The following is a 218,950-nucleotide window of genomic DNA, read 5'->3' as shown; positions in this document are numbered from 1 at the left end:
CCCTCACCCCAACCCTCTCCCCGAAGGGGAGAGGGAGTCCGGCGACGCAACGCGATGCGGCAACACGGATGGCGGTGCCTATCTTCCTCTCGCCTCCGGGGAGAGGACCGAGGTGAGGGGCTGGGGCTCGCGGGGAAGGAGAGAAACATCGCTCTGGCGTTGGTTCGTCGCAAGAATGGCCCCTCACTCCAACCCTCTCCCCGAAGGGGAGAGGGAGTCAGGTGACGCCCGCGATGCGGCAACACGGATGGCGGAGCTTGTCTTCCTCTCCCCTCCGGGGAGAGGACCGAGGTGAGGGGCTGGGGCTCGCGGGGAAGGAGGCAACCATCGCCCTGGCGTTGGTTCGTCGCAAGCAGGGCCCATCGCCCCAATCTTCTCCCGAAGGAAGTGAGGGCCGACAATCATCAGGCGTGGGCGAGACCCGTGACGTGGCGGTCGTCGTCATACTCGACCACGCTGTCGGCCAGCGCGGGCAGGGTGGTGAGCGCGTGGCGGCTGAGGCGTTCGAAGTGCGCGAGGAAACGCACCATCGCTTCGGCGTCCATCGCCAGCGGCGCCTTGCGCGCCAGCAGCGCTTCTTCCTGTTCGCCACGCCAGCGACGCACGACGTCCCAGCTCGGCGCCTGCAGCACGATCAGTGCATCGAGCTTGCGCCACAGCGGCTGGTAGGCGCGCAGCTGCTTGTTCACCCAATGGCGCCAGCGGCAGTCCGGGTCATCGTCGCGTTCGAGCGCGTTGACTGGCGTTTCCAGCGCCGCCTGCAACTGTGGTCGCAGGCCCAGCGCCCAGCCTTCCAGGATCACCAGCTTCGGCGGGCGCGCGACCTTGGGCCAGCGCGAGGGCGGCACGCGGGTATCGCGACCCTTGTCGAAGCGCGGCCAGGTCACCGGCAGCTTCTCCGAGGCCTGCGGCAGCGCGGCCAGCACCGAGAGCAGCAGCTCGATCTCGTGCGTGCCGGGCACGCCGCGCGTGCGCAGCAGCGGATGCACCTCGCGCGCCAGCGTCTCGCGCTCGCTGCGCGGGTAGTAGAAGTCGTCCAGCGCGAGCACGTCGGTTGGCCAGCCGCGAGCTTCGGCCTCGGCCTTCATCACCCGCGCCAGCGTGCTTTTGCCACTGCCCTGCAGGCCGGAGAGGCCGAGGATGTAGGGGCGGCGTGAACGCGCAATGCGGCCGGCATAGTGATCCAGAAGGTGGCCGGCGAGGGCGACGTTCTGCGTGCTAGCATCGTTGGTCATCCGCGCATGATGGCGCGGCGCCGCCACGATGCAAGAGTCATGCTCAAACGCGAGATCCTGGACACCTTCCGCGGCCTGCTCGAGGAGGCCACCACCGGCGGCGACCCCGAACCCACCGCAATGAACCTGGCGACCGCCGATGCGGCCGGTCGGGTCAGCTCGCGCATCGTGCTGCTCAAGGGCGTCGACGAGCGCGGCTTCCGCTTCTTCACCAACTACGAAAGCGACAAGGGCGTGCAGTTAGACGCGCACCCGCAGGTCGCGCTGTGCTTCCACTGGAAGCACCTGCGCCAGGGCGTGCAGGTTCGCATCGAGGGCGCCGCGCGCAAGCTGCTGGCGGAGGAGTCGGAGGCATATTTCGCCAGCCGCGCGCGCGGCAGCCAGATCGGCGCCTGGGCGTCGCTGCAGTCGCAGACGTTGCCGGATCGCGAGACCTTCGAGCAGCGCTTCGCGCGTTGCGAGAAGGAATACGAGGGTCGCGACGTGCCGCGCCCGCCGCACTGGGGCGGCTTTGTGGTCGAACCGGACATGATCGAGTTCTGGTACGGCGCACAATTTCGCCTGCACGAGCGGGTGCGCTGGAGCCGCCACGGCCAGACCTGGACCAGCCGGCTACTTTACCCGTGAGCCACGCCCAGCCCGCGCCGCACGTCGGCCAGAACGGTTTCTCCGTGCACACGCGTGGCCGTGGCTTTTGCGAAATCACCGGCAAGGTGGCCGAGGCGATCGCCGCCAGCCACGTGCAGACGGGCATCGCCAACGTCTTCGTGCTGCACACCAGCTGCTCGCTGCTGATCTGCGAGAACGCCGACCCGACCGTGCGCGACGACCTGGAGCGCTGGTTTTCGCGCGCCGTTCCCGACGGCGAACCGCTCTTCGAGCACGACGCCGAAGGTCCGGACGACATGCCGGCCCACGTGCGCTCGATCCTCACCGGCGTGAGCCTCACCGTGCCGGTCCATGGCGGCAAGCCGCAGTTGGGCACGTGGCAGGGCATCTACCTGTGGGAACACCGCCGCGAACCGCACCAGCGCCGGGTTTCAGTGACCGTGCTGGGGCATTGATGGACGGCTTTCCGCAGCGCATCGTCTGTCTGACCGAAGAACCGACCGAAGTGCTCTACGCCTTGGGCGAGGAGCATCGCATCGTCGGCATCTCCGGCTTTACCGTGCGACCGCCGCGGGCGCGCAAGGAAAAGCCCAAGGTATCGGCATTTACCAGTGCGAAGATCGGCGAGATCCTGAAGCTTGAGCCGGACCTGGCGATCGGCTTTTCCGACATCCAGGCCGACATCGCGCGCGAGCTGATCAAGGCCGGCGTGGAAGTGTGGATCAGCAACCACCGCAGCGTGGAAGGCATCCTTGCCTATATCCGCCGTCTTGGCGCCATGGTCGGCGCCCACGAGAAGGCCGAAGCCTACGCCCGGCGTGCGGAGGCGCACATTGCCGAAATCCGCGCGGCGGCCGGGCAGTTGCCGCGCCGGCCGAAGGTCTACTTCGAGGAGTGGGACGAGCCGATCATCACCGGCATCCGCTGGGTGGCCGAGCTGATCGGTATCGCCGGCGGCGAGGACGCGTTTCCGGAGCTGGCGCGCGAGCCGCTGGCGAAACAGCGCATCCTGGCCGATGGCGCGGAGGTCGTGCGCCGCGCGCCGGACATCATCCTGGGCTCCTGGTGCGGCAAGCGGTTTCGGCCGGAGAGGGTGGCGGAGCGACCGGGCTGGGAGGCGATTCCGGCGGTGCGCGACGGCGAACTGCACGAGGTGAAGTCGCCGATCATCCTGCAGCCGGGGCCGGCGGCGTTGTTCGATGGTCTGGACGAGATACACCGCATCATCACGGCGTGGGCATCGCATCTCGCCTGATCGTGGCGCAGTCAGCGATGAGGGGACGCCAGTTGCGGTAACCCGGGTCGCAAGTCGGGTTGGGGCTCGTAGGTAACCATCAGTGCCGTTACGCAGCTAGGTAAGCCTGATTGGCCAGGATGGTATTCGGCGTAGACGACGATGGTCGCTGGGCCGCGCCGCTGGTCCAGGGTTTGCGCGGCGGGGGGCATTGCACCTGAAGGGTTCAACGGGCCGAGCATGCGTTGTACGCGGGCCGTGGACAGACAGGAGCTGTGCGCAAAGTTGACCGTGACGAACTGCACCTTGTCAGCGCTTGACCGGATCGTAATGGAGTCGATGGTGGAACCGCCGACTCGCGCAGATACGTCGGCATGGGTGACGAACCAATCGCCCAATCCACGCTGCGTACGATATCGGATCGATCTATTCGTCAGCACGCTATCCAGATAGCGTTCCATGGCTTCCAGGCTGGCTTCCGGATGCGCGGCGAGCTGGTCTACGAGTCCGCGCAAGCTCACAGGAGCGGCGGATTGCGCGATCGCGCAGCCGCCCCAGAGCACGCATATCGACCATGCCAGGGTTCTCCGCAGAAAATTCACGACCGCCTCAGTGTCCAGAAGGGGTCGGTAGCAGGGTGTGCCACATCCCGATGGCCACTTGATGTCGGAATGGCAACCATGGCGCCCAGCCGTCGACCTGGCTGCGCTCCACTGCTTTGGTGCGTTTTTCGTTTGTGCGTTCCATGCGCTTCTTTCCAGGTTAACCAGGTCAACGCTGGCCGTAAGCGGTACTTAAAACCCGCGCGCCAGCTGGTTGCCCCAGTCGAACAGCGGCGCCGCGATGAGGATGCGGGCGAGCAGCAGGCCGATCATCACCACCGCCGGCGAGAAGTCGAGCATGCCGACCACCAGCTTGCCGCGCAGTGGCCTGAGCAGCGGGTCGACGATGCCTTCCACCAGCCGCAGCACGGGGTGGTAGGTGTCCGCGGCGAACATGCTGAGCAGCGACCAGCCGAACACCAGCACCAGGTAGAACAACAGCACGAAGTCGAGCAGGTCGGCCAGCGCGAGCACCAGCAGCCCGGCCACGTGCGGCAACGCCCCGACCAAGGCGAACAGCACCACGCGCTTGATGAGCATCACCAGGTAGCACACCAGCAGCGCGGCCAGGTTGAGCCGGCGCCAGTTCGGCAGCACGCGACGGATCGGGGCAAGCACCGGGTTGGTGTAGCGGTAGACGAACTGGCTGATCGGGTTGCGGAAGTCGGCCCGCCCGGCTTCGGCCAGCAGCCGCAGCACGAACAGCGTGGCCACGACATCGAAGGCGATTTCAAGCAGCAGCGAAAACGCGTTCAGCAGGTAGATCACGGGCGTGGCTCCTTGGCGTCCAGTTCGGCGGCCAGCTCGGCCCCGCGGCGGGTGGCAGCGGCCACGGCGTGGGCGGCGACGCGCGGGAGGCCGTCGGCCGCGAAGCTGTCCAGCGCGGCCTGGGTGGTGCCATTGGGCGAGGTCACCCGACGACGCAGTTCGCCCGGCGCTTCGCCGCTCTCCACCAGCATGCGGCCGGCGCCCAGGCAGGTCTGCGCGGCCAGGGCGCGGGCGGTTTCGCGGGGCAGGCCCTGCGCCACCGCGGCGTCCTCCAGCGCTTCAACCAGTGCGAAAAAGTAGGCCGGGCCGGAGCCGGACAAGCCGGTTACCGTGTCCATCAGCGCCTCGTCATCGATCCAGCGGGTGATGCCGGCTGCATCGAGGATGTGCTGCGCCTGCGCCTTCTGCGGCGGGCTGACCCGGGCGTTGGCGCACAGGCCAGTGGCGCCGGCGCCGATCAGCGAGGGTGTGTTGGGCATGCAGCGCACGATTGGCAGGTGGGCGCCGAACCAGCGTTCGAGCTGATCCAGCCGTACCCCGGCGGCGATCGATATCACCAGCGGGCGCTGGCGCTGCAGTACGTCGCGCAGTTCTGCCTGCAGTGCCGGCATGATCTGCGGCTTGACCGCCAGCAGCAGGATCTCCGCGTCCTCGGCGGCCAGCCGGTTTTCGGCGAATGTGGTCACACCGAACTCGCGGGCGAGCGCCTCGCGCGCCTGCGCCTGCGGCTCGGCCACGCGGATGGACGAGGCCGAAGCGCCGGTCTTGAGCAGGCCGCCGATCAGGCTGCGCGCCATGTTGCCGCCGCCGATGAAGGCAAGTCGTGTCATGCCGGTCCCTTGGGTTGTGGGGCCCGATACCTTAACCCGAAGCGGCCGGCGGGCGGGTGACAAGGCCGGCCCCCCCCGGGAGGAGCGCGCCTGTGCGCGACCGCCCTGTTCGGTCGAACGCAGGGAAAGGCGTTCGGACAGGAGACAAGGGAAACCGGCGGGAAGCCATCGCAGTTTCGGCATCCGGCGGCGCCAACCTACTGGTCGCAAAGCCATTCGCGCGAGTAGTATCGGCTCGTTGCGAGGGGGTTGTCCGATGACCGGCTCGAAGGCGACGGAGCGCGTGCGCAAGCGCGCGACCGGGCGGTCCCCTGCGCAGAACCGCTATTCATCCAGACGAACGTTTTAAGGGGAAACGCCCGATGGACATCGCCGAACTGTTGGCCTTTTCGGTCAAGAACAAGGCCTCGGACCTGCATCTTTCGGCCGGCCTGCCGCCGATGATCCGCGTGGACGGCGACGTGCGTCGCATCAACATCCCGCCGCTGGAACACAAGCAGGTCCACTCGCTGATCTACGACATCATGTCGGACAAGCAGCGGCGCGACTACGAAGAGTTCTACGAGACCGACTTCTCGTTCGAGATTCCCGGCCTGGCGCGCTTCCGCGTCAACGCGTTCAACCAGAATCGCGGCGCCGGCGCGGTGTTCCGTACGATTCCGTCCGAAGTGCTGACGCTGGAAGACCTCGGCGCGCCGCGCATCTTCCGCGAACTGATCGAGCAGCCTCAGGGTCTGATTCTGGTGACCGGTCCGACCGGCTCGGGCAAGTCGACCACGCTGGCGGCGATGGTCGACCACATCAACAAGAACGAATACGGGCACATGCTCACGGTCGAAGATCCGATCGAGTTCGTGCACACCTCCCAGAAGTGCCTGGTCAACCAGCGCGAGGTTCACCGCGACACGCACGGCTTCAACGAGGCGCTGCGCTCGGCACTGCGCGAGGATCCGGACTACATCCTGGTCGGCGAGTTGCGCGACCTGGAAACCATCCGGCTGGCGCTGACCGCCGCGGAAACCGGCCACCTGGTGTTCGGCACCCTGCACACCAGCTCGGCGGCCAAGACCATCGACCGCATCATCGACGTGTTCCCGTCCGGCGAAAAGCCGATGGTGCGCTCGATGCTGTCGGAATCCCTGCGCGCGGTGATCTCGCAGACGCTGCTGAAGAAGGTCGGCGGCGGCCGTATCGCGGCGCACGAGATCATGGTCGGCATCCCCGCCATCCGCAACCTGATCCGCGAGGACAAGGTCGCGCAGATGTATTCGTCCATCCAGACCGGCCAGCAATACGGCATGCAGACGCTCGACCAGAATCTGCAGGACCTGGTCAAGCGCGGCTTGATCGCGCGGCAGGAGGCGATCGGCTATGCCAAGAACAAGGATGTGTTCAAGTAAGGCCGGAAATGGTCAATCGGGAATGGCAAATCGCAAAACCCGCTCCCGCCCGGTAGACCTCGTTCGGCAAGCGACCGCGGTTTGCTTCTGACGATTCCCCATTGACGATTCCCGATTCCCGGACATCAAGCCATGAGCGATTTCGATTTCACTTCCTTCCTCAAGCTGATGGTGCACAAGAAGGCGTCGGACCTGTTCGTCACCGCCGGCGTCGCGCCATCGATGAAGTTGCAGGGGCGCGTCGTGCCGATCACGCAGAGCCCGCTGTCCGTGCAGCAGGCGCGCGACATGGTGCTCAACATCATGACGCCAGCGCAGCGCGAGGAGTTCGAGAAGACCCACGAGTGCCAGTTCGCGATCTCCGCGCAGGGCGTGGGCCGTTTCCGCGTGTCGTGCTTCTACCAGCGCAACTGCGTCGGCATGGTGTTGCGCCGGATCGAATCGAAGATCCCGACCTTCGAGGAGCTGACGCTGCCGCCGGTGCTCAAGACGCTGTCGATGACCAAGCGCGGCATCATCATCTTCGTCGGCGCCACCGGTTCTGGTAAGTCGACCTCGCTCGCGGCGATGGTGGGCTACCGCAACCAGAACTCCACCGGCCACATCATCACGATCGAGGACCCGATCGAATACGTGCACAAGCACGAGGGCTGCATCATCACCCAGCGCGAGATCGGCATCGACACCGACAACTGGGATAACGCGCTGAAAAACACGCTGCGTCAGGCGCCCGACGTGATCCTGATCGGCGAGGTGCGTACCCGCGAGACGATGGAGTACGCGATCAACTTCTCCGAAACCGGCCACCTGTGCCTGTGCACGCTGCATGCGAACAACGCCAACCAGGCGATCGACCGCATCCTGCACTTCTTCCCCGAGGACCGGCGCCAGCAACTGTTCATGGATCTATCGCTGAACCTCAAGGGCATCGTGGCGCAGCAGCTGATCCCCACGCCGGACGGCAAGGCGCGCCGCGTTGCAGTCGAGGTGCTGCTGGGCACGCCGCTGGTGCAGGACTACATCCGCCAGGGCGAGATCCACAAGATCAAGGAAGTGATGAAGGACTCGGTCAACCTGGGCATGCGTACCTTCGACCAGAGCCTGGTCGAGCTCTACCACGCCGGCGAGATCAGCTACGAGGACGCGCTGCGCCACGCCGACAGCTCCAACGAGGTGCGCCTGCGCATCAAGCTGGCCCAGGGCGGCGACGCGCACACGCTGTCGCAGGGCCTGGAAGGCGTCGAGCTGGAAGAGACCCGTGACAACAACCAGTTTGGCGGCGGCATGCTGCGGCGCTGAGAGGAATCCGCATTTCGTTCGCGCTGAGGCGCAGCGCGAGTTCCAAGCACTGCCTTCACCCGAAGTGGGATCAAAAAAAGGAGCCCTGAGGGCTCCTTTTTGTTTCCGTACGCGACGACAGGCAGGCTTACGGCGAATCCGCGCCGGCGGTCACGGTCAGGCCGGTGGCGTCGACACTCTTTACGCCCTTGACGCTATGGGCTACCTGAATCGCCCGGTTCTTGTCCATGTTGCTGGCCACTGTGCCGGTCAACCGCACCATGCCGTCACGGGTGTCCACGGAGATCTTGCTGGCGGGGATCTCGGACGTAGTGGCGAATTCGGACTTCACCTTGGTGGTGATCCAGGCATCGTCCACTTTGCCCGGTACGGTCTGGTTGCTGGATTGCATGCTGCCGCTGGACTGCGCGTCGGCGTCCTGTGCGAGGGCCTGCGCGAACGGCACGGCGGCCAACGCAGCGGTCAGGCCGGCGGCGATGAAGGCTCGATGGAACGCGGAATGGGTACGCATGGCACTCTCCTTCGGGTGACTGTCGCAACACGATGCGTTTGCACCGTGGGAGTCATGGCAACAGGGCTGCCGTGAACGGGTTGTGGGTCCGATGCCTTGCCGTTCAGTGGCAATTACCGTTGTGAACGGCTGGCTGAAAGGAAGGTTCGAGCGGCGCGAAAAGAGAGTGAGCTGCCCGTTGTGCCTGCATCGCCCGCGCCTGCAGGAAGCCGGAAAGCAAGCGGGGCGCCCCTGGAGGCGCCCCGCATGGCAAACCCGGGGTAGCGGCTTACTTGAGCGTGGTCTGGCTGGTGATCGTCAGACCGTGATCGTCGACGCGTGCGTCGGCGTCGATCGACTCGATGCGCGCGGCCTGCGCTCGCATGGCGTCGAATTGCGCCTTGGTGCGTGCCTCGGCGGCGGTCTTGTCCGCCTGGTCTTCCGCACTGACCGCGTCATCCTTTGCCAAGGCCGCCGCGGCGGAGGCCAGACTGTCGGCCTTCTGCTGCATCAGGGTGACCCAGTCCAGGTACATCTGACCGCTCAGGTGCATGCGCAGCATCTGCCCCGCGTTGCCGACCGGAGCCTTGAGTGCGTCGGCCAGCTTGCCGTCCTCGCCCGCACCGATGCCCAGCCCCAGGCTCTTGGGACCCATCGCCAGCCAGGCCGGCTGGCCGAACATGTTGGCGAGGGTCGGCGGCAGCGCCACCGGCTTGCCATCGGCGGTGAGCTTCAGCTGCGCCAGGGCAGGGGTCATCATCTGGCCCATCGCCAGCAGGCCGGCCGGGTTGCTGGTGCCAAGCACCAGTCGGCCGGTGAACTGCGGCATGGCGTTGGCCTGGCCCGGCGTGAAACTGTCCAGCGAAAGGCCCAGGCCCAGCAGGTCGCCGAACGGCGGAATCGCGGCCTTCTGCATGTTCTGGCCGAGCTTGGCGAAGGTGTCGTTGAGGTCGGTCAGCGCGGGGCAGGTGAACGGCTTGGCGGCCACCGCGTCAGCCTGCGCGCTCCAGAACGCGCGCACCTGCGCCACCGGAAGGCCCAGGAAGAACTCGAACGGCGAGGTCGTCTGCGTGGCGCCGAGCCCGGGCAGGTCGACCTTCAGCCCGCTGAACGCCTGGGAGATGTCGCTGGCGAGCGAGACGTCCCAGCGCATGTCCTGGTGCTTGGCCTCGAGCCGGGTGTAGCCGAAGCTCAGTTCCGGCACGCGGCTGGCGATGCGCGTGGCATCGGCCTGGCAGCTGGGCGGAATCTGCAACTGGTTGGCCACCGGCTCGCCGGTCTTGGCCGATTCGGCCTGTGCGCGGGCCTTGAGCAGGGCGTTGAACAGCGGGTCCTTGCCGCTGGCGGCGAGCGGCAGGGCGCGGGTCAGGTCGAGCTCGCCCACGGCCCACTTCTCGTAGCCCTTGGTCTTGGCCAGCTTGGCCAGGCGGCCGTCGTCCTGCAGGTTCTGGGCCGGGCGATCCAGGCCTAGCGCCTGGCGCAGCAGCGGTTGGGACGCATCGGCCGGCAGGATCGCGGCCACCGCCTGCTTGCCGACCACGGCCAGGATCAGTTGGGTACCCGTGGCGGCCGAAACGTGGCGCCGATAGCTCTGCTTGTCCAGATTGGCGACGTCGAGCTTCTTGCCATAGGCGGTTTCCAACCGGCCCACGAAGGCCCCGAACGCGTCGGTATCGCCGAGCTGGAAGCGCAGCACCGGCGCCAGGCCCAGGCCGTAGAGCGCGGAGTAGCCCTTGAGGTCCAGGCCGGCCCCCTGCGCGAACGACTCGACCGTCTTGCCGTCCAGTTCCTTGGCGAAGGCGCGCAGCAAGTTGGCGGTGTCCGGATCCTTCTGGGCCATCTCGTCCGCGGCGGCGCGCAACTGGGTCACTTCGGCCGGCATCTGCGCATCGGCCTGGGCGAGCAGGGCGGCGCGGGTGTCGTCGTCGAGCACGTCAAGGTTGGCCACCACGTAAGGCGTGTCCGCGGGGACGAAGGCCAGCGGGGCGTCCTTGTCCTTGTGTCCACATGCCGCCAGCAACAGGCCAGCCAAAGCCAGCGCGAGGGTGCGCTTCGTCGATCGCATGATTCGGTTCCCTGAAAAAGAAGAAAGGCGCGGCCATTATGCCGCGCCCTCGGGGTGGATCGCCTGTGCCTGCCGTCGGGGGTTGACGCCCGCGCTCAGCGGGCGAGCAGTTCGCCCAATACCGCCATGCGCACGAACACGCCGTTGCCGACCTGTTCGAGGATCTTCGACTGGGCGCCATCGGCCACCTCCGAAGCGATCTCCACGCCGCGGTTGATCGGGCCCGGGTGCATGACCAGGCAGCCCTTGGCGGCGAGCGCCAGGCGGCGGGTGTCCAGGCCGTAGCGGGCAAAGTATGCCGCCTCGTCGGGAAGCTCGGTGGCGCTCATGCGTTCCTTCTGCAGACGCAGCATGATCGCCACGTCGGCGCCGGCGATCGCCTCGTCGAAATCCTCCACGAAGACGCAGCGCGGAAACTCCTCGGGTGTCGGCATCAGTGGCGCGGGGCCGCACAGGCGGATCTCGCGCACGCCCATGGCGATAAGTGCATGCACGTCCGAGCGCGCCACGCGCGAGTGCTTGATGTCGCCGCAGATCACCACCGCCAGGTTCTCGAAGTCCGGGCGATGCTCGCGGATGGTCATGACATCGAGCAGGCCCTGGGTCGGATGGGCGCGGTTGCCGTCACCCGCGTTGACCACCGACACGCCACTCATCGCGTGGCGCACCAGTTCCTCCGGCGTGCCGGAGATCTTGTGGCGCACCACGATGGCGTCCAGATGCATCGCCTCGAGCGTATGCAGCGTGTCGAACAGTTCCTCGCCCTTGGCGGTGGAGGAGAAGCCGATGTCGAAGTTGATCACGTCCGCGCCGAGCCGGCGGGCGGCCAGCTCGAACGAGGTGCGCGTGCGGGTGGACGGCTCGAAGAACAGGTTGAGCACGGTCCGCCCGTTGAGAAGGTCCAGCTTGCGGGTGCCATGGGCGCAGGCGTCGCGCATGGACAGGGCGCGGTCGAGCAGGCGCTCGACGCAGGCGCGTGGCAGGTTTTCCAGCGTGGTCAGGTGGCGCAGGCGGGTGCTCATGGCGTGCGGTTCGAAAGCGCGGGAAGGAATGAACATGCGATGGCCTGGCTCAAGCTAGTGGGAGGCGGAGGCGGCGGCAAGCCAGCGTTCGAGGATCACCGCGGCGGCTTCCGCGTCGATGTTGGCCGCGTCGCTGCGTCTTTTCGTGCCGGCGGCGCGCGCTTGGGCGAAGCGCTGCGCGGCTTCCTGCGAGCTGTGCTGTTCGTCCACCAGCGCGACCGGCGCCTGGTAGCGCTCGCGCAGGTGTTCGGCAAAGCGGCGGGCGAGCCGGGTGGCTGGCTGCACGGTGCCGTCCAGCGCCAGCGGCAGGCCGACGACCAGCGTGTCCGGTTGCCATTGCTTGTGCAGATTGTCCAGCTGTGTCCAGTCCGGTCCGCTATCCCGGACGGGGACCACGGCCAATGCGCGGGCACTTGCGGTGATCGTGTTGCCGACGGCCACGCCAATCAGCTTGCTGCCGACATCGAAGCCGAGCACGCAACTCATGCGCGGCGGTCCGTGCCGTCGATCGCCCGCCAGGCGCTCACGCGTGGCCTGCGTAGCCGGGAAGCTGCAGCGGATCGACGCCGACCAGGCCGGCGGCCGCGCTCCAGCGCTCCTCCAGCGGCGTATGGAACATCACCCGCTCGTTCGCCTCGGCGGTGAGCCAGCTGTTGTCCTTCAGCTCCTGCTCCAACTGGCCGGCACTCCAGCCGGCGTAGCCCAATGCCATCAGGGCGTCCTGGGGGCCGTCGCCGGCCGCCATGGCGACCAGGATGTCGCGCGAGGTGGTCACCGACCATTCGGCGTTGATGCGGTAGCTCGATTCCCAGTGGCCGTGCTCGCGGTGCAGCACGAAGCCACGTTCCTGCTGCACCGGACCGCCGATCAGCACCGGCCGGTCAGCCAGTTCCAGATCATTGCAATCGAGCTTCAGCTGTGCCAGCACGTCGCCGAGCCGGTATTCGGAAAGCCGGTTCACCAGCAGGCCTACCGCACCGTCCTCGTCGTGCTGGCACAGGAAAGCCACGCTGCGCGAAAACGGCGGCTCGGCCAGGCTGGGCATGGCGATCAGGAAATGTCCGGCGAGAGTCTGCGGGTTGGGGACGGCGCTCATGCGGCCATTGTAATGCGGAGGCGGGCATCCGTTGTAACGCGCGCGATGTGAAGCGCCCGCGTTGGGCGTTCGATGCCAAGGCTTCAGCGATGGCGCAGTGTGTCGTCCGCGCCGAACTCCCACACCCGGTCGATGTAGAGGATGGTCGTGCCCTGCTTGTCCTGCGGCCACGGCGGGAACGGTGCCGACAGGTGCACGATGCGCTTGGCCGCCTCGTCCAGCAGGGGCGAGCCGGAGCTTCGGATGATCTGGATCTCGGCGATGCTGCCGTCGCGGTTCAAGCCCACGCTGACCTCGAGGTCGCCGTGGATGTGCTCGCGCCTGGCCTCGTCGGGATAGTTGAGGTTGCCGATACGCTCGACGCGCTTGAACCAGCCGTGGAGATAGGCCGCGTACATGCCCTCGGCGGTGTTGGCGGACAGGAACTTCTTCACCGGCCGCTTGGCATAGCGCTTGACCTTGCGGTCCCGCTCGGCGGTCAGCCGGGCCGCTTCCTGCCGGAGCTGTTCAAGGTCCGAAGGCGGCTGGTCGGTTTCCGGCCGGGCCTTGCTGGCCGTGTCGCTCGCCACCTTGTGCCGGCTGTTGCCGATGGTGGTCACCAGGCGGTCCGGCGTGGCTTGCTGGGCCTGCAGGTGTTGCTCCTGCCGGGGCACGGGGGCGACGCCGTTGCCCGGTACCGGCAGCAGACCCGACAGCCGCTCGGTCGGACGGCCGACCTCATCGCTGTTGCCGCCGCCGCGGTTGCTGGCCTGGGCCAGGAAGTCAGCCTGGTCGGGCGCTTCGCGGTTGGCCACGTCGACCAGGGTCACGTCCAGCGTCGGCAGGCTCGGCTTTGGCTTGACGAAATGAAAGGTCAGGCCGAGCACCAGCACGCCGTGCAGCAACAGGGAAAACAGGAAGGTCGCCCCGATTGGATCAGGGGTATCGGGGCGGCGGACGGTGGCACTCACGCGGGGACGTTCTCGATCGCGTCGAACAGCAGTCCGGCGATATTAAGCCCGAACTGCGCGTCCAGTTCGCGCACACACGTCGGGGATGTGACGTTGATCTCGGTGAGGTAGTCGCCGATCACGTCCAGCCCCACGAAACGCAGGCCGCGGCGGCGCAACTCGGGTGCCACTTGCGCCGCGATCCAGCGGTCGCGCTCGCTGAGCGGCACGCCTTCGCCACGGCCGCCGGCGGCCAGGTTGCCGCGGAACTCGTCACCTTGCGGGATGCGCGCCAGCGCGTAGGGCACCGGTTCGCCGTCGACCAGCAGGATGCGCTTGTCGCCCGCGCTGATCGCAGGGATGAACTTCTGCGCGATCGTGAAATGCCGTCCCTCGCCATGCATGCCGCCGGCGAGCAGGGTTTCGAGCATCGAGTTGAGGTTGCTGTCACCGGCCTTGACGCGGAAGATCCCGCGCCCGCCCATGCCGTCCAGCGGTTTGAGCACCACTTCGCCGTGTTCGGTGACGAAACGGCGCAGCTCGCTGGCATCACGCGAGACCAGCGTGGGCGCGATGCACTGGGGAAACTGCAGGGCGAAAAGCTTTTCGTTGCAGTCGCGCAGGGCCTGGGGGTTGTTGACCACCTGCACGCCCGAACGCTGGGCCGCATCCAGCACCATGGTGTCATAGACGAACTGCGCGTCGACCGGAGGATCCTTGCGCATGAGCACTACATCCATGTCGCGCAGGTCGTGCCAGTGGCGTTCGCCCAGCGTGTACCAGTCGGCCGGCTCGTCCCGCACGGTCAACGGGGCCAGGCGGGCGAAGGGGGCGCCATCGCGCAACGCCAGGTCGCCCTGTTCCATGTAGTAAAGCGCATGGCCGCGGCGCTGGGCCTCCAGCAGCATGGCGAAGCTGGTGTCCTTGGCGACCTTGATGGTGTTGATCGGGTCCATCAGCACGGCAACCGAAAGCGGCATGAAAAATGCTCCGTGGCAGGGAAGTGCGCAGCCGGGGATAGGGCAAGTGATGTGCGCGGCAGGTCGGGATGGTGGCCGAGGGGGCGCAATGCGGCAAGTTCTGACGCGCTCGCTCAAGAACTGACGCGTTTGCCGATACTACCCATGAGCCGGCGCCACGCCTTGATTTTTGCTTGACGCCGCTTCTGTCAGGCGGTAAACAGCAACGCATTGAGTGCGTTGCCGGCAATCGGAACGCAACCACAGAAAAAGTTGCGGTTTTTTTTGCACACTGGTCGGCATCCGCCCGGCCCGTGTGCCTTACCTGAGCCTCGGGCGGGCACCAGGGGGGTTGAGTGAACTTGAATACGAGCGACAACGGCTTGTCCGGTCTGAAGGTCATGGTGATCGATGACTCCAAGACCATCCGGCGTACAGCCGAAACCTTGCTCAAGAAGGAAGGCTGCGAGGTCCTCACGGCCGTCGACGGCTTCGAGGCGCTGGCAAAGATCTCCGACCAGAAGCCGGCCATCATCTTCGTCGACATCATGATGCCGCGCCTGGACGGCTACCAGACCTGCGCGCTGATCAAGAACAACCCGCAGTTCCGTGCCACGCCGGTGATCATGCTGAGCTCCAAGGACGGCCTCTTCGACAAGGCGCGCGGCCGCATCGTCGGCGCCGAGCAATACCTGACCAAGCCGTTCACCCGCGACGAACTGCTTGGGGCCATCCATCGTCACGTCAGCACGGTCTGAAAAGCCACTGACTGCAGCGTCTTATAGGGGAGACCTGTGGCAAAGATTCTCATCATCGACGACTCACCGACCGACGTGCGCGTGTTCACCACGCTGCTCGAGAAGGCCGGTTACGCGGTCGCCGCCGTCAGTACCGCCGAGGAAGGCATCGAGCGCGTCCGCGCCGAGCTGCCGGACCTGGTCATCATGGACGTCATCATGCCCGGCATGAACGGCTTCCAGGCCACCCGCACGCTCACGCGCGACCCGGTCACCTCGAACGTGCCGATCGTGATGATCACCACCAAGTCGATGGAAACCGATCGCGTCTGGGGCCTGCGCCAGGGCGCGCGCGCGTTCATCACCAAGCCGGTCAACGAAAAAGAGCTGCTGACCTGCATCAACGACCTGTTGCCGAGCGCGGCATGAGCGAGAGCGCCAACCTCACGCCGTTCGAGATCCTGGCCCGCTACGAGCGCCTGTCGCTGGCGCACGCCCAGGACGTGCAGGACCGGATGGAAGCGCCGGGCCTGTGGCGCGGCATCGGCTACCGCGTCGGTGCGCGCCTCTTCGTCAGTGCGATCGACGAGATCAACGAGCTGCTCGCGGTGCCCGTGCTGACCCCGGTACCGCTGACCCAGCCCTGGCTGATGGGCGTCGCCAACGTGCGCGGCAACCTGGTGCCGGTGATCGATTTCAACCGCTTCCTGTTCGGCGAGCGTACCCAGCCGACCGAGCGCACGCGCCTGCTGATCGTCCGCCAGGGCGGCGGCAGCGTCGCGCTGATGGTCGATGAGGTGTTCGGCCAGCGCACGGTGGACGAGGAGCAGCGCCGCGAGTCCCTTTCCGAGGACGATCCGCGCTTGACCCGATTCGTCGGCGAACGCGTGGCCGTGGGTGAACAGCGACTGGGCGTTTTCAGCATGAACCGGCTCGTGCGCGCGCCGGATTTCCGTCAGGCCGCGGCCTGAACGGAGCGATATGTAGGGCCGGTGCCGTGCGTGGCCGGATACCAGGGGCGAGAGGTCCCGCCAGCGCAGCGCGGTCGAAGCGCGGCCCGGCGGGATGGAAGACGGACGAGGTGTAACGATGAGCACTACAGGGGGCATCGGCAAGGAACGGGGCTATACAGGCCTCATCGTCCTGCTGCTGATCGCGATCGGTTTCGCGGCGCTGGACTTCTTCCTGCTGAACCAGAAGAACGGCGAGGACCGCCAGGCCAGCGCGCTGACCACGCAGATCCAGGTGCTGTCGCAGCAGACCGCCAAGTACGCCCTCGAGGCCGCCGACGGCAACGTCGACTCCTTCAAGGAACTGGAAAGCACGCGCAACGCCATCGACGCGGCGGTGCAGAAGCTGGCCAAGGGTGATCCCAAGGGCGGCATGGAAGCGTACGGCGACAACAACGCCACGCCGGCCGGTCGCGGCGTGACCGCATTGGTCAACGCGTGGGGCCAGCTCGACGGCGACATCAAAAAGATCCTGTCCAACAAGGGGGTCGTGCTGGATTCGGCCCAGCGAGCCGACAAGCTGTCCCAGCAGATGCCCCTGCTCAACTCGAGCATGGACCAGGTCACCAACATCCTGCAGCAGCGCAACGGCAGTGCCGAGCAGATGCTCGGCTCCTCGCGCCAGATGCTGCTGGCCGACCGTATGGTCCGCCGCGTGCAGGAGGTGCTGCAGGGCGGCGATTCGGCGCAGGCCGCGGCCGACGGCCTGGCCCGCGACGCGCAGCTGTACGGCACCGTGCTCAAGGGCCTGACCGACGGCAACCCCGATGCCGGCGTCAAGGCCATGGGCGACGCCAACGCGCGCAAGATCCTCACCGACATGCAGGGCAATTGGGAGGCGCTGGCCGAGCCGATCGCCAAGCTGGTGTCCGCCGCCGCGCCAATCGCTGACGTGAAGAACGCCGGTAACCAGGCCTCGCTGGATTCGCAGAACGTCCTGCTGCGCGCCAACGAACTGTCCGACCAGATCGGCAAGCTGCCGTTCCGCCGGCTGTTCCCGAACGTGTGGTGGGGCGTGCTGGGCGCCGCCGGCGCAGTGGCCTTCGCGCTGCTGCTGGTGGTCACCCTGGTGCGCGACCAGCGCAAGCGCTTCCAGGATTCGACCGAGCTCAACCAGCGTAACCAGGAGGCGATCATGCGCCTGCTGGACGAAATGGGATCGCTCGCGGAAGGCGACCTGACGGTCAAGACCACGGTGTCGGAGGACATCACCGGCGCCATCGCCGACTCGGTGAATTACGCCATCGACGAGCTGCGCACCCTGGTGACCACGATCAACGAGACCTCCGAGCAGGTGTCCTCGTCGGCGCAGGAAACCCAGACCACCGCGCGCCACCTGGCCGACGCGGCGCAGAGCCAGGCCGCGCGAATCAGCACGGCGACCTCGGCGATCAACCAGATCGCGAGCCTGATGGACAACGTGTCCAAGGACTCGGCCGAATCGGCCGACGTGGCCGAACGCTCGGTGCAGATCGCCTCGCGCGGCGCCGAAGTGGTGCGCGAGACCATCTCGGGCATGGACTCGATCCGCGACCAGATCCAGGAAACCTCCAAGCGCATCAAGCGTCTGGGCGAGTCCTCGCAGGAAATCGGCTCGATCGTGGAACTGATCAACGACATTGCCGAGCAGACGAACATCCTGGCGTTGAACGCGGCCATCCAGGCGGCCTCGGCCGGTGAGGCTGGCCGCGGTTTCGCGGTCGTGGCGGACGAAGTGCAGCGCCTGGCGGAACGCTCCGCCAGCGCGACCAAGCGAATCGAGACGCTGGTGCAGACCATTCAGTCCGATACCAACGAGGCCGTCAGCTCGATGGAGCAGACGACCTCCGAGGTGGTCGCCGGTGCACGCCTGGCCGAGGACGCCGGCAGCGCACTGGGCGACATCGAGCGCGTCTCGCATGACCTGTCGGCGCTGATTCAGAACATCTCCACCGCGGCGCGTCAGCAGTCCGCGGCGGCGACCGACATTTCGCAGTCGATGAACGCGATCCAGGAAATCACTTCGCAGACCTCGCAAGGCGCGAGCCAGACGGCCGACTCGATCGGCTACCTGGCCCAGCTCGCGAGCGATCTGCGGCGCTCGGTGGCGCACTTCAAGCTGCCGGGTTGATCAACGTTTACCGACAGAGGGCAACCTCGAACGGTTGTGCGATGCGTGCGTAGCGCGCAGCCGCTCAAGAGGGGCGCATGAGACTTCAAGACCACATCGATTTCACCACCCTGCAGTGGGTCAAGCCGGAGCTCGACGAGACTCTGGCACGGGCCCGCGAGGCGCTGGAGTCCTACGTAGAGAACCCCGGCAAGCGCGAGGTCATGCGCGCCTGCGTGGATCATCTGCACCAGGTGCAGGGCACCCTGCGCATGGTCGAGCTCTATGGCGCGGCCATGGTCGCCGAGGAGATGGAAACCCTCGCCATCTGCCTGATGGAGGACCACATCCGCCAGCGCGACGACGCTTTCGGCGCGCTGATGCGCGGCCTGATGCAGCTGCCCGATTACCTCGAGCGTCTCTCCGGCGGCCATCGCGATGTGCCGGTCGTGCTGCTGCCGCTGCTCAACGACCTGCGCGCCAGCCGCGACCAGCAGGCACTGTCCGAGGCGGCGCTGTTCAGCCCGAACCTCGAACAGGCGCTGCCGGTGCAGGCGCCCGGTGCGCAGGGCGAGGTCGATGTCGCTGCCCAGCGCAGCGCCATCACCACGCTGCGCCTGCGCTTCCAGCAGCAGTTGCTGGCCTGGTTCCGCGGCCAGAACGCGCCGCAGCAACTGATCGGCATGCGCGAGACGCTGATGGGCATCGCCGGCCGTTGCTGGACCGTGCCTGGGCGCCGCCTGTGGTGGATCGCCGCCGGTGTGCTGGAAGGCCTGGAACAGGGCATGCTCAAGAGCCATGCCGCCGAGATCCGCCAGCTGATCGGCAAGGTCGACCGCAATATCCGCCAGCTCATCGAGCAGGGCGAAGCCAGCCTGCGCGGCGGTGACGCCGACGAACTGGCCAGCAAACTGCTATACATCGTGGCGCAGGCCCGCCAGGCCAGTCCGCAGATGGCGCAGCTGAAGCAGACCTACCGCCTGGACAGCCTGCTGCCCGACGCCGCCGAGCTGGAACACGCACGCGGCTCGATGGCCGGTCACAATCGCGCCCTGCTCGATTCGGTGTCCAAGGCACTGAAGGAAGACCTGCTGCGCGTGAAGGAAGCGCTCGACCTGTTCCTGCGCCAGAGCGACGGCGATCCGGCGCAGCTGGCTGCGCAGGGCGAAGTGCTCGAACGCGTGGGCGACACGCTCGGCATGCTGGCGCTGGCCGTGCCGCGCCGCGTAGTCAACGAGCAGCGCCGCGTGCTGGAAGAAATCGTGCACAAGGTGCGCGCGCCGGAAGAGGGCGTGCTGCTCGACGTCGCCGGTGCGCTGCTCTACGTCGAATCGTCGCTGGACGACCACATCGAGAGCCTGGGCGCCGACGACAGCCTGGCCGACGAGATGTTGCCGGTGGAAGGCGCGGCGGTACCTGCATTGCCGCGCAGCGAAGCGCGCAGCATTCTGGCCTCGCTGATGCAGGAGGCGATCGCCAACGCTGCCAAGGTGAAGGACGCGATCGTCGCCTTCGTCGAGGCCGGCTGGGACCATGCCCAGTTGCACGGCACCCCGGCGCTGATGGACGAAGTGGCTGGCGCCATGCGCATGCTGTCCGCGCCGCGTCCCTCCGAGCTGGCCGAAGGCATCGGCCGCTTCATCGGCAACGAAATGCTGGTCGACCGACGCGTGCCCAATGGCGCGCAGATGGATCACCTGGCCGACGCCCTGGCCGCGCTGGAGTACTACCTCGAAGCCGCCCGCGAACATCGTGGCGGGCTTGAGCACATCCTCGATGTGGCCGAACACAGCCTGGGCTCGCTCGGCTACTGGCCGTTGCCTGCCGCGCGTGCCGCAGTGGCCTACGAGGAACCCGCGCCGGTCGCCGCCGCGGAAGAGCCGTCCGAACCCTCGCTGTCCGAGCCGGTCAGCCTGGCCGACGGTCACGGCCTCGACGACCTGATGGTCGGCAGCAGCGAGCCGCTGCAGAGCGGCGCACACGAGCTGGCCGGCCTGCGCCTGGCACAGACCGAGCCGCTCACCGCCTCGCCGACGACCGGCGGGGAGGGCGACTGGATCGAGATCGAGGAAGAAGTCGTCGAGGAAGTGCCGGTCGCCGACGCGCTGGCCGGCAACGCCGGTTTCCAGCTTGGTACCGAAGGTATCGACGACGACATCCGCGAGATCTTCCTGGAGGAAATGCAGGAGGAGATCGACAACCTGCGCGGCGCCGAACAGGCATGGCTGGCCGATCCGGCGCAGCTGGCCGCGATCACCCCGATTCGCCGCTCCTTCCACACGCTCAAGGGTTCCGGTCGTCTCGTGGGCGCCAGCGTGCTCGGCGAGTTCGCCTGGAAGGTCGAGAACATGCTCAACCGCGTGCTGGATGCCACCATCCAGCCGCACGAAAGCGTGCAGGCCGTGGTCAGTGCCGCCATCGGCGCATTGCCGCAGTTGCTTGCCGCACTCAAGGGCGAAGGCACGCCGACCGCCCCGCTGGCCGCGATCATGACCACGGCCGAGCGCCTGGCCGCTGGCGAGATGGCGCAGATCAGCGACCATGCGTCCGCCGCGACGGAAACCGTGCGCCGCGTGGTGCGCCGCCGCGTGCCGCGTCTGGATGCAGCCGCCGACGCCGTGCCGGTCGCCGCGCACACCGACCAGACCGCGTCCGTCGATGTCCCGCACGAGGCGGTCGAGCCGGTCGAGGCGATCGCCCTGCCGGTGATGCCGCCGGTCGACCCGGTGTTGCTGGAGATCCTGCGCAGCGAAGTGGCGCAATACCTGCAGGCGATCCGTGGCGCGCTGGCTCGCGCCGACGGCGAACTGCGCATCGACGACGCCCTGCTGCGCGCGGTGCACACGCTGCATGGCGCCATCGCCATGGTGGACATCCCGCTGCTGACGCAGTTGCTGTCCCCGCTGGAAAGCCTGCTCAAGCGCCTGCGCGCTGCGAGCCTGCCGCTGTCCGAGGAAGGCACCCGTCTGCTCGCACAATCGGCTGACGTGGTCGACCACGTGATGGCGCAGTTCGATGCGGCCGAGCCGCAACTGCCGTCCGTCGACGCGCTCACCGCCCGCCTGATCGAGCTTCGCGACAGCCAGCCGGAACCGAAGGTCGCACACGTACTGTTCGACCCGCACGCCGAAGACCTGCCGACCGATCTGCCGGACGACGCCGTCGCCGCCGCGCTCGATGCCGGCCTGGGTGACGCGCTTGGTGAACCGGTGGCGGCCGATACCTCCGTCGAAACGGGCGATCACGACGAACACGATGCGTACGCCGGCGAGTTGCTGGCCGCGCTCGATGCGTTCGACCTGGAAGCCGCCGAAGCCGCTGGTGGTGAAGGCCTCTCGGTCGACACCGGGCAGGCCGAGGACGAACAGAGCCTCGCCGCGCTGCTGGACAGTCTGTTGAACGAACCGGCCGACGGTCCGTCGGCGATGCCGGTATCGCAAGTCGTCGTGGACGACAGCGAAGCCGGGCTGGACGATCTCCCGGCGCTGGGCTTGGACAGCGGTGCGCAGGAGCCTGAGCTGGAGGTTTCGAACGAAGCCGACGAGGAGCGGGACGCCACTTTGCTGCTGTCCGATCCAGTGGATCTCCCGCGCGAGTTCGTCGATGCAGACGACGTCGCCACTCAGGCGGAAGCTGCGGAAAGTGTGGAATCTTCCTCGGCCGAAATGACCGAGAAAGAGGTGGCTGGGCCGGCCGAGCCGGAGACCATCGAGGTTCCGGAGGTGGTCGAGGCAGCGCGCCCGCCGCTCACGATCGAGGCTGCCGAGGCCACCCGCGCTGCCGGCGCCGACGAAGCCGAAAAAGAGCCGGCCGACGCAGCGTTCGTGCCGTTCGTGCCGCTCGCCATCGACGACACGCCGGCGCAACCGTGGGTCGGGCAGATCGATCCGGACCTGCTGGAAATCTTCACCGAAGAGGCGAACGAACTGCTCGACCACGCCGATGGCCTGCTGGCCGAGTGGCGGGCCGAGCCGAGCGAGACATCGCATGCCGCTGGCCTCCAGCGCGACCTGCACACCCTCAAGGGCGGTGCGCGCATCGCCGGGCTGGTGCCCGTAGGCGATCTGACCCATGCCATCGAGACGCTGCTGGAGAAGCCGGTTGCCGAGCGCGATACGGCGCAGCTGATCGGTGCCCTGGAAGTCAGCTTCGACGCGCTGCATTCGCTGGTCAAACGCGTTTCGCAGAGCCAGCCGATCGAGTACCCGCAGGCGTTGATTGATCGTCTGCTGGCTTTGGCTGGCCAGGAAGCGCTGTCCGACGAAGGGCACGACACCGCGCATGCTCCGGTCGCGATGCCGTCGGCGAGGCTGCCGGCCGCACCGCTGCCGGAGTTGTTGCCCGAGCTGCTGCCCGAGCGCGAGGAAGAGGAGGTTCGCTCGACGCAGGAACAGATCCGCGTCCGCGCGGAACTGCTCGACAACCTGGTGAACCATGCCGGCGAGGTCGCGATCTACCGTTCGCGCCTGGAGCAGCAGGTCGCCGGCTACCGATTCAACCTGGTCGAGCTGGACCAGACCGTGCAGCGTCTTCGCAGCCAGCTGCGCATGCTCGAAATCGAGACCGAAGCGCAGATCATCGCGCGCTTCCAGCGAGAGCATCGCGAGGCCGGCATCGGCGTGTTCGATCCACTCGAGCTCGACCGCTTCTCGCAGCTGCAGCAGTACTCGCGTGCGCTGGCCGAGTCGGTGTCCGACCTTGTCTCGATCCAGAACATGCTGGACGAGCTCACCCGCCAGTCCGAAACCCTGCTGATCCAGCAGTCGCGTGTCAGCGCCGAGCTGCAGGACGGTCTGTTGCGCACCCGCATGCTGCCGTTCGACACGATGGTGCCGAACCTGCGCCGCACGCTGCGCCAGGCCGCGCAGGAAGAAGGCAAGAGCGCCCAGCTGTACGTCGAGGGTGCTCACGGCGAAATGGACCGCAACCTGCTCGACCGCATCAAGGCGCCGTTCGAGCACATGCTGCGCAACGCCATTGCGCACGGCATCGAGTCGCCGGCCGACCGTCGCAAGGCGGGCAAGCCGACCGAGGGCGCGGTACGGATCCGCGTTGCCCGCGAGGCCACCGAGGTGGTGGTGCGCGTCAGCGACGATGGCCGTGGCTTGGATCGCGAGGCGATCCGCGCCCGCGCGATCGAGCGTGGCCTGCTGCGTGCCGACTCGCGTCCGAGCGATGACCAACTGCTCAGCCTGATCACCCAGACCGGCTTCTCGACCGCCAGCCACGTCACCCAGCTTGCCGGCCGCGGCGTGGGCATGGACGTGGTGGCCAACGAGATCAAGCAGCTGGGCGGTTCGCTGGCGATCGAATCGCAGCAGGGCCAGGGCACGACCTTCATCCTGCGCCTGCCGTTCACCCTGGCGGTTACCCAGGCCATCGTGGTGCGCATCGGCGAGGCGACCTTCGCCATCCCGATGACGTCGGTGCAGGGCGTGGCCCGGATCAGCCCGGACGACCTGGGCGCCCGCCTGGGCGAGGCCAACCCGTCGTTCGACTACAACGGCGACGCCTACGGCATCCACGACCTGGCCGACCTGCTTGGCCTGCAGCCCAACCCGGTCATCGAGGAAGAACAACTCCCGCTGCTGCTGACCCGCGCCGGCGACCTGCGCGCCGCGATCCGCATCGACGCGGTGATCGGCTCGCGCGAGATCGTGGTCAAGTCGGTCGGCCCGCAGGTCAGCTCGGTGCCGGGCGTGCTCGGCGCGACCATCATGGGCGACGGCTCGGTGCTGATCATTCTCGACCTGCCGCCGCTGGTCCGCCACGCCATTATCCGTCGCGAGCAGCGTCTGGCCGATGGCCTGAGCGCGGTGGCCTCGCCGCTGATCGAAGAGCAGCGCGCCAAGCCGCTGGTGATGGTGGTGGACGACTCGATCACCATGCGCAAGGTCACCGGCCGCGTGCTGGAACGCCACGACTACGAGGTGTTCACCGCGAAGGACGGCGTCGACGCGCTGGAGAAACTGCACGACCGCGTGCCGGACATGATGCTGCTCGATATCGAGATGCCGCGCATGGACGGTTACGAGTTGGCCACGCAGATGAAGGCGGACGCGCGCCTGCGCGAGGTGCCGATCATCATGATCACCTCGCGCACCGGCGACAAACATCGCCAGCGCGCCTTCGACATCGGTGTTGACCGCTACCTCGGCAAGCCCTACCAGGAGGCCGAACTGCTGGCGCAGATCGCCGAAGTCCTGGAGCAGCGCGCGATGGCGGTGGAGGCGATCCATGGCTGAGGCGGTACCGGCGGTCGCCCTGCTGTTCGACGACGCGGGCCTGGGTGAGCAATTGCGCAGCGCCCTGCAGGAACGCGGTGCGCGGATCGTGCACGAGGGGCCGTTGAACGGCCTGAGCCGCGAGCTGCTGTCCTCGGTCGATGCCGATGTGCTGGTGGTCAACCTCGACGACGAGGACGACAGCGCGCTGGATCGCCTGGACGACACCCTGGAAGGTGATCGCCCTCGCGTGGTCTTCAACGATGCGCAGGCAAGCCGTCGGCTGGAGGGTTGGGACCGTGCGCGGTGGGCCCGCCACCTGGCGATGAAGGTGTTGGCGATCGGCGACGCCGATCCGCCGCGCCCGCCGGCGCCGGCCGACGTTGCCGATGAGCATCACGTCGCGGCACCTGTGACCGAAGCCGTGCCGGCCGACCTCGGCGTGCAAGGCCTCAGCGAGGCGCCGGAGGACGAAGAGGCACGCCAGGCGGCCGTCTCCGAGACGCTCGCCGCCGAGCTCGAAGCCTTGCTGGCTTCCGACGTGCCGGCCGACGATGCCGACGATTTCGGTTCGGGCCTCAATTACGCCGCTGGCGAAGGCGCGCCGTTGCACGATGGCGACTTCGGTGCCGCCCTGCATGTGCAGGCGAAAGCCGACGATGAGGATGCCGGCGGCGCAGTGGTCGCGGTGGCCGAAGCGACCGAAGCACCCCGTCCGCTGGCCGCGCTGGAATTGTCGGCGATCGACGAAGATCCGGCCCCTGCCGTCGAGGGCGGCGCCAATGCCCGGACGGAAGCGGCGCCACACGCCACCTTCCGGCTCGATCACCTTGAGCTTGCGCCGATCGGCGAGGACGTGGCTCCGGCCACGTCACGTGCGGTCGCCGAAACGGTCGCCGCCGCGCGCATCTCCGACAGCTGGACGCTGCTTGATGGCGATGAACCCGCGCCCGCCGCCTTAGCTCCAGTGGAGCAGGCGGCGCCTGCCGAGTTCGGTATCGAAAAAGTCAGCGCCATCGACTACCTTGCGCCCGGCACTGATGTTGCCGGGCACGCTGAAGCGGCCGAGTTCGGCATCGAGAAAGTCAGTGCGGTCGATTATCTCGCGCCCGACGCCGAGGATGGCGCCTCGCCCGTCCTTCCCGGCCTCAGCCTCGAACTGGTCTCCCTTGAGGAGGCCATCGCCCCCCAGGACTTCGCACCGACGCACGAAATGGTGCTCGAAGCACCAGCCACCGCGCTGCGTCGGCTGGTGGTGTTGGGCGCCACCACTGAAAGCACGGCATCGGTCGGTGAGTTCCTGGCCGCGCTGCCCGCCGGCTTGCGCACCACCGTGCTGCATACCCAACATCTGGCCGGCCGCCCGGCGGATGGCCTGGTCGAGTATTTCGCTTCGCAGTGCGCGCTTCCGGTACGCCTCGCCGAAGCGGGCGTGCGGGCCAGCGTGGGCGAGGTCATCGTGGTGCCCTCGGACCGCCAGGTGATGTTGCGACGCGACGGTACGATCGAGTTGCAACCGATCGAGGCGGGCGCCGGTCACGTGCCGTCGATCGACGTCAGCCTCACGCAGGCCGCCGAGGCCTTCGGCCGCGACGTGATCGCCATCGTGTTCGCCGGCCGCTCCACCGACGCGGTGGCCGGTTGTCAGGCGGTGCACGATCGTGGCGGCCAGGTCTGGGTCGAAGCCAGCGGCGGCCAGCACGTCTCCGACATGGTCAGCGGCGTGCTGGCCGAGAATCTGTCCCATCAGGCCGGCACGCCCCGCGAACTGGCGGCGCGCCTGGCCGAGTTCATCCCGGAAGGTCAGCCATGAGCGAACAACCCCTGCCGCGCGAAATCCGCTGCGTCCTCGTGCCGGTAGGCCAGCTGCGCCTGTTGCTGCCCAATGCCACCGTGGCCGAAGTGATCACCCTGCCGACGCCCGAGCCGGTCGAGGGCGCCCCCGAGTGGCTGCTTGGCCGCATCGCCTGGCGTGGCTGGCGCGTGCCGCTGGTCTCCTTCACCAAGCTCGCCGGCGCACCCGAGGGTGATGCCGACCTGGCGGTCCGCGTGGCCGTGCTCAAGGCCCTGGGCAACAACGCCAGGCTGCCCTTCATCGCGGTGGTGACCCAGGGCTTCCCCCGCCTGACCACGCTCAACGCCGAGCTCATCATCCCTACGCACGATGGCGCGCCTTTGCCGTCCGGCGTAAAGGCACAGGTGCTGGTGCGCGACGACATCGCGGTCATTCCGGACCTGGAAGGCATCGAGGCGGAACTGGCCACGTTGCTGAGTCTCGACGAGCAGGTCGGCGCTGCCTGAGCGCCGCATCGCGGGAAAGCCGTTCGCGTTGCGCGTAGTTCGCAGGGTGAAGTCGAAGCGTCCCAAGCCGCGCGCCGCCACCTCGCATGAAGGCGCAGGTATTGGTGCGAAACGACTTCGTGCCGGTCCCGCGGAGCCTCGAGGCGGATCCGCGTTGCTGCGCCCCGACGAGCAGGCCGGCGTCGCCTGGGCGCGGTCACCACCCGATCAGGCAACCGGTCGCACAGGCGTAGCCTGCCGGACACGAGGCAGGCGAGGGTTCGGGCGGGGCGCGCGCTCGCCTGGTTCCGGGTCGGCCCCGAAGCGCTGCCCCTAGATATCGCCGTGCAACGCCTGCAACGCCGCCAGCGCCGCGAGCCCCGCGGTCTCGGTGCGCAGGATGCGAGGCCCGAGCCGCAGGGCCGCGAAACCGGCGCTCGTCAGGCTGGCCACGTCACGCTCGCCGAGCCCGCCTTCCGGTCCCACCACCAGCAGCGCGCCAGCCGCACCGAAGGCAAGGTCGCGTGGCGACTGGTTGCCCTCGGGCAGCAGCGCCAGGCGCAAAGCCCCATCCTGCGGCAGGGATGCCAGCCAGGCCTCGAGCGTTTGCGTCGGCAGGACCTCCGGCAACCGGGCGCGACCGCTCTGCTCGCAGGCGCTGGCAACGACGGCGCGCCAGTGCGCCAGCCGCTTTTCCGCACGCGCCGGATCGAGACGGACTTCCGAGCGTTCGGTCAGCAGCGGCACGATCCGGGCCACGCCCAGCTCGGTCGCTTTCTGCACGATCAGGTCCATCTTCTCGCCGCGCGCGACGCCCTGCGCCAGCGTGAGCGGCAACGGCGACTCGTTGGCGATCGCCTGCCGGTCGTCGACCCGCACGCGTACCTCGCGCTTGCCGACCTGGGTGATGACCGTCGCGTAGTCGTGGCCGTCGCCATTGAACAGCACCAGCGGCGCGCCTTCGCCCAGGCGCAGCACGCGTGCCACGTGCTCGCCTGCCTGCGGTGGCAGGCTCATCTGAGTGCCGGGGGCGAGCGGTTCGTCGACGTGGATACGGATCGTACGCATGAAGGTCCTGGCAGTGGGCGGGTCGCGAGGGCCGTCCAAGCCCCCTCACCGTGGGATGGTCAGGCCACCGCGCGCTCGATGCCGGCGATGGCCACATCCACCAGATGGTCGATGTCCTGCGTCGTGACGACATAGGGCGGCATGAAATACACCACGTTGCCCAGCGGCCGCAGCAGCGCCTGGTTCTCCAGTCCGTGCAGATACACGCGCATGCCGCGCCGTTCTGTCGATGGCCAGGGCCTGCGCGTGCGCTTGTCGGCGACCAACTCCACCGCGGCGATCATGCCGGTCTGGCGCACGTCGGCGACGTGCGGATGGTCGCGCAGCGGCGCGAGCCTCTTCGCCAGATGCTCGGCAAGCACGCGGTTGCGCTCCAGCACCGGCTCGTCGCGGAAGATGGCCAGCGTTTCCAGCGCCACGCGGCAAACCAGCGGATTGCCGGTGTAACTGTGCGAGTGCAGGAAGGCCTTGCCGGCGTTGTATTCGGCATAGAAGGCCGCGTATACGGCTTCGGTCGTGAGCACTGCGGCCAGTGGCAACGTACCGCCGGTCAGTCCCTTCGAGAGGCACATGAAATCCGGCGCTACGGCGGCCTGCTCGCAGGCGAACAACGTCCCGGTGCGGCCAAAGCCCACCGCGATCTCGTCGGCGATGAAGTGCACGTCGAATTGGTCGCACAAACGGCGCAGGCCGGCCAAATAATCGGGGTGGTACATGCGCATCCCGCCGGCGCACTGCACCAGCGGTTCGACCATCACCGCGCAGGTTTCGTGCGCGTGGCGTTCGAGCAGGGCGCGCAGTTCTTCCAGACGCCGTGCCGCGACCTGCGAGGGCGTTTCTCCCGGCTCGCCCTCGTAGGCGTCCGGCGAAGGCGCCAGGATCGGCGTCAGCAGCAGCGGCGCGTAGGTCTTGCGATACAGCGCCACGTCGCTGACCGACAGCGCGCCCAGCGTCTCGCCGTGGTAACTGCCGGTGAGCGCGATGAAGCGCGTCTTCTCGCCATGACCCCGATTGAGCCAGTAGTGGAAGCTCATCTTGAGCGCCACCTCAACGGCGGCGGAGCCGATGTCGGCGTAGAACACGCGCTCAAGCCCCGGCGGCGCGATACGCACGAGTTCTTCGGCCAGCTCGATCGCGGGCTCATGGGTGAAGCCGGCGAAAATCACGTGCTCGAGTCGCTGCGCCTGGTCGGCCAGTGCGGCGGCCAGGCGCGGATTGGCGTGGCCGAAGATGTTGGTCCACCACGAACTGACGCCGTCCAGGTAGCGGCGACCATCGGCATCGAACAGCCACGCGCCTTCGCCCCGCACGATCGGTACCAGCGGGATGCTTTCGTGGTCATGCATCTGCGTGCACGGGTGCCACACATGTTTGAGATCCCGCGCGGCCAGCGCGGCGTTGCCGGCAACGGCCGGCGCATCGGGGGAGGGTGCGTCCATCCCGCTATGATCGGCGTTGCGGCGTAGCCGCTCAAGCTCAAGGACCGAAGTGAAACGCTCGCGCGTCGCCTGGCTGACCGCCGCCATCCTGCTGTTGCTCGTCGCCCTGCTGGTGCTGTTGCTGCCGGCACGCTGGGCGGTGCCGTTCGTGCAGTCACGCCTGCACGGCCTCAGGCTCGAAGGTGTGCACGGACTGGTCTGGAACGGTGGGGCGCGGGAACTGCTCGGCCTGGACGGTCGCTCGCTGGGACAGATGCAATGGCGGCTTTCGCGTGCCCTGCTTTGGGGGCGGCTGGACCTGCAACTGGATTTTTCCGGGCGAGGGCTCACGGCCAGCGGGCATCTGGAGCGCGACGGCGAGGGCCGTCCCGTGTGGACCGACGTGTTGTTGCGTGCCGACCTGGCGGCATGGGCGGCGCGGCTCGATTCATCGCTCGGCACGCCGCGCGGCACCCTGGCGATGCAACTGCAGCGGGCGGTGCTCCAGGCGAACTGGCCGGTCGAACTCGATGGCCGGGTAAGGTGGCGCGACGCTTCCATGCGGACCCGCGCACAAACCGTTGTCCTGGGCGATTTCGGGATGGACCTGCGAGGCTCCAACGGCGTGCTGACCGGCCAACTGCGCGACCAGAACAACGGCCCGCTGCGTGCGCAAGGTCAATGGCAAGCCAGTCCCCTGGGTTGGCGACTGGACCTGCTGCTGCAGCCGCGGACAACCGATCCGGCACTGCGCCACTGGCTCGCGCGGCTGGGTCGACCGGACGCGGACGGCACGCTTGAACTCCATCGCCGCGGCGGCCTCGCCGCCGCCACGCCGGAAACCTCTCCATGAGTTACGACGCCGAACACGCCCTGGCCGCCGCGCGCGAAGCGGCCGCCGCCGCGGGCGACATCATCCGCCACTATTGGAGCCGAGGCGTGGCGGTCGAGTGGAAGGCCGACGCCACACCGGTCACCGTGGCCGATCGCGATGCCGAGCAGGCGATCCGCGCGGTGCTCTCCCAAGCCTTGCCGCAGGCATCGATCTACGGCGAGGAATACGGCCTGGAGGGCGCGCGCGATGGCTTGCTGTGGCTGGTCGACCCGCTCGACGGCACCAAGAGCTTCGTGCGCCGCACGCCGTTCTTTTCCACCCAGATCGCCCTGATGGATCGGGGCGAACTGGTGCTGGGCGTTTCCAGCGCGCCGATCTACGGCGAGACGATGTGGGCGCGGCGTGGTGCGGGCGCCTGGTTCGAAGGCGAACGCGTGCAGGTCGCAGCTACCGGCATGCTGGCGCAGGCGTCGATCTCCATCGGTAACGTCAAGTCGCTCACCGCCGACGCCCGCTGGGACGCCCTCGGTGCGTTGATTCGCGACAGCAACCGCATCCGCGGCTACGGCGACTTCTGCCACTACCACCTGCTCGCCCGCGGCGGCCTGGACCTGGTGATCGAATCCGACGTGAACATCCTGGACGTCGCCGCGTTGGCGGTGATCGTGCGTGAGGCCGGAGGCGTGTTCACCGACCTGCAGGGCCGCGCGCCCAGCCTGGAAACCACCAGCGTGCTGGCCGGCGTCCCGGTGATCCACACCCAGGCGCTTGCACGCTTGCGTCATGAAGCCGCGGGCTAGAATGTCCTGATGCGCAAGCCACCGATCATCCATGCCACCCGCGAATGCGTCGACAGCCGCTTCCTGCGTGTCGAGCAACTGGACCTGGAATTCTCCAACGGCGAGAAGCGCACCTACGAACGCCTGCGAGCCAGTGGCCTGGGTGCGGTGATCATTGTGCCGATGCTCGACGACGACACGGTGCTGCTGATCCGCGAGTACGGCGCCGGCGTGGGCCGTTACGAACTCTCGCTGCCCAAGGGGCGGCTCGACCAGGACGAGACGGCCGAGCAGGGCGCCAACCGCGAGCTGAAGGAAGAAGTCGGCTACGGCGCCAATCGCCTGAAGATCCTGCACAACCTGTCGCTCTCGCCCGGCTACATGACGCACATGGCGCACGTGGTGCTGGCACAGGATCTCTACCCCGAACGCCTGCCCGGCGACGAACCCGAGGAGTTGGACGTGGTCCCATGGAAGCTTTCCGAACTGCACACCCTTGTCGGCCGTGACGACGTGACCGAAGGCCGCTCGATCGCCGCGCTGTTCATGGCGCGCGAGTACCTGGCCGGGCGGTTCCAGCCATGAGCGCGGTTGCACCGGAAGCCGGCCTGCTGGCCGAGGTAAGTGCGATCGCGCGCGAGGCGGGCAATGCCATCCTCGCGATCTACCGTGACGAGTTTGCCGTGGAGCACAAGGACGACAAGTCGCCGCTTACCGCCGCGGATCTTGCCGCCCAGCGCGTCATCGCCGCCGGCCTGGCACGCATCGCGCCGGACATCCCCGTGTTGTCGGAGGAAGCCCGCGCCGCGCCGTGGGAAGTGCGCCAGACATGGTCGCGCTACTGGCTGGTCGATCCGCTCGACGGCACTCGCGAGTTCGTCAAGCGCAACGGCGAATTCACCGTCAACATCGCGCTGATCGAGGGCCACCGCCCGGTGCTCGGCGTGGTGCTGGCGCCAGTCACCGGCGAGCTGTACGCCGCCGCCGACGGCCAGGGCGCCTGGCTGCAGCAGCACGCCAACGGCCAATGGCAGCCGATCGGCACGCGTGCGCTGGCCGCTCCCGCGGTGGTCGCGGGCAGCCGCTCGCACGGCAGCGACACGCACGATTTCCTCGATGCGCTGCTGGGCACGCCCTACCAACCCTTCCCGATGGGCTCCTCGCTGAAGTTCTGCCTGATCGCCCGCGCGGTGGCCGACCTTTACCTGCGGCTGGGCCCGACCAGCGAATGGGATACGGCGGCGGCGCAGTGCGTGCTGGAACAGGCCGGCGGCGCCGTGCTGGACCTGGCCGGCGAACCGTTGCGGTACAACACGAAAGACTCCGTGCTCAACCCGGAATTCCTCGCCGTGGGCGATCGCGCGGTCGAGTGGAAGGCACGGCTGGGCAAGGCAAGGCCCGCCTGATCCATGGCGGGTCGCTACACGCTCGACGACCTACTCGCGATCATGGCGCGCCTGCGTGATCCCGAGCGGGGCTGCCCGTGGGACGTGCAGCAGGACTTCGCCACGATCGCGCCCTACACCCTGGAGGAAGCCTACGAAGTCACCGACGCGATCGATCGCGGCGATTTCGACGACTTGCGCGAGGAACTGGGTGACCTGCTGCTGCAAGTGGTCTTCCACGCGCAGATGGCAAGCGAACGCGGCCTGTTCGATTTTGCCGACGTCGCCCACGGGATCGCCGACAAGATGCGCCGGCGCCACCCGCACGTGTTCGGCGAGGAACGCTACGAGGACGTCGAGGCACAGACGCGCGCCTGGGAGGCCATCAAGGCGGCCGAGCGCGCCGAGCGCGGGCATGCGCACGATGCCAGCGCGCTGGCCGGCATCTCGCGCGGCCTCCCTGAGTGGAAGCGTGCGGCCAAGCTGCAACAACGTGCCGCGAGCGTCGGGTTCGAGTGGCGCGAACCCGGCCCGGTGCTGGACAAGCTGGCCGAGGAAGTGGACGAGGTGCGCGCCGAGTTTGCCGCTGGCGCCGACGTGGAGAGGCTGGAGGACGAGCTGGGCGACGTGCTGTTCGTCACCGCCAACCTGGCCCGTCACGCGGGCGTGGATTTCTCGCGCGCCCTGCGCCGCGCCAACGCGAAGTTCGAGCGGCGGTTTCGCCAGATGGAAACGCTCGCCGCCTCAGAAGGCCGCCCGCTGGCCGAGCGAAGCCTGCAGGAACAGGAAGCGCTCTGGCAACAGGCCAAACGCGCCGAATGACGTAGGGTGGGCTTCAGCCCACCGTAGGTCCGGCGCAAGGTGGGCTGAAGCCCACCCTACGAGGCAAGGCGACTTCAGCGCGCCGCCGGCGTCGCCCCTTGCTGCCACTGCGCGCGCATGCGCTCGCGCTCGGCGCGCATCTTCGCCTCGTTGGCGAGGTTCTCCGACAGGCTCTTGCGCAGCGTGGCGATCGCCTGATCGACGTTGGCCGGCTGTGCCTGCAGGCGGGCGAGGCGATGGTAGGCGTAAGTGCGCAGGTGCGGATCCTGCGACTTGGCCAGCACTTCGTTGTAGATGCCGGCCATGTCCTTCTCGCGCCCTGCCTTCCGGTAGAGCCGCTCCAGCGAGTGCAGGTCGGCCATGGCGCCCATGCCCGGCCCGTGCTCCATGCGCATCCGGTGCATGCGTTCGCCCATGCGATGCTCCTTGTGCATGCGTTGCATGTGCTCGCCCATCGGGGCGGGGGCGGGGAGGGTGCGGGCCTGTGGCGCAGGCGTCGCGGTGGGCGCGTCCTGCGACACGGCCAGAGGACTGGCCAGCAGCAGGGCGAGGGCAGGGGCGAGCAGAAGGCGGGTTGCCATGAGTGGGCTCCGTTCGAGGGTGTTACGGAAAACGCGACCCGATCGGCGGCGTTGACTGCAACCCTGCAGGCGCCGGATGCATCCTAGGGGTGTTCATTCAGCCAAGCGGAGTTTTCCATGCGCCTCATCCTCGCCTCCTTGCTGTTGCTCGCCCCGCTGGCCGGCCATGCAGCCGACCACTGTGCCTTCGAGGCACCGCGCAACCTGAGCGTCGACCTGGCCGGCGTGCGCGCCGTGCAAATCCAGGTGCACAGCTTCGACCTGCACGTGACCGGCCGGGCCGACGCCCGCAAGCTCGACGTGCGTGGCCGTGCCTGCGCGTCCGAGCGCGACATGCTCGACCGGTTGGTCGTCACCCAGCGCCGCGAAGGCGACCAACTGGTTCTCGAACTGGGCGACCGGCACGGCCTTCACTGGTTCGGGAGCGGCGAGGCCGATCTCGACGTGACGGTCGGGCTTCCGGCCAGCCTGCCGCTGACGGTGGACGTGGGTTCGGGCGACGCCGAAGTCAGCGGCGTCGGCCAACTCGACAGCCATGTGGGTTCCGGCGACCTCAATGTCCGCAACGTGGCCGGCCGCTTCGCCACCAGCGTGGGCTCGGGCGATGTGGAGGCACATGAGGTCGGCAGCCTGGACCTGGGTTCGGTCGGCTCGGGTGATTTCAGCGCCAGCGGCATCGGTGGCGACGCACGCGTGGGCAGCATCGGCTCGGGCGACGTGACCTTGCGCAACGTGCGCGGCAGCGTGCATGCCGACACGCTGGGCTCGGGCGACCTGGATGTCGATGGCGTGGGTGGCGACCTGAGCCTCGGTGCCAAGGGCAGCGGCGACGTCAGCCACAACAACGTCAAGGGCAAGGTGGACGTGCCGCGCGACGACGACTGACCCTGCCGCACCTGACGTGGGGTGGGCTTCAGCCCGCCGCCCATGGCCGCGGCAAGCAGCTGGTGGGCCGAAGCCCCTCACGGTCCCCCGGGAGCGCAAGCCGTCAGCCCAGCCACCGCCACGCCAGATACACCAGCGGCGCGCTCACCAGCAGAAACGGCACCGATACCCGGTGCAGCGCGCGCAGCCCGTGCGGCTGGCGCGCCAACCGCAGCGCGATCAGGTTCGCCAGCGAGCCGATGGCCAATCCGCAGCCGCCCACGTTCACCGCGACCGCCAGCGCGATCGGATCGGGTGCACGCTCGAGCAGCAGCACGGTGGCCGGTACATTGCTGATCAGTTGCGAGGCGAGAATGCCGCCCACGTAGAGCGTGAGCGGGTGGCCGAAGTCCAGGCGGTCGAGCATGGCGTCAACCTGCGGCAGTTCGGCCAGGTGACCCAGTCCGAGAAAGATCGCGGCGAAAGTGAGCAGCAGCAGCCAGTCCACCCGGGCCAGGCTGCGCGGGGCCGCGAGCACGAACACCAGCAGCAGCGCGCCGGCGCCGAAGGCTGCGCGGCCGTACTCCATCAGCACCACCATCGCCGCCAGCGCGACCGTCGACAGCGCCGCCAGTCCGCGTGCCACGGCCTGGCGGTCGAGCGCCTGCGGTGCCAATGCGACCCGGTCGCGCGGCAGCCATACCCAGGTCAGCGCCGCCACCAGCGCAAACATCACCGCGGACGCCGGCGCCATGGCCCAGGCAAAGCCCAGGAACGACAACTGCCCGTGCTGCCACAACAGCAGGTTCTGCGGATTGCCGATCGGGCTCAGTGTCGAGCCCGCGTTCACCGCCAGCGCTTCCAGCACCACCATGCGCAGCACCGGCAGGTTCGACAGGCCGCCTATCGCCACCGTCAGCGGCACCAGCACGAACAGGCTGACGTCGTTGGTGAGCACCATGGACAGCAGCGCCGTGGCGGCCACCAGCAACAGGCCCAGGCTGCGCAGCGAATGCGCGCGCGCGGCGAGCAGCGCGGCCACGTGCTGCACCATCGCGCTGTCGCGAATGCCCTGGATGGCGATCAGCAGCCCGGCCAGCCCGGCCAGTGTCGGCCCCTGCAGCCAGCGTCGCCAGGCGGCGATGGGTTGCGGATCGACGAGCGCCAGCGCCAGCGTGAGCAGGGCGAAGGCGAGCAGCAGCCACTCGGCCCTGAGCCGTTCCAGCCAGCGGCGCGCGCTCATCGGTTCGCGTGGCCTACCACTCGCGCAGATCTTCGATCTCGTACAACCGCTGCCAACTCGGCCGTGCACGCACCCGGTCGGCCAACTGTTTCAACGCCGGCCATTCGGTGGCCGGGCGCGGCATGTTGCGCGACCAGCGCATCAACATGGTCAGCAGCAGGTCGGCACCGGAGAAGCGCTCGCCGAGGAGGTAGGGGCCGTGTGCGGCGAGGTGGGCGTCGAGCAGGTCCCACGCGCCCTCGATCCGCCGCTGCAGGGCGGCACGCACCGCCGGCGTGTCGTCCAGCTCGTGCGGGTAGAACCAGAAGCGGTAGGCCGACATCAGCGTGTTGCTGAGATAGACGATCCACTGATACCAGGCCGCGCGCTCCGGCGTGCCCGACGGTGGCGCGAGCGGCGAGTCGGGGTGCCGCTCGGCCAGCAGCATCAGTAGCGCAGCCGATTCGCTCAGCGGCTTGCCGTCGACCACCAGGGTGGGCACCACGCCGCGCGGGTTGAGCCTGAGGTAGTCGGGTTCGTGCTGCGCCTTCGCGTCCAGGTCGACCCGTTTGAGTTCGTGCGGCGCGCCGGTTTCGAGCAGCGCGAGGTGCACCACCATGCTGGCGGTGCCCGGGGCGTAGTAGAGGGTGTACATCGGCGTTCTCCGTGTTACTCGCGCGGCGAGCCAGCGTCGCCGCAGCCCTTCGAGCCGCTGCCCCGCACGGCCGCGCCAAGCGCGATGCCAAGGGCCACGCCGATACCGATGCCGGAGGCGATGTGGCCCATGGCCACGCCCATCCCGGCACCGATGCACGCACCCAGGGCCACGAACATGCCCATGTTCATACCACGTCGGGGATGGCGGGATCGGTGTCGGTCAGTCATTGGCGTGCTCCGGGTGGCAAGGGATCAGTCTGGGGCCGCGCTCATCCTTCCCGCAACAGCCGCATCGGCGAGGTGCGGGTGACCTTGCGGGTGCCGGCCAGCCCCAGCAGCATGATCACGACCGCCGCCAGCAACGCCGCGACCAGCAGTGGAGCGAGTGGCGGCACGAAGTCGTCCAGCCGGAACACCGCGCGCCCGAGCCACCAGCCGGCGCCAAACGCGCCCAGTGCGGCGGTGATGCCGGCGATCAGGCCAAGCAGTGCGAACTCGCAAGCAGCTGCCAGCCGCAACTGCCCGCGGCGCGCGCCCAGCGTGCGCAGCAGCGCGGCCTCGTGCCGGCGTTCGGCCGCGCTGGTGGCGAGCGCCGCGGCGAGCACCAGCCCACCAGCCAGCAGGCTGAAACCGAGCACCCAGCGCACGGCACCGCCGACCTGCTCGACGATCTCGCGCACGCGATCGAGCAGTGCGTCGACGTCGACCAGGCTCAGATTGCTGTAGTCACGCGACAGCTTTGCCAGTTCCTCGGCATGCCCGCGCGGCAGGTAGAAACTGGCCAGCCAGGTGTGCGGAAGGTCGCTGGCGTGCGCCGGGTCCAGCAGCAGGAAGAAGTTCACCCGGAACGAGCTCCAGTCGACCTGGCGCACGCTGCCGACGGTCGCCTCCAGCGTGCCCTCGCCCACATCGAAACGCATGCGATCGCCGATCTTCAGCGCAAACATGTCGCGCCACATCGTATCTACCGAAACTTCCGCGCGGGCCGGATGGTCGCCCGCCCAGCGACCGGCGACCACCCGGTTGGACGGCGGCAGCGTGCCGGTCCAGGACAGGCGCAATTGGCGGTCGACCCATTCCCTGGTGCGTGGGTCGGCGAAGTGCAACTGGTCCACCGGTTTGCCGTTGATCGCGGCAAGCTTGCCCACCGCCAGCGGCAGCATGTTGAGCTCCTGCGCGCCCAGGTGCTGCAGGCGCGCGGTGAAATCCGCCCGCTGGTCGTCCTGCAGGTTGAGCACGAACCAGTTGGGCGTATCCGGCGGCAGCTCGCGGCGCCATCCTTCGAGCAGTGCCGGCGCAACCACCGCGAGCAGCAGCAGCGCGACCAGGCCGAGACTGAGCGCGGTGGCCTGTACCGTGCTCAGACCGCGCCGCCGCGCCAGTGCGGCCAGGCCCAGCCGCAGCGCCGGGTGTGCACCTGGCGCAATACGCCGCGCGAACCACAGCAGGACCAGCGCGAGCAGGGCGGCGAGCAGGGCGACGCCAAGCAGGCTGACGGCCAGGATGCCGGCCAGTTTCGCCGAGCCGCTCTGGCTCCAGATCAGCGCCAGCGCGACCAGCGCGGGCACGAGATAAAGCGCGTCCACCCGGCGCACCCGCCGTGCCATGCTCGCGCGGAACACGGCCACCGGCGGCACCTCCGCCAGCCGCGCCAGCGGCGGCAGCGCAAAGCCGGCGAGTACGGCCAGCCCCATGGCCGCAGCACCCAGCGCCGGCAGCCGGGGCAGGGCGGTGGGCACGTGCACGAACGTGGCGCCGGCCAGGCGCCAGGCGCCCTCGGCCAGGGCCCAGGACAGCAGCACGCCAAGCAGCGCCGCCGGTAGCGCGAGCGCACCGAGCGTCGCCAGCAGCAGGGCGAACACGCGGGCACGCGCGGTTCCCAGCGCCCGCAGCAGGGCGATTTCCGGGGTCTTGCGCCGCGCGTAGCGCTGCGCGGCCAGCGCGATCGCCACGCCGGCCAGCAAGGCCGAGAGCAATGCGGTCAGGCGCAGGAACGCGCCGGCGCGGTCGAAGGCGTTGCGCATGCGTTGCTGGGTCTGCTCGGGAGTCACCAGCTCGGCGCCCTGCGGCAAGGGACGGCTCTTGACCCAGGCGAGCCAGTCGCCGATGGCCGCGGGTGCGCCGGCCACGAGCAGGCGATGGCGCGCGCGGCTGCCCACGCCGAGCAGTCCGGCGCGCTGCGCATCAGCCAGGTTCATCAGCGCGCGGGGGGCCAGGGCGAACAGCTGGCCACCATCGGGCTGGCTCACCAACTCGGCCGCGACGGTGAGCTCCTGGCCGCCGACCTGCACCTGGTCGCCCACGCCCAGGCCGAGTGCCACCAGCGCGCGATGGTCCAGGTAGACGGCGCCGGCGGGCGGTCCGTGACCGGTGGAGGTGGCGCCGTGTGCAGCCAGCTCCAGCGCGCCGCGCAGGGGCCAGGCGGCATCGACGGCGTCGACATCGAGCAACTGGCCGCGTTCGCTGGCGAAGGCGACGCTGGGGAAACCGGCGCTGCGTGTCACCGCCAGGTCCCGCTGGCGGGCCTCATTGGCGTAGCTCGGCGGCAGCGCCTGCGGTGCGGACAGGCCGGCGTCACCACCGATCAATTCAGCGGCGCTGGCGAGCAGGCCCCGCTCGACCCGGCTGGCGAGCGTCGCCACCACGCCCAGTGCCACGACGGCGAGGAGCAGCGAGGCGGCCAGCGTGCGCAGTTCGGGCAGGTGCCACTCGCGACGCAGGGTGCGCAAGGCAAGGCGGAGCAGCTTCATGGGGCACCTCCGCGACGGCGTGCATCCTGCGCGCGATCCGTCGTGGGCTGCGAATGGCGGTCACGCACAGGGGGCGCACCTACAGGATGCCGGCGCCTCATCGGGCGGCCGCCGGCGTGGCGACGCGGCCATCCATCAGCTCCACGCCCCGGCCGCACCGCGCGGCCAGCTGCGCGTCGTGGGTCACCAGCACAAGCGTGGTGTGGTGATCGCGGTTGAGCGCGAACAACAGATCGGCGACATGACGGCCGGTGCGCTGGTCGAGGTTGCCGGTCGGCTCGTCGGCGAACAGCACCCGCGGACCGTGCACGAAGGCTCGCGCGATCGCCACGCGCTGCTGTTCGCCGCCGGACAACTGCGCCGGGTAGTGGCGCCGGCGCGCATGCAGGCCGACCGCATCGAGTGCGTCGTGCGCGCGCTTGCGCGCATCGTTGCGGCCTTCCAGTTCCAGCGGCAGCATCACGTTCTCCTCCGCGGTGAGCGCCGGGAGCAGGTGGAAAGACTGGAACACGAAGCCGACCAGCCGCCGGCGCAGGTCCGCGCGCGCCTCCTCATCCATCGCCTGCAGCGCCTGGCCTTCCAGATGGACGGTGCCGGCGCTGGGCACGTCCAGCCCGGCCAGCAGGCCCAGCAGGGTGGTCTTGCCCGAGCCGGATGCGCCGACGATGGCGAAGCTTTCGCCGGCGTGGACCGCGAGGCTCACGCCGGCCAGGATGTCCAGCCTCCCCTCGGGGCCACGAACCGTCTTGCTAACATCGCGGGCCTCCAGAAGCGGTAGGGAAGGTTCGCTCATGCGTCGAGTCCTCGGATGGCTGGCGGTGCTGTGGATGGGATGGAGCGGCGCCGCACTGGCGGCCGCGCCCAGGACGGTGCTCGTGCTGGGTGATTCACTGTCGGCTGCGCACAACATCGCCGCAGACCAGGGTTGGGTGCATCTGCTGGAAGTACGCCTTGGCAAGATGCAGCCGCCCTGGCACGTGGTCAATGCCAGCATCAGCGGCGAGACCACGCTCAGTGGGCGGAATCATCTGCCCAAGCTGCTGGCGACATACAAGCCCGCCGTTCTGGTGCTGGAACTGGGCGCCAACGATGGCCTGCGTGGCCTGCCGCTGGATGCGGTCAGGCAGAACCTCGCCGCGATGATCGACATGGCCGGGCAGGCGCACGCCAAGGTACTGCTGGTCGGTATCGAGTTGCCGGTGAACTACGGTCCGCGCTACCGCGATGCCCTGCGCGGCATCTACGCCGATCTCGCGCGCAGCAAACACACCGCACTGGTGCCTTTCCTGCTGGAGAAAGTGGCGCTTGACCCGTCGCTGATGCAGGCCGATGGTCTGCATCCCACGGCCGCGGGCGAGCCAGCCGTGCTGGCCACGGTGTGGGCGCAACTGGCACCGTTGCTGCAGTGAAACGGCGAGCACCGTTTTCCCAGCGAACTGGGCACCGGAACACGTTCTGAATCACGCCTTAAAAATTTCACGCTGCTGTCACCCGTCGGATCGTTAGCTCTTCACATTTGTGAAAACCACAAACGGAGGGACCATGAGCCTGCGCGACGAACAGTCCGGCTTGATCCTGCTGGTCGAGGACAACCGGCAAATTGCTGAAATGGTTGGAGAATTCCTGGAGCGTCGGGGTTATTCGGTCGATTATGCGGCCGACGGCGTCAGTGGCCTGCACCTGGCCGTGTCCAACAGCTACGACGTCATCGTGCTGGACCTGATGCTGCCGGGCATGGATGGCCTGGATGTGTGCCGCAAGCTGCGCAAGGACGCCAAGAAGTCCACGCCGGTGCTGATGCTCACCGCGCGCGACACGCTCGAAGACAAGTTGATCGGCCTGGAAGCCGGCGCGGACGACTATCTCGTCAAGCCGTTCGAGGTGCGCGAGCTCGAAGCGCGCCTGCGTGCGCTGATCCGCCGCGATCGCCGCCAGGTGTCTTCCGAGGTGCTCACCGTCGGCGACATGACGCTGGACACCGCCACGCTGCGGCTGACCCGCGGCGGCCAGGAGCTGACCGTCTCGCCGATCGGCCTGAAGCTGCTGGCGATCCTGATGCGCGAATCGCCCCGCGTGGTGAGCCGTCGCGACATCGAGAGGGAGATCTGGGGCGATACGCTGCCCGATTCGGACACCCTGCGCTCGCACCTGTACAACCTGCGCCGCGTGATCGACAAGCCGTTCGACCGCCCGTTGCTGCACACGATCCACTCGGCCGGTTACCGCCTGGCCGACCTGGAAACCGAAGTGGCGACGGCCACCGCCTGATCGAGCGGGGTGAGCATCGCAACAACAGGTATGGACAGGGGATTGCCACGGAAACAGGGTGAAGGTCGAAGCCAGGCCGGTGCGTTCCACCGCCGGCTCGCGCTGATCTTCGGCCTGCATCTGCTGGGCGTGATCGTCTGCGTCATGCTGGGCGTGTTCAACGTCGCGCCCCCGGTGGCGGTGGTCGTGCTGCTTGCGATCATCAGCGCACTCGCGTGGCTGGCTGCCCGGCGTCAGTGGCGGCCGGTCGGCCGGCTCGCGCGCGTGATCGACAGCTGGGACGACGAGCCCGACGTCGACGCGTTGGCGCCGACGCACCTCTCCGACCAGGCCGACGCCGACGTGGTCACGCTCGCGCGCGGCCTGCACGGCTTTGCCACGCGCATCGCCGGATACAACCAGCGCGAGCGCAACTTCACCCGCGATGCCAGCCACGAACTGCGCAGCCCGTTGACGGTGATCAAGATGTCCGCCGACATGCTTTCGGACGAATCGGAGCTGAGCAAGTTCGGCGTGCGCTCGGTCAAGCGCATCCAGCGGGCCACGCGCGAGATGGAAGCGTTGATCGAGGCGCTGCTGATCCTGGCCCGAGAGTCGGACCTGGGCGCCGGCGAAGAGGAGTTCGTCGTCAATGACGTGCTGCATAAGGGCATGGATGACCTGCAGCAGATGCTCGAAGGCCGGGCGGTCGACCTCAGGATCGAGGAGCCGGCGCGGTTTGCGCTGCGTGCCTCGCCGCGGGTGTTCATGGTGTTGTGCTGGCAGCTGATCCGTAACGCCAGCCAGCAGGCGGATCACGGCAGTATCGTGATCACGGTGCTGCCTGGCGCCGTGGCCGTTTCCAACCGGGTGGACGAAGCCCCGGCGATCGACCGGCACGGCTTCGAGCTGGCGATCGCCCAGCGCATCAGCGAGCGCTTCCATTGGCCGCTGGAACTGCAGACCCGCGACGGCTGCGAACACATCGCGAGCATCCGCTTTCCCGAAACGCTGCCTGCCTGAGCCGGGAGTCCCTACAGAGGGATTCCGGGCCCAATGTAGGAGCGCCCTTGGGCGCGACCGGGATGGCGGTCGCACCCAAGGGCGCTCCAATGGAGGCATGCAACCCCTGCGCTCAGCCCTTCAGCGAAGGCGACACCGCGAAATCGCACCCGGTCTTGGCCTTGACCTCGTCCAGCGACACGCCCTGGTTGAGCTCGATCAGGGTCAGGCCCTTGCCCTTTTCGACCTCGAACACGGCCAGGTCGGTGATGATCAGGTCCACCACTTCCTTGCCGGTCAGCGGGAGGTCGCACTGCGGCTTGATCTTCGGCGAGCCGTCTTTCGCGGTGTGCTCCATCAGCACGACCACGCGCTTGACGCCGCTGACCAGGTCCATGGCGCCGCCCGGGCCCTTGACCATCTTGCCCGGCACCATCCAGTTGGCCAGGTCGCCCGTGGCCGAGACTTCCAGCCCGCCCAGGATCGACAGGTCGATGTGGCCGCCGCGGATCATCGCGAAGGAATCGGCGCTGGAGAAGAAAGCCGAGCCGGGCAGGGTGGTGATGGTCTGCTTGCCGGCGTTGATCAGGTCGGGATCGACGTTGTCCTCGGACGGGAACGGGCCGATGCCGAGCAGGCCGTTCTCCGATTGCAGGATGACGTCCATGCCCTCGGGAATGTAATTGGCCACCAGCGTCGGGATGCCGATGCCGAGGTTCACGTAGAAACCGTCGCGCAGCTCCTTCGCCGCACGCTGGGCCATCGCCGAGCGGGTCGGGTTTTCCTTGCCGGTGTTGGCGCCGGCAATGGTGCGGAACTCGATGCGCTTTTCGTACTTCGCACCCTGCACGATGCGGTCGACGTAGATGCCGGGCACGTGGATGTTGTTCGGGTCGAGTTCGCCGACCTCGACCAGGTGTTCGACCTCGGCCACGCACACCTTGCCGCAGGTGGCGATCATCGGATTGAAGTTGCGCGCCGTCTCGCGGAAGACCAGGTTGCCCAGCCGGTCACCCTTCCACGCCTTGACGATGGAAACGTCAGCGTGGATGGCCTCCTCCAGCACGTATTCCTTGCCGTCGAAGATCTTGGTTTCCTTGCCATCGGCCAGCTTGGTGCCGAATGCCGTGCGCGTGTAGAAGCCCGGGATGCCGGCACCGCCGGCGCGCAGCTTCTCGGCCAGCGTGCCCTGCGGGGTCAGGTGCAGTTCCAGCTCGCCGGAAAGCACCTGGCGCTCGAACTCTTTGTTCTCTCCGACATAGGAGGCATACACGCGCTTGACCTGGTGGGTCTTCAACAGCGGCCCCATGCCGAAATCGTCCACGCCGGCGTTGTTGCCGACGATGGTCAGCCCCTTGGTGCCAGCCTCCAGCAGCGCGCCGATCAGGTTCTCGGGAATGCCGCACAGGCCGAAACCGCCCGCGGCGATCGTCATGTCGTCGAACAGGAGGCCGTCGAGAGCCGCCTTTGCGCTTGCATACACCTTGTCCATAGCAGTGCCTTCCGGGTGGAGAGTCAGCTGCCAAGGATACGATGGAACGCAGCCGCGCCGCGTCGTACCAAGGTCGCAAGCCCCGCCGGCCTCATTCGCGCATGCACACAAGCCGCTCCAGCCCGTGTAGGAGCGCACCTGTGCGCCACCGCCATCCGCACACCGGCGAAAGCCCCCGGCCATGAATCCCTGGTGGCATTCCCGCAGCTCTTGACATGTCTGTTTACGAGCGTAAACATGTTGACGTTTACACATGTAAATGGAGTGACTCATGGCCATCAGCGAAGCCGAAGCCATCGTGATGGAAGTGCTCTGGCACCAGGCACCGCGCAGCGCGGAAGAAATCCTCGCCGAAGTCGGCCCCCGCCAGGCCTGGCAGGAAGGAACCGTCAAATCGTTGCTCAACCGCCTGCTGAAGAAGAAGGCGGTCAAGGCCGAGCGTGAGGGACGCCGCTACCTCTACACGCCGTTGCTCAGCCGCGAGAAGTACGTCTCGCAGGAGAGCAAGGGCCTGCTCGACCGCCTGTTCGGTGGGCGCGTCGCGCCGCTGGTCGCGCATTTTTCCGAGCAGCACAAGCTCTCGCGCAAGGACGTGGCCGAACTGCGTCGCCTGCTGGAGGAGCTGGACGATGAACGCTGAGGCGAGCGGGACCATCGCCGCCTGGTTGTTGCTCCTGGCATGCACTCTGGCGCTGGCCTGTGTCGCGCTCCTGAGGCGGCCTTGCCGACGCTGGTTCGGCGCCGAGAGTGCCTTCCTGCTGTGGGGATTGCCGCCACTGGCGATGCTGGGTAGCCAGCTCCCGCACACAGCGGTGGCCAGCAGCGGGGCATGGGCGGGCACCGCGTGGGTGGCCGTGTCGGCCTCCGATGCCTGGTCAGGTGCGCGCATGGCCGACGTCGACGGGACCGGCGCACTGGCGTGGATATGGCTGTTGGGTGTGATCGTGAGCCTGGCGCGGGCTGCCGTGGCCCAGGCCCGCTACCGGCGTTGCCTGCGCGATGCCGAGCCGCTCGCCAGTGTCTCGCCGCACTGGTCCGTGCTGCGTGCAGCGACGATGGATGCCGGCCCCGCGCTCGTCGGCGCCTGGCGCCCGCGCATCGTCGTGCCGGTCGATTTCGAAACGCGATATGCGAAAGCCGAGCAGGCGCTGATTCTCGCGCATGAGGCCATGCATGCCCGTCGTCGTGACGGCTGGTGGAGCCTGCTCGCGCAGTTGTTGGCCTCGGTGTTCTGGTTCCATCCGCTGGCCTGGTGGGCGCTTACCGCCCTGCGCCAGGACCAGGAACTGGCCTGCGATGCGGCGGTACTGCGCGAGCGCGGCTGCCGACGCAGCTATGCCCAGGCCATGTTGAAGACCCCGGGCGCGACGCGCGCGTTGCCGGTCGGGTGCAGTTGGTCGTCCCGCCATCCACTTACGGAGCGTATTGCCATGCTGAAAACGCCGACCCCGGGTTCCACCCGCCGCCGCCTGGGTTTCCTCGCCAGCGCTGCCATCGCCGTCGCGTTCAGCGGCGCGCTCTACGCCGCCAGTGCGCCAGTGATGCCGCAGTCCGCTCCAAGCAAAGACGCGGGCAGCGGCCGATACCAGCTGGACATCCAGCTTGTCCTGTCCAGCGACGGGGCCGAAGCCAGCCATGCGCGCCGGCTCGACCTGGCGGTGTGCGGGGCGGCCGGCGAAACGTCGACGGTGGCGACCCGGGGAATCGAGCTGGACGCCGTCACCCGGGCAACGGGCGGGCAGCACGTCAGCATCGATCTGGCGGTACGGGATCAGGCTGGCGCCCGGCCGACGCAGAGCCGTCTGCAGGGCGTGCTGGACCAGCCGCTGCTGGCTTCCGGCAAGGTGCCCGGCAGTGACGTGCAGTACACCCTGCGGGTGACGCCGCGGCTGGGCTGTCCGGCGAGCGCCGCGACGGCCGCCGGCGGCGAGCGGCTCATCACCATGAAGGTCAAAGGCACCGCCGCCCGCACGGTGGCCAAAGCGATCGCCTCGCAGGCAGGGCTGGTGCTGGTCAATCCCGAGGCGCTCGACGAGCGCGCCATCGCGCTCGACTTCCAGCAGGTGCCTGCTGCCGCCGCGTTGCAGATGGTGGCCCGGACCGATGGCGTCCACGCGGTTTTCGACGGAACCCGCACGCGTTTCGAGCGGCTTCCGTAAGTGATCCGCGTGCTGCCGTTGAGGTGCGGCGGCAGCACGGAGGCGGCCGCTTCCTGCGGCCGCGCTTGCTCGGAACGTGGGGACGGCTGGATATACTCGGTGGCTACTGCCTGGAGACATCCAAGTGAAGCCGCTGCGCGTGTTCGCCGCCCTGACCACTCTGGGGATCGCCGCCATGAGCCACGCCGCCACCACGCCCGTCCTGGTCATCCACGGCGGTTCGGGCGTGGTTCGACGCGACCTGAATCCGGCAAGGGAGAACGAGGTCCGCGCGGCGCTCGCCCGTGCGCTCCAGAGTGGCTATGCCCAGCTCAAGGCGGGCAAGCCGGCGCTCGACGGTGTCACGGCGGCACTGACCGTGCTGGAGGACGATCCCAACTTCAATGCAGGCAAGGGTGCGGTGTTCACCCATGACGGACGCAACGAGCTGGACGCGGCGATCATGGACGGCGACACGCTGCGCGCGGGCGCTGTCGCCGGCGTGCACCGGGTAAAGAACCCGATTCTGCTGGCGCGCGCGGTACTGGAGAAGTCCGAGCACGTGATGCTGGTGGGCGACGGCGCCGAGGCGTTCGCGCGTGAGGCGGGTGTCACGCTGGTCGATCCGTCGTATTTCCGTACCGAGCAGCGTTGGCAGCAACTGCAGCGGGCATTGAAAGAAGACCGCGACGGCAAGCCGCATTCGGACGTGGAGACGGCCAAGCATTTTGGCACCGTCGGCGCCGTGGCGCTGGATGCCCAGGGACATCTGGCGGCGGGTACGTCCACCGGCGGCATGACCGACAAGCGCTGGGGCCGGGTCGGCGATTCGCCGATCATTGGCGCCGGCACCTACGCCAATGCGGACTGCGCCGTCTCCGGCACGGGCTGGGGCGAGTTCTACATCCGCACCGTGGCAGCGCATGCGATCTGCATGCGTGTGTCGCTGATGCACGTGCCGCTGGAGCGCGCCGCGGCCGAGGTGATCAACCAGGAAATCCCGGCGATGGGCGGCAACGGCGGCGCCATCGCGCTGGACGCCAGGGGCCACATCGCCATGCCGTTCAACACCGACGGCATGTATCGCGGATGGATCGGCGGCGATGGCGTGGCGCACGTGGCGATCTACGACGACGAGGGGAACGCCGCCGCCGATCTGGCGCCCGTCGAAGACTCGCGCCAATGATCGGCGACCCGGCGTGATACGGCTGGTGTTGTAGGAGCCCGCGTGCGGGCGATGCTTTGTGGGCCACTTGCAAAGGGCATCGCCCGCAAGCGGGCTCCTGCAAAAGACCCCTGGCCGACGCCGCCGGGCAGCCTGTGGTCATGGCGCCGCCTCCTGCGGGAGGAAATGACGGCCGGGCATCTCCCGGTTCTCCATGAGTGGCTACAATGGACGCGAGCATGGCCGGCGGCCCAGTGGGGCGCGTGAGCCAGTCGCACCATCCACACGCCCAGGAGCACCGATGTCCATTTCGTTGATCGCCGCACTGGATGAGAATTTCGCCATCGGCCGGAAGGGGCAACTTCCCTGGCACCTGCCGGACGACCTGCGCTGGTTCAAGCAGCTGACGCTCGGCAAGTACGTGTTGATGGGCTACAACACCGCGGTGGCGATCGGCCGGGCGTTGCCGGACCGGCACAACCTGGTGCTTTCGCGTCGGCATGAGGCGCCGTTCCCGGGCCAGGTCGCCGTGCGTTCGCTGGAGGAGGCCCAGGCGCGCGCCGGCGGCACCGGCCTGATGGTGATCGGCGGCGGCCAAGTCTATGCGGCGGCGCTGCCGCTGGCGCGGCGCATGTATCTGACCTGGGTGAGTGCCGCCGTGGAGGGCGCCGATACCTTCTTCCCTGGTATCCACCTGCGCGACTGGACCGAAGTCGCCCGCACCCACCACAAGGCCGATGCCGAACACCAATACAGCTTCGACATGGTCGAGTACGTGCGCGAGTCCTGACCTCCTTGGTCCTCCCTGTCATGCACGTGATGGCCGGCGTGCTACTCGATACGGACGGCCAGGTGCTGCTCGCACAGCGACCGCCCGGGAAACACCTGGCCGGCATGTGGGAGTTTCCCGGCGGCAAGCTTGAACCCGGCGAATTCCCGGTCGCAGGCCTGGTGCGCGAATTGCGCGAGGAACTGGGCGTGGAGATTGACCTGGACCGCGCTGCGCCGTTGATCCAGGTACGCTGGAATTACGGTGAGCGCGACCTGCTGCTGGATGCCTGGCGAATCACGGCATGGCAGGGGACGCCACGCTCGGTGGAAGGACAGGCGCTGCAATGGCGATGGCCGCCGGCTATCCAGCCGACCGTGTTGGCGCCGGCAGACCGGGAGATCCTCAAGGCTCTTTGTTCCGGACGGCCAGTGCGTTTGTAGCGCGAAGGCGGATCATCGACCCTGACGTTGCGCGGCCAGTGCCAGGTATCGCCGGTGCAGCGCCTGGACATGGGCGTCCAGCGCCGCCTCGCTGTTGCTGTTGTCGATCACGTCGTCTGCCAGCACCAGCCGTTCGCGGCGGCTGGCCTGCTGGGCCAGCATCTGCTCGGCGAGCGGCCGGTCGATGCCGTCGCGGGCGATAAGGCGTTCCAGCTGGACTGCCTCGGGCACGTCCACCAAAAGGATGCGGTCGATCCAGCGGTAGTGGGCGATGTTCTCGGCCAACAGCGGGATCGCCAGCAGGCAGTAGGGCGCGGTTTCGGCCAGCGCGCGCTGGTGCAGCCATTCGCGCACGCGGGGGTGGATGATCGCCTCGAGCGCGCGTTTGGCCGCAGCATCGGCGAACACGCGCCGGCGCATGGCCGCACGGTCGAGACCTCCCTGCGCGTCCAGCACCTCCAGGCCAAACTGGTCGGCGATGGCCGCCAGTCCCTCGCTGCCCGGTTCGATCACGACACGCGCGGCCACGTCGGCATCGTGCACCGGCACGCCCAAGGCCTCGAAGCGGCGGGCGACGGCGGTCTTGCCGGCGGCAATGCCTCCGGTCAAGCCGACCACGTAGGCGCGCGCCACCATTATCGCGATCCGGTCAGGTGCAAGTAGCCCTGCAGCAGCGAATCGCCGAAAACGAACCATATCCAGCCCGCCATGGCGATGAACGGGCCGAACGGCATCGGCATCTCGCGTTCGTGCCGGCGCAGGGCAATCAGCAGGCCGCCGACGATGGCGCCGACCAGAGAGGACAGCAGCACCACCGGCAACAGCGCGCCGGGCCCCATCCACGCGCCGAGTGCCGCCAGCAGCTTGAAGTCGCCGTAGCCCATGCCTTCCTTGCCGGTGAGCAGCTTGAACAGCCAGTAGACGCTCCACAGGCTCACGTACCCCAGCGCCGCGCCCAGGATCGCCGGCGCCGGCAGCACGAACATCGGCAACAACGACAGCAGCAGGCCCAGCCACAGCAAGGGCAGGGTGAGCTGGTCAGGCAGCAATTGCGTGCGGAAATCGATGCCCGCCGCGGCGATCAACACCCAGGTGAGCACCAGTCCTGCCAGCGCGGCCCAGCCGGGCCCGAATTTCCAGACCACCAGCACGCTCAGCGCGCCGCTGAGAAACTCCACCAGCGGGTACTGGATGGAGATCGGTTCACGGCAATACCGGCAGCGTCCGCGCAGCAGCAGCCAGCCGAACAGCGGAATGTTGTCGCCCGCGGCCAGCGGGTGCTTGCAGTGCGGACAGTGCGATGCCTCGCGCACGATGCCTGGCGGCAGTGGCTCGTCGGCCACGTCCAGCGCCAGCTCTTCCTGCGCCTCGCGCCGCCACTGCGCTTCCAGCCGCGCAGGCAGGCGCAGGATCACTACGTTGAGGAAGCTGCCCACCAACAGGCCGAGCACGCCGGCGAAAACAAGCCAGAGCCAAAGCGGAAGGTCGAGCATGTACGTCCTCAAGTCAGATGGGGAGACCCGGCAAGCCGGAGCGCACCTGTGCGCGACCGTGGGCCTCGCGGTCGCGCGCGGGTGCGTTCCCTGCGGGTGGCTTGTCGCGCGCGCGGTTGTTTACGTCTGATCCAACCGCCGGAAAGCATCGCCCGCGTGGCCCCGACGATCGGCGCCGGAGCTTGCGCGGTTTCCGACGGACCACGAAAAAGGCCCCCCTCCCGGCGGGAGAGGGGCCTGGTAGTCCGAAAGATTACACCGTGCCGGCCAGCTTGAAGATCGGCAGGTACAGGGAGACGACCATGCCGCCGACCAGCACGCCGAGGATCACCATGATGATCGGCTCCAGCAGCGTGGAGAGCGTGTCCACCGCGGTGTTCACCTCTTCCTCGTAGAACTCCGCGACCTTGAACAGCATGTTGTCCAGCGCGCCGGATTCCTCGCCGATGGCGGTCATCTGCACCACCATGTTCGGGAACAGGCCCGTCTGGCGCATCGACAGCTGCAACTGGTGGCCGACCGCGATGTCGTCGCGCATCCGGCGTACTGCGTCGCCGTAGACAATGCTGCCAGTGGCGCCAGCCACCGCGTCCAGCGCCTCCACCAACGGCACACCGGCCCGGAAGGTGACGCCCAGCGTGCGCGCGAAGCGGGCGATGGCCGACTGGCGCATGATGTTGCCCATCACCGGCAGCTTGAGCATCACACGGTCCAGGAAGTGGGCGACCTTCACCGAACGCTTCTTGGCCATGACGAGGGCCACGATGCTGCCGACGATGACGCCGATCACCACCCACCAGTAGTGCTGCATGAACTGCGATGCGGAAATGACGATCTGGGTCGGCGCAGGCAGCTCGGCGCCCGCGTCCTTGAAGGTCTGCTCGAACACCGGCACCACGAACAACAGCAGGATCATGCTGACCAGCAGCGCCACCGCCATGACCATCACCGGGTAGAACAGGGCCTTCTTGATCTTGCTCTTGATGCCCTCCATCCGCTCCTTGTAGGTGGCCACGGTATCCAGCACCGTGTCCAGTACACCGGCCGATTCGCCGGCGCGCACAAGGTTGCGATAGAGCTCGTCGAACTGGACGGGGTACTTGCCCAGCGCCTCGTGCAGCGAAGCGCCCCCCTCGATGCCTTGCTTGACATCGGTGAGCATGTTCTTGAAGCGGACGTTCTTCTGGCCGCCGGCGATGATCTCGAAGGACTGCACCATCGGCACACCCGACGCCATCATGGTGGCGATCTGGCGGCTGAAAATGGCCACGTCGCGAGGCTTGACCGTGCTGCCGGTCGAGCCGAACAGCGGCTTGGCTTTCTCGCGTACGGTCTGCGGGTTCATCCCCTGGCGGCGCAACTCGGCCTTGACCAGCGAAGCGTTCTTCGCCGGCATTTCGCCCGACATGCGTTTGCCGCGCTTGTCCAGGGCGACCCAGTCGTACATGGTCATCCTGTTGACCTCGGCGCGCTGGGCGCCCAGGTTCGCGTTCTTCGCGAGTGCGTTAGCCGTAGCCATGCCCGATTTCCCCCGGTGGTTCGATCCGCGACGGCCGCCCGTGGCGGCGATCTTCGGTGAAGCTTATGCCAAATGTAGCGAGCTATTTCGTGCCGTTCCGCGCAACTTCGCGCTTTCCGGCGGGTCCCGCATAGGTGCCGCAAAGGGTCGCGTGACTTGCTTTTGCGCGACCTGGTGCCGCCATTCCCTCAATCCTTCGTCACGCGGTCGATCTCGGCCAGGCTGGTCACGCCGGCCTTGACCTTGAGCAGCGCCGACGCGCGCAGGTCGTTGATGCCGATGCCGCGTGCGACCTCACCGATCTGCAGCGCGTTACCGCCCTGCAGCACGATCTTCTGGATGTCTTCGGTCATCGGCATCACCTGGTAGATGCCGACGCGGCCCTTGTAGCCTTCGTTGCAGTGGTCGCAGCCGACCGCCTCGTACAGCGTCAGGCCGTTGTCGATGTCTTCCTGGCTGAAGCCGGCGGCCAGCAACACGTGCGGCGGCAGGGTTTGTGGCTTCTTGCACTCATGCAGGCGACGGGCCAGGCGCTGAGCGATCACCAGCGTTACCGACGAGGTGATGGAGTAGGGCGGGATGCCCATGTTCATCAGGCGCGCGATGGTCTGCGGCGCGTCGTTGGTATGCAGGGTGGAAAGCACCATGTGGCCGGTCTGCGCCGCCTTGATCGCGATCTCGGCGGTTTCCAGGTCGCGGATTTCGCCGACCATGATCACGTCCGGATCCTGGCGCAGGAACGAGCGCAGGGCTGCCGCGAAGGTCATGCCGCGCTTGACGTTCTGCTGGACCTGGTTGATGCCCTCGACGCGGATTTCCACCGGGTCTTCCACGGTGGAGATGTTGCGCTCGGGCGTATTGAGGATGTTGAGGGCGGTGTACAGCGACACCGTCTTGCCCGAGCCGGTCGGGCCGGTTACCAGCACCATGCCGTAGGGCTTGTGGATGGCATCCAGATAGAGCTTCTTCTGGTTTTCCTCGTAGCCGAGCTTGTCGATGCCAAGCTTGGCCGAGGAGCTGTCCAGGATACGCAGCACGATCTTCTCGCCGAACAGCGTGGGCAGCGTGCTCACGCGGAAGTCCATCGAGCGGCTCTTGGACAGATTCAGCTTGATGCGGCCGTCCTGGGGCACGCGGCGCTCGGCGATGTCCAGGCCGGCCATCACCTTCAGGCGCGAGGAAATGCGGCTGGCCATCTTCATCGGCGGATTGGCGACCGGACGCAGCATGCCGTCCATGCGCAAGCGCACGCGGAAGTTTGTTTCGAATGGCTCGAAATGGATGTCCGAGGCACCACGGCGGATCGCATCGACCAGGATCTTGTTGACGAACTTCACCACCGGTGCGTCGTCGCCGCCGGTCGCGTCGATACCGGTGCTGTCGGCCGCATCCTCATCTCCGGCCTCGAGCGACAGTTCATCGAACTCGTCGTTGCCCATCTCGGGCATCGTGGCGTTCACCGCCGCCAGCGCGCCATCGATGGCCCGCGACAGCTGGCCGCGCTCGACCAGGATCGGCTCGACCATGCAGTTGGAGTGGAACTTGATCTCGTCCAGCGCGTGCGACTGCATCGGATCGGCGATGCCCACGAACAGGCGCTTGCCGCGCTTGAACAGCGGCAGCGCCTGGTGCTTTGTCATCAGCGCCTCGCTGATCAGGTTCACCGGCATGGACGCGGATGCGATTGCGCTGACGTCCATCATCGGCATGCCGAACTCGGCGGAGGCCACTTGGGTGAGGCGGGCGCTTTCGACCAGTCCATGATCGAGCAGCCACGCGGCCAGCGACGTTTTCTGCTGGGCCGAATCGGCGACCGCCTTGCGGACATCCGCCTCCGGCAGCACGCCCTCGGACACCAGGCGACGCGCCATGCCGGTCAGGCCCGCGAGCGACGGTTGCAATTGGGATGACATGATAGATTCCGGCCTTAAGCCCCCTTATTGACAAGGAATTTACCCCAGAAATGCGGCGCGGTCATCTGGCGGCGAAGGGGGGCGTCCGGCAAGTTCTGAAGCCGCCACGCGTGTCACGGAAAGGCCGGATGGATTTTCCGTTGTCTGCGGCCGGCGGCTCGGTGACGGCGGGCGAACGGCGAGGCCGATGAGAAATGTGGCGCCTGCCACACAGGCGGGCAGGGTATCGGCTGGGATCGCCTTCGCCGTGGTAGCGCGCGTTATGATCGTCCGATACCCGGGGGAACCGATTTGAAACGCCTGAGCATCATCTTGCCCGCGAAAAACGAAGCGGCGGCGCTTGCCCGTCTGCTGCCGGTGCTGCGCACCGCGCAGCCGGACGCGGAAATCATCGTGGTCGACGACGGCTCGACCGATGACACGCAGGCCATCTGCGCAGCCAACGCGGTCGACTGCCTGTCCTCGCCCTATTCGATGGGCAATGGCGCGGCGATCAAGCGTGGCGCGCGGGCAGCCAAGGGCGAATGGCTGGTGTTCATGGACGGCGACGGCCAGCACGACCCGGCCGATATCGACCGCCTGCTGGCCAAGCTTCAGGAAGGCTACGACATGGCCATCGGTGCGCGCGACTGGGGCAGCCAGGCTGGCGTGGGCCGTGGCCTGGCCAACACCTTCTACAACTGGCTGGCTACCCGCATGACCGGCCACGCCGTGCTCGACCTCACCTCGGGCTTCCGTGCCGTGCGTGCGGAGAAGTTCCGCGAGTTCCTGTACCTGTTGCCCAACGGCTTTTCGTACCCCACCACCAGCACCATGGCCTTCTTCCGCAGCGCCTACCCGGTTGCCTACGTGCCGATCAAGGCCGCCCAACGCGTGGGCAAGAGCCACATCCGGCCGCTGAGGGACGGGCTGAGGTTCCTGCTGATCATCTTCAAGATCGCCACGCTGTACTCGCCGTTGAAACTGTTCGCGCCGGCGAGCGTGATCTTTTTTCTTCTGGGATGCGCCAACTACCTGTGGACGTACTTCCATTTTGGCCGCCTGACCAACGGAAGCACGCTGCTTTGGAGCGCGGCTGTGATCATATTTCTGATCGGCCTGATTTCCGAGCAGATCACCGCCCTGACGTATCGCAGAGATGACTGATCGTGCCCGGATCTTCATCGTCGGAACGCGTGCTCAACTGATCAAGGTGGCGCCGGTCATTGTCGCGTGCGAGCGAATGGAGCTGCCGCTGACCCTGCTGATGACGGGCCAACATCAGGAGACCATGCTGGACCTCATCGAAGAGTTTGGTATCCGGTCCCGCCCCGAACCTGTCTTGCCGGTATCCGAGCGGGCCACCGTGCTCTCGCTGGTGCGCTGGTTACCGCAGGCCTACCTGGCATTGGCCCGGCGCCTGAAACAACTGAAGGCGACCGGCACCGAGCTGGATGTCCTCGTGCACGGAGACACGCTCTCGACGCTCATAGGGGCCGTTGCCGGCCGTCGTTGCCGTGCGCGGCTGGTGCATCTGGAGAGCGGATTGACGTCGGGCCGCTTGTTCGACCCGTTCCCGGAAGAAATATGCCGGCGCATCGTCTTTCGAATGACCGACCTGGCGATGTGCCCCAATGCCGAAGCGGCGTCGTACATGCGCAAGCACCATCGTCGGGCCAGGGTGGTGGACACCGGCGGCAATACCATCATCGATGCGGTAGAGCTGACCGGCGCTGCTTCCGTGCGACCCGACGCGGACGAACCCTACGTGGTGGCATCGCTGCACCGGTTCCAGAATCTTTATGACGGGGCTCGTTTGCGTGCATTGGTGGCTTTGATCGAGCAGGTGTCGGCCGTACTCAAGGTGTACTTCGTCCTGCATCCGGCCACCCGCAAGCGCTTGCGGGCCGAGGGATTGGACGAGCGCCTCAAGGCCACCCCGGGCGTGGCCTTGTCGCCTCGCCTCGGTTATGGAGCATTTCTGCGCCTGGCTGCCGGCGCAGCCTGTGTGCTGACCGATGGCGGCTCCAACCAGGAGGAACTGGCAGCGCTCGGCGTGCCCACCATCGTGATGCGCGAGCGCACCGAGCGGCCGGATGGATTGGGTGCAAACGCGTTGATGGAGGCGGACGTTCCCGGCGGCGTGCTGGCCTTCCTGCAGTCCGCCGGCCACCGCGCATTGAGACGCCCGGCGAACCTGTCGGAAGGTCCAGGGCCTTCCGCTCGAATCGCTGCCGAGCTGATCGCCCAGTCGCGGGCGCCGGATTGCTGAGCGCGGTGCGCCCATGGACGCCACGGAAATCATCGAGGTAAGTGATCCACGCCGGCTGGTCGCAAGGCCGGCGGTAAGCGTATTGATGCTTGCCTACAACCACGGTAGCTGTGTTGCCGAGGCGATCGAAGGGGTGCTTGCGCAACGTTGCAGCTTTCCCTTTGAGCTGATCATCGGGGAAGACGCCTCCCCAGATAACACGCTTGAGATCGCGCTGGACTATCAGGCGCGCTTTCCGGACATCGTCCGTGTCATACGTTCACGAGCCAACGTCGGCATGCTGGCCAATGCCAGGCGCATATTCGACAGGAGCCGTGGCGAGTTTGTCGCCTATTGCGAAGGCGATGATTTTTGGTGCGCGACCGACAAATTGCAGCGTCAGGTGCAAATGATGCAGACCGACGCGGGTATCGGCGTCGTACACACGGACTGGGTCAAGTCCCGATACGTGCAGGGACGCTGGCGCGTCGATTGGAAACGCACGGCGCACCGACGTGTGCCGCGCCATTATCTGGAAGGAAACCTCTTCGCGACGTTTTTCAATCCGAAGATTTTGCGGACGTGTACCCGGCTCGCGCGCCGCGAAGTTGTTGCGGCGTGTCTTGATTCGTCGCTCGGACAGACGCCCTACGGGTTCGGCGATACCGTTCTTGCGGCCTTCACCACGGCATCGTGGCGGGTCGGCTATCTCGCCGACGTCACCGCGGTATATCGCATAAGCCCGCGTTCCGCATTGCGCTCGGGCGTCGCGGCCCGCGTTCGTTTCCTCCGTTCTGCGTTACGGTTCGATACGGATGCCCGGGCTCATTTCGCCGGCCGAGCCGACTACCCGGAGGCGTATCGCTGGGAGCTCGCAGTGGGACTGCTCCTTTGGGGTATCCGCGCGCGCGACTTCACCGCCTGCCGCGACGCACTCGGTGATCTCCGCGCGCATTTCACTCCGGCCGGCTTTGTCCGGCAAGGCTGGAAGGCGTTGCTCATGCGTCTGCCCGGCATACATGACGTACATGATCACGCCCGGGACCGCGCGGCGTGAGATTGCAACTACCCCGGGTTCCTGTGGGGGCCCTAGGGCGCGGCACGTTGATCAGCACTTTCGGGCTGGTAACGCGAGCGGTGTTACAGGCGGGTTATCTGGTCATCCTCTCGCGCTGGCTGGGAGCCGAAGGCTACGGTCTCTTCGCCGGCTCGGTGGCTGCGACCGTCGTCTTCGCTCCGCTGGCTACCGGCGGCATGGGCCTGGTTTTTACCGAGCGGCTGATGAAGCGGTCGGGCGACCCAAAGCAACTATGGTCGCGGGTTGCCACACAATCCGCACTGTCCGGCCTCGTCGTCGCATTGGTGGTGCTGGCACTCGCGGCACTTTTCCTGCCCGTCCGGTTGCCGATGCTGGATATGGCACTGCTGGCCGCGGCGGAGTTGCTGGCGCTGCCGCTCGTCTATACGTCTACGGCGGCGTTACTGGCTCAGGGACGCGTTGGGCTGGCCACGATCTCCGTAATCATCGTGCCCCTGTCGCGGCTCCTGGGCGCAATCGGCTTGCTGCTGGCGAGTGCGGGACCAAGCGTGCCCATGCTGGTGGTGACCCATTGCCTGGGCACGTTCGTGGCGTCGACCTGGGCTGTGGCTTTCACGAAGACGGCGGCGGGTGCGTTCGCCGCAGGCGAGCCGGCTGATGGCGCTCCCGGCAGATGGATGCTGGCTCGCGAAGGTGCTCCTTATGCGCTGGGGGCCTGGGCAGGGACATCCTATGCCGAAGTCGACAAGGTGTTGATTCTTCAGTTGCTCGGCGCCGGTCCCGCCGGTGTCTACACTGCCGCCTACCGAGTGGTTTCGGTATTGGTGCTGCCGATCAACGCCTTGCTGAGCAATGCGCTGCCGCGCCTGTTTGCAGCCCGGTTCTCAGGAGACTTCTTTCGGGTAGTGCGCGCCGTCGTGTTTGCCGCGATGGGCTATTCCGTGCTGGGTGCCGCGGCGGCAGGTGTCTTCGCGACGCTCATGCCGGTGGTTTTCGGCGCGGACTATGCCGGCTCGTCCCGCTACGTCCTGTTGCTGTCGGCCTGGGTGCCGCTTGCTGCTTTGCACCTGACCGGGGCCAATGCCCTGCTCGCGGCAGGAGGCAAATACCTTCGCATGGCAATCGAGGTGGGTGGCCTGCTGGTCGTCGTGCTCGTGACCGTATGGCTTGCACCTCGAATAGGTGGTGAGGGCGCCGTTGCCGGGTTGCTCACGGCCGAAGCGCTCATGGCGATCGGTTGCTGGGCTTTTACTTTGCGGCGGACGGCGCAGACGCGCCACGGTTGAATCATGCCGGCGCTTGCCCCGGGCCACCGTCCGCATCGACCGCATAGAACACGGATTCCCAGCTCACAGGGGTGTGGTGGCCGAAAAAAATCCGGTAATTCGGATTCAGTTCGCGTATCCGCATCGGGAGCACCCAGAGGTCCTCTGGCTTGTGGTAACCGGAAATAGCCAGTCTCGGACGCATCTCGGAGATGATGCCGGCGGCGCCATCGATCGCTTCCCGTTCCTGGCCCTCGATATCCATTTTGATGAAGTCCACTTTGTGGCGGTGGGACGCCGCATAGTCGTCCAGCCGTGTGCAGGCAAAGTCGGCAGTGCTGATGGCTCCGGGAATGATGCGGCCCTGCGCGGCGAGTGGCGCACGCGCTGCGTGCGTCTGGTCGCCGACGGCCAGTGTGTTCACGTGCAATGTGTGCGCGATTGCCGGATTGAGGCTGGCCTGAAGCTCGCAGAAGCGGGCATGCAGTGGCATCGGGTCGAACAGGTGGACCTCTCCCGCAGGTGCGACCATCGCAGCGAAAAGAAGAGACACCTCACCGATGCAGGCGCCGCAGTCATAGACGATCTCGCCTGTCCTGGGTGAAACGTCGAGGCCGCCACGGCGCACCAGATACTGCCGGTAACTGTTGATGAGACGTAGCTGTATCGCGCGCGTGATGACCTTGAACGGCTCCGCGGTGGGACGGTCCAGGCGCGCCTGGAACACTCTGAGGGGTACGCCGAGGTAGTCCCGTGGGAAGCCGCTCTCCGCGAACGGTTCGTCCGATATCACCTGCAGCAGGTCATCGAAGTCGATCCGGGGAAAGTAGAAGTTTCTGTGGCCGGTCATCCGCAGCACCAGTACGCTGTCGAAGAGCAGCCGGCTCAGGTCGTCCGCCAGCAGCGATCGGGTCTCCCACAAGGGTTCTGCATTGGTTCTGAGCCAGGGGACCGAGACCGGTGGGTCAGGCCTCATGCCCATCCGGAACAACAGGTGTTTGGCCGCCAGGCGCACGCGCGGCAACCGGCCGCTGGGGCTGGACTCGTAGGCTTTCCACTCGAACTCGGGATCCTTGCGCCGGGCACGACCGGCCCTATGGTGGAAATCCGCCTGCCAGCTCAGGCTGTCCAGCCAATGCGTACGTTCTTGTTCGCTCATGATGCTCGCGGTTTCCCGTCATCGGATTCCGATGGCGCCTATGTCCTCGGCTGCGCGTCAACCGATCAGTATTGACGGCATCCGTTCTTTGAAGTGCCTGGCCGAAACCTCATGTGACCAGGAATCTCTCCAGCGCGGTGTTCCTCAGTTCGCCAACCACTTCGCGCTCGATCCCTGGGTCCAGCTTGGTTTCGATTCTGCCTTCCACCTTTTTTCGGTACACGCCATAGGGATCGCCGTCGTCGCGGGAGGTCGATTCCTGGACAAAGCGATCGGTCTGAGCGTTTCCGGCTATGCCGCAGAAACCGAACAGTTCCTCCACTGCGGTCTTGGTGGTTTCTACCAAGCGCTCATACTGCACGATCCTGAAGCGTTCCGGGTATTGCCCGGAGAGATGGAGGAAGAGGGCACATAGCTCCTTCCACCTTTCAAAGCCGTACCAGTTCTCCGCGAGCCCATTGTTCTTGAGTCGGGCATGACGCCATTCGCGCTGCGGCGACCATGCAGAGTCGAATTCCCTCGGCGCCTGGAACCACGACGCGAGCACCGATCGCGGGTCACGCACCACGCCGATGGCTTTCAACTGTGGTGAAAGATGCATCAAATGAGGAAGGAGGTGATGAAACCGCACTTCTTTGTAGACGAGATGGGACGCGCTCGATTTCTGGAACGTGGGGTTCTTGTTCGCCAGACTTGCGCTTCCCGACTGGAGAAGGAAGTCGTCCTGGCTGGACATGAGGTCCGAGAAAAAGGCCTCCAGCTCTTCTTTGGTCGCGTTCTCTCCAATGCGGCCACGGAACGCATAGGAAAAAAATGGCTGGTATCGATAGGCAACGTCCGGAGCGCTGTTGAAAATCTGGCCCAGCCAGCTCGTTCCCGAGCGTGGCGCTCCATGGATTGCGACGATATGGGGCGTTTCGGTCATCCTGCGACGAGCTCGAACTCTTCCATGTGCCTTGCGCAACCGCGCGCGCCTTCCTGCATCAGCCAATCGATGATCGACAGATGCTGATAACCATCGCGCAGGGGCGCAGGCGGGGTCGTGGTCCGCAGGAAAGACAGAGTCAGATCGCGATCCCGGAATGTCGCATGGTCGTAAAGGTCGACGCCTCCGGGCGGGTTTATGTAATGGGTGGCACCAAGCCGCTGGCAGATATCGACTACTCTCTGTTGCCCCTTGAGGCCCGGCGTTTGCTCCAGTTCGGATGAAAAGACGAAGTCGCCCCTCGCGCCGAGCGTCCTTGCTATCCGGACAAGCAGGTTGGCGTTGAAGATGGACACGTTACGGTCCTCGGACTCCATGAGCTCACAAACCAGAGGAAAGGCTTCATGAAAGTGTGGCGCTTTCGAATAGCAGGCCGCAATCAGGGCGAGCAATGGCTCGTCCGCACCTGATTCCCGAGGGAGGTAGGTACGGTCCTTGATCGCCGTATCGAGGGGCGCCTTCTTGACAGGCATCGTAAGCCACTTTGCAACGTTCCCGAGACGGACCAGGTTGCGGTTGATCCATCCGCCCTTGATGTATTGGACGTCATCAAAAAAGACCAACTTGTCCACTGCGGCCATCAGCTGGAAATAGCCGATGTAGGGAAAAAAGTACGGCTGAAGAATACCTACCTTCATGTTCGTACCGCGCGGATGACCTTGCCGATGGTTTCGATGGCGCGTTCGGGCAGGTTCATGCCGGTGGGCAGCACGACTATGCGCGCCGCGATGTCCTCGCTTTGCGGCAGCAGTAGACCCGCGTGAGGAAAGAGGTCGCGGTAGGGCTTCATTTTGTGGCAGCCGGGCCAGAAATACTTGCGGGCGAGGATGTTCTCGGCTTGCAGTGCCGCCACGATCGCATCGCGGCCACCCGGGAAATCGTCGCCCACCTCAAGGACCACATATTGGTAGTTGGGGTCATCGAGTTCGTTGTAATCGATCACCCGGATCCCGTCGACGCCGGACAAGGCCTCGCGATAAGCGTGGTAGCAACGACGGTTTGCCTCGACGAACCCTGGCATGGCATCGAGATTCACCAGTCCCATGGCTGCGTTGATTTCCGGCAGTTTGCCGTTGGTGCCTGGGTGGACCACGTTGTCATAGCCGGCGAACCCGAAGTTGCGCATCAGCTTCATGGTTTCGGCCAGCTCGTCGTCGTTCGTGAGGACAGCCCCACCCTCGAACGTGTTGAAGACCTTGGTCGCGTGGAAGCTGAGCACTTCGCACGCGCCGAAACCGCCGATCTTCCGACCCTGATGGCTGCAGTCAAAAGCGTGGGCAGCGTCAAACATCAGCTTGAGGCCGTGCTCGTCCGCAATCGCCTGCAGCGCCTCGACAGGGGCCGGGCGGCCCCACAAATGCACCCCGATGATGCCGGTGGTGCGGGGAGTAATCATGCGGCGTACCGCTTGCGGGTCGAGGTTGTGCGTGACTGGATCGATGTCGGCAAAGACGGGAGTTATGCCTTGCCAGTAGAGCGCGTGCGCAGTAGCGACAAAGGTATAGCTTGGGACGATGACTTCGCCTTCCAGCCCCATTGCCCGAATGGCGATCTCCAGAGCGATGGTGCCATTGCACATCGCGATGCAATGGCGCACCCGATGTCGTTCGGCAATGCGCGATTCCAGCTCGCGGACCAATGGTCCGTTGTTGGTGAGCCAGCGCTCGTCTAGGATCTTGTTGGCCAGTTCGAGGAAGCGCGCGCGGTCACCGGTGTTCGGTCGACCGACGTGGAGGGGTTCGTCGAAGGCCGGAGGCGCGCCGTTGATTGCCAGGTCTGCGGATCGTTCGATGTGTTTGACGTTCAAAGTGATCGATTCCGGCGAATGGGGACGCATTCAATGATAAGCAGGTAGCCGAGCCGTCAGTTCGGCGATGACAGGATCCAGCGATCCACCCACGTTCAGATGGCGCAGGACGTCGATCTGTTGCCGTACCTCATCCAGGCGGCCCAGTACCAGCGCCTGCCGAGCCAGCGTGACGTGGTAGACCGGAACGGCGGGATCGGCCGCGCTGGCCGCCTTGGCCATGCGAATGCCAAGTTCGCGGTCCCCGAGCACATTCCAGGCATAGTCGCCGTAGTTTGCCAGCAGCCGAGCGCTCGGCTTGGGATGCGACAACGCAGCAAGGAAGGCTTCGAGCATGCGCTGCTTCGATAGATCGCACAGCCCTTCCCGTTGGCATTGCGTCAGTGCGGCAAGCGAACTTTCGTCCTGTACTCCCGGCTTGCGCGCTTTGAGCTTGCCGATCAGGCTGTCCCACCACGCGTCGGCAATGGGCCGGTGTATGCGCGCGTTGAAGAAGATCAGGGCCTGCTCGGACAGGATCGAGCTGTCCGGCAGCTTCATGGCCCGTTCCAGCGGCGCATAGGCCATGCGGGTAAAGACCGAATCCGGGTCGTAGTGCGAATAGATGATGTACGCGCGCCCCAGTTCGTACTGGGCGCGAGGGGAGTCCGGAGCACGGCCAGCCAGATCCTGCGCCAGCCGCAACGGGTTGCCCCAGGCGTAGGCGGTCATCGCCGTTTGCGCAGCCCAGAACAGCATGAGGCCCCCGAGTGCCACGTAGCGCGGCAGCGACATGGGCAGGGGGTGATGGATGCTGGCCGGTAACGTGGACGGGGCTTCTGTCGAGGTTTGCTGCGCGGGCGCCGCCAGCCAGGGAACTACTGCGAGCAGCAGGCCGAAACTGGCGAAGTAATTGCGATGCTCGTAGATCAGCTCGAGCGGCAGGATGGTGCCGGTCAGCAGATGGCAGCCCAGGTAGAGCGCAAGGCCGAGGGCAACCAGCGGACGACGCTTGCGCTGAAACCAGATGGTAGCGACCAGTCCTGCAAGAAACGCGATACTGGCGAGCGTGGACCAAGGGGCGAGCAAGCCGGTAGAGACGCGGAAATCGTCGTGATAGAACGACAGCGCCTCGGGGTTGGGCAGCAGCGTCCATGCGACGTAGTCGGCAACGATGCGCGCCTCGCTCAACAGGCGGGTGCCAAGCGTGAAATCGCGAGTCGCCCATGTGGAAGCCCTGAGCAATCCCGGCGCCAGCCAGGCCAGGCCGACCAGCAGGGGCAGCGCAAGCACGAGTGCGAACAGCGCCTGGAGCCCGCGGTGCTTCTTTCCTCCGTTGTGTACCCCGTTGGCTGAGCCGAAGCGGAAGACGATCCACTCGATCAGGAAGGCGTACAGCGGCAACATCACCGCTGTTTCCTTGGCAAGCAAGCCGATGGCTGTCGCTACCAGCAGGCTGGCAATGCACAACCAGATGCCGCGCTGGCCCGCCATCATGCGTTGCCGACCTTTGACGTATCCGATCAGGCCGGCCAGCACAAACAGGTTGGCCAGGCTCTCCATGCGCTGGACGATGTAGAGCACGGCAGTGAGGTTGATTGGGAGCACCATCCAGCCCATGGCAATGAGAGCCGCCACCATCCGGGTTCGATCGGCGCGTCCGGGGCCGGCTCCAGGCAATGCGCGGATCAGTGCGGCCGCCAGCAGATAAACCAGCAGCCCGTTGGCAAGGTGGATGGCGAGGTTGGTCAGCTTCCAGCCGAGGGGGGCCAGGCCAGTCGCCAGGTAGTTGGCGGCGAAACTCAGCGAGGCCAGCGGTCGCTTGAACTCGCTCGCAGGCGAAGACAGCGCGGCACGAACGAGGCTGGACAGGTGTGCGTCGGTAATGTGCAGGTTGTTGTTGTCGACGATGTTGGGGTAGTCGTCGAACAGGAATGCACCAGACAAACCAGGCAGGTAGATTCCGATGCACACAGCGCATGCAATCGCCATCAGCCATGGGCTGAAGTCACACAGGCGGAAAGAGCGGCTCATTCGGAAAAGGCGCGTTTGTCGTGGAGGTCCTGTTGCAGTGTATCCCGCAGCCGGGCCATTTCCTTGGACCAGTACTCCTGCCCGGCGAGCAAGCGCGCGTGCAGTCGTGCCATGCTGATGCCGGTTGCCTCCGGCGCTGGCGGAAGGGATTCAAAATAGGCCAGGTGGGCGAGCCCCTGGGCGGGAAAGCCGGAAGAGCCGAGTTCGGCCGCCTGGCTCAAGGCCAGGCTCTCCCGGGGCTGCTGGCGAAGTCCTGCATTGAACAGCGCCAGCGCCCGGTCAGGGTCGTCTCGCTCGATCGCAATGCGGCCGCGCAGGTAGTCGATATCCTGCTGACGCCCCGGATTGTCGGCCAGCCGAGGGTTTTGCTGGGCGGCCAAAAGCAACCTTTCGATCTGCGCCAGGTCCAGCGAGGCGCACCGGCTGCTGCTGGTGGCCTGCCTTATGGCGCGCTCGAACCAGGTGGCGAGCAGGCTGCCGCTATCCCGGGCGGTGGCCAATGCGTGTTCGGCGACGGCAAGCGTTGTGCGATCGAGATCACCCGCGGTGCAGCGGGCAGCCACCAGATTCAATGCCAGTTGGAGTTCGCCCGGAGCGCGTTTGAGTGCCGGTTCCAGGCGATTGATCGCGCGCTCGGGATGGCCGGCCGCAAGTTCGGCCTGTGCCGCGAACGCCTGGGCTCGTGCAGAAGTCGGGTTCAGGCGCGCCCACAGCAGCGCCTGGTCATGTGTGTTGCCCCAGAGATTGGCCCGCGACCAGGTCATCGCCAGCAGGCCGGCGAGGATGCCCCCCGCCAACACGTGTTTGAGCAAGCGCCAGGATGTGCGGCCCGGCTTGCCAGGAGCGGCCGACGCGAGGCCGGTCTTTCCGGCTTGAGCGCTGGCGAATGCCAGGGGTGCATCGCATAGCCACAATGCCAGCGGCCAGAACATGAGCAGGGAGGGCAGGTAGTTACGGTGTTCGAAGAACAGTTCCAGCGCGATGGTGCTCGATTCCATCGACTGGCCGACAAAATAGAAAAGCACGGCTGCCGCAAAAGTCGGCCAGCGTCGCCTGCCGCGCCATGCGCCGGCGATCAACCCAAGCACGAGGGCGATCGACGGCAGCGTGGTCCAGGGGTGCAGCAGCGAGGTCGACGCCTTCACCTGGTCATTGAACAGACCCGCGGTGAACGGAGTCGGCAACCAGAGCATGTGCAGGTAGGTGAGCAGAACCCGCGGCTCGGTGAGCAGCCTTTGACCCAATGTCCAGGGGCGTGCGTCGGAGATGCCGTTGGTCAGGCCTTTATAGCCTGCAAACACCAGATAGGCGGCGACGATTGCCGCCGGCAGCCAGCCGAACACGGCCATGGCACGGGCATATGCCCGGGGTGGCGGGTTTCGTCGTGCCGCGCGCTCGCAGGGACGCACCAGAGCGAGTTCCAGCGTCAGCGCCAGCACGGGTAGCAGGATGCCATTGGCTTTGCTCAGGACGGCCAAGGTCGTGCAGGCGCCCAGCCCGGCCGTAACCCAGGCCAGGCCGCGCCATGGCTTGCCCTCTGACATCTGCTGGCGACCGCGAAGCCACGCCAGCAGCCCGAGCAGGGTGAACGTGGCAGGGAGCATCGCTTCGCGCTGGACGATGTAGAGCGTCGTCGAGACCAGCAGCGGGTGCGCCATCCAGATGCCCGCGCCGAGGGCTGCCGCCCAATCGGTACGTTGCCGGTTTCGCCCCGATCCTTCGTCCAGGAAACCGCCCAGGCGCCGCAGAAGAAAGAAAAGCAGCAGGCCGTTCGCCAGATGGAGCGCGAGATTGGTGCGCTTGAACGCGCGAGGATCGGCAGGCCAGTTGCGCGCGTCCATCAGGAACGACAACAGCGCCAGCGGCCGCCCTGTCGGGTCTGCAGTGCCTGAGGTGATATAGCGCCAGAAGGTGTCCCAGTGGGTAACGGGACCGGTCTCGCCCAGCGCAGGAAGGTTGGCGAAATCGTCGAACAGGAAACCGCCGTTCAGGCCCTGGTGATAGGCGAGCGCGGTCAGGCAGGCGATGCAGCCGATGGCCAGCAAGGTAGCGGAGCGGAAATGTCGCATCATCGTCCATCGCCAAAAAAGAAGGGCCGCGCAACGGCGGCCCTTCCAGGTATTACACGCGTCGAGGAGTTACTGGCGGCAGGAGGCCGGCAGGTACTTGTCCTTGACGTAGGTGCCGTCGCCCTTGCAGTGCCATTCCACCGAGCCGGCGTGGGTGACCGGGGAAAGGGTCAGGGTCGAAGCCGCGTTCTTGATGGCCTTGTTGGCCTTGTCGCCGTTGTAGAAGGCGACGATCTTGCCATCGGCAACGCCGCCAGCGGCGCTGGTGCCATCGGTCGTGCCGACGCCGACGCCGCTCACGTACTGGCCGTTGATGCTGGCGGCCTTCGACAGACCCGCCGAGGAGTTCGACTTGGGCAGACGACCGGTATTGGTATAGAACTCGGCCACGGCGGTCTTGGCGCCGTCAGCCAGCGACATGCCTTCGGACACCTGCGTGCGGATCACGTAGTCCTGGTAGGCCGGGATCGCGATGGCCGCCAGGATGGCGATGATGGCGATCACGATCATCAGTTCGATGAGGGTGAAGCCCTTCTGGATGCTCTTCTTCATGATGGTTCCTCGTTATTGCTGGTTAGCTAACCGTTTTTGATGCCCCCTGAGCCCCGGTCCCGGATCCCCCTAGGCGGAATCGGACCCCACGTACGCGGTCAGGAACGACCAGGAAGCTCGCGGTGTACGAAGCAGTTTGCGTGCCACGCCCACTGCTCCTTTATTGCCGCATAGCTGCAGGCCGGGCGATTGTGCACGTCGTCACGAATGTCTACAACCCGTGTGTTTGCTGTAGCGCCCGGTTGAAGAATCGTGACGGGGCTGGCATCTGGCGGGCCTGCCTAAAAGCGGCACCTAGTGCCAAAGTTTGTCAAAGGTGCGTCTCTGGCCGTCAATGGCGGCACGACGAAGGCAGATATTTGCCAGGCAGGGTCGTCCCGGGCCCGCTGCAGGTCCACGCAATGCTGCCGCCATGGGTGATTGGCGACAGGACCAGCGCGGCGCTGTGGATCTGGATGTTGGCCTTGGGTCCTTGGTAGGCCACGCCGATCTTGCCGTCGGTCACGTCGACGCTCGACACGTAGCTCCCAATAATCGATGTCGCCTTCGACAGGCCGGCCGAGGCGTTGTTGCGCGGAAACCGGCCGGTATTGGAGATGAAATCCCAGACGGCAGACTTGGGACCCGTGGACAGGCTCAGCCCTTCGGACACCTGGGCACGAATGGTGTAGTCCTGATAGGCCGGTATCGCGATGGCAGCCAGGATGGCGATGATCGCAATCACGATCATCAACTCGATCAGCGTAAAGCCGCCGGCACGTCGAATCGTTCGCATGGAAGTCCCCTGTTGGTCATCCGGGCGAGGCAGGTTTTATACCAATCGGGCCGGCGCGGCGGTTGGTCGTGGGCGAGTTGTGATAGCTGTCACGTACGGTCGCGTCCGCTTGCGCCCCAGTGCCGCGACGCCACTCCGTAGACCAGCCAGATGGCCCAGAGCGCAAGCAGGATCTCCAGCGGCCGAAAGGGAATCGAATACCGGGGCTCCGCCTGCAGCACCGTGTAAACGAAGGTCACGTAGATCGTGAGCACACCGGCAAGTTGCAGCGACGGCGGCGCCTGTCCTCGGCGCATGGCGGCGGCGATCCAGGCGACGACCAGTGCACCGAACAGGAACGGGTTGAGGGCCTTGCACACGGCGGCCAAGGCACGAAGTGCGCTGTTTTCCCTGAAGGGCGAGTGGCGTGTGGGGTAGACATAGACGTCCCCCTGTCCCATCCGGATATCCCACCCCCAGAAGAGCATGGGCTTGCTCACGTACCAGGCCGCATAGTGAAGCGGGTCTGCGGAAAGGCGGTGAAGGATCGCCTGCAACCCCTTTAGCGGCTCCCGTCGCAGCAGGGTGGTTTCCCGCTCGATCGCCGCAAGCGCTTCGGTCGCCCCTGGATCGTGCCGGGAAGTACCCCGGTAGGCCGCGTGGTAGTTGGGCCAGGACCCTTGATCGAGGTTGATCAGCGCCCGGCCGCTCGACGAAGGCGAAGGCGGCAACATTGCTCCCCGTACCTGCCAGGCAGCACAGAACAACACAGGGAAGATGAGCAGCCCCAGCGCCGTGCGTCGATTGATCAAGCGGCAGGCGAGCAGCCAGAACGCCCCTAAGGGGACCAGGGGGATCAGCACCGCGTTGCTCAGTCCGGCCATCGTCAGGACGGCGGTTCCACCGATGGCGTGTGCCGCGCTTCCCTTGTCCAATCCCCAACCGGTCCATGTGAGGCCAGCCACCGCGAGAAACCCGACCCATGATTCGCTGAGGATGAAGCTGTTGATCGCAACGCTATGTGGCCACAGCGCCATCAGGAAGCCCGCGGCGGCCAGCCATGACAGCGGCATCCAGCGCCGTGCCATGAACATGCCCAATGGCACGGCCAGCCCGCTCAGTATCGCCTGGCTCAAAAGCACGGCTGCATACCAGTGGGTCCAGTCGGGCCACGCTTTCATCCACGCGGCGAGAAACAACGGGTAGCCAGGATCTCTGTAGCTGTCAGCAGGAGGGGGCGTGCCGGTTTCCGGCGCCATCGAAAACACATGGTGGCGCACAAGGTTGCGTGCGTAGGCGTAGTACTCCACGCCGTCCCCCCGCACATGTTGTTGATCATCTACCGGCTGAAGCACCTGGGCGTGTATGACGTAGTGCAGGCGCACGCCCAGCGAGAGCGCGGTTATCACCACAAGCAGGGTGGGCCACATCCAGCGGCGTGCGCGTGCGTCGAGTAAGGACATGGTGCTTTGCGGGCCTTTTGGAGAGCTGGGGCGCGTGAATGGTACTGGCGAAGCCGCGCATCGGTTGCGTCTACTTGCCAGCCCGCTTAAGTTGCGGGTTTCGCCTTCAACCAAGGGAAACTCCATGAAGCCGCTGTTCGCCGCGCTTGCACTGGGCCTGCTCGCCACACCGGCGCTGGCCGTTGACCTGGAAACCCACGCGCCGCACCCGTTCAACGTGCGCGACCTGGTGATGATGGATCGCGTCAGCGACCCGCAGCTCTCACCCGATGGCCGCTATGCCGCCTTCGGCGTGCGCAGTACGGACTACGCCGCCAACAAGGGCATCAACGCGATCTACGTGCTGGACCTGAAGAAGGGCGGCGAGCCGGTCAAGGTGGTGGACAAAGGCAGCTCGGCGCGCTGGGCGGCCGACGGACACAGCCTCTATTACATGGCCGCGGCCGACGGTATCTCGCAGCTGTGGCGGGTGGACCTGGGCACGGGCGACAAGCTGGACCTGGCCGGGCACCAGGCCGCGGTCCAGGTCAGTCACGGCGCGCTGGACCTGGGTGGCTACAAGCTTGCGCCCGATGGCAAGAGCGTGCTGCTTTCCTACGAGGTCTACACCGACTGCGCGGACCTGGCCTGCACCAAGGAGCGCATCGACGGCCGCGAGAAGAACAAGGCGACCGGCACCGTCTACGACAAGCTGTTCGTGCGCCACTGGGACACCTGGTCCAACGGACGCCGCAACCAGCTGTTCATCGCCCACTTCGACGGCCAGGGCATGTTACCGGCCGAGCCGACACTGCTCAGCCGCGGTATCGACGGCGACATCCCGAGCAAGCCTTTCGGCGACGAGAGCGAGTTTGCCTTCTCGCCGGATGGCCGCACGGTCTACTTCGACGTGCGCATCGCCGGCACCAGTGAGCCCTGGTCGACCAACTTCGACCTCTACCGCGTGCCGGCCGATGGTTCTTCCGCACCGCAGAACCTGACCGAGGCGAACAAGGCGTGGGATGCCAATCCCGTGCCTTCGCCGGACGGCAGGACGCTTTACTACCTGGCCATGAAGGAGCCGGGCTTCGAGGCCGACCGCTTCGCGATCATGGCGATGGACCTCCAGAGCGGCACCACGCGCGAGGTCGACCCGCAGTGGGACCGTTCTGCCGGTGCGCTCACGATCGCCAACGATGGCAGGACGCTCTATGCCAGCGCCGACGACGAAGGCCAGCACCCCCTGTTCGCCATCGATGCGGCCAGCGGCAAGGTAACCAAGCTGGTGGGCGAAGGCTCGGTGGGCGGCTATTCGCTCCAGAACGGCAAGCTGTTGCTGGCGCGCGACGACCTCAAGCATCCGGTCGACCTCTACCTGACCGACGCCAACGGCCGCGGCCTCAAGCAGGTGACGCACTACAACGCCGAGCGGCTGAAGAACGCAAAGACAGGCGACTTCGAGTTCTTCACCTTCAAGGGCTGGAACAACGAAACCGTGCAGGGCTACGTGGTCAAGCCGGTGGGTTACAAGCGCGGGCAGAAGTACCCGGTCGCTTTCATCATCCACGGTGGCCCGCAGGGCGCGATGACCAACGACTGGAGCTATCGCTGGAACCCGCAGACGTACGCCGGGCAGGGCTTTGCGGTGGTGACCGTCAACTTCCACGGTTCGACCGGTTACGGCCAGGCGTTCACCGACTCGATCTCGGGCGACTGGGGCGGCAAGCCGCTGGAGGACCTCAAGGCCGGCTGGAAGGCCGCGCTGGACAAGTACAGCTTCCTCGACGGCGACAACGCTTGCGCGCTGGGCGCCAGCTACGGCGGCTACATGGTCTACTGGATCGCCGGCGTGTGGAACCAGCCGTGGAAGTGCCTGGTCGATCACGACGGCGTGTTCGACGCGCGGATGATGTACTACGCCACCGAGGAGCTGTGGTTCGAGGAGAAGGAGAACGGCGGCACGCAGTTCGACCACCCGGAGAACTACGAGCGCTTCAACCCGATCAACCACGTCAAGGACTGGCGCGTTCCGATGCTGGTGGTGCACAGCGGAAACGATTTCCGCATCCCGATCACCCAGGGCCTGGGCGCCTTCACCGCGCTGCAGCGCCAGGGCATCCCGAGCGAGTTCCTGACCTTCCCGGAGGAGAACCACTGGGTGCTCAAGCCGCAGAACAGCGTGATGTGGCATGAGACGGTGAATGCGTGGTTGAAGCGGTGGACGTCGAAGGATGGCGGCGATACCGCCAGCCACTGAGTCCTGGGAGCGGCGGCCGAAGGGCCGCCGCTTTTTTTCCAATCGCTACGTGCTACCCACCCTGTAGGAGCGCACCTGTGCGCGACCACGGCGCATGGGCTTGCCATGCGCTATAGCCAGACGCAATCCCAATACGGGTAGTCACAGGCGTGCGAAACCATTCCAGCGCGGACTGGATTCGCGACGATGTACCGTGCTGCCGCGCGAAGATCATCCTCCTGGCGCATCGCGCGGTCATGGAAACCGCGAGCCCATATCGTGCCAGGGCCATGTTCAAGCCCCAGTTTTCTGCTCACCACCGCTTTCATCCGGTTCATCACCAGGGACAAGTCGTCGCGGTACCCAAGTTGTACCAACCCGTGCCAGTGGTCGGGCATCAGCACCCAGGCAAGCAGTTGGGCATCTCCCCAGCAATCGGGATGGACCATGCACCGGGAAGCGGCGGCTGCCATTGCGGCGTCGGCAAATAATTTTCGCCAGCGTTGCGTGACGACAGTAAGCAGGTACACCTGCGACGGTAATGACACGCGTCCTGTGCGCAGTGCTTTGTGTCCGGATCTGTGCGGCATGCCGCCAAGGTTGGTAGCGCAACGCCGGTACTGCCATCGGTCACGCCTGCTATTTCTGTAGGAGCGCACCTGTGCGCGACCGAGGGCTTCCCGTCAGCCGCCACAGCGCGGTCGCGCACAGGTGCGCTCCTACAAAAGGCTTACAGCCACTTGACGCGTTTCAACCAGGTATAGATCCCACCCACCACACCCGCCACCACCACGATCACCATCGGATACGCCCACGGTTTGTCCAGCTCGGGCATGTGGGTGAAGTTCATGCCGTACCAACTGGTGATCAGGGTGGGCGCGGCCAGCAGCGCGGCGTAGCCGGCGAGGCGCTTCATCACTTCGTTCTGGCCGAAGGTGACCAGTGACAGGTTCACGTTGATCGCGGCGGCCAGCATCTCGCGCATGGCGCTGATCGACTCGTTGACGCGGGTCACGTGGTCGTAGACGTCACGGAAATAGGGGCGCAGGTCGTCGGGAATCAGCTGCGGGTGCATGCGCACGAGCTGGTTGGTGATGTCCTGCAGGGGGGCGACGGCCAGCCGCAGCGTGGTCAGGTCGCGCTGCATGTCGTAAAGGCGACGCACGGTGCTGCGCTTGAACGTCTCGGCGAAGATGTCCGCTTCGAGCCGGTGCAGCTCCTCGCGGAAGTCGCGGACGATCGGCAGCATGTTGTCCACGATGAAGTCCAGCACGCCATACAGGCCGTAACTGGGCCCGTTCTGCATCAGCTCGCGCGCCTGTTCGCAGCTGCGGCGTGCCGGCGCGTAGGACAGCGACGCGCCATGGCGGACCGTCACCAGGTAGCGCTCGCCGAAGAAGATCTGCGTTTCGCCGAAGGCGAGGTTGCCATCGACGACCTGCGCCGTCTGCACCACCAGGAACAACGAATCGCCGTAGGCCTCCAGCTTCGTGCGCTGGTGCGCCTTGTGCGCGTCCTCGACCGCGAGATCGTGGAGGTCGAATTCCTCCTGTAGCTTGAGCAGCAAAGGAGCATCGGGCTCGTGCAGGCCGACCCAGACGAAGGTGCCGGGTTCCCGCAGCACGTCGCTGATCGCGTCGAGCGTGACGTCGCCGAGGCGGGTGCCGTCGCCGCGGTAGGCGATGCAGTTGACCACCATGCCGTTGTGGGCATGGAGCGACGCGGGTGCGGGCGAGCTGGGCGAGGTCATCGCCGCATCATGCGCGGTGGTCGGGCACGAGGCAATTGCGCTGGACGGGCCTGCGGATCACATCCGTGCGCGAGCGGCTTTAGCAGCGTGCGGATAGCGTTCGCGCACAGGTGCGCTCCTACAAGGGGCGCCTCGCGCGGAGCCCCCAGGCCATCGCCAGCCACGCCGGCATCGCGAAGAGCAGCCAGGGTTGGTTCTGCTGGACGGTGCCGCTGAGCAGGTGCAGCAGCACGGCGGCCAGCAGGGCGAGCAGCTGCAGCACGAGCACGGCATCGGCCAGGCGAGAGGCGGGCAGGCCGCGCCTGGCGCGCCACGCCGATGGAAGCAAAGCCAGCGCGAGCGGGTTGAAAAGCAGCAGGTTGGCGTTGGCCCAGGCCGCGTGATGCGTGGTCAGGAGCCACAGGAAGAGCAGCCCGATGCCGGCCACGCCGGCGAACAGCAGGTAGAGCGTGCCGAGCAGGCTGAAGCCGGGGGGCCAGAATCGGCGCGCGAGCAACAGCACGATGGCCAGCGCCAAGCCGGCCAGGGCGAGCGGAAGCCGCAGGTCGGGCGCCGTCGCCGGCGGCGTGTCCAGGCGATTGGGCGAAATCAATGCGGTGGCGGTCACCAGCGGGCGCGCACCCTGCGCGCCGGCGAGGCGCACGCTGGCCAGCTGCTGCGAGAGCACGGACGGCAGGAAGCTTTCCTGCCACGCGTTGAGCGGCTGGTCGGCGTACGGTCCGAGGCCGAGGTCGAGCAGCAGCATCAGCCACGGTTGCGCGCTCATCAGGCGGGCCGTCTGCTGGCGGTAGGTCATGCCGCCGGGGCGGCCGGTGAGCTGAGCCTTGAGCACGCCCCCGAGCGCGCGGTCCAGCGCGTCGCGCACGCGGGTGGTGCAGTTGTCGACGTAGTAGTCGTAGTCGTAGCGCGCGTTTTCCGGGCGCAGGTTCCAGAGCAGGAAATCGCGCAGTGCGGACGCCTGTTCCGGCGTGAGATCCAGTTGCTGGCGGGTGACCGAGCGGCCGGCCTGGATGTACCAGTTCTCGTCCAGCGTGGTGGGCGCGGCATCCATCAGGTAGTGCATGCGGCCGCGCGCGAAGTTGAGCAGGAAGCCGCTCTCGTCGAAGTCGAACACGCCGTAATTGAAGTTGTACGCCTCGCCGCTGACCGTGTCGCGCAGCTCGATGGCGTCGTGCCCGAAGCGTTCCCAGTAGGTGTCGCCGGGGCCGTAGGTGATCAGCGAGATCTCGAGGTTTGCGCCCGGGGCGTTGGCGATGCCGGCGTGCGCTGGGCGCAATGTGAGTGTGAACAGGAGCAGGAGCAGCCAGACGTAGCCCGCGTGCCGAGCCAGTCGGTTTGCCGGCAGGTGGCGGTCACGCCCAAGGGCGCTCCTACAAGGGTGGGTCTGCTTTTGTAGGAGCGCCCTTGGGCGCGACCCGGATGCAGGGATGCCCGCCTCAGGCATCGGCCGTCTGCCGGTTCACACGGAACTGCTGCACGCGCCGGTCGTCGGCTTCGGTGACGATGAAGAGATAGCCACCGAACACCACTTCCTCACCTACTTCGGGCAGGTGGCCGAATTCGGCGGTCGCCATGCCGCCGACGGTGTCGAATTCTTCGTCGGAGAAGCTCGCGCCGGTCTGTTCGTTGAAGTCGGCGATCGGGGTCAGCGCGCTGACCATCCAACCGCCACCGCCGGGCAGTTCGTGCATCAAGCTCGGCTCGTCCTCGTCATCGTGTTCGTCGTCGATCTCGCCGACGATCTGTTCGAGCACGTCCTCGATGGTGATCAAGCCCGCGACACCGCCGTATTCGTCCACCACCAGCGCCATGTGGTTGCGCGAGCGGCGGAACTCCGCAAGCAGCACGTTCAGTCGCATGGATTCGGGGATCAGCACTGCCGGGCGCAGCAGCAGCGCGAGGTTGAAGCCCTCGCCGTCGCCGAAATACTTGAGCAGGTCCTTGGCCAGCAAGATGCCGATGATCTCGTCCTTGTCCTCCCCGTGCACCGGAAACCGCGAGTGCCCCGATTCGACGACCTTGGCCAGTACGTCGTGCAGCGAGGAATCGGCCGGAATCATCACGATCTGCGCGCGCGGCACCATGACGTCGTCGACGCTGAGCTCGGTGACCTTGAGCGCACCCTCGACCATGGTGAGGGTGTCGTTGGAGAGCAGGCCGTTGGCCTGGGCGGCGCGCAGTTCCTCGATCAGTTCGTCGCGGTTGCGCGGTTCGCCGGAAAACAGATGGCCCAAGCGATCCCACCAGGAGCGGTGGGGGGCCGGGCCGTTGGTACTGCCAGGGTCGTCGTTCATCAACTCGGGTGGGAGCGCCCCGTGGGAGGGCGGAAAGCCGGAGTCTAGCGGAAAAAACGTGGGGATTCAGGGCACAAGCGGGCGGGTGTCGCTGCATGCCTGGCATGCCACGCCTGTCTGTAGGAGCGCACCCTGTGCGCGACCGCGATGCAAGGAGGCATACGGTGTCGCGCACAGGAGGCGCTCCTGCAAGAGGCGAGCGCGCAGGCGCGGGCAAGTCATTCCAGGCTTGCCCGGAGCCAACCCTTGTAGGAGCGCCCTCGGGCGCGACCGCGGTCTTCCCGCATGCGCGGGCACGTCCCGTTGCGGTCGCACCCAAGGGCGCTCCTGCAAAGGTCCAGACGGTGCGTGACGCCGCTATTGCGGCGCGTAGGGATCGGAAATTCCCAAGCCCGCCAGGATGCGCGCTTCCAGCGCTTCCATCGCCTCGGCCTCGGTGTCTTCCACATGGTCGTAGCCGAGCAGGTGCAGCGTGCCGTGCACGGTCAGGTGGGCCCAGTGGTCGCGCGGCTTCTTGCCCTGTTCGGCCGCCTCGCGGGCAACCACCGGGGCGCAGATGGCCAAGTCGCCGATCAACGGCAGATCCACGCCCGGCGGCAGTTCGGCCGGGAAGGAGAGCACGTTGGTGGCGTAGTCCTTGCCGCGGTAGTCGCGGTTGAGTGCCTGGCCTTCGTCGGTGTCGACGATGCGGATGGCGACCTCCGCCGTCTTGCGTCGCCTGGCGCCTTGAAGCGCCGCCGCCACCCACTGACGGAAGCTGGCCGGCGAAGGCACGCCCGCGCGGGGGACGGCGTAACTCACGGACAACTGGGGAGCGGGCAGGGCAGCGGCCGCCGGGCGGGAGGACCGGGGCATGGCGGTCACGCCGCGCCGCCCTTTTTCCTCGCGTCCTGCTCTTCGCTGGCGGCCTCGAACGCCTCGTACGCTCGCACGATCTTCGCCACCAGCGGGTGGCGCACCACGTCGCGCGAGGTGAAGAAGGTGAAGCTGATGCCGTCGACGCCGCGCAGCACTTCGATCGCATGGCGCAGGCCCGAGCGGACGTGGCGGGGCAGGTCGATCTGGCTGACGTCGCCGGTGATCACAGCGACCGAGCCGAAGCCGATACGCGTGAGGAACATCTTCATCTGCTCGACGGTGGTGTTCTGCGCCTCGTCGAGGATCACGTACGAATCGTTGAGCGTGCGCCCGCGCATGTAAGCCAGCGGCGCGATCTCGATCACGTTGCGCTCCATCAGCTTGGCGACCTTCTCGAAGCCGAGCATCTCGTAGAGCGCGTCGTAGAGCGGGCGCAGGTACGGATCGACTTTCTGGCTGAGGTCGCCGGGCAGGAACCCGAGCTTCTCGCCGGCTTCCACCGCCGGGCGCACCAGCAACAGGCGCTGCACGCGGTTCGCTTCGAGCGCTTCCACTGCGCTGGCGACCGCCAGGTAGGTCTTGCCGGTACCGGCCGGGCCCACGCCAAAGTTGATGTCGTGGGAGGCGATGGCGTGCAGGTAGCGCGCCTGGCTCGGGCCGCGGCCCTTGATCACGCCGCGCTTGACCTTGATCGTCACCTCCTGGGCGCCCTCGGCGGCTTCCTCGACCATGGCGTCGATGCCCGACTCGGCCAGCTGCAGATTGATCTGAGCGCCGGTGAGGGTTTCCTTTTCGGTGGCGGCGTAGAGCGTGCGCAGCACCTTTTCGGCGGCGCGTGCGGGAGGCTCTTCGCCGATCACCTTGAACAAGTTGCCGCGGTGGTCGATCTCCACGCCCAGGCGCAACTCGATCTGGCGCAGGTGCTCGTCGAACGGGCCGCAAAGGTTGGCCAGCCGGGCGTTGTCTTCCGGGTCGAGGGTGAAGTCGCGTTCGTTGAGGCCGTTGGTCATGGGTGTGCGAAGGAGTCTGGGAGTGAGCCTCCTCCCTTCGGGAGAAGGTGCCGACAGGCGGATGAGGTTCGTCCGGAGCGCGTCGAGGGAGCTTGCCGCAAGGGTCGGACCGTCTACCCGGCCCCTCTCCCGGAGGGAGGGGCTTTGCATCAAGCGGTGATGGCCTCCTCGGCCAGCTGCACGCGCCCGCGCAGCGAGTTGGTCATGGCCTCGGTGATCTGGACGTCGATGAACTGGCCGATCAGGCGCGCGTTGCCGGGAAAGTTCACGAACCGCATGTTTTCGGTGCGGCCGGTGAGCTCGTTCGGATTCTTGCGGCTGGGCTTTTCCACCAGCACGCGCTGCACCGTGCCGACCATGGCCTCATTGATGATCCGCGCGTTGTCGTTGATCTTCGCCTGCAGCCGCGACAGGCGCGCGTGCTTGACCTCCGACGGCGTGTCGTCGGCCAGGTTGGCCGCCGGGGTGCCGGGACGGGCGGAGAAGATGAAGGAGAAGCTCTGGTCGAAGCCGACGTCCTCGATCAGCTTCATGGTCTTCTCGAAATCCTCGTCCGTCTCGCCGGGAAAGCCGACGATGAAGTCCGAGCTGATGCAGATATCCGGCCGCACCGCGCGCAGCTTGCGGATCTTCTGCTTGAACTCGAGCGTGGTGTAGCCGCGCTTCATCGCCGCCAGGATGCGGTCGGATCCGGCCTGCACCGGCAGGTGCAGGAAGTTGGCGAGCTTCGGGACGCTCGCGTAGGCCTCGATCAGCGAGTCGGAGAACTCCAGCGGGTGCGAGGTGGTGAAGCGGATGCGGCCGATCGATTCGATCTGCGCGATGGCATGGATCAGCACGGCAAGGTCCGCGATGCCGCCGTCGTGCATCGGTCCCTGGTAGGCGTTGACGTTCTGGCCCAGCAGAGTGACTTCGCGCACGCCTTGTTCGGCCAGCTGCGCCACTTCCACCAGCACGTCGTCGAACGGGCGGCTGATCTCGGTGCCGCGGGTGTAGGGCACCACGCAGTAGCTGCAGTACTTGGAGCAGCCTTCCATGATCGAGACGAACGCGGTGGGACCTTCGGCGCGCGGCTCAGGCAGGCGGTCGAACTTTTCGATCTCGGGGAAGGAGATGTCCACCTGCGGCTTGCCGGTCTCGCGCTTGGCCTCGATCAGCTCGGGCAGGCGGTGGAGGGTCTGCGGGCCGAACACCAGGTCGACGAACGGCGCGCGCTTGATGATCGCCTCGCCTTCCTGCGAGGCCACGCAGCCGCCGACACCGATCAGCACCGGCTTGCCGCCCTGCTTGTGCTCCTTCCAGCGCCCGAGCTGGCTGAACACTTTTTCCTGGGCCTTCTCGCGAATCGAGCAGGTGTTGATCAGGATGACGTCCGCCTCGGATTCGTCCTGGGTCAGTTCCAGCCCGTGCGAAGCCTTGAGCACGTCAGCCATCTTGGCCGAGTCGTACTCGTTCATCTGGCAGCCGTGGGTCTTGATGAAAAGTTTGCCGCTCATGGGCTGGTCTACCGTTTGCCTGGGCGCCAGCCGGGGATGGGCGCCGAACCGCACAGTTTACGCGGGTGGGTTTACGGGTGCCAGTTTTTGGTTCGGATCAATCACTTGCGGCGTGCCAGTACGCTGGAGTGCGTGGTCGTGCACAGGTGCGCTCCTGGCACACCCCGGGTTCTCGGCCCGCTCGCGTTGGGCGTGGCCTGCGGGGAGTAGCGAAGTGCCCCCTCGGTGCAAGCCCCTCTCCTTGCTGGATACGGCCCCTCCCATCTCGAACGCAGACGGCCCGGAAAGCTTGCCATCCCGCACGGAACGGCGTGGCGACGCTGGCTTCCGCCACGCCGTGGGGGCACACTCCGCGCATGTTTGCCGCCGCACGCCAAGGGGAGAGCGCCGGCGTGGCTCCCGTTGCTTTCCCGGGTCGATCGATCCTTTACAGGGTCGCGCTTGTCTGTGCGCTGCTGGCAGGTTTGCTCTGGCTGCCGAAGGCGCACGCCGGCGCGCTCTACCAGTGCGCCGGTCCGAGCGGGGAAACGGTGTACAGCAGCACTACCGCCGGCTACAGCGGCTGCCACAAGGTGGCGTCGTTCGCCGATTCGCCCCGACGCGGGACCACGACCAAGCGGAAGAAGCCGGTCGCCTCGCTGGCGGGTGTGCACGGCTGGGTACAGACCACCGCCCGGCTGGTGTCACTGGCTGGCGTCGAGAGCTCGGTGGACACCACCGCGAAGGTCGTCAACGCAGCCAGGTGGAACTATCGCGAGGACGTCGCTGACGCGGCGCCTGCCACGCCCGCGGCCGGCCGGGTACTTCGTGGCGCGGTCTACCGCGTGGAAAAGCCCGACGGCTCCGTCGAATACACCAACCTGGCGCCGCACGGGGGAAAGGGCCGCGCGGTCACCACGCTGTTCACCTATATCGCCACCTGCGTGGCCTGCAATCTGCACTCGACCATCGACTGGAACCGGGTGCGCCTGAATCTCACCGCTTACACCGACGCGATCCGCATGGCCAGCGCGGAATCGGGCGTCAACGAGGCTTTCCTGCGCGCGGTGATCCATGCCGAGAGCGCGTTCAATCCCAACGCGCTCTCGCTCAAAGGGGCGCAGGGCCTGATGCAGTTGATGCCAGGCACGGCCAGCGACATGGGCGTGCTCGACGCGTTCGACGCGACGCAGAATATCCGTGGCGGCGCCCGCTACCTGGCCCAATTGCTCAAGACCTTTGGCGGGGACGAGCAATTGGCTGCGGCCGCCTACAACGCGGGTCCCGGTGCGGTCCTGCGTTACAACGGCGTGCCGCCGTATGCGGAGACGCAGATCTACGTGAAGCGGGTCGGCGAACTGCGCCGACGCTACGGTGCGGCAGTGCATGGATCGATGACCGCGATGCGGAGCGCTCCCTGATAGCTGGCAGACGCTTTTCTGTAGGAGCGCCCTTGGGCGCGACCACAATCTTTGGTGCTTGCGGAGTCTGCTTCCTGACCGGACATCGCGGTCGCGCCCAAGGGCGCTCCTACACCGATGGGCAGTGAGCATCGGTGAGCGTCAACCATCCAGCGTGGCGCGCGTCTGCAGCGGCGGGCGGCGGGCCAGCGTGACCTCGGTGTGGAAAGGCACGCCATTGCGCAATCCGGACACGTCCACCTTGGCACCGGGCCTGAGCGCGGCTTCGTGGCGGCGCAGATCGGCCGGGTCGAGGATATCGTCGGTGCCGATGCGCAGCAGGATGTCGTGCGGCTGGATGCCGGCCTGTGCCGCGGGGCCGCCGGGATAGACGTCGGTCACCTGCGCGCCGCGGGCCGCTGCGGGCAGGCCGCTGTCGGCCGCCACCGGCACGAAGGCGTAATCGGCGCCCAGCCAGCCGCGCACCACGTGGCCGGTGGCGATGATCTGGTCCAGCACGTTCTTCGCGTTGCTTACCGGTATCGCGAAGCCGATGCCCTCGGCGTTGGCCTGGCGCCCGATCAACAGCGTATTGATGCCGACCAGCTCACCCCTGGCATTGACCAGCGCGCCACCGGAATTGCCCAGGTTGATCGCCGCGTCGGTCTGGATGAAGTCCTCGGCGCTCGAACTGGATAGTTGCCGCCCGACCGCGCTGACGATGCCCATCGTCACCGTCTGGTTGAGCCCCAGCGGGTTGCCGATCGCAAGCACCACGTCGCCGGCGCGCAGCGAGTGGCTGTCCGCGATCTTGACCACCGGCAGGTTGCCGGCATCGATCTTCAGCACGGCCAGGTCGGTTTCCTCGTCGGCGCCGACCAGGGTGGCCTTGGCGATCCGGCCGTCGTAGAGCAGCACCTGGATGTCGTCGGCGTTGGCGATCACGTGGTTGTTGGTCAGTACGTAGCCCTTGTCGCTGACGATCACCCCCGAGCCGAGCACCTGCTGCGGGCGTTTGTAGGCCGGGCCAGTCGGCAGGCCGCCGAACAGGCGCTGCAGCACGGGGTCGTCGTACATCTGCACGGCGCGGGCGGTGACCATCTTGTTGGCGTAGATGTTGACGACCGAGGGCGCGGCTCTCGCCACCGCGTCGGCGTAGGAGACCGGTCCGTTGCCCGGTGCGGGGGCGGTGGCCTGTGCGGCCGCGGGATGCTCCGTGGAGGCCGAGGCCTGCGGCGCATGCCCCATCCCGAAGCGCGCGCGCAGGCGGTCGCCGCTGCCGGGCCAGAACAGCCCGACCACGAAGGCGAGCGCCAGTCCCAGGATGACAAAGCGGGCGATAAAGGCGAGCGCGCCGGCGGCGTTCTTCATGGCTTCAATGGTTTGCGTGGGCCGGACTTGGGGGCGCGCAGGGAGGTCGTCTCCCCTTGTGCGATTTATTGTACGGGCCAAGCCCTGACGCTACACTAACGCGATTTTTGCAGGCTCCCAAACGGGGCTCGCATCTCAATGGCATTGCATGTACCGGAGAGCCTGATGGCGAACGAAGTCGTCGATCATGGCCGCCGCCGCTTCCTGACAGCTACCACTTCTGTGGTGGGCGCTGTCGGAGTCGTCGCGGCAGCCGTGCCCTTCATCAAGTCCTGGGAGCCCAGCGCCCGCGCCAAGGCCGCCGGTGCGCCGGTCATGGCCGACATCGGCAAGATCGAGCTGGGCCAGAAGGTCGACTACGCGTGGCGCGGCCTGCCCGTGTTCGTGGTCCGCCGGACCAAGGACCAGCTCGCGGTGTTGCCGACGCTGGCGCCGCGCCTGGTCGACCCCAATTCCGAGGTCGACCAGCAGCCCGCGTACATCAAAGGTCCCGACCGCGCGATCAAGCCGGAATGGCTGGTCGTGATCGGCATCTGCACCCACCTGGGCTGCGTGCCGGAGTTCTTCCCCCAGATCAAGCCCGAGCCGTTCGATCCGAACTGGAAGGGTGGTTTCTTCTGCCCGTGCCACAAGTCGCGCTATGACTTGTCCGGTCGCGTCTTCGCCGGCGTGCCCGCGCCGAAGAACCTGCAGGTGCCGCCGTACCACTTCGTGGACGACACGCACATCCAGATCGGCGTCGATCCCAAGGAGGCCGGCTGATGGCTAACGTATTCACCCGCATGGGCGACTGGGTCAACGAGCGCGCGCCCAACATGATGCCTGCCTACCGCAAGCACATGACCGAGTACTACGCGCCGAAGAACTTCAACCTCTGGTACTACTTCGGTTCGCTGGCGCTGCTGGTGCTGGTCAACCAGATCGTCACCGGCATCTTCCTCACCATGAACTACAAGACCAGCGCGGCGGAAGCCTTCGCGTCGGTCGAGTACATCATGCGCGACGTGGAGTGGGGCTGGCTGATCCGCTACATGCATTCCACCGGCGCGTCGCTGTTCTTCGTGGTGGTGTTCCTGCACATGTTCCGCGGCCTGATGTACGGCTCGTACAAGAAGCCGCGCGAGCTGGTGTGGCTCTTGGGCATGCTGATCTTCCTGGTGCTGATGGCCGAGGCCTTCATGGGCTACGTGCTGCCGTGGGGCAACATGTCGTTCTGGGGCGCCAAGGTGATCATCTCGCTGTTCGGCACGATCCCGGTCATCGGCGGCACGCTGGTGGAATGGATCATGGGCGACTACCTGCCCGCCGACGCCACCCTCAACCGCTTCTTCGCGCTGCACGTGATCGCGCTGCCGCTGGTGCTGCTGCTGCTGGTGGTGCTGCACATCGCCGCGCTGCACGAGGTGGGTTCGAACAACCCCGATGGGGTGGAAATCAAGAAGGGTCCCAAGGGCAACCGCTGGGATGCGCTCAAGCCGGCCGACGGCATTCCGTTCCACCCGTACTACACGGTGAAGGACCTGGTCGGCGTGGGCTTCTTCCTGCTGATCGCCGCGTTCATCATCTTCTTCGCGCCGACGATGGGTGGCTGGTTCCTGGAGCATGACAACTTCATCCCGGCGAACAACCTGGCCACGCCCGCGCACATCAAGCCGGTGTGGTACTTCACCCCGTTCTACGCGATCCTGCGCATGATCCCGTCGTTCCTGGGGCAGGCCTTCTGGGGCGTGCTGGCGATGTTCGGCGCGATCGCCCTGCTGTTCGCGCTCCCGTGGATCGACGTGGGCAAGGTCAAGTCGATCCGTTACCGCGGTACCGGCTACAAGGTCGGCCTTGGCCTGTTCGTGCTGTCGTTCATCCTGCTCGGCGCGGTCGGCGCGGGCGTCACCGCCGAGGTCATCCCGGAGTGGTTCGGCGATGTCGACGTGACCTTCTGGGAGAACCTGTTCGGTCGCTTCTGGACGCTGGTCTATTTCGGCTATTTCGTGTTCCTGTGGCTTTACACGCGCCTCGGCTGGGAAACCACCAAGCCGGTTCCGGAACGGGTGACCACGCATGACTAAGCGGCAGCTACTGATGAAGCACATTCTCCTTTCGATGACGCTCGCCCTGGGCCTGCTCGTGGGCAGCACCCAGGTCCTGGCCTCCGAGGGCGGCGCGGAGCTGCCGTCGGCTGGCGTGAACCTGCGCGACCAGGCTTCGCTGCAGCGCGGCGCGCGCCTGTTCTTCAACTACTGCGTGGGTTGCCACTCGCTCCAGTACCAGCGTTATTCGCGCATTGCCGAAGACCTGGGCCTGACCGAGAAAGAGGTGATGGAGAACCTCAACTTCACCGGCGCCAAGTTCGGCGAGCCGGTGATCTCGCACATGCCCGAGGACCAGGCCAAGCAGTGGTTCGGCAAGGCTCCGCCGGACCTGTCGCTGGAAGTGCGCGCCAAGACGGCCGACTGGGTGTATGGCTACCTCAACAGCTTCTACGTCGACCCGAGCCGTCCGGTGGGCTGGAACAACACGGTGTTCCCGAACGCCTCCATGCCGTTCCCGCTGTGGGAGCTGCAGGGCGTGCAGACCGCGGTGAAGAAGCCCGGCAGCGAGGAAGTGGAAAAGCTGGAGCTGTCCCAGCCCGGCCGCATGACGCCCGAGCAGTACAAGCAGGCAGCGCGCGACCTGACCAACTTCCTGGCCTACGTCGCCGAGCCGGCCGCGCTTCAGCGCCACGCCTACGGTATCTGGGTGATCCTGTTCCTGGCGCTGTTCACCCTGCTGGCCTATGCACTGAAGAAGGAATACTGGAAGGACGTCCACTAATCCGGACGCCTGCCAGCCTCGGATGCGGCGGCCATTAAGCGCCGCCGCATCGCTTATACAAGGGGAGAAAAAGCGCATGGTGCAAAGCGCTCGTTCGCGTACCGTACTGACCCTGTACACCACCGCCGACGACATCCAGTGCCATCGCGCGCGACTGGTGCTCGCGGCCAAGGGCGTCAGCTACGAGCGTGTGCTGGTCGATCCGGCCAAGCCACCGGAAGACCTGCTCGACCTCAATCCCTACGGCAGCACGCCGACCCTGGTCGATCGCGACCTGACCCTCTATGACACCGCGGTCGTCTGCGAATATCTGGACGAGCGCTACCCGCATCCACCGCTGATGCCGATCGATCCGCTCTCGCGTGCGCGCCTTCGCCTGGCGACCGTGCGCATTGAGCGCGACTGGCTGCCCGAGGTGGACACCATCCGTGCCGGCGGCCGTCCCGCCGACGCCGCGCGCAAGCGCCTGCGTGAGCATCTGCTCGCTTCGCTGCCCTTGTTCAAGGCGGCCAAGTTTTTCCTGAATCCCGAAATGAGCCTGGTCGACTGCCTGGTCGCCCCGGTGGTCTGGCGCTTGCCGTGGCTGGGCGTGGATCTTGGCCGCGAGGGCAAGCCGATCGTCGACTACGGCGAGCGCCTGTTCCACAGCCAGGGTTACGCACGCAGCCTGACCAACGAAGAACGGGCGATGCGGCCATGACCGGCGTGGACCGATGACAGATCGTTCGCCGCCGATGAGCTCCAATCGCCCGTACCTCTTGCGAGCGATTTACGACTGGATCACCGACAACCAGTTGACTCCGTACGTGCTGGTGGACGCCACCGTCGAGGGCGTGCGTGTGCCTCCACAGGTGGTCAAGAACGGGCAGGTGGTGCTCAACCTCGCGATGCGCGCGGTGGCCAACCTCGAGCTCGGCAACGACTACATCGGTTTCCAGGCGCGCTTTTCCGGGGTCAGTCAGGCGATCCGCATTCCGGTGCAGGCCGTGCTCGCGCTGTACGCGCAGGAAAACGGGCAGGGCATGATGTTTCCGACCGAGGATGGCGACCCTCCGCCCCCGGCGCCCGGTCCGGACGATTCCGGCCCGTCCGGCGAAGCCCCGGAGAAACCCCGGCGTTCACCCCATCTGCGGGTTGTGAAGTAGGCCAGCACCGCTGACTCCCTTGCGGGAGCCGGTTTCCTGCAGGCGCGCGCCTGTGTGAGACCGGAGGCATGGCGGTCGCGCACAGGTGCGCTCCTACTTACGCTAGTGCCTTCCATCACCTTGGCAACCTACCGCGGATGCGAGGCGTTACTGCCCGATCCGCGGTCGCCGCGCTCGGAGCGGAATGACGTTGTCCGGCGTCCCGATACGGTGAGATTCCGCTTCGGGCAGAGGTGTGTCTGCCTTGGGCAGGCTCAACCCCGCAAGCCGGTCGCCGTGCATCCACAGACGCCCATCCAGGCGATCGTCGCCATGCGCGCTGACCTCGAATACGTAACCGAGCTCGAGCTGTCGCCTGCCGTCGACCCGTCGCCAGCGCAGGCTCCTCAAACCCACCGTCTCATCCAGCAGTTGCAGGCCATGTTGCGAACACTGCCGGCGCGCTTCGTCCACCGCCCGCTCGCGGGCGCGGGTGAACTTGAGCCACGCGCCCGCCAGGGCAGCAAGCGCCGTCAGGGCGATCAGGTCGGAAACTTGGCTCATGGGTGGAGTGTGTGGGTGCCGCAGGCCAAGGGCAAGGTACGACCCATGGCAGAAGCTCGCGCGGTACCCGATCGCGGATCGACCGCGCAATTGCGTACAGGCAGCGTCCTGCGAGCCGCGTAGTGACGCCCGTGCGCCCTCAGCTATCCAGTTGCAGACGCAGCGACAGATCGATCGCGCGCACGTGCTTGGTGAGCGCACCAACCGAAATGAAGTCCACGCCAGTGCGGGCATAACTGCCGATGGTGTCCAGATCCACGTTGCCGGAGATTTCCAGCGCAACACGGCCTGCGGCCACGGCGACCGCTTCGCTCATCATCGCCGGTGTGAAATTGTCGAGCATGATGCGATCCACGCCCGCGTCGATGGCCCGCCGCAGTTCGTCGAGGGTTTCTACCTCGACTTCCAGCAGCAGCGTGGGATGCAGGCGGCGCGCCTCGGCCACGGCTGGCTCGATCCCGCCTGCAGCGGCGATGTGGTTTTCCTTTACCAGAATCGCGTCGAACAGACCGATCCGGTGATTGTGGCCACCGCCGCATCGCACAGCGTATTTCTGTGCCAGCCGCAGACCCGGCACGGTCTTGCGCGTATCCAGCACGCGCACGGCGGTGCCGGCGACGGCGACCACGTAGGCAGCCGTGATGGTGGCCGTGCCCGAGAGCAACTGAAGGAAGTTGAGCGCCGAGCGTTCGGCGCTGACCAGCGCGCGTGCGCGTCCGCGCAGGTGGCAGATCACGCTGCCCGCGACCACGCGCTCACCGTCGCGGACCCGCCAATCGATGGTCACGTCGGGATCGAGCTTGCGGAAGCAGGCATCGAACCAGGGAATGCCAGCCATTACCGCGTCTTCGCGGCAGGTCAGCGCCGCGCTGGCATGGGCATCGGCCGGCAGCAGATCCGCAGTGGCGTCACCGGTGCCAAAGTCTTCGGCAAAGGCACGTTCGACGTCCGCGTCGATCAGGCGGATATCAGGCGGATCGAGGGGGGGCACGTCAGGCATGCGGCATCCATTCGGTGGTGTGAGTGACGGCGCCGGAGATGATCTTCAGTCGCGCCGGCCAGCCGGCAAGGATAACCGAGGCGAGGGTTCGAGCGTCCCCGGGCGCCGGGACGCCGCCCACGCAAGGTGCTGCGTGGAGGGTTGCTCGACCGACTAGCGGGACAGGCCGTATCCATCGCCTCAGCTCCTGACAGGATGCGGGCGATGCACCTTTGCACCAAAGCAAACCCCAGCGTGTTCCGGCGATATCACGGTCCGACCCACAAGCGGGCGAAGCCCGCTGTGTTCAGGCCAGGTCGTCGGTGCCTGCCGCAGCTGCCTGGCTCAGGCGATCGACAATGGCGCCCATCGCACGATCGAACAGCGGTTCGGACGGCAGGATGCGCGCGCTGCCGGCAGCCAGCGCCGCGGCGAGCTCCTGCGGCGCATAGTCGCCCACCTTCAGGCCGCGCCGGTTGACGAACAGGTAGCGCCCACTCATCGGGCTGATCCACGACAGCTTGGCGCGGGTGACCGCATCGCCGGTGGGGCAGAACTCCAGCCACGTGCCTGCTTTGAGCTGCTCGACCTCGATCAGCTCACCGCTGTCCAGGGCAACTGCCGTCGGCTGGTCTTCTGCCGGCTCGGGCTCGGCCGTGTCGGCGTCCAGGATGGGCTGGATGCTTTCCGGTATCGGCAGCGCCACGTCTTCGGCAGTGCTCTCGGGCGTGATCTCGCCCAACTGCTGCCGGTAGTAGGCGTGCAGCTGGCCAAGCAGCCGCTCGATGTCGCTTTCCTGGAACGCCACATTGGCCAGGCCTCGACGCAGCGCCCGCTCGATACCGGGCAGCATGCGCAGAAGGGCACGACGGTCATCGGTGGTGTGTACAGGGCGGGCGCTGGCGATGAACTCGTTGACGAAGCGCAACGCGTCGGCAAACGCCGGCGAATCGTCGCCCTGGCGCAGGATCGTCAGCACCAGATGGTTGGCCCACGCACGCGCCAGCACGCCATGGATGAGCGGCGGCAGGGTCTGGCTGCCAATGCGGTCGAGGATTTCGCGGGCAGCGCGACGGCGGGCCAGTTCCAGCTTCTCGCGGCCACGTGCCGATTCGGCCACGCGTTGCTCGGCCAGTTCTGCCCGCTTGCGGCTTTGTTCCTGGAATGCCAGCAGTTCGTCGCCCAGGCGCTCGAACAGGCCCATGTCGTCGTCGAAGTCGTGCAACAGCCGCTCAACGATGGACTTGATCTTGTCGAAGACGCGATGGTCGCGGTCGGACTCCTCCGACCAGCCCTTGGCCAGTTCGGCAAGGCCGTCGAGCAGGCGACGCGCCGGATGATGGCGGTGCGCGAACAACTTGCGGTCGAGGATCGCGGCCTTGAGATAGGGGATCTGCAGCCGGGCCAGCAACACCTGCATCTCGGCCGGCAGGGTGTTGTCGGCCAGAATGAATTCGAACAGCATGCCGACCAGGTCGATGGTGTCTTCATCGATCGCCGCGACCTGGCCGGGGCGTTCGCCGCGCAGGGCGCCGATCTGACCAAGCAGTTGCTCTTTCAGCTGGACGACTTCGCGGCCGACCATGGTCGGGTCCATCGATTGCACGGTCGGGATGGGGCCGGCCGCAAGCTGGCTCTGCAGCACGCTGAGCGCGCCAAGCAGTTCGTTCGCCGTGGGCATTGCGAGGGACCCGCCCCGGGCGCCGGTCCCCATGCCGCCACCGACAGCCGCGATGCCGCCGGCGGCCTGCGCCCTGCGTGCGCTGAACAAGGCACGCACGGTATGCAGCAACTCGCTGGCCAGCTCGGCTTCCGTGTCGGTGTCGCCCGCGCCGTCGGTGCCGGCGGCAACGCCCTGCGCAGCCGAAGGGCCCGTCGTGGCGGCGGGGCCTTCGCCGCGCACTACCTCGTGGCGGAGCTGCGGCAATACGCCTGCGCGCACCAGCTCGGTGTTGATTTCCTGGTACAGCTCTTCCAGCGCGGAGAGCACGTAGCGGTCGAACAGCTTGTAGATGATGAGCTTGACGCGCATCTCCGCGGCCAGTTCGCGCATGGCCTGGCGGAATGCCTGCGCCAGCGCGGCGGGCGCCACCGGGTTGCTGCCGTCCTCGATCTTGATGCCGCCACAGATCACCGACAGCCGCTGGTTGACGGCGAACAGGTCGCGCGCCAGGCGCGACTCGTTCTTGGCCGTCATGCTGGTGATCGCGAGCGATTCCTCCAGTTCGTTCTCGGCCACCAGCGACAACTCTACCGGGGCAAGCGAGGGGCTGGCCGAGTGCGCGGGAGCAGGGCGCGTGGTCATGCTGGTCAGTTCACGGCTGACCTGCGCCAGAAAGCTGCGTTCGACCATCGGGCGGCGCTTGCGCACTTCGCGCATGCCGTCGAAGTAATGCATCTGGGCGGCGTTGTTCTCGGCCTTCTCGGCCAGGTCGAACAGGGCGTCGTCGACGTGCTCGAACATATTGCCCAGGAGAAGCTGGAGGCGGCGGCCGGCGATCGTGCGCACGGCGCCGAGCAGGTCGCCCACGCGCTCGGCAGACTCCTGCCGCTGGCTCAGGCTGACGACCTTGTTAGTCTCATTGGCTTCTTTCATCGCCACACCCCTGAAGCATCCCTTGCCGACGACCACGGCTGCCCGGCCACGCGAAATTGGACCTTAAGCGAGGAAACGTGAACGACTCATGCACTGGCGTACACATTAGTCCACGCCATGTGTAAAAGGATGGCGCCGTTCACTTTTTCGAAAAGTCGTTTCAGGCAGTTGCCGGAAAGTCCTTCAACTGCACCGTCCCGATGCCTTCCTCGGGGAGCATGACCGGGATGCCGTCGTCGACCCGGTAGACCACCTTGCGGTCCACGGTGATGAGGCCTTCACCCAGCCGTTGCTGGACGCGCGCACCTGCGACGGTGTCGACCTCGCCGCGCTCGATGGCGGTGTTGATCGCTTCCAGCTCTCCACGCGCGAGCAGACGGACGGGCGTCTTGCTGACCGGGCAGCACAGGATATCGAGCAGGCGCTTGTCCATGGCGGTGGGGTGTCGTGCGGAAAGCCCGTACAATAGCCCTTTTGGGATGGCAGAACCATGACTTCGACCGCCAAGCCGGCCCGTGTGGGCGTGGTGATGGGTTCCCGATCGGACTGGGAAACCATGGAGCACGCCGCTGCCGTTCTTGACCAGTTGGGCGTGCCGCACGAGGTGCGCGTAGTGTCCGCCCATCGCACGCCCGACCTGCTGTTTCGCTATGCCGAAGAGGCCGTCGGTCGCGGGATCGAGGTGATCGTTGCCGGCGCCGGCGGAGCCGCCCACCTGCCAGGCATGCTGGCGGCCAAGACGCGGCTGCCGGTGCTGGGCGTGCCGGTCCAGTCCAAGGCGCTCAACGGCATGGACTCGCTGCTTTCGATCGCGCAGATGCCGGCAGGCATCCCGGTCGGCACGTTGGCGATCGGCCGCGCCGGCGCGGTGAACGCGGGTTTGCTGGCCGCCTCCGTGCTGGCGCTACATGACCGGGCCATCGCGCAGGCGCTGGAAGCCTACCGTGCGAATCAGACGCAAAGCGTGCTCGACCAGCCGGACCCGCGCGCATGAGCCCGCGCCGTCAACCCGTGCTGGGCATTCTGGGCGGCGGCCAGCTGGCGCGCATGCTGGCGCTCGCCGCCGCGCCGCTGGGCGTCAAGACGCTGGTGGTCGACAGCGTCGCCGACGCCTGCGCCGGGCAGGTCGCGCCGCTGGTGGTCGCCGACTGGAAGGATTACGAGGCGCTGGATCGCTTTGCCGCGATGGTCGACGTGGTGACATTCGATTTCGAGAACGTACCGGCCGAGACCGCGCACTGGCTGGCCGGGCGCGTGGCCGTGTCGCCGGTGCCTGGCGCGCTGGCCGTGGCACAGGACCGGCTTGCCGAGAAGACGTTGTTCCGCGAATGCGGGCTCGATACGCCTGCGTTCGTGGCCGTGGACACCCGTGATGACCTCGACCGTGCGATCGCCGAGGTCGGCGCCCCGGCCATCCTCAAGACCCGCCGCCTGGGTTACGACGGCAAGGGTCAGTTCCGCCTGAAGGCGGCCGCCGACGCCGACGCCGCATGGGACGCCCTGGGCGCGCAGGGCGCCGTGCATGGGCTGATCCTGGAAGCGTTCGTGCCGTTCGAGCGCGAGCTCTCCGTGATCGCCGTGCGTAGCCGCGAGGGTGATTTCCGTACCTGGCCGCTGACCCGCAATTGGCACACGGACGGTGTGCTGAGCCTGAGCCTGGCGCCAGCCCCCGACATCGACGAACTGCAACGCCGCGCCACCGACCTGGCCCGCACGCTGGCCGAGCGGCTGGAGTACGTGGGCGTGTTCGCACTGGAGTTGTTCGTCAAGGACGGTCAGCTGCTGGGCAACGAAATGGCCCCGCGCGTCCATAACTCGGGCCATTGGACCATCGAGGGTGCGCACACCAGCCAGTTCGAGAACCACGTGCGCGCGGTGCTCGGCATGCCCCTGGGCGACACTGGTGCCCGCGGGCTGTCGTGCATGTTCAACTGGATCGGCGATCTGCCCGATCCCGCGCCAGTGCTGACCACGACCGACGCGCACTGGCATGACTACGGCAAGCAGGCGCGCCCCGGTCGCAAGGTGGGACATGCCACCGTCTGCGCACCCGACGAGGGCGCACTGGCCGGGCGCGTCGCGCATGTCGCCGGTTTGCTGGGCCGTGACGACCAGGCCAGCCCCGTGCTGCAGGTGCTCGCGTAACCTGTCTGAAGCGTTTGCAGGGGCCTGCCTACGTGCGACGCGTATGACGGCGGTCGCCGAAAGGCGAGTTCCTGCGATGGCTCTCGAAGTCGCCGGACGCAGTCGAGTAGGTAGGCTTCAGCCGCCGCGTCTTTTCCGGGGGGCGGCTGGTGGGCTGAAGCCCACCCTACGAAAGCGCGTTGGCGTGCCCCGGCCTTCGCCTCGGATGTCCTGCGTGCATCTGCTATCCTGCGCGGCCGGATTGCGCGGCCGCGCAACAGCGCGAGAGTCTCCGCCAGTGTAAGTCGCCTTCGCTACAGCACGTTTCCTCCTGCGCGCGGTCATCGGTCGCTGCGCTCCCCGCGTCCCACGGAACGCCCTCTGCAGCCATCGCGGAGGCGCGATCCGTTGCTGTTCGAAGGTTTCCCATGAAGCTCTCCCCGACCCTGGTCAGGAACAACGTCCTGTCCGGCCTGACTGTCGCGTTCGCGCTGGTCCCCGAGGCGATCGCCTTTGCCGTGATCGCCCACGTCAATCCTCTCACCGGCCTGTATGCCGCCTTCATGATGTGCCTTATCACGGCGATGCTGGGCGGCCGTCCGGGCATGATCTCGGGCGCCACCGGGGCGATCGCCGTGGTGATCGTGGCGTTGGTGGTGCAGCACGGCGTGCAATACCTGTTCGCAGCCGTTGTCTTGATGGGCCTGCTGCAATTGCTGTTCGGCGCCTTGCGGCTGGGCAAGTTCATTCGCATGGTGCCGCACCCGGTGATGCTCGGTTTCGTCAACGGCCTGGCGATCGTGATCTTCCTGGCCCAGCTGCCGCACTTCCAGCAGCACGGGCAATGGGTGAGCGGGCAGGCGCTGTGGACCATGCTGGGGCTGGTCACCCTGGCGATGGCGATCATTTACTTGCTGCCGCGCCTGACCCGTACCGTGCCCTCGGCCCTGGTGGCGATCGTGGCGATCGCGTTGTTGACGAACGTTGCCGGCATCCAGACGCGCACGGTTGGCGACCTTGCCTCGATCAAGGGAGGCCTGCCCAGCTTCCACCTGCCGGATGTGCCGTGGAACCTGGCCACGTTGCGCATCGTGTTCCCGTACGCGCTGATCATGGCCACGGTGGGCCTGATCGAGTCGCTGCTCACGCTCAACCTGATCGATGAGATGACCGACACACGCGGCAAGCCCAACCGGGAATGCCTCGCGCAGGGCACCGCCAACGTGGTCACCGGGCTGTTCGGCGGCATGGGCGGTTGCGCCATGATCGGACAGAGCATGATCAACGTCGGCGCGGGCGCCACCCATCGCCTGTCCGGCGTGGTGGCGGGGCTGGGGTTGCTCAGCTTCATCCTGTTCGGTTCCAGCCTGATCGAGCGCATTCCGCTGGCTGCGCTGATCGGCGTGATGTTCGTGGTGTCGGCCAAGACGTTCGAGTGGGGCAGCGTGCGCGTGCTGGGCAAGGTGCCGCGGGCCGATGCGCTGGTGATCGTGGCGGTCACGGTGGTGACCATCTTCACCGACCTGGCGGTCGCCGTGGTGCTGGGGGTGGTGATCTCCGCGCTGGTGTTCGCCTGGCAGCATGCCAGTCAGATTGCCGTACGCACCCGGCTGGAGGCCGATGACACCAGGGTCTATGAGCTGGAGGGAACGCTGTTCTTCGCCTCGGCCAAGAACTTCCAGAACCTGTTTTCGCCAAAGAACGACCCCGCGGAGGTCGTCGTGGAATTCGGCCGCGCCAAGGTGATGGACCATTCGGCCATCGAGGCAATCGATGCGCTGGCCGAGCGCTACCAGAAGCTCGGCAAGCGTTTGCACCTGCGGCACCTGAGCACGGACTGCGCCGAATTGCTGCACAAGGCCGGCAGCATGGTCGAGGTCGATCCGGCCAGGGATCCGCATTACCACCTGGCCGACGACCGACTGGGGTAGCGGGCGTGGCTTCGGCCCACCCGCTGGAAAGGGCTGAGGCCCACCCTACGAAAAAGCGGAGCCGATGGCTCCGCTTTTTGTTTCACGCCATGTTGCTGGCGGCAAATTCCCAGTTCACCACGTTCCAGAAGTTCTCCAGATACTTCGGGCGCGCGTTGCGATAGTCGATGTAGTAGGCGTGCTCCCACACGTCGCAGGTGAACAGCGGCTTGTCGCTGCCGGTGATCGGCGTGCCGGCGTTGGACGTGTTGACGATGCCCAGCGAACCGTCCGGACGCTGCACCAGCCAGGTCCAGCCCGAGCCGAAGTTGCTCGCGCCCATCTTGGCGAACTCTTCCTTGAACTTGTCGACCGAGCCGAACGCCTTGTTGATCGCGTCGGCCAGCTTGCCGGTCGGCTCGCCGCCGCCGTTGGGCTTCATCGAGTTCCAGTAGAAGGTGTGGTTCCAGGTCTGCGCGGCGTTGTTGAACACGCCACCGGACGACTTGCGGACGATCTCCTCAAGCGCCATCCCCTCGAACTCGGTGCCCGCGATCAGCTTGTTGAGGTTGGTCACGTAAGCGGCGTGGTGCTTGTCGTGATGGAACTCGAGCGTCTCGGCGGAGATGTGCGGCTCCAGCGCGTTCTTTTCGTACGGAAGGGGGGGAAGTTCGATCGCCATTGAGGGACTCCTTGGGCTTGCAGCTAAGGGGAAGCCGGGCGGGCCTGCCGGGCGGCGGGCCGTGTGCGGCTGGTACACTTGTGGTCCTGCACGCATTGTAGAACCCCCGAGCTATGGACGTTAACGAGCGAATCAAGGCGGTGCTCGCCGATCACCCCATGGTGCTTTTCATGAAGGGCACGCCGCAGTTCCCGATGTGCGGCTTTTCCGCCCGCGCCGCGCAGGCGCTCAAGGACTCGGGTGCAAGCGTCCATGCCGTGAACGTACTGGCCGACCCGGAAGTGCGTGCCGCGCTGCCGCACTTCGCCAACTGGCCGACCTTCCCGCAGCTGTTCATCCAGGGCGAGCTGATCGGCGGCTGCGACATCGTCGAGGACCTGAAGTCCTCCGGCGAACTGGCCCGCATGGCCCTGGACGTCAGCGGCGCGGTGCGCGCATGACGCTGCCGATCGCACGCCTGCCGCAGGACATCGCGCCCGCGGCCGACAGCCTGGCCGGTCGGGTGGTGCTGGTCACCGGTGCCTACGGCGGGCTTGGCCGCGCGGTGTCGCTGGCCGCGGCGCGCGCAGGCGCCACCCTGGTGATCACCGGCAAGCGCAAGCGCCAGCTCGAGCAGCTCTACGACCTGATCGTGGCCGAACACCTGCCCGAGCCGGTGATCCATCCGCTGGACATGGAAGCCGCCACGCCGCGCGACTACGAGGCGCTGGCCGACGGACTGGAGCGCGACCTCGGCCGCCTGGACGGCATCGTGCACTGCGCCGCCAGCTTCGGCGGCCTCACCCCGATCAACATGCACAAGCCGGACGAGTGGCTGCGCACGATGCACATCAACGTGTCCGCACCGTTCGCCCTGACCCAGGCCTGCCTGCCGCTGCTGGCCAAGGCGCCCGACGCATCGGTGGTGTTCGTGCTGGACAACCCGGAGCTGGTCAACCGCGCGCACTGGGGCGCCTACGGCGTGTCCAAGGCGGCACTGGAACGTCTCGTCGAGATCCTGCACCAGGAAACCGACAGCACCGCCATCCGCACGCATGCGCTGCTGCCCGCGCCGATGCGCACGGCGATGCGGCACCTGGCGTATTTCGGCGAAGACCCCAACACCCAGCCGCTGCCCGATGCGGCGGCCGACGCGGCGGTGTGGCTGCTTGGACCTCAAGGCAACGCCGCACGCGGCGCGATGCTGGACCTGCGCCAGCCCTGAGCCCGATAACCCTGTAGAAGCCCGTTTGCGGGCGATGCCTTTCCAGGCCGTACAAAAAGGCATCGCCCGCAAGCGGGCTCCTACAATGCTGTTCCAGTCTCGATAAAAGGAAATGCGCCATGGAAACGCAGATGACCACCCTCTCGGCGGGCATCTTGCTGTTCCTGATCATGGATCCGCTCGGCAACATCCCTTTCTTCCTGAGTCTGCTCAAGCACGTGCCGCCCAAGCGCCGGCGCGTGGTGATGATCCGGGAGCTTCTGATCGCGCTGGGAGTGCTGCTGGGTTTCCTGATCGGTGGACAGCACATCCTCAAGCTGCTGCAGCTGCGTCAGGAGTCGATCAGCATTGCCGGCGGCATCGTGCTGTTCCTGATCGGCATCCGGATGGTGTTCCCGCCGCCGGAGGGCGGCATTTTCGGCAAGCCGGGCGAAGGCGAGCCCTTCATCGTTCCGATGGCGATCCCCGGCGTCGCCGGCCCGTCGGCGATGGCCGCGCTGCTGCTGCTGACCAATACCTCGCCGGGCCGTACCGCCGATTGGGCCACGGCGCTGCTGCTGGCCTGGCTGGCGACCTCGGCAATCTTGCTGTCCTCCACCTATTTGTTCCGCTGGCTCGGCGAGAGCGTGCTGACCGCGCTCGAGCGCGTGATGGGCATGCTGCTGATCGCGCTGTCGGTGCAGATGTTCATGGGCGGCGTGGCGGCGTTCCTGCATATGCAGGTCTGACGCAGGCTGCTTTCGCAGGGCGGGCTTCAGCCCACCATCCCTGTTCCCGCAAAGAACCGGTGGGCTGAAACCCGCCCTGCGGATGTCCGCGATCTACCGTGCGCACGCGCATGTTTGTGTCGTGGTGGCACTCAAGAGCCGTCCTGCGCCTGTCATACTTGGCGTCCAGCATGGGCGAAAACACCAGGAGGCGGTCATGCTCAGCGTCGAACGGAACCTAGTCGAACGCCTGCCATGGCTGGCGCAACATCCGCGGCTCCGCCGGCCGGTAGCCGGTTTGCTTGGGCGCCTGGCCGACGAGGCGGGCTTCAACCGCGTGCTCGATGCCGTGGGCAAGGTCGAGGGTTTCGATTTCGTCGAGCGTGCGCTGGAGGTGCTCGGCGCGAGTTATCACGTCAGTCCGCGCGAGCGCGAGCACATCCCGACCGAGGGACCGGTGCTGGTCGTCGCCAACCATCCATTGGGCATGGTCGATGCGCTGGCGCTGCTGCAGCTGATCGGCTCGGTGCGCCCCGACGTGCGGATCCTGGGCAACGACTGGCTTGCCGCGATCGAACCGCTGCGCCGGCTGTTGCTTCCGGTGGATGTGTTCGGCAAGGGCGCGGCCTCGCGGTTGCGTGGCGTCTACCGCGCGCTGACGCAGGGCAGCGCGTTGATCGTGTTTCCCGCGGGCGAGGTCTCGCGCATGGGGCCGGGCGGCGTGCGTGACGGCAAATGGTCGGACGGTTTTGCGCGGCTGGCCAGGCACAGCCGCGCACCGGTCCTGCCGGTACACGTGGCTGCGCGCAATTCGGCCGCCTTCTACGGGCTGTCGATGCTGGCCAAGCCGCTCAGCACGGCCATGCTACCGCGCGAGGCGGTGGCACCGATCAAGCGGCGGATCGGCCTCAGCGTCGGCGCGCTGATCAGCGCGGAGGAGTTGTTCGAGCGCAGCGGCGATTCGCCCGAGCGGGCCGCCCGGTTGATGCGCCGCCACGTCTACCGCGTCGGTCGGCGGCGCGGACTGATCTTCGGTGGCCAGGTGCCGCTGGCCCATCCTGAGCCGGCCGAACGGGTGGCTTCGGAGCTGCAGGGGCAGGGCGAGAAGCTGGCGGACCTCAGCGACGGCAAACAGGCGTGGCTGTTCAAGGGCGCGGCCGACAGCGCGGTGTTGCGCGAGATCGGCCGCCTGCGCGAACTGACCTTCCGCAAGGTGGGCGAGGGCACCAACGCGCGGCGCGACCTGGACGCGTTCGATCCGCACTACGAACACCTGCTGCTGTGGGACCCGGCCGCGCTGCGCATCGTCGGTTCCTATCGCTTCGGCCATGGCGGGCGGCTGATCGCCGAGCGCGGCCTGGGCGGGCTCTACACCGCAAGTCTCTTCAACTATTCGCCGGCGCTGGAGTCGCGCCTGGCGCAGGGACTGGAACTGGGCCGCAGCTTCATCGCGCCGGCGTACTGGCGCTCGCGCGCGCTGGACCAATTGTGGCAGGGCATCGGCCTCTACCTGCAGCGGCATCCGGAGCTGCGTTACCTGTTCGGTCCGGTGAGCATGTCGGTCAATCTGCCCCGCGAGGCGCGCGAGTGGATCGCCGCCGCGCATCAGCATTATTTCGGCAAGCCCGGCCTGGCCTCCGCGCGGCAGCCGTTCGTGATCTCACCCGGCGTGATCGGGCTGGTGCGCCAGGCCCTCGAAGGTCTGGGTGCGCAGGAGGGGTTGGGCAAGCTCAAGCACCACCTGGACGCGCTGGGCGTAAGCCTGCCGGTGCTCTATCGCCAGTACGTCGACCTGGTCGAGCCCGAGGGTGTGCAGTTCCTGGACTTTGGCGAAGACCCGGGCTTTTCCGGTTGCGTCGACGGCCTGGTGATGCTCGACCTGGCCAACCTCAAGCCCGCCAAGCGAGCGCGATACCTCGGCAAGACCGGCGGCTGAACCATCTCCGCGAAAAGGGGTGAATCGGTCTCGATCTTGTCATAAACTATCGTTAAGTTTGCTTAACAACTGGTTGGTAGATGGGGTGGCCCCATCGCTGCTGGACGATAGCTGCGCCAAGAAGTTAGGGGAAACACAAGCACGCGACGCATGCCTGGCCCGAAGCCTGGCATCGGCATGTTTTTGTTCCGACATCGAATTTTTCCGTTGCAAACCAATACAGGTCGATATAACGATGAACAGTTCAATTCGTGCCAAGGCCCTGCCGTTTGCCATCGCCACGTTGCTGGCGGTGGGCGCGGCGCCTGCCATCGCGCAGAACGTCACCTCCTCGGCGGTTGCCGGTCAGGTGGTCGATGCCGCGGGCCAGCCGGTCGCCAACGCCACCGTCACGATCGTGCATGAGCCCTCGGGCACCACCAAGGTGGTGACTACCGATGCTTCCGGCCGCTACGCCGCGCAGGGTCTGCGCGTGGGTGGTCCGTTCGATATCACCGCGACCAAGTCCGGCCTCGACCAGGGCGAGCAGGGCAACGTCTACCTGCAGCTGGGCCAGACCTCCGCGGTCAACCTGAAGATGGCTGCCGTCGAGGCACAGAACCTCGGTGCCGTGACCGTCAACGCCTCGGCGCTGATGAACACCTTCACGGCCGACAACAAGGGTATGGGCACCAGCGTCTCGCATCGCGAGCTGGTCGCCACGCCGTCGGCCAGCCGCTCGATCACCGACATCGCGCGCCTCGACCCGCGCGTCTCCATCACCGATCCGGGCGACAGCTCGATCTCGATGATGGGCATGAACAGCCGCTACAACTCGATCAGCGTCGACGGCGTGGGCCAGGGCGACCCCTTCGGCCTGAACTCCAATGGCCTGCCGTACGTGGGTTCGCCGATCTCGGTCGACACCATCGACGAGTACAACATCTCCACGGCCAACTACGACGTCACCTCCGACGCCGTGGGCGCCAGCATCGACGCGGTGACCAAGTCCGGCACCAACGACTTTCACGGTTCGGTCTACTACGCCTACCGCAACGCCAACAAGCTGGTTGGTGATCTGGAAGACGAGCCGTACAACGGCTACAAGCGCGACTGGACCGCGGGCTTCACGCTGGGCGGCCCGATCGTCAAGGACAAGCTGTTCTTCTTCGTCAACTACGAGAAGGAGAAGACCGTCGGCCTGGGCGCCGACTCGGCCAACGGCCTGGATCCGAGCCTGGGCAACGGCCCGTCGACCTCCAACAAGGTCTCCCCGGGTGACCTGCAGCGCATCATCGACGCCGCCAACGCGCTGGGCCTGAGCCCTGGCACCTTCAGCGGCGGCAACGTCGACCTGGAAGACAAGCGCTACCTGGCCAAGCTGGACTGGAACATCTCCAACAACCACCGCGCCAGCCTGACCTACCAGCGCACCAAGGAAACCCAGCCCATCGTGCAGGGCAACAGCTCGACCGCGATCGGCCTGACCAGCTACTGGTACACCAAGAACAGCGACACCAAGAACACGGTGCTGCAGTTCTTCGACGACTGGTCCGAGAACTTCTCCACCGAAGCCAAGATCGGCTACCAGCGCTTCCAGCAGGTGCGTTCGGTCGAAACCCAGCAGCCGCAGGTGTTCGTTGACGTCGGCGTGCGGGTGGACGGCCCCGACAGCAAGACCCCGGGCAAGCAGCACGGCAGCACGCCCTACGTCGACCTGGGCGAAGACCAGTACAGCCACTACAACGTGCTGGACGTGAAGACCTGGCGCGGCTTCCTTGCCGGCAACTACTACCTGGGCGACCACACGCTCAAGGGCGGCGTCGACTTCCAGCAGAGCGAGATCTACAACCTGTTCGGCCGCACCCAGTTCGGCGCTTACACCTTCTACGGCATCGACAATTTCGAGAAGGGCATCTACGGCTCGTACAACATCTACCAGCCGGCCGACGGTTACACGCTCGACGACGTGGCCGCCCAGTGGACGCTGCGCCAGTACGCCTTCTTCTTGCAGGACACCTGGCAGGCCAGCGACAACCTGTCGCTGCAGTACGGCGTGCGCCTGAATCTGGTCAAGACGGGTGACAAGCCGGTCTACAACCCGACCTTCGAGCAGGCCTTCGGCTACCGCAACGACAACACCATCGACGGCATGCGCGTCGTCGAGCCGCGCCTGTCGTTCAACTACAACTTCGACACCGAGCGCATGACCCAGCTGCGTGGCGGCGTGGGCCTGTTCCAGTCGAATCCGCCGACCGTGTGGGCGACCAATCCGTACCAGAACAACGGTATGACCACGACCACCTACCAGGTGTACAACGACTACGGCGTGCAGCCTGGCCTGGGTAATACGCTGCCAGTGTTCAGCCCCGATCCTTTCAACCAGAACCTGCCGCCGCCGGCCGGCGCGCAGATGAACGTCGACACCGTCGATCCGAACTTCAAGCTGCCTTCCGTGTGGAAGTTCAGCCTGGCGTTGGACCGCGAGCTGCCGTTCTTGGGCGTGATCGGTTCGGCCGAGTACCAGCACATCGACGTGCGCAACGGCATCCTCTACCAGAACATCAATATCGGCACGCCGACCGGCCAGCTGCCGGACGGCCGCTTCCAGTACTGGAAGACGCCGGGCGAGGCGGGTAGCTCGGGCGATGCCCGTGCCAACCAGAACAAGGCGTTCTCCGGCAGCTCGACGTTGCTGACCAACACCCACAAGGGTTCGGCCGACAGCCTGACGCTCTCGCTGAAGAAGCCGTTCTCCGAGTCCTGGTTCGGCAGCGTGGGCGTGACCCTGGGCCACTCGACCGAAGTGAACCCGGGCACCTCCAGCCAGGCCAGCTCCAACTACAGCAACAGCGTCTGGGTGAACCCGAACGAGGACGTGGCTTCGACGTCGAACTACAACGTCGGCCGCCGCGTTACCGCCGCTCTGACCTGGCAGCATCGCTTCTTCGGTGATTACACCACCGCCATCAGCGCGTTCTATGACGGCCACGAAGGCCAGCCGTACAGCTGGGTGTTCGGCAACGACGCCAACGGCGACTCCTACCGTGGGTCCGACCTGGTGTACATCCCGACGGCCGGTGGCGACTCGAAGGTCGCCTTCGCCGCGGGCACCGATCCGGCGGTCATCCAGCAGTTCTGGGATTTCATCCGCAGCGACAGCTACTTGAACAAGCACCAGGGCGAAATTGCCAAGCGCAACGGCACGCGCTCGGCATGGGTGAACCAGGTCGACCTGAGCTTCCGCCAGGAAATCCCGGGCATCTTCAAGGGCAACAAGGGCGAGTTGCGCCTGGACGTCTACAACTTCCTGAACCTGGTCAACAGCGACTGGGGTCAGACGCACTATGTGGGCTTCCCGTACACGCGTGACCTTGCCGACTATTCGGGTGTGAACGCCCAGGGCCAGTACGTCTATGACCTGCCGACCGACGAGAACGGCAACTACGAGCCGGAACAGAAGATCGTTTACGACGCCGGTCGCAACACCAAGACCAACGTGGTTTCGCGCTGGTCCGCGATGCTGACGGTGCGTTACAGCTTCTGATCCACTGAAGCTGCATCGTCTGGAGCCGGCACCCGCAAGGGCGCCGGCTTTTTTTATGCTTGACCCTTCACGTCAAGGCGCGGGAAGCTACACGGTCCGCCACGGCCCAGGCATCAAGCCGGACACCGTCAGCGGCAGGAGAAGGCAAGCATGAACGACACCCACGCCGGCCGTGCCGGCAAGCCCGCCACCGTCAGCGCGCGCATCTCGCCGGCGGGCGGACTGGACATCCTCTCGCGCAATGAAGTCGCCCGTCTGCGCGACGCCAGCGGCTCGGGCCTGCACGCCCTGTTGCGTCGCTGCGCCCTGGCCGTGCTCACTTCCGGCAACATCAGCGATGACCCGCGCACGATGTTCGAGCAGTATCCCGACTTCGACATCCAGGTGCTGCAGCAGGATCGCGGCATCAAGATCGAGCTCTCCCATGCACCCGCGCAGGCGTTCGTCGACGGACAGATCATCCGAGGCATCAACGAATTGCTGGTCGCGGTGGTGCGCGACATCGTCTACGTGTCGACGCAGCTGGAGCAGGGTGGTTTCGACCTGGACGACACCGTCGGCATCACCCATGCGGTGTTCGAGATCCTGCGCAACGCGCGCATCCTCAAGCCGCACATCGACCCCAACCTGGTCGTGTGCTGGGGCGGCCACTCGATCTCGCGCGACGAATACGAGTACACCAAATCGGTCGGCTACCAGATGGGCCTGCGCGGTCTGGACATCTGCACCGGCTGCGGCCCGGGCGCCATGAAGGGCCCGATGAAGGGCGCCACCATCGCCCACGCCAAGCAGCGGCGGCGCAACAACCGCTACATCGGCATCACCGAGCCGGGCATCATCGCGGCCGAGTCGCCCAACCCGATCGTCAACCAGCTCGTCATCATGCCGGACATCGAGAAGCGCCTGGAGGCCTTCGTCCGCATGGCGCACGGCATTGTGGTGTTTCCGGGCGGCGTGGGCACGGCGGAGGAGATCCTCTACCTGCTCGGCATCCTGCTGCATCCGTCGAACGCCGGCGTCCCGTTCCCGCTGATCTTCACCGGCCCGAAGCAATCCGCCGCCTACTTCGAGCAGATCGACCGCTTCCTCAAGCTCTCGCTGGGCGAGGAAGTGGCGCAGCACTACCAGATCATCGTTGACGATCCGGCCGCGGTGGCGCGCGCGATGGTCAAGGGCATCGACAAGGTGCGCAACCATCGCCTGGACACCAAGGACGCGTTCTTCTTCAACTGGGCGCTGGACATCCCGTTCGCCTTCCAACTGCCGTTCCGCCCGACCCACGAGGCGATGCGTGCATTGGCCCTGCATCGCGGCCGTCCGCGCCACGAGCTGGCCGCGGACCTGCGTCGCGCGTTCTCCGGCATCGTCGCCGGCAACGTGAAGGAAGAGGGTGTGCGCGCGATCGAGGAGAACGGCCCGTTCGACATCGACGGCGAGGCGGACATCATGCGGGCGCTGGACGCCCTGCTGCAGGCCTTCGTCGGTCAGCACCGCATGAAGCTCCCCGGCGGCTCGGCCTACGTGCCCTGCTACCGAGTGCGTGCGGAGGGTGCCGAGACAGCTCCGGCCGCTTGACAGCCCGCGCGGCGCTATTCAAACTACGCAGCTCGCCCCGCCCGAATAGCTCAGCTGGTTAGAGCACTTGACTGTTAATCAGGGGGTCGTTGGTTCGAGTCCAACTTCGGGCGCCATATTGAAAGGCCTTGCAGCGATGCAAGGCCTTTTCTTTGTCCGAATACGGAAATATCCAGACGCCCTGTAGCAGCGCACCTGTGCGCGACCGCCATGCATGGTGATTCCGGGAAATACCCGGTCAGGCGCAGGGGCACTCCGACAGAAGGCGTGCCGTCGCGCGCGGCCTTGTGTGACACAGACTGGTCGAAGGGAGCCGCCGGTCCGTCAGTCGCCAGATGCGTCAGACGACGGCGACGCCTGTTGCGCCAGCATGGTGAACAGCCGGTCCGATGGCGATCCCACGGCCACCATCAGGTCACTATCCGGGCTGCGCACCACGCAGGCCGAGACGCCTGCACTGTCCAGGTGGCGCTGCGCTGCAGCGAGCAAGGGCGCGGCATCCGGCGGCGGTGGCGGCGGTGATGGGCGACGATCCGGCGGTTCTCCGTAAGCCATGGCGCACCTCGGGAAGAAGTCCGCAGCGGTTGTTGCACCAGCGCCGTGAACAGCCGGTATAACCGCAGGGTGGGCATCAGCCCGCCGGCTTCGATGGTCGTCCTCGGCGGGCTGATGCCCGCCCTACGAACAGCTCCCGGCCCGCTCGCCCCGTGGCCGGCTACCACGCACCCGTCCCGAGTTCGACACCACCACTCCAAGCGGCTCCCCGCCGCCGCCCGGAGTGCAGAAGAGCAGGGTGAGGTTGCTTCCACTGGCGCTGCCATCGGAAAGGAACGTCACATGCCGGCGCGATTCGCTGCTCTGGATCACCAGCCGCGTGTGGTTGTCGCCCACGCGCAAGGGTGCGGCGTCCGGCTGGTTGTCATGGTTGCCATCGACGCCAACCAGCCAGCCACCGTCCCATCGGCTCTCGTCGCTGCAATGCACGCGGTCGCGGGTAGGGCAGAACAGTACCCGCGTGCGGCGCAATACCGCCTCGCCACGCGCATAGCCGAGCGCCTCGATGAAATCCATCTGCGCCGACTGCGTCCGCCCGCGACGGACCAGTCCGGCCAACGACGGGCTGGCGATACCGGCCAGAATGGCCAGGATCGCCACCACCATCACCTGCTCGACCAGCGTGACGCCGCGCGTACGGTGGCGCCCGCCTTGCTGCATCCCTGCCATGCCATCGCTCCCTGCGAGGAACGCGCATCATCCTTGGCGCCAGGCCGACCGGATAGCAGCCTGAACGCCGCCATCCCGTGCGCCTGTACTGACAGAGCCTGTCAGCAGGGCGCCTTTAAGATCGGCCCATCCGCCCGCATATCCGTCAGCCATGACCGACCGTTTCCAGCTCGTCTCCCCGTACAAGCCCTCCGGCGACCAGCCGCAAGCCATCGCGAAACTCAGCGAGGGCTTCGAAGCCGGCCTGGCCGCGCAGACGCTGCTGGGCGTCACCGGCTCGGGCAAGACCTACACGATCGCCAACGTGATCGAAAAGGTGCAGCGCCCGACCGTGATCCTGGCGCCGAACAAGACGCTGGCCGCGCAGCTCTACGGCGAGTTCAAGGAGTTTTTCCCCAACAACGCGGTGGAGTACTTCGTCAGCTATTACGACTACTACCAGCCCGAAGCCTACGTTGTCGCCTCGGACACCTTCATCGAGAAGGATTCCTCGATCAACGACCACATCGAGCAGATGCGCCTGGCCGCGACCAAGGCGCTGCTCTCGCGGCGCGACGCGATCATCGTGGCCACCGTTTCAGCCATCTACGGCCTGGGCGACCCGGAGGATTACCTCTCGCTGCGCCTGATCCTCTCCACCGGCGAGCGCATCGACCAGCGCAAGCTGATCCACCAGCTCACCGAATTGCAGTACACCCGCAACGAGATGGAACTGCGCCGCGGCACCTACCGCGTGCGCGGCGAGAACATCGACGTCTTTCCGGCCGAATCGGAAACCGAGGCGCTGCGCATCGAGCTGTTCGATGGCGACGTGGAAAGCCTGTCGCTGTTCGATCCGCTCACCGGTGAAACCATCCGCAAGGTCCAGCGCTACACCGTCTACCCGCGCACGCACTACGCGAGCACGCGCGAGAGCGTGCTCAACGCCATCGAGACGATCAAGGTCGAGCTCAAGGAACGGTTGGAGCAGCTCTACCGCGACAACAAGCTGGTCGAGGCGCAGCGGCTGGACCAGCGCACCCGCTTCGACATCGAAATGATGGCCGAGGTCGGTTTCTGCCAAGGCATCGAGAATTACTCGCGCCACATGACACGCCGCGGCCCCGGCGAGCCACCGCCGACCCTCTTCGACTACCTGCCGCCGGACGCGCTCTTGGTAGTCGACGAATCGCACGTCACCGTCCCGCAGCTCGGCGCCATGTACAAAGGCGACCGCTCGCGCAAGGAAACGCTGGTCGAATTCGGCTTCCGCCTGCCCTCGGCGATGGACAACCGCCCGCTGCGCTTCGAGGAGTGGGAAGAGCGTGCGCCGCGCACCATCTACGTCTCGGCCACCCCGCGCAACTACGAGCTGGAGAAGTCCGGCGATGCCGTGGTCGAGCTGGTGGTCCGCCCCACCGGCCTGGTCGACCCGGAAGTGGAAGTGCGCCCGGTGCGCACCCAGGTCGACGACCTGCTCGGCGAGGCCAAGAAGCGCATCGCCATGGGCGACCGCATCCTCGTCACCACGCTGACCAAGCGCATGGCCGAGAACCTCACCGAATACCTCTCCGAGCACGACGTGAAGGTGCGCTACCTGCACTCGGACATCGAGACGGTCGAGCGCACCGAGATCATCCGCGACCTGCGCCTGGGCGAGTTCGACGTGCTGGTCGGCATCAACCTGCTGCGCGAAGGCCTGGACATGCCCGAGGTCTCGCTGGTGGCGATCCTGGACGCCGACAAGGAAGGCTTCCTGCGCTCCACCGGCTCGCTGATCCAGACCATCGGCCGCGCCGCCCGCAACGTGCGCGGCAAGGCCATCCTCTATGCCGACCAGGTCACCCGTTCCATGCAGGCGGCGATGGACGAAACCAGCCGCCGCCGTGAAAAGCAGATCGCCTACAACGAAGCCAACGGCATCACCCCGCAGACCGTCGTGCGCCGCATTGCCGACATCATGGAAGGCGCCCGCGCCGAGCCATCCGGGCGCGGCAAGGGCAAGGCCGCCAAGGGCGCGCGGGGCAGGGCGGTCGCCGAAGGCGCCGGCGAATACGCCGGCCTGACGCCCGCCCAGGCCGCTGCCACGATGAAGAAGCTCGAGGCGCAGATGTACAAGCACGCGCAGAACCTGGAGTTCGAGGAAGCAGCGAAGCTGCGCGACCAGATCCACAAGCTGCGCGAGCAGGCCCTGCAGAGCTGACACGCTCTGCTCCCTCTCCCCTCCGGGGAGAGGGCTGGGGTGAGGGGCCGCCCTAGCCTCGAACCCACCTGCCCGAAAGGCTTGGCATCCCCACCCACCCTTGCTAAACTTCGCGGCTCTTGGGCGGTTAGCTCAGCGGTAGAGCACTACCTTGACATGGTAGGGGTCACAAGTTCGATCCTTGTACCGCCCACCAAGAGTTGAAACGAAAAGGCCGGCGCATTGCGCCGGCCTTTTTTGCGTTACTGCCTACGTCAATCGGGCTTGTTAAACGACTGGCACGCCTCTTAAAAGTATGTGAAGCTCGCGCAACGGAGCTGGGGGCATGATGCTAGAAACCGTTGACGGAATACGCTATGACGACGATGCGCGAGGTGGCGCAACCCTCCCCTCAATGATGGGTTGCCTCCGCGACGACGGCCAACCTGTTGACGTGTTCGTTAAATGCAGTTGGCAGCAATGCCCAGCCGGTGGACTGGCTCGAGAGGTCGTTGGCTGTCTTCTAGCTCAGCGCCTGGGCCTAGTGGTTGGGCAGCCAGTACTGGTACGGCTTCCTGAGGAATTGACTAGTACTGTGCGCCAGGTTGCTCCGCAGGCTGCCTATCGTATGCAACAGTCAGTCAAACCCGCCTTCGGGTCCGTTGCGCTGGGGTCTGGCTTCTTGCGGTGCGACGGAGTAGACCCGTCCAACAATTTACTTCGCCAAGCCGCAACAGAGATATGGGCGTTCGACCAGCTGATCCTGAACGTTGACAGGAATGCCAGGAAGCCCAACTGTCTGGTGAAGGGCGATGTTCTTGCGATAATTGATCACGAAAAAGCATTGCTGGTAGCGGGCGTAGGCGGTTTCCTCGCGCCAGCTCCTTGGCAGCGGAATTGGAAGTCAGATGATAAACATTTATTTCACACTGCAGCGATCGAGGGTACACGCGACTTAGATAGGCTGCATAAACGGTGGCGCGACATTGGCCCCGAAGAGATACGGAAGATCATCAGTAACGTGCCATTGAGTTGGGGCGTCTCTGAAGTAACCGCTGAGATGAGTGGGTATCTGGTTGATTTGCATCAAAACCTAGATGCGGCGTTTGATAATTTACAGAGGATGGCGGCATGAGCAGGAAGGGATACACGTACTCGATAATTCGGTATGTACACGACGTGTTCTCCGGCGAAGCTCTAAACGTTGGAGTGGTTCTTAGTTCGCCAGATGGTCAGATAGAGGTGCGTGTCCCTTCTTCCCTAGTTCGGGTAAAAAGCGCTTTTCCCGATGCCGACATAAACACGATACGTAACGCGCTTGAAAACCTCACGTTGCGCTTGGACGACGCCGCACCTACTGAGGATTTCAAGTCATTGCTAGAACGGGCTTTGCCGGAAGACGAGTGTAGTCTCCAGCTTTCAGAGCTTGGTGTGGGTTTGACGTCGAGTTTAAAGGACGCTGCTGAGCATCTTCTTGATAGGTTTGTACTGCGCTGTGATCGAGATTTTGAGCATGCGCAAGTGACCGAGAATAAGGAAGATAAGGTTAATTGGCATGCCACTAGCGTAAAGCAAATGACTAGTGCGAATGACGACTGGTATCATGCAGATCTACAAGTAATGTGAGCTGCCCATGACGCTACGACCAGAGCTACAAGAGGCAGTCAAGCGATTGTCCATATCTGACGTCACTCTTAAGGCGCTCAACGCGTCTATGAGCGACAATTTCGATCCCGACGTCTCCCTTGAGGGCGAGGAGCTGTCTTTACAGACAGTCTTTCCTACCTGTAAGTCAATCAGGCAATACGAAGGAGCCGATGATGAAGGCGGGAGACATCGAATAGTTTTCGAGATGTTTGCTGGATTGCGAGTTCTAGACCTGAAGGGCATGAATCCTCAGGAGCTGACGGCCGAAAGCCTAGCGGAGCTGGTGTGCGCGCGCGTGGAGTGTCATTTCTTCGTTAAATATGATTTTCAGGTCGATGCAGATAATCGACCATTGGATGAAGAGTGCCTCGCCCTTTTTGCCCAACACAATGTGCCGTTTAATGTGTGGCCCTATTGGCGAGAAATTGTTCAATCAGCTTGCGGTCGTATGGGCCTCCCGCGGATTGTTTTGCCACCCCATCGGCTACAAAAAAGCGCCACGGTAGCTGTCAGTAAAGGCTCGAGCAATTCGATCGGCCCGGCATCACAGCACGGTTGATAAAAAAAGGGGGCTGAGCTACCCCCGCTTTCTCGGACGGTCGAATTAAGCATCCTTAGCCACTCTCTCAAAGGCCTCGGAAACAAAGGTGCCAGGGACAATTCCCGCCCACAAAAGGCGTCGGAGGGAATTAAATTCCGCGCCTGTCGGGGCTTGAGCGGACTTGGCCTGTCCTGCCGGTGATCTGCGCCGAAAGGGCAGAACCAACAGAACCAACAACGAACAAACAACGGTGCCAGGGACAATTTCGCCTCACGACAGGGGCCGCCCCAACAAAGGGGACGGGAAAAGTTAAGTCAGTCGCACCTACGCGTTCCCACTTTCCGGGGGGCTCGGAATCAAGGCATCCGTGATTTGCGCAGGCGCCATCGCAGGCGCGTAGAACCATCCCTGCGCAAGGTCGCAGCCGATCTCTCCAAGCAGGGCGGTCTGGGGTTCGGTTTCCACGCCTTCGGCCACGACCGTCAGGTTCAGGGCGTGCGCCATGGCGACGATGGCGCCGATGACTTCGACGGCGGCCGGGTCTTCGGGCGCGCCTTCCAGGAAGCTCTTGTCGATCTTGACCACGGTGACGGGCAGGCGGCGCAGGTAAGCGAGCGAGGAGTAGCCGGTGCCGAAGTCGTCGATGGCGATGTGCACGCCCAGGGCCCTGATGGCCTCGAGCGTGGTGACCACCTCGGCTTCGGTCCCCACCAGTGCGCTTTCGGTGATCTCCAGTTCGAGCAGGTCGCCGGGCAACTGTGCGTGTGCGAGTGCGGATTCCACCGCCGCGACGAGCGGGCTGGTCAGTTGCCGGGCGGAAAGGTTGACGGCCATGCGCAGCGCCGATGCGCCCGCGGCCCGCCAGAGGGCCAGTTGTTCGCACGCGGTCCTCATCACCCACTCGCCCAGTTCTTCGATGAGACCGAGTTCTTCCGCGCACGGGATGAACTCGCATGGCGGTACCAGCTCGTCGCCCCGACGCCATCGCAGCAGGGCCTCCACGCCCTTGATCCTGCCGGTGCGCAGGCAGTGCTGCGGCTGGTAATGCAGTTCGAATTCGCCACGCTGCAATGCGTGGCGGATGGCTGCGCCCATGGTGACGAAGTGGCTGGCCTGGGCGCTCTGGCTGGCGCGGTAGAAGCTGATGGCGTTGCGCCCGTTCTGTTTGGCGCGTGACATCGCCGTGTCCGCGTTCTTCAGCAGCGCCACCCCGGTTTCCCCGTCGCCCGGGTACAGGCTCACGCCGACACTTGCGTTGAGGAACACCTCCTCGCCAGCGATGAACAGGCCGCGGGCAACCGCCTGCCGCGCCTGTTCGGCCAGGGCGGTGACCTGGCCGACGTCGACCGCGCGCAAGGTCAGCACGAAGTCGTCGCCGCCGAGCCGGGCCACGGTATCGCCGGGGTCGGCAAGTGCCTGGAGCCGGTCGGCCACCTGTTTCAGGAGTTCGTCCGCGAGCGGGTGGCCGAAGCGGTCGTTGATCCGCTTGAAGTTGTCCAGATCGATGAGCAGCACGGACAGCGCGATGCCCGGCTGGCCCAGGGCGTGGTTGATCCGGTCGAGCAGCAGGTGCCGGTTCGGAAGGCGGGTAAGCGGGTCGTAGTGGGTGAGGAACCGGAGATCGCGCGTGCGTTTCCTGACCGCTTGCCGCAACGAATAGACCCATGCCAGCAACAGGACACCGACCAGCGCAAGCGCCGATGCTGCCATCTTGAAGCGTTGTGCGTAACCGGTCAGGTCGACGCGTTGGCCCATCCATTTGTCGTGCAGTCGTTCGCGCTCCTGCGGGGTGATCCTCGCCATGCCGTCCTCAACCAGGGCGAGCGTCGCGGCGTCACCTTTGCGGACACCGCGGCGGAAGCGGTCGCTGTAGAAGTCGAACGCCTTGACGAAATCGTCCTGCGCGTGCAGCCGGTAGAGGTAGTACTCGGCCGGTGAGCGGTCCATGCAGAAGATGCGGATGTCGCCCCGGCGCGCGGCGTCGATGATTTCGCTGTAACCGGTGTACTCCCGCATGCTCGACGCGCCTGCCTGGCGCAGCCGTTCGACGCACGCGTCGCCGCGCTGGACGCCAACCACGAACCCCCTGAGGCCGGAAGCGTCGGCGATGCCGGTCAGATTGCGATCGGCATAGATACCTGTCTCCACCGTGGCGAAGGGACGCGTGAAATCCAGCGCGGCGGCGCGCTCGGGCGTGCGGAAGATCATGTCGATGACGTCGGCCCGGCCGGACTGCAGGCGTTGCTGGGCGTCGGCCCAGTTGGTCGCTGTCAGTTGCACTTTGATGCCGGTCTTGCGCTCCCAGAGCTTCCACTCGTCGACGGCATAGCCCTGTGGCTGGCCGTCGGGACCAATGAACAGGTAGGGCGGGTAATTGTTGTCGCCGACGACCCGTAGCGTCCGGGTGGCGGCAGCAGCGGCGAACGGCAGGCAAAGCGCCAGCAGGCAGGCTGCAAACGTGGGCAATTTCGTCACGCCGTCCCCTCGTCCCTGATCCGCAAACAGTTAACCCACGAATGGTCGTGGGTCAACATGGGCCTTCAGGTGGCGCGACGGAGGATCGAAACATCGGAAGGAACGGAAACGGGTTCAGGTCCACTTACGTCGGGAAACAGCTGCCGGCCACGAAACCGGCAAAGGCCTGAAAGTGCTCCCGGTAACTTCCACACGCGAAACGCATGTTCCTGGAGGCCGCCGTGGCACGGTGGTCACGGCGGACACACCCGTCTCGGTAGTGATACCAGCCTTCGGATGCGGCCGTCCCTTCGGCTACGTCCGTGGTGGCGCCGGTGCAAAACGGGGTTACAAAACGGGGTCAGGTTCACTTAGTGGGCGCCCTTTCGACGAATCGGGGGATGAAGCCGGCCGCAAGAAGGAAACGAAAGCCGGCAATCTTCCCCCTGCGCCTTTCCTCTCAACTCTCGGGATGAATTGTCTCGAGCTTTTCAAGGCAAGTCTGTTGGCTGAACCGCCTCTCCTTTTCCGGCATCTGTCGGATGCACTCGATGATGCTGGACACGAGCTGGATGCGGTTGCTCACCCGGCTTTCGTCACACAGGACTGCATACGTGGTTTGCCAGGACCCGCCAGCTTCGGTCAAAACACCCTCCAACTGGCATTGCGCACGCCGATACGCAACCCAGGCGCTGTAGTCTCCCTTGATGGCGGTAATCAAGCGCTCGTCCTCGAAGCCTTCGGTTTGGCTCTTCTCCACGAGCGCGACCAGGGCTTTCTGTAGCGTATCGAGGTGCTTCTGCGCGCGAGCCAGCCTTTGTCTCGCTGCGAGCCCTTCATGCATGGCGCTTCCCGTGGGCCAGCATTCAGGCCGGTCGGTGCATCCAGCGTCTTGGCCGGCCAGGCCCATGCTCGCAAGGGAGAGAGCTAGCGCAATCAGCACCTTAGGCATTGGACGACCTCTTCTCTCAAAAGAACGCCCTTGTTTACCAGTAAAGCTTGTCGTCGGGAGCAGTTGCCAGTGTTCGCCCATTGATCTCCCTGCGTGCGCGAGGTCGCACTGCGTTTCGTGAAGAAGGTAGCCAACGGGTAATCAATGGCGACGGGAAGCGAATGCAGAAGGGCGGCTAACGGTGTCAGGCTTACTTGCCCGCCGGATCCGCAGCTATTTGCCTGGGATAGGAAACCGGCGAGGAAGGTGTGAGGAGTGTCGATGAAACGAACCTGGACGATCATTGGTGTGGCCGATGTAGCTCGGAGCTTCCGTTGGTATCGCGCGCTCTTCGGGCAGCAGCAGGGTAAGCCGGCACACGACTACTTCGGGCAATTGCTCGATGACGACGGTGCCGTCCTGCTGTGCCTGCACAGGTGGGGCTCCCACGATCATCCGACGCTGCGCAGCGCAAAGCGGGCTGAGCCCGGCAACGGGCTTGTGCTGTTCTTCCGCGTGGACGATTTCGATCGGACGCTGCGCGACGCCAGGAAGCTCGTTGATCAGCTTGCCGACGAGCCACACCTCAACCCGGCCACCGGAACGCGGGAGTTTGCCCTGCGCGATCCGGACGGCTACTACGTGATGGTCAATTCGCTGACCTGAAAGGCATGGATTGGGCTCCGCTCCCCGCATCTGTGGGCAGTCCCGCCTTGGCTATCGCCCGGGGAAACAGATGTAGCCCTCGTGCAGCCCCTTTCCGGGTGGGCCACTCCGGCCGGACGCCTGCTCGGCTTTTCCCCGGTCGCTCAACTTGTCACCATGGGGCCTTGGCCGCTTTACAGGGTGGTGCGCATCGCATGGTGACCATGCCGATGGGGCCGGCTTTGGCGGTGAGTCCGGTGACTGGTGGAGATGGCATGGCCCTGCTCGATCGAGGCAACGAAGATCCGTTCGGTTTTGTGCCGGGCCAGGGCCCGATGGCGCGTGCCGTGCGGGCCTTCGACTGGGCGGCGACGCCGCTCGGGCCGGTGTCGGAATGGCCGCTTGAGCTGAAGACCGCCACGTCCGTGGTGATGGAGTCGGCCTTTCCCAGCGCGCTGACCTGGGGGCCGGAGCTGATCACCATCTACAACGATGCGTTCAGGCCGATCTTGGGGCGCAAGCCGGAGGCGCTGGGGCGGAGCTTTCGCGACATCTGGGCCGAGGCCTGGGACACCATCGGGCCGATCGCGCAGCGGGCGCTGGCCGGGGAGTCGACCTTCATCGAGGACTTCGAGCTGGAGATCGAGCGGTTCGGCCGGCCCGAGGTGGCGTGGTTCACCTTTTGCTACAGCCCGGTGCGGCTGGCCGACGGCACTGTCGGCGGCATGCTGGACACGGTGGTGGAGACGACGGCCACCGTGCGCGCCCGGCAAGCCGCAGAGCTGATGCGCCAGGAACTGGGCCACCGCCTGAAGAACACCCTGGCGATGGCCCAGTCGATCGCCTGGCATACGCTGCGCAAGTCCGCCGGGAGCGACGCCATGGAGGCCTTCCAGGCGCGTCTACTGTCCCTTTCGCGCGCCCACGAGCTGCTGTTGCAGCAGCAGCACGACAGCATGGATCTGGGCGAACTGGTCAGCGCGCTGTTGCCGCTGCACGGCAACCGTTTCGCGATCGATGGACCGACCGTCCACCTGAACGCGCAGATCGCGGTCGCGCTATCGCTGCTGCTGCACGAGCTGGCCACCAACGCCGCCAAGTACGGTGCACTGTCGTCCTCGTCGGGATACGTCGGGTTGTGCTGGCTGGTGGAGGACGACGAACTGCTGCTGCAGTGGCGCGAGCATGGCGGTCCGGCCGTGCAACCACCCGGCAGCACGGGGTTTGGCACTCGCCTGATGGACATGGGGCTGCCCGGTTCGGGCCGGGTCGAGCGGCGCTATCCCGGCACCGGCGTGGAGGTGGATCTTCGGGTGCCACTGCGCGAGCCGGGTTGGGAATAGGGCTCGAAAGGACAAGCCCACGACCGTCTGTTACATGGACGAACGGTCGATTTCCAGGCGGGGATGGGGCCCTTTCCCGGTCAAGAGCAGGCCGAGGCGGCAAGCCCGCGCGGGGTTGTCAGCGCTACTTTGCGGCTTCCTTCTGGCGTGCGACGAAATCGTCCGCCGGCTCCGGGCGGCCCAGGTGGTAGCCCTGGCCGTAATCGCAGCCCATCGACATCAGCAGGTCTTGAGTGGCCCGGTCTTCCACGCCTTCGGCGACCGTGGCCATGTCCATGTGGTGCGCCATCTGGATGATCGACTGCACCAGCTTGGCGGTGCGCGGGTCGTGGGCCACGTCGCATACCAGTGAGCGGTCGATCTTCAGTTCGGAGGCAGGGAAGCGGCGCAGGTAGGCGATCGATGCGTAGCCGGTGCCGAAGTCGTCGATGGCGATGCGGGCACCGCGATCGCGCATGCGCCGCATCGCCTGCGTGATCGCGTCCAGATCGTTCACCAGCGCCGTCTCGGTGATCTCGGCCACGACCACGCTGGGCGGCAGGCCCCAGATTTCCAGCAGGTCCATCAACTGTTCCACCAGGCCGGACTTGGCGAACACGCGCGGTGAAAAATTGATTGCGAAGGTGAGCGCTGGCGCGGCCCGCAGCTGGGCCGCGTGGCGCAGCGTGGCGCCGATGCTCCAGCGGGTCAGTGCCTGGATCAGGTCGCTCTTTTCGGCGAACCCGACGAAGCTGGACGGCGGGACCAGACCCTGCCGCGGGCTGGTCCAGCGCGCCAGCGATTCCACCCCGGCGATGGCGCCCCGCTGCAGGTCCCACACCGGCTGGAAATACGTGCTCAGCCGGTTGGCTTCGATTGCCTCGCGCAATTCCTCATAGACGATCTCGACCTGCGTTTCGCATGGCTCGTGAAGCAGGCACGAGTCGCCGCGGGCGTGGGCGGCGGCCAGCGCCAGCTCCGCCCGGCGGCACAACAGGTCCGGCGTGTCGGCGTGGTCGGGACAGAGCGCCACGCCCATTTCCGGACGACCCTGCAGGGGATAGGGCAGGTCGAGCAGCGGGCGCTCGAAGGTCTGCACCAGTCGCGCCGCCGCCAGCAGCACATGGTTGTGGCTGTGCAGCCTGGGAAGCACCAACGCAAAGCGGTCGTCGCCGGCACAGAACACGCGGTCGATCGGCCGCAGCGCGGCGCGGATGCGCTCCAGCGCGTGCTGGTATGCCTCTTCGCCGATCGCGTAGCCGAAGCGCAGGCTTACCTCGCGCAGGCCCTCCACGCGCAGCATCATGACCGCCGTGTGGCCGTCGGTGGCCGACTGCGGCAACCGGGCTTCGATGGCCTCGAAGATGTCAGCGCGGTTGAGCATCGCGCGCCAGGCTCATGTGGCCACGAACAGGTCGGAGGTGTCGATCGGGCAATCGCCCGGCGCCAGGCTGCGCACGATGTTGATCGCGCCGGATGTCTCGTGATTCATCAGGTCGATCACCTGGAAATCGTTGACGCGCTGCTTCTGCGGCGTGCTCAGCAGCACGACTCGCGGGCGAAGCCGGCGTGCCTGGTTCTGCGCCATGACGACGGCGATCTCGCCGCTGCTCAGCTCCACCAGCGATCCGGTGGGGTAGACGCCCATGCAGACCTGGAACTGCTCGACCAGCTCGTCCTGGAACAGCCGGTCGCGCTCGGCATAGATGTGGCGCAAGGCGGCGTGGCGCGAGATGGCGGCACGGAAGGGCCGTGGGCTGACCATCGCGTCGTAGGTATCGACGATGCCCAGCATGCGGCCGGGCAGCGGGATCTGCGAGCCCATCAGGCGCGCCGGGTAGCCGCAGCCGTCATAGCGCTCGTGGTGGTGGCGCACGATGTCGAGCACGTCCGGATCGACAATGCGCGAATCGGCAAGAATCGCGATGCCTTCGAGCACGTGCGAGCGCACCGTTTCCATGTCTTGCATCGACAGCGGGCCGGGATGCTCCAGCAGCTCGCGCGGCAGGCGTGCCTTGCCGACGTCCATCAACAGGCCGCCGGCGGCCATGCTGATGATGGTCTCCTCGGCGAAACCCATGTGCCGGCCGAACGCCGCGGCCAGCGCGCTGCAGCTGATGGCGTGCCGGTAGCTGTAACTGTCGTGGCCACGAAGGCCCTCGACCCAGAAGAACGCGTCGGCATTGCGCAGCACGCTGGCCACGAGCGGGCGTACCGCCCGTTCCACGTGTTCGGCGGACAGCTCGCGGCCGGAGGTGACGTCCTCGAAGATCCGGTCGAGCATCGCCGTGGCGTTGTCCAGGGCCTCCTGCGCATGCGGCAGCTCGGTGGCCATCGACACCGCGCTGGCGTAACGGGTCGATGCATTGAAGCGCTGGGTCGACACCTGCGAGCGGGTGAGCACCGACGCCTGCGTGGCCGGGTCGGTCACCAGCCGCCTGGCGTCGATGTAGACGCGCTCGCAGTACGCGCTCAACGCCTGGATGCTTTCCATGCTGGTCAGGGCGAGCCCCTGCAGCGGAAACGGGGTCTCTTCCCACGGCCGGTCGAGCCGGCACACGTACATGCCGACCTGCAGGTCGGACACGTCCATGCAACGTTCCTCCAGCTCATAGGTCATAAGGCATACCGCGCGTGGCTGGCGATCGACATGGTTCGGGAATACTGGCGGGCATCGAGGAAAACGACCCGGATGTGGCGTCATGGGTCGCACCCGTTGCATCGGCGTTGCTGCCGGTTTCTTTAGGGAGCGAACCCCGGCGAAAGGCCGGGTGGGGGGCGGTGGCAGGGGGTTCAGCGGGCCTTCTCCCCGACCGTGGCGGTCGGAGCCCGGGGTCGGTGAACTCCCGTTTCCGCGACCCAGTCCCTTGGAGAAGTCCAGTCAGCCGTAAAATGGCGGACCCTGCATCGCGTTGGCCTTCCTCCATGTCCTTGAACCGCCTCGTCCGCCTGTTCGCAGGCATCCTTTGCCTTGCCGTTTCGCTCCCGTCGATCGCGGACCAGGGCGCCCAGACCATCGGGCAGCAACGCGAGGGCGTGCTGTTCTGGAGCCAGGCGCAGCGCGAGGCGCGTTTCCCGCGGATGTACGAGATGTTCCCGAGCGACCGGGCCGCGCATGGCGCGCATGTCCACGCCCTGCCACAGGGGCGGCCGCTCTCGGTGGAAGGAAAGGACACGCCGGCCTGGCTCGCCGGCTACATGCGGCGTTACCACATCGCGGGCGTGATGGTGCTGCAGGATGGGAAGGTGCGCCTGCAGCGCTATGCGCAAGGCTTCGGCCCGCAGCAGCGCTGGACGTCGTTCTCGGTGGCCAAGTCGGTGACCTCGACCCTGCTCGGGATCGCCCTGCAACAGGGCCATATCCGCAGCATGGACGACACCCTGGGCACCTACATCCCGGAGCTGCGCGATAGCGCGTACGAGAACGTTACCGTGCAGCAGTTGCTGACGATGACCTCCGGCGTGCGCTGGAATGAGGATTACGCCGACGCCAGGTCCGACGTGGCGCAGATGTACCTTGGCGCCTGTGTCGATGGCCGCGCGCACGTGTTGTCGTACCTGGCCAGACTCCCGCGGCAATGGCCGGCCGGCACGCACTGGAACTACAACACCGCCGAGACCGACTTGCTCGGCATCCTGGTGCAGCGGGCCACGCACCGGTCGTTGGCCGCCTATCTCGCGCAGACGATCTGGCAGCCCTACGGCATGGCTGACGATGCGTACTGGATCAAGGACGAGTGCGATGGCAGCGATACGGGCGGCAGCGGCCTGTCCGCCACGCTGGCCGATTACGCGCGGCTGGGGCAGTTCATGCTTGGCGGCGGTCGCATCGACGGCAAGCCGGTGATCGCCAGCGCATGGCTGCAGGGCGCCGTGCGGCAGCAGACCGGTGTCGACGAGCCGGATCGCGGCTACGGCTATCTGTGGTGGACCGACACCGACGGCAGCTATGCGGCGATCGGCATCTTCGGCCAGATGGTGTACGTCGACCCTGCGCGCAAGCTGGTGATCGCCCAGGTCGCTGCGTGGCCGCAAGCCACCAGCAAGGCGCTGGTGGCGGCACGTCGCGCGTTTGTTGCCGACATCAAGCGTGCGGTGGATGGCGAACAGGTGCAGTCGGCGCCGTGATTCCGGCGGACGGCGCGGGGTGATCGTCGTCCGGCGCCTCGCGCTGGCCAGGCGGACGACGGGCTTACCGCACCAGGTTATTCAGGAACGTCCGCCTGAAACGGTTGGAGGGGTACTCGCCAGCGTCCTGGTAATGGGGATGCCGGGTTACCAGCAGCACCAGGTTGGCGGCGTCCTTCTCTTCGATGCCGTACGCGCCGGTGCGCAAGGCCTTGGCCGCAATGCGTTTGGCTTCGCGGTAGATGCCGCTGCCGTTCTTGGTGTTTTCGCTCAACGGCACGGGAATGTCGGGCGTGGCGCGGGCATCGCCCAGGGTGCGGGTCAGGAAGAAGGCTTGCGCAAGGTACGCGACCGCCTCGTCCTCGAAGCCGGAATGCGTGCCGATGGCGCGCATGTCCAGGATCGCGTGCGTGCATTCGTGCAGGATCAGGCCCTGGTCGTGCGTCGAGGAGAAATTGGCCGTCGGTGCGATTTCCAGCCGGTCCTGATCCTGTCGATACGACGCGGCCGCGTCCTTGTTCACCGCCGAGCCGATCTTGATGTCGCCGCGGGCGACGGCGTCGGCGACATCCGTGCGATAGGCGCCTGGCCAGATCTTGTACCCGCGAAACTTGAAGTTCACTGCGGTGATGGCGGCGTTTCCCTTGAGAAACCGCACCACTTGATCGCGTGTATTCATGGCTGTCCCCGCTTGTCCTCCACAAGGCACGCATGGGATCGCGAACGGCGGGGTGGAAGCTTGATGCCCGCCTCAAGAACTCTTACGAAGTCTTATGTGAGGCGTGGCAAGGGCCCGGACGGCGCCATGGCGCCGGAGGACGCCCCAGGCGGACCTCGTTCGTGTGACGCCCGTTCGGGCGCGAGGAAGTCCATACGGGCACGCACGTGGCCCGGCACCTGGTCATTTGGGCATACTTCGCGCCGGCCAAGAGGGCCGGATCGAGGGAATGACACGATGAGGAAGATCATGACGGCCGCGCTGCTGGCCTTCGGCATGCTGCAGGCGGCACAGGCCGCCGATGCCGTGCATGTGCAGCGGCCGGTGCCTTTCAACGAGGACGCCGACGTGCCGGGCGCCGTCAAGCGCGAATGCAAGCTGGACGAGCAACTTTCGGATTTCGTGGCGCAGTACGCGCGCGAGAAGGGGATGACCGTCGACTTCGCCCCGCAGGTCACCGCGACCTCGCCGGGCCAGTCGCTGGTCATGGAGATCACCGACGTCGTGTCCGAAGGCAACGCGTTCCTGGGCCACCACAAGTCGGTGACGGTCAAGGGCAAGCTTTACCGCGACGGCAAGCTCGCCGGCAGCTTCAAGGGGCGGCGCAATTCGATGGGCGGCGCGTTCGGCGGGTTCAAGGGTTCATGCTCGGTGCTCGGCCGTTCGGTCAAGGCGCTGGGTGAGGACATTGCCGGCTGGCTGGCCGCGCCGCGCGAGGACGCCCTGCTGGGCGATCTGGAGTAAGAAAGGCGAGTGGCAACCGGAGGGGCGTGCATGACCACCTCGCCGGTTGCCTGCCCGAGGCCCTCCGTTGGCGCGGAGGCCCCGGGCGACGCGGGCCGGCGCGCCGGTTCGCAGCGTGAACCCCTGTCTGCTTCCAGGAGAGTGCCATGACCACGTCGTCCAGCACGATCGCGCTTGCCGGCTTCATCACCTGGACCTTGTTGCTGCTTGTGCTCATGGAGGTCATCCGCTCGCAGCTCGTGCTGCGGGGCAAGGTGCGCGCCGACCGGTTCACTCCCGACAACGCAGGCCTGTCGCCTTTCATGCAACGGCTGGCCAGGGCGCATGCCAACGGCGTCGAAGGCCTGCCGGTCTTCGGTGGCCTGCTGCTCGTGGCCATCGCTACCGGGCGTTCGGCCATCACCGACCCGCTGGCCTACCTTTTTCTCGGCGCGCGCATCTTCCAGTCGCTCGTGCACCTGGTATCGGTCGGCCCCGTGGCCGTGACGATCCGCTTCAGCGCCTTCGCCGTGCAGATGGGGATCGGCCTGTACTGGGCGATTGCGCTGCTGGTGTCCCTTCGATAGCGCGCGTCACGGGTGGCGCTGCGCCCGTTTCACCGCTGCCGGTTTCGGCGCGCGTCACCTGGGAGCGCGCATCTGCCGCCCATGACCTGCGAGGTCATTGCCCGGCACCGTCGCGGCGGGCAGGTTGGTGCTCCCGACCCTGCAAGGAATCGTGCGCCGTGCGTTTTTCCCTTCGTATGACCTTTCTGTTCGCGCTGCTGGCCGCGTGCTGTCCGGCCACGTTCGCGTCGCCGGCATCGCCGCCTGCCGCGCTCGCCATGCTGGACCATGTGCTGCTCTGGGGCCGAAGCATCGACCAGGTCACCTCCGTGATGACGGCACGGCTCGGATTCCAGGTGGTGCCGGGACGAAACCCCACGGGCGTGGCCAACCGCTACATCCGCATGGCGGACGGGAGCTATATCGAGTTGCTGGGGATCACGCGCTCCGATGCGGCCATGGACCCGGGAATGCTTGCCGACCAGGCGTCGCTTCACGGCGGGGCAGGGGCGAGGACGTTCGGGTTGCGCACGCATGCGCTCGAACTGCGACGCGAGCAACTGGCCGCTGGAGGCTTTGCGCCAACGGACGTGTTCTCGGCATCGGCGGACGATCCCGACGGTGATGGCCCGGGCGCTCCGCCGCGCTGGCGGCTGTTCGCGTTCCAGCGCGACCCGCTGTCGAGCCATCTGTTCTTCATCGATTACGCGGTGCTGCGCGCGACGCCGGCCCGGGAGGCCGATACGCAGGTGGCGCGCCGGCACCCCAACGGCGCGCAAGCGGTGACCGCGTTCTGGCTGCTGTCGGCCGATGCGGGCGCCGACCGGGATCGACTGGCGCGGATGGGCTTCGCCGGCGCCACGCCGATCCGCTTCCCGCAGCTGGCTGCGCGCGGATACTGCATCCCGGTTGATGGCAAGCGCCTGTTGGCGCTGCAGCCGGACGGCGAGGGCATCGCCGCGGACGCCCTGCGGACCGGCGGGTCGCAGGTGATTGGCGTGGACGTGTCCGTGATGGATGTGGACCTGGCACGTCGCCGGGTGGCGCGCGGCTACGAAACCGACGTGGCGGCCTACGACGGCCTTTTCGGGCGATCGTTCCTGGCGCCGTCCAGAGAGGACCTGGGCATGCTGGTCGAATTCCATGCGGCACAGACGCGCAATGGCGCGCCGGTCTGCCCCGTCGGCGGAAGCTGACGCGTGTCCACAGGGCGGCACGCCGACGGGTTTTGCCCAGCCGGTCGATGCATGGAACGAGGCGCCCGGGTGGGCGCCTCGTTCTTCAGGTCAATGCGTCCAGCCGAGGCTGTCGGGCGAACCGTCGGGATGGGCGCGCCAGCGCACGTGGTTCTGACCGTTGGGGCAGCCGACGCCCTGGTTCTCGGTCGCCACCGCACCGTTGGAGGTGGTCAGCGCCGCCTGGTAGCAGCTTCCCAGGCTGTCGTCGAAGAGGTATTGCGCCTGGCTCTGCCAGTTGCTGTCCTGATGCGTGAGCAGGTCGCGCGCGTGGCTGGAGGAGAAGTCCTCGCGCACGCGGCTGGTGTAGGGCGCGAAGCCGTTGCGGATGTGCACCGTATCGAGGTTCCAGTGCTGGTCGACGCTGGCGCTTTCGAGCGTCGGCAGGGCCTCGGGGGCGTCACCCACCTCGACGTGACCGGCGGCGTCCCAGAGCACTTCGAGCGGGTATGAGGCGGTCAGCGTCATGTCGTCCAGCACGGTACCTGCGCGCGTGCGCACGCTGTGCTGCTGCGTCTGGCTCTCCAGCCACAGGTGCTGCCGGTAGTGCCGGTATTCCGGATATTGCAGGCCGTCGAAGTAGAACTCCTGGCGGTTGAGGAAGTGGCTGGTCTGGTGGACGCTCAGGTCGACGCGCCCGCGCGACGTGTTCATGTAGCCCTCGATCGTGTAGTCGCGATCCAGGCTGGTCGAGACGGTCGCCGTTCCGGTGTCGGCATTCCTGTTGATGGTGTCGTCGATGAGCGGATAGGCCGGTGTATTGAGGGTGTTGCGCGTCACCAGGCCGCTGACCATCGTGGTGCCCTTGTCGAGGTAGACGAACAGAGTGGCGTCCGCCGGCCGGCTGAGCTCGATGCGATGCCGGCCCGCAGCGTCGAGCCTTGGCGAGAACGGGGTCAGGTCCAGGCGGTAGGGAATGTGGTTGATCATCTGGGGCGGCTGCGCCGGCGCGTTGATCGTGTGTCCGAAATACCAGCTCAGGTTCGCCGACAGCACGGGGAACACCGGAACGATGCCGGCCGCGCTGCCGTCCACCCGGACGAGCATTTCCGCGAAGCTGCCGCCGTCACAGCCTTCCCAGGGGGAGCTGATGCCGGTCTTTACTTCGGCGCCCATCGCCAGCGAGGAGATGAAGGGCAGGCCCGAGTTGTGGGCCTCCTGGTCGGTAACGCAAGTGAACCACCAGGGTTGTTCGTTGTAGACGTCCAGATAGGCGCGGTCGATGTTGCGTGGAAGCGTGGGCAGGGTGTCCGGCGCAGGCGGGATGCGATAGAGCGCATCGGGTGTTTTCGGCGCGGGATGCGACGAGGTGGCGCGATAGAACAGCAGTTGCGCGCCCAGGCTCACCTCGTCCGCGGTGGGCACGTCGTTGTACCAGATGTCCTGGTCCGGGCCGATGATCACCTGTCCGTTGTGCGCCTCTTCCAGCAGCACAGTGAAATCGGTCAGGTCACGCTCGACTTCCCAGCTCGAGGTGGCCGCCGACTTGGGAAGCGTCGCCTCGTAAATGGTGAAGCCCCCGAGGCGCAGGTCCGCCTTGGTCGAACTCTCCCCGCCGCGCTCGGTGACGTTCACTTTCAACACCACCTTCGCCCACGGTCCCCGGCAGCCGGGAGGCGGCATGTAGGTGTAGTGGGTGGAGTTGGTTTCGTCCTGAATGAGGTTCACGACGCACGGTTCGCCCGCGGGAACGGGAAGGTGGGGCTCGACCGTGACGGCGTTCGTCGAGCCCACCTGCTGCGGGGCGAGCGTGGTCGGGCTTGCCGGGGAGGCGGGCGTGGCGGTAACGGGGAGCAGCGAGGCGGCGACCAGGCCGCAAGCGACTGTCAGGTTTTTCATGATGAATTCTCCCTGAACCCCTGCGGCGCGGGATGTTAGGAGGGCGTTTGTCACGGGTGCGCATAACAACGTCCGGTCTGCTTGCGAAAGTTCTTGCGGCGTCCGGGTTTGAGCCGCGGCTGCCCGATGAAGGCAGGTAAAGGCGGAGATTCGACCGGTTCATGGGGTGCCGCGTGCTGCGTTCCGAAGCGCTCTCTGCGGTCTTTTCGCATGTCGCAATTTCCTGAGGAGCGGTGTTCCTCTTTTTTTGCCCGCGTCTGTGCCGGATCGCAAAGCCAGCGCTACGGCGGGCCAATCGCATCGCTCTCGGAGAACACTCATGAAACGTCGAATCGACCCGATCCTGACCGGCTTCATTGGCGCGGCATTGCTCGCCATGGCGTCGGCGGCCGCGGCGGCAGCACCGCAATCGGAGCAGGACGCAGCATGGAATTTCATGCACCACCGTGCGGGTCCGCTGGTGCAGGCGGTACGTGACGCCACCGCGCGATACCGTGACGTCTCGCAAGCCGAAGCCGACGGCTATACCCCGGTGCTCGGCTGCGTCAGCGGCCCGGACATGGGCGCGATGGGTCTGCATTACCTCAAGGCCAGCCTGCTCGGCGACGGCATGGTGGACGTCGCACATCCGGAGTTGCTGGTCTATGAGCCGCTACACGGTGGCGGGGCGCGACTGGTCGCCGTCGAATACCTGGCGCTCGCCGACGTATGGGACGGCGCGCATGCGGATGGATCGCCGCCGTTGCTGATGGGCCAGTTGTTCGACCACACCGACATGCCCAACCGCTTCCGCCTGCCGGCGCACTACAGCCTCCACGTGTGGGCGTGGAAGTACAACCCGGCGGGGGTGTTCTCGATGTGGAACCCGCGCGTCTCGTGCTCGGCATTCACAGGGACCTGAACGCTCCGCATCGTCAGGTGGCCACCGAAAAGAGGCGCCCTGGCGGGCGCCTCGTGGGGGCGGAATCAGTGCGTCCAGCCGAGGCTGTCAGGCGAGCCGTCGGAATGGGCATGCCAGCGCACGTGGTTGTGGTCGCCGCAACCGACGCCGCGCGCCTGTGTCGCCACCGCGCCATCGAGCGCCGTCATGGCCGACTGGTAGCAGCTTCCCTGGCTGTCGGTGAAGCGGTATTGCGCCTGGCTCTGCCAGTTGCTGTCCTGCTGATGGAGGATGTCGTGGGTACGGCTGGAGTTGAAGCTCTCCCGTACGCGGCTGGTGTAGGTGCCGAAGCCGTGGTGCTGGTACGTCGCATCCAGGTTGCGCTGCTGCGCGACAGTGGCGCTTCCCTTCGATGGCTGGACCAACATCACCTCGTCCTCGAAGACGTACCCGTCCATGTCGTACAGAAGGTCGAGCGGGTACGAGGCGGTGAGGACATCGTCATCCAGCACGCTGTTCCCTCGCAGCCGGCGGCTGTGCTGCTGGGTTGAACTGTCGATCCACAGGTGCTGGCGGTAATGCCGGTAGTTGGGAAAGACCAGCCCGTCCACGAAAAACTGCTGCGTGTTGCTGAAGTGGCTGGTCTGGTGGACGGAGGAATCTACGCGCCCGTGCGAGGTCATCACGAAACCTTTTATGCGGAAGTCCCGATCCAGCCGGGTAGTGACGTCGCCCGAGCGCACGTCGTCGTTTGTCTGCAGTCCATCGACCACGGTTGGGGCGCTGGCGGAACCGGCCAGCGTATTGAGCGTCACTGCGCCGCTGACGTGGTTGGACCCCTTGTCCTGGTAAAGCAGCAGGTACGCATTTGCCGGTCGACTCAGCGAGATGGAGTGTTCTCCCGCTTCGTTGAGGATGGCCGCAAAGGGCGTCAGGTCGACGCGGTAGGGCGTGTAGGCGAGCATCTGGGGCGGCTGCTCGGGTGCATTCGCGGTGTTGGCGTAATAGAAGTTCAGATCAGCCGATAGCAGCGGGAACACAGGCGCGACACCGGCGGGCGTGCCGTCGATGCTTACTTCGATCTGCGCGAAGCTGCCGCCGCCACAGCCCTGGCCGGGAACGGATATGCCGGACTTCGTTTCGCCGCCCATTGCCAGGGGACTCCAGAACGGCGACTGGGGGTACAGCTCCTGGTCCGGCACGCAGGTGTACCAGCGCGCTTCCTGGTTGTAGATGTCCAGGTAAGCGCGAACGATGTTGTGCGGAAGCGTGACTTGTCCATCCTGCGGAATGACCCGGAATACGGCATCGGGCACCTTCTGCGCCGGCGTGGCGACCGAGGCGCGATAGAAATACACGCGCGCGCTCAGCGTCGCCGAGGCGTTCTGACTGTTGCCCGGCCACATGTCCGTCTCCGGGATGAGGGCGAACTGGCCCTTGTGTGCCTCGGCCAGCAGGGCTGAAAGGTCGGTGATGTCGCGCTCGCCTTGCCAGGTCGGATGCGTACCCAGCTTGGTCATCGATCCCTCGAACAGGTCGACGCCGCCAAGACGCACGTACACCTTGGAAGAATCGTAGTAAGGACCGGTGCCGCTTTCGGTGACGTCCACCTTGAGCACGACCTTGGCCCACGGACCCTGGCAACCGGGCGGCGGAGTGTAGTTGTACCTGACCTGCCCGACGATCGGGGTCGAGTCGATGGCTTCGCCGACCGGCTGGTCCTGAAAAAGCGTCACGATGCACGGATCACCGGCGGCGGACGGTACGTGCGGCATGACGGTGGCCATCGTGCTGCCGACGATGGGAGGCTCGAACGTCGGTTCCTGGGCCGCGGATGCCGCAACAGGAACGATCAATAGCGCCGCCATGCGGCGCGCCAGCGCTGCGAGTTTCATAGGGAATGCTCCATGAGCCCCTGCGATCGCAGACGTTAGATTTTCGTTCGTCACGGCGGCGCATAACACGGCGCCGTCTGCTTGAAGAAACCCGTGATTTTTGCGGACGCTCTGCGCGGCCGGGCGGCCGATTGCACCGGCGGGTGCGACAGGCCCGATGGTTCTCGTCGCGTGCGGCTACCAGATCAGGTCGTCAGGCACAGGGAATTGCTGATAGTAGGCATCGTCGTCGCCAGCGGTGGGCGCCGCCTCCGTGCGGCCGTGGTCGAGCACGATCAGGGTCGGATCACGTTCGTGGATCCTGTCGGCCGCGGCTCGCGGGACCAGTTCGTAGCCGTCGCCATGCCGCACGATCACGAGCGCGCCACTGGCCAGTTGCGCGCGAAGCCGCGGGTCGACCCGTACGCTGGTGATGTGGTCGCCGTCGGTAAAGCGGTAAGTGATGTCACCGCCGCGCTCCACCTTGTGCGTATCGATCAGCTGCCGCGCCTGGGCGCGCTGTTCGGCGGCGCGCGCCTGGGCGTTGCGCTCGGCCGCGAGCGCGCGGTCGCGCTCGGCGCGTTCCGCCTGCAGCCGTTGCGCCTCGACCTGCTCGGGACTCGGTGCGGCCGGCGCTTTTCCCTGCCGCTGCTTCGATTGCTCGCGCGCTACCTGGTTGACCTTGGACTTGTTGACCAGGCCGGCTTTCAGCAACTGTTCCTGCAGGGGATTGCGCATGGGGAGGGCGGTGCGGCTTGTCGGGGTCCGGATTGTAGCCCCCTTGGGGGCCGCGACCTCGGGCGCGACCGGGTCATCGCGGTCGCTGTGCTAACGGGCTCCCATGAAACATCCCCTGACACCCGATGGGCGTTACCTGGTGGTTCGTGGCCGGCTGTGGCGGGCGGCCAACCCCGCGCTGGCGCCCGAGGTGCGGGCGGCATGGGTCCGTCGCCTCATGGCCGCGCGCCGTGCGGTGGGTGAGGCGCGGCGATCGCAGGATGGCGAAGCGCTTGCGCGGGCGGGGAGGGCGGTCGACGAAGCCAAGGTGGCTCTCGGCGAGCGGGGGCCCGTGTGGTGGAGCGACGGGGCGCCCGACCTCAATCGCCACCTGGTGAAGAACACCCCCTACGCGACGTGGTTCGCAAGCAGAAAGCGGAAGTCCGGTTGAGAGCCAGGAACGGGCGCTGCCGGTGTCAGGTGGCCGCGGGTCGCTCCTGTCCTCGGCGCAAGACGGCGTTGAGCCCGAGTCAGCCACAGACGCTGCTTTTTGCCTGCATGATGCGCAGCTCCGACTGTCAAGGAACGCGACATGCCTGCCAACCACACGGTCGCACATCCCCCGCTTGGCCTGTTGCTGCGCGAGTGGCGCGCGGCGCGCCGGCTCAGCCAGCTCGACCTGGCGCTGGCGGCGGACGTGTCGGCGCGCCACCTGAGCTGCATCGAGACCGGCAAGGCCCGGCCGGGCAGGGAGGCGCTCGCGCGCGTGGCGACGGTGCTCGACATGCCGCTGCGCGAGCGCAATGCGTTGTGGCTGGCGGCCGGCTATGCGCCCGAGTGTCCCGAGCACGCGCTGGCGACTCCCGCGCTGGAGCGGATGCGCCAGGCGGTGGAGCTGATCCTGGCGCACCAGGAGCCGTATCCGGCCTTCGTGCTCGACCGGCAATGGAACGTGCTGATGGCGAACGACGCGGCGATGCGCGTCAACCACCTGCTGATGGACGGCCGCGAAAGCCGCCACGCCAACCTGTTGCACCAAGTGTTCGATCCGGCCGACTTCCGCGGCGTGATTGTCAACTGGCCCGAGGTGGCGGAGAAATTCCTGCACCACCTGCATGCGCAGATCGCCGCCGCACCCACCGACCCGCTGCCGCGTCAGTTGCTCGACAGTGTGTCGTTTTATCCGGACGTGCCGGCGCTCGGCAGGGTGCATGCCGGCGGGCCGCTCGATCCGGTGCTTACGCTCGTCTTCCGCCACCGCGAAGGGGAGTTGCGGTTCTTCGAGACCATCACCACCTTCTCGATGCCGCGCGACGTGACGCTGGAAGAACTGCGGGTCGAGTGCGCGTTTCCTGCCGATGAATACACCGCGCAGGTATGCCGGCGCCTGGCGGTTGGAGGCCAGCGTCCGGCGCCATGACCTCCCAGGTCATTGCCGCGTCCGGCGCATCGCCGCACGCTGCCGATTCCCCTTTGCTGGAACGGCATCATGCGCAGTCGCCCAAGGTTCGTCTTCTTCATCCCGGCCGCCATCGCCACGGCGGCTCTGTTGGCCTGTGGCCCCGTTGCCGGGCGGGCATCGCCGGGTGCGCCGGCGCAAACCCACGAGGCGTCGTCGGCCGCCGCGCCGGTGCCGCAGGAAAGCCTCGGTCCCGAGCTGGCGCGACTGAACGCCCTGGCGGGTCGTTGGGATGTGCGGCAATCGATGTGGTCCGATCCCGCCAGACCGCCGGCGGTCGACCGCGGCGAGGCCATCCTCACGCCAGTGCTGGGTGGCCGGCACCTGCGCCAGGATCTGCGTATCGACTCGCCGAAGGGCACATTCCGCGGCCTGGGCTACCTCGGCTACGACCAGGCCACGCACCAGTACGAAAGCCTCTGGATGGACGTCAATTTCACCGGGATGATCCGGGCTCGCGGGACGTACGATCCCGCGCACCGGACCTATGAACTGACGGGCGCCGTGCCCGATCCGAACCATGCCGGTGCGACCCTCCGGCTGCGCGAAGTCATGCACGTGCAGGACGCCGACCACTTCACCTACGAGTACTACGAGCCGCACGGTGGACGGCAGATGCTGGCCGTGCGGCTGGAGTACACGCGCAGGAGATGAGAAGGGTGTGTAACGTCAGTCGTTCGCCCGGCGGAGCGGCCATCCGCGAGGCGAGCCGGGACGTGCCGCTGAGGCTGAAGCGCACCGTGCGCGATGCGTGTTGTTCTGGCGGCTGTCCAGGCTGCGACCGGCGCCGCAGGCGCAGGCGGGCCAGCGCAGGTCGGGTGACCCGTCGCTGGAATCCTGCTGGTGAGCAGCAGCGTGGTGCGCGTCGCCGCGAATGGGGCCGTCGCGCGCCTGGCTCAGTGCTTCAGTGCGCGCTCGACGTCATCGGCCATGACGCCCACGCGCTTGACCGCGTCGCGCAGTTCGTCCTCGCTCACACCCCATCTGTTGGCCCAGTAGCGGGCTTCGTAGTCCTCGTTCACGTTGACGCGGGTGCGGTCGGCGGGGCCGCGGTTGTTCAGGTCGTCGCTCATGGCAGGCTCCCGTTGGGCTGTCCTGCGGCTGGTTGTGGCATCAGCGCGGTGAAAGGGCAGTGGAACCGGTGTGCTCGCCTGTTTTCCTCTTTTCGCCGCGCACTGCGGCTTCACTTGCCGATGCATCGGCCGGACTAAGCTGCCGGCACCGCGGGTACGCCGCTTACCGGAGGTGTGTCATGGCAACGAAGTCGATTCGCTGGGTGATGGCAGGTGTGGTCGCGCTCGCCTTGCCGCTGGCGGCGCTTGCGCATCCGGGGACCGCTGCGACCAAGGAGGCCAGCACCGCCGCTGCGCATGCGGGCATGGCGCTGGGCGCGGCGGACCTGAAGATGGCGCACGCGCATCTGCAGCACGTGGTCAATTGCCTGGTCGGCCCGTCCGGCGAGGGCTACGACCCGCAGGCGGAAAACCCCTGCAAGGGGATGGGCCAGGGTGCCATCGTCGACGCCAAGGCCGATGCGGCGCGCCAGTCGCGGTTGCAGGAAGCGGCGATGGAGGCCAGGAAGGGAGTGAACGCCGCAACGGTGGACGAGGCCCACGCGAGCGCGCAGAAGGTGATGTCCAGCCTGCAGGCGGAGCAAGGGCCCGCGACCTGATCCTCGCGCGTCCCTTGGCGTCGGCGATGTTCCATCGCGGTGCCGCTGTCTGGCAGAGGCTGCAACGGTACGTTCAGGGACTGGCCAGAAGCCCCGGGGCGGCATCACCGTGGCGGATGCTGCCCCGGAGCGGACGTCTTTACGGCTGGAACCACGCGCCGGCTTCGGCGGTTCCCGTGGTCACGGTCCGGGCGCTGCCGGTTGGCAGGTAGACGATCTGCAGGAACCGGTCATTGGCGATCTTGTCGACCAGGATGTGCTTGCCGTCGCTGGACCAGTCGGCGAAGCGGTACTGCGCATTCGGGCCGGGATCGGCCATCGCCGGGCGCACGTTGGCGCCGTCGGCGCGCATCACCAGCACATGTCCGTCGCGGAGGAAGGCGATCTTCCTGCCGTCCTTCGAATAGCGCGGCATGGTTCCGGCGGGCAGCGTCGTTTGCGCGCCGGTGGAAAGATCGATCTGCCGCATCGGTACGCGGTCGCCGTACTCGTCGGCATACACCGCGTGCGTGCCGTCGGGCGTGATCGTGACGTACTGCTCATCACCGCCGCCACCGCCGTCCGGATCGCCCCAGATCTGCTCGGTGAGCTTCTTCACCGCGCCGGTGGTGAGGTTGACCCGGAAGATGCGCGAGAACCACTGCGGATCGAGCCCTGGACCGTAGTCGCCAACTTCGACCAGGACGCTCTTGCCGCTGGGCGTCCATTGCGGCGTGGACATGATGTTGTAGCCACGATGGTAAGGCTCGCGCGAGGGGCAGAACACGATCCGCTGCCCGGTGCCATCGGCATGGACGGCGCCCAGGCAGTTGGTGCCGCTGTCGTTGGTGATGTAGGCGATGGTCCCGTTTGGCCCCCAGGCCGCCTGCGTGTGCTTGCCCGACCCGGTAGTGATCTGCAGCGGAGAGCCGCCCTGCCGGTTGACCACGAACAACTGCCAATCCGTGCCGGGCGACTGCTCGGCCCGCTCGTACACGATGCTGCCACCACCCGGCGACCAGCGACCGGCACCGTAGTCGACATGGAAGGTCATCGGCGTCAGCTGCACCACGTTGTCGCCGGACGGCTTGACCCTGTACAGGATCGTGTCGCTCGACGAATCCACGGCGCGATGGTTGGTCCGCGTGAACAGGATCGATGCATGCGTCTGGGCGGAAGCCATCGGTGCCACCAGAGCTGCGGCGGCGAAGACGAGAAGCGGAAGACTCGCGTTGTTTTTCATGGAATGCTCCGGGGTTCTCGAAGCGCGCGGCAACACCGCGAGAACGACGATTCGTTTCCGCGGCGCGGGCGGGCGCAGGCCCGGTGGACGGGCGGGCTCACCCGTGGCGACGGAAGCCGCGGGCGGGGCGCAACTGGGCGTCCCGGGTTCGGTATCGCATAGGCTCGCCGGCTCGTCGGGCGAGTGGTCGGAGGCGTGTCGGCGCAGGAAGAACGCCACGGCAGCAGGCACGTGAGCGCTGGAGCCACACGACTCCTGCATGAATCCCTATGCGCGAATGTTGGATTTTCGTTTGTCAGGGTGGCGCATAACACCGTCCGGCCCGCTCGACGAAAGTTCTTGCGGTCATCCCGCGCTTTCGGGCAACGGCGCGTCACCTCAACTGCGACGGTTGGGCCCGCCGATACGCGCGCTTCAGCGCCTGCCCTTGGCCTCGAGCATCGCCTTGAGGTCGGCGAAAGGGTTGCCGGTGGCGGGAGCCTGTTCGGCGGACTCGTAGCCCGCGCCGCGCACGTGGTCGATGTAGCGGGAATGCTCGTTGTCGTGGCAGTACACGCACAACAGCTCCCAGTTGCTGCCGTCGGGCGGGTTGAAGTCGTGGTCGTGGTTGCGGTGGTGCACCGTCAGCTCGCGCAGGTTGGTGCGGGTGAACTCGCGCCCGCAGCGGCCGCACACCCACGGATACATCTTCAGCGCGCGCTCGCGGTAGCCCAGTTCGCGCTGCTCGGCGGCGCGGCGGGCTTCGGCGACGACGCGGTCGAGCTTGGCGGAGTCGGGTGTGCGTTGGCTCATGGCGAGGGCCCCTGGATGGGCCTGGATTATGCCAGCGGGTGTGGCGCGCGCGAGCATCGGCGCGCAGCCGCGGGCGGTGAATTGCGCAAGCGGCGAGCGATGCAGCGGTATGGCCGCGTGCGCCACAATGGCCGGACCTTGTCATCAGGCAGCCGACCATGACCTACCTCTGGATCAAGTCCTTCCACCTGTTGTTCGTCATCGCCTGGATGGCGACGGTGTTCTACCTGCCGCGCATCCTGGTCAACGTGGCCGAGGCGGGCGACGAACCGGCGGTGCGGACGCGGCTGCTGTTGATGGGGCGCCGGCTCTACAAGTTCGGCCACAACATGTTCGGCATCGCTTTCCTGTTCGGCCTGGTGCTGTGGCAGGGATGGCGGGTGTTTCCGGCGACGCTGCCGAATGTGGCGGCGGGCATGCACTGGATCGACCTGAAGCTGGGGCTGGTGGCCTTGCTGCTGGCCTACTTCGTGGTCGTCGGGCGACTGCTCAAGCGCAGCGAGAAGGGCGGCGCCCTGCCGTCGGCGGTGGCGCTGCGCTGGCTCAACGAGTTGCCGGTGATCCTGTTGCTGGGCGTGATCTTCCTGGTGCTGGCCAAGCCGTTCTGATTCGACACCCTCAACTGTAGGAGCCCGCTTGCGGGCGATGCTTTTCCTTCGCGTTGAACAAAAGCATCGCCCGCAAGCGGGCTCCTACAAAAACATTGCGTGCCAGCCGGCGAGGCGCGTCAGGCCTGGTGGTATTCGCGATACCAACGGACGAAACGGGCCACGCCTTCCTCGATCGAGGTTTGCGGGGCATAGCCTACGTCGCGGCGCAGGGCTGACACGTCGGCCCAGGTATCCGGTACGTCGCCCGCCTGCATCGGCAACAGGTTTTTCTCTACCGAGCGGCCCAGGTTCTGTTCCAGCAGCTCGATGAAGCGCAGCAGTTGCACCGGTTTGTCGTTGCCGATGTTGTAGACGCGATAGGGCGCGCTCGAGGTGCCGGGATTGGGCTGCTCCGGGTCGTACGCCGGATCGGGCTGCGCCGGATGGTCGAGCGTGCGGATCACGCCCTCGACGATGTCGTCGATATAGGTGAAGTCGCGGCTGTGGTTGCCGTAGTTGAAGACGTCGATCGGCTCGCCGCGGCTGATGCGGTCGGCGAACAGGATCGGCGACATGTCCGGTCGGCCCCACGGGCCGTACACGGTGAAGAAGCGCAGGCCGGTGGTCGGCAGGCCATAGAGATGGCTGTAGCTGTGCGCCATCAGCTCGTTGGCCTTCTTGCTGGCGGCGTACAGGCTCACCGGGTGGTCGACCGCGTCCTCCACCGCAAAAGGCATCTTGCGGTTGGCGCCGTAGACGGAGCTGGACGAGGCGTAGACCAGGTGTTCGACCTGGCCGTGGCGGCAGCCTTCCAGAATGTTGAGGAAGCCGTCCAGGTTGCTGCGTACGTAGGCGCGCGGGTTCTTCAGCGAATAGCGCACGCCGGCCTGTGCGGCCAGGTTCACCACGCGCTGCGGCCGGAAATCGGCGAAGGCGCGGTCGACCGCCCCGGCGTCGGCCAGGTCCGCGCGCAGGTGGGTGTAGGCCCGGTGTTCGGCGAACTGCGCCAGGCGGGCTTCCTTCAACGACGGGTCGTAGTAGTCGTTGTGGTTGTCGATGCCAAAGACTTCGTCGCCCCGCGCGAGCAGGCGCTGGGCGAGCGCGGCGCCGATGAAGCCGGCGGTACCGGTGACGAGGATGCGCATCCGTTACGGTTCCTTGTGGGGGACGGATCATTCTAGCGGGCCGGAGCGTGAGGGCCGGGCGCAGGTGCATGAGGCCGCATGTTCTGTAGGAGCGCCCTTGGGCACGACCACCGTGCGGCAAGTTGCCGATACGGGCGGACATCGCGGTCGCGCCCAAGGGCGCTCCTACAGGGGATTCTCCGCTAGACTAAGCGTCTGATTGGTTCAAGGTGGCCCGCGCGTAAGCGCAGGTCGAGCGTGCGACATGGCAACTACCACTCTCCATCGCTGACCTCCCGACGCCTTTGTTCCGTACACAAAAGGGCGTTTCGCCCTTTTTTGATTTCCGCAGGTTCCGATCATGATCGAAGTGACTCTCCCGGACGGCAGCAAGAAGCCGTTCGACCATTCCGTGACCGTCCAGGACGTGGCTGCCTCCATCGGCGCCGGCCTGGCCAAGGCGACGCTCGCCGGCAAGGTGGACGGCAAGCTGGTGGACGCCAGCTTCCCGATCGACCATGACGCCCGCGTGGAGATCGTCACCGAGAAGAGTCCCGAGGCGCTGGAGATCCTGCGCCACTCCACCGCGCACCTGCTGGCGCAGGCCGTGCAGCGTCTGTATCCGGGGGCGCAGGTCACCATCGGCCCGGTGATCGACAACGGCTTCTATTACGACTTCGCCTACGAGCGGCCGTTTACGCCCGACGATCTGGCGAAGATCGAGGCGGAGATGGAGAAGATCGTCAAGGAAGCGCTGCCGGTGTCGCGCGCGGTGAAGTCGCGCGACGAGGCGGTCACGTTCTTCCGCGACCTGGGCGAGGTGTACAAGGCCGAGATCATCGAGTCGATCCCCTCCAACGAGGAGCTTTCGCTCTACACCCAGGGCGAGTTCACCGACCTGTGCCGCGGCCCGCACGTGCCCAACACCGCCAAGCTGCGCTCGTTCAAGCTGATGAAGGTAGCCGGCGCCTATTGGCGCGGCGACTCCAACAACGCGATGCTGACCCGCGTCTACGGCACCGCCTGGCTCAACGACAAGGACCTGAAGGCCTACCTGCACCAGCTGGAGGAGGCCGAGAAGCGCGACCACCGCAAGATCGGCAAGGCGCTGGACCTGTTCCACCAGCAGGAAGAATCTCCCGGCATGGTGTTCTGGCACCCCAACGGCTGGGCGATCTGGCAGCAGGTCGAGCAGTACATGCGCGGCGTGTACCGCAAGAGCGGCTACCAGGAAGTGCGCTGCCCGCAGGTGCTGGACGTGTCGCTGTGGAAGAAGTCCGGCCACTGGGACAACTACGCCGAGAACATGTTCTTCACCGAATCGGAGAAGCACACCTACGCGCTCAAGCCGATGAATTGCCCCGGCCACGTGCAGATCTTCAATACCGGCCTGCACAGCTACCGTGAGCTGCCGATCCGCTACGGCGAGTTCGGCGGCTGCCACCGCAACGAGCCCTCTGGTGCGCTGCACGGCATCATGCGCGTGCGCGCCTTCACCCAGGACGACGGCCACATCTTCTGCACGCCCGAGCAGATCGAGCCGGAAGTCACCGCCTTCCACCAGCAGGCCATGCAGGTGTACGGCGACTTTGGCTTCAAGGACATCGCGCTGAAGATCGCGCTGCGGCCTGACAAGCGCATCGGCTCGGAGGAAGTGTGGGACCGCGCCGAGGACGCGCTGCGCAAGGCGCTTTCCTCCGCCGGCGTCGAGTGGGAAGAGCTGCCCGGCGAGGGCGCCTTCTACGGCCCCAAGATCGAGTACCACATGAAGGACTCGATCGGCCGCGCCTGGCAGGTCGGCACCATGCAGGTCGATTTCATGATGCCCGAGCGCCTGGGCGCCGAGTACGTGGACGAGGCCTCGCAAAAGCGCCACCCGGTCATGCTGCACCGGGCGATCGTCGGCTCCATGGAGCGTTTCATCGGCATCCTGATCGAGCACCACGCCGGCAACCTGCCGGCCTGGCTGGCCCCGGTGCAGGCGGCGGTGTTTTCCATTACCGACGCCCAGGCCGGTTACGTGCGCGAGGTAACGCAAGCCCTTGTCGACAAAGGCTTCCGCGTCCAGGCCGATTTGCGCAATGAAAAGGTCGGCTATAAAATCCGCGAGCATACGTTGCAGAAGGTCCCTTATCTGCTCGTGGTCGGTGACCGCGAGAAGGAAGCGGGGGCCGTTTCCGTGCGTACCCGTTCGGGCGAGGATCTGGGCAGCATGCCGCTGGCCGCCTTCGTCGAACGACTTCAGGCCGAAACGCGGCGTTGATGTTCGCCGTGGCCTAATTCAACAACTCTTCTGGAGGATAGTGGTATCGCTACCACCGACAACAAGGGCAATCGCCGTAACCTCGAAATCCGCGTGCCGCGCGTGCGCGTGATCGGCGCCGACTCGGAACAGCTGGGTATTCTTTCCCGCGACGAGGCGCTGGCACTGGCGCAGGAAGCGGGCATGGATCTGGTCGAGATCCAGCCCAACGGTGACCCGCCGGTCTGCCGCATCATGGATTACGGCAAGTTCAAGTTCGAAGCCCAGAAGAAGGCCTCCGCCGCCAAGAAGAAGCAAAAGCAGGTCGAGATCAAGGAAGTGAAGTTCCGTCCGGTCACGGACGTGGGCGACTACCAGATCAAGCTGCGCAACATGCTTCGCTTCCTGGAAGAGGGCGACAAGGTCAAAGTCACCATCCGCTTCCGCGGTCGCGAAATGTCCCACCAGGACCTGGGCCAGAACCTGGCGAAGAAGATCCAGGAAGACGTCGGCGACAACGGCCAGGTGGAATCCTTCCCTCGATTGGAAGGACGCCAGATGGTCATGATGATCGGACCGAAGAAGAAGCAGTAACGAAAAGGCGGCCCGATGGCCGCCTTTATATTTGCGCTTGCTGCGGCCCTTGAACCCTCTCCCCTCCGGGCAGAGGGCAGGGTGAGGGGCCGGGGCTCGCGGGGAAGTTGGCGGGTGCGAGGGAGGGGCTTTTGAAAAGCTCCGACTGGAACGGATTCCCCCGCAAGAGCGGCCGCTCACCCCAACCCTCTCCCCGGAGGGAGAGGGAGCTGATTTTGGCGGCTCCTCAGCTTTCGAACCGCACAAGCACGGCGTCCGCCTCAACGAACTCGCCCTGCGTCGCGCTGACGCTCTCGATGGTGCCGGCGCGCGGTGCCTTGAGCGCCAGTTCCATCTTCATCGCCTCCATCACGAGTAGCTCCTGGCCCTCCTCGACGCTGTCGCCGGGTTTGGCCTTGACCAGCACGATGCGGCCGGGCATCGGCGCGACGACCTGGTTGCCGCCGGTGCTTTCGGTCGACGCCCAGGCGAAGGCGGGGGCGCGCACGAAGCGGTAGCGGCGGCCGGCGGCGTCGTGCAGCAGGACGCGGGTGTCGTCGACCAGTGCGCTCAGGCGCTGGGCCTCGCCGTCGAAGCGGGCGCTCAGCGCGTCGGGCTCCAGGCGCGCGCCGTGGACCTCGCAGGCCGCTTCGCCATGCTCCAGTCGATAGTCGCCACCATGCCCGTGGGCCGCGACCTCGTAGCGCTGCTCGTGCAGCGACAGCGCCACCACGCGCTTGCCGGCGTGGCCGATGCGCCAGGCATCGGCGCTGGCCCAGGGCGAGTGCGGGTCGGCGGCGCTGGCGGACACGCTCCGCTCTTCCTGCAGCAGCGCCGCGGTGGCGGCGGCGAACAGCACGCGGTCGGCCGGCGCCGCGCCGCCTTCGAGGAACTCGTCCAGGTGCCGGTCCAGGTAACCGGTGTCGATGGTTCCCTCGACCACGGAGGGATGGCGCGCCAACCGTTCGAGGAAGGCGATGTTGGACTTCGGTCCGACGATCTCGCATTGGGCCAGCGCCGCGCGCAACCGCTCCAGCGCCTTGGGCCGTTCGGTGTCCCAGACGATCAGCTTGGCGATCATCGGGTCGTAGAAGATGGTGACCGTGTCGCCTTCGACCACGCCGCCGTCGATGCGTACGTGCTTGGACGACGCGGGCAGGCGCAAGCGCACCAGCTTGCCGGAGCCGGGCAGGAAGTTCTGCTCGGGGTCTTCGGCATACAGGCGCACCTCGATGGCGTGGCCATGCGCCTGGATCTGCTCCTGCGTCAGCGGCAGCGGCTGGCCGGCGGCCACGCGCAGCTGCCATTCGACCAGGTCCAGGCCCAGCGTTTCCTCGGTGACCGGATGCTCGACCTGCAGGCGCGTGTTCATCTCCATGAAGAAGAACTCGCCGTCGGCACCGACGATGAATTCCACCGTGCCGGCGCCGACGTAGTCGACCGCCTTCGCCGACGCCACCGCCGCTTCGCCCATGGCGCGACGGCGCTCCGGGTTCAGGAAGGGCGAGGGCGTCTCTTCCAGCACCTTCTGGTAGCGACGCTGCGAGGAGCACTCGCGCTCGTTGAGATGGATCACGTTGCCGTGCGTGTCGCCGAACACCTGGAACTCGATGTGGCGCGGATGTTCGACGTAGCGCTCCAGGATCACCCGCGTGTCACCGAAGGCGTTGGCCGCCTCGCGCTGGGCCGAGGCCAGCGCGTCAGCGAACTCGCCCTCGCCGCGGACGATGCGCATGCCCTTGCCGCCACCGCCAGCCGCCGCCTTGATCATCAGCGGGAAGCCGGTCTTGCGCGCCTGCTCGGCCAGATGGACGGGCTCCTGGTTCTCGCCGTGGTAACCAGGCACCAGCGGCACGTCGTGCTTTTCCATCAGCGCCTTGGCGGCCGCCTTGGAACCCATCGCATCGATGCTCTCGGGCTTGGGGCCGATGAACACGATGCCGGCCTCGACACAGGCACGGGCGAAGCCGGTGTTCTCGGAAAGGAAGCCGTAGCCGGGATGGATCGCCTGGGCGCCGGTCTTTTTCGCCACTTCCAGGATGGCGTCGCCGCGCAGGTAGGAATCGGCCGGGCGCGGGCCGCCGATCGGCCAGGCCTCGTCGGCCAGCCGCACGTGCCGGGCGTCCTTGTCGGCCTCCGAGTACACCGCGATGGTGTGGATGCCGAGGCGGCGGCAGGTGCGGATCACGCGGCAGGCGATCTCGCCGCGGTTGGCAATCAGTACGCGCTCGAACATGCAGGGTTGTCCCTAAGCCGATGCAAAGCCCGCGAAATTAACAGATATGCCGTGTGTAGCCGATGCGCAGCGCAGCACAGGGTCGGCCGGGGAGGGCTATCATTGCCGGTCGCCGCCAGGCTTTTCCTGTAGGAGCGGCCGGGGGGGCGCCCGGGGGGCAGGGCGGGGGCGCCCCCGGGCGCTCCTACAAGAAGGCCTGCGAGGCACGCTTTTGAAGAAGTCCGATTTCGATTTCGACCTCCCCCCCGAGCTGATCGCCCAGGCACCGCTGCCGGAGCGTTCGGCCAGCCGCCTGCTGTGGATGGACCCGGCCGCCCGCGCGCTGGAAGACCGCCAGTTCCGCGACCTGCCGTCCTTCCTGCGCCCCGGCGACATGCTGGTGTTCAACGACACCCGCGTGCTACCGGCGCGGCTGTACGGGCGCAAGGAATCCGGCGGCGCGGTGGAGATCCTGATCGAGCGCGTCACCGGCGCGCACGAGGCGACAGTGCAACTGGGCGTGAGCAAGAAGCCGAAGGAGGGCGGCCGCATCGAGCTGGGGGATGGCAGCCATGCCACGGTGCTGGGCCGTGACGGGGCGTTCTTCAAACTGCGTTTCGAGTCGCCGGAGCCGCTGGAAAAGCTGCTTGCGAGGCTGGGCGAGATGCCACTGCCGCCCTACATCGAGCGCCACGCCGATGCCTCGGACCTGGAGCGCTACCAGACCGTCTATGCCCGCGAACCCGGTGCGGTGGCTGCGCCTACCGCCGGCCTGCATTTCGACGAGGCGCTGCTCGAACGCCTGCGAGAGCAAGGCGTGGAAACAGGCTACGTGACGCTGCACGTGGGCGCAGGCACCTTCCAGCCGGTGCGCGTGGACGACATCCACCAGCACACCATGCACCGCGAATGGCTGAACGTCGGTGCCGCGCTGGTGGAAAAGATGCGCCGCACGCGCGCTGCCGGCGGCCGGGTGATCGCGGTGGGCACGACCGTGGTGCGGGCGCTGGAAAGCGCCACGATCGACGGGCAGGTGCATCCCTTCGCCGGGGAAACGCAGATCTTCATCTTTCCCGGCTACCGCATCACCAGCATCGACGGCCTGATCACCAACTTCCATTTGCCGCAGTCCACGTTGCTGATGCTGGTGTCGGCGCTCGCCGGGCGGGAGTTCGTGCTGGAGGCGTACCGGCATGCGGTGAAGGAGCGGTATCGGTTCTTCTCGTATGGCGATGCGATGCTGATCCTGCCGTGCCCTTAGTTCCCTCTCCCCTGCGGGGAGAGGGTTAGGGTGAGGGGCCGGGGCTCGCCTTGTGGCGCCTCAGAGCCACGCTTCGAACCACCTCACCCGCAAGACCCGCCCTCACCCCAACCCTCTCCCCGGAGGGGAGAGGGGGAAAAACGCGATAATCCCCCGATGACCTCCATGAAATTCGAACTCCTCGCCCGCGACGGCGCGGCCCGCCGCGGCCGCCTGGCCTTCCCCCGCGGCACCATCGAAACCCCGGCCTTCATGCCCGTGGGCACCTACGGCTCAGTCAAGGCGATGACCCCGCACGACCTCAAGGAACTGGGCGCCGAGATCATCCTGGGCAACACCTTCCATCTGTACCTGCGCCCGGGCCTGGAAATCGTGGAGAAGTTCGGTGGCCTGCACCGCTTTATCGGCTGGGACAAGCCGATCCTCACCGACTCGGGCGGGTTCCAGGTGTTCTCGCTGGCGCACAAGCGCAAGCTGGCGGAGGAGGGCGTGACCTTCGCCTCGCCGGTGGACGGCTCCAAGGTGTTCCTCTCGCCCGAAGTGTCGATGAAGATCCAGACGGTACTGGACTCGGACATCGCCATGATCTTCGACGAGTGCACGCCCTATCCGGCGACCGAGAAGCAGGCGGCCGATTCGATGGAAATGTCGCTGCGCTGGGCCGAACGCTCGCGCCGCGCCTTCGACGAGCTGGACAACCCCAATGCGCTATTCGGCATCGTGCAGGGTGGCGTCTACGAGCCGCTGCGCCGCCGCTCGGCCGAGGGGCTGGTCGGCATCGGCTTCGACGGTTATGCGGTAGGCGGCCTGGCGGTAGGCGAGCCGGAGGCCGAGCGCAATCACACGCTGGACTTCACCGTGGGCCTGCTGCCGCAAGACAAGCCGCGCTACCTGATGGGCGTGGGGCGGCCGGAGGACATCGTCGAGGCCGTGCGTCGCGGCATCGACATGTTCGACTGCGTGATGCCGACCCGCAATGCGCGCAACGGGTTTTTGTTCGTGCCCGAGGGCACCCTGCGCATCCGCAACGCCAAGTATGCCGACGACACCCGGGTGATCGAGGAAGGCTGCGACTGCTACGCCTGCGCGAACGGCTTCTCGCGCGCCTACCTGCGCCACCTGGATCGTTGCAACGAGATCCTGGCCAGCACGCTTGCCACGCACCATAACCTGCGCCACTACCAGCGGCTGATGGCCGGGCTGCGCGAGGCGATCGCCACCGGGGCGCTGGAAAGCTTCGTTGCCGCGTTCTACGCCCGCCGCCAGGGGGCCGCGGCATAGGATCTCTTGTAGGAGCGCCCTTGGGCGCGACCGCCATGTCGGCCGCGCCTACAACCCCGCGATGGCTCGATTGCGGTCGCGCCCAAGGGCGCTCCTACAAGGTCGATGCGGGGAGCCGGGAACTTCCCTCCAGGCCTGCTTACCAAGGCGCGGCGCTTGCAAACGCCGCGCTGCGCCGCCATGCAGGGACGCGTGAAGCCGCCGTGCATGCCCTTGGGGTGCATGGCATAATCCAAGACCTTTTTCTGGCGTGGAACGGAAATTCCTGTCCGCGCCGCTACTTGCAGGATGAAACGATGAGCTTCCCGATGTCCTTCGTGATCGCCCAGGCCGCTCCCGCCGCCGCGCCGGGCAACCCGCTTTTCAGCTTCCTGCCGCTGATCGCGCTGTTCGTCATCTTCTACTTCCTGATGATCCGGCCGCAGATGAAGCGCCAGAAGGAACACCGCACCATGGTCTCGGCACTGGCCAAGGGCGACGAAGTGGTCAGCAACGGCGGCATCGCCGGGCGCGTGGACGAGGTGGGCGAGAGCTTCCTGACGGTCGAGATCGCGCCGAACGTCAAGATCAAGCTGCAGAAGGGCGCCATCTCCCAGGTGCTGCCCAAGGGCACGCTGAAGTCGTCCTGACATCCGGGCCAGCCAAGGCCATCCGCCGCGGCTTCAGGGGCCGCGGCCTTCGAAGTAACGAGAAACGGGCTTCCCAGGCATGAGTGACTTTCCACGCTGGAAATACGCGCTGGTCGCGTTGGTATTGCTGTTCGGCATCATCTACGCGCTGCCCAACGCCTTCCCGCCGGTACCGTCGGTGCAGGTGCTCGCCACCCACGGCGCGCCGCTCGATGCCTCGGTCAAGCAGAAGGTCGCCGGCGCGCTGACCGCGCAGAAGGTCGCCTACAGCGGGCTGGCGATCGATGGCGACCACCTGGTGGCCGACTTCCCCAACGCCGATGTGCAGGCCAAGGCGGCCGACGTCATCAAGGGTGCGCTGGGTGACAACTACACCGTCGCGCTCAACCTCGCCTCGACCGTGCCGGGCTGGCTGCGTGCCATCCACGCCAATTCCATGCCGCTGGGCCTGGACCTGCAGGGTGGTGTGCACTTCCTGATGGCGGTGGACCAGAACGCAGTGGTCGACAAGCAGGAAGAGCGCTATGCCGACGACATCCGCAGCCTGCTGCGCGAGAAGAACATCCGCTACGAGTCGGTGACCCGCAATGCCCAGCGCGGGCAGGGCATCAGCGTGGTGTTGCGCTCGGCCGCCGACCGCAGCGCCGCCACCGACGCGATCGCCACCGAATATCCCGACCTGCTGGTGCAGGACGGCGCCAGCACCGGTGACCGGTTCCTGCTCACCGCCACGGTTAAGCCGGAGAAGCTGCGCGAGCTCGCGCTGGCCACCATCCGCCAGAACACCGCCACGCTGCGCAACCGCATCAACGCGCTGGGCGTGTCCGAGCCGCTGATCCAGCAGCAGGGCGAGGACCAGATCGTGGTGGAACTGGCCGGCGTGCAGAACCCGGCCGAGGCCAAGAAGGTGATCGGCGCCATTGCCACGCTGGAATATCGCGCTGGTATCGGCTACCCGGGCGATCCGCGTGCCGTCGAGGCTGCGCGCACCGGCAACATTCCGCCGGACGCCAACCTCTACCGGGAGCGTGGCACCAATCAACCGGTGCTGGTTTCCAAGCGCATCATCGCTACCGGCGACGAACTGGTGGATGCCGCCTCCGGCGTGGACCAGCAAAGCGGCACGCCCAAGGTGGACGTGACGCTGAGCGCCTCGGGAGCCAAGAAGATGCTCGACTTCACCAGCGCCAACGTCGGCAAGCCGATGGCGGTGGTGTACGTGGAAACCGTCTACGACACCAAGATCGTCGACGGCAAGGAAGTGCACATTCCGCACACCACCCAGGAGGTCATCAGCGACGCGACCATCCAGGGCGTGTTCGGCAAGCAGTTCCAGACCACCGGCCTGAACAGCCCCAAGGAAGCCTCCGAGCTCGCGCTGCTGCTCAAGGGTGGTTCGCTGGCCGCGCCGATGAACATCGCCTCGCAGTCGGTGATCGGCCCGAGCATGGGCCAGGACAACATCGAGAAGGGCCTGCGCGCGGTGCTGCTGGGTCTGGGATTGGTGTTGCTGGCTGCGGCGATCTACTACCACCTGTTCGGCCTGGTCGCCGACATCGCGCTGTTCTTCAACCTGGTGATCCTGGTCGCGGTGATGTCGATGATCGGCGTGACCCTGACCATGCCGGGCATCGCGGGCATCGTGCTGACGCTGGGTATGGCGATCGACGCCAACGTGCTGATCTGCGAGCGCGTGCGCGAGGAACTGCGCAACGGCTCCAGCCCGCACGCGGCCATTCGCGCCGGCTACGACAAGGCCTGGTCGACCATCCTGGACGCCAACGTCACCCACCTGATCGCCGCGCTGGCGCTCACCACCATGGGCTCGGGTCCGATCAAGGGCTTCGGCGTGACGCTGCTGATCGGCATCCTGACCTCGATGTTCACCTCGGTCACCGTGACCCACGCGATCACCGCGCTGATCCACGGCAACCGCAAGCTCAAGACCCTTTCGGTGTAAGGGCGGGACGGCAATGGAAATCTTCAACCACAACAGTAATGTACCGTTCCTGCACTGGCGCAAGATCAGCATCGTCATCGCGGCGTTGCTGATGATTGCCTCGGTGGGCCTGCTGCTCACCCGCGGCCTCAACTACGGCCTGGATTTCACCGGCGGTATCTCGGTCGAGGTCAAGTACGACCGCACGATCGACATCGGCGACGTCCGCCAGGCGCTGGATGAGGCCGGCATCGAGAACCCGGTGGTGCAGAGCCTGGGCGGTTCGCGCCAGGTGCTGATCCGCCTGCAGCCAAAGGCCGACGGCAAGGATGGCGCGGCCGCTCCGGGCGAAGGCGCCTCGGCGCGTGCCGACAAGGTGGCTGCCGCCGTCATGGCGGCACTCAAGAAGGAGCGTCCGGACGCGGTGGAAGCTAGCCACAGCTTCGTCAGCCCGCAGGTGGGCGACGAGCTCAAGAGCGACGGCTCGATCGCCGCGATCTTCGTGATCATCGGCATCGGCGTGTACCTGTGGATCCGCTTCGAGCGCCGCTTCGCGATCGCCGCGCTGCTGACCGAAGTGCACGACACGCTGGTGACGCTGGGCGTGATCTCGCTGGTGCAGCGCGAGTTCGACCTGACCGTGCTGGCGTCGGTGCTGGCGGTGATCGGTTACTCGATCAACGACAAGGTGGTGGTATTCGACCGAATCCGCGAGCTGTTCCGCCTGGCCCGCAAGGCCGATCCGGAGGAAATCCTCAACCGGTCGATCAACACCACGCTGTCGCGAACCATCATCACTTCGCTGTTTACCGGCATCACGATGGCGGCGCTGTACTTCTTTGGCGGTCCGCAGGTGCACGGCTTCGCGATCACCATGCTGATCGGCATCGTGGTGGGCACGCTGTCCTCGATTTTCGTGGCCAGCCCGATCCTGCTGTGGCTGGGCGTGTCCAAGAAGGACCTGATGCCGCAGACCAAGGACAACCCGGAGCTTGCACGGCGGCCCTGAGACGCCTGCACCCTGCAAAAGCCCGGCCTTGTGCCGGGCTTTTTTGTGGGCTGTAGCGCCGTTGGGTCCGTGCACGTGCGGGCATCCTTGCGGCGAACCCCACCTCGAGAGAGCCGGGCCGCAGAGGCGTTCCGGAACATGCGGCAACAGTGATCCCTTTCGCACCTGCGGCCGTTCAATTTTTCCCTTGGCCGACCGATAACCCGGAGTGATCGCAAGGCGTCGCGCGCCCGGAGTAGGAAATGCTGGTTCTGGTAGGAACGTTGGTCGTCATCGGCTGCGTGCTCGGCGGCTACGTGATGTCGCACGGGCAGCTGATGGCGCTGTGGCAGCCCTACGAACTGCTGATCATCTTCGGGGGCGCGATCGGCGCCTTTCTCACGGCCAATTCCAGCAAGGTGGTCAAGGCGGCGCTGAGCGAGACGGCAGCGCTGGTGAAGGGGCCGAACTACAAGAAACAGGACTACGTGGACCTGCTGGCGCTGCTGTACGACATCTTCGGGGTCATGCGCAAGGAAGGCGTGCTGGGGATGGAATCGCACATCGAGGATCCGCAATCGAGCGCGGTGTTCTCCGCTTATCCGCGGCTGCTGCGCGAGCACCACCTGGTCGAATTCATTACCGACTGCCTGCGCCTGATCGTCGGCGGCAGCATGGAGCCGCACGAGCTGGAGGCGCTGCTGGACGCCGAGGTCGAGAACCACCACCACGAGGCCGAAGCGCCGGCGCAGGCAGTGGCCAAGATGGCCGACGCGCTGCCGGGCTTCGGCATCGTCGCGGCGGTGCTCGGCATTGTCACGACCATGTCCAACCTCGGCGGCGATACCTCGCGCATCGGCGAACACATCGCCGGCGCGCTGGTGGGCACCTTCCTGGGCATCCTGCTCTGCTACGGCTTCATCGGGCCGGTCGCGGCCGCGATGGAAAGCCGCGTGCGGGAAGACGGCAAGGCCTTCGAGTGCGTGAAGGTGGCACTGCTGGCCAACCTGCGCGGCTACAACCCGAAGGTGTCGGTAGAGTTCGCGCGCAAGGTGCTCTCGGCGCATGCGCGACCGAACTTCCAGGATCTGGAGGACCACCTCAAGGGTGCTCGCGCCGGGGCCGGCGCATGAGCGAGGGAGGCGGCCCGCCGATCATCATCAAGCGGGTGAAGAAGCAGGCGCACGGCCACCATGGCGGCGCCTGGAAGGTAGCCTACGCCGACTTCGTCACGGCGATGATGGCGTTCTTCCTGGTGATGTGGATCCTGGGCGCCGGTACGCGCGAGCAGAAGGCCGCCATTTCCGAATATTTCAAGAACCCCAGCATGACCCCGGGCAACGCCACGGTGGCGCCGCCGGGTCGCATGGGCCCGGGTGGCGCCAGCGACGCAGCCGTCCAGCTGGGTGGGGCGATGGACCTCTCGCACGGGCCCGGCAAGGACCGCCACAACGGCCCGTCCGCGCCGGTATCCAAGGAAGCCATCGAAAAGCGCGCGCGCGAGCAGGAGAGGGCGCGCCTGCAGGAGCTGATGCAGCAACTGCACGCGGCGATCCAGAACAGCCAGGCGTTGGCGCCGTTCAAGGACCAGTTGCTGCTGGACATTACGTCCGAAGGCCTGCGCATCCAGATCGTCGACAAGCTCAACCGGCCGATGTTCGACCTGGGTAGCGCGCAGCTGAAGGACTACACCCGCGCGATCCTCGCCGAGCTGGGTACCTTCATCAACCGCGTACCCAACCGCATCAGCATTACCGGCCATACGGACGACGCGCCGTACGCCGACGAGCGCGACTACAGCAACTGGGAGCTCTCCACGGATCGCGCCAACGCGGCCCGACGTGCGTTGCTTGCCGGCGGTATGGACAAGGGCAAGACCGCCCGCGTGGTCGGGCTGGCCGCTTCGGTGCCATTGGACAAGACGCACCCGGACAATCCGATCAACCGGCGCATCAGCATCATCGTGATGACCAAGGAAGCCGAAGCGGCGGCGCTGTCGCAGGACGTGGTCGACAGCCGGCCCGTGCAGAATCCGCCGACGGCTTCGATACGGGTGCCATCCGCGCCGGCAGCGGATCCGGTGCCTGCTCCCGCGCCGCCCATGGATGCGATGCCCACGGCCGCTTCCATGCCGGCTTCGCCAGTTGCCGCGGCTGCGCTCCCGGTGCCACCCACGCTGCGTCCGGCAGGGCGCTGAGCGGCTTGGCCCGCACGTCGGGTCAGATCTCGGCGCCCGGTGGCGACTAGGGGCCGGGACCAGGCAACGGCGCGCGTCTGTGGCCCGGTTGCACACGGGTGGACCCTACACGCAAGGCACGGATGTCGAGGTTGGCGCAGCGGCGGCGGCATGCATCATCAACGCCCGGAACCCCAGTTGTAGGAGCGCACTTGTGTGCGACCGCCATGCGTCCGGGTCGCGCACAGGTGCGCTCCTACAGGCGCTTGCGCCCGGGCGGACAGTCAGGCCCAGGCCCGACGCGACTCGCGCATGGGCGGGTAGTAGGCGAACACGTGGTTCTGGCTGCCGTAGAAATCCATGTCCTCGATATGCTCGCCGCCCAGCCGCTCGGCCACGCGATCGGAAGCCTCGTTGCCGATGCGCACCAGGCTGATCACGCGCGTCGCGTGCAACTGGTTCCAGGCGAACTCGAGGATGGCGTGGCCGGCCTCGGTGGCGTAGCCGCGATGGCGGAACTCCGGCTTGAGCATCCAGCCCAGTTCCAGGGCGGGCCAGCCTTCCGGATACATCAGGCCGGCACGGCCGACGAACTGGCCCGTGCCCTTCAGTTCCAGCGCCCACATGCCGCAGCCCCGCAGCTCCCAATGCCCCAGCAGCATGGCCAGTGAGCGCCAGGCGCCGGTGCGGTCCAGCGGCTGGCCGTCACCGATCCAGCGGGTGCTGTCCGGGTCGGCGAGCATGGCGGCGTACTCGTCGAAGTGGCGCGCGGCCAGCGCGGTCAGACGCAGGCGCGGGGTTTCGAGGGTGGGAATGTTGGACATCGTCGTCGGTACAGCCGCGGTTACCTGAGCAATCGGCTCAGCGCACGCGTACTTGAGGCCAGGCTTTTGGCCCATTCGTACCCGACGATCTTCTCACCGGTGGCGGCGTCGATAAAGTCTTCGGCCTGTCCCGGGGGCAGCAGGTGCCGATAGTCCACGGTGAGCTCGGTACCGGACGGCAGGTCGGCCAGCGCGAACACGAAACCCAGATGCCACAGGCCGGTGGGCTCGAAGCTGTGATTGATGTAGCACTCGTCGGGCCATTCGGGCGACAGGGTGTAGCGGTCCTCGAACCAGCGGGCGCTGGCGTAAGCCATCTCGGGCCGTGCGGCCAGGTCGGCGGCGCTCCAGGTGCGATCGATCGCGTCCGGCGCGGTGACGATGCGCCCGGCGGCCACGTTCTCGTCCAGGAACAGGCCCTTGCCGGCGCCGCCGATGGTGGAGGCGGCAATGCGGTAGCGCGGAAGGATCATGGCGAGCCGGCGGCGTGGAAAGCGCGCGAGTGTAGCGCAAGCGCGAGATGGCGCTGGCTGTGCCACCCATCGATCGAAGCAGGGCCACCAGGTGCCCGTCCGTGGGCGGTGACCTGCCACTGCCATGGCCGGAGGAGCGCTCCGCGCTCCCAGGGTTGGCTGGGGAGAGGTGGGGTCGGCGGGGGGTGAAGACCTTCCCTCTCCCCAACCGGCTCCGCGGGCGCACCCACGAGAGCGGGGAGAACGGCCGCCGATCAGCCCTTGGCGGCCGCCTTGACCTTGTGGTGCGCGCTCTTCCTCGGGGCTGCCTTGGGCGGCGGCAGGTCGCCGCTGAAGCGAATGGCGTCGTGGTTGCGCTCGAGCGTGCCCTTGCCGATGCCCTTGACCTGGGCCAGGTCCTCCACCCGCTTGAACGGGCCGTGCGCCTGGCGCCAGGCGACGATCGCCTGCGCCTTGGACTGGCCGATGCCGTCCAGCGACTTGGCGATGGTCGCGGCGTCGGCCTTGTTGATGTTGACCGGCGTGGCAGCGAACGCGGGTAGCGCGAACGAGGCTGCGACGGCCAGTGCGGCGAGCAGCGTGCGGAACTTCGACTGCATGGGTTTCCCTCCCTGAGGATGCGTTGGACGGCACCGTTGCCGTCCGGCAAGTGTGGCCGCGGGCGGCGGCGGGGGCAGTCGGCCGGATGCGTTGCGTTCGGGCAGGTTGGGTCGCCCGCGCCTGTGGGCCATGCCCGACGCGGTGTGGGCCGTGACGGGCCCTTCCGGTGCGGCTGGTACACTACGCGGCTCACCCGTATGCATTTAAGGAGTCTCGCCCATGGATACCGCGCGCCTGTCCGGCTTCATCGGTGGCTTGTGGGACGACGAGATCGTGCCGCAGCTCGTCGAGTACATCCGCATTCCCAACAAGTCGCCGATGTTCGACGCGCAGTGGGCCGAGCACGGTTTCATGGACCAGGCGGTCGCGCTGCTGGAGCGCTGGGCGCACGGCAAGCTGGCCTCGCTCAAGGGTGCCACGCTCGAGGTGGTGCGCTTGCCGGGCCGCACGCCACTGATCTATATCGACGTGCCGGCCACGCTGCCCGGTTGCGATGACACCGTGGTGCTCTACGGCCACCTCGACAAGCAGCCGGAGATGACCGGCTGGGCCGAGGGCCTGGGCCCGTGGACGCCGGTGATCAAGGGCGACAAGCTCTACGGCCGCGGCGGCGCGGACGACGGCTACGCCATGTTCGGCTCGCTCTCCGCCTTGCTCGCGCTGGCCGAGCAGAACGTGCAGCACGCCCGTTGCGTGATCATGATCGAGGCCTGCGAAGAGTCGGGCAGCTACGACCTTCCGCACTATGTGGACCACTTGGCCGCGCGCATTGGCAACCCCTCGCTGGTGGTGTGCCTGGACTCGGGCTGCGGCAACTACGACCAGCTCTGGCTGACCACCTCGCTGCGCGGCATGACCGGCGGCGAGCTGACCGTGCAGGTGCTGGAGGAGGGCGTGCACTCGGGCGATGCCTCGGGCGTGGTCCCGTCCAGCTTCCGCGTCCTGCGCGACATCCTCTCGCGGCTGGAGGACCCGGCCACCGGCAAGATCAAGCCGGAAGAGCTGTACGTGGAGATCCCGCCGCAGCGCGTGGAGCAGGCGCGCCGCTCCACCGAGGTGCTCGGCGAGGCGGTGTACGACAAGTTCCCGTTCGTCGAGGGCATGCAGCCGGTCACCAAGGACTTGGTGGAGCTGGTGCTCAACCGCACCTGGCGCCCGCAGCTGGCGGTCACCGGTGTGGGCGGCATGCCGGCGCTGGAAAGCGCGGGCAACGTGCTGCGACCGTTCACCGCGGTCAAGCTCAGCCTGCGCGTGCCGCCGACGCTCAACGGCGCCAAGGCCGGCAAGTTCCTCAAGGAGCTGCTGGAGAAGGACCCGCCCTACGGCGCCAAGGTCAGCTTCAAGCTGGAGAAGGACGGCAGCGGCTGGAACGCGCCACAGCTGTCGGCATGGCTGGAGCAGGCCGTGGCCGAGGCGTCCGAGCATTACTTCGGGGCGCCCGCAGCCTACATGGGCGAGGGCGGCTCGATCCCGTTCATGGGCATGCTGGGCGAGAAATTCCCGCAGGCGCAGTTCCTGATCACCGGCGTGCTGGGCCCGCATTCCAACGCACATGGCCCGAACGAGTTCCTGCACATCCCCACCGGCAAGAAGGTGAGCATGGTGGTGGCCGAGGTGATCGCCCGCCACGGTGAGCAGGCCAAAAAGGGCTGAGGCGATGGGCGAGGCGGCCGATACGCTCGCCGCGCGCTGGGCCGAGGTCCGTGCGCGCGTGGACGCGGCCTGCCGCGCGGCCGCCCGCGATCCGGCAGACGTGGGCATCCTGCCGGTCAGCAAGACCTTCCCGCCGGAGGTGGTGCGTGAGGCCGCAGCGCTGGGTCTCTCCCGCTTCGGCGAGAACAAGGTGCAGGAGCTGCGCGAGAAGACGTCCGCGCTGGCCGATCTGTCCCTCGAGTGGGTGTTGATCGGCCACCTGCAGACCAACAAGGCCAGGGACGTGGCGCGGCTGGCCAGCGAGGTGCAATCGCTGGATCGGCTGGAACTGGCCGACGCATTGCACCGTCGCCTGGAGATCGAAGGCCGCGCCCTCGACGTGCTGGTGCAGGTCAAGACCTCGCCCGAGGAAAGCAAGCACGGCCTGCCGCCGGAAGAGTTGCCGGGCTTCCTGGACCGCCTGCGCGATTACCCCACGCTGCGCGTGCGCGGGCTGATGACCATGGCCGTGCAGTCGGACGATGCCGAAGCCGTACGCGCCTGTTTCCGCCGGCTGCGCGAGTTGCGCGATGCCGCGGCGGGGCGGGGGCATGCGTTGCCGCGCCTGTCGATGGGGATGAGTGGGGATTTCCCGCTGGCCATCGCAGAGGGGGCGACCGAGGTGCGCATCGGCACCGCGATTTTCGGTCGGCGCTGAATCGACTGTCCTGTAGGAGCGCACCCTGTGCGCGACCGACGATGTGTCCGGTCGCGCACAGGTGCGCTCCTACAGGGGGCGGCCGCCTGCCTGGCTCCTGTGCTCCCAGTCACACGCCTGTGTGAACGTTTCGAAACGCCAGGGTCTACTTAACGTCGATCCAACATCCAGCCGGAAGGCCTTTGCTAACGTCGATCCCCTCGCCAAGCCGCCACGGCGGCCCTGGCCAAGCCCCGACCTGCAAAGGGATTTTCCTGCATGCCCTGCCAGCGCCTGATCGCAATCGCCGCCTTGTTTGCCGCGTTGCTTGCGATCGCGCCTGCGCATGCCGTCGAACGCTCGATCCCGACGCCGGCCGTCACCCCGCTGCTGGCCCCGTTGCCGCTGGCCAACCTGGCGCCGGCGCTGGCCCAGGCCACGCTGCCGGCCGGGCTGGCGCCGGTGCAGGCGCAGGCGCAGGATGAGGGTCCGATCGACGAGGCCACGCGCCTGCGCCAGGCGCTGGTCGCGCTGGCGATGCAACTGCGCGACGTGCGCTACGTTCGTGGCGGCCATTCACCGGCGACCGGCTTCGATTGCAGCGGCTTCGTCCGCTACGTATTCGCCCATGCGATCGGCCTGAATCTGCCCGCCAATTCGGCGCGGCAGTTCCTCGCCGGCGTCAAGGTCAAGCGCGGCGACATGCAGCCGGGCGACCTGGTGTTCTTCCACACCCGCGGCAAGAAGCGCATCTCGCACGTGGGTATCTACCTGGACAACGGCCGCTTCATTCACTCGCCCTCGGCGGGCAAGTCGGTGGAGGTCTCCAGCCTCGACGAGGCCTATTGGGCCAAGCGGTTCGCCGGTGCGCGCCGTCCCGAGGGCATCGCGCAGAACGGTTGAAGGGGAAACACCACGGGGTTTCCGCAGTCGGGCCGCCAACAGGCGGCCTTTTTTCATGGGGGCAACTGATAGCGGCCTGGCTCCCTTCGGCTTCGCCCTGCGGCCCACGCTCAGGGCAAACGATCGAGGGGTGATCCAGCGGCCTGCCAAACACCATTCGCGTTGAGCGCAGGCGGAGTCGAAATACGCCACGCCAGCAATGCCTTCGCGCGGTTGCGTTTGCGTTACCCTCACGAGGTTCCCACCGGATTGCCCATGCCTTTCCAGCTCCCGCCCGTCACCCGCAACCTGCTCATCGCCAACGTCGCGGTCTACCTGCTGCAGATGCTGCTGGGGGACGTGCTCGTCATGCACTTCGCGCTGTGGCCGTGGGGCCCGGACCATTTCCTGCCCACGCCCGATGGCATGGTCGCGATCGGCTTCCGCCCGTGGCAGCTGGTCAGCTATGCCTTCATGCACGGCGGCTTCGAGCACATCGCCTTCAACATGCTCGCGCTCTACATGTTCGGCGGCCCGATCGAGCGGCTGTTCGGCGGTCGCGAGTTCCTGCTGTATTACTTCGTCTGCCTGATCGTGGCGGCGCTGGCGCAACTGGTGGTGGTGCAGTGGTTCACCCACGGCTTCTATCCCACGCTGGGCGCCTCCGGTGCCATCTTCGGCGTGCTGCTGGCCTTCGGCATGATGTACCCGCACGAGAAGATGATGCTGATCTTCCTGCCCGTACCGATGCCGGCCTGGTTGTTCGTGGCCGGCTACGCCGTGATCGAGCTGTTCCTGGGCGTGACCGGCACGCAGGCCGGCGTGGCCCATTTCGCGCACTTGGGCGGCATGCTGGGTGGCTACGTGCTGATCCAGTACTGGCGCGGGCGACTGCCGATCAAACCGAAGCGCCGGTTGATGCGCTGACCTTTCCCTTCCTGACAGGCACCACATGAGCGACCAACTGCAGCGGCAGCTCACGCCGCGCCACATTACCTTCATGGCCTTGGGCATGTGCATCGGCGCAGGCCTGTTCCTGGGCTCGGCCAGCACCATCAAGCTGGCCGGGCCGTCGGTGCTGATTGCCTACCTCTTCGGCGGCGCGATGATCTTCGTGATCATGCGCGCGCTGGGCGAGATGGCCGCGCACGAGCCGATCGCCGGCTCCTTCAGCGCCTACGCGCACAAGTACCTGGGGCCCTTCGCCGGCTACCTGACCGGCTGGAATTACTGGGTGCTGATGATGGGCGTGGGCATCGCCGAGAGCACGGCGGTGGGCATCTACATGAAGGACTGGTTCCCCGAGCTGCCGCAGTGGATCTGGGCGTTCGCCTCGGTGGTGATGATCGGCGGCCTCAACCTGATGGCGGTAAAGGTCTACGGCGAGATGGAATTCTGGTTCGCGCTGATCAAGGTGCTCACCGTGGTGCTGATGATCCTTGGTGGCTTCGGGATCATCTGGTTCGGCTGGGGCAACGGCGGGCAGCCGGTCGGCATCTCCAACCTGTGGACGCACGGAGGCTGGTTCCCCAACGGCTTCACCGGCATGGTGCTGGCGCTGCCGGTGCTGGTGTTCTCCTTCGGCGGCATCGAGACGATCGGCATGGCGGCGGCCGAGGCCGCGCATCCGGAGCGCACGATTCCGAAGGCGGTCAACTCGGTGATCTGGCGCATCCTGATCTTCTACATCGGCTCGCTGTTCGTGATCATGGCGATCTATCCGTGGAACGAGCTGGGCACGCAGGGCAGCCCGTTCGTCACCACTTTCGCCAAGCTGGGGATTCCGCAGGCGGCCGGGCTGATCAACTTCGTGGTGATCACCGCTGCGCTGTCGAGCTTCAATTCGACCACCTTCAGCGGAAGCCGCATGCTGCACAGCCTGGCGACCAAGGGCCAGGCGCCGGCGGCGATGGGGCACCTGAGCACGAGCGGTGTGCCGATACGCGGCGTGATGGTGACGATCTTCTTCCTGCTGCTGGGCGTGTTGATGAACTACCTCGTGCCCGAGCGCATCTTCGGCATGATCATGTCGATCCTGGCGTTCAACACCGTCTGGACCTGGGGCACGGTGCTGGTGGCGCACTGGCGCTTCCATCGCAGCCAGCCCGAGCCGCTGCCGTTCCGGCTGCGGCTGTGGCCGTTCTCCAGCATCCTGGCGCTGGCTTTTTTGGTGTTCGTGCTGGTGATGCTCGGCTACAGCCCCGACACGCGCGTGGCGCTTTACGTGGGCGCCGGCTGGGTGGCTTTGCTGACCGTGGCGTACTGGGGTTTCGGCATCGGCCGGCGCATGCGTTCGGCGCTGGTGGCAGTCTGATTCACGTCAACACGGCGTAGGGTGGGCTTCAGCCCACCGGCAGGCTTGCGGGGATGCAAGGTGGGCTGAAGCCCATCCTACGGGTCAGCCCAGCGCGAACTTCACCGCCGCGGCGGCGTGCAGCGCGGCGGTGTCGAAAACCGGTACCTCCGCGTCGGCGTCGCCCAGCAGCAGGCCCAGTTCGGTGCAGCCGAGGATCGCGCCTTGTGCGCCGGCGCGGGCGCCATCCGCAATGAGGCGCAGCAAGAAATCCCCTGCCTGCGGGCGGAATTGCCCGGCACAGAGTTCTTCGTAGATCACCCGGTGCAGATCGGCCCGCTCTGCGGGTTCGGGTACCAGGCACTGCACGCCGTGGTCGCGCTGCATGCGTTCGCGGAAGAACGGCTTGTCCATGGTGAAGGCGGTGCCGAGCAGCAGCACGGTATCGAGCCCCTGCGTGCGGATCGCGTGGCCTGTGGCGTCCACGATGTGGATCAGCGGCAGCGGTGTGGCGGCCGCCACGGCGTCGGCCACGATGTGCATGGTGTTGGCGCCGATGAGGATGCAATCGGCACCGCCGGATTGCAGGCGACGTGCGGACTCGGCCAGCAGCGCGCCGGCGCGGTCCCAGTCGCCTTCGCGCTGGCAGGCGGCGATGACCGAGAAGTCCAGGCTGTCCAGCAGCAGCCGCGCCGAATGCAGGGGACCCAGGCGGTCGCGTACGCCGCGGTTGATCAGGCGGTAGTACTCGACGGTCGATTCCCAGCTCATGCCGCCGATCAGGCCGATGGTGCGCATGGTTTTTCCTGATGTGACGATGCAGGCCGTCGAGTGTGGGGCGAAGAGGGTGGCAGCTCAATGTGGGCGAGGGGGATTCCGCTTCGGTCGCCCCCATCCGCCTGTCGACACCTTCCCCCGTGAACGGGGGAAGGCTCACGCGTGCAGTATCCGGGCTGAGAGGCTCAGGCGTGCAGCAGCTGTCTGGGAGCTTACGCGTGCAGCATTCGATCGGGGAGTTGACGCGTGCGGCATCCGCGCGGGGGCTTTGCGTGCGACACCCGATCCTTCCCCCGTTCACGGGGGAAGGTGCCCAAAGGGCGGATGGGGGAAGCCTTGCCGGAAACCATGTGAATCAACGCAATGCCAGGAAGTCCGGGCTGGCGACGAAACGCACGGCATCCAGGCGCAGGCGCGATTGCGGCAGGGCGGCGAGCAGGGCCTGCCGTTCGGTGGCCAGCGTGGCGATCTCGGCGGGGTTGATCGACGGATTGACCTCGCGCAGCGCACGCAGGCGCGAAAGCTCCGCGTCCAGTTCCGCGGTGGCCTGGGCCACGGCCTCGGCGATGTGCTGCTGCGCGCGGTCGGCCGCGATCGCCTCGGCCTTCTCCAGCATCGGCGGCACCAGCTTGGCGAGGAACTTGCGGTAACGCGGTACCTCGATGTTGCGGTCGGCCGCCTTGCGCACCGCCGCCTCGCTGGGTTCGAAACCGGCGCGCTCGGCCAGCCGCGTGTCGATGGTGACCACCAGCGGCAGCGCGGGCAGGAAGCGTTCGACGTCGAGCGCGCGGTCGGCCACGCATTCGAGCAGGAACACCGCCTGCAGCAGCGCGCTGCGCGGCGGCAGCGCGTCGTCGACCATGAAGGCCGCATTGCCCTGTTCGCCGGACAGCGCCAGGTCCAGTGCGCCCTGCACGAGCGGATGATCGAAGCGCAGCAGCGGCAGTTCCTCGCGCGCCAGTGCCACCTCGCGCGCGAAGGTGGCCGAGACCGGGCCTTCGGCAAAGCCGGGCAAGGCGTCGGTGGAAAGGTATTGCGGGTCGAGCAGCAGCACCTTGCCGCCCAGTTCCTCGGCGTGGATGCCGAACGCTTCCAGCAGGCGCTGCACGTAGGCGTCGCGCGAGGGATCGACATCCTCGCGGCGGAAGGCCTGACCCAATTCGTCCGCATGCGGGTCGCGGCTGGCGGCCAGCTCGAGCAGGTGGTCGCGGCCGGCGCGGATCAGCGCGGCCAGCTCCTCGTGGGTGGCCCGCGTGTCGGCGATCAACGCGTCCAGTTCCTGGTCGCGGCTGTCGGCGTTGCGTGCGTGCTCTTCGGCCAGTTGCACCAGCGGCTCGCCGTAGCGGCGCAGCAGTTCGCGCCCGTCGGCGGGGCTGGAGCGGAAGGCGTCGATGCCCTCGTCGTACCAGCGCGCAAGCACGTGTTGCGCGCTGTCCCGCACGGCGAGGATGTGGATGGCGATGTCGTGGGTCTGGCCGATGCGGTCCAGGCGGCCGATGCGCTGTTCGAGCAGGTCGGGGTCCAGCGGCAGGTCCCACAGGATCAGCCGGTGGGCGAACTGGAAGTTGCGCCCTTCCGAGCCGATCTCGGAGCACAACAGCAGGCGGGCGCCGTCCGGTTGCGCGAAATAGGCGGCGTTGCGGTCGCGCTGCACGATGCCCAGCCCCTCGTGGAAGCGGGCGATGCCGGCGCCGGTGCGGGTGCGCAAGGCTTCCTCCAGTGCGAGCACCTTGGCCTGGCTGCGGCAGATCAGCAGGAACTTGTCCTGCGGATGGGCGTCGAGCAGTGCGACCAGTGCGTCCAGACGCGGGTCGCTGGTGTAATCCAGTTCGAGCGCCGGGGCGGGCTGCTGGATGTCGGCGTGGAATTCGGCCAGCAGCGCCTGGCGCGCGTTTTCGTCGAGCGTGTCCGCGTCGATCAGCTGCCACTCGGGCACGCGCCGCGGGAAGCCGCCGATGCCGGCGCGGCGGTTGCGGAACATCGCGCGGCCGGTGCCGTGGCGGTCGATCAGCGCGTCGAGCAGTTCGCGCGCGGCGGCCGGGCGGGTGGCGTCTTCCAGCAGCGCGAGGAGGCCGGCGTCACCGGCGAAGATCTCGCTCAGCGTGGCGCGTTGTGCGTCATCGAGCGCCTCGCCCGACTGCAGGCGGTCGGCGATCGGCGAAAGCGCCTGGAAGCGCTCGGCTTCGGACAGATAGACGTCCAGGTCGTGGTAGCGCTGCGGATCGAGCAGGCGCAGGCGGGCGAAGTGGCCACTGCGGCCGAGCTGTTCGGGCGTGGCGGTCAGCAGGATCACGCCGGGGGTCTTTGCGGCCAGTTGCTCGACCAGCGTGTAGCGCGGGCTGGCCGCCTCGGGCGTCCAGGCCAGGTGGTGCGCTTCGTCGACGATCAGCAGGTCCCAGTCGGTCTCGACCAGCTGGCGGGCGCGCTTGGGGTTGTCTTCCAGGAAGCGGAAGTCGGCGATCACCAGTTGTTCGTCATCGAACGGATTGCGCCCGTCGCCGGACTGCTCCAGCGCCTCGCAGCGCTCTTCGTCGTAGATCGCGAAGCTCAGGTTGAAGCGGCGCAGCAGCTCGACGAACCACTGGTAGACCAGCGTGTCCGGCAGCAGCACCAGCACGCGCGAGGCGCGGCCGGTGGCGAGCTGGCGGGAGAGGATCATGCCCGCTTCGATGGTCTTGCCCAGGCCTACCTCGTCGGCAAGCAGTACCCGCGGCGGGCGCCGCGAGGATGCGATGCTGGCCACGCGCAGCTGGTGCGGCACCAGTCCGATACGTGCCGCTTCCAGGCCCCAGGTCGGCGAGCGGCGCGCCTGCGCGCGTCGGCGCAGGCCTTCCAGACGCAGTTCGAACTGCGCCACGGTGTCGGTGCGCCCGCCGACCAGGCGGTCGTCGGCCTGGCTCACGCTCTGTTCGTCGTCGAGCTGGCCTTCGTGCAACTCGCGCCCTTCGCCGCGGTAGATCAAGAGGTCTTCCTTGATCTCCACTCGCTCGACGAGAAAGGCCAGGCCCTTGCCGGCGACACGCTGGCCGGGGCGGAATTCGGCGCGCACCAGCGGTGCGGAGTCGATCGCGTAGGGGCGCAGCACGCCGGCCTTGGCGAAGAGCACCTGGACGCCGCGACCCTCCACCCGAAGGACGGTGCCCAGGCCCAGCTCGGGTTCGGCGGTGGAGATCCAGCGTTGACCAGGTACGAACATCGTGCTGCCGAGGTTGCATGAAGGGGCGCCGATTATCCGCTCCCTGTCGTGTAGAGGGAACCTTCGCGCGCTCGATCCTTCCCCGGCCTGCGGGGGAAGGTGCCGGAAGGGCGGAAGGGGAAGCCTCGCGGCGTGGCGTGCTTCTCGACTCGGGCCACAGCTTCAGGTGCCGGCAAGACCCTGGCATCGCGCTCCGGTTGCCCCCATCCGCCTGTCGGCACCTTCCCCCGCGCGCGGGGGAAGGACTCGGTGGGGGGCAACCTTCCCGCGCACTCGATCTTTCCCCCGCCTGCGGGGGAAGGTGCCCGGAGGGCGGATGGGAGAAGCCTTGCGGCGTGGCGTGCTTCTCGACTCGGGGCCACAGCTTCAGGTGCCGGCAAGATCCTGGCATCGCGCTCCGGTTGCCCCCATCCGCCTGTCGGCACCTTCTCCCGCGCGCGGGGGAAGGACTCGGCATGGGCGCTGAGGTTGACTCAGGTTTCCGACCAGAGCCGCAGCAGGTTGTGATAGACGCCGGTGAGCTGCAGCAGGGCGTCGGCATCGGCGCTGCTTTGCGTCAGGCGCTGGATCGAGTTGTCCAGTTCCAGCAGCAGTTGGCGCTGGCCGTCGTCGCGGACCAGGCTTTGTGCCCAGAGGAAGGCCGCCATGCGCGCGCCGCGCGTGACCGGCTCGACGCGATGCAGGCTGCTGGACGGATAGACAATGGCGTCGCCGGCCGGCAGCTTGACCTCGTGCTCGCCGTAGAGGTCGTTGATGATGAGCTCGCCGCCGTCGTAGTCCCCGGGCTCGCTGAGGAACAGCGTGCACGAGACGTCCGAGCGCAGCTGGCCGCCGTCGGGCAGGGCCATGACCGCGCCGTCCACGTGCGAGCCGTAGTGTCCACCACCCTCGTAGCGGTTGAAGCGGGGCGGCAGCACGCGCTGCGGCAGCACGGCGGCGTGGAAGAGAGGATGGCGCGCCAGCGCGTCCAGCACCTCGCGGCCGAGCTCGCGCCGCAGCGGCGAGGTCTCCGGCAGCTGCTGGTTGCGCTTGACCTTCGCGCCCTGCGGCCCGACGGTCTCGCGGCCATCCATCCAGGTGGCGCCATCCAACGCCGCGCGCATGCGGGTGACCTGCGCGCGGTCCAGCACGTTGGGGATGTGCAGCAGCATGGCGGTGCCCTGGTTCAGAACCGGATATTGGCCGTCAGCATCGCCGCGTGCGGCGTGCCGGGCGTGTAACGGTAGCCGCTCTTGTTGATCGCGGCGACGTAGTGGCGGTCGAACAGGTTGTAGAGGTTCAACTGCAGGTCGAGGTGGCGGTTGACCGGCAGGCTCGCCATCGCGTCGAACACCCAGTACGAGCCGGTGGTCTCGGGCGTGCCGATGGCGCCGTCGGTGCCACGCTTCATCGCCCCGGCATAGCGCGCGCCGCCGCCGACCGTGAGGCCGAAGGGCAGGTGGTAAGTGGTCCAGGCGGTGAACGCGCTGCGCGGGGTGTAGGCCAGATCGCTGGAACCGTCGTTGCTGACCGCCGCGCCGTCGGTGACCTTGGCGTCCATCGTGGTGAAGCCGGCGCTGACGCCCCAGTCGTCCGTGATCCGGCCGACGATCCCGAGCTCGATGCCCTGCACACGCTTGCGGCCGGTCTGGTAGTACTGCTGGTCGACCGGGTCCTGGGTCAGCTCGTTGCGCACCACGGTGCGGTAGAGCGCGGCGGTGAGCAGCAGGCGCTGGTCGAGCAGGTCCCACTTGGTGCCGAGCTCGGTGGTGCTGGCGCGCTGCGGATCGAGCGCGGGGTTGTCGGCGCTGCGGGCGGAGCTGCTGAACAGCAGCGTGTTGCCGCCGGGCGGTTCCTGCGACACGGCGAAGTTGGCGTAGATGCTGCCGTTGGGTGCGGGCTTGTACAGCACGCCCAGCTTGCCGTTGGGCAGAGTGTCGACGATGCGCGCAGCAAGGCCCGGCACCGGCGTGCCGGCTGGCAGTGTTCCGCACCCGGGGCTGTTGCGCTCGCCGCACAGGGCCACGCTGTCGAAGCGGGTGGTGTAGCGGTCCAGGCGCACGCCGGCGGTGACCTGCCAGCGCTGGCCGAACTTCAGCGTGTCGAAGACATAGGCGGCGGCGGTGTCGGTGGTGCCGGTGTTCCAGGCGCCGGTTTCCGCGTAGAGCAGGCCGCCCACGCGCGGGTCGGGATGGTAGAGGTTCGCGGCCGGCCAGGTGCTTCCGTCCAGCGGCGCGACATCGATGTCCGAGGCCTTCTCCTCGGTCAGTTCCAGGCCCGCGCTCAGGTTGTGGATCACCGCCCCGGTGGCGAAGTTCGCCGTGAAGTTGGTCTGGTTGGTAAGGATGCGGTTGGACTGGCGCTTGAAGGTCGGCAGGCTGCGTGCGATGGACCAGGTCGAGGGATCGGCCAGCTCCGGCGTGAGCAGGTTGCCGGGGTCCGCGCGGAAGGAGGTCAGCAGGTAGTCCTGGTGCGTGCGGCCCCAGCGCGTGGTGTTGCGCAAGGCGAGGTCGGGGCTAAACTCGTGTTCGATGATCAGCGTGAGCATGTCCGCGGTGACGCGGTCATGGTCCTGCGCGGTGCCGTAGAAGTTCTCGCTGTCGACGCGCGGGGCCTGGCCGATCTGTGGCCGTTCCGGATCGGGGCTGGTGTAGCCCGGCAGGCCGATCGTGGGCACGCCGCCGTCCGGCACGTTGTTCTGCTTGATGTGCAGGGCGTCCAGGAAGACGCGCGTGGGTGTGCCCAGGCCAAAGGCGAGCGAAGGCGCGACGCCCCAGCGGCGGTTGCGCACGCGGTCGCGACCGGGCACGCCGCTGTCCTGGCCGACGACATCCAGGCGGAACGCGCTGCTGTCCCCGAAGCGGCGGTTGAGGTCCGCCGTGGCGCGCTGCTGCTGGCCGCTGCCGTAGGCGAGCGAGGCGCCGGCGCGGTCGGCGAGCATCGGCTGGCGGGTCACCATGTTGACCGCGCCGGTCGGTGCGGTGCGGCCGTATTCGGTGCCGTCCGGGCCCTTGGTCACCTCCACCTGCTCGATGTTGAACAGGTCGCGCGAGATCGAACCCAGGTCACGCACACCGTCGACGAAGATGCTGCCGGACGTATCGAAGCCGCGCATGTAGATGCCGTCGCCGGTGGTGGTGCTGCCGTTCTCGCCGACGTAGAAGGTGCCCACGCCCGGGCTGTTGCGCAGCGCCTCGGTCAGCGTGGTCGCGCCCTGCTGCTCGAACAGGTCGCGGGTGATGATGCCGATGGTCTGCGGGGTATCGAGCAACGGCTGGGTGAACTTGGGCGAATCGACCATGTCGGCACGGTAGTCCGCGCCGCGCGTCGCGTGGACCTCGACGCCGGGCAGGCGCTTGGCGTCGCGCACCTGCGGATCGGTGGCGTCGGGGCTGCCGGCGTGGGCGGGCGCGGCGAACGCGAGGCCGGTGAGCAGGCTTGCGGCGACGCTGCGGGTAAGCGCGGACGGGCGGGTCGGGTGCTTGCGTCTGGTGATGCAGGCCATGGGTGTCCTTGTCTGGCGAATGCGCAAGTCGCGAAGATTAATGAGAATGATTTGCAATAACAAGCGGGCGATTCGGTAGGAACGCGCTTGTGCGCGGCCGCCATGCATCCCGGTCGCGCACAGGTGCGCTCCTACAGGGAGAGGCCGGGGCTTGCTGGTGCGACGGTGTGCTTGCGGCCGGGTGTAGGAGCGCCCCTGTGCGCGGCGCAAAGCGATGCCGCATGGTCGCGCACAGGGTGCGCTCCTACAGCCCGCGGCGTTCGCGTGGCAGCACGGCAAAAAAAAGGCCCCGCCGGGGCGGGGCCTTTCGAGGACTGGCAGTCCCTCCCGAGGGAGGGTGGCGACTTACCAGATCTTCACCTGCTTATCGCCCGAGCGGACCATCGCGTCGCCCGGCTTGCACTGGAACGCGGTGGCGAAGGCGTCCATGTTGGACGGCGCACCGATCGCACGCAGCGAGGCGGGGGCATGCGGGTCGGTGTTCAGACGCAGCAGCGCTTCCTTCTCGCGGATGCTGCCGCGCCACACGCGGGCCCAGTTGAGGAAGAAGCGCTGGTCCTGGGTGTAGCCGTCGATCTTCGAGCCGGCTTCCTCGGGGTTCTGCTTCAGCGCGATCTGCAGCGCGTCGTAAGCCGAGTTCAGACCGCCCAGGTCGCCAATGTTCTCGCCCAACGTCAGCTGGCCGTTGACGTGCGCGTCGGGCTTGTCCTTGATCGGGGTGTAGGCGTTGAACTGCGCCACCAGCTTGTCCGCGCGCTCGTCGAACTTGGTGCGGTCGGCCTTGGTCCACCAGTTGACGTTGTTGCCTTCGCCGTCGAACTGGCTGCCCTCGTCGTCGAAGCCGTGGCTGGCCTCGTGGCCGATCACCGCACCGATGCCGCCGTAGTTGATTGCGTCGTCGCCGTTGGCATAGAAGAACGGCGGCTGCAGGATCGCGGCCGGGAAGTTGATCGTGTTGTCGGTCGGGTTGTAGTACGCGTTGACCGTCTGCGGGGTCATGCCCCATTCCTTGCGGTCGGTCGGCTTGCCGATCTTGTTGGTGTCGTACTGGTAGTTGTACTTGGCGGCGGCCATCACGTTGCCGTAGTAGTCACCCTGCTTGATGTCCAGGCCGGACCAGTCACGCCATTTCTCGGGGTAGCCGATCTTAGGCAGGAACGTGCTCCACTTGGCGATGGCCTTGGTCTTGGTCTCCGGGCTCATCCAGTCGAGGTTCTCGATGCGCGCCTTCAGGGCGTTGCGCACGTTGTCGACCAGCACCTGCGCGCGTTCCTTGGCCTCGGGCTTGAACATCTTGTCGACGTAGAGCTGGCCCAGCGCCATGCCCATCGAGCCGTTGACGGCGCCGAGCACGCGCTTCCAGCGCGCCTTCTGCTCCGGCTGGCCCGAGAGGGTCTTGCCGTAGAAGGCGAACTTGTTGTCCTGGAAGGATTTGGACAGAAGCGGCGAGGCGTCGTCGATCACGTGGAAGCGCAGATAGGCCTGCCACTGGTCGATCGGGGCGGTGGCCAGCAGCTTGTCGAATTCGGCGAAGAACTTCGGCTGCGACAGCGAGAAGCCCTTGTCGATCTTCACGCCCTGGGCATCGAAGAACTTCTCCCAGCTGAAGTGCGGAGTGATCTTGTCCGCTTCCTTGACGCTGACGAAGTGGTACTGGTGCTCGGGCGTGCGCAGTTCGACCGGGGCGAACGAGGCGTTGGCCAGCTTGGCTTCAAAGGCCATGACCTGGTTGGCCTGCTTCTTGGCGTCGGCCGCCGGGACGCCGGTCAGCTCGAGCGACTTGGCGATGTAGTCCAGGTACGCGGCGCGCTGCTCGGCGTACTTGGCGTCGGTGTAGTAGTCCTTGGTCGGCAGGCCCAGACCGCTCTGGAAGGTGTAGCCGATCTGCATCGAGGCGTTCTTGAAATCGGCGCCGGAGCCGAAGGAGAACACCTGCATGTCGCCGTTGCTGAAGCTCTTGTTGAGGTAGTCGGCCACGTCACTGCCGTTCTTCAGCGCGGCGATGGCATCGAGCTTGGGCTTGATCGGGTCGAAGCCGGCCTTCTCGATCGCCGCCTCGTCCATGCCCGAGGCGTACAGGTAGCCGATCTTCTGCTGGATCGAGCCGGCCTGCGCACTGGCGGCGCTCTTAGCGGCGTTGTCGACGATCTCGTGCTGGGTGTTGAGGCTGTCCTCGGCCAGCTTGTCGAACGCGCCCCAGCGGGTGCGGTCGGACGGGATCGGGTTGGCGGCCACCCACTTGGCGTTGACGAACTGGTCGAAATCCGCGCAGGCCTCGTTCATCGGGCCCAGTTCGCTGACGTCGAACACGCTGGTGGGCGCACCGGCCATCGCCGTGGTGCCGGCCGAAGCGGGCGCGCTGCTGCTGGCGGCAGGAGCCTGGTCGGCGTCGTGCTTGCCGCAGGCGGTCAGCGAAAGCGCCAGGCTCACCGCGAGCGCCAGCGGCTTCAGATACTGCTTGGACATGGATTTCCCTCTGTGTGGATCGCCGTTCGGCGGTTTCGTTGTTGCCGGCCACGTCCCCCACGGCGCGGCCATGACCGGTCACGCTAGGCCATTGGTCATGGGGCAGACAGTGTCAAAGGTCAGGGGTGGGGCGGGGCGTCGTGGTTGCGAGCGGGTTCCTGCAGGAGCGTGCCTGGATGCGACAGGCCGACCACGCGCGGCACCGCGGTCGCGAGCAGGTGTGCTGCTACAGGACCTTCCGCGTTGCGGCGGGCAGGGTGTCGGGCGCCACCGCGCCTCCCGAGATGATGAAGGCCATGCCCTGGTCCATCGTCCAGTCGGTCGGTATCAGCGCCTCCACCGGTAGGGTCAGCAGGAAGCCGCCGGTGGGGTTGGGCGTGGTCGGCACGAACACCGCGGCCATCTCGCGACCGCTGCCTTCCTCGGTCATCAGCCGCGTGACGAATCCGATCGCCTTGGTTCCGGGGTGCGGGAAGTCGACCAGCACGACCCGTTGCACGCCCGAGGGCTTCTGCTGCAGCACCGCCATCAGTTTCTTGGTGCCGCCGTAGATGGTCTGCACCAGCGGGATACGCTGCAGCAGGGCGTCGAACGTCTCCAGCAACCGCTGCCCGATCACCCGACTGGCCAGGAAGCCGAGCAGGTACAGCGCCAGCAGGGTGATCAGCAGCGCCACGATGGAGGTGAACCACGCGCTGCCCAGCGCGGCGGCGGTTTCCGGCGCCACCAGTGCCAGCGCGCCGAGCGCCGCGGCGACCATCGGTGCGCCGATGCCGGCCAGGAACCCCAGCACGAACTTGAACACGGTCCAGGTCACCCACAGCGGGATGAAGGTAAGCAGGCCGGTGAGCAGGTAGCGTTTGACGCGCAGGCGCGGCATGGGGATTCAGGGAGTGGGAAAGCCCGCATTGTAGGCCGCGCCGCACGACCCTGTAGGAGCGCACCTGTGCGCGACCGCCATGTGCGGTGAGGGGCGTGCCGTGCGCTCTTGCGTGTGGTCCTCTTTCCGCGCAGGTATCCGGCAGAAGGGGAGAGACTGCGCGAGCTTCGGCATGGCGGTCGCGCACAGGTGCGCTCCTGCAGGGGCCATGTGATTTTTCTCCGCGCCCGGCGAATCATGCTGTGGACAGGAGCACGGACGACGCCATGAACGACCACCAACGCCAGTTCGAAACCTTGCTGCAGGAACACCGCGGCATCGTCTTCAAGGTGGCCAGTGTCTACGCGCACGGCCGCGAGGACCGCAACGACCTGGCGCAGGAGATCGCGGTGCAGCTGTGGCGCTCGTTCCCGGGTTTCGATGCGGCACGCGCGAAGTTCTCCACCTGGATGTACCGCGTGGCCCTCAACGTGGCGATCTCGCATGTCCGAAGGGCCCGCCGCGAACAGCGCCTGGAGCCGCTCGATGCCGTGCACCTGGAGCTGCCCGGGGAGGCGGACGTGTCACAGCCGGACGAACGGTTGGTGGCGCTGTACGCGTTCGTTGGCCAGCTCGACCCGCTCAACCGCGCGTTGATCCTGCTCTACCTGGAGGACCGCAGCTACGGAGAAATCGCCCAGGTTCTGGGCATCAGCGAAACCAACGTGGCCACCAAGATCGGCCGCATCAAGCAGAAGCTGCGCGGACAGATGACCGCGGCGGCAATCACCGGAGCATGACCATGGAACTGGATGAGATGAAGCAGGCCTGGCAGTCGCTGGATCGTCAACAGGAGCGGCAGTACGAGCTGGGTTTGCTGCTCTTCCGCCAGGGGCGGGCCGATCGCCTGCGCCGGCACCTGCGGCCGCTGCTGTGGGGCCAGTCGTTGCAGATCGCATTCGGCGTGGTTGCGATGCTGTGGGGCGTCGTTTTCTGGGGCACGCGCCTTGGGGAATGGAAGGCGATGGCCTGCGGCATCGCGATGCAGGCATATGGCATCTTGATGGTGGCCTTCGCCGGCCGCCTGCTGCACCTGTTGCACGGCATCGACCTGGCCGGGCCGGTGCTGGAGATCCAGCGTCGACTGGCCGCGATGCGCGTGTGGCGGTTGAAAGTGGAGGCGCCGGTACTGGTGTTGCTGGGGGCCTTCATGTGGATCCCTGCGATCCTGATGTTGATGCTTGGCGCAACCGAACGCGCCGGCGTCGACATGTGGCGCGAGGCGCCGGACCTGCCGCTATGGCTGGTGCTCAATGGGTTCCTTGCGCTCGCGCTTGCCGCGCTGACCGCCTGGCTACTTCGTCGCGCGGGACGGGCGCGTTGGCTGGAAGGCCAGCTCGCCGGCAGTGCGATCCGTAACGCCCAGGTTGCTCTGGACGAACTCGCCCGCTTCGAGCAGGACACGTAGGGTGGGCTTGAGTCCATCTTTGCCGTGGCGAGCGGTGGGCTGAAGCCCACCCTACGGGGTGCGCGCCCTGGGCTTGAGCCGCACGTAGAGCTGCTTGCGCACAAGGGCGACGACCTCGCCGGAAGCAGTGGTCACTTCGGTCTCGAACCAGCGCAACACCTTGTCGCCGGCCGCAGCGGCGGTGCGTAGTTCCGCGACTAAGGCGTCAGTCAGGTGGAAGGAGGCGTATACGTCCTCGCGGCCGGGTGACACGAAGTCGATCGTGCCGGCCTTGTCCCAGACGTAGTAGTCGCTGCCCAGGCGGTGCATTGTCAGCAACATCCAGAACGGGTCGGTCATGGCGAACAGGTTGCCGCCGAACTGGCTGCGCACGTAGTTGCGGTTCCACGGGCGCAGGCGCAGCACGACGCGCGCGCGGGACCAATCCTCGTTGAGTTCCAGCACGCGGATGCTGTTGAACAGGAACGGCGGCCAGAGGTTGAGCAGGCGGCGGAAGGTGGTGGGGCGCATCGGGAAGCCGGCAAAAGGCCAGTTTAACGTACGCTTGCGTATGGGTCGCGATGTCTCGCGTGGGAGGCCTCGGTGCGATGGCCGCGGCAGTCGTGCTCAGAGGCGCTGCTGCAAGGAGATGGCCCGCTTTGTAGGAGCGCACCTGTGCGCGACCGTGGACCTCCCGCTCGCGCACAGGTAACTGCCTGGCGGAGGGTCAGAACAACAGCGAAGCCATGCGCCGGCGATAGCGGCCCACCAGCTCGGCGTCGTCCAGCGTGGCGAAGGCGGCCAGCAGGCGCTTCTTCGCGCCGCCCTCGTTCCAGTCGCGCGCCTTTTCCAGGATCGCCAGGAACTGGTCCAGGCCGGCCGCCGGGTCGTCTTCCAGCAGCAGGCGCACGCCGAGCAGGTCGCGCGCGGCCCAGTCGGCCGGGTCAGCCTGCACCCGCTGGCGCAGCTCGGCCAGCGAGGGCGCGCCTTCCAGCGCGCGGGCCAGGTCCAGCTGACTGCGCAGGCGCACGGCGCGTGCATCGGTGGCGAGATTGGCCGGCAGCGCGTTGAGTTCGGCTTCGGCGGCATCGGCCTGGCCACTGCGCATCAGTGCCAGCGCCAGGTCGAGCTTGAGTTCGGCACGTTCCGGTTCGGCGGCAATTTCCTGCTGCAGGCGGTTGATTGCCTGCGCGGGATCTTCTTCCCCGGTGGCTTCAGGTTCGGCAGTCGCCTCGCCCTCCAGCGGCTGTACGTGGCGGGAGAGGAACTCGCGCAATTCGCCCTCGGGCAGCGCGCCGGCGAAACCATCGAGCAGCTGGCCGTCCTTGACCATCATGACCGTCGGAATGGAGCGGATGCCGAACATCGCCGCCAACTCCTGGTTCTTGTCCACGTCCACCTTGCCCAGGCGGAACGCGCCGTTGTACTCGGCAGCGAGCTTTTCCAGCATCGGGCCCAGCGTCTTGCACGGGCCGCACCAGGTCGCCCAGAAATCCACCAGCACCGGAGTGGTCATCGAGGCGCGCAGCACCTCGGTCTCGAAGTTGGCCGTGTCGATGTCGAAGACGTGGGCTTGGGCGGCGGCAGTCACGTGAGCTCTCCAGGAAAGGAAGGTCCGACATCGGGGCACCGGCCAGCATATCAAGTGGACGCCCACTTCCCTCCAGCGCGGGGCTGCGAAGCGCACTCACTCGCTTCGACTCCACGGCCGGGAGCGGATTGCGGGGGATCTTTCCTGCGAGGAATCACCTCCCGCATCCACCCTGCGTCGCGCGATTTGCGAGAATGGCCCGATGAGCACGCCCGAACACGGTCTTGCCCCCATCGACGCGACCGACAGCGCCGCAGCCGGGCGACTGCATGCCTCGTCCCGCCGCCTGGTGATCTGCGAGCACTGCGACACGGTGCATCGCAGCCACGCGCTGGCGCCAGCGGAGACCATGCGCTGCGTGCGCTGCGGCGCGCTGCTGGCGCGCTACCACGTGCTCAACGCCGACGGCATGCTGGCGCTGGTCCTCACGGCATTGATCGTGTTCCTGATTGCCAACGTGTGGCCGGTGGTCACCCTGGGCCTGGGCTCGCAGCAGAGCAGCGCCACGCTGTGGGGCACCATCCTGATGATGTGGGAGCAGGGCGCACAGCTGGTCGCGGTGGTCGCCGCGGCCACCTTGTTCTTTTTTCCGCTCAACAAGATGCTGATGCTTGGCTGGGTGCTGCTGTTCGCGCGCAACGGCCGGCGCGCGCCGGGCTTCGCCTCCATCATGAAGACGCTTTTCCACCTGCAGCCGTGGACCATGACCGAGGTATTCGTGCTTGGCGCGCTCGTCTCGATCGTCAAGGCGCGCGCGTATTTCGACGTACAGCCGGACCCGGGCATCTGGGCCTACGGTGTGCTCACGCTGCTGATCACGGTGTTCTCGGGCATCGACCTGCGCCGGCTGTGGGACGTGACGGAGCCGCGCGCGTGAGCCGCGCCCCGCGCGCGCAGGAGCTGGGCATCATCGGCTGCCACGTGTGCGGTCTGGTTTGCCGTGCGCCTGCCGGCGACGATGCGGCCTGCCCGCGCTGCGGCGCGGCGCTGCACCGGCGCAAGGGGAACAGCATCGCGCGCACCTGGGCGCTGCTGGTCGCGGCATTCATCCTCTACATCCCGGCCAACGTGCTCCCGATCATGCGCACGGTGAGCCTGGGCGACGTGGACGACAACACCATCATCAGCGGCGTGGTGGAGCTGTGGGTCAAGGGCTCGCCGAGCCTGGCGGTGATCGTGTTCACCGCCTCGATCGTGGTGCCGATGACCAAGTTCCTCGTGCTGGGCACCTTGCTGGCCTGTACGCAACGCGGCAGCCGCTGGGCGCTGCGCCAGCGTGCCAAGCTGTATCGCGCGGTCGAGTTCATCGGCTACTGGTCGATGCTGGACGTGTTCGTGGTGGCGCTGCTCACGGCGCTGGTGCGCTTTGGCTTCTTCAGCCAGGTCGAGCCGCTGCCGGGCGTGGTGTTCTTTGGCCTGACCGTGATACTTACGATGTTCGCCTCCATGAGCTTCGACCCTCGATTGATGTGGGACATAACCGACGATGACTGAGCCGACCCCGCGCGAGGACTTGCCCGAGCCGGTGGTGCGCAAGCACCGCTTCAGCCTCTCGCTGATCTGGCTGGTGCCGGTGCTGGCCGCGCTGGTCGGCCTGTCGCTGGTGGTGCACGCCTGGCTGCAGGCGGGGCCGCAGATCACCATCACCTTCCAGACGGCCGAAGGCCTGGAATCCGGCAAGACGCCGGTCAAATACAAGAACGTGGTGATCGGCAAGGTCACCAGCCTGGAGTTGACCGACGATCGCGAGCGGGTGCGCGTCACGGTGGCGCTCAACAAGAGTGCGGCCAGCTTCGCCACCAAGGGCACGCGCTACTGGGTGGTGCGTCCGCGCATCGGCCTGGGCGGCGTGTCGGGCGTGGATACGCTGCTCTCGGGCGCCTTCATCGGCGCCGACGTGGGTGGTTCGCAGGACGAGCAGTACGACTTCAAGGGGCTGGAGTCGCCGCCGGCGGTGCTGCTCGGCGCGCCGGGCAGGAGCTTCGTGCTGCACACCGACGATCTGGGCTCGCTGGATATCGGTTCGCCGGTTTACTACCGGCGCATCCAGGTCGGCCGCGTGGTGTCCTACGCGCTGGACAAGGACGGCAAGGGCGTATCCCTGCACATCTTCGTCGACGGGCCCAACGACCGCTACGTCACCCGCGACACGCGCTTCTGGAACGCCAGCGGCGTCGACGTCTCGCTGGGTGCCAACGGATTGAAGCTCAATACGCAGTCGCTGGCGACGGTGATCGCCGGCGGCGTGGCCTTCGCCGAGCCCAAGGGCCCGCACGACAGCGCGCCCGCCGCCGAGGACGCGGACTTCGCGCTGTTCGACGACGAGGCCACCGCGCTGTCGCCGCCGGACGGCCCGCCGCGCTATATCCGCATGCGCTTCAACCAGTCGCTGCGCGGACTGGCGGTGGATGCTCCGGTGGAGTTCCTGGGCATCAACATCGGCAAGGTGGTATCGATCAACCTCGACTATGACGCAAGCGACGAGCGTTTCCCGCTCACCGTGGGTGCGGTGGTCTACCCGCAACGGCTGGGTCAGGCCTACGAGAAGCTGGCCGCGCAGGCGGGCATGAAGGACGGCCGCGTCGACATGGGGCGCATGTTCGGCCCGCTGGTTGCCCGCGGCCTGCGCGCGCAGGCGCGCACCGGCAACCTGTTGACCGGTCAGCTCTACATCGCGCTGGACTTTGTGCCCAAGGCGCCCAGGGCGCGCTTCGACGTGGCCGCGACGCCGATCGAACTGCCCACCGCGCCTGGCAGCTTCGACAAGTTGCAGGAGCAACTGGCGGACATCGTCACCAAGGTGCAGAAGATCCCGTTCGACAGCATCGGGCACAACCTGAACCAGACGCTGGCGGATATGGACCGCACGCTCAAGCAGGTGAACACCGGCGTGCTACCCGAGCTCAAGGGCACGCTCAAGGGCGCGCAGCGCACCCTGGGCAGCGCCGACAACGCGTTGTCGGCCGATTCGCCGCTGCAGCAGAACCTGGGCGGCACGCTGGAGGAGTTGCGCCGCATGGCCCGCTCTCTGCGCGCGCTGACCGACTACCTGGGCGTGCACCCAGAGGCGCTGATCCGCGGGCGGCCGGACGATCCGCCGCCGGCGCCACCCGAGCGCAACCACTCGCCCGCACGGCAAGGGAGCAAGCCATGATCCGCACGCGACACCTGCTGGCCGCCGCGCTGGCACTGGGGCTGGCCGCCTGCGCCTCCGAGCCGGCGCGCTACTACACGTTGCTGGCCCCGGCCCCGGCCGAGGCGGGCATGACGCCTCCCGCATCGTTCAATTTCGAACTGATGCCGGTCGGCATCCCGGCCCAGGTCGACCAGCCGCAGCTGGTGATCCGCCAGGGCGGGCAGGGCGTGGCACCGCTGTCCGGCCAACGCTGGATCGCGCCGCTGGCCGATGAGGTGCGGGCGGCGCTGTCGGCCGATCTTGCCCAGGCGTTGCACGCCCAGGACGCCACCGGTCTGCCCAGCGGCGGCAAGCCGCGGCTGCGCATCAAGGTCGACCTGCGCCGGTTCGATTCGGCGCCCGGCGACTACGCGCTGGTGGACGCCGCCTGGAGCGTGCGCCAATTGCAGGGCGACGCCATGCTCGCCTGCACCAGCCAGTTCCGCGAGCCGGTCGGGGCCGGCTACGACGCACTGGTCGAAGGCCACCAGCGTGCGCTGGCGAGGCTTGCCGGGGAGATCGCCCAGGTTGCCGGACCGGTCGCAGCCGGCCAGTCGCCCGGCTGTCCGTAAGGGGTATCGCCCAAGGCGCCCCCATCCGCCTGTCGGCACCTTCCCCCGCGTTCGCGGGGGAAGGCTCGGTAGCGTGGCGACGCGCCTTGGTCCTTCCTCCTTCGCGGGAGAAGCTCGAAAGCCGCGACCGCCATGATCCTTCCCCCGTTCACGGGGGAAGGTGCCCGAAGGGCGGATGGGGGAGACCTTGCGACGGACCCACCAGTGCCGTCCCGTCTTGGCTCCAGGCGGGCGCTGGGCTAGGCTGACGGGTTCCCGCCGCGGCGTTCCCGACCGGCCGCGCGAGCCCCCCAGCAAGGCACCGGACACATGCAGGACTCCCACGAACAGGCTTCGAACGAACAGGGCTACCAGCCGCAGGCGGTGGAAACCGCCGCGCAGCAGTACTGGAGCGCGAACCACGCCTACGAGGTGGTCGAAGACCCCTCGCGGCCCAAGTTCTACTGCCTTTCGATGCTGCCGTATCCGTCCGGCGCGCTGCACATGGGCCACGTGCGCAACTACACCATCGGCGACGTGATCAGCCGCTACCAGCGGATGAACGGCAAGAACGTCCTGCAACCGATGGGCTGGGACGCGTTCGGCCTGCCGGCGGAAAACGCCGCGATCAAGAACCGGACCGCGCCGGCCAAGTGGACGTACAGGAACATCGAGCACATGCGCGAGCAGTTGAAGCGCATGGGCTTCGCCTACGACTGGACGCGCGAGTTCGCCACCTGCCGACCCGAGTACTACCGCTGGGAACAGTTGATGTTCACGCGGTTGATGAAGAAGGGCATGGCCTATCGCAAGAACGCGGTAGTCAACTGGGATCCGGTCGACCAGACCGTGCTCGCGAACGAGCAGGTCATCGACGGCCGCGGCTGGCGCTCCGGCGCGCTGGTGGAAAAACGCGAGATCCCGCAGTGGTTCCTCAAGATCACCGACTATGCGCAGGAACTGCTCGATGGCCTGGACACGCTGCCGGGTTGGCCCGAGGCGGTCAAGACCATGCAGCGCAACTGGATCGGCCGGTCCGAAGGCATGGAGATCCACTTCGCCGTCGAGGGCGAGGCCGAGCCGCTGACCGTCTTCACCACGCGCCCGGACACGCTGCTGGGCGTCTCCTTCGTCTCGATCGCCGGCGAGCATCCGCTCGCGCTCAAGGCGGCGCAGGGCAACGAGCGGCTGGCCGCGTTCCTGGAAGAGCTCAAGCACGGCGGCGTCTCCGAGGCCGAACTGGAAACCCAGGAAAAGCGCGGCATGGACACCGGCCTGCGCGCCATCCACCCGATCACCGGCGAGCCGATTCCCGTGTGGGTGGCCAACTTCGTGCTGATGGGCTACGGCACCGGCGCGGTAATGGCGGTGCCCGGGCACGACCAGCGCGACTGGGAATTCGCGCAGAAGTATTCGCTGCCGATCCGCATGGTCATCGTCGACCGTGGCGTGGTCGATGCGCTGGCCGAGATCGGCCACGACCTGAAGACCGGCGTGCGCGCGGACGCGATGCGCAATGCGCTGGAAGGCGCGCGGACCGATGCGGTCGTCACCTCGGCGGCGCTCGGCACGGTGCAGGAGTTCGAGCGCCGCATCCAGGAAGATGGCGCTCATACCGAGCGCGGCATCCTTGTCAATTCGGGCGACTACGACGGGCTTGATTTCGCGCAGGCCTTCGAGGCCATCGCCGACCATCTGGAGCGCGAGGGCAAGGGCCAGCGCCGGGTCAACTGGCGCCTGCGCGACTGGGGCGTCAGCCGCCAGCGCTACTGGGGTTGCCCGATCCCGGTGATCTACTGCGGCACGTGCGGCGCGGTGCCGGTGCCGGAGGAGCAGTTGCCGGTGGTGCTGCCCGAGGACGTCGAGTTCTCAGGCGTCCAGTCGCCGATCAAGGCCGATGCGCAGTGGCGCAAGTGCGCCTGCCCGCAGTGCGGCGGCCCGGCCGAGCGCGAGACCGACACCTTCGACACCTTCATGGAGTCGAGCTGGTACTACGCCCGCTACACCAGCCCGGGCGCCCAGGCCCAAGTCGATGCGCGCGCCAACTACTGGCTGCCGGTGGATCAGTACATCGGCGGCATCGAGCACGCGATCCTGCACCTGCTCTACTTCCGCTTCTATCACAAGCTCCTGCGCGACGCGGGGCTGGTGCACTCGGACGAACCGGCCACCAACCTGCTGTGCCAGGGCATGGTCATCGCCGAAACCTTCTATCGCGAAAACGACGATGGCTCGAAGGACTGGATCAATCCGGCCGATGTCGAGATCGAGCGCGACGAACGCGCGCGCGTCGTCGGCGCCCGCCTGAAGGCAGACGGCCAGCCGGTGCAGATCGGCGGCATAGAGAAGATGTCCAAGTCCAAGAACAACGGCGTCGATCCGCAGGCGATGGTGCAGAAGTTCGGCGCCGACACGGTGCGCCTGTTCTCCATGTTCGCGGCGCCGCCGGAGCAGTCGCTGGAATGGAGCGAGGCCGGAGTGGAAGGCATGGCGCGCTTCCTGCGCCGCTTCTGGCGCGAAGTCACGACGCACGCCTCGCAACCGGATCATCCGGTGGTCGACCCGGCCGCGCTCGACGCCGGCCAGAAGGCGATGCGACGGCAGCTTCACGAGACCATCCAGAAGGTCGGTGACGACCTGGGCCGCCGGCACTCCTTCAATACCGCCATCGCGGCGCTGATGGAACTGCTCAATGCGCTGGGCAAGTTCACCGACATGAGCGAGCAGGGCCGCGCAGTGCGCCACGAGGCGCTCGAGGCGATGGTGCTGCTGCTGAACCCGGTGGTGCCCCATATCAGCCACGCGCTGTGGCAGGTGCTGGGTCACCCCGAGACGGTGCTGGAAAACGTGTCCTGGCCGCAGCCGGATCCGGCTGCGCTGGTGCGCGATTCGGTCACGCTGGCGGTGCAGATCAACGGCAAGCTGCGCGCTACCATCGAAGTGCCGGCCAACGTGTCGAAGGAAGAGGCCGAGGCCATGGCGCGCGCGCAACCGCAAGTGCAGGCGCACCTGGACGGACTGACCGTGCGCAAGGTGATCGTGGTGCCTGGCAAGATCGTCAACATCGTCGCGGGATGAACCCCATGAACCGTCTGTTCCGAGCCTCGCTGCTGCTCTGCACCCTCGCGCTGTCGGCGTGCGGTTTCCACCTGCGCCAGAGCGCTGCGCTGCCGACCTCGATGCAGCGCATGCACCTGACCGTGAGCGGCGCCGGAAGCCTGCAACGCGACCTGGCCCGTGCGCTGGAGGATTCCGGCGTCACGATCGAGGACCAGGGCGGCGAGGGCATCGCCGAGTTGAAGATACCCGTCGCCGCATTCAGCACAGACACCCTGAGCGTCAGCGGCGGCGCCCGCGTGACCGAATACAGCGTGCACTATCAGGTCCGTTTCGAAGTCGATGACAGCAACGGACAGTCGCTGGTGGCGCAGCAGCGCATCGACATGTCGCGTGACTTTAGCTACGACGCGCTCAACACGGTCGGTACCGACGCGCAGGTGGAAGAGATCCGCCGCAGCCTCAACGACGACATGGTGCAGGCGATCCTGTTCCGCCTGCAGGCCGCCGGCCGCCACTCGATGGCCGAACCCGCCGCGGCGTCCAGCGCCGGCTGACATGCCGTTGTCGTCCGCCCAGTGGAACAAGGTGCTGGCGTCTGAACGCCTGGCGCCGGTGTACCTGCTTGCGGGCGAGGAATTGCTCGTGCTGGAGGCGGCGGACGCATTGCGTGCGCGCGCCCGTGAGCTCGGCTATGCCGAGCGGGAGGTGCTCGAAGCGGGCCAGCATTTCGACTGGGATGACCTGGCACGCTCCGCCGCCGGCATGTCGCTGTTCGCCAGTCGCCGCCTGCTCGACCTGCGTCTGCCGACCGGGCGGCCGGGCGTGGAGGGCGCCAAGGCGATCACCGCGTTCTGCGCCAACCCGCCGCCCGACGTGACCCTGCTGATTACCGCGGTGGAATGGAGCAACAAGCACGACGGGGCATGGTCGAAAAAGGTCGACGCCACTGGCGTGCAGGCCATTTTCAACGCGCCCAAGCCACAGGAGTGGTCTTCGTGGATCGGCGCGCGGCTCGCCTCACGCGGGCTCACCGCCACGCCCGACGCGGCCGCGCTGCTGGCCGAACGCGTCGAGGGCAACCTGCTCGCCGCGGCGCAGGAGATCGACAAGCTGGTCGTGCTGCACGGCAGCGGCCGCATCGACGCGGCCGAGATGGAAAACCTGGTTGCCGACAGCGCGCGCTACGACGCCTTCAAACTTACCGACGCCGCCTTTGCCGGCGACGGCGGCCGCGCGCTGCGGATCCTCGCCGGCCTGCGTGGCGAGGGCGAGGACCTGATCCCGCTGATGGGCTGGCTGGTCAACCAACTGCAGCTCGCGCTGCGCCTGGCCAACGCCCGCGACTTTGCCCAGCAGGCACGCGCCGAACGGCTGTGGCCGGCGCGCGAGCAACTGTTCCGCAAGGCCCTGCGGCGCGCACCGCGCGAGCACTGGCTGGCCTGCCTGGCCCGCGCCTCGCGCATCGACCGCATGGCCAAGGGCCGCGAGTGGGGCGAGCCGTGGCTGGAGGCCGAGCGCCTGATCGCCGCCATCGCCGAGCCGCGGGCTGCCGCGGCGCTGGGATGAACCCGCGCTTCGCGCCCGCTCCCGGTCAGGGAGAGTGGCCGGGCTTCGCGACATGGCGCATCCCTGCCGGGGATCGAAAACACCGAGGCGATAATCTCCGCGGCGCTGGGGCGAGCGTGCATCTTGCGCCCTCTCCCCGCCGGGGAGAGGGCCGGGGTGCGGGGTCGGGGCTCGCGGTGGTGTCGATCGACGCCAAGCCGCAAAGCCGGATCGTCCCTCGCCCGATGCCCGCTTCGACGCGGCGTGGCCCCTCACCCCAACCCTCTCCCCGGAGGGGAGAGGGAGCAGGGCTCCCATGCGTCCCCTAGCCATCCTCGGCGGCACCTTCGACCCCATCCACATCGCCCACCTGGCGGTGGCATGGGAGGCAGCCGAGCTGCTGGACGCCGAAGTGCGCCTGATGCCCGCGGCCATACCGCCGCACCGCCCGCCGCCGATCGCTGAAGCAACCACCCGCGTAGCGATGCTGCGGGCGGCGCTGGACGGGCAGGAGCGGCTCGGCCTGGATACCCGCGAACTGGCGCGGGGCGGTCCGTCCTACACCATCGACACCCTCGCCGAACTGCGCGCTGAAGAGGGCGATCGGCCGATCGTGCTGCTGCTGGGTGCCGACGCTTTCGCCGGCCTGCCGGCCTGGCACCACTGGCACGCGCTGTTCGACGCCGCCCATATCGGCGTGCTCTCGCGCCCGGGCGTCGCGCGCCACTGGCCGACGGAACTGACCAAAGAGGTGCAAGTCCGCCAGGTCACGGACCCGCGCAAATTGCGCAAGCAACCGGCGGGGAAGATCGTCGAGCTGGAAGTCACGCCGCTCGACATCTCGGCCACCCGCATCCGCGCCCTGCTGGCAGCCGGACGCGACCCGCGCTACCTGTTGCCCGAGGCCCTGTTCGACGATCCGGCGCTGCTGGCGCCGTACCGCGAGCAGGTTTCCCGCGAGAAGTTACCTTGACCGCCACCGTGCGGAACATGGCGCACAGCGACCGCGACGCCTGACTGGCCTGTGCATGCGGTGCCGGCCGAAACCGAGGACCAACTGCTCGGCCTGGCGCACTACTGCTCCACCGCCGCACGATCAGCATCGAGCCGAACTGCTGCCTGCAAGACCTTTGCAGCGTCCCGCCATGCGCGGGCGTCGCGTCGACCGCTTCCCGCCGCTGACGCGTACTCGCGGGAAGACTCCCTATCGAGCCTTCCCCCGCCTGCGGGGGAAGGTGCCGAAGGCGGATGGGGGAAGCCTCGCCACAAACTGACACCGATCGAGGCGGTCTACGTGCGGCACGCGCGGCCGTCTGCCGGCCGGTGTTCTGGCAGACACACGACAGCAATGTCTCGGCCCCGGCGTTCTGCGACAGACTCCCCGAACGCCCGGGCCTCCTCGTCCATCGCCGCGACGTGTAGCCCGAGATCAACCGGCCCGCGGCACGAAGCGCAGCGCCACCGAGTTCATGCAGTAGCGCAGCCCGGTCGGCTCGGGGCCGTCGGTGAAGACGTGGCCCAGGTGGCTGTCGCAGCCGGCGCAGCTGACCGCGGTGCGCTCCCAGCCGAACATGCGGTCGGTGCTCTCGACGACGTTCTGCTTCGCGATCGGTTGCCAGAAGCTGGGCCACCCGGTACCCGAGTCGAACTCGGTAGCGGCGTCGTAGAGCGCCGTGTCACAGGCCAGGCAACGGAACAGGCCGGGCACCGGCGGCCGCTCGTGCGGCCCGCTGAAAGCGCGTTCCGTACCATTGCGGCGCATCACGTAATACGAGGCCTCCGGCAGGCGCTCGCGCCACTGCGCATCGGTAAGCACCAGCTTGCGCACGTGGCAGGGCCCGAGGTGATGGCCGTCGTCGGCAAAGCATTCCAGCAGCAGGTCCTTGCCGTTCGTGGCGACCGGCGCGGACGGCGCGGAGCGGGCGGACAGCCGCGGGATCAGCACGCCGCCGCCCACCGCGGCAAGCGCGCCGCCGGTAAGCGCGGCGCCCAGGAAACGACGCCGTTCCATGGCAACGATGTCGTCGGTGCGTGACATGGCGACCTCCAGGGGATCAACCGAAAGTGAAGGCGTACGCGCGCACGCCCGGATCGAGGAAGGTGATCTCGAACAGCCGCTCGCCGCTGCCGTGCTGCTGCCGCACGAGCTGGTACAGGCGCTGCTCGGTGACCGTGCCGTAGCCGTCCGCGTCGACATCCATGCCGTGGTCCGCGCCTGGCGGCTTGCCGTCGAGAGTGACGCGGAAACGCACCGGCTTGCCGTCGGCGCCGGGGCCGAGCACCAGGTGCAGGTCGCGGCCACGGAAGCGGTAGACGATGCGCCCGCCGGCGCGCTCGAGCTGCGCGTTCTCGGCGTGCACGGTCCAGCGACCGTCCAGCGACCACTGTCCCGGCAGCAGCGTGGCCGGCGCGTGGTAGTCCCAGGCGTCGTCGTGGGCCACCTGGCCGCCGGCGAAGTGCGCGGCGCGGGCATAGCCGACGTAGGTTTCGGGCGAGCGCATCGGGTCACCCGAACCGGCCGCCTGCGCGCCGCGGCTGCCCGGCTGCACATACCCGCCGGGAAGATCGTGATAGCCGGCTTCGGTGAGCAGCTCGCGAATGCGGTCCTCGCTGGTGGCATAGCCGCCCTCGCCGAAATGGTGCGCGCGGATGTTGCCCCTGGCGTCGATGAAGTAATGCGCCGGCCAGTACTGGTTGTCGAAGCCTTGCCAGATGGCGTAGTCGTTGTCGAGCGCGACGGGGTAGTCCACACCCAGCTCCTTGACCGCGCGCGCCACATTGGCCGGCTCCTTCTCGAAGGCGAACTCCGGCGCGTGCACGCCGATCACCACCAGCCCGTGGTCCTTGTACTTGTCGTACCAGCCGCGCACGTAAGGCAGCGAGCGCAGGCAGTTGATGCAGGAATAGGTCCAGAAATCGACCAGCACCACCTTGCCGCGCAGCGCTTCGCGGGTGAGCGGCGGCGTGTTGAGCCAGCCGGTGGCGCCGGCCAGCGACGGCATCTCGCCTTCCACCGGCAGCGGCGTGCCGGCCGCGTGCACTGGCTCCGGCGCGGGCGGCGGGCGGGTGGCGTCGAGCAGCTTCTGTTCGAAGCCTCCGGTGTTGGCGAGCGCCACGCGGGTGAGCAGGCCGGTATCCAGCCCAAGCGCGATCGCCGCCACACCAACCAGCACCAGCACGCCGAGCACGCGACGTACCCATTCGCCGGCGCCGAGCGAGCGCTTCATCAGGGCGAACACCTGGCCGCCGATCAGCAACGCCAGCGCGAGCGAAGTGGCCGCGCCGGCCGCATAGGTGAGCAGCAGCAGCGTGGTCTGCACGCTGGCGCCGTTGAGCGCCGCGCCGGTCAGCAGCAGGCCGAGGATCGGCCCGGCGCAGGGCGCCCACAGCAGGCCGGTGGCGATGCCCAGCCCGGCGGCGGACCACACCGAGCCTTCGCTGTCGGTACGTTGCGAGAGCCGGTTGCCCAGCGCCACGAACGGCCGCGTCATCCACTCGGCCACCCGGGTCGAGAGCAGGGTGAGACCCAGCAACGCCAGCACCACCAGCGCAACGATGCGCCCGTACTGGTTGGCGCGCACGGCCCAGCCCCCGCCGACGGCCGCCAGCGTGGCGACCAGCGCGAAGGTGAGCGCCATGCCCAGCAGCATGGGCAGGCCGTTGCGCGCGAACGGGCGGTCGGCGCGTGCGAACACGAACGGCAGCACCGGGAGGATGCAGGGGCTCAGGATGGTCAGCACGCCGCCCAGGTAGGCGAGGATCAGTAACAGCATGGGTGGGTTTCCGAGGAGGAATGCCGGTTATTCGATCGACAAACGCGGGCGGTTACATCCGGACAGGAGCGCCCCCATCCGCCTGTCGGTGCCTTCCCTCGCGTTCGCAGGGGAAGGCCCGGTGGCGTTGCACCGCGCCCTGACTTCCCCAGCGGGAACGTGGCCTCGCACTTTGGTCCTTCCCCCGTGGGCGGGGGAAGGTGCCCGAAGGGCGGATGGGGGAAGCCTTGCCAAAAACCATCCCGGCGCCGCTTGCACGAATTTCTACGAGGTAACCGCACCCACGGATGCAGCGAATGCCGGGCATGCGACACGCGTTCCCACCATGCGGGGCTTGACCGCCACCGGCACCCTGGTCCTAGATGAGCGCTCTTCCCCCTGGGCGAGCGTCGACCCGGCCGTGCTTGCCGACCCTGCCAGCGACACTCCCGAACGCCGCCGCGCCGCCTGGATGGCCGCCGCGCAGGCGGGTGACCGGCGTGCCTACGAGCGCGTGCTGGCCGATTCCGTGGCGCTGATCCGCGCGGTCGCGCGCCGCCAGGGCGTGGCCCGCGACCACCTCGACGATGTCGTGCAGGAAACCCTGCTGACCATCCACCGCGTGCGCCATACCTACGATCCGTCCCGTTCCTACGACGCCTGGCTGTCCGCGCTGGCCGCCCGCCGCGCGATCGACGGCCTGCGCCGCAGCGGCCGGCAGGCGCACCGCGAGGTCGGCGACGAACTCGCGGTCGCCATGCACCCGGACGAACGGGACGCCAGCAGCGAGAGCGACCGGGCGCAGCAGGCGAAGCGCCTGCGCGCGGCCATCGCCGAGCTGCCGCCGGGCCAGCGCGAAGCGGTCGAGCAGTTGGGCCTGAAGGAACTCTCGCTGGAAGAGGCTTCCGCCCGCACCGGCCGCAGCACCGGCGCGCTCAAGGTCAACCTGCATCGCGCGCTGAAGGCCCTGCGCGGCCGCATCCACGGAGACGACTGACGTCATGGCCGACCCGCACGCCCACGACCACCTGATCGCCTCGCTCGGCGCCGAGCTGGCGCCGGTGCGCCGGTTGCGCCCACCGTGGTTGCGCACGCTCGGTTGGCTGGCGGTGGTCGCGGTCATCGCGCTCGGCTTGCTGGCCCATTACGGCAGCGCGCCGATGCTGACGCGCTGGGCTGGCGCGCCGGACCTGGGCTGGGCAGGCCTCGGCGCCGTGCTCACCGCCATCGCCGCGGCCTGGGCCGCCTTCGCGCTGGGCGTGCCGGGCCGCCGCGTCGCGTGGGCATGGCTGCCGCTGGCGCCGGCGCTGCTGTGGATCGGTGCCAGTGGACTGGGCTGCCTGCGCGGCTGGGTCGCGCCGGCCACGTACGTCGCCAGCGCGCCGGAGGCAGGTGACTGCCTGTTCTTCATCATCGGCTTCTCTGTCCCGCTCTCGGCGTTGCTGGTGGTGCTGCTGCGCCGTGCCTGCCCGCTGCGGCCGGTGCTGACCGCGATGATGGTCGGCCTGGCCAGCGCCGCTGCGTCGGCGAGCCTGCTGGAGATCTGCCACGCATACGACGCGGCCGCGACCGACCTGGCGATGCACGCACTGGCGGTCGCCGTGGTGGTCGGCGCGAACGCCGCGCTGGGTGGGCGCCTGCTCACGCCCGGGATGCGTCGCGCTTCCTGAGACGGACCAGGCACAGGCTGTCGCCTTTACAGGGAGGACAGCCATGCTCAGCGAACGCTTTACCGCCGCGGTCGATTACGCGCGCATCGTCCATTCGCGCCAGACCCGCAAGGGCACCGCCATCCCGTACATCCAGCATCTGCTGGGCGTGGCCAGCCTGGTGCTCGAGCACGGTGGCGACGAGGACCAGGCGATCGCCGGCCTGCTGCACGATGTGGTGGAGGATTGCGGACAGGCGCATGCCGGAACCATCGGCGAGCGCTTCGGCGAGCGCGTGCAGGCCATGGTGCTCGGCTGCACCGATGCCACGGCGGAGGCGAAGGCCGGCTTCGACGACGACGGTGCCCGCCGCCGCGACTGGCTGCGCCGCAAGCAGGCCTACCTGAACCATCTGGCGCATGCCTCCGACGACACGCTGCTGGTGTCCGGCTGCGACAAGCTGCACAACGCCCGCGCGATCGTCGGCGACCTGGAGCGTGCGGAAGTGGGCCAGGGCGTGTTCGCCCGCTTCACCGGCGGCCGCGACGGCACGCTGACCTACTACCGGCTGCTCGCCGACCTGTTCACCCAGCGCGGAGCGTCGATGGCCGGTGCGCTGGAAAGGGAAGTCGAGCGCATGTACGCGCTGGCGGGGGAGCCGCACCGCGACGGCTGATCCGGCGCGACAATGGCGGCCTGCCGTCGAGGAGTCCGCCATGTCCGTCTTCCTTCGCTCGCTGGGCGTCGCGCATCCGCTGATCCAGGCACCGATGTCCGGTTCCAACACGCCTGCGCTGGTGGCCGCGGTGAGCGGCGCCGGCGCGCTGGGTTCGCTGGGCGCCGGTTACCTGGAACCGCAGGCCCTGCTCGACGAGGCCGCGCAGATCCGCGCCGCCACCGACCGCCCGTTCGCCATCAACCTGTTCGTCCTGCCCGACGACTTCAGCGTCGACGAGGCGCAGGTGGCGACGATGCGCCGGCGCCTCGACGCGCTGATGGCCTGCGAGGGGCTGGACGTGCGCACCGAGCTTCCCGCGCGCTGGGCGCCGCGCTTCTCCGACCAGCTGGCAGCGTTGCGCGAGGCGCGCCCGGCGGTGGCGAGCTTCGCCTTCGACGTGCTCGACCACGCGCAGGTGCGCGAGTTGCAGGCATCGGGCATCCGCGTGGTCGGCACCGCCACCAGCGTGGCCGAAGCGCGGGCATGGGCCGGGCGCGGTGCCGACGCCGTGTGCGTACAGGGCGCCGAGGCAGGTGGGCATCGCGGCACATTCCTGCATGCGGCCGAGGAGGCGATGGTCGGGCTGTTCGCACTGGTGCCGCTCACGGTGGCGGCAGTGGACATCCCGGTGATCGCCGCCGGCGGGATCATGGATGGGCGCGGCATGCGCGCGGCCGAGCTGCTCGGGGCCGACGCCAGCCAGCTCGGCACCGCGTTCCTGGCCTGCCCGGAATCGGCCGCGGCACAGGCGTGGAAGCGCGACCTGCCGCAGGCGCAGGACCACCGCATCGGCACCATCTACAGCTTCTCCGGCCGCGCCGCGCGGGGCCTGCGCAACCGTTTCGTGGAAGCCATGCAGCCGTTCGCCGCCGAGCTGCCGCCGTACCCGATCCTCAACGCGCTGACCGCCCCGTTGCGCCGTGCGGCCGCGGCCGCCGGGCGGGGCGACCTGCTTTCGGAATGGTGCGGCCAGGCCGCCGCGCGGGTGCGTCCGATGCCCGCCGCCGAGCTCGTCCGCGTGCTGGTGGAGGAGTACGCCACGGCCCGCTGCACGCCCGCTTGACGTGCCATAGAGTTGCGCCGGGTATACTGGTCTGGCGCCATTCCGCGCCCTGAGTACGCCCCGAGGCACCCCCGCTTGAGTACGTCTTCCCGTAGCCAGCCTTCCGTCGCCGCCAAGAAAGCGGCCGATACCACCGACCTGCGCAAGCACGTGATCGACGCGCTGGAAGAACTCAAGGCCAAGGACATCCGCGAAATCGACGTCCGTGGCAAAACCTCGATCGCCGACCTGCTGGTGATCGCCTCGGGCACCTCCGCCCGCCACGTCAAATCCATCGCCGACGAAGTGGTCAAGTTCGCCAAGAAGGCGGGCGTGATACCGCTCGGCGTCGAGGGCGAGCAGGAAGCCGAGTGGGTGCTGGTCGACCTGGGCGACGTGATCGTCCACGTCATGCTGCCGCGCATCCGCGAGTTCTACGGCCTGGAGCGGCTGTGGATGGTGGGCGACCGCGAGCCGGGGATGGATGCGGCGAGCGCTGGTTGACCTTTTTTGCTGCCTCTCCCTCCGGGGAGAGGCCCGCTCTTGCGGTCTGCTACCCATCGCGCTTTTGCCCCCTCTCCCCTCCGGGGAGAGGGCTGGGGTGAGGGGCCACTCTTGCGAGTCACTACCCACGAAGCGCAAGCCTTTCGCGCCCTCTCCCCTCCGGGGAGAGGGTTGGGGTGAGGGGCGCTCTTGCGATTCACTACCCACGAAAGTGCAAGCCTTTCGCTCCCTTTCCCCTCCGGGGAGAGGGTTGGGGTGAGGGGCCGCTCTTGCGATTTACTTGCTCGAAGCGCCTGCTGCTTTTGGAGGAATTTCCACTGAACATCCCGGCGAGCCCCGACCCCTTACCTCAATCCTCTCCCCGGAAGGGAGAGGAGGCGAAGGTGGCGCTGCGCGCCGCTTATATCGTCTGATCATGCGCGCGCGCATGATCGCCATCGGCGAACGCATGCCCGGCTGGGTGGCCGAGGGCTTCGCCGAATACCGCAAGCGCCTCTCGCACGAACTCCCGCTCGAACTGGTGGAGCTCAAGCCCGGCGCCCGCGGCAAGGGCCGCGACGATGCGCGCGCCATGCACGACGAAGGCGTGGCGATCCTCGCCGCGCTCCAGCGCGACACCCATGTGATCGCCCTGGACGGCCGCGGCAAGACCTGGTCGAGCGAGGAACTGGCGGGCCAACTGGCGAACTGGCGCATGGCCGGTCGCGACCTGGCTTTCCTGATCGGCGGCCCCGACGGCCACGCACCCGAGGTGCTGGCGCGTGCCGACCAGCGCTGGTCGCTCGGTCCGCTCACGCTACCGCACATGCTGGTTCGCCTGGTGCTGGCCGAACAGCTCTACCGCGCCAGCACGCTGCTGGCCGGCCATCCTTACCACCGCGCCTGACGATGATCTAGGCCGCCAGCTGCGGCACCTCCGGGTGCGCGTGCAGCGGCAGGTGCTTCGCACCGGTGGCGAGCACGCCCGGGCAGGCGGCGGTGAGGTCGTCACGGGTGGCATCGATGATGACCAGGATGCGCCCGGCGTCGATCTCGTCCTTGAACTTGCGGTGCACGGCGTCCGGCACGTCGGTGCCGACCAGTGCACCGGTCCAGCAACCCACCGCCGCACCCGCCAGCGCGATGGCTGCGCCACCGGCGAGCGTCACCCCTAGCGGCGGCACTGCGACCGCGATCAGCCCCAGCAACACGCCAGCGCCGCCGCCGCAGGCGGCGCCACGGGCGGCGGCCGGATAGAAGTCCGTACGGCCGACCATCAGGTGATCGGGAATCTGTTGCAGTTCGATGTCCTCGCGCGCGATCAGCGAGATGTCGTCGTCGGGGATGCCGGCCTGCCGGGCGGCCGCCATGGCGGCACGCGCAGTGGCGAGATCGGGGGTGCTGAACCCGCAGCGGGTTTTCATGGGGCGCCTCCGGATAGCGGCCCCGACCGGCATGGCCGGTAGCCATGCCGGTATGTTTCGCGCGCGGGAGTGATGGTTGCGTTGTGGGTGGCCGCGGCGGCTACCGGGGACGGCCTCAGTCGTCCAGATCGTCGATCTCGTCCTGCGCCTGGCCGATGTTCTTCTGTGCCTTGCCCGCGTTCTTTTCGAGGTTGCCGGCCACTTCCTTCGAGGTGTTGCCAGTCAGCTTGCCGACGCCTTCCTTCACGGCGCCCTTGACCTGGTGCTCGGTGCCTTCGATGCGGTTGTCATTCATGTGTGTCTCCTCCGGGCCTGCTGGGTGCAGGCTCAGCTTGTTTATAGGGCGACGCGTGTTCAGCGCTGGTGACAGTGACGCAAGCATTTCGCAGCCGTTGCCTGCCTGCCGGACAAGCAGGCAGCCGCTTGTTTCCAGCGAGGAAATCCACGCAGGCTCTTCCCGCTGCGAAGACATGCGCATGGTTAGCTTGCCGCGCATCGCAGCGCACGCCCCCGGAGGAGAAGCCATGCTCGCCACCACCTATCGCCGGCCCTACCGGGTGCGGGCCGCCCATGTACCCGAGCCGGCGATCGAGCATCCGGACGACGCCATCGTGCGGGTCACGCGCGCCTGTATCTGCGGTTCGGACCTGCACCTCTACCACGGGCTGGTGCCGGACACGCGCGTGGGCTCGATCTTTGGCCACGAGTTCACCGGCATCGTCGAAGAGGTCGGTGCAAACGTGCGCAACCTGAAAGTCGGCGACCACGTGCTGGTCCCGTTCAACGTGTTCTGCGGTGCCTGCGCATCGTGCTCGCGCGAGCTCTACGGCAACTGCGAAAACGTCAATCCCGAAGCGACCGCGGTCGGCGGCGCCTACGGCTACTCGCACACCGCCGGCGGCTACAACGGCGGCCAGGCCGAGTACGTGCGCGTGCCCTTCGCCGACGTCGGCCCGACGGTCATCCCTCCGGACATCCATATCGAAGACGCCGTACTGCTCACCGACGTGGTGCCCACCGGCTACCAGGCCGCCGAAATGGGCGACATCCACGAGAACGACACGGTGGTGGTGTTCGGCGCCGGCCCGATCGGCCTGATGGCCGCGCGCTGCGCCTGGCTGATGGGAGCGGGCAGGGTGATCGTGGTGGACCAGTACGACTATCGCCTGGAGTTCGCGCGCCGCTTTGCCCAGGCCGAGACGGTCAACTTCCGCGAGGTGGACGACATGGCCGTGCACATCAAGAAGATGACGGACTGGCAAGGCGCGGACGTGTGCATCGACGCGGTCGGCTGCGAAGCCGACGGCAACGCCATGCAGACGCTGACCGGGGTAAAGATGAAGCTGCAGGCCGGCGCCGCCACGGCGCTCTACTGGGCGATCAATTCGGCGCGCCGCGGCGGCAACATTTCGATCGTCGGCGTGTATGGGCCGACCTTCAACCTGGTGCCGATCGGCAGCGCGATGAACAAGGGCCTGACCCTGCGCATGAACCAGGCCAGCGTGAAGCGCCACCTGCCGCACCTGATCGAACACATCCGCGCGGGCCGGCTCAAGCCGCGCGAGCTGATCACCCATCGCGTGCCGCTGGAAGAGGTCGACGAGGCCTACCACCGCTTCTCGGCGAAGGAAGACGGCTGCATCAAGACCGTGCTGGTGCCGCCGCGCGCCGCCCACATCGACACACCTACGCCGGTGTCCCCGGCATCCAGCCACCTGCACTGACGAGGCCTCGATCCATGAACCAGGCGACCGACCATTCGAACATCCCCGACTGGGGCGTGGACCTCGACCCGGCCAGGCGCCCGGCCGTGCCGATGGAGCACACCCCGCCGCGGCTGGAAGGCGTGCACTGGGACCGCCCTGCGCAGCAGCCGCATACGGTCGAAGTATTCCACTCGGTCGAACGGCCCGGCATCACGCCGGTGTTCGGCACCAGCGTGCCGCCCAGCGGCGCGAGCGGCTGGATCCGCCGTCGTGCGTTCCAGCGCAGCGAGAGCGACCTGCGCCACTGGATGCTCCTGCTGCTGGCCGACCGCGTGAACGTGGCCGAAGGCCTGCTGGACGACGTGCGCCGCTCGCCGCGTGCGCGCGCCGCCGCCTTCGGCGTGGCCGGCGCGGCGCTGGCGTTGTGGATGCTGCGTCGGCGTCCCGCAAGACGCACCCCGTAGGGTGGGCTTCAGCCCACCGTCCGTACCAGGCGAGTGGCCGGTGGGCTGAAGCCCACCCTACGTGCCCGGCGCACGTGCTCAGCTCGTCGGCGCGTCGTCATTCTTCAAAACCCCGCGCAGGTTGAACATGAACAGCCCCACCTGCAGCCCGATCAGCGCCCAGGCGCGGTCATGCCAGCCCCACGCGACCCACAGCACGTTGCTGAGGACGAAGCACCAGAAGCCCCAGGTGCGCTTGCGCCGCGACAGCGAACCGACCAGCCAGGCGGCCACCAGGGTGATCGCCATGGCCGGCCATTGCAGCGCGTCGATCAGGTCGCTCATGGGCTGACCGCCTTCTTCATGGCGGTCCGGCGTGCCGGGCGCGTGCCACCGCGGCGTTGGCCTCGCGCTCCTCGACCATCTCCCGCGAGAGGAACCAGTTGAGCCCCGTGCGGATCACCGCGATGGCGCCGAGCTTGCCGATCTCCTGCCAGCTCGGCGCGATGGCGGTGGAGAGGATGTCCGCGCCCAGCTGGAACTCCAGCGCGAGCGCCAGGTAGCGCGAGAGCGTGAGGCGAATGCGGTTGTAATCGTTGGCCTCGCGCAAGGCGATCATGCGCGCGAACTGCCACACGGCCAGCAACATGCCGATGCCGACGGTGACCGCGCCAACCGTCTCGATCAGCAGCTTCAGCCACTGCACCGCCTGGATCACCCATGCTTCGGTGGCCTCGAAACCCTCGCTCATCGGTCAGGTGCCCGCGCAGAGCATGCGCTCGGTCGCGCGCATGGATCGATCACGATGGGAGGGCGAGCGCTCAGGCCGGCGAATCCGGATTGCGCATGGAGGCCATCGCCGCGTGGGCGTGGTGCTTGATCAGCTCGCCGCACACCTGCACTGAACCGGCGAACTGCAGCAAATCCACATCGGCGGCATGGATGTAGGGAAGCACGGCCAGTTCCACCGCACGGTGTTCCTTGAACGCCTCGGCGCAGATCAGTTTCTGCTCGTGATCCGCGCGGTCCTCGATGGCGGGGTAGAACATGGTTTCCTCCCACTTCGTGCGCGGGATCGGCAGCGTCTCGATCTGTGTGAGGAGGCTGTGCCGCGTATCGGCCTCGCGGTCGGCGATGATTTGCGCGAACAGCCCGCGCAGGCGGTCGTGTTCGGTGTCGGGTGCGTCGAGGATGTCGGGCATGGACGTCTCCGCAGGATTCTGGCTATTGCATAACCTCCGGTGTGGCACTGCTGTGAACCGCTCGAACAGCAGATTGGTGCACGCAATGCTTTTTCATTGAGCGGGCGAGCGTGCCGGATGCTGTGGCGTCTCTGGTTCGGGTATCGTCGGGATTGCAGCGCAGACATGCGCGAGGGGGTTCTGTCACACTTGTCGATATCGGCCGTCGCGCCATCGCCGTAGGGGGATCGGCATGAGTACGCACCAAACCGCCGGCGGCCTGGTCTGCGTTGGCATCGGCATGACCCTCGGCTCGCACATCAGCCCGCTGGCGCGCAGCTACATCGAACAGGCGGACGTGGTTTTCGCCGGCGTGTCGGACGGTCTGGTCGAGCGCTGGTTGCAGCGCATGCACGCGGACGTGCGCAGCCTGCAGCCGTACTACGCTCACGGCAAGTCGCGCATGCACACATATCGGCAGATGGTGGACGCGATGCTGGTCGAGGTGCGCGCGGGCAGGCGCGTCTGCGGCGTGTTCTACGGCCATCCCGGGGTGTTCGCCTGGGTGCCGCACAAGGCCATCGAAATGGCGCGCAGCGAGGGCTACCACGCGCGCATGGAGCCGGGTATCTCGGCCGAGGACTGCCTGTACGCGGACCTTGGCATCGACCCGGGAACCTGCGGTTGCCAGCACTTCGAGGCGAGCCAGCTGCTTGTCTACCGTCGCCGCATCGATCCGAGCGCGTGGCTGATCCTGTGGCAGGCCGGGCTGGCGGGCGACCGTTCGCTGAAACGCTTCTCCACCGGGCCCGCCTACCGCCACGTGCTGGTCGACGTGCTTGCGCGCGACTACCCGATGGATCACGAGGTGATCGTCTACCAGGCTGCGACACTGCCGATCGGCGCACCCCGTATCGAGCGCACGACGCTGCGCGCGCTGCCCGGGGCGCAGCTGGGTATGGCCGACACGCTGGCCATACCGCCAGCGCAGGCCATGGAGCTCGACGCTGAAATCTGCGCGCGCCTGGCGGCGCTGGATGCAGCCTCGGAAGAGGTCACGGCATAGCCGCGCTGCATTTCCCGGGCGCCTCTCAGAGGTTTCTAGGCGGGGTATGATCGTCCCGGGAGGCCAATGCGCGCTGCCGCAGAATCGCCTCCCGGACACCCGATATCACGAAAGGAAATCCCTATGACAGACATGATCGATATGCTCGAAAGGATGGGGAGCGACGCCGGATTGCGCGATGCCTCCAGGCAGGATCTGGAGCGGGTGCTGAACGCGGGACAGATCAACGAGCCCTTGCGCGAGGCGATCCTGTCGGGCGATCGCGCGGAGTTCCAGTCACTGATGGGTACCGGTCCACAGTTCAGCGTCATCATGCCGGGCGTAGGTGAAGAGGCGGGCAACCCCTCCTTCTGAACTACCGAAGGCTTGGCCACCGGGCTACATGGGGTGGATATCGCGCGGCGCCCAGGACCGACGGGTCGGGTTACTTGACTTGCACGTGCTGGTCGACGCGCTGGCGCGCGACTACCCGATGGATCACGAGGTGGTCGTCTACCAACCCGATATCACGAAAAAGGAAATCCCTATGACAGACGTGATCGATATGCTCGAAAGGATGGGTAGCGACGCCGGCTTGCGCGATGCATCCAGGCAGGATCTGGAGCGGGTGCTGAACGCGGGACAGATCAACGAGCCCTTGCGCGAGGCGATCCTGTCGGGCGATCGCGCGGAGTTCCAGTCACTGATGGGTACCGGTCCGCAGTTCAGCGTCATCATGCCGGGTGTAGGTGAAGAGGCGGGCAACCCTTCCTTCTGAACTACCGAAGGCTCGGCCACTCGGCTACTTGGGTGGATATCGCTGCGCCCAGGACAAACGGGGTCAGGTTATTTGACTTGACCCCTTTCTCTACCTCCGGACCGGAGATGTGGCACCGGCGTTCTGCGCAAGGCGGCGCATGAGCGACGCCCCTGGTGCATCGAGCCACGGTATCAACCAAGCACTGAAAGGTGACCTGGCCTCAGGTTTCGGGTTGGCGCGAGGACATGACCATATTCGCCCGGCCCTCGCGTCACCCCGCACCACGGGGGCAATGCAAGGCAGGCCCGGTGCGATGCACGCATGTCGCTGTCAGGCTGGCGAATCCGGGTTGCGCATGAAGGCCATCGCCGCGGTCTTCACCTTGGCATAGCTGGTGATGGCGTCGGCGCCCGAGGAATCTTTCCAGTTGGCGTACTTGCGGTCGAAGTCAGCCAGTTCCTCGGCGCTGAACAGCTCCCGGACGGCATCGAACATCTTGGTCTCTTCCTCGTGCGCGTGGTGCTTGATCAGCTCACCGCACACCTGCACCGAACCGGCGAACTGCCGCGAATCCACGTCGGCAGCATGGATGTCGGGCAGAACGGCCAGTTCCACCGCGCGGTGCTCCTGGATCGCCTCGGCGTAGATCAGTTTCTGTTCGTGATCCGCGCGGTCCTCGAAGGCGGGGTAGAACACGGTCTCCTCCCATTTCGCGTGTGGAATCAGCAGCGCCTCGATTTTTTTGAGCAATTCGTGGCGCGCGTCGGCTTCGGAGTCGGCAGTCTTGTTGATCTGTGCGAAAAGTTCGCGCAGCTGATCGTGTTCGCTCTTGAGCGTATCCAGAATATTGGGCATGGCGGCGGCTTCCCGATTTGGTTTGTCCGCATTGCATAGCGCGGGGCGTGCGCCGGCCGTGAACCCGCATCGCACCCGCGGTGTTGCCGCCCGGATGCTGGTTTTGAAAGAGTTACCATGCGCTCGTGCGCTTGCGCGACACCCACGCCGCAGGACGATGGGCGGCATTCGACAACCCGAGGAGAAAAGCATGTTCGATGCGATCGGTTTTCTGGAACAGGTTGGAAAGGATGCGTCGCTGCGTTACTGCCGGCCGGAACAGCTTGACGATGCGGCGTCCAAGGCGCAGATCGACATGGTCGAGTGGAAGGCGCTGACCGCAGAGCCATCCGCCCCGATGCAGTGCATGCAGTTTCCGTCCGTGGAGGGGGCCGACTCCCGGGCGTTCATCTGCATGCAGGTTGTGGGCGTGGAGTCACCGGAGGAGGTGGACGGCGGAAGCCTGCACTAGGCACCAACCGGATCGGCGGCGCGTGCGTGGTATGCCACGCGCGACCCCGTGCCATCGCTTCGCATCCCGGTCCCGCGAACGGGATGCTGTTTTGAAAGAGCCGCCATGCGCTGTTGCGCTTGCGCGACACCCGCGCCGCGGGGCCACGCGCGGCATTCGACGACCCGAGGAGAAAAGCATGTTCGATGCGATCGGTTTTCTGGAACAGATTGGCAAGGATGCGTCGCTGCGTTACCGCCGGCCAGAGCAGCTTGACGATGCGGCGTCCAAGGCGCAGATCGACATGGCCGAGTGGAAGGCGCTGACCGGAGAGCCATCCGTTCTGATGCGGTGCGCGCAGGTCCCGTCTGTAGAGGCGGTTGTCTCCCGGGCGTTCATCGGCCTGCAGATCGTGGGTGTTGAGCCGCCGGAGCAAGTGGACGGCGAAAGCCTGCACTAGGCGCCAGCCGGATCGGCCGGGTTCGCACGCCGTATGTCGCGTTCGAACCCGTGCCACCGCTCAAGGCGTGCCCGCATGCGCCGCACGTGGCTGCCGGGCCAGTAGATCCGGCCACAGCCGGGGCAGGTGCGCAGCGGGCCGGGCAGCTCCCGCGAACGCGCAGGGATGCGGTCGCGCTCTTCCGGCGTGGCTTCCCTCAGCGGTGTGTTGTCGAGCAGGCAACGGCTGAACGGCGCGAGTGTCCAATCGAGGTCGAGCGTCATGACCAGTTCTGCCGCCTGGGCATCGATGTCGTTGGCCACCAGCAGCAGCACCGGCATGCCGCCGCCTGCGTGAGCCGCCAGATGGCGGTCGCGCGTGAGCAGCACCCGCGCCTGGGCCTGGCATGCCTCCAGGATGACCCGGTCGGTAGCGCTGCCCGGCGCGAGCGCAGTGTCGTGGCCGGCGGCCCGCAGCCAACGGGCGAGGCCAGCCAGCATGGCGTCACAGAAGAGCCGGGGCGGTGGCATGGGCTTAGTTGATCGTGCCGATAGCCGATGTCGCGTGATCGACCGACGCCACGGAGGAAACGCGAACGCAGACACTGCACACCACGCAAAGGCATGGCGTTGGCGCTATGCGCCCGCGAGCATCGCATCCAGCCAGTCCAGCAGGGGCGCCTGGCTGGGCAGGATCTGCTGGCGCGCCTGCGCCAGGGTGAACCAGGCAACGCGGTCGATCTCCGGAAAGGAGGCTTGTTGCCCGCTGTGCGGTGGCCATTCAATCTCGAACAAATTGCTACGCACGGTTGCAGGGTCGAGATCACCCTCGAGCGCAAACGCTTCAACCCATTTGCCGCCACGTTGGCGAAGACGGCCAAGGGCGACCAGGGCGCCGACCGCCGGAACACCGAGCTCTTCCTCGAACTCGCGCCGCGCGCACGCCTCGGCTTCCTCGCCAGCGGCCAGCTCGCCCTTGGGCAGCATCCACGCACCCGCGTCGCGGCGGCGCCAGAACGGACCGCCCGGGTGGGCGAGAAGGACTTGCGCCACGCCTTCGTGCAGGCGGTAAAGCAGGATGCCGGCGCTGGTGATGGGCATGTTTGTGCTCCGCTGCCGAGCCCGCGTTCACGGGGCCCACGGTAACATCAGGGCTCCGACTTGTTTCCGGAGACCGCCATGGCCATCGGTTGGGCCGGCGACGGCGCCGTACAGGACCAGATCGACGCGACCGTCAAGGACGCGATCAAGCGCGCGCGCAGCAAGCTGCCGCAAGGGCCGAGCCTGAGTCATTGCGAGGAATGCGATGCGCCCATCCCCGAGGCGCGGCGCAAGGCCGTACCCGGCGTGCGGCTGTGCGTGGCCTGCCAGGAAGCACAGGACAAGGCGCAGCACGCGGTGAGTGGCTACAACCGCCGCGGCAGCAAGGACAGCCAACTGCGCTAGGGGCGCTTTCCGGCCACCCACCGAGCCACGAGCGCGGCCGCAGAGCCGGCTTTCGTGCCGGAAACGGTTGTGCCGAGGCATGCCACGCGTGCTTGCCTCGTCGTCGCGTGCCCCCATAACCGGAGGTCTGCGCCCGACCAGGAGAGTCTCCATGCAAGATCCCAACGCTGCGGCTGCCGGACAGTTCAAGATCGGCGGTGACATCATGGTCAACCGACTGGGCTTCGGCGCCATGCGCGTCACCGGCAAGGGCATCTGGGGCGAGTCGGCCGATCCCGAGGGCGCCCGCGCCACCCTGCGCGCACTGCCCGGGCTTGGCGTCAACCTGATCGACACCGCCGACAGCTACGGCCCGTTCGTGAGCGAGGACCTGATCCGCGAGGTGCTGCACCCGTACAAGGGCATGCTGATCGCAACCAAGGGTGGCCTGACCCGTCACGGCCCCGACATCTGGGCGCCGGTGGGTCGGCCCGAATACTTGCGTCAGTGCGTGCTGATGAGCCTGCGCCGGCTGGACGTGGAGCGCATCGACCTTTGGCAGCTCCACCGCATCGATGCCAAGGTGCCGCGCGAGGAGCAGTTCGAGGTCATCGCCGAGATGTGCAAGGAGGGCCTCATCCGGCATGTGGGCCTGAGCGAAGTCGGAGTCGAGGAGATCGAGGCCGCGCGCAAGCATTTTCCCGTCGCCACCGTGCAGAACCTCTACAACCTGGCCAACCGCAAGAGCGAGGCGGTGCTGGGCTTTTGCGAACAGCAGGGTATCGGTTTCATCCCCTGGTACCCGTTGGCCGCCGGCGACCTCGCTGCGCCAGACTCGGTGCTGAGCCGCATTGCCCAGCGCCTGGGCGCCAGCAACGGCCAGGTCGCCCTGGCCTGGCTGCTCAAGCGCTCGCCGGTGATGTTGCCGATTCCGGGGACGTCGAAGGTGGAGCACCTGCGCGAGAACGTGGGGGCGGCGCAGTTGGAACTGTCCGACGAGGACTATCGGGCGCTGGAGGCGGCTGCTCGCTGACGGGCCAGCGAAAGCGCGCGCGTATCCGGCGCAGAGCGCCCCCATCCGCCTGTCGGCACCTTCCCCCGTGTTCACGGGGGAAGGCTCGGATTGCGGCACGCGCCTTGAATCCTCCCCTTTACGGGGCGGGTTCGGAGCGCGGCGCTGCGCTTTGCAATCCTTCCCCCGTTCACGGGGGAAGGTGCCCGAAGGGCGGATGGGGGAAGCCTTGCGATGAACCTGCCCCGGCGCGTTATCCACCGCTCCCCACAGCTTATCCACAGACTTATTGTCTCGTCGGCTGAGAACCTGCCGCGTATCCTCTTCGCTCATGTGCCGCCGCCAATTGCCGGCGGCACGGCAAGTCTGCGAGGAAACCCGACCCATGTCCTTCGTCCCCGAGCGCAAGAGCGGCCACGGCTCCGCCATCGAGGCGCTGCGCGTGCCGCCGCACTCCATTGACGCCGAACAGGCGGTGCTGGGCGGCCTGATGCTCGCGCCCGATGCGCTGGACAAGGTCGCCGACCGCCTGGGCGAGGGCGACTTCTACCGCAAGGACCACCGCCTGATCTGGCGCGCCATCAACGAGCTGGCCAACAAGGGCATGCCCTGCGACGCGGTGACCCTGGGCGACTGGTTCGAGGCCAACGACCTGGCCGAGATGGTCGGCGGCGCGAGCTACCTGATCGAGCTGGCCAATGCCACGCCGAGCGCGGCCAACATCGGCGCCTACGCCGACATCGTGCGCGAGAAGTCGATCCTGCGGCAGCTGATCGATGCCGGCACCGGCATCACCGAGGACGGCTACCGGCCCGAGGGCAAGAGCGTGCATGAGGTGCTGGAGAGCGCCGAGCAGGCGGTCTTCAAGATCGCCGAGTCGGGCGCGCGCGGCAAGAAGGACTCGGTGTCCATGCGCGACGCCGTCAAGGACGCCTTCCGCCTGCTCACCGAGCGCTACGAGAACCGCGGCCAGCTCACCGGCATCTCCACCGGCTTCAACGACCTGGATGAACTCACCTCCGGCCTGCAGCCGTCGGACCTGATCATCGTCGCGGCGCGTCCCTCGATGGGCAAGACCGCGTTCTCGGTGAACATCGCCGAGGCCGCCGCCCTGCGCGGCAAGAAGGCGGTGGTGATCTTCTCGATGGAAATGTCCGCCTCGCAGCTGGCGTTGCGATTGATCTCCTCGATCGGCCGCATCCACGCCCAGCACCTGCGCAACGGCGACCTCTCCGAGGAAGACTGGCCGCGCGTCACCAACGCCATCGCGATCCTCTCCGAGGCCAAGATATTCATCGACGACACGCCGGGCCTCTCGCCGGTGGAACTGCGCTCGCGCGCGCGCCGCCTGCACCGCGAGCACGGTGGACTGGGCCTGATCGTGATCGACTACCTGCAGCTGATGCAGGTGCCCGGGAACAAGGAGAATCGCGCCACCGAGATTTCAGAAATCTCGCGTTCACTCAAGGGCCTCGCCAAGGAGTTGAACGTGCCGGTGATCGCCCTGTCGCAGTTGAACCGATCGCTGGAACAGCGCGCCGACAAGCGCCCGATGATGTCCGACCTGCGCGAGTCGGGCGCCATCGAGCAGGACGCGGACGTGATCATGTTCATCTACCGCGACGAGTACTACAACAAGGAATCCCCGGACAAAGGCCTGGCCGAGATCATCATCGGCAAGCAGCGAAACGGCCCGACCGACACCGTGAAGCTCACCTTCCTGGGCCACTACACCAAGTTCGAGAATTACGCGGCCGACTCGTTCGTCGGCTCATTCGATTGAGAGCCGGGAATAGGGAATCGTCAATCGGGAATGGCAAAAGTTGTCCGCTTTGTCCTTGCTTCCAACGATGCCTTATTTCCCATTTCCGATTCCCGTACATCAAATGAGTCGCACCACCACCGCCACCATCCACCTGGGCGCCCTGCGCCACAACCTCGCCCGCATCAAGGCGATGGCCGGCCCGGCGCGCGTCATGGCGGTGGTCAAGGCCGATGCCTATGGTCACGGCCTGGAGCGCGTGGCCCGCGCGCTGGATGCGGAGGCCGAATGCTTCGCCGTCGCTGCGCTGGGCGACGGCCTGCGCCTGCGCGCGGCAGGCCATCGCCAGCGCATCGTGGTGTTGTCCGGCCCCGACCAGCCGGGCGACATCGCGGAGATGCAGCGCCTGCAACTGGACGCAGCCATCCACCACGAGGCCCAGCTGCACTGGTTGGCCGAGGCGCGCCCGGGACGCGGCCGCCTGCGCGTGTGGCTGAAAATCGATAGCGGCATGCACCGCCTCGGCTTCGCCTGCGAGCGCGTGGCCGGGGTGCACGCGCAGTTGGCTGCGATGCCGGGGCTCGATCCGGAAATCGGCCTGCTCAGCCATTTTTCCGATTCCGAAGTCTTCGACGGCGACCAGACCCGAGCACAGATCGAACGTTTTGCCGAGGCGACCCGTGGACTGGACGGCCCGCGCTCACTGTCCAACTCTGCCGCCGTGCTCGGCTGGCCGCAGGCGCGTGCCGATTGGGTTCGCACCGGCGGGCTGCTGTATGGGCTGTCGGTGGTCGAGGGCAAGAGCGGCGCGAACTTCGGCTTCCGTCCGGCGATGACGCTGGCCACGCGACTGATCGCCATCAACCGCATCGGCAAAGGCGAACCGATCGGCTACAACGGCACCTGGACCTGTCCGGAGGACATGCCCGTCGGCGTCGCCGCCGTCGGCTACGGCGATGGTTACCCGCGCAGCGCCGCCAGCGGCACGCCCGTGCTGGTCGGCGACACCCGCGTGCCGCTGATCGGCCGCGTGTCGATGGACCTGATCACGCTGGACCTGCGACAGGCGCCATGCGCGAAGGTGGGCGACCGCGTCACCCTTTGGGGCGAGGGCCTGCCTGTGGAGACCATCGCCCCCCACGCCGGCACCATCAGCTATGACCTCACCTGCGGCATGACTCGCCGCGTGCTTTTCGTCGAAGACGAAAGCTGACGCATCCGCCGCCCCCACGTAGGAGCGCACCCTGTGCGCGATCGCCATGCACGGCCATGCCGCGCGGTCGCGCACAGGGTGCGCTCCTACAGGCGAAACCGGTACCCGCTGTCTCGCCCCGTGCGAGCCCGGCGGGCTAAGCTCCTCGCCTTCGACCACCGGAACATCTCCATGGCCAAAGCCAAGACCGCCTACGTCTGCACCGATTGCGGCGCCGAGCACTCCAAGTGGCAGGGCCAGTGCGTCGAATGCGGTGTGTGGAACACGCTGAGCGAGGTCGTGCTGGCGCCGGCGTCCATCGCGAAAGCCTCGGTCGGTGCGCAGCGCTCCAGCTATGCCGGCAACGCGGCCGGCGCGGCGAAAGTCACGCCGCTCACCGCCGTCGCAGCCACCACGGAGGCGCGCACGCACACCGGCATCGGCGAGCTCGATCGCGTGCTCGGCGGCGGCCTGGTACAGGGCTCGGTGGTATTGATCGGTGGCGACCCGGGCATCGGCAAGTCCACGTTGCTGCTGCAGATGCTGGGCACGCTGGGCGCGCACCTGGCGAGTGTCTACGTCACCGGCGAGGAATCGCTCTCGCAGGTGGCCGCGCGCGCACAGCGTCTGGGCCTGCCGCTCGAGCCGCTGCAGGCGCTGGCCGAAACCTGCATCGAGCGCATCCTCGAGCAGGCCATCGCCACGCGGCCGCACGTGCTGGTGATCGACTCGATCCAGACGATCTGGACGGAGTTGCTCACCGCGGCGCCTGGTTCGGTGAGCCAGGTACGCGAGTCGGCGGCCAAGCTGACGCGATTCGCCAAGGAAACCGGGACCTCCGTGTTCCTGGTCGGTCACGTCACCAAGGAAGGCGGCATCGCCGGTCCGCGCGTGCTCGAACACATGGTCGATGCGGTGCTGTACTTCGAGGGCGAGTCGGGTAGCCGTTTCCGCGTGCTGCGCGCGTTCAAGAACCGCTTCGGCGCGGTCAACGAACTGGGCGTGTTCGCCATGTCCGACAAGGGCTTGCGCGAGGTACCCAACCCGTCGGCGATCTTCCTCTCCGCGCACAGCGGACCGACCTCCGGCAGCGCGGTCATGGTCACTCGCGAGGGCACTCGTCCGCTGCTGGTGGAGGTGCAGGCGCTGGTCGACCAGAGTTCGCTGGGCAACCCGCGGCGCGTGGCGCTGGGCCTGGAGCAGAACCGCCTGGCCATGCTGCTGGCCGTATTGCATCGCCACGGCGGAATCGCGGCCTACGACCAGGACGTGTTCGTCAACGTGGTCGGCGGCATCCGCGTGCAGGAAACCGCGGCTGACCTGCCGGTGCTGCTCGCCGTGCTGTCCTCACTGCGCGACCGCCCGCTGCCGGACAAGACCATCGCCTTTGGCGAGGTCGGCCTCTCCGGCGAGATCCGCCCCGTGCCCAACGGCGAGGAGCGCCTGAAGGAAGCCGCCACGCACGGCTTCCGCCGGGCCATCGTGCCCAAGGCGAACGCGCCGAAGAAGGGCAAGGTGGGTGAGATGGAAGTGATTGGCGTGGAGCGTCTGTCACAGGCCATCGATGCCTGCCGCGACGCGTAGCAGCGCAATCCGTCGACCGGGTATTGCCTATTGGGTGATAGTCGTGCCCAGACCCGGTTGATCGCGCCCCGTCCGGAGGGATTGGACGAGGGATCTGGCTTCGCGCACCACCAGCGCCGGACGGTCGAAGTGGATGTAGTGGCTGCTGCCCTGGGCGATGATCCGCCGGCCACGGCTGGAGAGATGCACGAGCGCTTCCTGCGCAGCGTCGTGGTTGCGGCCGTCTTGTTCCAGCTCGGTCTTTGGTACCGCGGCGGCCAGATTGTGCGGAGGCGGCAGATGGGTGTCGCGCGAGAGCACCACGATCGGCAGATCGTCGAGGCCTTCGGCGCGCTCGACTTCGCTCACCGCCAACGGCCATGCCTTGCTTTCGGCTTTGTAAGCGGTCACGTAGCTTGGCTTGCAGGCGTCCGCGCGCCACAGATTCGCGGTGGCGTCGAACCCTGGGGGCGGCGTGGAGCAGTCACCCAGGAGGCGCGGGATGCCGAGTGCGATGGCCATCTGGAAGATCGTCACTTCCAGGCCCTCGTGATGGACGAGTGCGGCCAGATGTGGCGGCGTCTTTTCGGGCATCGTTGCGTCCACGAACACGAGCCCTTGGACCTGGTCGGGGTAGCGTGCCCTGTACCCTCGGATGTACAGGCCCCCAGCCGAGTGACCCAGCAACACCAGTGGGCCATCGATGCCCGCCTTTGCCAGCAGGCCATGGAGCTGCGAGGCGATGTGCTCCGAGTCGCGCGGACCCTCCGTCGCTTCGCTCCATCCCAGACCGGCGCGGTCGTAGGAGCACACGCGCGTCGTTCGCGACAGGGCTGGTTGAACTTTGCCCCACACGAGGAAGCTTTCGGCCCGGCCCGATTCGAGCACGACGGTGGGTGAGCCTGCACCCAGGCAATAGAGGTGCATGGCATGCCCGTCCACCGCGTAGATCTTTCCCGGCGGCGGATAGGCCGCCCGCAACCGATGCAGTTCCAGCGTGTTGTAGAGAGCGCCGGACGCGGCCAGCAGAATGACCAGCCCGCCCAGGCCCAAGGCAGTCTGGCGCATGATGCGGCGTACGCGCCCTTCGGGCTTTCGGTTTTGCTGCATGCGGCCCCCGTTTCCTTGCCTGGTCCTGACGACTATAGGCAGCCAGGTCGGGCCTGCCGGTCGAGTTGCGGCGGGACGGTAGGTGGGGGCGGTGAGCCGAAGCCCACCCGGGATTACAGGCGAGGCAGCGGCCGGTGCAGCACCAGTTCCAGTACGAACTTCGAGCCGAAAAACGCCAGCACCAGCACTGCCATGCCGATCAACGTGAGGTTGACCGCGCGGCGCCCGCGCCAGCCGAAACGCCAGCGCCCGTAAAGCAGCACGCCGAACACCAGCCACGCGACGATCGAAAGCACCGTCTTGTGCACGAGGTGCTGGCCGAACAGGTTGCCCACGAACAGCGCGCCGGTGACCAGCGTCAAGGTGAGCAGGGCGAATCCCGCACCGATCACGCGGAACAGCAGCGTCTCGGTCAACGTCAGCGGCGGCAGCGCACGCAGCCACGGCCCGAACTGACGGTGGCGCAGGCCGCGTTCCTGCACGGCCAGGCCCAGCGCCAGCACCGCGGCGATCGACAGCAGGCTGAAGGCCACCAGCGCCACCGTTACGTGCAGCTTGATCTGCCAGTCCATCGCCACCGGAATGGTCGCTGGCGCCAGGAAACTGTCGATCGCCACGAGCACCGCCGCCAGGGGAAACACCACTACGCCCAGCGCGGCGACCGGCCGGCTCAGGTTGACGAACAGGGTCAGTGCCGACACCACGCAGGCAACCAGCGAAAGCGCGGCGAAGAAATGCAGGTCCAGCGCGCCGCGGTGCATGCCCAGCAGCACGCCCGCGTGCGCCAGCACGGCCAGCATTGCCACCGCGAGGGCAGGGCGCTGCCAGGCGACCGACGGCGTGGCCGCCTGATGCCGGAACAGCGGCCACGCCAGCAGGCCGGAGGCAAGCAGGTAGCAGGCGATGGCGAGGATCGAGAGGGCGGACACCATGACGTGCAAGTGTGGCATAGCGCCCGGCCGGGGTGAACGCGGTCGCGGTCGGCCGACGGGACCATGCCGGAAGTGGGGTTGAGATATTTAGAGAAATATCTAAATATATGAGCCATCGAAGTACGGGCGGACCAATGAAGCAGCAGGAAGTCTTCAAGGCGATGGCCGATCCCACCCGTCGCGCGATCCTCAAGCGGCTGCAGGGCGGTGCGCTCACGGCCGGCGAGATCGGCGCGCACTTCGACATCACCCCGGCGTCGCTGTCGCACCACTTCGCGGTGCTCAAGCAGGCCGACCTGGTGCGCACCGAACGGCGCGGCCAGTACATCGTCTATTCGTTGAACAGCACCGTGTTCGAGGACCTGGCCCGGATGCTGATGGATCTGTTCCCCGCCAAGCCCAAATCCGGAGGCAAGCGATGAAACCCTCGCGCACAGTGATCGTCTCGGGCTTGTTCGTGCTGATCGCGGTGGCCGTTGGGTTATGGGCCTATCCGCGCCTTCCCGCGCTGGTGCCCACGCACTGGGACCTGCATGGCCAGCCCACCCGGTGGACGCCGCGGTTCTGGTCGGCGTTCCTGCCGGCGATGCTGCTGGTGGGCATCGCGTTACTTGCGGCATTGCTGCCGCGGATCGCGCCACGCCAGTTCGACTCCCCATCCAGCGTCAGGGTGTTCGACATCGCGATGTTGGCTACCCAGGCGGCCGGCTGGTGATCGACCTGGCGATCCTGCTGGGCAGCGCCGGCCATCCGATGCCGGTCGTGCCGATCGCGCTGGTCGCGCTGGGCGTGCTTTTCATGGTGATCGGCAATTACATGGGCAAGTTGCGCCGCAACGCCTTCTTCGGCATCCGCACGCCCTGGACGCTTTCCAGCGACGCGGTGTGGGAGCGCACCCATCGTATCGGCGGGTGGGTCATGTTGCTGGGCGGGCTTGGCGCGGTGATCGGCGCGCTGGCGGGCGCGCCCCACTGGTTGCCGGTTGGCTTGCTCGTCCTGGCTGGCCTGGCGCCGGTTGCCTACTCGTACTGGATCCATCGCGAGCTTGCGTCGCGCGATTGATCGTCATGCCGCCATGCGGTCCATGTTGCAGAAGGAGATTGCCCATGTTGTTGCGAACCACTGTCCTGGCCGCGCTCGGTTCCGCTGCGCTGCTTTGTTCCGGCCAGGTGCTGGCCGAGTCGCCCTCGGCGGCGTGCGGCACCCATACGGCGGCCCTCGCCGATGCCCTTGGGCACGGCGACTTCGCCAAGGCGGGCGCGGATTTCACCCCGGAGCTGGCGGGCAAGCTCGATGCGAAGGCGCTCGGGCACGTATGGGCCACGCTGCAGACGCAGTCCGGTGCCTATCGCGACCACGAGGCGCCGCTGGTGCGGGCCAACGTGATGAGCACCGATCTGGTCTTCGCCAAGGGCACGCAGGTCATGCTGACCCGCTGCGATTCGCAGGACCGGATCGAAACGGTGCGGATCATGCCCAAGGCGATGGCCGGGCTGCTCTCGCATGCGGTCAAGCCGCATCCGGAGGAACCGCACGCGCTGGCCGGCGGCGGTCGCGTGTTGCGGCTGGACGTACCTTCGCCGGCAGGCCCGCTGTTCGGCGCGCTCACGCTGCCGGCCGGCGAGGGGCCGTTTCCGGCGGTGGTGCTGGTATCGGGCTCGGGCGACAACGACCGCGACGAGCTGATCGGGCCGAACAGGCCCTTCCGGGACATCGCCGAGGGCCTGGCCCGCCTGGGCATCGCCTCCCTTCGCTACGACAAGCGCAACTTCGACTACAACCAGACTTGGGGTGACAAGACCGGGCGCGTGATCGACTCGGAAGTCACCGACGATGCCGTGACCGCCGCGCGCCTGCTGGCGAAACAGCCGCACGTCGACGCCCACCGCGTGTTCGTGGTCGGCCACAGCCTGGGCGCGATGATGGCGCCGCGCATCGGCCGTCGCGATCCGCAACTGGCCGGCCTTGTGCTGATGGCCGGGCCGGCGCGGCACATCCTGGACGCACTCGAGCAGCAGGCGCGCGAGCAGTCGATCCGGGCCGGCCTGTCGGCCGAGGATGTCCGGAAGAGCGTGCAGGCCGTCACCGACGAGAAAGCATTGCTGGCCAAGGTCGGGCCTGGCCAGGACGCGCCGGCGGGAAACTTCAGCAACGCACCGCAGACTTACTGGTTGAGCTGGCAACGGGTCGATCCGCTGGCCGACGCGCGGGCGCTGTCGATGCCGATGCTGTTCTTGCAGGGTGCGAGTGATTTCCAGGTGTCGCCCACGCTGGACTTCGGACGGTGGAAGGAGGCGCTGGGCCAGCGTGACAACACCGCCTTCCACTTGTATCCCGGCCTGAGTCACTTGTTCATGCCTGCCGGCAAGACCGGCACCATCGCCGACTACACGGCACCGGCGACGGTCGATCCGAAGGTCATCACCGACCTGGCGACGTGGATCAAGGCCCAGCCCGCTCTGGAAAAGACCGCCAGCGCAGCACCGTAAACGGGCGTGGGGGGGGGGGGGGGGGGGCCCCCCCCCCCCCCCCCCCCCGCCAGGGCCGACCCGTAGCCGGGCGTGCGGCGGCCGCTTGAGCGGCCGCCGCAAAACCGTGCCTCCGGGCCGGCTATAATCTGGTGTTTCCCTCTGTCGTGCCGATCCCATGTTCGAGTCGCTCAGCCAACGCCTTTCCGCCACCGTCAACCGCCTGCGCGGTCGCGGCCGGCTGACCGAGGAAAACATCCGCGAGTCCCTGCGCGAGGTGCGCATCGCGCTGCTGGAGGCGGACGTCGCGCTGCCGGTGGTGCAGGCGCTAATCGAGCGGGTGAAGGTACGCGCGGTCGGCCAGGAGGTCCTGAAGAGCCTCTCGCCCGGCCAGGCGCTGGTGAAGGTGGTCAGCGACGAGCTGACCAAGGTCATGGGTACGGCCAACGCCGAGCTCAGCCTCGCCCAGCAACCGCCCGCGGTGGTGCTGATGGCCGGCCTGCAGGGCGCGGGCAAGACCACCACGGTGGCCAAGCTCGCCCGCTTCCTGACCGAGCGCAAGAAAAAGAAGGTGATGGTGGTCAGCTGTGACGTCTACCGTCCGGCAGCCATCGAGCAGCTGCGCACGCTGGCCGAGCAGGTCGGCGTGAGCTTCTTCCCGTCCGAGGCGGGGCAGAACCCGGTCGACATCGCCAAGGCCGCGATCGCCGCCGCCCGCCGCGAAGTGGTCGACGTGCTGCTGGTCGACACCGCCGGCCGCCTGCACATCGATGAAGCGATGATGGGCGAGATCAAGGCGCTGCACGCCGCGATCACGCCGGTCGAGACGCTGTTCGTGGTCGACTCGATGACCGGCCAGGACGCGGCCACCACCGCCAAGGCTTTCAGCGAGGCGCTGCCGCTGACCGGCGTGGTGCTGACCAAGACCGACGGCGACGCCCGCGGCGGCGCCGCGCTGTCGGTGCGCTACATCACCGGTCGGCCGATCAAGTTCCTGGGCGCGGGCGAGAAGACCGACGCGCTGGAGCCGTTCCACCCCGATCGCCTGGCCCAACGCATCCTGGGCATGGGCGACGTGCTGTCGCTGGTGGAGGAAGTCGAGCGCAAGGTCGACCAGGAAAAAGCGCAGCAGCTCGCCCAGAAGGTGATGAAGGGCAAGCGCTTCGATCTGAACGACATGCGCGACCAGCTCGAGCAGATGAACAACATGGGCGGCCTGGCCGGCCTGCTGGACAAGCTGCCGGGCGTGGCGAACCTGCCGGACAACGTCAAGTCGAAGGTCAACGACAACGAGATCAAGCGCATGGTCGCGATCATCGGTTCGATGACCAAGAAAGAACGCCGCCATCCCGACCTGCTCAACGGCTCGCGTCGCGCACGCGTGGCGCGCGGTTCGGGTACGCAGCCGGCCGACGTCAACCGCCTGCTCAAGCAGTACATGCAGATGGAGAAGATGATGTCCAAGCTCTCCAAGGGCGGCACCAAGGGCCTGATGCGGCAGATGCGCGGCGCCATGAAGGGCATGGGCGGGATGGGCGGCGGTTTCCCGCCGATGCGCTGAAGCCCCGTGCCTGCGCCGGGCTCCAGGCAAATGGCGTGCCCGGTAGCCTGCAGGTCTTCCATTTTACCGAAAATCCACTAAAATGCCGCGTTTACCGCGCGCGGATCCCGTGCGTGCTGCCGGCACGGCCGGCACCTCTGGAGCTTTTACTTATGGTCAAGATTCGTCTTTCGCGCGGTGGCGCCAAGGGCCGCCCGTTCTACCACGTCGTCGTGACCGACCAGCGCAACAAGCGCGACGGTCGCAGCATCGAGAACGTGGGCTTCTACAACCCGGTCGCGTCCGGCAAGGACAAGCGCCTCGAGCTCAACGTCGAGCGCGTGAACGAGTGGGTGGGCAAGGGTGCCCAGCTGACCGACAAGGTCGCCGCCCTGCTCAAGGAAGCCGGCAAGCAGCAGGCTGCTGCCTAAGCATGGCTACAGCCGGTCGGCGCGTCCTGGTCGGACGCATCGTCGGGCTGTATGGCGTGCAGGGCTGGCTCAAAATCGAATCCTGGACCGAGCCCCGCACGCAGATCTTCAAGTACCAGCCCTGGCTGCTCGAAAAGGCGCCGGGCGAGGTGATGGAAGTTGGCGGTATTACTGGACGTCCGCAGGGCAAGGGGCTGATCTGCCAACTGCCTGGCGTGGACGACCGCGATGCCGCGGCGGCGCTGGTGGGACTGGACATCCATGTCGCCCGCGAGCTGCTGCCGCCTCCGGCCAAAGGCGAGTATTACTGGGTCGACCTCGAGGGGCTTGAGGTCGTCACCACCGAAGGGGTGTTGCTGGGACGGGTAAGCCACCTGTTCGCCACCGGCGCCAACGACGTGGTGGTGGTGAGGGACGGTACGCGCGAGCGGCTGGTGCCCTTCGTCCAGGGGACTTACGTGCGTTCGGTGGATCTTTCCGGCGGGCGCATGGTGGTGGACTGGGATCCGGAGTTCTAGGAATCGAGGATCCGATGCGCATCGACGTCGTCACGCTGTTTCCCGACTTCATGCGCCAGTGCGCCGCCGTCGGTGTGGTAAGACGCGCGCAGCAGCGCCAGTTGCTGCAGGTGGAAACCTGGAACCCGCGCGACTACGCCACCGACAATTACCGCACCGTGGACGGCCGCACCTGCGGCGGCGGGCCCGGGATGGTGATGCTGATCGAACCCTTGCGGGCGGCCATGAAGGCCATGCGCGAGGCGGCGCCGGAACCGGCGCACGTGATTTATCTCAGTCCGCAGGGAGCGCGGCTGACGCAGGGCAGGGTGGAAGCGCTGGCGAAATTGCCGCGCATCGCCTTGCTCTGCGGGCGTTACGAGGGTGTGGACGAACGCCTGCTGGCGCACGAGGTCGACGAGGAGCTCTCCATCGGCGATTATGTGCTGTCCGGGGGCGAGCTGGGCGCCGCGGTGATCATCGACGCGGTCGGCCGGCTGCAGGAAGGCGCGTTGAACGACGCGCAATCCGCCGAGCAGGATTCGTTTTCGAACGGGCTGCTCGATTGTCCGCACTACGCGAAGCCGGTGCACGACGCACTGGGTGACGTGCCGGAAGTGCTGCTCTCCGGCGACCACGCGGCGATCCGCCGCTGGCGCCTGAAGCAGTCGCTGGGACGGACCTGGCTGCGGCGGCCCGACCTTTTGGCGCAATGCGCGCTGGACAAACAGTCCCGCGCATTGCTGGAAGAATTCCGCCGCGAGCATGCTCGGCAAGAGCAGCAGCGGCACGACGAAGCGGCCGTCAAGCCGCAGTAATTGCAAATTTCAATCAGGTGTTGCCATGAACAAGATCATCGAACAGTTCGAAGCCGAGCAGATCACCCGCCAGCTGCCGGAATTCGGCCCCGGCGACACCGTGGTGGTCAACGTCAAGGTGAAGGAAGGCAACCGCGAGCGCGTGCAGGCCTTCGAGGGCATCGTCATCGCCAAGCGCAGCCGCGGCCTGCATTCGGCCTTCACCGTGCGCAAGATCTCGCACGGCACCGGCGTGGAGCGCGTGTTCCAGGCGCACAGCCCGGCGATCGATTCGGTGCAGGTCAAGCGCAAGGGCAAGGTCCGTGGCGCCAAGCTGTACTTCCTGCGCGGCCTGGAAGGCAAGGCTGCCCGCATCAAGGAAGACATCGCCGCCGTGTCTGCTGCCAAGGCTGCTGCCAAGGCTGCTGCTGCCGCCGCCGCCGAGTAAGCGCTGGCATAGCGGTTTACGCGAAAGCCCCGCGGAGCGATCCGCGGGGCTTTCGTTTGCGCGTCAGAAAGTCGAGATCCCTGTCGGAGCACGCCCTGTGCGCGACCGCCATGCGGCAGGCCGGCACAGGTCAGCCTGGCCGGGGGGCTACATCAACCGCTGCGGCTCCTGCAGGAAGTTGCCCTGCACGAAATCCACGCCGCAGGCGAACAGCAGCGAGGTGCTGGTTGCATCCTCGACCCACTCGGCCACGGTCAGTCGCTTCATCTCGTGGGCCTGCACGCAGATCTCCCCGATCTTCTTCTGGTTCTCGGGGTGCTGCGGCAACTGGTTCATGTAGGTGCGGTCGATCTTCAGGTAGTCGGCGTCGATGTGGGTCAGCAACTGGAACGAATTGAGGCCCGAGCCGAACTGCTCCAGCGCAAAGCGCCCGCCCATCTTCTTCCAGCGGGTGATGAACTCCTGCGCCGGACGCAGCAGCGTCACCACCTTGCTCTCGGTCATCTCCAGCACGATCTGGCCCTGGCGCAGCCCGGCGCGCTTGAGTCGGTCTTCCAGCCAGGGCAGGAACGCGGCCTCCTGCATCGACTGGGCCGTGAGCTTGACGAAGAACGTGGTCTGCACGCCCTGGCCGTCGCGCGCCTTGAGCATTTCGATCGCGCGGTTGAGCACCCAGCGGTCGATCGCCGGGGTCAGGCCGTGCTTTTCGGCGATCGGCATGAAGAAGCCAGGCAGCACCTCGCCCTGCGGACCGTTCATGCGCAGCAGCACCTCGGAATATTCGCCCTCGGCGTCCTGCAGGCTGATCGTGTGCTGGTGGTAGAGCACGAAATTGTCTTGTTCCAGCGCCTGCTTGAGCAGCTGCAGCCAGTAACGCTCGCGCTCTTCCTCGGCCTTCTCGCGTGCGGCCGGGTCGTGCAGCTCGCTGCGACCGCCGCCCTGGCTCTGCGCGTTGCGCAGCGCCTGGCTGGCCTGGTTGAGCAGCAGCTCGGCATTGGCATTCTTCTCGCCCAGCAGGCTGCCGCCGATGCTGGCCGTGACCGTGATGGAGCGGGTGCCGGCGTCGAAAATGTCGCTGGCGATGGACTGCAGCACGCCGTCGATCCACTGCTTGATCGCCTCGTCGCTGCGCGACTGGAGCATCACGCCGATGGTGTGCTCGGCCAGCAGGCCGGCCATGTCGGTCTCGCCCAGCAGCGCACTGATGCGGCCCGCGAATGCCGCCAGTAGCTCGTCGGCCTGGCCCAGGCCGATGCCGGCGACGATGGTCTGCCAGTTGTCCGGCTCGATCAGCAGCAGGGTCTGGCCCTTCTTGCCCTTGGCCGCGGCGGCCACGGATTCATCGATGGTCTCGAGCGTGCGGGCGCGGTTGAACAGGCCGGTGACCGGATCGCGCTGCAGTTGTTCGATCAGCGCCGGGTCTACCTGTTGACGGCGGAACACGATTTGCAGGCAGGGTTCGCCCTCGAAGGTGGCGCCGGCGAATTCGACCGTGGCCTTGAAGGTGCTGGCGTCGGCGCGGCGCGCCTGCAGCTCGACCTGGTTGGCCGCCTTTTCCTTGCGCGAATGGGCGCGCAGGAGCCCCTTGAAAGCCTCGGCGTCCGCCGTGCCGATCATGTCCAGCACCGGCAGGCCGAGGAGGTCGTCGAACTCCTCGTAGCCGAAGGTTTCCAGGTAGGCGCGATTGGCGCGCACGTGCATGCCTTCGTGCACGTAGGCGATGGGGTCGGTGGAGGAATCGAGCAGGGCGTCGCAACGACGCTCGGACTCGCGCAGCGCGGCTTCCAGCAGGCGTACCTGGCGGCGTGTGTGCAGCGACTCGAACTCGCGCTGCAGCACCGCGATCAGCTGCTTGGGCTGGGTGCGCAGCGCGGTGCCGCGCACGCCGCCGGCGAACATCTCGGCCACGCTCTGGGTGTCGAGCTGGTTGACCAGCGCCAGCAGTGCCACGTCGCGGCCGTGCGCGTCCAGCAGGTGGGCGACCTCGCGCAGCTCCAGGCCGGCGGCGGGGTCGAACAGCACGATGTCCGGCTCCAGCTCGTCCAGTGCCGCCTGCACCTGGTCGGCCTGGGTCGCCCGCGCGGGACGTACCGCGATGCCGGCGTTGCGCAGCAGGCTGATGATCTGTTCGGCATCCTCGACGGATTTTTCGACGAAGAGGATCTTGATGACGGAGTCTTTTTTCATTGAGCCCTGGCGGCTGCCCGTGGATCGGCGGGATCGCTGGCGCCCCTCGCCGCGACCGGAAGGCGAGCCGGTTCCAGCCGTTCACCTTCCATCCACGGTTTGTAACGGATTCCCCCACAGAGCGCCAGCGGCAACTCGCACAAAGGCAACGCCCGCCTCATCCGGCGGGCCGCATTGTCACAGTGGGCGCTTGGAAGCGTCCCCGGCGACCTCGCGCACCAGCCGAGGTACCAGGTAGCCGGGAAGGTGCTGGCGCAGGTCCTCGACCAGGGCCAGGGCGCGCGCGTCGTCCACTTCGAAATGGGCCGCGCCCTGCACGCGGTCGAGCTGGTGCAGGTAGTAGGGCAGCACGCCGGCGGCGAAAAGCCGCTCGGACAGCGCGGCCAGCGAAGCGGGCGCGTCATTGACCCCGCGCAGCAGCACGGACTGGTTGAGCAGCGTGGCACCGGCCTGGCGCAGGGCCGCACAGGCGGCGTCCACGCCGGCGTCGAACTCGTTGGCATGGTTGGCGTGCAGCACCACGACCTTCTGCAGCGGCAGAGCCTCCAGCCAGGCCAGGAATGGCCCGTCGATGCGCTCGGGCAGCACCACCGGCAGGCGGGTGTGGATACGCAGGCGGGTCACCTGGGGCAGGTCGGCCAGGCCACGGCCGAGCTCTTCCAGCTTCGAGGTCGCCAGGGCGAGCGGGTCGCCGCCGGACAGGATCAGCTCACTGATCGACGCATCGTCCTTGAGATGGGCCAGCGCCTGCTTCCATTGCCCGGCTGCGGCGATCTCCTCGCCATAAGGGAAGTGCCGGCGGAAGCAGTAGCGGCAGTTGATCGCGCAACTGCCACTGGCGATCAGCAGCGCGCGGCCGTGGTACTTGTGCAGCACGCCCTGCGCCTCGCGCGCGGCCAGGTCGCCCACGGCGTCCGGGACGAAACCGGGCACATGGTCCAGTTCGGCCAGTTGCGGCAACACCTGCAGCAACAACGGGTCGCGAGCATCACCCTGGCGCATGCGCGCCACGAAACCCCGCGGCACCCGCAGCGCGAAGCCGGCATCGGCCGGCGGCAGCCGATCGGCCAGGTGCGCGAGTCCCACGACATCGAGCAACTCGCCGGCGTCGGTGATCGCGTCCCGCCACAGCTCGCGCCAGTCGGGCAGGGTCGGCGATAGGCGGGCGGCGGGGCTTGCGGTTATCATGGTGGGCCTTGAGGCGGGCTTCGGGCCCGTGCAAACCCCTATTTTAGCCGCCGGAACGGCGGTGTTTACCTCTGGAGCAGAAAGCGCATGGCGACCGCCGGTCTCAACGACGTCAAGAAGGGTATGAAGATCCTTCACAACAACGATCCGTGGGTCATCACCGACGCCGACTTCATCAAGCCCGGCAAAGGCCAGGCGTTCACCCGCATCTTCATCCGCAACCTGAAGACGGGCCGCACCACCGAACAGACGATGAAGTCGTCCGACTCCTTCGAGGTCGCCGACGTCACCGATACCGACATGCAGTTCCTCTACTCCGACGGCGAGTTCTGGCACTTCATGCAGCAGGAGAGCTTCGAGCAGCACCAGGCCACGAAGGCGGGCGTGGGTGACGCGGCGAAGTGGCTCAAGGGCGAGGAAGAGTGCGTGGTCACGCTGTTCAACGGCGAGATCATCACCGTGCAGGCACCGAACTTCGTCGAGCTGAAGATCACCGAGACCGACCCGGGCGTCCGCGGTGACACCTCCGGCGGCGGCGGCAAGCCGGCCACGCTGGAAACCGGCGCCGTGGTGCGCGTGCCGCTGTTCGTGGGCACCGACGAGGTGATCAAGGTCGACACCCGCACCGGCGAATACGTCAGCCGCGTCGGCAAGTAAGCGCCGCTGCAGCAAACCCGACGGCACGGCAGCGCAGGCGCCGTGCCGTTTTCGTTCCACCGCTACACGAGACCGCGATGACTGAAGCCACCTCCGAGATCGACCTCCTCATCGAAGCCCGCTGGGTGGTTCCCGTCGAGCCGCATGCGGTCGTGCTGGAGCACCACGCGGTCGCGATCGACGGCGGCGAGATCAAGGCGGTCCTGCCGACTGCCCAGGCGCGCGAGGCTTACGCGCCGCGCGAGCGGGTGGAGCTGCCTGAGCACGCGCTGATCCCCGGCCTGGTCAACAGCCACACGCACAACCCCATGACGCTGCTGCGCGGCCTGGCAGACGACCTGCCGCTGATGACCTGGCTGCAACAGCACATCTGGCCGGCCGAAGCGAAGGTGATCGGGCCGGAGTTCGTGCGCGACGGCGTCGAGCTCGCGGTCGCCGAGATGTTGCGCGGCGGCACCACCTGCGCCAACGAGAACTACTTCTTCCCCGACGTGATCGGCGCGACCTACCGGCGGCTGGGTTTCCGCGCCGTGGTCGGCCTGCCGGTGATCGAGTTCCCGACCGCCTGGGCCAAGAGCCAGGACGAATATTTCGAACGCGGCGGCGAAGTGCACGACAGCTTCCGGGGCGACGGGCTGGTCGGTACGGCCTTCGCGCCGCATGCGCCTTATACGGTGTCGGACGAGAGTTTCGAGCGCATCCGCATGCTGGCCGACCAGCTCGACATCCCCGTCCACCTGCATCTGCACGAGACCGCGCACGAGGTCGAGGAAGAGAAGAAGAAATCCGGACTGCGCCCGTTCCAGCGCCTGCAGAAGCTGGGCCTGGTCAACGATCGCTTGATCGCCGTGCACATGACCCAGCTCACCGAGGGCGAGATCGCCGCCTGCGCGGAAGCGGGCGTGTCGGTGGTGCATTGCCCCGAATCCAACCTCAAGCTCGCCTCCGGCTTCTGTCCGGCGGAGAAACTGCGACGTGCTGGCGTGAACGTGGCGATTGGCACCGACGGCTGTGCCTCGAACAACGACCTGGACATGGTCGGCGAGATGCGCACCGCGGCGCTGCTCGCCAAGGCGGTCGCCTCCGACGCGGCGGCATTCGATGCGGCATACGCTCTGCGTGCGGCCACGCTCAATGGCGCCAAGGCCATGGGCCTGGACGCCCGCATCGGCTCGATCGAGCCGGGCAAGCAGGCCGATCTCGCTGCCGTGCGGCTGAGCGACATCGAGACGCAGCCGCTGTTCCACGTTGCCTCGCAGCTGGCCTATGCCGCCGGGCGCCACCAGGTGACCGACGTGTGGATCGCCGGGCGCCGCAAGCTGGCGGCGCGTGAACTGGTCGACCTCGATCCGGCGGCGATCCTGGCCAAGGCACATGCCTGGCGCGAGCGCATCGCCGCGTTTTCGTAAGGAGCCCGCGTGAACCTCTATCTCGTCATGGTCATGCGCCGCCCGCAGTTCGACCCGGCGGTGGTGCCGGCGCACCAGCGCTTCCTCGACGAACTGCGCACGCAAGGTCGCGTGGAGCGTTCGGGCCCGTTCGGCGACAAGTCCGGCGGCGCCTACCTGCTGCGCGCGACGGACCTGGCCGAGGCGCAGGCCATCGCCCATCGCGACCCGACCCACGTCAGCGGCGGTTGGGATGTGACGGTGTACGAATGGCAGGCCCACTAGCCGCCCCTCACCCGTAGCAGCCCGCTTGCGGGCGATGCCCTGGTTGAAGGCGCATCGAAAGCGCATCGCCCGCAAGCGAGCTCCTAAAAAGTCTGCGCACGTAAGGACCGCTCCATGACCGACACCACCACCAACGTCAGCCCCGACGAAATCGCCCGCTTCGACAAGCTGGCCGCCCGCTGGTGGGATCCGGACGGTGAATCCCGCCCGCTGCACGACCTCAACCCCGTGCGCGCCGCCTACGTCGCTGCCCGCGTGGACCTGCGCGACGCGAAGGTGGCCGACGTCGGCTGCGGTGGCGGCCTGCTCAGCGAGGCGCTGGCCCGCAACGGCGCGAGGGTCACCGGCATCGACCTGGGCGAGAAAGTCATCGAGGTGGCGAAGCTGCACTTGTTCGAGTCCGGGCTCCAGGTCGACTACCGCCTGCAATCCTCCGCCGCACTCGCCGCCGGCGAGCCTGAAAGCTTCGACGCGGTCTGCTGCATGGAGCTGATCGAGCACGTGCCCGACCCGGTCGCGCTGGTGAACGACCTGGCCGGGATGCTCAAGCCCGGCGCGCGCCTGTTCATGTCCACCCTCAACCGTACACCGGCCGCGTTCGGCGCGGCGATCCTCGGCGCGGAGTACGTGATGCGCCTGCTGCCGCGCGGCACCCATCACTACGCGCAATTCCTCAAACCCTCCGAGCTGGGCCGCCTGCTGCGCCATGCCGGGCTGGAGCTGGAGGACGTCTCCGGGCTGGCCTACAACCCGCTCACGCGCAAGGCCTCGTTGAGCCGCATCACCGCGGTCAACTACCTGTTGTGCGCGCGCAAGCCGGCATGAAGCCGCTGCCGAACATCATCGAAGGCGTGCTGTTCGATCTCGACGGCACGCTGCTCGACAGTGCTCCGGACCTCTACGCTGCGCTCGAGCGCCAGTGCGAGGAAGAGGGCGCGCCGGCGCCACCCTACGCGCCGGTGCGCGAGGTAGTCTCGCGTGGCGCGCGGGCGGTATTGCGCTGCGCCTTCGGCCACCTCGGCGAGCCCGCGGTGGAGGCGCGCGTGGAGCGCTACCTGGCGCTGTACGAAGAAGTCATGGGCCAGGCCACGCACCCGTTCGAGGGCATCGAGCCGATGCTTGCCCAACTCGACGCCGCCGGCGTGCGCTGGGGCATCGTCACCAACAAGGCCGGGTTCCTCACCAATGAACTGCTCAGGCGGATCGGCTGGGACGGCCGCGCGGCGGCGGTGGTCAGTGGCGACACCCTGCCGGTGAAGAAGCCCGACCCGGCGCCCGTGCGCCTGGCCTGCGCGCGCGCGGGCATCGATCCGGCACGCAGCCTGTTCGTCGGCGACGACCGCCGCGACGTCATGGCCGGTGCCGCCGCCGGGCTCTACACCGTCGCGGTGGCCTGGGGTTACCTCGACGGCGGCGATCCGCGCGAATGGAACGCCGACGCCGTGCTGGACACGCCTGCGGAGTTCGCCCAATGGCTGCGCCGCGGCCAGGCGGTGGCGTGATGGACGCCAGCCACGACGCCCTGCAGAGCTACGTGGACAAATGGCTGGCCGCGCAGCCGGCGCAACGCGTGGCGCTGGCCTTCGTCGATCCCGTGCGCCACCCCGGCCATATCGCGCTGGCCGCCTTGGAGCAGGAACTGCTCGCCGCCGCCTACGGCATCCGCGAGCCGCACGTGGCCGCCACCAAGCTCAACTGGTGGGCGGAGGAACTGGCCAACGCCCCCGAAACGGGCGGACGCCATCCGCTGACCCAGGTGCTGTTCGACGATGAACGTGCCGCACGCATGGGCAGCGAGCGCTGGTTGGCCCCGGTGTTGGCGGCGATGGCCCAGTTGGAAGAGGGTACCGCGCCCGACTTCGGCGCCCAGCTGACGGCCGCCTCGCAGTTGCATGGTGCGCTGGCTGCGCTGGAGACGGCCTGGTGGTTCGGCGAAGCGGCCTCACCCGAACGTGCGGCCCGACTTGCGGCATTGGGCCACCTGCTGCATGCGCTGCGACGCCTGGATGACGATGTCGAACGCGACCGGTTGCCGTTGCCGATGGCGTCGCTGGCGCGCCATGGTCTGAGTCGCGACCAGTTGCGCCGCGCCGGCACCGCACGCAACGCGGCCGTGCGCGACCAGTTGGGCGAGCTCGCGGCCAGCTGGCGCGAAGCGTCACGATTGCCGGGCCCGCTCAGCGTGTTCCGCGCGATCGAGTCGCGCGAGGGAGAGCGCCTGACCCAATACGCGGCCGGCGCCCCCGAGCCGCTGCTGGCCCTGCAGCGCGCCCGTCCCTCCGGTGGCCTGGCGACGACATGGGCCGCCTGGCAGGCCGCGCGACGCTGGCGCCGCGCGGACGCCGCCTGACCCAACCGCGGGCGGGGTCGTTATGCACTCAACACAGTGTTTCCGCAGCATGCCTGTTGCCCCCGCGCGCGCTGCCCCAAAATAGAAAGCCGCAAGGCGCCCCCGCCTGCCGCAAGGACAACCCATGCACAGCCACGAAAACACCGCCCGCCTGCTGCCCGACGTCGCCGTCCAGGCGCAGCCGCACCTGGCGGGTGCGCTGGACTGGGTAGGCATGGACGGCATCGAGGTGCCGGTGCGCTTCGACGCGGGCGACGGCAGCGTGGAGCGCGCCAGCGCGCAGGTGGGCGCCTTCGTCAACCTGACCCGCCCGGACAAGCGCGGCATTCACATGTCGCGCCTCTACCTGCTGGTCGACCGGCACCTGAGCGCCAACCCGCTGGACGCGGCGGTGATCGAAGCGCTGCTGCGCGCGTTCCTGGAATCCCATAAGGACCTTTCCGATCGCGCCCGCATCAGCATCCGTTTCGACCACCTGGTCCGCCGGCCCGCATTGCGCAGCGACAACAGCGGCTGGCGTGCCTACCCGGTGTCGATCGAGGCGAGTCTTTCGCCCGAGGGTTTCCAGCTCGAGCTGGGGACCGAGGTGGTCTACTCCTCGACCTGTCCGGCCTCCGCCGCGCTGTCGCGCCAGATGATCCAGGAACAGTTCGCGCGCGACTTCGACGCCGCGCAACCGCTCGATCACGCGGCCGTGCTGGCCTGGCTGGGCAGCGAGCAGGGCATCGTCGCCACGCCGCATGCGCAGCGCAGCGTGGCCCGCTTGCTGGTGCGCCTGGCCGATGGTGTGGGCTTCAATCTGATTTCGACGCTGGACCGCGTCGAGCAGGCGCTCGGCACGCCGGTGCAGACCGCGGTCAAACGCGAGGACGAACAGGCCTTCGCGCTGGCCAACGGCGGCAACCTGATGTTCTGCGAGGATGCCGCCAGACGCATCCAGAAGGCGCTCGACGCCGACCCGCGCATCGCCGACTTCCACGTGCGCCTGGAACACCAGGAAAGCCTGCACCCGCACGATGCGGTGGCCTACGCCAGCAAGGGCGTGCCCGGCGGCTACGGCTCGGCGGCGTAACCGGTTCCACTCCCGCAGGCCGGGCGCTCGCCGGCGTCAGCGCTCCTCGCGGGACCGGCACCGGGCCAAATGGAAGTGATCCGGCACCGGATCGACGCCCCCGGCACATAGCGGCTGGCAACGCAGGATGCGCCACAGCGCCATCACGCTGCCACGCAGGGGGCCGAAGCGCACGATGGCAATCCGTGCATAATCGGAACAGCTGGGGTGGAAGCGGCAACGCTGACCCAGCAGGGGGCTCAGCAAGCGTTTGTACGCGCCAAGCAGGAGGAGCAGGAATCGGGTCACTTTCGTTCACGCAGCCCAAACGGCTCGCGGCATGTAGTGGCTCGAAGTATTCCAGATGCCTGTTGATGGTGTAAGACGCATGGGCTATAACACCCGGCCGCCACGGCCAAAACGGTGAAGGGATATGGCGAAAACGACGCGTAGTTCGACCGCCGCCAAGGCGCAGAAAGGGAAGGCTGCGGGCAAGGCGAAAGAAGCCAAGACGAGCAAGCCCAAGGTCGCTGCTGCCAGTGCCCGGACCGGCAAGAGCGCAACCGCCAAAAAGGCTGCGCCCGCCCGCAAGCCGGCCGCCAAACAGGCGTCGGTGAAGAAGCCCGTTGCGCGCAAGCCGGTCGCCGGCAAGGCGGCTGCGAAGCCGGCTGCCAAGTCCGCCAGCAAGACCGTGGCAAAGAAGGTTCCGGCCAGGAAGGCGCCTGCTGCCAAGGCCCCGGCCGGGAAGCAGGCTGCCCGCAAGCCTGCTCCGACGGTGAAGAAGGCCTCGTCCGCCAGCAAGGCCAAGCCGCAATCGAAGGCCGCGGCCAGCAAGGTTGCCAAGCCGCAGCCTAAGGCGGCGCCGAAGAAAGCGGTGAAGCCGGCAGCCAAGGCTATTCCGAAGAAGGCGGCGCCCGCCAAGCCGGTGACGAAGGCTGCGAAGAAGGTCGCCTCCAAGCCGGCCAGCACTCCCAAGCCGTACAAGATCGTCAGCAAACCGGAAGCCAAGCCGTCCAAGCCCTCGGCCGCGCGACCCGCGGCACCGACCGTCGCGGTCAAGCAAACATCTCCATCACCCGCCGTTGCGCCCATGAAGGGCAAAGTGGCGAGTGCCGTCGCTATGGTGACCCCACGCGTGGCCACGGCCACCGCCCGCCATACCCCACTCAAGAAACAGAAGACCCCGCAGTCCTCAATGAATAATTCCGTTACAACTCTCGACAATGGCGTGACCCGCGAGGATGGCCGTTACGCCCTGCCTTCCACCATCAATATCGACCTGCCCAAGGGTTACCGTCCCTCGAACGACGAGGAGTACATGAGCCCGAAGCACCTCGCCTACTTCCGCAACAAGCTGCGGGACTGGCGCGACCAGCTGGTCGAGGAATCGCGCCAGACGATGGAGAACCTGCGTGACGAGGTGCGCGACGTCGGCGATGAAGCCGAGCGTGCGACCCGCGAAACGGAGAACTCGCTCGAGCTGCGTACCCGCGACCGCTACCGCAAGCTGATTTCCAAGATCGACAAGGCGCTGCGCCGGATCGAGGAGGGCCGCTACGGTTACTGCGAGGAAACCGACGAGGAGATCGGCCTGGAGCGCCTGGACGCCCGCCCGATCGCCACGCTGTCGCTCGACGCGCAGGAACGTCGCGAGCATCTGCAGAAGCAGATGGGCGACTGAGGTCGGCGATCCGATCGAAGCGAAGCCCCGCGTCATGCGGGGCTTCGTGTTTCAGGAGGACAGAATCCCGTGTAGGAGCGCACCTGTGCGCGACCGTCGTGCGTCGCGGGGGCGCCCCCGGGGGCGCCCCCCGGGAGTTCGACCTTACCTGCCGCCTGGACGTGCGGAACCCCGTCGAGGTCTGGAAAGGGAACCCTGCGCGGCTACTCTCGGGCAGGAAGGTTGCTTGTAGGAGCGCACCTGTGCGCGACCGCCATGTCTCCCGGTCGCGCACAGGGTGCGCTCCTACAGGGAACGTCGTATCAAGCCAGCGCCTGTGCCGCGTAACCCTTGAGCTTGGCCAGCATGGCGGTCAGACCATTGGAACGGGTCGGCGAGAGGTGCTTCGCCAGCCCGATCGACTGCACGAACGCTGGCTCCGTCGTGACGATCTCGGCCGCGGGACGATCGGAATACACGCGCAGGACCAGGGCAATAAGCCCGGAGACGATCGCCGAGTCGCTGGTCGCCACGAAGTGCATCTTGGCCGCGTCGCCGCTGGGCACCAGCCACACCATCGACTGGCAGCCGTGCACGCGGTGCTCCTCGGTCTTGCACTCCTCGGGGAAGGGCGGCAACTGCTTGCCCAGGTCGATCAGGTATTGGTAGCGCTCGGACCAGTCGCCGAAGAAGGCGAATTCCTCGGCAATGTCCTGCTGCGCCTGCTCGGCGCTGGGGGCGGCGGTATTCATGCGGGCATTATCGCGCAGCGCGACCACGCGGTCGAAGCCATGCCTACGTAGGAGCCCGCTTGCGGGCGATGCTTCTCTCGGGTCCACCGAAAAGCATCGCCCGCAAGCGGGCTCCTACAAGGGGT

Annotated in this window: 209 protein-coding genes and 2 tRNA genes; 123 read left to right on the top strand and 88 right to left on the bottom strand. The window is 67.0% G+C overall.

Annotated elements, in window-relative coordinates; all coding sequences use genetic code 11:
* Positions 1–404: 404 nt before the first annotated feature.
* The gene (locus ACFWZ3_RS07510) at positions 405–1,235 is read right to left on the bottom strand and encodes a kinase (RefSeq protein ID WP_439707109.1); all 831 of its coding nucleotides are present in this window, start codon (positions 1,233–1,235) and stop codon (positions 405–407) included.
* A 39-nt stretch (positions 1,236–1,274) separates the two neighbouring features.
* Here ACFWZ3_RS07510 and pdxH point away from each other — a divergent pair, with 39 nt between their 5' ends.
* Genes pdxH through ACFWZ3_RS07495 form a run of 3 tightly spaced genes read left to right on the top strand, consistent with a single transcriptional unit; the run spans position 1,275 to position 3,099 of the window.
* On the top strand, positions 1,275–1,862 hold the full coding sequence (gene pdxH, locus ACFWZ3_RS07505) for a pyridoxamine 5'-phosphate oxidase (protein WP_439707108.1): 588 nt from the start codon (positions 1,275–1,277) through the stop codon (positions 1,860–1,862).
* Positions 1,859–2,299: a secondary thiamine-phosphate synthase enzyme YjbQ gene (locus tag ACFWZ3_RS07500; RefSeq protein ID WP_439707107.1), complete on the top strand. Its 441-nt coding sequence runs from the start codon at positions 1,859–1,861 to the stop codon at positions 2,297–2,299. Before pdxH ends, ACFWZ3_RS07500 begins: the two co-directional genes overlap by 4 nt.
* On the top strand, positions 2,299–3,099 hold the full coding sequence (locus ACFWZ3_RS07495) for an ABC transporter substrate-binding protein (RefSeq protein WP_439707106.1): 801 nt from the start codon (positions 2,299–2,301) through the stop codon (positions 3,097–3,099). The genes ACFWZ3_RS07500 and ACFWZ3_RS07495 overlap by 1 nt, the downstream gene beginning before the upstream one ends.
* Positions 3,100–3,110: 11 nt before the next feature.
* Here the strand turns inward: ACFWZ3_RS07495 and ACFWZ3_RS07490 are convergent, their stop codons facing one another.
* The 3 genes from ACFWZ3_RS07490 to proC form a co-directional block, all read right to left on the bottom strand.
* Positions 3,111–3,680 carry a hypothetical protein gene (locus ACFWZ3_RS07490; RefSeq protein WP_439707105.1) on the bottom strand — a complete coding sequence of 190 codons (570 nt, stop codon included), beginning with the start codon at positions 3,678–3,680 and terminating at the stop codon, positions 3,111–3,113.
* A gap of 192 nt (positions 3,681–3,872) precedes the next feature.
* Positions 3,873–4,448, bottom strand: a complete 576-nt coding sequence (locus tag ACFWZ3_RS07485; protein ID WP_439707104.1) for a YggT family protein — start codon at positions 4,446–4,448, stop codon at positions 3,873–3,875.
* Positions 4,445–5,278, bottom strand: coding sequence for a pyrroline-5-carboxylate reductase (gene proC, locus ACFWZ3_RS07480; RefSeq protein WP_439707103.1), 834 nt, complete (start codon positions 5,276–5,278; stop codon positions 4,445–4,447). Before proC ends, ACFWZ3_RS07485 begins: the two co-directional genes overlap by 4 nt.
* Before the next feature lie 362 nt (positions 5,279–5,640).
* On the opposite strand from proC, the gene ACFWZ3_RS07475 reads away from it, so the two are divergent.
* Together ACFWZ3_RS07475 and ACFWZ3_RS07470 are read left to right on the top strand one after the other, a co-directional pair.
* Complete coding sequence (locus tag ACFWZ3_RS07475; RefSeq protein ID WP_439707102.1) at positions 5,641–6,678, top strand: type IV pilus twitching motility protein PilT; 1,038 nt, start codon at positions 5,641–5,643, stop codon at positions 6,676–6,678.
* A 132-nt stretch (positions 6,679–6,810) separates the two neighbouring features.
* On the top strand, positions 6,811–7,977 hold the full coding sequence (locus ACFWZ3_RS07470) for a PilT/PilU family type 4a pilus ATPase (RefSeq protein WP_439707101.1): 1,167 nt from the start codon (positions 6,811–6,813) through the stop codon (positions 7,975–7,977).
* Between the two features lie 127 nt (positions 7,978–8,104).
* Here the strand turns inward: ACFWZ3_RS07470 and ACFWZ3_RS07465 are convergent, their stop codons facing one another.
* The 7 genes from ACFWZ3_RS07465 to gshB form a co-directional block, all read right to left on the bottom strand.
* Complete coding sequence (locus tag ACFWZ3_RS07465; protein ID WP_439707100.1) at positions 8,105–8,488, bottom strand: BON domain-containing protein; 384 nt, start codon at positions 8,486–8,488, stop codon at positions 8,105–8,107.
* Positions 8,489–8,756: 268 nt separating this feature from the next.
* Complete coding sequence (locus ACFWZ3_RS07460) at positions 8,757–10,532, bottom strand: hypothetical protein (protein WP_439707099.1); 1,776 nt, start codon at positions 10,530–10,532, stop codon at positions 8,757–8,759.
* A gap of 95 nt (positions 10,533–10,627) precedes the next feature.
* Complete coding sequence (locus tag ACFWZ3_RS07455) at positions 10,628–11,554, bottom strand: aspartate carbamoyltransferase catalytic subunit (RefSeq protein ID WP_439707098.1); 927 nt, start codon at positions 11,552–11,554, stop codon at positions 10,628–10,630.
* 54 nt (positions 11,555–11,608) lie between these two features.
* Positions 11,609–12,040 carry a Holliday junction resolvase RuvX gene (gene ruvX, locus ACFWZ3_RS07450; RefSeq protein ID WP_439707097.1) on the bottom strand — a complete coding sequence of 144 codons (432 nt, stop codon included), beginning with the start codon at positions 12,038–12,040 and terminating at the stop codon, positions 11,609–11,611.
* A gap of 37 nt (positions 12,041–12,077) precedes the next feature.
* Entirely contained in the window at positions 12,078–12,650 is a 573-nt protein-coding gene (locus tag ACFWZ3_RS07445; RefSeq protein WP_439707096.1) for a YqgE/AlgH family protein, read from the bottom strand.
* 83 nt (positions 12,651–12,733) lie between these two features.
* A complete protein-coding gene (locus ACFWZ3_RS07440) occupies positions 12,734–13,600 on the bottom strand; it encodes an energy transducer TonB (protein ID WP_439707095.1) in 867 nt (288 codons plus the stop codon).
* Positions 13,597–14,559 (bottom strand): glutathione synthase, encoded by a 963-nt coding sequence (gene gshB, locus ACFWZ3_RS07435; protein ID WP_439707094.1) that lies wholly within the window; start codon positions 14,557–14,559, stop codon positions 13,597–13,599. The genes ACFWZ3_RS07440 and gshB overlap by 4 nt, the downstream gene beginning before the upstream one ends.
* Before the next feature lie 380 nt (positions 14,560–14,939).
* Here gshB and pilG point away from each other — a divergent pair, with 380 nt between their 5' ends.
* The 7 genes from pilG (at position 14,940) to ACFWZ3_RS07400 (ending at position 26,899) form a co-directional block, all read left to right on the top strand.
* Positions 14,940–15,296 (top strand): twitching motility response regulator PilG, encoded by a 357-nt coding sequence (gene pilG, locus ACFWZ3_RS07430; RefSeq protein ID WP_209620096.1) that lies wholly within the window; start codon positions 14,940–14,942, stop codon positions 15,294–15,296.
* Positions 15,297–15,332: 36 nt separating this feature from the next.
* Positions 15,333–15,704, top strand: a complete 372-nt coding sequence (locus ACFWZ3_RS07425) for a response regulator (RefSeq protein ID WP_091337433.1) — start codon at positions 15,333–15,335, stop codon at positions 15,702–15,704.
* On the top strand, positions 15,701–16,246 hold the full coding sequence (locus ACFWZ3_RS07420; protein ID WP_439707093.1) for a chemotaxis protein CheW: 546 nt from the start codon (positions 15,701–15,703) through the stop codon (positions 16,244–16,246). The genes ACFWZ3_RS07425 and ACFWZ3_RS07420 overlap by 4 nt, the downstream gene beginning before the upstream one ends.
* Positions 16,247–16,364: 118 nt before the next feature.
* A complete protein-coding gene (locus ACFWZ3_RS07415) occupies positions 16,365–18,395 on the top strand; it encodes a methyl-accepting chemotaxis protein (protein WP_439707092.1) in 2,031 nt (676 codons plus the stop codon).
* A gap of 77 nt (positions 18,396–18,472) precedes the next feature.
* Positions 18,473–24,619, top strand: coding sequence for an Hpt domain-containing protein (locus tag ACFWZ3_RS07410; protein ID WP_439707091.1), 6,147 nt, complete (start codon positions 18,473–18,475; stop codon positions 24,617–24,619).
* Positions 24,612–26,411, top strand: a complete 1,800-nt coding sequence (locus ACFWZ3_RS07405; protein WP_439707090.1) for a chemotaxis protein CheB — start codon at positions 24,612–24,614, stop codon at positions 26,409–26,411. The genes ACFWZ3_RS07410 and ACFWZ3_RS07405 overlap by 8 nt, the downstream gene beginning before the upstream one ends.
* Positions 26,408–26,899, top strand: coding sequence for a chemotaxis protein CheW (locus ACFWZ3_RS07400; RefSeq protein WP_439707089.1), 492 nt, complete (start codon positions 26,408–26,410; stop codon positions 26,897–26,899). Before ACFWZ3_RS07405 ends, ACFWZ3_RS07400 begins: the two co-directional genes overlap by 4 nt.
* A gap of 312 nt (positions 26,900–27,211) precedes the next feature.
* On the opposite strand, the gene ACFWZ3_RS07395 is transcribed toward ACFWZ3_RS07400, so the two are convergent.
* Positions 27,212–27,946, bottom strand: a complete 735-nt coding sequence (locus ACFWZ3_RS07395) for a 16S rRNA (uracil(1498)-N(3))-methyltransferase (RefSeq protein WP_439707088.1) — start codon at positions 27,944–27,946, stop codon at positions 27,212–27,214.
* Positions 27,947–28,005: 59 nt separating this feature from the next.
* A complete protein-coding gene (locus tag ACFWZ3_RS07390; RefSeq protein ID WP_439707087.1) occupies positions 28,006–29,385 on the bottom strand; it encodes an adenosylmethionine--8-amino-7-oxononanoate transaminase in 1,380 nt (459 codons plus the stop codon).
* 49 nt (positions 29,386–29,434) lie between these two features.
* On the opposite strand from ACFWZ3_RS07390, the gene ACFWZ3_RS07385 reads away from it, so the two are divergent.
* From ACFWZ3_RS07385 to mazG, 5 genes are read left to right on the top strand one after another with little or no spacing between them, the layout of a single operon-like run.
* Positions 29,435–30,217, top strand: coding sequence for a type II secretion system protein N (locus ACFWZ3_RS07385; RefSeq protein ID WP_439707086.1), 783 nt, complete (start codon positions 29,435–29,437; stop codon positions 30,215–30,217).
* Positions 30,214–30,999, top strand: a complete 786-nt coding sequence (locus tag ACFWZ3_RS07380; protein WP_439707085.1) for an inositol monophosphatase family protein — start codon at positions 30,214–30,216, stop codon at positions 30,997–30,999. Before ACFWZ3_RS07385 ends, ACFWZ3_RS07380 begins: the two co-directional genes overlap by 4 nt.
* 9 nt (positions 31,000–31,008) lie before the next feature.
* The gene (gene nudE, locus ACFWZ3_RS07375; RefSeq protein WP_209619800.1) at positions 31,009–31,563 is read left to right on the top strand and encodes an ADP compounds hydrolase NudE; all 555 of its coding nucleotides are present in this window, start codon (positions 31,009–31,011) and stop codon (positions 31,561–31,563) included.
* Positions 31,560–32,384 carry a 3'(2'),5'-bisphosphate nucleotidase CysQ gene (cysQ, locus tag ACFWZ3_RS07370; protein WP_439707084.1) on the top strand — a complete coding sequence of 275 codons (825 nt, stop codon included), beginning with the start codon at positions 31,560–31,562 and terminating at the stop codon, positions 32,382–32,384. Before nudE ends, cysQ begins: the two co-directional genes overlap by 4 nt.
* 3 nt (positions 32,385–32,387) lie before the next feature.
* The gene (mazG, locus tag ACFWZ3_RS07365; RefSeq protein ID WP_439707083.1) at positions 32,388–33,185 is read left to right on the top strand and encodes a nucleoside triphosphate pyrophosphohydrolase; all 798 of its coding nucleotides are present in this window, start codon (positions 32,388–32,390) and stop codon (positions 33,183–33,185) included.
* 74 nt (positions 33,186–33,259) lie between these two features.
* Here mazG and ACFWZ3_RS07360 read toward each other — a convergent pair whose 3' ends face one another.
* On the bottom strand, positions 33,260–33,766 hold the full coding sequence (locus tag ACFWZ3_RS07360) for a hypothetical protein (protein ID WP_439707082.1): 507 nt from the start codon (positions 33,764–33,766) through the stop codon (positions 33,260–33,262).
* A gap of 117 nt (positions 33,767–33,883) precedes the next feature.
* On the opposite strand from ACFWZ3_RS07360, the gene ACFWZ3_RS07355 reads away from it, so the two are divergent.
* On the top strand, positions 33,884–34,651 hold the full coding sequence (locus ACFWZ3_RS07355) for a DUF4097 family beta strand repeat-containing protein (RefSeq protein ID WP_439707081.1): 768 nt from the start codon (positions 33,884–33,886) through the stop codon (positions 34,649–34,651).
* Between the two features lie 103 nt (positions 34,652–34,754).
* Here ACFWZ3_RS07355 and ACFWZ3_RS07350 read toward each other — a convergent pair whose 3' ends face one another.
* The 5 genes from ACFWZ3_RS07350 to ACFWZ3_RS07330 all read right to left on the bottom strand — a co-directional run bounded on the left by ACFWZ3_RS07350 (position 34,755) and on the right by ACFWZ3_RS07330 (position 40,052).
* Positions 34,755–35,873 carry an SLC13 family permease gene (locus tag ACFWZ3_RS07350; protein WP_439707080.1) on the bottom strand — a complete coding sequence of 373 codons (1,119 nt, stop codon included), beginning with the start codon at positions 35,871–35,873 and terminating at the stop codon, positions 34,755–34,757.
* Between the two features lie 13 nt (positions 35,874–35,886).
* Complete coding sequence (locus ACFWZ3_RS07345) at positions 35,887–36,507, bottom strand: glutathione S-transferase family protein (RefSeq protein WP_439707079.1); 621 nt, start codon at positions 36,505–36,507, stop codon at positions 35,887–35,889.
* Between the two features lie 14 nt (positions 36,508–36,521).
* Positions 36,522–36,737 (bottom strand): hypothetical protein, encoded by a 216-nt coding sequence (locus ACFWZ3_RS07340; RefSeq protein ID WP_439707078.1) that lies wholly within the window; start codon positions 36,735–36,737, stop codon positions 36,522–36,524.
* 41 nt (positions 36,738–36,778) lie between these two features.
* Positions 36,779–39,259: an ABC transporter permease gene (locus ACFWZ3_RS07335; RefSeq protein ID WP_439707077.1), complete on the bottom strand. Its 2,481-nt coding sequence runs from the start codon at positions 39,257–39,259 to the stop codon at positions 36,779–36,781.
* Between the two features lie 97 nt (positions 39,260–39,356).
* Entirely contained in the window at positions 39,357–40,052 is a 696-nt protein-coding gene (locus tag ACFWZ3_RS07330) for an ABC transporter ATP-binding protein (RefSeq protein WP_439707076.1), read from the bottom strand.
* On the opposite strand from ACFWZ3_RS07330, the gene ACFWZ3_RS07325 reads away from it, so the two are divergent.
* From ACFWZ3_RS07325 to ACFWZ3_RS07315, 3 genes are all read left to right on the top strand, one after another.
* The gene (locus ACFWZ3_RS07325; protein WP_439707075.1) at positions 40,051–40,668 is read left to right on the top strand and encodes an arylesterase; all 618 of its coding nucleotides are present in this window, start codon (positions 40,051–40,053) and stop codon (positions 40,666–40,668) included. The genes ACFWZ3_RS07330 and ACFWZ3_RS07325 overlap by 2 nt on opposite strands.
* A gap of 133 nt (positions 40,669–40,801) precedes the next feature.
* Positions 40,802–41,527, top strand: a complete 726-nt coding sequence (locus tag ACFWZ3_RS07320; protein ID WP_209619864.1) for a response regulator transcription factor — start codon at positions 40,802–40,804, stop codon at positions 41,525–41,527.
* A 42-nt stretch (positions 41,528–41,569) separates the two neighbouring features.
* Positions 41,570–42,529, top strand: a complete 960-nt coding sequence (locus ACFWZ3_RS07315) for a sensor histidine kinase (protein ID WP_439707074.1) — start codon at positions 41,570–41,572, stop codon at positions 42,527–42,529.
* Positions 42,530–42,641: 112 nt separating this feature from the next.
* Here ACFWZ3_RS07315 and ACFWZ3_RS07310 read toward each other — a convergent pair whose 3' ends face one another.
* Positions 42,642–44,000 carry a 3-oxoacid CoA-transferase subunit B gene (locus tag ACFWZ3_RS07310; protein ID WP_439707073.1) on the bottom strand — a complete coding sequence of 453 codons (1,359 nt, stop codon included), beginning with the start codon at positions 43,998–44,000 and terminating at the stop codon, positions 42,642–42,644.
* A 271-nt stretch (positions 44,001–44,271) separates the two neighbouring features.
* On the opposite strand from ACFWZ3_RS07310, the gene ACFWZ3_RS07305 reads away from it, so the two are divergent.
* The 5 genes from ACFWZ3_RS07305 (at position 44,272) to ACFWZ3_RS07285 (ending at position 48,515) form a co-directional block, all read left to right on the top strand.
* Positions 44,272–44,640 (top strand): BlaI/MecI/CopY family transcriptional regulator, encoded by a 369-nt coding sequence (locus ACFWZ3_RS07305; RefSeq protein ID WP_209619870.1) that lies wholly within the window; start codon positions 44,272–44,274, stop codon positions 44,638–44,640.
* Positions 44,630–46,159 (top strand): M56 family metallopeptidase, encoded by a 1,530-nt coding sequence (locus tag ACFWZ3_RS07300; protein ID WP_439707072.1) that lies wholly within the window; start codon positions 44,630–44,632, stop codon positions 46,157–46,159. Before ACFWZ3_RS07305 ends, ACFWZ3_RS07300 begins: the two co-directional genes overlap by 11 nt.
* Positions 46,160–46,334: 175 nt before the next feature.
* Positions 46,335–47,324, top strand: coding sequence for an isoaspartyl peptidase/L-asparaginase family protein (locus ACFWZ3_RS07295; RefSeq protein ID WP_439707116.1), 990 nt, complete (start codon positions 46,335–46,337; stop codon positions 47,322–47,324).
* 280 nt (positions 47,325–47,604) lie between these two features.
* Positions 47,605–48,093, top strand: a complete 489-nt coding sequence (locus tag ACFWZ3_RS07290; RefSeq protein WP_439707071.1) for a dihydrofolate reductase — start codon at positions 47,605–47,607, stop codon at positions 48,091–48,093.
* A 20-nt stretch (positions 48,094–48,113) separates the two neighbouring features.
* Positions 48,114–48,515 (top strand): NUDIX domain-containing protein, encoded by a 402-nt coding sequence (locus tag ACFWZ3_RS07285; RefSeq protein ID WP_439707070.1) that lies wholly within the window; start codon positions 48,114–48,116, stop codon positions 48,513–48,515.
* Positions 48,516–48,527: 12 nt separating this feature from the next.
* Here the strand turns inward: ACFWZ3_RS07285 and coaE are convergent, their stop codons facing one another.
* From coaE to pilB, 4 genes are all read right to left on the bottom strand, one after another.
* Positions 48,528–49,151, bottom strand: coding sequence for a dephospho-CoA kinase (gene coaE, locus ACFWZ3_RS07280; RefSeq protein ID WP_439707069.1), 624 nt, complete (start codon positions 49,149–49,151; stop codon positions 48,528–48,530).
* The gene (locus ACFWZ3_RS07275; protein WP_439707068.1) at positions 49,151–50,008 is read right to left on the bottom strand and encodes a prepilin peptidase; all 858 of its coding nucleotides are present in this window, start codon (positions 50,006–50,008) and stop codon (positions 49,151–49,153) included. The genes coaE and ACFWZ3_RS07275 overlap by 1 nt, the downstream gene beginning before the upstream one ends.
* Before the next feature lie 253 nt (positions 50,009–50,261).
* Positions 50,262–51,527 (bottom strand): type II secretion system F family protein, encoded by a 1,266-nt coding sequence (locus ACFWZ3_RS07270; RefSeq protein WP_439707067.1) that lies wholly within the window; start codon positions 51,525–51,527, stop codon positions 50,262–50,264.
* A gap of 188 nt (positions 51,528–51,715) precedes the next feature.
* Complete coding sequence (gene pilB, locus ACFWZ3_RS07265) at positions 51,716–53,440, bottom strand: type IV-A pilus assembly ATPase PilB (RefSeq protein ID WP_439707066.1); 1,725 nt, start codon at positions 53,438–53,440, stop codon at positions 51,716–51,718.
* Between the two features lie 291 nt (positions 53,441–53,731).
* Here pilB and ACFWZ3_RS07260 point away from each other — a divergent pair, with 291 nt between their 5' ends.
* The 4 genes from ACFWZ3_RS07260 to ACFWZ3_RS07245 are packed head-to-tail and all read left to right on the top strand — an operon-like array spanning position 53,732 to position 57,995.
* Positions 53,732–54,586, top strand: a complete 855-nt coding sequence (locus ACFWZ3_RS07260) for a glycosyltransferase family 2 protein (protein ID WP_439707065.1) — start codon at positions 53,732–53,734, stop codon at positions 54,584–54,586.
* Positions 54,579–55,691: a UDP-N-acetylglucosamine 2-epimerase gene (locus ACFWZ3_RS07255; RefSeq protein WP_439707064.1), complete on the top strand. Its 1,113-nt coding sequence runs from the start codon at positions 54,579–54,581 to the stop codon at positions 55,689–55,691. Before ACFWZ3_RS07260 ends, ACFWZ3_RS07255 begins: the two co-directional genes overlap by 8 nt.
* 13 nt (positions 55,692–55,704) lie before the next feature.
* Positions 55,705–56,727 carry a glycosyltransferase family 2 protein gene (locus tag ACFWZ3_RS07250; protein WP_439707063.1) on the top strand — a complete coding sequence of 341 codons (1,023 nt, stop codon included), beginning with the start codon at positions 55,705–55,707 and terminating at the stop codon, positions 56,725–56,727.
* Positions 56,724–57,995, top strand: a complete 1,272-nt coding sequence (locus ACFWZ3_RS07245; RefSeq protein WP_439707062.1) for a lipopolysaccharide biosynthesis protein — start codon at positions 56,724–56,726, stop codon at positions 57,993–57,995. The genes ACFWZ3_RS07250 and ACFWZ3_RS07245 overlap by 4 nt, the downstream gene beginning before the upstream one ends.
* Before the next feature lies 1 nt (position 57,996).
* Here the strand turns inward: ACFWZ3_RS07245 and ACFWZ3_RS07240 are convergent, their stop codons facing one another.
* The 9 genes from ACFWZ3_RS07240 to ACFWZ3_RS07200 form a co-directional block, all read right to left on the bottom strand.
* Entirely contained in the window at positions 57,997–59,133 is a 1,137-nt protein-coding gene (locus ACFWZ3_RS07240; protein ID WP_439707061.1) for an FkbM family methyltransferase, read from the bottom strand.
* Positions 59,134–59,242: 109 nt separating this feature from the next.
* Positions 59,243–60,058 carry a sulfotransferase gene (locus ACFWZ3_RS07235; protein ID WP_439707060.1) on the bottom strand — a complete coding sequence of 272 codons (816 nt, stop codon included), beginning with the start codon at positions 60,056–60,058 and terminating at the stop codon, positions 59,243–59,245.
* The gene (locus ACFWZ3_RS07230) at positions 60,055–60,756 is read right to left on the bottom strand and encodes a WbqC family protein (RefSeq protein WP_439707059.1); all 702 of its coding nucleotides are present in this window, start codon (positions 60,754–60,756) and stop codon (positions 60,055–60,057) included. Before ACFWZ3_RS07230 ends, ACFWZ3_RS07235 begins: the two co-directional genes overlap by 4 nt.
* Positions 60,753–61,925 (bottom strand): DegT/DnrJ/EryC1/StrS family aminotransferase, encoded by a 1,173-nt coding sequence (locus ACFWZ3_RS07225; RefSeq protein ID WP_439707058.1) that lies wholly within the window; start codon positions 61,923–61,925, stop codon positions 60,753–60,755. The genes ACFWZ3_RS07230 and ACFWZ3_RS07225 overlap by 4 nt, the downstream gene beginning before the upstream one ends.
* Positions 61,926–61,955: 30 nt before the next feature.
* On the bottom strand, positions 61,956–63,938 hold the full coding sequence (locus ACFWZ3_RS07220) for a hypothetical protein (RefSeq protein WP_439707057.1): 1,983 nt from the start codon (positions 63,936–63,938) through the stop codon (positions 61,956–61,958).
* Positions 63,935–66,010, bottom strand: coding sequence for a tetratricopeptide repeat protein (locus ACFWZ3_RS07215; protein ID WP_439707056.1), 2,076 nt, complete (start codon positions 66,008–66,010; stop codon positions 63,935–63,937). Before ACFWZ3_RS07215 ends, ACFWZ3_RS07220 begins: the two co-directional genes overlap by 4 nt.
* A 66-nt stretch (positions 66,011–66,076) precedes the next feature.
* Positions 66,077–66,559, bottom strand: a complete 483-nt coding sequence (locus tag ACFWZ3_RS07210) for a pilin (protein ID WP_439707055.1) — start codon at positions 66,557–66,559, stop codon at positions 66,077–66,079.
* A 331-nt stretch (positions 66,560–66,890) separates the two neighbouring features.
* Positions 66,891–67,334: a pilin gene (locus ACFWZ3_RS07205; protein WP_439707054.1), complete on the bottom strand. Its 444-nt coding sequence runs from the start codon at positions 67,332–67,334 to the stop codon at positions 66,891–66,893.
* Between the two features lie 89 nt (positions 67,335–67,423).
* Complete coding sequence (locus ACFWZ3_RS07200; protein ID WP_439707053.1) at positions 67,424–68,776, bottom strand: hypothetical protein; 1,353 nt, start codon at positions 68,774–68,776, stop codon at positions 67,424–67,426.
* 124 nt (positions 68,777–68,900) lie between these two features.
* On the opposite strand from ACFWZ3_RS07200, the gene ACFWZ3_RS07195 reads away from it, so the two are divergent.
* On the top strand, positions 68,901–71,012 hold the full coding sequence (locus ACFWZ3_RS07195; RefSeq protein WP_439707052.1) for a prolyl oligopeptidase family serine peptidase: 2,112 nt from the start codon (positions 68,901–68,903) through the stop codon (positions 71,010–71,012).
* Between the two features lie 110 nt (positions 71,013–71,122).
* On the opposite strand, the gene ACFWZ3_RS07190 is transcribed toward ACFWZ3_RS07195, so the two are convergent.
* The 7 genes from ACFWZ3_RS07190 to miaB all read right to left on the bottom strand — a co-directional run bounded on the left by ACFWZ3_RS07190 (position 71,123) and on the right by miaB (position 78,399).
* Positions 71,123–71,539, bottom strand: coding sequence for an REP-associated tyrosine transposase (locus ACFWZ3_RS07190; protein WP_439707051.1), 417 nt, complete (start codon positions 71,537–71,539; stop codon positions 71,123–71,125).
* 182 nt (positions 71,540–71,721) lie between these two features.
* The gene (locus tag ACFWZ3_RS07185) at positions 71,722–72,741 is read right to left on the bottom strand and encodes a magnesium and cobalt transport protein CorA (RefSeq protein WP_439707050.1); all 1,020 of its coding nucleotides are present in this window, start codon (positions 72,739–72,741) and stop codon (positions 71,722–71,724) included.
* A 118-nt stretch (positions 72,742–72,859) separates the two neighbouring features.
* The gene (locus ACFWZ3_RS07180; protein ID WP_439707049.1) at positions 72,860–74,017 is read right to left on the bottom strand and encodes a lipoprotein N-acyltransferase Lnb domain-containing protein; all 1,158 of its coding nucleotides are present in this window, start codon (positions 74,015–74,017) and stop codon (positions 72,860–72,862) included.
* Between the two features lie 160 nt (positions 74,018–74,177).
* Positions 74,178–75,035 (bottom strand): HlyC/CorC family transporter, encoded by an 858-nt coding sequence (locus ACFWZ3_RS07175; RefSeq protein ID WP_439707048.1) that lies wholly within the window; start codon positions 75,033–75,035, stop codon positions 74,178–74,180.
* Between the two features lie 357 nt (positions 75,036–75,392).
* Positions 75,393–75,890, bottom strand: a complete 498-nt coding sequence (ybeY, locus tag ACFWZ3_RS07170) for an rRNA maturation RNase YbeY (RefSeq protein ID WP_439707047.1) — start codon at positions 75,888–75,890, stop codon at positions 75,393–75,395.
* 5 nt (positions 75,891–75,895) lie between these two features.
* Positions 75,896–76,903 carry a PhoH family protein gene (locus ACFWZ3_RS07165; protein WP_439707046.1) on the bottom strand — a complete coding sequence of 336 codons (1,008 nt, stop codon included), beginning with the start codon at positions 76,901–76,903 and terminating at the stop codon, positions 75,896–75,898.
* Positions 76,904–77,052: 149 nt separating this feature from the next.
* Positions 77,053–78,399 (bottom strand): tRNA (N6-isopentenyl adenosine(37)-C2)-methylthiotransferase MiaB, encoded by a 1,347-nt coding sequence (miaB, locus tag ACFWZ3_RS07160; protein WP_439707045.1) that lies wholly within the window; start codon positions 78,397–78,399, stop codon positions 77,053–77,055.
* Between the two features lie 464 nt (positions 78,400–78,863).
* Between miaB and ACFWZ3_RS07155 the strand changes: the two genes are divergently transcribed.
* On the top strand, positions 78,864–79,799 hold the full coding sequence (locus ACFWZ3_RS07155) for a lytic transglycosylase domain-containing protein (RefSeq protein ID WP_439707044.1): 936 nt from the start codon (positions 78,864–78,866) through the stop codon (positions 79,797–79,799).
* Positions 79,800–79,940: 141 nt separating this feature from the next.
* Here the strand turns inward: ACFWZ3_RS07155 and ACFWZ3_RS07150 are convergent, their stop codons facing one another.
* Positions 79,941–81,149 carry a S1C family serine protease gene (locus tag ACFWZ3_RS07150; RefSeq protein ID WP_439707043.1) on the bottom strand — a complete coding sequence of 403 codons (1,209 nt, stop codon included), beginning with the start codon at positions 81,147–81,149 and terminating at the stop codon, positions 79,941–79,943.
* 165 nt (positions 81,150–81,314) lie between these two features.
* Here ACFWZ3_RS07150 and petA point away from each other — a divergent pair, with 165 nt between their 5' ends.
* The 5 genes from petA to ACFWZ3_RS07125 all read left to right on the top strand — a co-directional run bounded on the left by petA (position 81,315) and on the right by ACFWZ3_RS07125 (position 85,102).
* Entirely contained in the window at positions 81,315–81,911 is a 597-nt protein-coding gene (gene petA, locus ACFWZ3_RS07145) for a ubiquinol-cytochrome c reductase iron-sulfur subunit (protein ID WP_439707042.1), read from the top strand.
* The gene (locus tag ACFWZ3_RS07140) at positions 81,911–83,212 is read left to right on the top strand and encodes a cytochrome b (protein WP_245188092.1); all 1,302 of its coding nucleotides are present in this window, start codon (positions 81,911–81,913) and stop codon (positions 83,210–83,212) included. The genes petA and ACFWZ3_RS07140 overlap by 1 nt, the downstream gene beginning before the upstream one ends.
* A 13-nt stretch (positions 83,213–83,225) precedes the next feature.
* Positions 83,226–83,957, top strand: coding sequence for a cytochrome c1 (locus tag ACFWZ3_RS07135; RefSeq protein WP_439707041.1), 732 nt, complete (start codon positions 83,226–83,228; stop codon positions 83,955–83,957).
* A gap of 76 nt (positions 83,958–84,033) precedes the next feature.
* Positions 84,034–84,657: a glutathione S-transferase N-terminal domain-containing protein gene (locus ACFWZ3_RS07130; protein WP_439702368.1), complete on the top strand. Its 624-nt coding sequence runs from the start codon at positions 84,034–84,036 to the stop codon at positions 84,655–84,657.
* A 13-nt stretch (positions 84,658–84,670) separates the two neighbouring features.
* The gene (locus ACFWZ3_RS07125) at positions 84,671–85,102 is read left to right on the top strand and encodes a ClpXP protease specificity-enhancing factor (RefSeq protein WP_439707040.1); all 432 of its coding nucleotides are present in this window, start codon (positions 84,671–84,673) and stop codon (positions 85,100–85,102) included.
* A gap of 147 nt (positions 85,103–85,249) precedes the next feature.
* On the opposite strand, the gene ACFWZ3_RS07120 is transcribed toward ACFWZ3_RS07125, so the two are convergent.
* The 4 genes from ACFWZ3_RS07120 to ACFWZ3_RS07105 form a co-directional block, all read right to left on the bottom strand.
* Complete coding sequence (locus ACFWZ3_RS07120) at positions 85,250–85,645, bottom strand: DUF3301 domain-containing protein (protein ID WP_439707039.1); 396 nt, start codon at positions 85,643–85,645, stop codon at positions 85,250–85,252.
* Positions 85,646–85,784: 139 nt separating this feature from the next.
* Complete coding sequence (gene nadC, locus ACFWZ3_RS07115) at positions 85,785–86,645, bottom strand: carboxylating nicotinate-nucleotide diphosphorylase (RefSeq protein WP_439707038.1); 861 nt, start codon at positions 86,643–86,645, stop codon at positions 85,785–85,787.
* Positions 86,646–86,931: 286 nt separating this feature from the next.
* Positions 86,932–89,220 carry a DUF1631 domain-containing protein gene (locus tag ACFWZ3_RS07110; RefSeq protein ID WP_439707037.1) on the bottom strand — a complete coding sequence of 763 codons (2,289 nt, stop codon included), beginning with the start codon at positions 89,218–89,220 and terminating at the stop codon, positions 86,932–86,934.
* 160 nt (positions 89,221–89,380) lie between these two features.
* The gene (locus ACFWZ3_RS07105) at positions 89,381–89,653 is read right to left on the bottom strand and encodes a Trm112 family protein (RefSeq protein ID WP_209620023.1); all 273 of its coding nucleotides are present in this window, start codon (positions 89,651–89,653) and stop codon (positions 89,381–89,383) included.
* A gap of 57 nt (positions 89,654–89,710) precedes the next feature.
* On the opposite strand from ACFWZ3_RS07105, the gene purE reads away from it, so the two are divergent.
* The 3 genes from purE to ACFWZ3_RS07090 all read left to right on the top strand — a co-directional run bounded on the left by purE (position 89,711) and on the right by ACFWZ3_RS07090 (position 93,275).
* Positions 89,711–90,214 carry a 5-(carboxyamino)imidazole ribonucleotide mutase gene (gene purE, locus ACFWZ3_RS07100; protein WP_439707036.1) on the top strand — a complete coding sequence of 168 codons (504 nt, stop codon included), beginning with the start codon at positions 89,711–89,713 and terminating at the stop codon, positions 90,212–90,214.
* A complete protein-coding gene (locus ACFWZ3_RS07095) occupies positions 90,211–91,365 on the top strand; it encodes a 5-(carboxyamino)imidazole ribonucleotide synthase (protein ID WP_439707035.1) in 1,155 nt (384 codons plus the stop codon). Before purE ends, ACFWZ3_RS07095 begins: the two co-directional genes overlap by 4 nt.
* A 407-nt stretch (positions 91,366–91,772) precedes the next feature.
* Positions 91,773–93,275 carry a SulP family inorganic anion transporter gene (locus ACFWZ3_RS07090; protein ID WP_439707034.1) on the top strand — a complete coding sequence of 501 codons (1,503 nt, stop codon included), beginning with the start codon at positions 91,773–91,775 and terminating at the stop codon, positions 93,273–93,275.
* A gap of 82 nt (positions 93,276–93,357) precedes the next feature.
* Here ACFWZ3_RS07090 and ACFWZ3_RS07085 read toward each other — a convergent pair whose 3' ends face one another.
* A complete protein-coding gene (locus tag ACFWZ3_RS07085) occupies positions 93,358–93,936 on the bottom strand; it encodes a superoxide dismutase (protein WP_439707033.1) in 579 nt (192 codons plus the stop codon).
* A gap of 113 nt (positions 93,937–94,049) precedes the next feature.
* Between ACFWZ3_RS07085 and grxD the strand changes: the two genes are divergently transcribed.
* The 7 genes from grxD (at position 94,050) to ACFWZ3_RS07050 (ending at position 103,000) form a co-directional block, all read left to right on the top strand.
* Positions 94,050–94,376, top strand: coding sequence for a Grx4 family monothiol glutaredoxin (grxD, locus tag ACFWZ3_RS07080; protein WP_439707032.1), 327 nt, complete (start codon positions 94,050–94,052; stop codon positions 94,374–94,376).
* Positions 94,373–95,140: an SDR family NAD(P)-dependent oxidoreductase gene (locus ACFWZ3_RS07075; protein ID WP_439707031.1), complete on the top strand. Its 768-nt coding sequence runs from the start codon at positions 94,373–94,375 to the stop codon at positions 95,138–95,140. Before grxD ends, ACFWZ3_RS07075 begins: the two co-directional genes overlap by 4 nt.
* A gap of 131 nt (positions 95,141–95,271) precedes the next feature.
* Complete coding sequence (locus tag ACFWZ3_RS07070) at positions 95,272–95,868, top strand: YhgN family NAAT transporter (protein WP_209620113.1); 597 nt, start codon at positions 95,272–95,274, stop codon at positions 95,866–95,868.
* A 196-nt stretch (positions 95,869–96,064) separates the two neighbouring features.
* Positions 96,065–97,783 carry a GNAT family N-acyltransferase gene (locus tag ACFWZ3_RS07065; protein ID WP_439707030.1) on the top strand — a complete coding sequence of 573 codons (1,719 nt, stop codon included), beginning with the start codon at positions 96,065–96,067 and terminating at the stop codon, positions 97,781–97,783.
* 235 nt (positions 97,784–98,018) lie between these two features.
* A complete protein-coding gene (locus tag ACFWZ3_RS07060; protein WP_439707029.1) occupies positions 98,019–101,309 on the top strand; it encodes a TonB-dependent receptor in 3,291 nt (1,096 codons plus the stop codon).
* Between the two features lie 150 nt (positions 101,310–101,459).
* Positions 101,460–102,884: a nucleotide 5'-monophosphate nucleosidase PpnN gene (gene ppnN / locus ACFWZ3_RS07055; protein WP_439707028.1), complete on the top strand. Its 1,425-nt coding sequence runs from the start codon at positions 101,460–101,462 to the stop codon at positions 102,882–102,884.
* 39 nt (positions 102,885–102,923) lie between these two features.
* Positions 102,924–103,000: transfer RNA gene (locus ACFWZ3_RS07050), tRNA-Asn, on the top strand.
* Positions 103,001–103,208: 208 nt separating this feature from the next.
* Here ACFWZ3_RS07050 and ACFWZ3_RS07045 read toward each other — a convergent pair.
* On the bottom strand, positions 103,209–103,439 hold the full coding sequence (locus tag ACFWZ3_RS07045; RefSeq protein WP_439707027.1) for a hypothetical protein: 231 nt from the start codon (positions 103,437–103,439) through the stop codon (positions 103,209–103,211).
* 123 nt (positions 103,440–103,562) lie between these two features.
* Complete coding sequence (locus ACFWZ3_RS07040; protein WP_439707026.1) at positions 103,563–104,108, bottom strand: GspH/FimT family pseudopilin; 546 nt, start codon at positions 104,106–104,108, stop codon at positions 103,563–103,565.
* A 151-nt stretch (positions 104,109–104,259) separates the two neighbouring features.
* Between ACFWZ3_RS07040 and uvrB the strand changes: the two genes are divergently transcribed.
* The 5 genes from uvrB (at position 104,260) to ACFWZ3_RS07015 (ending at position 108,475) form a co-directional block, all read left to right on the top strand.
* Complete coding sequence (gene uvrB / locus ACFWZ3_RS07035) at positions 104,260–106,290, top strand: excinuclease ABC subunit UvrB (RefSeq protein WP_439707025.1); 2,031 nt, start codon at positions 104,260–104,262, stop codon at positions 106,288–106,290.
* A 121-nt stretch (positions 106,291–106,411) separates the two neighbouring features.
* A tRNA-Val gene (locus ACFWZ3_RS07030) sits at positions 106,412–106,486 on the top strand.
* Between the two features lie 129 nt (positions 106,487–106,615).
* A complete protein-coding gene (locus ACFWZ3_RS07025; RefSeq protein ID WP_439707024.1) occupies positions 106,616–107,404 on the top strand; it encodes a HipA family kinase in 789 nt (262 codons plus the stop codon).
* Positions 107,401–107,895, top strand: a complete 495-nt coding sequence (locus tag ACFWZ3_RS07020) for a DUF3037 domain-containing protein (RefSeq protein WP_439707023.1) — start codon at positions 107,401–107,403, stop codon at positions 107,893–107,895. Before ACFWZ3_RS07025 ends, ACFWZ3_RS07020 begins: the two co-directional genes overlap by 4 nt.
* Positions 107,896–107,983: 88 nt before the next feature.
* The gene (locus ACFWZ3_RS07015; RefSeq protein WP_439707022.1) at positions 107,984–108,475 is read left to right on the top strand and encodes a hypothetical protein; all 492 of its coding nucleotides are present in this window, start codon (positions 107,984–107,986) and stop codon (positions 108,473–108,475) included.
* A 306-nt stretch (positions 108,476–108,781) separates the two neighbouring features.
* On the opposite strand, the gene ACFWZ3_RS07010 is transcribed toward ACFWZ3_RS07015, so the two are convergent.
* Positions 108,782–110,932 carry an EAL domain-containing protein gene (locus ACFWZ3_RS07010; protein WP_439707021.1) on the bottom strand — a complete coding sequence of 717 codons (2,151 nt, stop codon included), beginning with the start codon at positions 110,930–110,932 and terminating at the stop codon, positions 108,782–108,784.
* Between the two features lie 439 nt (positions 110,933–111,371).
* The gene (locus tag ACFWZ3_RS07005) at positions 111,372–111,755 is read right to left on the bottom strand and encodes a lysozyme inhibitor LprI family protein (RefSeq protein ID WP_439707020.1); all 384 of its coding nucleotides are present in this window, start codon (positions 111,753–111,755) and stop codon (positions 111,372–111,374) included.
* 369 nt (positions 111,756–112,124) lie between these two features.
* Here ACFWZ3_RS07005 and ACFWZ3_RS07000 point away from each other — a divergent pair, with 369 nt between their 5' ends.
* Both ACFWZ3_RS07000 and ACFWZ3_RS06995 read left to right on the top strand, forming a co-directional pair.
* Complete coding sequence (locus tag ACFWZ3_RS07000; RefSeq protein ID WP_439707019.1) at positions 112,125–112,508, top strand: VOC family protein; 384 nt, start codon at positions 112,125–112,127, stop codon at positions 112,506–112,508.
* A 254-nt stretch (positions 112,509–112,762) separates the two neighbouring features.
* Positions 112,763–113,830, top strand: a complete 1,068-nt coding sequence (locus ACFWZ3_RS06995; protein WP_439707018.1) for a sensor histidine kinase — start codon at positions 112,763–112,765, stop codon at positions 113,828–113,830.
* 124 nt (positions 113,831–113,954) lie between these two features.
* On the opposite strand, the gene ACFWZ3_RS06990 is transcribed toward ACFWZ3_RS06995, so the two are convergent.
* Together ACFWZ3_RS06990 and ACFWZ3_RS06985 are read right to left on the bottom strand one after the other, a co-directional pair.
* A complete protein-coding gene (locus ACFWZ3_RS06990) occupies positions 113,955–115,193 on the bottom strand; it encodes a putative bifunctional diguanylate cyclase/phosphodiesterase (protein WP_439707017.1) in 1,239 nt (412 codons plus the stop codon).
* 12 nt (positions 115,194–115,205) lie between these two features.
* Positions 115,206–116,402 (bottom strand): HD-GYP domain-containing protein, encoded by a 1,197-nt coding sequence (locus tag ACFWZ3_RS06985; RefSeq protein ID WP_439707016.1) that lies wholly within the window; start codon positions 116,400–116,402, stop codon positions 115,206–115,208.
* Between the two features lie 332 nt (positions 116,403–116,734).
* Here ACFWZ3_RS06985 and ACFWZ3_RS06980 point away from each other — a divergent pair, with 332 nt between their 5' ends.
* Positions 116,735–117,937, top strand: a complete 1,203-nt coding sequence (locus ACFWZ3_RS06980) for a serine hydrolase domain-containing protein (protein WP_439707015.1) — start codon at positions 116,735–116,737, stop codon at positions 117,935–117,937.
* Between the two features lie 64 nt (positions 117,938–118,001).
* On the opposite strand, the gene ACFWZ3_RS06975 is transcribed toward ACFWZ3_RS06980, so the two are convergent.
* On the bottom strand, positions 118,002–118,616 hold the full coding sequence (locus ACFWZ3_RS06975; protein ID WP_439707014.1) for a hypothetical protein: 615 nt from the start codon (positions 118,614–118,616) through the stop codon (positions 118,002–118,004).
* A 276-nt stretch (positions 118,617–118,892) separates the two neighbouring features.
* On the opposite strand from ACFWZ3_RS06975, the gene ACFWZ3_RS06970 reads away from it, so the two are divergent.
* From ACFWZ3_RS06970 to ACFWZ3_RS06960, 3 genes are all read left to right on the top strand, one after another.
* Complete coding sequence (locus ACFWZ3_RS06970) at positions 118,893–119,399, top strand: hypothetical protein (RefSeq protein WP_439707013.1); 507 nt, start codon at positions 118,893–118,895, stop codon at positions 119,397–119,399.
* A 146-nt stretch (positions 119,400–119,545) separates the two neighbouring features.
* Positions 119,546–119,965: an MAPEG family protein gene (locus ACFWZ3_RS06965; protein WP_439707012.1), complete on the top strand. Its 420-nt coding sequence runs from the start codon at positions 119,546–119,548 to the stop codon at positions 119,963–119,965.
* A 158-nt stretch (positions 119,966–120,123) separates the two neighbouring features.
* Positions 120,124–121,140: a VOC family protein gene (locus ACFWZ3_RS06960; RefSeq protein ID WP_439707011.1), complete on the top strand. Its 1,017-nt coding sequence runs from the start codon at positions 120,124–120,126 to the stop codon at positions 121,138–121,140.
* Positions 121,141–121,230: 90 nt separating this feature from the next.
* Here ACFWZ3_RS06960 and ACFWZ3_RS06955 read toward each other — a convergent pair whose 3' ends face one another.
* Positions 121,231–123,018, bottom strand: a complete 1,788-nt coding sequence (locus ACFWZ3_RS06955; RefSeq protein WP_439707010.1) for a hypothetical protein — start codon at positions 123,016–123,018, stop codon at positions 121,231–121,233.
* 319 nt (positions 123,019–123,337) lie between these two features.
* Here ACFWZ3_RS06955 and ACFWZ3_RS06950 point away from each other — a divergent pair, with 319 nt between their 5' ends.
* Positions 123,338–123,919: a hypothetical protein gene (locus ACFWZ3_RS06950; RefSeq protein WP_439707009.1), complete on the top strand. Its 582-nt coding sequence runs from the start codon at positions 123,338–123,340 to the stop codon at positions 123,917–123,919.
* A 65-nt stretch (positions 123,920–123,984) separates the two neighbouring features.
* On the opposite strand, the gene ACFWZ3_RS06945 is transcribed toward ACFWZ3_RS06950, so the two are convergent.
* Together ACFWZ3_RS06945 and ACFWZ3_RS06940 are read right to left on the bottom strand one after the other, a co-directional pair.
* Entirely contained in the window at positions 123,985–125,793 is a 1,809-nt protein-coding gene (locus tag ACFWZ3_RS06945) for a peptide-N4-asparagine amidase (RefSeq protein WP_439707008.1), read from the bottom strand.
* Positions 125,794–125,970: 177 nt separating this feature from the next.
* The gene (locus ACFWZ3_RS06940) at positions 125,971–126,510 is read right to left on the bottom strand and encodes a DUF2058 domain-containing protein (RefSeq protein ID WP_439707007.1); all 540 of its coding nucleotides are present in this window, start codon (positions 126,508–126,510) and stop codon (positions 125,971–125,973) included.
* A 103-nt stretch (positions 126,511–126,613) separates the two neighbouring features.
* Here ACFWZ3_RS06940 and ACFWZ3_RS06935 point away from each other — a divergent pair, with 103 nt between their 5' ends.
* The 3 genes from ACFWZ3_RS06935 (at position 126,614) to ACFWZ3_RS06925 (ending at position 128,602) form a co-directional block, all read left to right on the top strand.
* A complete protein-coding gene (locus ACFWZ3_RS06935) occupies positions 126,614–126,940 on the top strand; it encodes a hypothetical protein (RefSeq protein ID WP_439707006.1) in 327 nt (108 codons plus the stop codon).
* Between the two features lie 141 nt (positions 126,941–127,081).
* Complete coding sequence (locus ACFWZ3_RS06930) at positions 127,082–127,909, top strand: helix-turn-helix domain-containing protein (RefSeq protein WP_439707005.1); 828 nt, start codon at positions 127,082–127,084, stop codon at positions 127,907–127,909.
* A gap of 69 nt (positions 127,910–127,978) precedes the next feature.
* Positions 127,979–128,602 (top strand): DUF1579 family protein, encoded by a 624-nt coding sequence (locus ACFWZ3_RS06925; RefSeq protein ID WP_439707004.1) that lies wholly within the window; start codon positions 127,979–127,981, stop codon positions 128,600–128,602.
* Positions 128,603–128,844: 242 nt separating this feature from the next.
* Here ACFWZ3_RS06925 and ACFWZ3_RS06920 read toward each other — a convergent pair whose 3' ends face one another.
* Positions 128,845–129,021 carry a DUF3606 domain-containing protein gene (locus ACFWZ3_RS06920; protein ID WP_439707003.1) on the bottom strand — a complete coding sequence of 59 codons (177 nt, stop codon included), beginning with the start codon at positions 129,019–129,021 and terminating at the stop codon, positions 128,845–128,847.
* A gap of 179 nt (positions 129,022–129,200) precedes the next feature.
* On the opposite strand from ACFWZ3_RS06920, the gene ACFWZ3_RS06915 reads away from it, so the two are divergent.
* On the top strand, positions 129,201–129,620 hold the full coding sequence (locus ACFWZ3_RS06915; RefSeq protein ID WP_439707002.1) for a hypothetical protein: 420 nt from the start codon (positions 129,201–129,203) through the stop codon (positions 129,618–129,620).
* A gap of 139 nt (positions 129,621–129,759) precedes the next feature.
* On the opposite strand, the gene ACFWZ3_RS06910 is transcribed toward ACFWZ3_RS06915, so the two are convergent.
* The gene (locus tag ACFWZ3_RS06910; RefSeq protein ID WP_439707001.1) at positions 129,760–130,842 is read right to left on the bottom strand and encodes a TolB family protein; all 1,083 of its coding nucleotides are present in this window, start codon (positions 130,840–130,842) and stop codon (positions 129,760–129,762) included.
* A gap of 414 nt (positions 130,843–131,256) precedes the next feature.
* Positions 131,257–131,634 (bottom strand): YajD family HNH nuclease, encoded by a 378-nt coding sequence (locus ACFWZ3_RS06905; RefSeq protein ID WP_439707000.1) that lies wholly within the window; start codon positions 131,632–131,634, stop codon positions 131,257–131,259.
* Positions 131,635–131,792: 158 nt separating this feature from the next.
* Between ACFWZ3_RS06905 and ACFWZ3_RS06900 the strand changes: the two genes are divergently transcribed.
* Positions 131,793–132,242, top strand: coding sequence for a CopD family protein (locus ACFWZ3_RS06900; RefSeq protein ID WP_439706999.1), 450 nt, complete (start codon positions 131,793–131,795; stop codon positions 132,240–132,242).
* 119 nt (positions 132,243–132,361) lie between these two features.
* Here ACFWZ3_RS06900 and ACFWZ3_RS06895 read toward each other — a convergent pair whose 3' ends face one another.
* Positions 132,362–133,369, bottom strand: coding sequence for an NAD-dependent epimerase (locus tag ACFWZ3_RS06895; protein WP_439706998.1), 1,008 nt, complete (start codon positions 133,367–133,369; stop codon positions 132,362–132,364).
* Positions 133,370–133,709: 340 nt separating this feature from the next.
* Between ACFWZ3_RS06895 and thrS the strand changes: the two genes are divergently transcribed.
* Both thrS and infC read left to right on the top strand, forming a co-directional pair.
* Complete coding sequence (gene thrS / locus ACFWZ3_RS06890; protein ID WP_439706997.1) at positions 133,710–135,611, top strand: threonine--tRNA ligase; 1,902 nt, start codon at positions 133,710–133,712, stop codon at positions 135,609–135,611.
* 45 nt (positions 135,612–135,656) lie between these two features.
* Complete coding sequence (gene infC / locus ACFWZ3_RS06885) at positions 135,657–136,184, top strand: translation initiation factor IF-3 (RefSeq protein ID WP_439707115.1); 528 nt, start codon at positions 135,657–135,659, stop codon at positions 136,182–136,184.
* Positions 136,185–136,410: 226 nt separating this feature from the next.
* Here infC and ACFWZ3_RS06880 read toward each other — a convergent pair whose 3' ends face one another.
* Complete coding sequence (locus tag ACFWZ3_RS06880; RefSeq protein ID WP_439706996.1) at positions 136,411–138,399, bottom strand: biotin carboxylase N-terminal domain-containing protein; 1,989 nt, start codon at positions 138,397–138,399, stop codon at positions 136,411–136,413.
* Between the two features lie 211 nt (positions 138,400–138,610).
* Here ACFWZ3_RS06880 and queA point away from each other — a divergent pair, with 211 nt between their 5' ends.
* The 7 genes from queA (at position 138,611) to motB (ending at position 146,673) form a co-directional block, all read left to right on the top strand.
* Entirely contained in the window at positions 138,611–139,639 is a 1,029-nt protein-coding gene (queA, locus tag ACFWZ3_RS06875) for a tRNA preQ1(34) S-adenosylmethionine ribosyltransferase-isomerase QueA (RefSeq protein WP_439706995.1), read from the top strand.
* A 156-nt stretch (positions 139,640–139,795) separates the two neighbouring features.
* Positions 139,796–140,920 (top strand): tRNA guanosine(34) transglycosylase Tgt, encoded by a 1,125-nt coding sequence (tgt, locus tag ACFWZ3_RS06870; protein ID WP_439706994.1) that lies wholly within the window; start codon positions 139,796–139,798, stop codon positions 140,918–140,920.
* A gap of 296 nt (positions 140,921–141,216) precedes the next feature.
* On the top strand, positions 141,217–141,549 hold the full coding sequence (gene yajC, locus ACFWZ3_RS06865) for a preprotein translocase subunit YajC (protein WP_439706993.1): 333 nt from the start codon (positions 141,217–141,219) through the stop codon (positions 141,547–141,549).
* 79 nt (positions 141,550–141,628) lie between these two features.
* The gene (gene secD, locus ACFWZ3_RS06860; RefSeq protein ID WP_439706992.1) at positions 141,629–143,509 is read left to right on the top strand and encodes a protein translocase subunit SecD; all 1,881 of its coding nucleotides are present in this window, start codon (positions 141,629–141,631) and stop codon (positions 143,507–143,509) included.
* Positions 143,510–143,522: 13 nt separating this feature from the next.
* A complete protein-coding gene (gene secF, locus ACFWZ3_RS06855; RefSeq protein WP_439706991.1) occupies positions 143,523–144,497 on the top strand; it encodes a protein translocase subunit SecF in 975 nt (324 codons plus the stop codon).
* Positions 144,498–144,739: 242 nt separating this feature from the next.
* Positions 144,740–145,609, top strand: coding sequence for a flagellar motor stator protein MotA (gene motA / locus ACFWZ3_RS06850; RefSeq protein ID WP_439706990.1), 870 nt, complete (start codon positions 144,740–144,742; stop codon positions 145,607–145,609).
* A complete protein-coding gene (gene motB / locus ACFWZ3_RS06845) occupies positions 145,606–146,673 on the top strand; it encodes a flagellar motor protein MotB (protein WP_439706989.1) in 1,068 nt (355 codons plus the stop codon). The genes motA and motB overlap by 4 nt, the downstream gene beginning before the upstream one ends.
* Positions 146,674–146,936: 263 nt before the next feature.
* On the opposite strand, the gene ACFWZ3_RS06840 is transcribed toward motB, so the two are convergent.
* From ACFWZ3_RS06840 to ACFWZ3_RS06830, 3 genes are all read right to left on the bottom strand, one after another.
* Positions 146,937–147,476, bottom strand: a complete 540-nt coding sequence (locus ACFWZ3_RS06840; RefSeq protein ID WP_439706988.1) for a GNAT family N-acetyltransferase — start codon at positions 147,474–147,476, stop codon at positions 146,937–146,939.
* A gap of 20 nt (positions 147,477–147,496) precedes the next feature.
* Entirely contained in the window at positions 147,497–147,949 is a 453-nt protein-coding gene (locus ACFWZ3_RS06835) for an SET domain-containing protein-lysine N-methyltransferase (RefSeq protein ID WP_439706987.1), read from the bottom strand.
* A gap of 254 nt (positions 147,950–148,203) precedes the next feature.
* Positions 148,204–148,548, bottom strand: a complete 345-nt coding sequence (locus tag ACFWZ3_RS06830; protein ID WP_439706986.1) for a ComEA family DNA-binding protein — start codon at positions 148,546–148,548, stop codon at positions 148,204–148,206.
* 220 nt (positions 148,549–148,768) lie between these two features.
* Here ACFWZ3_RS06830 and ACFWZ3_RS06825 point away from each other — a divergent pair, with 220 nt between their 5' ends.
* The 5 genes from ACFWZ3_RS06825 (at position 148,769) to ACFWZ3_RS06805 (ending at position 154,074) form a co-directional block, all read left to right on the top strand.
* Positions 148,769–150,202 (top strand): M20 family metallopeptidase, encoded by a 1,434-nt coding sequence (locus ACFWZ3_RS06825; protein ID WP_439706985.1) that lies wholly within the window; start codon positions 148,769–148,771, stop codon positions 150,200–150,202.
* A 4-nt stretch (positions 150,203–150,206) separates the two neighbouring features.
* Positions 150,207–150,899: a YggS family pyridoxal phosphate-dependent enzyme gene (locus ACFWZ3_RS06820; protein ID WP_439706984.1), complete on the top strand. Its 693-nt coding sequence runs from the start codon at positions 150,207–150,209 to the stop codon at positions 150,897–150,899.
* Between the two features lie 258 nt (positions 150,900–151,157).
* Positions 151,158–151,781 (top strand): C40 family peptidase, encoded by a 624-nt coding sequence (locus tag ACFWZ3_RS06815; protein ID WP_439706983.1) that lies wholly within the window; start codon positions 151,158–151,160, stop codon positions 151,779–151,781.
* Between the two features lie 255 nt (positions 151,782–152,036).
* Entirely contained in the window at positions 152,037–152,687 is a 651-nt protein-coding gene (locus tag ACFWZ3_RS06810; protein ID WP_439706982.1) for a rhomboid family intramembrane serine protease, read from the top strand.
* 25 nt (positions 152,688–152,712) lie between these two features.
* Complete coding sequence (locus tag ACFWZ3_RS06805) at positions 152,713–154,074, top strand: amino acid permease (protein WP_439706981.1); 1,362 nt, start codon at positions 152,713–152,715, stop codon at positions 154,072–154,074.
* Between the two features lie 84 nt (positions 154,075–154,158).
* Here the strand turns inward: ACFWZ3_RS06805 and ACFWZ3_RS06800 are convergent, their stop codons facing one another.
* The 6 genes from ACFWZ3_RS06800 to ACFWZ3_RS06775 form a co-directional block, all read right to left on the bottom strand.
* Positions 154,159–154,851, bottom strand: a complete 693-nt coding sequence (locus ACFWZ3_RS06800) for an aspartate/glutamate racemase family protein (protein ID WP_439706980.1) — start codon at positions 154,849–154,851, stop codon at positions 154,159–154,161.
* Positions 154,852–155,185: 334 nt separating this feature from the next.
* Entirely contained in the window at positions 155,186–158,026 is a 2,841-nt protein-coding gene (gene rapA, locus ACFWZ3_RS06795) for an RNA polymerase-associated protein RapA (protein ID WP_439706979.1), read from the bottom strand.
* A 473-nt stretch (positions 158,027–158,499) separates the two neighbouring features.
* Entirely contained in the window at positions 158,500–159,177 is a 678-nt protein-coding gene (locus ACFWZ3_RS06790) for a Fe2+-dependent dioxygenase (RefSeq protein ID WP_439706978.1), read from the bottom strand.
* A gap of 14 nt (positions 159,178–159,191) precedes the next feature.
* Positions 159,192–161,510 (bottom strand): catecholate siderophore receptor Fiu, encoded by a 2,319-nt coding sequence (locus ACFWZ3_RS06785; protein WP_439706977.1) that lies wholly within the window; start codon positions 161,508–161,510, stop codon positions 159,192–159,194.
* 345 nt (positions 161,511–161,855) lie between these two features.
* A complete protein-coding gene (locus tag ACFWZ3_RS06780; protein ID WP_439706976.1) occupies positions 161,856–163,976 on the bottom strand; it encodes a M13 family metallopeptidase in 2,121 nt (706 codons plus the stop codon).
* 226 nt (positions 163,977–164,202) lie between these two features.
* Entirely contained in the window at positions 164,203–164,856 is a 654-nt protein-coding gene (locus tag ACFWZ3_RS06775; protein WP_439706975.1) for a DUF502 domain-containing protein, read from the bottom strand.
* 266 nt (positions 164,857–165,122) lie between these two features.
* On the opposite strand from ACFWZ3_RS06775, the gene ACFWZ3_RS06770 reads away from it, so the two are divergent.
* Positions 165,123–165,635 carry an RNA polymerase sigma factor gene (locus ACFWZ3_RS06770; protein WP_439706974.1) on the top strand — a complete coding sequence of 171 codons (513 nt, stop codon included), beginning with the start codon at positions 165,123–165,125 and terminating at the stop codon, positions 165,633–165,635.
* 2 nt (positions 165,636–165,637) lie between these two features.
* Positions 165,638–166,303, top strand: a complete 666-nt coding sequence (locus ACFWZ3_RS06765) for a hypothetical protein (protein WP_439706973.1) — start codon at positions 165,638–165,640, stop codon at positions 166,301–166,303.
* Positions 166,304–166,354: 51 nt separating this feature from the next.
* Here the strand turns inward: ACFWZ3_RS06765 and ACFWZ3_RS06760 are convergent, their stop codons facing one another.
* Positions 166,355–166,813 (bottom strand): DUF4442 domain-containing protein, encoded by a 459-nt coding sequence (locus tag ACFWZ3_RS06760; protein ID WP_439706972.1) that lies wholly within the window; start codon positions 166,811–166,813, stop codon positions 166,355–166,357.
* A 196-nt stretch (positions 166,814–167,009) separates the two neighbouring features.
* Positions 167,010–167,873 carry a thioredoxin gene (gene trxA, locus ACFWZ3_RS06755; RefSeq protein ID WP_439706971.1) on the bottom strand — a complete coding sequence of 288 codons (864 nt, stop codon included), beginning with the start codon at positions 167,871–167,873 and terminating at the stop codon, positions 167,010–167,012.
* Positions 167,874–168,075: 202 nt separating this feature from the next.
* On the opposite strand from trxA, the gene ACFWZ3_RS06750 reads away from it, so the two are divergent.
* From ACFWZ3_RS06750 to nadD, 8 genes are all read left to right on the top strand, one after another.
* Positions 168,076–168,750 (top strand): paraquat-inducible protein A, encoded by a 675-nt coding sequence (locus ACFWZ3_RS06750; protein ID WP_439706970.1) that lies wholly within the window; start codon positions 168,076–168,078, stop codon positions 168,748–168,750.
* The gene (locus ACFWZ3_RS06745; RefSeq protein WP_439706969.1) at positions 168,747–169,367 is read left to right on the top strand and encodes a paraquat-inducible protein A; all 621 of its coding nucleotides are present in this window, start codon (positions 168,747–168,749) and stop codon (positions 169,365–169,367) included. Before ACFWZ3_RS06750 ends, ACFWZ3_RS06745 begins: the two co-directional genes overlap by 4 nt.
* A complete protein-coding gene (locus ACFWZ3_RS06740; RefSeq protein ID WP_439706968.1) occupies positions 169,360–171,027 on the top strand; it encodes an intermembrane transport protein PqiB in 1,668 nt (555 codons plus the stop codon). The genes ACFWZ3_RS06745 and ACFWZ3_RS06740 overlap by 8 nt, the downstream gene beginning before the upstream one ends.
* The gene (locus ACFWZ3_RS06735) at positions 171,024–171,620 is read left to right on the top strand and encodes a PqiC family protein (RefSeq protein ID WP_439706967.1); all 597 of its coding nucleotides are present in this window, start codon (positions 171,024–171,026) and stop codon (positions 171,618–171,620) included. Before ACFWZ3_RS06740 ends, ACFWZ3_RS06735 begins: the two co-directional genes overlap by 4 nt.
* Before the next feature lie 309 nt (positions 171,621–171,929).
* The gene (gene leuS / locus ACFWZ3_RS06730; protein WP_439706966.1) at positions 171,930–174,677 is read left to right on the top strand and encodes a leucine--tRNA ligase; all 2,748 of its coding nucleotides are present in this window, start codon (positions 171,930–171,932) and stop codon (positions 174,675–174,677) included.
* Between the two features lie 5 nt (positions 174,678–174,682).
* Complete coding sequence (locus ACFWZ3_RS06725) at positions 174,683–175,213, top strand: LPS-assembly lipoprotein LptE (protein ID WP_439706965.1); 531 nt, start codon at positions 174,683–174,685, stop codon at positions 175,211–175,213.
* 1 nt (position 175,214) lies between these two features.
* Positions 175,215–176,225: a DNA polymerase III subunit delta gene (gene holA / locus ACFWZ3_RS06720; protein ID WP_439706964.1), complete on the top strand. Its 1,011-nt coding sequence runs from the start codon at positions 175,215–175,217 to the stop codon at positions 176,223–176,225.
* A gap of 295 nt (positions 176,226–176,520) precedes the next feature.
* Positions 176,521–177,177 carry a nicotinate-nucleotide adenylyltransferase gene (gene nadD, locus ACFWZ3_RS06715; RefSeq protein ID WP_439706963.1) on the top strand — a complete coding sequence of 219 codons (657 nt, stop codon included), beginning with the start codon at positions 176,521–176,523 and terminating at the stop codon, positions 177,175–177,177.
* A gap of 456 nt (positions 177,178–177,633) precedes the next feature.
* On the opposite strand, the gene msrB is transcribed toward nadD, so the two are convergent.
* Both msrB and ACFWZ3_RS06705 read right to left on the bottom strand, forming a co-directional pair.
* Positions 177,634–178,242, bottom strand: coding sequence for a peptide-methionine (R)-S-oxide reductase MsrB (gene msrB, locus ACFWZ3_RS06710; RefSeq protein ID WP_439706962.1), 609 nt, complete (start codon positions 178,240–178,242; stop codon positions 177,634–177,636).
* A 16-nt stretch (positions 178,243–178,258) separates the two neighbouring features.
* A complete protein-coding gene (locus ACFWZ3_RS06705) occupies positions 178,259–179,977 on the bottom strand; it encodes a cytochrome c biogenesis protein DipZ (protein WP_439706961.1) in 1,719 nt (572 codons plus the stop codon).
* Positions 179,978–180,428: 451 nt separating this feature from the next.
* Here ACFWZ3_RS06705 and ACFWZ3_RS06700 point away from each other — a divergent pair, with 451 nt between their 5' ends.
* The 6 genes from ACFWZ3_RS06700 to rlmH all read left to right on the top strand — a co-directional run bounded on the left by ACFWZ3_RS06700 (position 180,429) and on the right by rlmH (position 184,755).
* Entirely contained in the window at positions 180,429–180,953 is a 525-nt protein-coding gene (locus tag ACFWZ3_RS06700) for an RNA polymerase sigma factor (RefSeq protein WP_439707114.1), read from the top strand.
* Between the two features lie 4 nt (positions 180,954–180,957).
* Positions 180,958–181,626 carry an NrsF family protein gene (locus ACFWZ3_RS06695; protein WP_439706960.1) on the top strand — a complete coding sequence of 223 codons (669 nt, stop codon included), beginning with the start codon at positions 180,958–180,960 and terminating at the stop codon, positions 181,624–181,626.
* A gap of 43 nt (positions 181,627–181,669) precedes the next feature.
* Positions 181,670–182,281 carry an HD domain-containing protein gene (locus ACFWZ3_RS06690; RefSeq protein WP_439706959.1) on the top strand — a complete coding sequence of 204 codons (612 nt, stop codon included), beginning with the start codon at positions 181,670–181,672 and terminating at the stop codon, positions 182,279–182,281.
* Positions 182,282–182,321: 40 nt separating this feature from the next.
* Complete coding sequence (locus tag ACFWZ3_RS06685; protein WP_439706958.1) at positions 182,322–183,386, top strand: NAD(P)H-dependent flavin oxidoreductase; 1,065 nt, start codon at positions 182,322–182,324, stop codon at positions 183,384–183,386.
* Positions 183,387–183,524: 138 nt separating this feature from the next.
* Positions 183,525–183,869 (top strand): ribosome silencing factor, encoded by a 345-nt coding sequence (gene rsfS / locus ACFWZ3_RS06680; protein WP_439707113.1) that lies wholly within the window; start codon positions 183,525–183,527, stop codon positions 183,867–183,869.
* A gap of 415 nt (positions 183,870–184,284) precedes the next feature.
* A complete protein-coding gene (gene rlmH, locus ACFWZ3_RS06675; protein ID WP_439706957.1) occupies positions 184,285–184,755 on the top strand; it encodes a 23S rRNA (pseudouridine(1915)-N(3))-methyltransferase RlmH in 471 nt (156 codons plus the stop codon).
* A 7-nt stretch (positions 184,756–184,762) separates the two neighbouring features.
* On the opposite strand, the gene ACFWZ3_RS06670 is transcribed toward rlmH, so the two are convergent.
* Together ACFWZ3_RS06670 and ACFWZ3_RS06665 are read right to left on the bottom strand one after the other, a co-directional pair.
* On the bottom strand, positions 184,763–185,272 hold the full coding sequence (locus ACFWZ3_RS06670) for a hypothetical protein (RefSeq protein WP_439706956.1): 510 nt from the start codon (positions 185,270–185,272) through the stop codon (positions 184,763–184,765).
* Positions 185,273–185,387: 115 nt separating this feature from the next.
* Positions 185,388–185,567 carry a CsbD family protein gene (locus ACFWZ3_RS06665; RefSeq protein ID WP_439706955.1) on the bottom strand — a complete coding sequence of 60 codons (180 nt, stop codon included), beginning with the start codon at positions 185,565–185,567 and terminating at the stop codon, positions 185,388–185,390.
* Between the two features lie 229 nt (positions 185,568–185,796).
* On the opposite strand from ACFWZ3_RS06665, the gene ACFWZ3_RS06660 reads away from it, so the two are divergent.
* Positions 185,797–186,996, top strand: a complete 1,200-nt coding sequence (locus ACFWZ3_RS06660) for a zinc-dependent alcohol dehydrogenase (protein ID WP_439706954.1) — start codon at positions 185,797–185,799, stop codon at positions 186,994–186,996.
* A gap of 14 nt (positions 186,997–187,010) precedes the next feature.
* Positions 187,011–187,442, top strand: a complete 432-nt coding sequence (locus tag ACFWZ3_RS06655) for a hypothetical protein (RefSeq protein WP_439706953.1) — start codon at positions 187,011–187,013, stop codon at positions 187,440–187,442.
* Positions 187,443–187,520: 78 nt separating this feature from the next.
* Here the strand turns inward: ACFWZ3_RS06655 and ACFWZ3_RS06650 are convergent, their stop codons facing one another.
* The 3 genes from ACFWZ3_RS06650 to ACFWZ3_RS06640 all read right to left on the bottom strand — a co-directional run bounded on the left by ACFWZ3_RS06650 (position 187,521) and on the right by ACFWZ3_RS06640 (position 188,623).
* A complete protein-coding gene (locus ACFWZ3_RS06650; RefSeq protein WP_439706952.1) occupies positions 187,521–187,766 on the bottom strand; it encodes a hypothetical protein in 246 nt (81 codons plus the stop codon).
* Between the two features lie 16 nt (positions 187,767–187,782).
* Positions 187,783–188,172 (bottom strand): DUF1622 domain-containing protein, encoded by a 390-nt coding sequence (locus ACFWZ3_RS06645; RefSeq protein WP_439706951.1) that lies wholly within the window; start codon positions 188,170–188,172, stop codon positions 187,783–187,785.
* Between the two features lie 70 nt (positions 188,173–188,242).
* Positions 188,243–188,623 (bottom strand): hypothetical protein, encoded by a 381-nt coding sequence (locus tag ACFWZ3_RS06640; RefSeq protein WP_439706950.1) that lies wholly within the window; start codon positions 188,621–188,623, stop codon positions 188,243–188,245.
* A 232-nt stretch (positions 188,624–188,855) separates the two neighbouring features.
* Between ACFWZ3_RS06640 and ACFWZ3_RS06635 the strand changes: the two genes are divergently transcribed.
* The 3 genes from ACFWZ3_RS06635 to ACFWZ3_RS06625 all read left to right on the top strand — a co-directional run bounded on the left by ACFWZ3_RS06635 (position 188,856) and on the right by ACFWZ3_RS06625 (position 190,425).
* Positions 188,856–189,668 carry an SAM-dependent methyltransferase gene (locus ACFWZ3_RS06635; protein WP_439706949.1) on the top strand — a complete coding sequence of 271 codons (813 nt, stop codon included), beginning with the start codon at positions 188,856–188,858 and terminating at the stop codon, positions 189,666–189,668.
* Positions 189,669–189,791: 123 nt separating this feature from the next.
* Entirely contained in the window at positions 189,792–190,022 is a 231-nt protein-coding gene (locus ACFWZ3_RS06630; RefSeq protein ID WP_439706948.1) for a hypothetical protein, read from the top strand.
* 79 nt (positions 190,023–190,101) lie between these two features.
* Positions 190,102–190,425: a hypothetical protein gene (locus ACFWZ3_RS06625; RefSeq protein ID WP_439706947.1), complete on the top strand. Its 324-nt coding sequence runs from the start codon at positions 190,102–190,104 to the stop codon at positions 190,423–190,425.
* A 312-nt stretch (positions 190,426–190,737) separates the two neighbouring features.
* Here the strand turns inward: ACFWZ3_RS06625 and ACFWZ3_RS06620 are convergent, their stop codons facing one another.
* The gene (locus ACFWZ3_RS06620) at positions 190,738–191,262 is read right to left on the bottom strand and encodes a hemerythrin domain-containing protein (protein ID WP_439706946.1); all 525 of its coding nucleotides are present in this window, start codon (positions 191,260–191,262) and stop codon (positions 190,738–190,740) included.
* A 190-nt stretch (positions 191,263–191,452) separates the two neighbouring features.
* Here ACFWZ3_RS06620 and ACFWZ3_RS06615 point away from each other — a divergent pair, with 190 nt between their 5' ends.
* Both ACFWZ3_RS06615 and ACFWZ3_RS06610 read left to right on the top strand, forming a co-directional pair.
* Positions 191,453–191,713 carry a hypothetical protein gene (locus ACFWZ3_RS06615; RefSeq protein ID WP_439706945.1) on the top strand — a complete coding sequence of 87 codons (261 nt, stop codon included), beginning with the start codon at positions 191,453–191,455 and terminating at the stop codon, positions 191,711–191,713.
* Between the two features lie 178 nt (positions 191,714–191,891).
* Entirely contained in the window at positions 191,892–192,152 is a 261-nt protein-coding gene (locus ACFWZ3_RS06610; protein WP_439706944.1) for a hypothetical protein, read from the top strand.
* Here ACFWZ3_RS06610 and ACFWZ3_RS06605 read toward each other — a convergent pair.
* Positions 192,149–192,661 carry a Mut7-C RNAse domain-containing protein gene (locus ACFWZ3_RS06605; RefSeq protein ID WP_439706943.1) on the bottom strand — a complete coding sequence of 171 codons (513 nt, stop codon included), beginning with the start codon at positions 192,659–192,661 and terminating at the stop codon, positions 192,149–192,151. The genes ACFWZ3_RS06610 and ACFWZ3_RS06605 overlap by 4 nt on opposite strands.
* 105 nt (positions 192,662–192,766) lie before the next feature.
* Complete coding sequence (locus tag ACFWZ3_RS06600) at positions 192,767–193,231, bottom strand: NUDIX domain-containing protein (RefSeq protein ID WP_439706942.1); 465 nt, start codon at positions 193,229–193,231, stop codon at positions 192,767–192,769.
* A 78-nt stretch (positions 193,232–193,309) separates the two neighbouring features.
* Between ACFWZ3_RS06600 and ACFWZ3_RS06595 the strand changes: the two genes are divergently transcribed.
* The 5 genes from ACFWZ3_RS06595 (at position 193,310) to radA (ending at position 199,105) form a co-directional block, all read left to right on the top strand.
* Entirely contained in the window at positions 193,310–193,576 is a 267-nt protein-coding gene (locus tag ACFWZ3_RS06595; RefSeq protein WP_209621098.1) for a DksA/TraR family C4-type zinc finger protein, read from the top strand.
* 151 nt (positions 193,577–193,727) lie between these two features.
* Positions 193,728–194,588 (top strand): aldo/keto reductase, encoded by an 861-nt coding sequence (locus tag ACFWZ3_RS06590; RefSeq protein WP_439706941.1) that lies wholly within the window; start codon positions 193,728–193,730, stop codon positions 194,586–194,588.
* Between the two features lie 364 nt (positions 194,589–194,952).
* Entirely contained in the window at positions 194,953–196,350 is a 1,398-nt protein-coding gene (locus tag ACFWZ3_RS06585) for a replicative DNA helicase (protein WP_439706940.1), read from the top strand.
* Positions 196,351–196,453: 103 nt separating this feature from the next.
* Positions 196,454–197,542, top strand: a complete 1,089-nt coding sequence (gene alr, locus ACFWZ3_RS06580) for an alanine racemase (RefSeq protein ID WP_439706939.1) — start codon at positions 196,454–196,456, stop codon at positions 197,540–197,542.
* A gap of 171 nt (positions 197,543–197,713) precedes the next feature.
* Positions 197,714–199,105, top strand: a complete 1,392-nt coding sequence (radA, locus tag ACFWZ3_RS06575) for a DNA repair protein RadA (protein WP_439706938.1) — start codon at positions 197,714–197,716, stop codon at positions 199,103–199,105.
* A 27-nt stretch (positions 199,106–199,132) separates the two neighbouring features.
* On the opposite strand, the gene ACFWZ3_RS06570 is transcribed toward radA, so the two are convergent.
* Both ACFWZ3_RS06570 and ACFWZ3_RS06565 read right to left on the bottom strand, forming a co-directional pair.
* Positions 199,133–200,194, bottom strand: a complete 1,062-nt coding sequence (locus ACFWZ3_RS06570; RefSeq protein ID WP_439706937.1) for an alpha/beta hydrolase — start codon at positions 200,192–200,194, stop codon at positions 199,133–199,135.
* A 113-nt stretch (positions 200,195–200,307) separates the two neighbouring features.
* The gene (locus tag ACFWZ3_RS06565; protein WP_439706936.1) at positions 200,308–201,126 is read right to left on the bottom strand and encodes a cytochrome C assembly family protein; all 819 of its coding nucleotides are present in this window, start codon (positions 201,124–201,126) and stop codon (positions 200,308–200,310) included.
* Positions 201,127–201,260: 134 nt separating this feature from the next.
* Between ACFWZ3_RS06565 and ACFWZ3_RS06560 the strand changes: the two genes are divergently transcribed.
* The 9 genes from ACFWZ3_RS06560 to rplS all read left to right on the top strand — a co-directional run bounded on the left by ACFWZ3_RS06560 (position 201,261) and on the right by rplS (position 207,307).
* Complete coding sequence (locus tag ACFWZ3_RS06560; protein WP_439706935.1) at positions 201,261–201,548, top strand: autorepressor SdpR family transcription factor; 288 nt, start codon at positions 201,261–201,263, stop codon at positions 201,546–201,548.
* Positions 201,545–201,841 (top strand): DUF1648 domain-containing protein, encoded by a 297-nt coding sequence (locus ACFWZ3_RS06555; RefSeq protein ID WP_439706934.1) that lies wholly within the window; start codon positions 201,545–201,547, stop codon positions 201,839–201,841. Before ACFWZ3_RS06560 ends, ACFWZ3_RS06555 begins: the two co-directional genes overlap by 4 nt.
* On the top strand, positions 201,838–202,188 hold the full coding sequence (locus tag ACFWZ3_RS06550; protein ID WP_439706933.1) for an SdpI family protein: 351 nt from the start codon (positions 201,838–201,840) through the stop codon (positions 202,186–202,188). The genes ACFWZ3_RS06555 and ACFWZ3_RS06550 overlap by 4 nt, the downstream gene beginning before the upstream one ends.
* 44 nt (positions 202,189–202,232) lie before the next feature.
* The gene (locus tag ACFWZ3_RS06545) at positions 202,233–203,615 is read left to right on the top strand and encodes an alpha/beta hydrolase family protein (RefSeq protein ID WP_439706932.1); all 1,383 of its coding nucleotides are present in this window, start codon (positions 202,233–202,235) and stop codon (positions 203,613–203,615) included.
* Between the two features lie 157 nt (positions 203,616–203,772).
* Positions 203,773–205,155, top strand: coding sequence for a signal recognition particle protein (ffh, locus tag ACFWZ3_RS06540; RefSeq protein WP_439706931.1), 1,383 nt, complete (start codon positions 203,773–203,775; stop codon positions 205,153–205,155).
* 152 nt (positions 205,156–205,307) lie between these two features.
* Positions 205,308–205,565, top strand: a complete 258-nt coding sequence (gene rpsP / locus ACFWZ3_RS06535) for a 30S ribosomal protein S16 (RefSeq protein WP_091333189.1) — start codon at positions 205,308–205,310, stop codon at positions 205,563–205,565.
* Positions 205,566–205,567: 2 nt separating this feature from the next.
* A complete protein-coding gene (gene rimM, locus ACFWZ3_RS06530; protein WP_439706930.1) occupies positions 205,568–206,083 on the top strand; it encodes a ribosome maturation factor RimM in 516 nt (171 codons plus the stop codon).
* A 14-nt stretch (positions 206,084–206,097) separates the two neighbouring features.
* Positions 206,098–206,880 (top strand): tRNA (guanosine(37)-N1)-methyltransferase TrmD, encoded by a 783-nt coding sequence (gene trmD, locus ACFWZ3_RS06525; RefSeq protein WP_439706929.1) that lies wholly within the window; start codon positions 206,098–206,100, stop codon positions 206,878–206,880.
* Between the two features lie 25 nt (positions 206,881–206,905).
* Positions 206,906–207,307 (top strand): 50S ribosomal protein L19, encoded by a 402-nt coding sequence (rplS, locus tag ACFWZ3_RS06520; protein ID WP_439706928.1) that lies wholly within the window; start codon positions 206,906–206,908, stop codon positions 207,305–207,307.
* 147 nt (positions 207,308–207,454) lie between these two features.
* On the opposite strand, the gene ACFWZ3_RS06515 is transcribed toward rplS, so the two are convergent.
* Complete coding sequence (locus ACFWZ3_RS06515; RefSeq protein WP_439706927.1) at positions 207,455–209,494, bottom strand: EAL domain-containing protein; 2,040 nt, start codon at positions 209,492–209,494, stop codon at positions 207,455–207,457.
* 177 nt (positions 209,495–209,671) lie between these two features.
* A complete protein-coding gene (gene epmB, locus ACFWZ3_RS06510) occupies positions 209,672–210,682 on the bottom strand; it encodes an EF-P beta-lysylation protein EpmB (RefSeq protein ID WP_439706926.1) in 1,011 nt (336 codons plus the stop codon).
* A gap of 87 nt (positions 210,683–210,769) precedes the next feature.
* On the opposite strand from epmB, the gene efp reads away from it, so the two are divergent.
* The 7 genes from efp (at position 210,770) to folE2 (ending at position 216,434) form a co-directional block, all read left to right on the top strand.
* Positions 210,770–211,339, top strand: coding sequence for an elongation factor P (gene efp, locus ACFWZ3_RS06505; protein WP_209621144.1), 570 nt, complete (start codon positions 210,770–210,772; stop codon positions 211,337–211,339).
* 77 nt (positions 211,340–211,416) lie between these two features.
* A complete protein-coding gene (locus tag ACFWZ3_RS06500; protein ID WP_439706925.1) occupies positions 211,417–212,748 on the top strand; it encodes a TRZ/ATZ family hydrolase in 1,332 nt (443 codons plus the stop codon).
* Positions 212,749–212,757: 9 nt separating this feature from the next.
* Positions 212,758–213,012, top strand: coding sequence for a YciI family protein (locus ACFWZ3_RS06495; protein WP_439706924.1), 255 nt, complete (start codon positions 212,758–212,760; stop codon positions 213,010–213,012).
* Positions 213,013–213,126: 114 nt separating this feature from the next.
* Entirely contained in the window at positions 213,127–213,837 is a 711-nt protein-coding gene (gene ubiG, locus ACFWZ3_RS06490; protein ID WP_439706923.1) for a bifunctional 2-polyprenyl-6-hydroxyphenol methylase/3-demethylubiquinol 3-O-methyltransferase UbiG, read from the top strand.
* Positions 213,834–214,514 (top strand): phosphoglycolate phosphatase, encoded by a 681-nt coding sequence (gene gph, locus ACFWZ3_RS06485; RefSeq protein ID WP_439706922.1) that lies wholly within the window; start codon positions 213,834–213,836, stop codon positions 214,512–214,514. Before ubiG ends, gph begins: the two co-directional genes overlap by 4 nt.
* The gene (locus tag ACFWZ3_RS06480; RefSeq protein ID WP_439706921.1) at positions 214,514–215,362 is read left to right on the top strand and encodes a squalene/phytoene synthase family protein; all 849 of its coding nucleotides are present in this window, start codon (positions 214,514–214,516) and stop codon (positions 215,360–215,362) included. Before gph ends, ACFWZ3_RS06480 begins: the two co-directional genes overlap by 1 nt.
* Positions 215,363–215,486: 124 nt before the next feature.
* The gene (gene folE2 / locus ACFWZ3_RS06475) at positions 215,487–216,434 is read left to right on the top strand and encodes a GTP cyclohydrolase FolE2 (RefSeq protein WP_439706920.1); all 948 of its coding nucleotides are present in this window, start codon (positions 215,487–215,489) and stop codon (positions 216,432–216,434) included.
* Positions 216,435–216,470: 36 nt separating this feature from the next.
* Here the strand turns inward: folE2 and yidD are convergent, their stop codons facing one another.
* Positions 216,471–216,722 carry a membrane protein insertion efficiency factor YidD gene (gene yidD, locus ACFWZ3_RS06470; protein WP_439706919.1) on the bottom strand — a complete coding sequence of 84 codons (252 nt, stop codon included), beginning with the start codon at positions 216,720–216,722 and terminating at the stop codon, positions 216,471–216,473.
* Positions 216,723–216,846: 124 nt separating this feature from the next.
* Between yidD and dksA the strand changes: the two genes are divergently transcribed.
* On the top strand, positions 216,847–218,094 hold the full coding sequence (gene dksA, locus ACFWZ3_RS06465) for an RNA polymerase-binding protein DksA (protein WP_439706918.1): 1,248 nt from the start codon (positions 216,847–216,849) through the stop codon (positions 218,092–218,094).
* Between the two features lie 302 nt (positions 218,095–218,396).
* Here dksA and ACFWZ3_RS06460 read toward each other — a convergent pair whose 3' ends face one another.
* Positions 218,397–218,825 carry a SufE family protein gene (locus tag ACFWZ3_RS06460; RefSeq protein ID WP_439706917.1) on the bottom strand — a complete coding sequence of 143 codons (429 nt, stop codon included), beginning with the start codon at positions 218,823–218,825 and terminating at the stop codon, positions 218,397–218,399.
* Between the last annotated feature and the right edge of the window lie 125 nt (positions 218,826–218,950).

The sequence above is a fragment of the Frateuria sp. GZRR35 genome (genome assembly GCF_051900415.1).
In the GTDB taxonomy this organism is placed as follows: Bacteria; Pseudomonadota; Gammaproteobacteria; order Xanthomonadales; family Rhodanobacteraceae; genus Frateuria_A.
Note: the sequence above shows the minus strand (reverse complement) of the source record. Positions and strands in the feature narration are given on the sequence as shown.

What these genes read in the sequence shown, in the direction of transcription:
- ACFWZ3_RS07510 (WP_439707109.1), bottom strand. Translation starts at nt 1,235, where the DNA reads ATGACCAACGATGCTAGCACGCAGAACGTCGCCCTCGCCGGCCACCTT.
- pdxH (WP_439707108.1), top strand. Translation starts at nt 1,275, where the DNA reads ATGCTCAAACGCGAGATCCTGGACACCTTCCGCGGCCTGCTCGAGGAG.
- ACFWZ3_RS07495 (WP_439707106.1), top strand. Translation starts at nt 2,299, where the DNA reads ATGGACGGCTTTCCGCAGCGCATCGTCTGTCTGACCGAAGAACCGACC.
- proC (WP_439707103.1), bottom strand. Translation starts at nt 5,278, where the DNA reads ATGACACGACTTGCCTTCATCGGCGGCGGCAACATGGCGCGCAGCCTG.
- ACFWZ3_RS07475 (WP_439707102.1), top strand. Translation starts at nt 5,641, where the DNA reads ATGGACATCGCCGAACTGTTGGCCTTTTCGGTCAAGAACAAGGCCTCG.
- ACFWZ3_RS07470 (WP_439707101.1), top strand. Translation starts at nt 6,811, where the DNA reads ATGAGCGATTTCGATTTCACTTCCTTCCTCAAGCTGATGGTGCACAAG.
- ACFWZ3_RS07465 (WP_439707100.1), bottom strand. Translation starts at nt 8,488, where the DNA reads ATGCGTACCCATTCCGCGTTCCATCGAGCCTTCATCGCCGCCGGCCTG.
- ACFWZ3_RS07460 (WP_439707099.1), bottom strand. Translation starts at nt 10,532, where the DNA reads ATGCGATCGACGAAGCGCACCCTCGCGCTGGCTTTGGCTGGCCTGTTG.
- ACFWZ3_RS07455 (WP_439707098.1), bottom strand. Translation starts at nt 11,554, where the DNA reads ATGAGCACCCGCCTGCGCCACCTGACCACGCTGGAAAACCTGCCACGC.
- ruvX (WP_439707097.1), bottom strand. Translation starts at nt 12,040, where the DNA reads ATGAGTTGCGTGCTCGGCTTCGATGTCGGCAGCAAGCTGATTGGCGTG.
- ACFWZ3_RS07445 (WP_439707096.1), bottom strand. Translation starts at nt 12,650, where the DNA reads ATGAGCGCCGTCCCCAACCCGCAGACTCTCGCCGGACATTTCCTGATC.
- gshB (WP_439707094.1), bottom strand. Translation starts at nt 14,559, where the DNA reads ATGCCGCTTTCGGTTGCCGTGCTGATGGACCCGATCAACACCATCAAG.
- pilG (WP_209620096.1), top strand. Translation starts at nt 14,940, where the DNA reads ATGGTGATCGATGACTCCAAGACCATCCGGCGTACAGCCGAAACCTTG.
- ACFWZ3_RS07420 (WP_439707093.1), top strand. Translation starts at nt 15,701, where the DNA reads ATGAGCGAGAGCGCCAACCTCACGCCGTTCGAGATCCTGGCCCGCTAC.
- ACFWZ3_RS07415 (WP_439707092.1), top strand. Translation starts at nt 16,365, where the DNA reads ATGAGCACTACAGGGGGCATCGGCAAGGAACGGGGCTATACAGGCCTC.
- ACFWZ3_RS07410 (WP_439707091.1), top strand. Translation starts at nt 18,473, where the DNA reads ATGAGACTTCAAGACCACATCGATTTCACCACCCTGCAGTGGGTCAAG.
- ACFWZ3_RS07405 (WP_439707090.1), top strand. Translation starts at nt 24,612, where the DNA reads ATGGCTGAGGCGGTACCGGCGGTCGCCCTGCTGTTCGACGACGCGGGC.
- ACFWZ3_RS07400 (WP_439707089.1), top strand. Translation starts at nt 26,408, where the DNA reads ATGAGCGAACAACCCCTGCCGCGCGAAATCCGCTGCGTCCTCGTGCCG.
- ACFWZ3_RS07395 (WP_439707088.1), bottom strand. Translation starts at nt 27,946, where the DNA reads ATGCGTACGATCCGTATCCACGTCGACGAACCGCTCGCCCCCGGCACT.
- ACFWZ3_RS07390 (WP_439707087.1), bottom strand. Translation starts at nt 29,385, where the DNA reads ATGGACGCACCCTCCCCCGATGCGCCGGCCGTTGCCGGCAACGCCGCG.
- ACFWZ3_RS07380 (WP_439707085.1), top strand. Translation starts at nt 30,214, where the DNA reads ATGAGTTACGACGCCGAACACGCCCTGGCCGCCGCGCGCGAAGCGGCC.
- nudE (WP_209619800.1), top strand. Translation starts at nt 31,009, where the DNA reads ATGCGCAAGCCACCGATCATCCATGCCACCCGCGAATGCGTCGACAGC.
- cysQ (WP_439707084.1), top strand. Translation starts at nt 31,560, where the DNA reads ATGAGCGCGGTTGCACCGGAAGCCGGCCTGCTGGCCGAGGTAAGTGCG.
- mazG (WP_439707083.1), top strand. Translation starts at nt 32,388, where the DNA reads ATGGCGGGTCGCTACACGCTCGACGACCTACTCGCGATCATGGCGCGC.
- ACFWZ3_RS07360 (WP_439707082.1), bottom strand. Translation starts at nt 33,766, where the DNA reads ATGGCAACCCGCCTTCTGCTCGCCCCTGCCCTCGCCCTGCTGCTGGCC.
- ACFWZ3_RS07355 (WP_439707081.1), top strand. Translation starts at nt 33,884, where the DNA reads ATGCGCCTCATCCTCGCCTCCTTGCTGTTGCTCGCCCCGCTGGCCGGC.
- ACFWZ3_RS07350 (WP_439707080.1), bottom strand. Translation starts at nt 35,873, where the DNA reads ATGAGCGCGCGCCGCTGGCTGGAACGGCTCAGGGCCGAGTGGCTGCTG.
- ACFWZ3_RS07345 (WP_439707079.1), bottom strand. Translation starts at nt 36,507, where the DNA reads ATGTACACCCTCTACTACGCCCCGGGCACCGCCAGCATGGTGGTGCAC.
- ACFWZ3_RS07340 (WP_439707078.1), bottom strand. Translation starts at nt 36,737, where the DNA reads ATGACTGACCGACACCGATCCCGCCATCCCCGACGTGGTATGAACATG.
- ACFWZ3_RS07335 (WP_439707077.1), bottom strand. Translation starts at nt 39,259, where the DNA reads ATGAAGCTGCTCCGCCTTGCCTTGCGCACCCTGCGTCGCGAGTGGCAC.
- ACFWZ3_RS07325 (WP_439707075.1), top strand. Translation starts at nt 40,051, where the DNA reads ATGCGTCGAGTCCTCGGATGGCTGGCGGTGCTGTGGATGGGATGGAGC.
- ACFWZ3_RS07330 (WP_439707076.1), bottom strand. Translation starts at nt 40,052, where the DNA reads ATGAGCGAACCTTCCCTACCGCTTCTGGAGGCCCGCGATGTTAGCAAG.
- ACFWZ3_RS07320 (WP_209619864.1), top strand. Translation starts at nt 40,802, where the DNA reads ATGAGCCTGCGCGACGAACAGTCCGGCTTGATCCTGCTGGTCGAGGAC.
- ACFWZ3_RS07310 (WP_439707073.1), bottom strand. Translation starts at nt 44,000, where the DNA reads ATGGACAAGGTGTATGCAAGCGCAAAGGCGGCTCTCGACGGCCTCCTG.
- ACFWZ3_RS07305 (WP_209619870.1), top strand. Translation starts at nt 44,272, where the DNA reads ATGGCCATCAGCGAAGCCGAAGCCATCGTGATGGAAGTGCTCTGGCAC.
- ACFWZ3_RS07300 (WP_439707072.1), top strand. Translation starts at nt 44,630, where the DNA reads ATGAACGCTGAGGCGAGCGGGACCATCGCCGCCTGGTTGTTGCTCCTG.
- ACFWZ3_RS07295 (WP_439707116.1), top strand. Translation starts at nt 46,335, where the DNA reads ATGAGCCACGCCGCCACCACGCCCGTCCTGGTCATCCACGGCGGTTCG.
- ACFWZ3_RS07290 (WP_439707071.1), top strand. Translation starts at nt 47,605, where the DNA reads ATGTCCATTTCGTTGATCGCCGCACTGGATGAGAATTTCGCCATCGGC.
- ACFWZ3_RS07285 (WP_439707070.1), top strand. Translation starts at nt 48,114, where the DNA reads ATGCACGTGATGGCCGGCGTGCTACTCGATACGGACGGCCAGGTGCTG.
- coaE (WP_439707069.1), bottom strand. Translation starts at nt 49,151, where the DNA reads ATGGTGGCGCGCGCCTACGTGGTCGGCTTGACCGGAGGCATTGCCGCC.
- ACFWZ3_RS07275 (WP_439707068.1), bottom strand. Translation starts at nt 50,008, where the DNA reads ATGCTCGACCTTCCGCTTTGGCTCTGGCTTGTTTTCGCCGGCGTGCTC.
- ACFWZ3_RS07270 (WP_439707067.1), bottom strand. Translation starts at nt 51,527, where the DNA reads ATGGCTACGGCTAACGCACTCGCGAAGAACGCGAACCTGGGCGCCCAG.
- pilB (WP_439707066.1), bottom strand. Translation starts at nt 53,440, where the DNA reads ATGTCATCCCAATTGCAACCGTCGCTCGCGGGCCTGACCGGCATGGCG.
- ACFWZ3_RS07255 (WP_439707064.1), top strand. Translation starts at nt 54,579, where the DNA reads ATGACTGATCGTGCCCGGATCTTCATCGTCGGAACGCGTGCTCAACTG.
- ACFWZ3_RS07250 (WP_439707063.1), top strand. Translation starts at nt 55,705, where the DNA reads ATGGACGCCACGGAAATCATCGAGGTAAGTGATCCACGCCGGCTGGTC.
- ACFWZ3_RS07240 (WP_439707061.1), bottom strand. Translation starts at nt 59,133, where the DNA reads ATGAGCGAACAAGAACGTACGCATTGGCTGGACAGCCTGAGCTGGCAG.
- ACFWZ3_RS07235 (WP_439707060.1), bottom strand. Translation starts at nt 60,058, where the DNA reads ATGACCGAAACGCCCCATATCGTCGCAATCCATGGAGCGCCACGCTCG.
- ACFWZ3_RS07230 (WP_439707059.1), bottom strand. Translation starts at nt 60,756, where the DNA reads ATGAAGGTAGGTATTCTTCAGCCGTACTTTTTTCCCTACATCGGCTAT.
- ACFWZ3_RS07220 (WP_439707057.1), bottom strand. Translation starts at nt 63,938, where the DNA reads ATGAGCCGCTCTTTCCGCCTGTGTGACTTCAGCCCATGGCTGATGGCG.
- ACFWZ3_RS07215 (WP_439707056.1), bottom strand. Translation starts at nt 66,010, where the DNA reads ATGATGCGACATTTCCGCTCCGCTACCTTGCTGGCCATCGGCTGCATC.
- ACFWZ3_RS07210 (WP_439707055.1), bottom strand. Translation starts at nt 66,559, where the DNA reads ATGAAGAAGAGCATCCAGAAGGGCTTCACCCTCATCGAACTGATGATC.
- ACFWZ3_RS07205 (WP_439707054.1), bottom strand. Translation starts at nt 67,334, where the DNA reads ATGCGAACGATTCGACGTGCCGGCGGCTTTACGCTGATCGAGTTGATG.
- ACFWZ3_RS07200 (WP_439707053.1), bottom strand. Translation starts at nt 68,776, where the DNA reads ATGTCCTTACTCGACGCACGCGCACGCCGCTGGATGTGGCCCACCCTG.
- ACFWZ3_RS07195 (WP_439707052.1), top strand. Translation starts at nt 68,901, where the DNA reads ATGAAGCCGCTGTTCGCCGCGCTTGCACTGGGCCTGCTCGCCACACCG.
- ACFWZ3_RS07185 (WP_439707050.1), bottom strand. Translation starts at nt 72,741, where the DNA reads ATGACCTCGCCCAGCTCGCCCGCACCCGCGTCGCTCCATGCCCACAAC.
- ACFWZ3_RS07175 (WP_439707048.1), bottom strand. Translation starts at nt 75,035, where the DNA reads ATGAACGACGACCCTGGCAGTACCAACGGCCCGGCCCCCCACCGCTCC.
- ybeY (WP_439707047.1), bottom strand. Translation starts at nt 75,890, where the DNA reads ATGCCCCGGTCCTCCCGCCCGGCGGCCGCTGCCCTGCCCGCTCCCCAG.
- ACFWZ3_RS07165 (WP_439707046.1), bottom strand. Translation starts at nt 76,903, where the DNA reads ATGACCAACGGCCTCAACGAACGCGACTTCACCCTCGACCCGGAAGAC.
- miaB (WP_439707045.1), bottom strand. Translation starts at nt 78,399, where the DNA reads ATGAGCGGCAAACTTTTCATCAAGACCCACGGCTGCCAGATGAACGAG.
- ACFWZ3_RS07150 (WP_439707043.1), bottom strand. Translation starts at nt 81,149, where the DNA reads ATGAAGAACGCCGCCGGCGCGCTCGCCTTTATCGCCCGCTTTGTCATC.
- petA (WP_439707042.1), top strand. Translation starts at nt 81,315, where the DNA reads ATGGCGAACGAAGTCGTCGATCATGGCCGCCGCCGCTTCCTGACAGCT.
- ACFWZ3_RS07140 (WP_245188092.1), top strand. Translation starts at nt 81,911, where the DNA reads ATGGCTAACGTATTCACCCGCATGGGCGACTGGGTCAACGAGCGCGCG.
- ACFWZ3_RS07135 (WP_439707041.1), top strand. Translation starts at nt 83,226, where the DNA reads ATGAAGCACATTCTCCTTTCGATGACGCTCGCCCTGGGCCTGCTCGTG.
- ACFWZ3_RS07130 (WP_439702368.1), top strand. Translation starts at nt 84,034, where the DNA reads ATGGTGCAAAGCGCTCGTTCGCGTACCGTACTGACCCTGTACACCACC.
- ACFWZ3_RS07125 (WP_439707040.1), top strand. Translation starts at nt 84,671, where the DNA reads ATGACAGATCGTTCGCCGCCGATGAGCTCCAATCGCCCGTACCTCTTG.
- ACFWZ3_RS07120 (WP_439707039.1), bottom strand. Translation starts at nt 85,645, where the DNA reads ATGAGCCAAGTTTCCGACCTGATCGCCCTGACGGCGCTTGCTGCCCTG.
- nadC (WP_439707038.1), bottom strand. Translation starts at nt 86,645, where the DNA reads ATGCCTGACGTGCCCCCCCTCGATCCGCCTGATATCCGCCTGATCGAC.
- ACFWZ3_RS07110 (WP_439707037.1), bottom strand. Translation starts at nt 89,220, where the DNA reads ATGAAAGAAGCCAATGAGACTAACAAGGTCGTCAGCCTGAGCCAGCGG.
- ACFWZ3_RS07105 (WP_209620023.1), bottom strand. Translation starts at nt 89,653, where the DNA reads ATGGACAAGCGCCTGCTCGATATCCTGTGCTGCCCGGTCAGCAAGACG.
- purE (WP_439707036.1), top strand. Translation starts at nt 89,711, where the DNA reads ATGACTTCGACCGCCAAGCCGGCCCGTGTGGGCGTGGTGATGGGTTCC.
- ACFWZ3_RS07095 (WP_439707035.1), top strand. Translation starts at nt 90,211, where the DNA reads ATGAGCCCGCGCCGTCAACCCGTGCTGGGCATTCTGGGCGGCGGCCAG.
- ACFWZ3_RS07090 (WP_439707034.1), top strand. Translation starts at nt 91,773, where the DNA reads ATGAAGCTCTCCCCGACCCTGGTCAGGAACAACGTCCTGTCCGGCCTG.
- ACFWZ3_RS07085 (WP_439707033.1), bottom strand. Translation starts at nt 93,936, where the DNA reads ATGGCGATCGAACTTCCCCCCCTTCCGTACGAAAAGAACGCGCTGGAG.
- grxD (WP_439707032.1), top strand. Translation starts at nt 94,050, where the DNA reads ATGGACGTTAACGAGCGAATCAAGGCGGTGCTCGCCGATCACCCCATG.
- ACFWZ3_RS07075 (WP_439707031.1), top strand. Translation starts at nt 94,373, where the DNA reads ATGACGCTGCCGATCGCACGCCTGCCGCAGGACATCGCGCCCGCGGCC.
- ACFWZ3_RS07070 (WP_209620113.1), top strand. Translation starts at nt 95,272, where the DNA reads ATGACCACCCTCTCGGCGGGCATCTTGCTGTTCCTGATCATGGATCCG.
- ACFWZ3_RS07065 (WP_439707030.1), top strand. Translation starts at nt 96,065, where the DNA reads ATGCTCAGCGTCGAACGGAACCTAGTCGAACGCCTGCCATGGCTGGCG.
- ACFWZ3_RS07060 (WP_439707029.1), top strand. Translation starts at nt 98,019, where the DNA reads ATGAACAGTTCAATTCGTGCCAAGGCCCTGCCGTTTGCCATCGCCACG.
- ppnN (WP_439707028.1), top strand. Translation starts at nt 101,460, where the DNA reads ATGAACGACACCCACGCCGGCCGTGCCGGCAAGCCCGCCACCGTCAGC.
- ACFWZ3_RS07045 (WP_439707027.1), bottom strand. Translation starts at nt 103,439, where the DNA reads ATGGCTTACGGAGAACCGCCGGATCGTCGCCCATCACCGCCGCCACCG.
- ACFWZ3_RS07040 (WP_439707026.1), bottom strand. Translation starts at nt 104,108, where the DNA reads ATGGCAGGGATGCAGCAAGGCGGGCGCCACCGTACGCGCGGCGTCACG.
- uvrB (WP_439707025.1), top strand. Translation starts at nt 104,260, where the DNA reads ATGACCGACCGTTTCCAGCTCGTCTCCCCGTACAAGCCCTCCGGCGAC.
- ACFWZ3_RS07025 (WP_439707024.1), top strand. Translation starts at nt 106,616, where the DNA reads ATGATGCTAGAAACCGTTGACGGAATACGCTATGACGACGATGCGCGA.
- ACFWZ3_RS07020 (WP_439707023.1), top strand. Translation starts at nt 107,401, where the DNA reads ATGAGCAGGAAGGGATACACGTACTCGATAATTCGGTATGTACACGAC.
- ACFWZ3_RS07015 (WP_439707022.1), top strand. Translation starts at nt 107,984, where the DNA reads ATGAGCGACAATTTCGATCCCGACGTCTCCCTTGAGGGCGAGGAGCTG.
- ACFWZ3_RS07005 (WP_439707020.1), bottom strand. Translation starts at nt 111,755, where the DNA reads ATGCATGAAGGGCTCGCAGCGAGACAAAGGCTGGCTCGCGCGCAGAAG.
- ACFWZ3_RS07000 (WP_439707019.1), top strand. Translation starts at nt 112,125, where the DNA reads ATGAAACGAACCTGGACGATCATTGGTGTGGCCGATGTAGCTCGGAGC.
- ACFWZ3_RS06995 (WP_439707018.1), top strand. Translation starts at nt 112,763, where the DNA reads ATGGCCCTGCTCGATCGAGGCAACGAAGATCCGTTCGGTTTTGTGCCG.
- ACFWZ3_RS06990 (WP_439707017.1), bottom strand. Translation starts at nt 115,193, where the DNA reads ATGCTCAACCGCGCTGACATCTTCGAGGCCATCGAAGCCCGGTTGCCG.
- ACFWZ3_RS06985 (WP_439707016.1), bottom strand. Translation starts at nt 116,402, where the DNA reads ATGGACGTGTCCGACCTGCAGGTCGGCATGTACGTGTGCCGGCTCGAC.
- ACFWZ3_RS06980 (WP_439707015.1), top strand. Translation starts at nt 116,735, where the DNA reads ATGTCCTTGAACCGCCTCGTCCGCCTGTTCGCAGGCATCCTTTGCCTT.
- ACFWZ3_RS06975 (WP_439707014.1), bottom strand. Translation starts at nt 118,616, where the DNA reads ATGAATACACGCGATCAAGTGGTGCGGTTTCTCAAGGGAAACGCCGCC.
- ACFWZ3_RS06970 (WP_439707013.1), top strand. Translation starts at nt 118,893, where the DNA reads ATGAGGAAGATCATGACGGCCGCGCTGCTGGCCTTCGGCATGCTGCAG.
- ACFWZ3_RS06965 (WP_439707012.1), top strand. Translation starts at nt 119,546, where the DNA reads ATGACCACGTCGTCCAGCACGATCGCGCTTGCCGGCTTCATCACCTGG.
- ACFWZ3_RS06955 (WP_439707010.1), bottom strand. Translation starts at nt 123,018, where the DNA reads ATGAAAAACCTGACAGTCGCTTGCGGCCTGGTCGCCGCCTCGCTGCTC.
- ACFWZ3_RS06950 (WP_439707009.1), top strand. Translation starts at nt 123,338, where the DNA reads ATGAAACGTCGAATCGACCCGATCCTGACCGGCTTCATTGGCGCGGCA.
- ACFWZ3_RS06945 (WP_439707008.1), bottom strand. Translation starts at nt 125,793, where the DNA reads ATGAAACTCGCAGCGCTGGCGCGCCGCATGGCGGCGCTATTGATCGTT.
- ACFWZ3_RS06940 (WP_439707007.1), bottom strand. Translation starts at nt 126,510, where the DNA reads ATGCGCAATCCCCTGCAGGAACAGTTGCTGAAAGCCGGCCTGGTCAAC.
- ACFWZ3_RS06935 (WP_439707006.1), top strand. Translation starts at nt 126,614, where the DNA reads ATGAAACATCCCCTGACACCCGATGGGCGTTACCTGGTGGTTCGTGGC.
- ACFWZ3_RS06930 (WP_439707005.1), top strand. Translation starts at nt 127,082, where the DNA reads ATGCCTGCCAACCACACGGTCGCACATCCCCCGCTTGGCCTGTTGCTG.
- ACFWZ3_RS06925 (WP_439707004.1), top strand. Translation starts at nt 127,979, where the DNA reads ATGCGCAGTCGCCCAAGGTTCGTCTTCTTCATCCCGGCCGCCATCGCC.
- ACFWZ3_RS06920 (WP_439707003.1), bottom strand. Translation starts at nt 129,021, where the DNA reads ATGAGCGACGACCTGAACAACCGCGGCCCCGCCGACCGCACCCGCGTC.
- ACFWZ3_RS06915 (WP_439707002.1), top strand. Translation starts at nt 129,201, where the DNA reads ATGGCAACGAAGTCGATTCGCTGGGTGATGGCAGGTGTGGTCGCGCTC.
- ACFWZ3_RS06910 (WP_439707001.1), bottom strand. Translation starts at nt 130,842, where the DNA reads ATGAAAAACAACGCGAGTCTTCCGCTTCTCGTCTTCGCCGCCGCAGCT.
- ACFWZ3_RS06905 (WP_439707000.1), bottom strand. Translation starts at nt 131,634, where the DNA reads ATGAGCCAACGCACACCCGACTCCGCCAAGCTCGACCGCGTCGTCGCC.
- ACFWZ3_RS06900 (WP_439706999.1), top strand. Translation starts at nt 131,793, where the DNA reads ATGACCTACCTCTGGATCAAGTCCTTCCACCTGTTGTTCGTCATCGCC.
- ACFWZ3_RS06895 (WP_439706998.1), bottom strand. Translation starts at nt 133,369, where the DNA reads ATGCGCATCCTCGTCACCGGTACCGCCGGCTTCATCGGCGCCGCGCTC.
- thrS (WP_439706997.1), top strand. Translation starts at nt 133,710, where the DNA reads ATGATCGAAGTGACTCTCCCGGACGGCAGCAAGAAGCCGTTCGACCAT.
- ACFWZ3_RS06880 (WP_439706996.1), bottom strand. Translation starts at nt 138,399, where the DNA reads ATGTTCGAGCGCGTACTGATTGCCAACCGCGGCGAGATCGCCTGCCGC.
- tgt (WP_439706994.1), top strand. Translation starts at nt 139,796, where the DNA reads ATGACCTCCATGAAATTCGAACTCCTCGCCCGCGACGGCGCGGCCCGC.
- yajC (WP_439706993.1), top strand. Translation starts at nt 141,217, where the DNA reads ATGAGCTTCCCGATGTCCTTCGTGATCGCCCAGGCCGCTCCCGCCGCC.
- secD (WP_439706992.1), top strand. Translation starts at nt 141,629, where the DNA reads ATGAGTGACTTTCCACGCTGGAAATACGCGCTGGTCGCGTTGGTATTG.
- secF (WP_439706991.1), top strand. Translation starts at nt 143,523, where the DNA reads ATGGAAATCTTCAACCACAACAGTAATGTACCGTTCCTGCACTGGCGC.
- motA (WP_439706990.1), top strand. Translation starts at nt 144,740, where the DNA reads ATGCTGGTTCTGGTAGGAACGTTGGTCGTCATCGGCTGCGTGCTCGGC.
- motB (WP_439706989.1), top strand. Translation starts at nt 145,606, where the DNA reads ATGAGCGAGGGAGGCGGCCCGCCGATCATCATCAAGCGGGTGAAGAAG.
- ACFWZ3_RS06840 (WP_439706988.1), bottom strand. Translation starts at nt 147,476, where the DNA reads ATGTCCAACATTCCCACCCTCGAAACCCCGCGCCTGCGTCTGACCGCG.
- ACFWZ3_RS06835 (WP_439706987.1), bottom strand. Translation starts at nt 147,949, where the DNA reads ATGATCCTTCCGCGCTACCGCATTGCCGCCTCCACCATCGGCGGCGCC.
- ACFWZ3_RS06830 (WP_439706986.1), bottom strand. Translation starts at nt 148,548, where the DNA reads ATGCAGTCGAAGTTCCGCACGCTGCTCGCCGCACTGGCCGTCGCAGCC.
- ACFWZ3_RS06825 (WP_439706985.1), top strand. Translation starts at nt 148,769, where the DNA reads ATGGATACCGCGCGCCTGTCCGGCTTCATCGGTGGCTTGTGGGACGAC.
- ACFWZ3_RS06820 (WP_439706984.1), top strand. Translation starts at nt 150,207, where the DNA reads ATGGGCGAGGCGGCCGATACGCTCGCCGCGCGCTGGGCCGAGGTCCGT.
- ACFWZ3_RS06815 (WP_439706983.1), top strand. Translation starts at nt 151,158, where the DNA reads ATGCCCTGCCAGCGCCTGATCGCAATCGCCGCCTTGTTTGCCGCGTTG.
- ACFWZ3_RS06810 (WP_439706982.1), top strand. Translation starts at nt 152,037, where the DNA reads ATGCCTTTCCAGCTCCCGCCCGTCACCCGCAACCTGCTCATCGCCAAC.
- ACFWZ3_RS06805 (WP_439706981.1), top strand. Translation starts at nt 152,713, where the DNA reads ATGAGCGACCAACTGCAGCGGCAGCTCACGCCGCGCCACATTACCTTC.
- ACFWZ3_RS06800 (WP_439706980.1), bottom strand. Translation starts at nt 154,851, where the DNA reads ATGCGCACCATCGGCCTGATCGGCGGCATGAGCTGGGAATCGACCGTC.
- rapA (WP_439706979.1), bottom strand. Translation starts at nt 158,026, where the DNA reads ATGTTCGTACCTGGTCAACGCTGGATCTCCACCGCCGAACCCGAGCTG.
- ACFWZ3_RS06790 (WP_439706978.1), bottom strand. Translation starts at nt 159,177, where the DNA reads ATGCTGCTGCACATCCCCAACGTGCTGGACCGCGCGCAGGTCACCCGC.
- ACFWZ3_RS06785 (WP_439706977.1), bottom strand. Translation starts at nt 161,510, where the DNA reads ATGGCCTGCATCACCAGACGCAAGCACCCGACCCGCCCGTCCGCGCTT.
- ACFWZ3_RS06780 (WP_439706976.1), bottom strand. Translation starts at nt 163,976, where the DNA reads ATGTCCAAGCAGTATCTGAAGCCGCTGGCGCTCGCGGTGAGCCTGGCG.
- ACFWZ3_RS06775 (WP_439706975.1), bottom strand. Translation starts at nt 164,856, where the DNA reads ATGCCGCGCCTGCGCGTCAAACGCTACCTGCTCACCGGCCTGCTTACC.
- ACFWZ3_RS06770 (WP_439706974.1), top strand. Translation starts at nt 165,123, where the DNA reads ATGAACGACCACCAACGCCAGTTCGAAACCTTGCTGCAGGAACACCGC.
- ACFWZ3_RS06765 (WP_439706973.1), top strand. Translation starts at nt 165,638, where the DNA reads ATGGAACTGGATGAGATGAAGCAGGCCTGGCAGTCGCTGGATCGTCAA.
- ACFWZ3_RS06760 (WP_439706972.1), bottom strand. Translation starts at nt 166,813, where the DNA reads ATGCGCCCCACCACCTTCCGCCGCCTGCTCAACCTCTGGCCGCCGTTC.
- ACFWZ3_RS06750 (WP_439706970.1), top strand. Translation starts at nt 168,076, where the DNA reads ATGAGCACGCCCGAACACGGTCTTGCCCCCATCGACGCGACCGACAGC.
- ACFWZ3_RS06740 (WP_439706968.1), top strand. Translation starts at nt 169,360, where the DNA reads ATGACTGAGCCGACCCCGCGCGAGGACTTGCCCGAGCCGGTGGTGCGC.
- ACFWZ3_RS06735 (WP_439706967.1), top strand. Translation starts at nt 171,024, where the DNA reads ATGATCCGCACGCGACACCTGCTGGCCGCCGCGCTGGCACTGGGGCTG.
- leuS (WP_439706966.1), top strand. Translation starts at nt 171,930, where the DNA reads ATGCAGGACTCCCACGAACAGGCTTCGAACGAACAGGGCTACCAGCCG.
- ACFWZ3_RS06725 (WP_439706965.1), top strand. Translation starts at nt 174,683, where the DNA reads ATGAACCGTCTGTTCCGAGCCTCGCTGCTGCTCTGCACCCTCGCGCTG.
- holA (WP_439706964.1), top strand. Translation starts at nt 175,215, where the DNA reads ATGCCGTTGTCGTCCGCCCAGTGGAACAAGGTGCTGGCGTCTGAACGC.
- nadD (WP_439706963.1), top strand. Translation starts at nt 176,521, where the DNA reads ATGCGTCCCCTAGCCATCCTCGGCGGCACCTTCGACCCCATCCACATC.
- msrB (WP_439706962.1), bottom strand. Translation starts at nt 178,242, where the DNA reads ATGTCACGCACCGACGACATCGTTGCCATGGAACGGCGTCGTTTCCTG.
- ACFWZ3_RS06705 (WP_439706961.1), bottom strand. Translation starts at nt 179,977, where the DNA reads ATGCTGTTACTGATCCTCGCCTACCTGGGCGGCGTGCTGACCATCCTG.
- ACFWZ3_RS06700 (WP_439707114.1), top strand. Translation starts at nt 180,429, where the DNA reads ATGGCCGCCGCGCAGGCGGGTGACCGGCGTGCCTACGAGCGCGTGCTG.
- ACFWZ3_RS06695 (WP_439706960.1), top strand. Translation starts at nt 180,958, where the DNA reads ATGGCCGACCCGCACGCCCACGACCACCTGATCGCCTCGCTCGGCGCC.
- ACFWZ3_RS06690 (WP_439706959.1), top strand. Translation starts at nt 181,670, where the DNA reads ATGCTCAGCGAACGCTTTACCGCCGCGGTCGATTACGCGCGCATCGTC.
- ACFWZ3_RS06685 (WP_439706958.1), top strand. Translation starts at nt 182,322, where the DNA reads ATGTCCGTCTTCCTTCGCTCGCTGGGCGTCGCGCATCCGCTGATCCAG.
- rlmH (WP_439706957.1), top strand. Translation starts at nt 184,285, where the DNA reads ATGCGCGCGCGCATGATCGCCATCGGCGAACGCATGCCCGGCTGGGTG.
- ACFWZ3_RS06670 (WP_439706956.1), bottom strand. Translation starts at nt 185,272, where the DNA reads ATGAAAACCCGCTGCGGGTTCAGCACCCCCGATCTCGCCACTGCGCGT.
- ACFWZ3_RS06665 (WP_439706955.1), bottom strand. Translation starts at nt 185,567, where the DNA reads ATGAATGACAACCGCATCGAAGGCACCGAGCACCAGGTCAAGGGCGCC.
- ACFWZ3_RS06660 (WP_439706954.1), top strand. Translation starts at nt 185,797, where the DNA reads ATGCTCGCCACCACCTATCGCCGGCCCTACCGGGTGCGGGCCGCCCAT.
- ACFWZ3_RS06655 (WP_439706953.1), top strand. Translation starts at nt 187,011, where the DNA reads ATGAACCAGGCGACCGACCATTCGAACATCCCCGACTGGGGCGTGGAC.
- ACFWZ3_RS06650 (WP_439706952.1), bottom strand. Translation starts at nt 187,766, where the DNA reads ATGAGCGACCTGATCGACGCGCTGCAATGGCCGGCCATGGCGATCACC.
- ACFWZ3_RS06645 (WP_439706951.1), bottom strand. Translation starts at nt 188,172, where the DNA reads ATGAGCGAGGGTTTCGAGGCCACCGAAGCATGGGTGATCCAGGCGGTG.
- ACFWZ3_RS06640 (WP_439706950.1), bottom strand. Translation starts at nt 188,623, where the DNA reads ATGCCCGACATCCTCGACGCACCCGACACCGAACACGACCGCCTGCGC.
- ACFWZ3_RS06635 (WP_439706949.1), top strand. Translation starts at nt 188,856, where the DNA reads ATGAGTACGCACCAAACCGCCGGCGGCCTGGTCTGCGTTGGCATCGGC.
- ACFWZ3_RS06630 (WP_439706948.1), top strand. Translation starts at nt 189,792, where the DNA reads ATGACAGACATGATCGATATGCTCGAAAGGATGGGGAGCGACGCCGGA.
- ACFWZ3_RS06620 (WP_439706946.1), bottom strand. Translation starts at nt 191,262, where the DNA reads ATGCCCAATATTCTGGATACGCTCAAGAGCGAACACGATCAGCTGCGC.
- ACFWZ3_RS06615 (WP_439706945.1), top strand. Translation starts at nt 191,453, where the DNA reads ATGTTCGATGCGATCGGTTTTCTGGAACAGGTTGGAAAGGATGCGTCG.
- ACFWZ3_RS06610 (WP_439706944.1), top strand. Translation starts at nt 191,892, where the DNA reads ATGTTCGATGCGATCGGTTTTCTGGAACAGATTGGCAAGGATGCGTCG.
- ACFWZ3_RS06605 (WP_439706943.1), bottom strand. Translation starts at nt 192,661, where the DNA reads ATGCCACCGCCCCGGCTCTTCTGTGACGCCATGCTGGCTGGCCTCGCC.
- ACFWZ3_RS06600 (WP_439706942.1), bottom strand. Translation starts at nt 193,231, where the DNA reads ATGCCCATCACCAGCGCCGGCATCCTGCTTTACCGCCTGCACGAAGGC.
- ACFWZ3_RS06595 (WP_209621098.1), top strand. Translation starts at nt 193,310, where the DNA reads ATGGCCATCGGTTGGGCCGGCGACGGCGCCGTACAGGACCAGATCGAC.
- ACFWZ3_RS06590 (WP_439706941.1), top strand. Translation starts at nt 193,728, where the DNA reads ATGCAAGATCCCAACGCTGCGGCTGCCGGACAGTTCAAGATCGGCGGT.
- ACFWZ3_RS06585 (WP_439706940.1), top strand. Translation starts at nt 194,953, where the DNA reads ATGTCCTTCGTCCCCGAGCGCAAGAGCGGCCACGGCTCCGCCATCGAG.
- alr (WP_439706939.1), top strand. Translation starts at nt 196,454, where the DNA reads ATGAGTCGCACCACCACCGCCACCATCCACCTGGGCGCCCTGCGCCAC.
- radA (WP_439706938.1), top strand. Translation starts at nt 197,714, where the DNA reads ATGGCCAAAGCCAAGACCGCCTACGTCTGCACCGATTGCGGCGCCGAG.
- ACFWZ3_RS06570 (WP_439706937.1), bottom strand. Translation starts at nt 200,194, where the DNA reads ATGCAGCAAAACCGAAAGCCCGAAGGGCGCGTACGCCGCATCATGCGC.
- ACFWZ3_RS06565 (WP_439706936.1), bottom strand. Translation starts at nt 201,126, where the DNA reads ATGGTGTCCGCCCTCTCGATCCTCGCCATCGCCTGCTACCTGCTTGCC.
- ACFWZ3_RS06560 (WP_439706935.1), top strand. Translation starts at nt 201,261, where the DNA reads ATGAAGCAGCAGGAAGTCTTCAAGGCGATGGCCGATCCCACCCGTCGC.
- ACFWZ3_RS06555 (WP_439706934.1), top strand. Translation starts at nt 201,545, where the DNA reads ATGAAACCCTCGCGCACAGTGATCGTCTCGGGCTTGTTCGTGCTGATC.
- ACFWZ3_RS06545 (WP_439706932.1), top strand. Translation starts at nt 202,233, where the DNA reads ATGTTGTTGCGAACCACTGTCCTGGCCGCGCTCGGTTCCGCTGCGCTG.
- ffh (WP_439706931.1), top strand. Translation starts at nt 203,773, where the DNA reads ATGTTCGAGTCGCTCAGCCAACGCCTTTCCGCCACCGTCAACCGCCTG.
- rpsP (WP_091333189.1), top strand. Translation starts at nt 205,308, where the DNA reads ATGGTCAAGATTCGTCTTTCGCGCGGTGGCGCCAAGGGCCGCCCGTTC.
- rimM (WP_439706930.1), top strand. Translation starts at nt 205,568, where the DNA reads ATGGCTACAGCCGGTCGGCGCGTCCTGGTCGGACGCATCGTCGGGCTG.
- trmD (WP_439706929.1), top strand. Translation starts at nt 206,098, where the DNA reads ATGCGCATCGACGTCGTCACGCTGTTTCCCGACTTCATGCGCCAGTGC.
- rplS (WP_439706928.1), top strand. Translation starts at nt 206,906, where the DNA reads ATGAACAAGATCATCGAACAGTTCGAAGCCGAGCAGATCACCCGCCAG.
- ACFWZ3_RS06515 (WP_439706927.1), bottom strand. Translation starts at nt 209,494, where the DNA reads ATGAAAAAAGACTCCGTCATCAAGATCCTCTTCGTCGAAAAATCCGTC.
- epmB (WP_439706926.1), bottom strand. Translation starts at nt 210,682, where the DNA reads ATGATAACCGCAAGCCCCGCCGCCCGCCTATCGCCGACCCTGCCCGAC.
- efp (WP_209621144.1), top strand. Translation starts at nt 210,770, where the DNA reads ATGGCGACCGCCGGTCTCAACGACGTCAAGAAGGGTATGAAGATCCTT.
- ACFWZ3_RS06500 (WP_439706925.1), top strand. Translation starts at nt 211,417, where the DNA reads ATGACTGAAGCCACCTCCGAGATCGACCTCCTCATCGAAGCCCGCTGG.
- ubiG (WP_439706923.1), top strand. Translation starts at nt 213,127, where the DNA reads ATGACCGACACCACCACCAACGTCAGCCCCGACGAAATCGCCCGCTTC.
- gph (WP_439706922.1), top strand. Translation starts at nt 213,834, where the DNA reads ATGAAGCCGCTGCCGAACATCATCGAAGGCGTGCTGTTCGATCTCGAC.
- ACFWZ3_RS06480 (WP_439706921.1), top strand. Translation starts at nt 214,514, where the DNA reads ATGGACGCCAGCCACGACGCCCTGCAGAGCTACGTGGACAAATGGCTG.
- folE2 (WP_439706920.1), top strand. Translation starts at nt 215,487, where the DNA reads ATGCACAGCCACGAAAACACCGCCCGCCTGCTGCCCGACGTCGCCGTC.
- dksA (WP_439706918.1), top strand. Translation starts at nt 216,847, where the DNA reads ATGGCGAAAACGACGCGTAGTTCGACCGCCGCCAAGGCGCAGAAAGGG.
- ACFWZ3_RS06460 (WP_439706917.1), bottom strand. Translation starts at nt 218,825, where the DNA reads ATGAATACCGCCGCCCCCAGCGCCGAGCAGGCGCAGCAGGACATTGCC.